Raw genomic sequence first — 230,686 nt, forward strand, 5'->3', positions numbered from 1 at the left:
GCGGTAAACCTGTAAAGCAACCAGGTTTTCACCAGCTTTTACATATTTGGTGATGTCAAATTCTGCCGCCAGTTTACTGTCTTCGCTGTAGCCAACTTTCTTCCCGTTTATCCAGATAAAAAAGGCCGATTTTACTGCGCCGAGGTGAATAAATACCTGGCGGCCATCCCAGTTCTGCGGAAGATTAAATTTCTTACGGTAAGAACCTACCGGATTGTTGTCTTCAGGAATATCAAAAGGAGGGTTCATTTTTGCACCGGTATTCCTGCGTCCTGCGAATTCATAAGGTTGGTTCACATAAATCGGTAAGCCATAACCATTGGTTTCCCAGTTGGCAGGAACTTTAAAATTATCCCATTTCGTATCGTCAAAACTTGTTTTATAGAAGTCCTCCGGACGTTTACGTGGGTCCTGAACCCAGTTAAATTTCCATTGGCCATTGAGCGTCATAAAGTATTCAGATTTTTCCTTCTCCCGTTTTGCAGCCACTGCCTTGCTTTCAAAAGCAAAAGCTGAGGCCCTCATCGGCATCCGGTTTACTGAAACCACCTCAGGAGTCTGCAGCTCAGCAGGTAACTGCTGGCTCATTACTGCTGATGAGGCCAATAATAATGATAGTGATGTAAAAAGTTTTTTCATTTGTGTGTTTAAATTGTATTGCGCTATCTAACGTAAATATATTTTGCCCAAATCCACAACGCAAACGTTTGACTGAATTTTGATCCTTGTTTTGCCTCTCCTTTTCCTAATTTCATCAAACAATCAACACACAAACCACAAACACACAAATGAACATGAGAAAATTAACCTTTTTCCTTCTTGCTTTTCAGCTGCTGCTCCTTCCGGCATCATTCGCCGGAAGCAGGGCTGAAACCGAGCCGGCCACGATCACCATCCCCCTGGGAGGCAATGGTTATGTGGAAAAGAATGGCCATGCAAGAATAAAAAACGACGGGCTGAGCAACTGGAGTGATGCCTCAGATGTAATTGCCATTTACTTCCGTACCGAAGCTGCCGGAACTGCAGAGTTATCACTTAGATTGAGCGTTCCTGAAGGCAATAGTAAAATCAGCCTGACAGTAGCGGGAACAACGCTGACTAAAGAAGTAAGTAACCTTGGCGCTGCTGTTATAAAACTAGGCAGCGTTAAAATCGCTGCCCCGGGATATGTAAAAGCAGAGCTTAGGGGCCTGAGTAAAACCGGACAGGTATTTGCCGAGGTTTCCGACCTGCTGGTTAGCGGAAGCGCCCTGGACAAAGGAGCCGTATATGTGAAGAACAATGAAGGAAGTTATTTCCACTGGGGCAGAAGGGGCCCTTCTGTGCATTTAAACTATACCATTCCTCCGGCAGCAGAAAATAAAGTAGAATGGTTTTATAATGAGATCATGGTTCCCGAAGGAGAAGATAAATTGGGCACCTACTACATGGCCAATGGATTTAGTGGCGGATATTTTGGAATGCAGGCCAATTCCCCGACAGAACGCAGGGTACTTTTTTCCATCTGGAGTCCTTTTTCCACGGATGACCCGAAGTCTATTCCCGATAGCATGAAAGTGATCCTGCTAAAAAAAGGAAGCAAAACGAAGACTGGTGAATTTGGCAATGAAGGTTCCGGCGGACAAAGCTATATGATCTACCCATGGAAAGCAGGCAAAAGCTATGCTTTTTTAACCCATGCCAAGCCAAATCCGGCTAAAAGAACCACCGTTTACACTGCTTATTTTAAAGATTTGGAAAAGGGCGACTGGCAATTGGTAGCCAGCTTTGAGCGTCCGCAATCGGCGGTTTACCTGAAAGGCATTTATTCCTTCCTTGAAAACTTTTCGCCGGTAACAGGTGATCAGTCCCGTCGTGGCGACTATAAAAATCAATGGGCTGTGGATGCCGATGGAAAATGGCATGAAGTCACTTCTGCAACATTTACCGCCGATGCGACTGCAAGAATCAATTACAGAAAAGATTATACAGGAGGATCAGATCAGGCCTCTTTCTACTTAAAAAATTGCGGATTCTTTAATGACTTCACCCCCATTAAGACGCTATTTCATAGGAAATCAACAGGAAAAACACATCCTGCAATAGATTTCAATAAGCTGCCCTAGGTAGGCAGCTCATCAGGACTGGATAAAGAATATCATTTGGAAACACACCGGAAGCCGGTATTCTCCAGTCCTGTATCCATAGAAGACTTCATCTTGGAAGTTACCCGATACCCTTTGCAATACGAAGAATGACACATAAATGAACCTCCGCGGATCACTTTTTTGGGAATCCCCGGCTCGGCTGCATCATAACTGTCTTTTGGTCCTTTAGGGTTTACCGTCTGCCCTTTCAGGCTTTGATAGTAATCCTCCCGGTACCAGTCGGCCGTCCATTCCCATACATTTCCTGCCATATCATACAGGCCATATCCATTTGCAGCAAATGACTTCACGGGAGCCACATTGGAATACCCATCTGTTTTTTTATCTGAATAAGGAAACTCTCCCTGCCAGGTGTTGGCTTTAACCTTACCTGAAGCAAGGTCTTCATCTCCCCATGGGTATTTCTTTTCCCTGAGTCCACCCCTTGCTGCATATTCCCATTCTGCTTCGGTAGGCAGACGTTTTCCTGCCCATTTCGCATAAGCCGTGGCATCGATCCAGGAAACCTGGGTGACAGGAAGGTTTTCTTTCCCTTTAATATTGCTTTTCGGTCCCTGCGGATGTCTCCAGCTTGCTCCGGGAGTCCAGCTCCACCATTGGGAAACATCATTGATGTCAACCCTGCCTTTCGGCGGACTAAAAGTAAGTGAGGCCGGCTGTAACTGATCTTCCGGAGGTTTTGGTGTTCCCGGAGGCAATTGTTTCTTTATTTCTTCCCAATCCGGTTTCTGTTCTGCCTGCGTTACGTAACGGGTAGCTTTCACAAAAGCGGCAAACTGTGCATTGGTGACTTCCGTTTCGTCGATCCAGAAACCATCTACCTTCACCTCATGGGCAGGGTATTCATCTCTTCTGCCTTCTTTATCCGCAGCGCCCATTCTGAAAGAACCTGCAGGAATAAATTTCATTCCCTGATGCGAGGCAAGGCCTTCTTTATCCGCTCCGGCGATCGTTTCGATCCCGGTAACCGCTCCGTATCGTTTAGGCAGGTTGGAATTACAACAAGCAGAGTCAGTATGGTTTGAATGGTCCATACCGGCGACAGTATCAGCAGTAGTACCTGCCAATCTTTTCTTGTCGCTTTTCTGATTGCAGGCTGTAATGGCCAACATAAAAAACAAATACAGAAGTTCTCTTTTCATTGGATATCGTTGTTGTTTAACGGTTATGAAGCTATCAGGCATAGGTATGCTTAGCCAGTTTCATAGATATGGTCCTATTCAGGAATTCCTAAAAGCCATTGGGCATGATCCTGAATGCGGAATAATGAAGGGCAAAATAATGATAAAAAGTTAAACTCTTACCTCATTACGCCGATTTTACTTCCATCCCATTCCGGAAACAACACTTTGTCATTATGAAGGTTTAAATGCTTGTCTGCGACCTCACTGAATACGCTTCTAAAATCTGTGGTTACTGCGAGATCTCTGCCATCCTCCAGATTTTCGACTGCCATGGGCTGTACGTTGCCATGCACCAATCCTCCGCTCACGCCATTGCCTAAAATGAAGTTACAGGAAGCACGGCCATGATCCGTTCCACCGGTTCCATTCTGCTTTACCGTACGCCCGAATTCGGTCATGGTCATTACCGTCACATCATCTTGTAAAGTACCCATATCCGTCCAGAAAGCCATAATACTATTGCTCAGGTCATTTACATTCCGTGCAAAAATTCCGGTATCTGTTCCCTGATTAAAATGGGTATCCCAGCCTCCGGATTCCGCAAAGGCGACTTCCATTCCGACATTCATCTTAATCAGCTGTGCGATCTGTTTCAGGGAATTTCCCAATGCCGTATTTGGATAGGCGGCATTATTTGAAGGTTTATAATTCTTAGTATCTGTTTTCTGAAGCATTTTTATCGCCTCAAAGCTCTCCTTTCCGGTATCTTTCAACAGTCCGGAGGAGGTCTGGTCATAGAGGTCTTCGAAGCTCTTAGCTGCCATATTGGCCCCTTTTACATTTCCCCTCATCTGAATGTTGAAATCCTGCAGGTTGCTGATGGCCACAGCCGGATTCTCCCCATAGAATGACCTTGGTAAAGAAGAGGTCAAACTTACGCCCTGGAATGGTGTTGCACCATCGTGCCCCAGCAATCCTACAGCCCTGTTCAACCAGCCGCTGTCCGTTCCTTTTTTAAAGGGGGTTCCTGATTCCATATAATCCTGCGCATCAAAATGAGAGCGGGTATTATTGGGTGATCCGATGCCATGAACGATGCCCATCCTTTTATCCCTGAATACCTGTTCAAAGGCAGACATGGAGGGGTGCAGACCAAAACGGCCATCCAAATCGATTAACGGCGTATTCTTTCCTCCTTTTGCGGCAGTCATAAATAAATTTGGCCTTGCTGCCTTCAGGTATTCGTCGGTAAATGGCGTCACTGCCATCAAACCATCCATTGCCCCCCTTTGAAAGATGCATACCAATATTTTCTTCCTGTTAAACAGTCCCAAAGGTTTGGTGCCTGCAACTGCTTCGGCAAGAAAGCCGGGAATTCCTCCCATTCCTATTCCGAATAATGCGAGTCCGCCTGCTTTGATAAATCCTCTTCTTGAAGTCATGATTTAAATTTATTTACGTTGAAATTCCGGAGAACCGATGATTACCCCTACTACCTGTGCCAGCATTGTATTGTTATTGACTGCATTATTTGCAGCGGGTTTTATGGGCGTATTATTTTCTCCCATCATTGTCCCTTCCTGCTGAGAAGTATTCTTCTCCGCAGCATTGGCCACCTTGGCCGACAATGAAGGATCGTTTAACATGGGCTTCAACCGCTTTACAGTTTCTGTTAGATTCCGCTCCGGCATGATCATCTTGCTATAAGTGAGTAATGCTGCTTCTGCACTTTCCGGCTCATGGTGGTTATTCAAAGCAGAAAGGTTAATCTTCACCCCAGGAATCCGTTGTGCGGCAAGTGCCAGTCCGAAGTTCATTCTATTCAGTAAGGCCCCCGTATTGATCCAATATTGTCCCCTGTCCGGAAATCCCGTAGGGGCCTGATAGTAATACATTTTCTGTCCCATTCTGTTGATCCAGTTAAACAACTGATAGGGTTGTGTAATGTCGGCATCCAGACTACGGGCTGCACTAATGGCTAATTCAAAGGGAGATTTTGTTTTTTCCCTGAGCGATGCCGGGCTCCAAAATTCAGGAGAAGAAACCATCGTCATCATTACCTGCCGGATATCCCCGTCTGTCTTTGTAAAAGTCTTTGCCATTTTATCGACCAGTGTTTGGGCCGGATTGTCGTTGACAAACCTAGTGGCCAGCTTTTTAGAAATAAACTGCGCTGTAGATGGATGCCGGGCCAGCATATTCAGTAAAGTCAGTCCTTCTTCATATCCTCCACCCGCGGGAAAATGCTTACCCAGAACGGTCTTTTCTTCATTGTCATGTCTGTTTGGAACGAACAGAAAATCTCCTTCTTTCACAAAACCACGTTTCTTCAGGTTTTCTTCTCCTACATTATCGATGATCTTCTGCATTGCAGCTCCATATCCCTCTTCGCCCATTGGCGCTAAGGTCCATCCTGTTAATACCCGTGCCGCCTGCGTCACGTCTGATTGCGTGTAGCCACCATCGACGCCCAGTGTATGCAGTTCCATCACTTCCCTTGCATAGTTTTCATTTAGTCCGCCCTGTTTCCGTTTTGGAGGAATCCTTCTTTTCACTGGTTTCCCTGCGGCATTCATCAGCGGTTCTCCGCTATTTTCCAAAACAACCGGCTGTCCGGTGCTCGTAAAATTGTCCAGGTAAATCAGCATTGCCGGAGATTTGGCAGTTGCCAGTAAGAGGTCCGAGAACTTTCCCGTCACATTAGGTCTGATGATATCCCGTTCATAAGCAGGGACAAAAGATGCACATTGATTTTTGGTGAGAGAAACGTTGAAATGGTTAAACCAGAAATCGGTGAGCAATTCCCTCAACTGGTTATGAGTATATGCCGCTCTTAATATTTTCTGATTGATAAATTGTCTCAACAGCTCCTGTTCCGGTTTAAACCCCTTCTTTTCCATATAGGCACGAATTTGTTCCCGATATGCTTTCTGGTCCCCTTTATTAACAGAATCTTTATTGATGGAACCATCCTGTATGGCCATCCTCAACACCCGGGGCTGTCTTGGATATTTATTCTCCACCTCGGTATTGCTGAGGTTAATGTCGTCAAACTTACTCAACATCAGGTTTAAAGAATCATCTTCCAGCTTCCCATCCAGTTGCTGGCGAAACCATTTTTCCAGCCCCATTTTAACCACTGCATCTACATCTCCTTCTTTGCTGCCATAAGTAAATCTGCTGAGTAAATGTGCCGCAGCCTGACGCTCGGTAAGTCCTGCTTTTTGATAAGGAAAAGCTGGCTTCTCTCTAAAGGAGGAAAACAATACCGTAACGAGGAAAAGCAATGCAAATGAATAAAGAACCTTTACCGGTGTTTTCATAAGTTGACGAATTTGATGAACAACCTTATGACCTTTAAAACGTCAAAAAGATTAATAGCATATAAATTATTATTCCCATTTATCAGGATTCCATTTACTGTGCAGTTTATTAGTTAGGCTATTAACCAGGTTATTATGTTTTATTATGCTGCCCCTTAAATCCGGCCGAAAGATTTCTTCGTATCTGCCCATATGAAAACTACCACTATGAAAAGAACTTTTTTAACAGTAATTGCCTTAGTAGCTTTGGCATTCAACACACAGGCACAAAAGAATCCAATGGTCGGAGGCGCAGCGATGTATGCCGATAAAGACATTGTAGACAATGCCGTAAACTCTAAAGATCATACCACACTGGTTGCGGCAGTAAAAGCGGCAGGATTGGTAGAAACTTTAAAATCAGCAGGACCATTCACGGTTTTCGCACCTACCAATGAAGCCTTCAACAAATTACCTGAAGGAACAGTAGAAACCGTATTAAAACCGGAAAACAAAGCCCTGCTTACCAAAATCCTGACCTATCATGTTGTTGCCGGAAATATGACCAGCAAGGACATCGCAAAAGCCATCAAAGCAGGTAATGGTAAAGCAGAATTAACTACCGTGAGCGGTGGCAAATTGTGGGCCTGGATGGAAGGCAGCAAACTGGTATTAAAAGATGAAAAAGGTGGTATGGCTACCGTAACCATTGCCAATGTGCATCAAAAAAATGGCGTGATCCATGTCATAGACTCTGTGTTAATGCCAAACTAAAAATAAAGCAATAAAATATTATAAATAGGGGCAAGGGAAATATCCCGAGGGCATCTCAAATTGAGTTGCCCTTTTTTATTGGCCTAATTTTCTACGCCTTCATTCGCCCTGCAATACCCAGCCCTGGATCTCCCTTCTATATAAGAGCTGCGATACTCATCTGCGACATGCGCGATTTTCACCTGCTATGTGCTCCACGCTGTATACATAACGCCATATGCACCATGCTGTATGAACCATCCCATATGTACCATGCTATATGCACCATGCTATGTGCACCATGCTGTATGAACCATCCCATATGTACCATGCTATATGCACCATGCTATGTGCACCATGCTATATGCACCATGCTATATGCACCATGCTATATGCACCATGCTATATGCACCATGCTATGTGCACCATACTATATGCACCATGCTATATGCACCATGCTACAGAAAAAGTTGTTCCTTTTCGAAGGCCTGCAAATGTTTTCCCTTCAAAACATTTGAGCCTGAGAACAGGATTAACTTTTTCCATTTGTCAGAAGATTTCCATTTTTCCTCCCTCCCCAATCTGTCATTTTACATTTTCATTAATTTTGCCATTAACAATAAATTAACATGACCTGAGCATGTTTCATGATCTATCAAAAGGGGGTTGATTTTCGATCATGCATGCCCATCTGAACACTTAAAAAATAAAACAGATGAACTTCGACCTTACTCCAATTGATATTGTAAACGACATCTCCAAAGCAGATTTTGAGAAACACTACCTGAATACCCGTCGTCCGTTAATCATTAAAAACATGTCGAAAAACTGGCCTGCATATGGGAAGTGGGACCTGGATTACATGAAAACTGTCGTTGGTGACAGAACCGTTCCATTATACGATAGTGCGAAAGCAGATCCTTCGAAGCCCATCAATGCTTCTGCTGCGGAGATGAAATTTGCCGACTACATTGAACTCATCAAAAACACCCCTACAGATTTACGGATTTTCCTTTTCGACCCCATTAAACAGGCACCAGGGCTACTGGACGATTACCGTGCGCCTAAAGAATTGATGGGAGGTTTTCTGGATAGCTATCCGAATATGTTTTTTGGCGGCAAGGGTTCCGTTACCTTTTTACATTATGACATCGACCTTGCTCATATTTTCCACACCCATTTCAACGGCCGAAAGCATGTCATTTTGTTTGAGAACAAATGGAAAGACCGTTTGTATCAAATTCCTTATGCCACTTATGCTTTAGAAGATTACGACGTCGAAAAACCTGACTTTAATAAATTCCCTGCACTGCAAGGGGTTAAGGGAATCGAGGCATTTCTGGAGCATGGAGACACCTTATTTATGCCTACCGGATACTGGCATTGGATGAAATACCTGGACGGTTCCTTCTCGATCAGTTTACGGGCCTGGGATAAGTCTTTACTGATAAAAGCGAAAAGCTTATATAACCTCACGATCCAGCGGAAATTCGATGATTTTATGAAGGCTAATTTTCGGGAAAAGTACATGACCTGGAAGGAAAGTCTGGCAATTAGAAGGGCAAATAAGGCGCTTGCGAATCAGAAACCCAGATAAACAGAGCATTCAGCGTCCCGAATTGGTAAAAAATAATTAATCCTGGATGAACAAGTTTAAATTTTAATTTACACTTTTGTTCTTTAACCTTGATAATTATGAGCTTTATACTGAAGCCGGTAGATACCGTTGAAAATATTAGTCCTGAGGATTTCAAAAAGAATTATTTAGATCCCAGACGTCCTTTAATCATTAAGGGGCTGACTAAATCCTGGCCTGCCAGAGAGAAATGGACGACTGATTATTTAAAACAAATTGGCGGCGACATCAATGTGAGCCTGATGGACAATTCAAAAGCTGATCCATCAAAGCCGATCAACTCCTCCGTTGCCACGATGCGTTTTGGTGATTACCTGGACCTGATCAAAAGAGAGCCTACGGAACTGCGTATATTTTTCTTCAACCTGTTCAAACATGTTCCTGATTTGATTAAGGACATCACCTTACCTAAAGACCTGATGGGCGGCTTTATTGAAAGCATGCCAGCCATGTTCTTTGGAGGATCGAATTCTGTTACCTTTTTACACTACGACATAGATTTACCTCATCTTTTCCACACCCATTTTGGAGGAAGAAAACACATCATCCTTTTCGACAACAAATGGAAGAAAAGATTGTATTGTATTCCAAATGCAACTTATGCCCTGGAGGATTATGATGTAGCAAACCCTGATTTCGAAAAATTCCCGGCTTTAAAGGGCGTTGAAGGATACGAAGTATTCCTGGAACATGGGGATACCCTGTTCATGCCTACGGGTATGTGGCACTGGATGAAATACCTTGATGGTTCTTTCTCGCTAAGTTTAAGGGCATGGGATGCTTCTATCACCAGGAAAGCACAAAGTGTATTTAACCTTGCTGTAAAAGGAGGTCTGGACAGTGTATTGAAAATGGCTTTTAAAGCCCCTTATGCAAAATATAGAGAGCGCTTAGCGATAAAAAGGGCAGAGAGAGCCCTGGCAAACGGCTCTCCCAAATAAGTTAACTGCTGTGGTCGGATACCACCAGCCATCGTCCTTTGACTTTTCTCAGGATTAAGGTAAAGTATCCCTGCGGTTCGTCTTTTGCTCTTTTCAGATGCCAGCCACCCAATACGGATGCAGCATCTTTTGATAAGAGTTCTACTTTCTTGATATTAAAGGTCAGGGTACCCATTGCACTTTTGTCGGGGTACCCTTTCTTATAATTGTCCAGCGTTTGCTGCCATCCATAAGTGGGCCCGTTCTTTCCTACAAAAAGCAAGCTGTCATTTTTCCAGTAGCCTTCCATGAATTTTTCCAGGTTTCCCTCATTCCAGGCAAGGCGTTGTTTCTCTAATACGCCGAGTATTGCTTTCTGATCTGCACTTTGTTGGGCCTTTCCGCTAAGACCAAATCCTATAAACAGGATTAAAATTAATTTCTTCATATTGATTGATCTGGTTTCAAATGGTAATAAGCGCATTTTATTGCCTGGATTTTCCTCCGGAAGCCACTAAAAATGTGCTGGTTGCCAAGCTAAATATAGGAAGGTATTTTTACAACTGGATAACATTACTAATACCTCAAACTTTTACCTTCGATATTCCGTTTATATATAAACACATGAGAGGTTTCCATTTTTCTAATTTTCAACCAGATGACTTGCCAAAAGGCGGTTTTGATGAATTGCTGAAGCTATTCACCCAACTGCTCAATTATACTGCCGGTGATGCGGGAGAAACCCTGTCATGGATGAATGAATTGGACAAGCAATACAAATTCACGAACAACGATTATGGGATGGGCGATTTTATTGAGGACCTAAAAGATAAAGGCTACCTCAAAGAAAATCCTGCCAATGGCGATATGAGCATCACCGCCAAGACAGAACAAACCATCCGGCAGTCTGCATTGGAAGAAATCTTTGGCAAGCTCAAGAAGGCTGGAAAAGGAAATCACAACAGCAATATCTCCGGTATCGGAGAAGAGAAGAATGCCGACAGAAGGGAATATACTTTTGGAGACAGTCTGGACCAGATCGATATGACCGCCTCTATCCACAATGCACAGATCAACCATGGCATAGGAAACTTCACCCTTACCGAAAGAGACCTGGAAGTAGAAGAAAAGGATTATAAAACCCTCACCTCTACTGTGCTGATGATTGACATCTCCCACTCTATGATCCTGTATGGAGAAGACCGGATAACCCCTGCTAAAAAGGTGGCAATGGCCCTTGCAGAACTGATCAAAACCCGTTATCCGAAAGATACACTGGACATTGTGGTTTTTGGAAATGATGCCTGGCCAATTACCGTAAAAGACCTGCCCTATTTACAGGTAGGCCCTTACCATACCAATACCTTTGCCGGGCTCGAACTGGCAGCGGACCTGTTGCGCCGCCGGAAAACACATAATAAGCAGATCTTTATGATCACCGACGGCAAGCCCACCTGCCTGAAGGAAAACGGACGCTATTATAAAAACAGTATGGGGCTCGACCGGAAGGTGATCAATAAAACATTGAACATGGCAGCACAATGTAAGCGCCTGAACATCCCCATCACCACTTTTATGATTGCACAAGATCCTTATCTTCAGCAATTCGTCCGGGAGTTTACACAGATTAACGGCGGAAGGGCCTTCTACAGCTCCCTAACAGGCCTTGGAGAGTATATTTTTGAAGATTACATTAAGAACAGAAGAAAAACAGTTCGATAGAACAGCTCAACACGACGATACAACATGGATCACATCACTATAAAAACACTCGGACAGCTCAAAGCTTCCAACTATAAATCACTGGCTGTAAAGGACGAACTCCGTAAAAATCTGATCGCCCAGCTTCAAAGTAATGAAGCCGGTTTTGAAGGCATCTTAGGATACGATGAAACCGTTATTCCTGAACTTCAAACTGCCATCCTTTCCAGACATAACATTTTACTGCTTGGGTTAAGGGGACAGGCAAAAACACGGATTGCCCGTTTGATGGTCAACCTTCTGGACGAATACATTCCTTATGTTGCGGGAAGCGAAATCTTTGATGATCCATTGAATCCGATTTCCTGGTATGCAAAACATGAAATTTTAATCCATGGCGACGAGACCCCGATCAGCTGGCAACACCGCAGCGAACGCTATACAGAGAAACTGGCCACACCTGATGTCACCGTTGCCGATTTAATTGGCGACGTAGATCCAATTAAGGCAGCCACACTGAAATTAACATATAATGATGAAAGGGTAATTCACTTCGGACTAATCCCGAGGGCACACCGCAGCATCTTCGTGATCAATGAACTTCCCGATCTGCAGGCACGCATCCAGGTTGCCCTGTTCAATATGCTTCAGGAAAAAGACATTCAGATCAGAGGGTTTAAACTTCGCCTGCCATTGGATGTGCAATTTGTATTTACCGCAAATCCTGAGGATTATACCAACAGGGGATCCATTGTCACGCCATTAAAAGACAGGATAGAAAGTCAGATTCTGACCCATTATCCTAAAACAATTGCCATTTCGAGAAAGATCACTTTCCAGGAAGCAAAAATCAGTGAAGAACAAAAAGCAACGATCGAATCCGATGGATTAGTCAAAGACCTGGTAGAACAAGTGGCATTTGAAGCCCGTCAAAGTGAATTCATAGATCAAAAGTCCGGAGTTTCCGCAAGGTTAACGATCTCGGCCTATGAAAACCTGATCAGTTCGGCAGAAAGAAGAATGCTGGTCAACAGGGAGAAAAACACTTTTGTAAGGCTCTCAGACCTGGTAGGTATCGTTCCGGCAATTACCGGTAAGATTGAACTGGTTTATGAGGGAGAACTGGAAGGTCCGGCAAAAGTTGCCCATACCTTAATCGGAAAAGCGATCAAGTCGTTATTTAACCGTTATTTTCCAGATCCGGAGAAAGCCAAAAAGAGCAAAACGGCAAATCCATACCTAAGTGTTACGGAATGGTTTACAGAAGGAAACACGCTGGACCTTTCTGACCGCCTGACTTTAGCTGCTTATAAGAAAGAACTGATGCAGGTGGAAGGTCTGAATGATTTGGTAAAAAAGTTTCACCCTAAACTAAGTGCAAACCAGACTTTATTGATGATGGAGTTTGTACTCCATGGACTGGCAGAATATTCGCAGTTAAACAAGAAATATCTGGAAAGTGGTTTCGGTTTCTCAGATATGTTCGATAGCCTGTTCAGTACCGGACCGGATGAAGAAGAAGATGACCTTGATTTCAGATAGAAAGCGGGAAATCCCGGAAATAATTTAATAATAACCTTTCATAACACCTCCGAATGGGCCGATTACCCGTATTTATATTTTTATCTGTTTTACTGCTGGCATTTGACTACTATTGCTACCGTGCCATTCTGAGTGTATTCAAGAACTGGAAGCCTCAAACAAGAAAGTTGTTTACCATCATCTGGTGGGGCTATACCACTTTGCTGGTGATCGGTGTGTTTACCTCTTTCTATGCCAATCTGTTCCTAAGTATGAAATCAGTGATCCTGGTGGCTTACTTCTTAACGGTTGCCTGTAAGTTGGTCATGCTTCCATTCTTAATCGTCGACGACCTGAGAAGGTTTATCATTAAACTTTCCAGATCAGTAAGAAAAACTTCACCGGCCCCCTTAGCAGATCCGACTTTACCGGAAACCATTGCGCAGCCCTTGCCTGGCGAACCGATCAGTCGTTCTTCATTCCTGGTCAAAGCAGGACTGATTACTGCCGCTATCCCCCTTACTTCTTTAACCTGGGGCATTGCAAAGGGCGCATACGACTATAAAGTAAAACGCCGGACGCTGATCCTCCCTAACTTACCGGCATCCTTTGAAGGGATGAAGCTGGGCCAAATCTCGGATATCCATTCGGGAAGTTTTTATAATCCAAGAGCGGTTCTTGGTGGTGTGGAAATGCTGCTTGCCGAAAAACCGGATCTGATCTTCTTTACGGGAGATATTGTGAACGATATGGCCACAGAAATGCGGAACTATCAGGATATTTTCAGCAAAGTAAAAGCTCCGCTGGGCGTCTACTCGGTTTTAGGAAATCATGATTATGGAGAATATCATTTTGGTAAAGCGCCATCCGCGGCTAAAACAAAAAACCTACAGGATGTCATCAAAACGCATCAATTAATGGGCTGGGACCTGCTGATGAATGAGCACCGCAGATTAAAAATCAATGGGGAGGAAATCGGAATCCTGGGTATTGAAAACTGGGGAACCGGACGTTTTCCAAAATATGGAAGAATGGACCTGGCCACTAAAGATACAGATGACCTTCCTGTAAAACTACTACTCTCTCACGACCCTTCGCACTGGAGGGCTGAAGTCCTTCCCAAGTATCCACAGATAGACGCGATGTTTAGCGGACATACCCATGGGATGCAATTTGGTGTAAGAACGGAAGATTTTCAATGGAGCCCGGTACAATACATTTATAAAGAATGGGCTGGCTTATATCAGGAAAAAAATCAGCAACTTTATGTAAATGTGGGATATGGCTTTCTCGGCTATCCGGGAAGAGTTGGAATTTTACCTGAAATAACGATATTTGAATTGAAACGCGCTTAGCTAATCTTTCCCCGGACATGGTAAAAAGAGTACTATTTTCCAGCCTTGATTTTCTACTATTCAGCAATTTATTCATTGCAATCTGTGCAGTTGCCCAGGGGCTGCTCACCTACCATTTATTACAGGTACCACCGAACAAGAACATTCTTGCAATCTTATTTTTTGGGACATTAGCCCTTTATAATTTCAGTATGCTCATGTCTCACCCTAAAGATCCGGGCAATTCTCCTTATATCAGGGTGCGCTGGATCTTTTCGCATCACCGGCTGATCATTTCCATCACACTGATCTCGGCGCTTTGCCTCATCCCCCTGGGATTATTATATCTGAGTATAGAAGGGAAGTTGTTAATGCTCTTTACAGGGGCAATGGCCGTTAGCTATAGCATCCCTTTCCTGAGTTTAAATCATCAAAAAATCGGATTAAGGAATATACCGGGGATCAAACTCTTCCTGGTTGCCATCGTATGGGCCATCAGTTGCGTTTTATTACCTATAGTGGAAGTAGAACACAGTTACCCGGTCAACATCTCCACAGGCGAGACTTTATTACTTGTAGGCCAGCGCTTTTTATTCATCGCAGCAATCACGATTCCTTTTGATATCCGGGACCTCTTTCAGGACAAGATATATGAGCTGAAAATGATCCCGGTAATGTTTGGCGAAAGGAAAGCCTATATTTTCTGTCAGTTTTTACTTTTAGGCTACCTCATTCTATTGTTGCTGTTCAGTCAGACAGTCAATCTGGATGTCATCGCCTTAACCATCACCATCCTGCTAACAGGATGGCTCATATTTAAGTCCGGAGTCCAAAAGAATGAATATTACTATTTCTTCTTCTTAGATGGCATCATGATCCTGCAATACCTGCTTGTATTATTGGTAAGCATTAGATTTTAAGCAGGATTAAAGCGGTATCCAACCCCTCTAACCGTTTGCAATAGCTGAGGATTATCCGGATTAAGTTCGATCTTCTTACGAAGTCGTACAATGTGCATGTCCAGTGTTCTGGTATTTACATCTGAATTATATCCCCATACTTCCAGCATCAAAGCATCTCTGTTGATCACTTTATTAGGATTTCTTAGAAAATAAAGCAAGATCCTGTTTTCCAGAATGGTCAATTCAATTTTCTTTTCATTCCTGAACAGGGTATGGATGTTGGGATGATGTTCCATATTGCCAAAACGGTGAATCTCTGAGCGGTCGTTGTTTAGCAGGAACTTCACTTTATTCTCCAGCATCGCTACCAGTACATCCATATTGAAGGGCTTGGTTACATAGTCGGATACACCAAAGTTATAGGCATCAATCTTATCGATGTCCTGCGCTTTTGCAGTCATCATGATGATCAGGTTTTCAAATCCCTGTTTTCTCACTTCTTCGCAGACTTCTGAACCTTGTTTACCAGGTAGCATCCAATCGAGCAATACGATATCCGGTTTTTCACTTAGGATCATTTTTTCCGCAGCATCTCCATCTCCGGCTTCAATGATCTCGTATCCTTCTGCTTTTAAGCGATGTACTACTAGAAACCTTAAGTTCTCATCGTCTTCAACTATTAATATTTTAATTTCCTTAGACATACTTTCTAATCATTATATGGTAGTACAATTTTAAATTCTGTTCCTTTATTCACCCTGCTTTTTACAGTAATCTCGCCCTTCATAAAGTTAACGAGTTCCTTACAGAAAGCCAAGCCCAGTCCAACGCTTCCATTCTGGTTGTATTGGTTCTGAATGCGGAAAAACTTTTTAAAGATATTATTAATTTCGGAGGATGGGATTCCAATCCCATGATCCGTAAACCGTAACACTACCCTGCCTTTGATTAAACGGGCACTGATGTGTAATTTTTTCCTTTCCGGTGGCGAATATTTATAGGCATTCTCCGCAAGGTTATCAAAAAGACTTCCCAGGAGAACAGGATCGGTCACAAAGGTAGTAAAGCCGCTCACCTCATAGGTAAAATCAAAATCAGGATGCTTCAGGCGATGGGACTCCACAGTGCTCTCGATAAAATCTTCTATGTAAATCTCATCTCTGTTTAACTGAATGGCCTTATTTTCAATCTGAGTGAAGGCGAGCAATTTATTCATTAACCCATTCAGCTTATCCGCCTCTTCATCCAGGATCTTTCCATACAGCTTTAACTCCCTGTCGGTAAGAACGGTGGCACTTTTTATATTATTTCCTGCAATCTTAATGACACTGACGGGTGTCTTAAACTCATGCGTCAGGTTATTTACAAAATCGTATTGCAGTTTAAACATCCGTTGATTGATGTTCAGGTTCCTGTAAATCAGAAAGGCAACCAGCACCACAATTCCATAAAAAACAAGGATTGCGAGGGCAATAGGTAAAAAATAACTGCGGATTTCCCGGTCTACAAATGATTTGGAGGAGATAAAATAAAGTTTATAGTCAGAAAAAGGCCCCGGAAGCGTAATTTCTGTGCTCAGATAGGCTTGCGAAGTATCTAAAGGATCATAAGTAAGGGGCTGTATCTTGATAAACTGATATAGTAGGGGCCTGGAATTAATGATCTTAATCTTGTATGGATCGAGGTGGAAACACATCATATCCTGCTGGTAAACTGGCTGCGGATCCAGTACATTCCTCAGCATTTTTTTATAGGCTTTCAATTCCTCCATCCTCGGAATATTAAGATAGGTGATCTTATTGGAGCGGACATTACTGAAATTGCTGAACAGCTCATCCTGATCAGGCACCTTAGTGGTGTCCAGACTTTCAATATACGAAGCCAGTTTCAAGGCCAATCCGTTAAAATCATCTCCTACAATAAAATTCCTGGTATTCTCCCTGGAGAACAACAGCACAGAATCCTGCGGGATCAGACTTCCAAACTGATAAATATTTTTCGGTCCGAAGGAGAATTTTCCGGTATTTAATCCATCGCTTACAGGTGTATTCTTTACCTCTGAATCGTAAAACACCACTTTAGAAACAAAGGGATATTCCAATAACACGGTATCTACAAAGCTGGAAGCCGTAGCAGAATCCAGATACCCGTTATAGTAAGAGACCTCAGGCAACTTCTTTTGAAAGAAATCATTATATGGCTTAATGCTTTGCTCCAGTACGTTTACCTTCTCTGATACAAATTCATTTTCAATGAATTTCTTACTAAAATTGTAAGCCAGATATAAAGACAGGCAAAACAATACAGACATCAATACGATGAAAGTAAGGATTAAGGAAAAATTCTTACGATAGCCTGTTTTTTTTTCTGAGATCATGAGATCCGAATTTACCTGTTTTTAAGATTAGTCTCTAAAAATTGTTCCAGGGCAGTATAAAACTGGTGCCTGCTTTCCTGATTTTTAGCAGGGAATACGATGCCTTCATTTTCCAGATAGGTTACGTTCACATTTCTCTTTTTAAGGCTTTTTACAAATTGCAGGGATTCGCCGGCATTCGTATTCTGATCCTTTACATTCTGACAAATGAATACAGGGATATTGATTCTATCCGTCTGGAATAACGGAGAAGATTTTCGCATCAGGTCCGCATCCGTTAGCGGGTTTCCGACAATACCGTAATATAGCTGAAGGCTGGTTTTAAGGTAGGGTGGAATAGATTTTAAATAGGCAAATAAATTAATTACGCCAGAATTTGAGGCAGCACAGGCATAAATTCCAGGGCTCAGATACGAACTGTTTAAAGCAACATTACCGCCAAAGCCTGTTCCATAGATTCCTATTCTCTTCGGATCTGCAATCTTCTTTCCAATGAGCCAGTTCACGCCATCGCTGATATCACCCTGGATCTTTCCTCCCCATTCTTTAAATCCGGCAGACATAAACGTCTTACCATATCCTGAAGAGCCGCGATAATTGATCTGAAATACAGCATATCCCCTGTTGGCCAAAAATTGAACTTCTGCGTTATATCCCCATAAATCCCGGCTCACAGGACCGTCGTGCGGCAATACAACAACCGGCAGCTGAACTGCTTTGACATGTAAAGGGAGGGTGAGATAACCGTTAATCTTAGTTCCGTCCTTCGATTGAAAGCTAACCGCTTTCATTTCACTCATTTCTCCTTCCCGGATTGCGGAATTAAAATCACTTAACTTCCGAAGTTTTCTTTTGTCGGCAAAATAAAGATAGTAGGAACCAGGATTCCTGTCGGTAAAGGTCCTGATGACAAATACATTTTCAGCCTTATCACGGGAAAGAATCTGAGTCTCCGTTTTAGGCAACAGACGATCCAGGTCATCATAGATGATCTTTATAGAATCGTCCAGGTAATGTTTCTCTTTCTTCCAGGTTTCGTAAGTTAGGAAAGACATCTTTTGTTTCTTTCTCGAGTATTGCGCTTCGGTAATATTCAGGGTATCATTTCCAAAAAGCACTTTCAGCTCTTTCCCTGTGTTACAATCCACTTCGACCAATGCGCTTTTATCTCTGTTTACACTGGAAATGGCATAAATGATATTTGGACAGTCATGCTTAAAGGCAACCGGTTTAAAAGTAGTGATGAAATTATTGGTCATGATGGGCTTGAAGACAAGTCCTTCCTGAGCCCGGTATAACATTGTGGTCGTCCCACCATCTGTACTCACGGCCAGTCTTAATTTTCCTTCTGAGTCCGTTTTCCAATCTGTAATGTTCCCGGGGTTTTTAGCTGCCATTTCCATGCTTCCATTTCTTACATTGAGCCGGTAAACATCAAAAACAGTGGAATCTCGTTTATTGGAAGAGACCAATAAGAACTTATCATCAATCAACTGATCCTCCAAAACCCTCATTTTCCCTTGCTCATTCCTGCTCAACTGCCTTTCATTTACTCCCTCTTTGTTGATGATAAAAATATCTGAACGACGTTTTGCCGCATCAATCTCTTTATAATAGATCAGGTCATTGTTGCTCACCCAGAAATAAAAAATAACATTCTTGTCTTTCAGGTGAGTAATTTTCCTGGCCTTTCCGGTAGCGATATCCTCAATATATAGATTCAGACCTGAATCTTCCAGTTTAAGGTAAGAGATATTCAATCCGTCAGGAGACACGCGATAGGTAACTTTATCCTGCGATTTAAAAAAATCATCAAGAGGAATAAGACGTGCTTCTCCCTCCTTGTGCTGACAGGCAAAAGCAAGAGCAATTAAAAACAGGAAAAAGTATCTTTTATATACAATCATATTACTTAATGGCCTGCAAAGCTACACAACCCTGCCTTTCTAAAAAGGCTATACACCAATATTGTTACTTTTATACCCCTTTATGTACGGCGTATGATGTTGAATATAATTACTTTTTTGTGGTATGAGAATATAAATGAGTAACATTTAAAATACCGGCATGTATTAATCTTGTGCACTTAACACATAAATTAACCTATAAATCGTTAATTTTAGGTTCCTGTACACTTTATCTCAATGAAACCATCATCTGCATAACGCCTGTAAAAAACAATGGCCATGCTTAAGATTGCTTCATAGCTGCTGAAAAACAATTATATTCTGATGAAAAAAATAATTTTAATCGTTTCTTTTTGCCTCTCTGCTTTTTATTCTTCTGCTCAGGAGAATGTAGATGATGCGCTTGCTTATCAGTATTATCAGCAGGGGCAGTTTCAGGAAGCCTCTATATTATTGGAAAAACTCTTTAATAAAACAAACAGCGACACGTACTTTGAGCTATATTTCAATTCGTTGTTAAAGATTAAGAAATTTGACGAAGCAGAGAAGCTGGTAAAAAAATTGATCAGACAGAACCCGAAGAAACCGGCGTATAGTATTGCCCTTGGGCGTTTTTATCAGGAAAAAGGACAGACAGACGAAGCCAATAAGCAATACCTTCAAGCCATTAATAACCTCCCTGCAGAAGAGTATAAAATACGGGAGCTTGCCAATAATTTTTACAATTTCCAGGCCTATGACCTGGCCATTACGACCTTTTTACAGGGAAGAAAGCTGATGAACGACAATAAGCCCTTCACTTTTGAATTGCTGAGCATTTACCGCTATAAAAAGGATAAAAACATGCTGATTCAGGAATACCTGAACGCACTTCCTGAAATGCCTCAGCTACTTCCCCAGGCAGAAAGCGTATTGTCTACCGTCTTTGAAGACAATTCCGATTACCAGCTTTTACAGTCTGCATTGCTGAAAAAGATTCAAAAGGAACCACAAACGGAAATCTATACCAAATTATTAATCTGGCAATACCTGCAACAGCAGGAATATGAAATGGCATTGAGGCAACTGATTGCACAGGACAAACGGATTAAAGATGATGGCGCAATTCTATATCAGGCCGCCAATACTTTCCTTAGCAATCAGGCTTACCCGGTGGCCATCAAAGCATATGAATACTTGTTATTAAAAGGAAAAGAAAATGAGTATTATCTACCGGCTAAGGTGGAGCTCGTCAATGCAAAATACCAATTGGTCATTGCCGGTAAGTTTGAGAAAAATGCCATTACAGAACTGGCAGCAGCTTACCAATCCATCCTGGATGAATATGGCAAAACGCCACAAACAGTTTTCGCATTAAAAAAATGGGTAAACCTGCAGGCCTACTACCTAAATGATCTTGAAAAGGCAGAAAAAGGGTTGGAAGAAGCGCTTAAAATCCCTGGTCTTCCAAATGCGGAAACCGGGCAGCTAAAACTTGATCTGGGCGACATTTACATTTTAACGCAACAACCCTGGGAAGCCATTCTGCTCTATGAACAAGTAGCCAAACAATTTGAAAATCAGGCTATCGGAAATGAGGCCAGATACCGGTCGGCAAGACTTTCCTTTTACCAGGGAAATTTTACTTATGCAAAATCACAGGCAGATATTTTAAAGGCCTCAACTTCACAACTCATTGCCAATGATGCCCTGAACTTAAGCCTTCTGATTTCAGACAACCTTCAATCGAGTACAGACAGCAGCGCCTTAAAAATGTATGCCGATGCAGAAATGCTTCAATTCAGAAATCTTCCGGCAAAAGCAATGTTAAAACTGGACAGTATTCCTATTGCTTTTCCAAACAATAGTCTGCTGGATGATATCCTGATGGCTAAATCAAGGATCTTCATCAAAAATAATGAAATCAGTCAGGCAATTCTTGTTTTGAAAGAGCTGACAGAGAAACAACATACAAGCATATGGGCAGACGATGCTTTATTTACGCTTGCCGGACTTTATGAGAACAATCTAAAAGATAATGAGCAGGCAAAAGTATTGTATCAGAAGCTGATTAATGATTATCCCGGCAGCATGTATACCACTGAAGCACGTAAGCGCTTTAGGAAACTTCGTGGAGATATTATTGGTACATAGTTCCTATCTTTGCCCTATGTTATTATACAATGTTACTTCAATAATTGAAGATGCCACTGCCGACCGTTGGTTGCAGTGGATGCAGGAGTCCCATATTCCGGCAGTAATGTCTACGGGGAAATTTGTTTCTCATCGTTTACTTAAAGTACTGGACTCTCCAAATGAAGGAGTTACTTACTGTGCCCAATATGTAGTAGACAATATGGCCGATTACCTGGATTATCAGGCAAATCATGCCCCAGCCTTCCAGGCTGAAGCAGCGGCGAAATTTGAAAATCAGGCGGTTGCCTTTCGCACGCTAATGGAATATGTAATCTAATCCCTAATATGAATATAATAAAAACACCCATTGAAGGTCTGCTGATCATAGAACCAAAAGTGTGGAAAGACAATCGTGGCTATTTTTACGAAAGTTTCAATGCAAAAACACTGGCAGATGCAGGCATCGATGTCAATTTTGTGCAGGACAATCAATCTTTTTCGCAGAAAGGAGCCTTAAGAGGTCTACATGCACAGAAAGCTCCTTTTGATCAGGGTAAACTGGTCAGAGTAATCCAGGGAAAAGTGATAGATGTAGTAGTTGACATCAGAAAAGGTTCTCCAACCTATGGCAATCACTACGCTATTGAACTTAGCGGAGAAAACCACAGACAGCTTTGGGTTCCACCAGGATTTGTACATGGTTTTTTAACCCTTGAAGATGAAACCATTTTCACCTATAAAGTAAGCAACTACTACGATAAAGACTCAGAAATCGGGGTGATCTGGAACGATGCTGACCTGAACATTCAATGGAGTAAATTTATTCCTGAAAATGAATTTATACTTTCAGATAAAGATCAGGTGCTTCCTGCTTTTAAAGACTTCAACAGTCCTTTTTAATCAGGGATATAACATAAAAAAAAGGCGTTCTGAAAAATATCAGAACGCCTTTTTTTATGATTATAGTCAATTATTGTTTGATCAAATTGTACAATTCATCCAGCTTAGGAGAAAGCACAATTTCTATTCTTCTGTTTTTGCTTCTGCCATCAGCACCGGTATTTGGTGCCAGGGGTTGAAATTCACCCTTACCTGTTGCAGTCATACGTACACCTTCTACTTTGGTCACCTCTGTCAGGTAACGAACTACTGAAGTCGACCGCAATACACTCAGGTCCCAGTTGTCTTTAATCTGTCCAAGGTTGGTAATCTTTTGTGAATCGGTATGTCCTTCTACCGCAATATTAATTTCAGGCTGTTCCTTCAAAACACCCGCTAACTGGGCAAGTGCCAGCTTTCCTTTTTCGTCAATAATGATACTACCGGAAGGAAACAACAGCTTATCCATAAGGGATACATATACTTTTCCGTTTTTTATTTCTACGGTCAAACCACTCTTGGTAAAACCAAGTAAGGCTTGCTGTAGCTTTTCTTTTAACTGGTTGGTAGCCTCATCCCGCTTACGCAATACCTCTTCGACTTCTTTTAATCGTTGCTCTCTCTTTTTAAGGTCCTGAGAAAGCTTACTAATCTCCGTAGAGCTATTATCCTTTAACTTGGCATAGTTTCCATCCATTTCAGAATACTTACCTCTCAGGTCGTTTAAAGTTGCACTTAAACCTGTCGTGTCCTTTTTCAATCTCGCGATCAATCCTTCCAGGTATTCTCCCTTCAGGTGTGCCTGCTCCAGGCCGGAACTCAGCGAATCCTGTTTAGCAAGTAAAGCTTTATACTTTTTTGGAGACAAAACTACACAGGCACTAAAGGCGGTTGCCAGCAATCCGGCAAATAAAAATAAAACGGTTTTTTTCATCATAACTATTGCGCTACGGCATTTCTCAAAAATAATATAAAGGGATAGACACTTTCAAAAGCATTTGTCAACTGATCAACGATTCCCGGTTTCAAAAAGTCTTCATCTTTCAAAGGATAAACGGCAATAAAGCTTTTCAATTTTAAAAGTTCTATCTGAGGATGATCGACTTCATATCCTTTAGGGGCATTTTTCAGTTTGTCATCCTGACTCAGTGTAAACGTATTTTTGAAGCTTTTAGCATTTATGATGTCCAGAAATTCAGAAGTATTGTAATCAATTTCTTCTCTGATCTTTTTAAGCACCGGAGCTTCCGGCATCCAGAACCCTGCGCCAAAAAAGCATTGTCCGGGCTGGATATGAAGATAATAACCTGGATCAGGAATTCCTTTTCCCTTCACATTAAATGAAATTCCGTAATTATTTTTATAAGGATCTTTGTTCTTACTGAACCGCACGTCCCTGTAAATGCGGAGCAAGCATTTTTTAGCGGGTGTATCTATAGAAAATTCGGGGTCCACTGTGGCAAGTTTAGGGATCAGCTGATCCACAAATGCCAATACATCATCCTTTGCAGCTTCGTATCTGGCTTTATTTTCCGCAAACCATTCGCGGGTATTATTCTGAGCTACATCGGTTATAAAAGCGAGTGTTTCTGGTTTAATCATGGCTTATCGTAATAGGCGTTATACTTAACTTTTGGTGTTAGCCAATGTAATAAAATCACACGGGAATAGCGATAGTTAAATGGAGCCAAAATTAAACATCCCGAAAAGATTACGGTGATGTATAACCAAAAAGATTCAAACTCCAGCCAACCTCCCGATAAGATATAAGCGGCAACACCGAGAGAGATCATCTCTGCACAATTCATCGCATAGCTGACATACATTGCTGCATAAAAATAACCTGGTTCAATCTCGAAGCGAAATGCACAATGACTACAAACCGTATTTGTTCGCTGTAGGTTAAACCCATAGAGACTTCCGGTAAAAATATCGCCCCTGCGGCATTGCGGGCATTTCCCATGCACAAGTGCATACAACTTAGATGTTTTTTGCATATCTGTCAAAAACCCGCGAAGAAGCAGGAAGGGTGAATTGAAACTTATTCCGAGATATTAAATACCTGGTCTGTATTTTTCTTACGAAACTTTACATACCATAAAATCCCCATCCCCGTAATTAACAGATAAGGAATCGCCAACAGGTAGATAATCCCGGTATTCAGCCCCTTTCCCTGTGTATTTCCATTTTTAACACTTTGCTCAGCACTAACGGTACACATGGCGCACTGCGCACTGGCAGATGGTATATTGGAAGTAACCAGTAACACCATAAAAAGGAAGATAAAAGCTATCTTTTTCATCCAGCAAATATAAGGAAAGAAGATTAGAGATAAGCGACTTGGTATTGTAAAAAATATTACATAAAAAAGGCCGGAAAACCTAAGTCTGCCGGCCTCAATTAAAGGGGGGGGAGCGTTATCTAAATCTTCTGCTCTTATTATTATTGAAGAATTCCTGTAACACCAAATGCAGGCGTTTGAATACTGGTCAGGTTACCTAACAATCTTTTATTAGGTAAATCATTATAATAATCCAGTTTGAAAGTATCACTACTGAATTTATTTAACATCGCTGTTTTCATCATATTCAATAATGCCGGACCTGCGCCGCCACTTGCGGTCAATCCGCTGAACTTAAATTCACCCGTTGCTGTTTTGGTATAATCAAAAGTATAGAACGCTTGAAACACGTTTCCTGACTGGATCAAATAAAAACTAATGACAAAGGTTTTCGCTCCGGTATTGAATGCAAAATCAAAGTCGCTTATCGTGGAACTAAAGCTGGTAGCAGCGTTCGCTTTCACCTGATTGTAGGCAGTAACGAAGGCTTGCCCTGCTCCTGCTAAAGGAGTAGCACCAGGAATATATAGAGAGTTTACAGAATTCCCAATTAGTTCATGTAAAGGAATAATGGCAGAACTGCTCTTTAATACTTCTATTTTAGTACCAGCCGATGTATTCACAAATAATTTCTGCAATTCCGGATTAAAGTCTAATGACTGATAATCAGTCCCCGAAAAGCTCAGTGCTTTACGAAACAATAAACCTGAGGTGGAAAAAGAAAGGGGCACTTTAGCACCAGAAAGGACACCTTCTTTTAGCGAATTAAGGGTAATCGCCCTTACAGAAACATCAGTATTTGCGGTCACCTGAACCTTTTTTGTGTTGTCTTTTGGATCCAGAAAGTAAAGAAAAGGGTTGGTCACCAAATAATTGGTCAAGTCACCCACCATTGTAGAGAAAGCTGCTGAAGTATAAAAGGCTTTATCCGCAGCACTTGCTTTAATTAAAGTAAGCGGGGTATTTCTCTTTTTCCCAACCAGTTTAAGGGTATCCCCTTTTTGTTCTCTGATCTCAAATTCAAAATCGGAACCATATCCTGCTCCTTCCAGACCTCCGAATTTATTAGGATCAGGATCGGTTAACAAATGAAGATAAGAGTAAGTGTCGAATATCAGCGTGGGAGTCATTACCTGCTTAACCTGATACGTACTTTCAAAAGACTCAGCTGAATAATCAGTATCATAATCAGCCCTCATCGTTACACGGTCATTGGCTTTAAAATCCAGATAGAAATTGTAACCACCACCAACTGCATCAGTATAGAGATAACCTTTCCAGCCATTAGTGCTACTTAAAAGTTCTTTTTTATATTTCTCTACACTTTCAGTATTGCGTTCTTCCGGTCGCTTTCCATCGACAAGCTTCTCATCTTTTTTACAGGCCTGGATTCCAAGCACTGCAAAAAGTCCTATTATAAATATCTTTTTCATTAGATTCTAATTATTTAATGATTATTTCTTTAGCGTTCCATAAAACCAAAACTGATTGTTTACGGCAACTGAAAATCCGCCCAATACACCTTTGGAGTTAGGGATAACTCCCTCTATCCAGTCCAGTTTCAAAGTACTCGCAGTCAAATGGTCCAATATTGGCTTAAATTGTGCTTGTAAGGCAGTACCATTTGCATACTCCTGGCCCGTTCCTGCCGGAGCAATCGCAAATTGAACGAGTCCATTACCTGGGGATATATTTGCAGTAATATTATACCAGAATCCTCCGTTAAAAGTTGCGGATGTTCCTGTAAATTTCAACACCATATCGACTCTGTTAGTCTTAACATTCACAAAATCCAAATTAAATGCCGAGCCAAGTGTAATTCCGGTTCTCGTGAAAAGTGCTGTTCTTGAAGCATCAAAAGCAGTCACAAATGCTGCCGGTTCGCTTACCGCATTTCTGTTGAATGAGAATCCTTTGTACACACCTGCACTCAGATTAAGCGCAAATGATCTTGATGTTCCCGTAAGCGCTTCTTTAGCAATTTTCACTTTCGCCTGTAATGCCCGAAAATCGAGACCGTAGTTTATTTTGTAATAATCCACAACGTATTGCTCTTTCTTTCTCAACTTGGCCTCAGCATCAGCAGGAGCCGTGTTTGCAAAAGCATCAAAAAACTCCTGTCCCTCAACCAATAGAGTAGCAACAGTTTCTGCAAAGTCCTCGTTTTTATTGTTGCGGGCATATCTGGTAATGTATCCCAATGCCTTTGCATTAGCCAAAGTATTGGCAAATGAAACCCAGGAAGCACCAACATATTCAGGTGATATTTTCTCATAATCAGGAGAAATCGGAATCGTCTGATGTAAAATGTGTACAAATTCATGGTGAATGGTATGCAACATCAATTCCACTGCAGGGACATTGTTCTTGTCATAATCATTGATGGTAAACAAATTCACCCTTCTTCCTGCCTCAGCTGTACCCAAGGTGATTGTGCCATCCATATTGTGTTGTGCACTACCTACCAATGCTATTTGCTTAGGAACCAATGGCTTGAAAAACCCAGCCCCTGCAATTTCCATGTAAGGTTTTATCCAGACGTCCCGCACAGCCTCTAATGCAGGTTGAATCTGATCTTCTCTAACCGGTGTCAGTTCCTTATCGATAGGCGCCTGAAAACGATCAAAACGATATAATACCTCTATATTATAAGGATTTAAATAATTATTATTCAACCACGTATCTACTGATCCCGGTATGTAAGTAACCGGGTTTGTCTTTGTTAAATCAACATTTAATGCCTTTTCCTTTTTACATGATGCCAGAGCAGTACTCAACACCAATGTATACATAAAAATCTTTCTCATAATTATCTTGGGTTAAGTTCTAATCCAGCTTTTACAACAGGCTTTGGCAATTGGAAAACCCGTCTTGGATCGTCTGCCTTTAGCTCTATATAAGTCTTATTATTGTTCACATCTTTGATCAAATGTCTGATCGTTAATTTATGTCTGTTTAAATCAAACCAGCGAAGGCCTTCAGTCACAAATTCGACTTTCTTCAAGTCCAGAATGGTTTTTATTAAGCCAGCTTTAGTATCATCAATCTGATAATAGTCTACAATATCCGCAAGGGTCACGCCATGTAAAGCAGGATTATAATTTGTGATTTTTGTACTCAGGAATGCATTAATATCCGCCAATGCCAAATCCGGCTGATTACTTGAAGCATAAGCTTCAGCACGATTCATCAGCAATTCATCTGTAGTAAATAAAGGCACCATAACATAAGGCTGTCCGAATCCTGAACCAATCTGGCTTTCAAAGAACAATTCCTTCCATTTACCAAGAGAATAAAATGGATCTACATAAAACTGACGGTAAGCAAAATTTCCACCGGTAATATTGGGTCCGTTCACCTCGCCGTTAATGATGGTCAGTCCCAGACCATATCTGATGTTGCTGGCCCTACCCCATACAGAGTTCGCCTCTCCCATTAAAAGATTCGAATTCTGAGTCGACTCTGTAAACATTTTTACAAATTCTGCAGGAACAAGTTTGCTGTAAATCGTATTCCATGGCCTAAGGTTGGCTTTAAATACATCCAGATTCGGAAATACACTTCCTGCATACTGAATCACCTTAGGATAATCTCCTTTGAATAAATAAAAACGTGCAGCGAAAGCATTCGTTGCAGCTTGGGTAAAATGATATTTAGGTACTTTATAGGCAGAATTTTTAATCAAAGGCATGCCTTCTGTTAGATCTTTTTCAATCAGTGCATAAGTGCTGGCCACTGTACCGCGCTCATATTTACCGGAAACAATTGTTTCTGGTTTGGTTACATAAGGAACACCAGGTGAACCATTCGCCCCACCAATCTCATATGTTTTAGCATACAAACTAACCAGCATGAAATGAGCATAAGCCCTTGCTACAAGCGCTTCCCCTTTGTAAGGAATCAAAGTAGGGTCATTAGGTTTTGTTTCGATGTACTCCAATGCATTATTTGCAGAAGCAATGGCAAGGTAACATTCATTCCAGTAATTATCGGTAGTACCAGGTTGATTTCCACCATTTTCAAAATCCTTCCAAAAATAAGCAGCCTCCCAGGAATCACTTGCAGAATTGGAACGATAGTCCGTTCTAGGCCCTTTGTCCTCTGAATTGTCTGAAGCATTTTCCGTGAATGAAAGATACTCTGCTTTTGGATAAGCCGTTACAAGTAACTGTGCGACTTTCTCCGTAGAATTTAATTGTGTACGTAAATCCGGTGTTTTCTCCAGATATTTTTTACAGCCCGCCGCAGTTAAACTGAGTCCGGCTAAGGCGAGTATGTATATATTCTTATTAAGTTTCATGGTCTAAATTTTAAAATCCGAGTTTTAATGATAGCGAGTACTGACGTGGGATTGGCATAGCCACACCTCCGGCTCCGAAGAATTCAGGATCCTGTCCGTTCAAACGACTATCTGAATAAATAAGCCATACGTTATTACCTACAACACCAAGTGAAGCATTGGTTGCCCCAATACGTTTCACCCATTCTTTAGGTAACTGATAAGTCAACATTACTTGTTTTAACCTTGCAAAACCTCCGTCGGCAACTCGTGCAGAAGAATAATTATATGCATTATAAGGATAAACTCCCTGACCAAAATTACTTGCAACATATTTGTCTGCAATAGCCGGCACATCAGTTTTAAGCTCATCACCAGGTTGAGTCCAACGACGCAAGAAGTCATTTGACATCGCAGAAAGGTCAGAATACTCCTTGTTGAAACTAGGATTTAAACGAACCTTGTTTCCCGCACTAAACGTAACCAATGCACTTAAAGAGAAGTTGCCATAGCTAAATCTGTTGGAATATCCTCCTGTAATTTTAGGGTCAATCTGTCCTTCATATTTAAGATTATCCAGATTGTTGCTTTGGAAATATACACTCTTAGATTTCCTGTTTCCATTCTCATCAATAAAAGTTGGAACTCCGTCTTTAGGATCTAATCCATCAAAAACAATGGAAAAAAGCGCTCGTTGTGGATAACCTACTCTTGGTCCACCGTTCTCATTGATCAAACTGAAAATTGTCGGAGTATTTTCCAATGTGGTAATCTCACCTTTATGAAAGCCAAAATTCAGGTTTGTACTCCATTTAAACTTATCGTTGTTAATCACCTTTGCATTCAGGGTAAATTCAATACCCTTTGATTTCATATCAGCGTAATTCGCCAGTTTGAAGCCCTCACCACCGATACCGGCAGTAGGAATACGACCAATCAAATCATAACCATTACGTTTATAAAGATCGATTGACACAGATAGTCTCTCTTTCAGGAAGCCCAGGTCAAAACCAATGTTAGTTTCATACTGTTTCTCCCAGGTCAACTCACTGTTCTCTAAACCGTCTATATAAATAGAAGATTCTTTATCTGAATTATCTTGCCTTCTTGTAGTCTGATTACGCAGGATAATTGAAGAGTTTCTTGCATTTGCAGTACTTGCCGTTAAACCATAAGTTGCACGGATGGTGGCTCTGCTAAGGATATTCTGTTGTTTAAAAAAGTCTTCTTCATGCATATTCCATGCGCCGCTGACATTCCAGGTAGGCAACCATCTTGCAACTGCACTCGCGCCCAGAAGATTTGATCCATCATAACGACCAGTTGCGTTAATGCTGTATTTACCTTTGTAAGAGTAAGCCAATCTTGTCATATAAGACAAATAGCGCTCATATTCATATCCCATTCCATAATAGAAAGAGTTGGCCTCTACAGACTGCTTGAAATAATCCGAAGTTAAAAATGGAACCCCACCTCTGTCAAACTGATAACCAACACCGTTATTAAATCGGTTTTGTTTATCAATGTATCTCAACTCTGCAGATCCAAATGCATTAAACAAATGATCTTCGTTAAAAACCTTATCGTATTCAACGGAATGACGCATGTAATAATTTACCAGGTTGTTGTTCGTTACATTATAGAAACCACCTTCTGGTAATACAATCATCGGTAAAGAACCCGGTTTCGATGGGTCAGAATATAAAAATCTATTGTTTTCAATTACGTTCTGATTGTCATATGCACGATAGGCACGTGCAGTATTTGAATATTCAGTAATGCTATGCTCTCTGTCTGATTTTACATAACGGTAAGCACCATCAAATGAATACTTCAGGCCATCCAGAATTTTATACTTTAAACCACCCTGGATTTTCAAATCAACTAAAGTGGTCTTAATACTATTATTTTCCAGCTCATGTAAGATGTTAAATGGAGCAAAGTTCTGAGTAAAGAATTCTCTGTTCCCATTCTCATCAAATGGGGTTAGCACCCGACTTGTATTTAAAGCATATTTAAATGGATTGATATCAAAATCTCTCTGCAATTGTCCTGTAACAGCATTATCTTCTCTGTTTACAGTACCGGGACTACGCTGATCTCTGATCGAGCCTTGTGACATCAATTCGATTTGAAGGCGGTCAGACAGATCAAAAGTTCCTCTCAATGTTCCTGTAAAGCGCTTTACTCCGTCACCGACTGTCCAGCCACTGTCATGTAAGAAACTGGTAGAGGCGTATACTTTCGACTTTGCAGTACCAGACATTACACTGAAGGAATGATCCTGCATTAAAGAATTACGGAATAGTACATCGAACCAGTCCGTATTGGCATTTGCATAACGATTCAGGAATTGCAAACGGCTTGGCTGATCATTTCTAAGATTAAAAGAATCTGTGGCCGGATCGTAAACATACATCTGATCGTACATTTTACGAAAAACACCGCCATTCGACTGTCTTGAAACATCCGCATGATTTAGCCACCCTTTGTTCGCCATGTCCAGATAAACCTGCATCTGGTCAGCTGAATTCATAATATCAAACTGATCATAATTTGGCTTTAAGAAGGTGGTAAAGTTACCAGAGTAAGATATTATTGGCTTACCTTCAGTATTCTTTCCTTTTTTAGTGGAAACAACAACAACACCATTCATCGCTCTCGCACCGTACATCGCTGTTGCAGATGCATCTCTCAAAATTTCAAAGCTTTCGATATCATCAGGATTTAATCCTGCAACTGATGACCCAATCAATGTAGAAGGGTCTCCTGTTGACAATTGCTCGTTAGAGATATTTACGATATCCTCCAGGATAATTCCATCTACAACCCAAAGTGGCTTGTTGTCCCCACTGATAGAGGTCGCACCACGGACACGAATCTTTGGAGCCGCACCGAATGTACCTGAGACGTTTTGTACTGATACCCCGGCAACCTGGCCCTCAAGCATGCGGCTGACATCCTGAATACCGCTTCTTTCTACGTCTGAGGCTTTTAATTTAGTAGCCGCACCTGTAAATAATTTCTTGTTCAGGTCCTGATAACCGGTAGAAATCGTTACTTCTTTCAATTGGCTGATATCCTCGTCAAGCGTCACATTAATGACTGTCTTTCCGGCAACGGCTACTTCCTGAGACCTGTAACCGATCGCGGAAAAAACAAGTGTAGCACCGTCTTTTACCTTGATCTGAAATTCGCCTTCACCATTTGTAGACACACCGTTGGAAAGGCCTTTCTCACGGACACTCGCACCAGGAAGTGATTCAATTTTACCATTGGTAGATTTCGATTTAACAACACCTTTGATCACTACATCTCTGTTAACCACAGTTACAGGGATTCTCTTTAAAATTACTTGCTTCCCTACTATATTGTAGTTTATTCCTCTTAGTTTTAAAGGCTCAAGATCAGTTCTGATAGAAATGAGTTTAACAGGTACGTCAATAGACATTTCCTTATTGATTTGAGCAGCATCGTACACGAAACTTACCTGATAAGCATTCTCTATTGTCTTTAGATAAATATCTAATCTTTCTGTCTTAATTGCGCTTTTTTGCAATTCATCAGCCTTTGCTAATGAAAAACAACAGAAGGTGAAAAATAATATGGCACTGAGACCATACTTCAATCTCCGCAATTTTCTTTGGTAGTTTTTCTCCATAAATTAATTGTTGATTGGTTTTAAAGTTGATTATAAGCTCTTAATAATGATCTTTTGATCTTGTCGTTTTATCTTTATAGAATAAGTCTCCTTCAGCGCGGTTAAGGCTTCTTCAAGACTTGTATTTTTAAAATTCGCATTAAATTTTTTCACAGTCAGCTTCCGGTCATGAAGGACGATGTTCACTCCGTAATATTCGCTCAGCTGTTTACAAACCTCATCGAGCGGCATATCGACGAAACGCAATTCCCTGGTAAACCAGGCTGAAGCATTCTCATCCTTTTTTAACTCAATTTTATTCTCCGTGTAACGATAGTTGACCGCTTCTCCAGCACCTAAAATAGAAGGCTTACTTGCTCGGTTAGGGCTAAACATGACCTTTCCTGTTTTCACAGAAAGATTAATATTGGTCGCAGAATAATTAATGTTAAATGACGTACCAAGAACCTTAACGCTGGAATGGCCAATAGCAACCTCAAAGGGCCGTTTTGGATCACTGGCGATAAGGAAAAAAGCTTTCCCCTTCAACAAATCCAATGGCCGAAGCTCATCAGTAAATTTCTCGGGATAACGAATGGTACTATTTGCTGCCAGGATAATTTTTGAACCATCAGTAAGCAAGAGAGAATCTATTTCAGAATTTGTTGTCTTAACAATATAATTTACGGTAGTCTTCTGGCTATAAATCCAGAAACCAACAGTGAGTACTAAAACTGCAGCAGCAGCAACCCTGCTCCATCTGAAGATTCGTTTAGGTTCCACATAAGCCGCCTCGTCCAGGCGCGATCTGAAATTACGCACCGATTTTTTAACATCAATACCCTGCAACCGTTTTGTTTCGGCAGCACTGTTCCATATTCTTTTAGTCTGCTGAAAATAAACTTCGTTCTCCTCAGACAAGGTTCTCAAGTGGTTTACCTCTACCGCTAAAATCTCATTTTCTGGTTCATTAAGGTGTTTCAGGATCATATCCTGAAAGGTTAGTTTGTCTTGCAATTCGGTTAGGTTTGTATATAAGACAAATGGGTGACTAAAAACCCCTAGTCATATATGAATAAAAAAATAATATTTATTAAATATCCCGTGAGGGGCGATTGCCTTAGTATAAATACATGGCAAGAAGGTAGAAATACTTAAATTTCTTCCTGACCGGGCTATTTTCTGCAGCCTTAGAAACACGGCTTCTAAGAATCTTGAGCGCATTTCCCATGTGATTTTCCACCGTTTTTTCAGAAATGCTCAGTTGTGAAGCAATGTCCCGGTATTTCAAGCCCTCCATTCTACTGAGCTTAAAAACCTGCTGGCATTTCTCCGGAAGCAGCTCAATTTCGTTATACAGCAGTACAATCAACTCGTTCTCTTCATCGTGACGCTCTGCATCATCGGGAGTGATATTATCTGCGATCTTTAAATGATGCTTCTCTATATTTTTTTGACGGTTTATAAAATTAATAGAAGCGTTTACTACACTGCGATACAGATAGGCTTTAATGGATTTGATTTCTGATAACAATTCCTTTTCTTCCCAAATCTTCAGAAAAACATCCTGTACGATTTCTTCGGCGGCAGGAATGCTCTGAACATACTTATCAGAAACCAGAATTAATTTCCTGAAATTATGAGAATAAAAATCAGTGAATGCATCCTTATTGTTATCCTCAATAAGTAAGAGTAAATCACTCCCTGAAATTACATCTATCGATTTGCTGACACTCATCACACTCCTAACCAATTAGAATAATTTGAACAAAATCGAAATTATTACGTTAATAGCTCTAAAATATGGTTTAAGAAGGAATTATTGATGAAAAAATAAAATATTATTAACTTAAATGGACTAAACCCATTATTCCAACAATGTTTTTACCCGGAAATAAAAAAAATAGCCTAAATAAAATAAGGAGAACTTATAATTAGAAATTATAGTAAGGAGAAATCATCAGGTAAACCACCACTCCGGTAACCGCTACATATAGCCAAACCGGATAAGACCAGCGGACAATCTTTTTATGAAGCGCTACCTGCATGTTTAAGCCCCTGTAGAAGCTTACCAGGATCAAAGGCAAAACAACCACCGCCAGGATGATATGTGTAGCTAAAATGAAGAAATAGATATACCTCGTACTCCCTACTGCGGCAAGCTCTGCTACAGATAAGACGCCGTTATGGTCAATATCGCCAAACTTCGTGTCCTTTTCATATAGATGAAACAAGATGTAAAAAATTAAAAAGATCGCAGATAGGATAAAGGTGATGATATTCGTGATTTTATGGGCTTTAATATTCCCTTTCCGGATAAAGATCAGTGAGATGATCAGTAACACAGAACAGGTAGCATTGATACCACCAATAATATGGGGCAAAAGATAAATGAAAGATGGTTTAGTGGTCGGTGGCGGAACTAATTTTAACGCGATAACAACAGTCAGCACCACAGCTGTAACAATCCATACTAAACGTAAAAAAAACTTATCATTCATCTTATCAGGTATTATGGGAGGATTTACCTCCCGTCTTTATTATTTCTTAATTCTTCAGTGATCAAAACCTTGATCTCGTCGTCCAGTTTGGATAGAGCCTCCTGACTGGTTGCTTCATAATATCCACGGATCCGACGCTGAGGGTCCAGCAATACAAACATATTGCTATATACAAACTTCTGTTCTCCGTTCTGTAACTCCCGGTGTGCATCGATAAACAATCCTTTATTAATCAGACCATAAATTGCAGTGCTATCGCCGGTCAGCAAGTCCCATTTGCCCGCTGCAGCACCTAAAACAGCCGCATAATCAGACAAAACTTTAGGGGTATCTCTGGAAGGATCAATACTTAGACCAACGAAATTAACCGTTTTATTGTGCGCATAAGTCGCTTCAAAAGCTTTCATCGCCTTATTCGCAAAGTTTACAGCATAAGTATTTCCAGTAGTATAAAACAGGTTCAGGACCAATATCTTTCCTTCGTAGCTTTTCCAGTTCACAGTATCAGCCTGTTGGTTGATTAATTTAAAATCAGGCACCAGGTGATAAATCGTATCAGGAATTTGTTTTCCGCGAACGGAGTGAAAGGTTTTCGCTACTTCTTTAGGGCCGAAAAAAGGCAATGGCTTATACCTGTTTTTGCCTTTATCCTGTAGCAAATAATACAAAAATCCTGGTACCGCTAAAATGGTGACCAGGATTAATATTTTTTTTATTTGTGAACTCTTCATTAAACAAGGGGCATGTGAAGATGCAGGTAACCGCCTTCAATCAGCATTAATGTTATGAAATAGAGAATAAAAATAAATGAGACAGTTAATGACAATTGTAAACCCAGTTTCTCATACTTTAAGTGCATGAAATAAGCTACAATATAAAATGCTTTTAATAAAGTAAGTGCGATGTATAAGAAATTACCAACACCATGGCTCATTAAACCTTTTGGCAATATCACAAGGGCGATGATAAACTCAATTACTGTGATCAGTAAAAGGATACCAAATACCTGCCATATTTTTTTCTTGGTTAAGCCTGCATGTTCGCCGTGTCCATGCTCTTCTGTATGTGCGTGCTCTGACATAATATTTTTTATTGAATGATTAAACTAAATAGAAGAATGTAAATACAAATACCCATACAAGGTCTACGAAGTGCCAGTATAAACCAACTTTCTCCACCATCAGGTAATGTCCGCGTTTTTCGAACGTACCATTAATGGTCATACATAGAATGATGATATTGATAATTACCCCACTAAATACGTGAAATCCGTGGAATCCGGTAATCGTAAAGAACAGATTTGAAAACTGTTGTGCAGAAACGGTAGAAACCTCACCTGTAAACAAGTGTTTTAATGTCTCCATTGGAGGGATTTTTCCCCAACCGAATCCTTCATGGAACAAGTGTGTCCACTCTAAAGCCTGACAACCAAGGAACATGAATCCACCAATGATTGTTGCAACCATCCACCAGATAACTTCTTTCTTAGAACGTCTGTGTCCCGCTTCCACTGCAAGTACCATGGTCACAGAGCTCATGATCAAAATAAAAGTCATGATACCCACAAACACTAATGGCGCACCATGGTCCATAACTCCAGGAATAGATTGAAATACCAAATCCGGATCTGGCCAGGTTAATTTAGTGAAACGTTGAGCTCCATAATAAACCAATAATGAAGAGAATGTGAATGCATCAGAAAGCAAGAAAAACCACATCATTATTTTACCGTACTCTACCGACCACGGTGAGCGACCGCCGCTCCAAGGAGTAGTTTTTACCTGATCTAATTGTGATAATGAATTCATTTTATAAATTGTAATAGTTTGTTAACAAATCTAACTGTTCAAAAGTAAAAAAACATACAGATATATCCATAATATATCTATAAAATGCCAAAATATAGAGGCGATTTCCATCCTGTATTTAGCTTTTGCCGCTGGTATTTTACCATAAGCGCCAAATAAACAATTCAAGATAAAACAAAGTCCTCCAAAAATGTGCAATAAGTGAAATCCAGAAACAATATAAATTAAAGATATTGCCGCGTTGTTATTCACCAATGTTGCTCCGGTATGGTATAAAGCGCTCCAGGCATCTACCTGAAGGTAACCAAAAACCAGGGCCAGAACCATTGTTCCCCACAACAGGACTTTCTGAGATCCGATATTTCCCGCCTTCAATGCTTTTGCCGCAAGGAAGAGGCAGACGCTGCTGCCAATCAGGATTAATGAACTGTACATAAAGGCATCTGGAAGAACCAATCCATGACCTTTACCTTTTGATGCTGCGAATACGATGTAAAAGCTCGTAAAGCCCCCAAACATGATCGTCGAAGAAACCACAAACAACCAAAGAATAAACTTCTTAGGCTTTGTGTTTAGCTCCTCACCATATTTTACATCCTGCTCTTTTAACGTATGTACCATATTTAAATTATTAAGCTATAAAATCAAACAATAAAACCAGCTGAACGATTGGCAGGTAAAAGAAAGAGCAAAACATCACCTTTCTGGCACTTGCCACGTCCATATTCATCCACATTTTAAACGCCAGCCACGCAAACACGAGCCCGGCAAGGAGGGATACCCCTGCAATATAATATCCGCCGAAACCGTAAAAGGTCGGCATTAAACTTACCGGAATCAGCACCAACGTACTGAAAAAAGTAATAAACGCACTCGTCTTATCTCTTTTTGTAGTTGGCAAAAGTCGGAACCCAGCCTTTTTATAATCATCATCCAGCACCCATGCGATGGCCCAGAAATGTGGCAACTGCCAAACAAACTGAATCAGAAAAAGGATCACTGCGATCTGATCGATCTTCCCGTGCGCTGCTACATAACCAATAAGTGGTGGCAAAGCTCCTGGAATTGCACCCACAATGGCTGCAATAGGCGATTTCCGCTTCAATGGCGTATAAGCAAATGCATATAAGAAAATAGAGAATACAGAAAGTAAACCCGTTTCAATATTTAGTTTTCCAAGCAACCAGGTACCAAGCATTCCCATCACAAGACCGGAAACCAAACCTTGTCCGGTAGTCATGTGTCCTGCCGGCATCGGACGGTCCTTAGTTCTGGTCATCAATTTGTCCAGATCTACTTCGATCACCTCATTGAAGCAATTAGCCGCAGAGGTCACCAGGAAACCACCTATGATTAAGATCAACCAGTTCATCCAGTTAATGTCCGGACTTACCCCGTTAATTGGAACTTTAGAGCCTATTAAAAAAGTAACTGATGCGGAAAATACAACCAGAAAAGTTAATCTGAATTTAATGAGCTTAGAGAAATCTGCTAAAAACTGTTTCAATTTATATATAATTAATACTACTGATTGTAAGTGTCTGTTCTGTACACCAACAGGTACAGATAATATTGTAAGGTAAATAATACCGTAGAAAACAAGATGTGTAATGCCTGTGCGTATGGAGGCAGTGCAAAGTTAGACAATAATAAGCCTGTTAGGAGTTGAATGATCAAAACTATGGCAATTGCATTACCAACTCTTAAAGCCGTTGCTTTTCCGTTAAACTTGTCTTTTACGATCTTATAAATGACCAGATTAATGATCAGCACCAATACGGCAACATCACGGTGATAAGAAAAGGTTGCCCCTACTTTACTCACCCAGCTGCCCCTGTCATTGTACATCATTGCTTTTGAAATCGCATCAATCGCTTCCCTTACTTCTGTACCCAAAACAATTTGAAGGGTACTCAAGGCCACAGATCCAAGCACCAATACCTTTAGCCAAATAATATTCGACATGATCACTGTCGCCTGTTTCTGCATTTGCAGGGCGTAGTTATAGGTATATACCAAAATCGCCAGAATCACCAGTGCGAGTAACATATGTACCGTTACAATCCAGGGCATCAGGTTTGTCGATACCACGATAGAACCCAGCCAGGCCTGGAAACCTACAATAATCACATTCAGAATACTCAATACCAGAATTCTTTTGGCAGCTTTACGATAAGCAAAAGCATAAACCACTAAACCGACCAATAGAAATCCAGTAATCGCACCCATCAAACGGTTTAAATATTCCGTCCATGTTTTGGCTACGTTAAAAGTTTCAGGTGTTAAGATCGACTCATCATGTCTGATGCTGTCTGCAAGGTGTGCTTTTCCCATTTTCTCCAGCGTCTTCGCGAAACGTTCATTTTTCGCAACCCGCTCTGCAACATATTTCTGTTTATAGTCTGCAGGCAACTGCGATGCTGAAGTTGGCGGAACATACTGATCGAAACATTTCGGCCAATCCGGACAGCCCATCCCTGAACCCGTACTACGTACGATACCCCCTGCCAGAATCAGCAATAGGGTCACAATGATGGTGATGAGGTTTAGCCTGATAAATCTCTTTTCAGATTTAGGAACCATGGTATATGTTTAAGAAAAATGGGGCATCTGTTGTAAGTATTTACCTACTGCAGATACCCCATTGTGTATTTTAGAATACGATGTATTAGTCTAACTTTTCTGTTGCAGGAACGTTTTTAGCTTCCCACTCTCTTTGTATACGCTCAGATTCCGTGTTACCTTCAAAATCATGAGGCATGTTTGAAGACATCGTCTGAGAGAAAGGTACAGTCTGAGGAATAAAATCAGCTTCTGAACCTGGTTTACTGTAATCATATGGCCAACGGTATACTGTTGGGATTTCTCCAGGCCAGTTACCATGTAAATGTTCTACTGGTGTAGTCCACTCTAAAGTATTAGACTCCCATGGATTCTGAGGTGCTTTTTTACCTCTGAAAATGTTATAGAAGAAATTCCATAAGAAAGCTACCTGTGCCAATGCACCGATAATAGCTGCCCAGGTAACGAATACGTTTACTGTTAACCATTTTTGCATAAACTCAAACTCAGTAAATGCATAGTAACGACGAGGTACACCATCTAAACCTAAGAAGTGAAGCGGGAAGAATACCAGGTAAGCAGAGATAAAGGTCAACCAGAAGTGAAGGTATCCCAGTTTGCTGCTCATCATTCTACCGAACATTTTAGGATACCAGTGATATACACCTGCAAGCATACCAAAGATCGCAGCAGAACCCATTACCAGGTGGAAGTGGGCAACAACGAAATAAGTATCATGTAAGTTGATATCCAGGGAAGCATTACCTAAGAAGATACCGGTCAAACCACCAGAGATGAAGAAAGATACCAATCCGATAGCAAATAACATTGCCGGCGTAAATTTGATATTACCTCTCCATAAAGTAGCCAGATAGTTGAAGGTTTTAACCGCCGAAGGAACAGCGATAATCAATGTGGTGATCATAAATACCCCACCCAATAACGGGTTCATACCCGTCACAAACATGTGGTGACCCCAAACGATAAATGATAATACGGTAATACCGATCAATGAATAAATCATCGCATGGTAACCGAAGATAGGTTTTCTTGAGTTTACTGAAATAACCTCAGAAGAGATACCCAAAGCTGGCATAATTACGATATATACCTCCGGGTGACCAAGGAACCAGAATAAATGTTGCCAAAGGATTGGGGAACCACCTTCATTAGGCAATACCTGAGTACCCATAACAATATCAGAAAGGTAGAAACTTGTTCCAAAACTACGGTCAAAGATTAAGAGTACCACACCCGCAACAAGTACAGGGAAAGATAAAATACCTAAGATCGCTGTTAAGAAGAATGCCCAGATCGTTAATGGCATTTTCCAAAGGTCCATTCCTTTAGTACGCATGTTCAATACAGTACTCACATAGTTGATACCACCCATTAAAGAGGAAGCAACAAACATGATCATACTGATCAACCATAAAGTCATACCCAGTGCAGATCCTTTAATCGCAGTAGGTAAAGCAGACAATGGAGGATATACTGTCCATCCCGCACTCGCCGGACCTGTTTGAATAAAGAAAGAGCTCATCATGATCACACAGGCTCCGAAGAAGAACCAGTAAGATAACATGTTCAGGAATGGCGAAGCCATATCCCTTGCCCCTATCTGAAGAGGAATTAATAAGTTACTGAATGTACCACTCAGACCGGCTGTCAATACAAAGAATACCATGATGGTACCATGTATCGTTACCAATGCCAGATAGAAATCCGGTTTGATACGTCCGCCTTCCGCCCATGTTCCAAGGAATGTTTCCAGGATAGGGAAGTTTGTATCCGGCCATGCCAGTTGCAAACGGAAAAGGATAGACAAGCCCATCGCAATAACAGCCATAATAATACCTGTTATCAGGAACTGCTTAGCGATCATTTTGTGATCCTGACTAAAGACATACTTCGTTAAGAAGGTCTCTTTGTGATGCCCATGATCATCATGGCTATCGTGGTTATGTGTATCGTGTAATGATATAGTTGACATAATGTGCTATTCCAGTATTATTATTTTTTTAAAGCTAATTGATTTGTTTTAACGGCAGAAGTATCTTTTGCTACACTATCTGCTGGCTTAGCTGCAGCTGGTGCAGGTGCTGCAGTTACTGGCAGGCCAAACTCTTTTCTCAAATCGTCAGTTAAATAAGTTCCCTGTTTTTTAACCCAAGCCTCATACTCTGCTTGTGAAACAACCCTTACTTCTTTCTGCATTTTGTAGTGACCTTCACCACAAATCTTAGCACATAAGAACAGGTAAGCAAACTTAGGATCATTGGTTTTCGCTTTCATCTCTTCAGTAGTGATGGTTGGCGTAAACTCAAAGTAAGAAGTCATACCCGGTACTGTATTCAATTGAATTCTGAAGTGAGGCATGTAGAAACTGTGCAATACATCTTTACTCGTTAAAATCAAACGAACAGGTTTGTTCACAGGAATTACCATCTCATCAGCCATCTGATCATCTAAAGTGTTTTTGTCTTTAAAATCAATACCCAACTGGTTAACACCATTGATCAACTTGTAGTTTTTAACACCTACAATCCCGTCGGCTCCCGGATAACGGATCGCCCATGAAAACTGAGATGAAGTAATCTCAATGCTTAAAGGCTTGTTGTTAGGATCTTCGATTTTGTAGAAAATTGATCTCCAGGTAAGGAAACCCATCAATACCAATACCGTTAGAACCAATGCCGGAACAATTGTCCAGATGCGCTCTAAAGCATTATTATGTGGATAGTAATACGCTTTTCTTTTTCCGGTGTTTTTATAGAAATAAGCAAAAGCAAACAGGATGATGTGCGTCGCGATGAACACGATAGTCGTAATGATCAACGTGATGTTAAACATCTGGTCAATCTTCGCACCGTGCTCTGATGCTGCCTCAGGAAGGATCATCTTTCCATGAACCGTATATTCCCAGTAAACACCATATAAACCTACAATAAGGAATAACGCGAACAATGTTCCGTTTACCGTATTCCAGTTGATGCCTTTCGGTTTGTCTTGAGCCTCACGGGTCAATTCATATACCTTTAGCGCTTTTCCAATGATTGCTACGAATAAGCAAAGCAATAGAAATGCCATGGTATAAAATATAACCGTTTTATAAACCGGACCCATATCAACAGGTTTGGCGACGGTCTCAGCGGCAGCGCCGGCAGCTTGTGCAAATGCGCTTGTGCTTGCAAATGCAGTTAGAATCACTGCTAGTGCCGCTATTGTTTTGTTACTTATAAATTTTCTTAAACTCATTTCCTTAAAAGTAGTAACGCTGTACTTCTATTATACTATTATTTTATTTACTGTATTAAGATCACTTATTACAAGTGATGATTCAAACTTTCCTGTAAGAACGGGTGGTTCTTGGCGATCAAAGGTTGTTTACTTAATGCTCTTAAAACGGTAAAGGTAAACAATCCTACAAAACCTACGGCTGTTCCGATCTCAATAAAACCAAAAGCATGGTGTTCTTCGACCGTTCCAGGCATAATCATTTGGTAATAATCAACCCAGTGACCACACAATACGATGATACACACCGTTAGCATGATGTTTTCCTGTCTCTTATTATCTCTGTCCATTAATAACAATACCGGAGCTAAGAAATTCAGGATCAGGTTCAGATAGAACCAAAATTCATAGTGATCAAACCTTTTGTAGAAGTATACAGTCTCTTCCGGCATGTTTGCATAATAGATCAGCATAAACTGAGCAAACCATACATAAGTCCAGAAAATAGAGAAACCGAAGATAAACTGTCCAAGGTTGTGTAAGTGACTATTGTTCACCCAGCTCATGTAGCCTGCTTTTCTCAACAGGATAATGATGATGGCAATCGTTGCCAAACTGCTTACCCACATCGCGGCGAAGTTATACCAGCCGAACATCGTAGAGAACCAGTGTGCCTCTAATGACATGATCGTATCAAAAGCAAAGATTGGTGTAGTGAAACCGTAGATTACTAAAAATATACAAGAGTATTTAAAGCTTTTTCTGTAAGAGTTTAATCCTCCCTGTAAATCTTCATTTGTCGATAACTTCGCAAGAAGTACCGCAAAGATGCAATAAACACCTAAGAAGATCACCTGACGTGCCATAAAGAAAGGTACGTTAAGGAAAGCCGACTTACCGTCGATTAATTTATCATAGTTAGGACTGTTTACATCCGTTAAACCCGGAGCATTCCAGTGATGATATAAGTTGTGTGTATACAAACCTAAAGCCATTACCGCGATTAGAATAACCACCGCAATAGGTAATGTTTTGGCCATAGCCTGAGGTACACGTAGTATAGAAGCAGACCATCCTGCCTGTGCTACAAATTGAACAGCAAGAAAGAATGCACCTGACATGCAAACACATGCGAAGTAATAAGCCATCAGTAACAGGTTGGCAAAAGTACGCTCATGAAGCTCCTTAGCCGTAAAGCCATAACCTATAGCTAATACCCCAATGGCAATAGCAACAATGCTTAAGGTCTTTGCTTTACCTGTAAACTCAAACTGCTCAGTTAAATTATAATTGTGAGTTCCCATTTATTTGTGCTTTTCTATTGTATTTTTTGTAATTGTTGAACATACATCACGACTTTCCATCTCTCTTCAGGAGACAGTTGTGAAGCATGTGAACCCATGTTGTTTAGACCATACATAATGGTATGGTAAATTTTTCCTGCGCTCAGGTCTTTCATGTTACCACCACGTGAGGAAGTCGCATCACCATGGTAAGAAGGAATACCACTGATCTTCTCAATTTTTACCAGGTGACCTTGTCCGTCGCCTTTTTCTCCATGACATGGAGCACAAAATACCGTGAAGTAATGCTTTCCTGAAATCAGGTTTTGCTCTGTAGCCGGAACGGGATTCACCAAAGCTGCACCTGCGGCTTCATAACCTTCCTTCGTATTCGGATAATCATATTTATCGAATCCTACAGGAGCGGTATGAGCAGGTGGCGTTTGTGCCGTTGCTCCGTTCTTAAAGTTTTTGTTTGGCTGATCCGGGTTATAGGCAATCGGATCATACATGTTCCTTGCATATTCTAAACCTGTACTCTGCTTATCCTTACATGCTGAAAATATTACAGCACTGGCAAGAATACAAAATGAGGCTAAAACTACTTTATTCTTATTCATAGCTAATGTACTTCCTTTCATTGTGCTTAATTTCTAAAGCACCTGCATCTTTTAATAAACCATCTATCTTACTATGTTCCGCGTTTTCTTTTGCATCAATAGCGATAATAAATCTGTCGTCTGTTGCCCTTAAGTCCATCACTCTTGGTGCTCTTCCAGGGAATAAATGTGTAGAAGCGTAATAAGCACCTACCAAACTGAATGCACAGAAAAGGATCGTCACCTCAAACATAATCGGAATAAAATCCGGAAGTGCTAAAGCTGGTTTACCACCAATATTATGTTTCCAGTCTACCACCGAGGTTAAGTAGATCAGTGCAAATGCAGACATAGTTCCTGTAATCCCGCAAAAGAAAGCGAGAATATCTAACCTGGATCTTTTGACCCCTAATTTAGCTTCGATGCCGTGAATAGGCATTGGCGTATAAACATCATGTATCTTAATGTTATTTTCCTGTAACTTTTCGATGCCGTGCATCATTTCGTCAGGATCACCAAAACTGCCTAAAATATATTTGATATTACTCATTGTTATATTTTTGCGTATTCTTCTTGTTTAACACTATCAAATTTCTCCAGAGACTCTACGTATTCCGCAACTTGCTCCTTATCTAAATGACCTTCTTTAATCTGCTCCATTTTAGATTGCTCACTCGCACTCTTCAGTAATAGTTTCACCTCAGCAATAGCGATTGAAGGCAATACCCTTAAGAATAAAAGGAACAAAGTAAAGAACACTCCGATTGATCCTACAAAGACACCCACGTCTACCCATGTCGGATAGAACATCGCCCAGCTTGAAGGGATATAATCACGGTGTAATGAAGTTACGATAATTACGAAACGTTCGAACCACATACCGATGTTCACAACGATAGACAGAATCCAGGTTGCAGGAATGTTGGTACGGATCTTTTTGAACCAAAGCAACTGAGGAGAGATTACGTTACACGTCATCATCATCCAGTATGCCCACCAGTATGGACCGGTTGAACGGTTAATGAAAGCGTATTGCTCGTATTCTGAACCTGAGTACCAGGCAATGAAAAACTCGGTGATATAAGCCACACCTACGATAGATCCTGTTAGAATGATGATCTTATTCATCGATTCAATGTGGAACATAGTGATGTAGTTTTCCAGACCTAATACTTTACGTGCAACCAATAATAAGGTTAACACCATCGCAAATCCGGAGAAGATCGCCCCTGCTACGAAGTATGGAGGGAAGATCGTGGTATGCCATCCCGGAATTACCGAGGTTGCAAAGTCCATGGATACAATCGTGTGTACCGAAAGTACCAGTGGTGTAGAGATACCGGCAAGGATTAAGGACACTGCCTCAAAACGTTGCCATGTTTTTACGTTACCAGACCATCCGAAAGAGAAGATAGAATAGATTTTACGTCTCACACCTGTTGCACGGTCACGGATCGTCGCGATATCAGGTAGTAAACCTGTATACCAGAACAATAGTGATACCGAGAAGTAAGTAGAGATCGCAAACATATCCCAAACTAACGGTGAGTTAAAGTTAACCCATAATGATCCGAATTGATTTGGCAATGGAAGTACCCAGTAAGCCAGCCATGGTCTACCCATGTGGGATACTACATACGTGGCCGCACAGATTACGGCGAAGATCGTCATCGCCTCCGCTGAACGGTTAATGGAGTTCCTCCAGTTCTGGCGGAAGAGTAACAGTACCGCTGAGATTAGTGTTCCGGCGTGACCAATACCTACCCACCAAACGAATCCGGTGATGTCCCATGCCCATCCTACTGTCTTATTTAATCCCCAAGCACCGATACCAAACCAGAAGGTATACCCTACAGAAACCAACCAAAGTGTGGCTCCGCAAAGTGCTAGTATAAATCCTATCCACCATGCCTTATTAGGCTTATTCTCAACTGGCATTAAGATATCATTCGTAATTTTTGCATACGTGATATCATTGCCGGTGATTAATGGTTCTCTTAATATTGATTCCTTATGTCCTGACATAATTTATTTTCTTTAATATCAGCTTACGCTTGTACTGTTGTATCTGTGTTTCTAATTTTTGTCATATAACCTATACCCGGCTGTACGTTGATCTCTTCCAAAACATAGTAAATACGCTCACTACGTAATGCTTTAGATACTTCGGATTCAGGATCATTGGCATCACCAAAAATGATGGCATTTGCAGAACATGCTTCCTGACAAGCCATTTTGATATCTCCGTCTTTTAATGGACGTTTCTCAATTTTAGCTTTTAATTTACCGCCCTGGATACGTTGGATACACATCGAACATTTCTCCATTACCCCTCTTGAACGGGTCGTTACATCAGGGTTAAGTACCAGCTGAGTAAATTCGTTGTTCAGGTAGTTATCGAAACGTGAATCATTCCAGTAATTAAACCAGTTGAAACGACGTACTTTGTACGGACAGTTATTCGCGCAGTAACGGGTACCTACACAACGGTTATAAGCCATATGGTTCAAACCATCAGATGAGTGTACTGTTGCCAATACCGGACAAACTGTTTCGCAAGGTGCGTGATCGCAATGCTGACAAAGCATTGGCTGATGAACTACAGATACGTTATCAAGGTTGTCTAAATGAGCAATTTCTTTCTCCTTAGTTACCGCATTGATGCCATTTCCATGTGCGCCATGTGCCGCTTTCTCACCATGAGCTTCGCCCTCTACATTAAAGCTGTAGTAACGGTCGATACGGATCCAGTGCATTTCTCTGCGCTTACGAACCTCTTCCTTACCTACAACAGGAATGTTATTCTCTACGTTACATGCAACGATACAAGAACCGCAACCAGTACAAGCGTTCAAATCGATCGCCATAACCCAGTTGTTACCTGGTTTCTCATATTTGTCCCACATATCGTAGGTTTTATGCTTGGCATGGTCATTACCTGAACCAGCTGCAGGATTCTTTTTGTATTCCGCAAACGTAGCTTCACGAATGATATTTCTACCTTCGAAAGAGTGGTGTGTTTGTGTTTGCGCCAATTCTTCTCTGCGACCGGTACCAGTTAACTGAACCGTTGTAGCATATTTAGAGGTACCATTGCTAAAGCTTACAAAAGGGAAGGCGTTTTGACCAACGTTATTTCCTGCTTTACCAACTTTGGTACGTCCATATCCTAAAGCGATGGAAGCAGTTCCCTGAGCTTGTCCCGGTTGAATCAACACAGGTAAGTCAACAGTATAACCGTTCGCTGCTTTCACAGATACAATATCGAATTCTTTATAACCTAATTTCTCAGCGAACTTAGGTGCGATAGCAATGTAATTGTCCCAGGTTACTTTCGAAACCGGATCAGGCAATTCCTGTAAAAATGCGTTGTTTGCATGTTTACCATCACGCATCGGTACACTTTCGTAAACCTGTAACTCGATGTCTTTTGCTAAAGATTTGCTGTTATTTAAAATGACAGGAATTACCGCTGCTAATGACAAGCTGAAGTTATATGCTCCTGCTGCTTTCTCTGCAACTGTAAATACACCTGTTTGCAACACATCTTTCCAGTTCTTTCCAAATAATGGAAGGATACTTTTTTCCCAGTTGTTGCGTACATATTGATAGTAATCTTTAACCGCGTTATCAGACCAGATCAATAAGCTCTCTTCTGCCTGACGGGTATTGAATACCGGATTGATCGTCGGCTGTACGATAGAGTAAGACCCTTCATAAGCGTTCGCATCACCCCATGACTCTAAATAGTTATGGTTAACCGCGATAACATCACACAGTGTGGAAGTCTCATCTTTACGGTCAGAGAAAGATACTTTTAAAGCTACTTTCGCTAAACCATCAGCGAATGCTTTTGCATTTGCCACGTCATAACCAGGGTTGGTATCTAAGAAGAATACTGCTGCAACTTCTCCCCTGCTCATTTCATTGATGAACTCTGCAAACTCTGCATCGTTACCTGCGTAACGTTTGCAAGGATTGTCTAAATCGATTGTTGTGCCGTAGCTACCAATCGCAGAGTTGATTGCATTTACCAGAATCTGGGTAGATACATCATTTGATCCTGAAACAACTAATGCTTTTCCTTTATTCTGAGCCAGCTCTTTCGCTACCAACTTAATTGCTTTATCAGCAGTTACGTTATTAGGCAAAGCGCCACCAGCTAAGTTATTTCCGGTAATGGTATTATATAAGGTAATTAATGCAGGTCCCTCTTCTGATAATTTAACAGGAACACGCGTATCTGCGTTAGTACCTGTCAAACTCATACCAGCTTCAAACTGGAAGTGACGTGACATTTTACCAGCCTTTAATGACTTGTGATTTCTGTTCGCAATGTACTGGGCAGTAAATTCTTCACCGCTGATCCAGGTTCCTAAAAAGTCTGCACCGAAACTTACGATCAGGTCAGCTTTATCGAATCTGTATTTAGGAACTACCGCTTTACCAAAGCTATTCTCATTCGCCTTGATGATACCGGTATAAGAAACTGCATCATATTGTACATGCTTGGTGTTAGGATAAGCAGCAGCAAAATCAGCAATTACATTTTTTGTAGAAGGACTGTTTACAGTTGAGGAAACCACGCGGATTTTCTTTCCTGAAGCCTGAGCCTTGTTTAACTCTCCTTTTACAAACTCATCAATTCTAGCCCATGTTGCTTTCTCATCTAAATTATTGCCCACCTTCAAGGCAGGACCCTGTAATTTAGAAACATCATAAAGGTCTAAAACCGAAGCTTGTGCCTGTGAATCCGTACCGCAGTTGAATTCTCCTGCATTTGGATTGGCATCAATTTTAATAGGACGTCCCTCTCTGGTCTTCACCAAAATACTCTGACCATTGAAACTTGAAACATAGTAGTTAGGGATACCCGGAACTACCTCCTCAGGTTTAATGACATAAGGAATTGATTTATGAACCGGAGCTGATTGACAAGCTGCAAGCGTTACCGCTCCCAGGCCGAAGCCTAAAGCTTTTAAAAAGTCACGGCGCGGGGTTACCGTACTCAACCCTGCTTCATTTAAAACATCTTCTATTGGAAGGGGCTCAGCAAATTCGTTTTTGTTGTTTTCAACAAAATCGGGAGTGTTTTTATACTCCTCTAAGCCTTTCCAGTATTTTTTATTGCTTTCCATTTAAGCTATATTACTGTTTATCGAACGTTCTTTTATTAAACTCTACTAATTAATAGTGGCACTTACCACACTCTAAACCACCCAATAATGCTGGTGTGATTTTCTCACCTTTCTTGATTTTCTCATGGGCTTCAATCACTTTCGTATAGAAAGCATTGTCTTTACCTGAAACCTCAGCGTCTTTATGGCAATTGATACACCATTTCATCGTTAGCGGAGAGAACTGATAGATTTCTTCCATCGTATCAACCGGACCATGACATGCGAAACATACCGGCTCGTTAGGTTTTAAACCTTTTTCTTTTCTGATCGCCTGCTCACCTACTACTACGTGTTGAGAGTGGTTGAAATAAGCAAAGTCAGGAAGGTTGTGTACACGTACCCACTCTACTGGTTTTTCCTTAGTCTTGTCATAAGTCAAGGTTGCAGGATCATAACCGATAGCAGTATAGATCTTCTGAATCTCAGGAGAAATCTCACCGTTGTATTTTTCAGTTGCCTGAACCGATTTGTGACAGTTCATACAAACGTTCACAGATGGGATCGTTGAATTTTTAGATTTAAATGCTCCCGCATGGCAATACTGACAATCAATCTTATTTGTACCAGCGTGCAATTCGTGAGAGAATTTAATCGGTTGTACCGGTTGATAACCAGTGTGTACACCTGTATTCCACATGCCCATCCAGCCGAATGAACCTAAGCTCACTACCAAACATAGAATGAAGAAGAATACAAACTTCTTGTTTTTGAATAACCTGCGAACGCCTGTTGCAAGAGATACGTTTTCTTCTTCGGCAAGTACAACACCTTGTCTCTGCAGAATCAAACGCTCTAACATTTTAATGGCACGTCCTAGTATTACCAATACCGCGATCGATATTAATATAATAGCAACGATACCGGCGATAGAGAAATCAGACACGCCTGTTGACGCAGCTTCAACACCAGCACCAGCTGCTGCTTCTTTCTTAGGCTCGCCTGCTTTTGCATACGCAATTACATTTTTAATCTGGTCGTCCGTCAACTGAGGGAACGTAGTCATCTCCGACGGAGAAAACTTAGATGCTTCGATCGCCTGCTTATCACCAGCATCAACTAAAGCCTTCCAGTTCCTAACCCACTTGATGGTAAATGCTTCATCCAGCTCGTTAACTTTAGCAGTTAAAGCCGGACCTGTACTGTTACGGTCTAATTGGTGACAAGAAGAACATTTATCTTTAAATATTTTTCTTCCCTCCACTACATCTTGCGCTTGTGTTGCAGAAACGATTAAAACAGATAGGGCCGTTAACATGACTGTTGACTTCCAAACTCTTCTAATGATCAATGAGATATCCCTCATAATGAGTATTTTATGCTATTTTTTAAAAAACTTGTAAACCGCATTTGATGTTCGAACTTAGGTTCTTCACCAAAACGTCCACAAAAGTAAAATTTATTAACTTACCAATGACAAATAAATGACAGTAAATACAATTTATAATCAATCTAAATAGTTCGTTTTTGGGGCTTTAAACGAGGAAAATCAGCAATTTTTAAAAAATTGCTGATTCCCGACAGCCAACCTCAAATTGGCAATATTTGTAAATTCAATTTACATTTTTAATATCCATGAAAAGATCAGTGGAGCAACGATTGTTGCATCTGATTCAACGATGAACTTAGGCGTATTGATATCCAGTTTCCCCCAGGTAATTTTTTCATTAGGCACAGCACCGGAATAAGAACCGTAAGAAGTAGTAGAATCTGAGATCTGGCAGAAATAGCTCCAGAACGGAATATTCTCCATTTCCATATCCTGATAAAGCATCGGCACTACACAAATCGGGAAGTCACCGGCAATACCTCCACCAATCTGGAAGAAACCAATTCCTTTACCTGAACTGTTTTTAATATACCAGTCTGCAAGGTATCCCATATACTCAATTCCACCTTTCATTGTCGTTGCCGTCAATTCAGATTTCATCACGTAAGATGCGAAGATATTACCCATCGTAGAATCTTCCCATCCTGGTACAACGATCGGAAGATTTTTCTCTGCCGCTGCAAGCATCCATGAATTTTTAGGATCAATCTCATAGTATTGCTCTAAATCTCCACTCAATAACATCTTGTACATAAACTCATGCGGGAAATAACGCTCACCTGCTTTTTCTGCGTCTGTCCAGATTTTATGAATGTGCTTTTGCAACCTGCGGAAAGCTTCTTCTTCAGGAATACAGGTATCTGTAACCCTGTTGTAATGGTTTTCCAAAAGATCCCACTCGTCCTGAGGGCTCAGGTCACGGTAATTAGGTACTCTTTTATAATGTGAATGCGCAACAAGGTTCATGATATCTTCCTCCAGGTTGGCACCGGTACAGGAAATGATCGAAACTTTATCCTGACGGATCATTTCGGCTAAGGAGATTCCCAGCTCTGCAGTACTCATCGCACCTGCAAGGGTAATCATCATCTTACCACCTTCATCTAAATGTGTTTCGTATCCTTTAGCCGCATCCATCATAGCTGCCGCATTAAAATGGAGATAATGTTTCTCCATGAATTGCGAGATAGGTCCTCTTGTTGTACTCATCTTTGATTAAATTTTGTTGTTGCCGCAAAAATAGGCAAATAATCGTAAAGGACTAATGATAACAACCGAACTGTTACCAAAAAGAATCTTTGCGCTAAAAACAATTCTTTAAAAATAAATCCGTTAGGAATAACTGGCCTCAATCTTGCTAAGGGATCGCGGATAACAGGATAATTAAATCTTTATACTATTTTAGGCCAATGAAGAAAATTTCGCTTTGCATCACTATACTTATTATTACCGCCGCAGACGTATCAGCGCAAAAGAAATTTATCAAAAGATATTTATCAGATAAAACAGACAGCTCCCGCAGGGCGAGCTTCATGCCCGTTCCTATATTTCGCTATTCCCAGGAAATCGGAGCGGAATTCGGACTGGGAGCACTCTACTCTACTTATGTAGACAGAAAAGACAGTACCAACCGCAGTTCCAACTTTTCCGGTGTAGCAACCATATCTACCAAAGGTCAATACAACTTCTCCTTAAAGAGCGACATCTGGACCAAAGGCAATGATTACCATCTCATCTCTGAATTCAGGTTTAAAAGAATGCCTTTTAATTTCTATGGCCTGGGCAACGAAACCAGGGAAGCCGATCTGGACCGCCTGGTACAAAGACAATCGAGAATAATGTTCGAGGCCGAGAAAAGATTGTTACCTCATGCTTATACCGGTTTGTCTATCGGCTATGAAAACTATAATTATAAAGATGAAGTGTCGGGAGGAATATTTACCACCGACCAGAGCCTGATTCATAAAAGTGGCGGCAATGTAGCATATATAGGAATCTCTCAAAGCTACGACACCAGAAACTCCAACAATTATCCGACTAAAGGATTTTTGGGCCGGGTCACTTACCAATACGCACCGGACCTCTGGGGCGGAGAAAGTTTTACAGGAAGTGTAATTAAAGCAAATGTCCGTAATTTCTGGTCGCTCTCTAAAAAATTCGTCCTCGGGGTAAACGCCCTCTTCCATACTGTACAGGGAAAGAACACGCCGTTCTACCTCTTACCACAGATGGGCAACGACGAGATGATGAGGGGCTATTATACCGGACGCTACCGGGAACGAAACCTGCTCGCAGGACAGGCAGAATTGCGCTACCGTTACAACAACCGTTTCGGAGCGGTAGTATTTGCCGGAACCGGACAGGTTTTTGACAATGGTGATTTTTCCATGAAAAGTTTTAAACCGTCTTTTGGTGCCGGAGGAAGGTATTTCTTCGATCCTGAAAAAGGACTGAGTGTCCGCATGGACTATGCCGTTGGTGAGAAGAGAACAAATGAAAAACGCCAGAGCGGATTTTACATTACCCTGGCGGAAGCATTTTAAAACTTAATTTTAAAATGCTCTTTAGCCTGTCCTTTTTTGAAGTAAACCAATCCGATCCAGAAAAGATCTACCGTAACCGTTACTTCAGGATGACGCTTGATTTCTTCCCAGGCTTCTTTCATCCCTTCACTCCAATAGATATCATCAAAAATCAACAGGGAGCCTTCATGCACTTTAGGTAAACACCAGTTAAAGTAATTAATGGTGGCTTCTTTTCTATGGTTTCCGTCAATATAAACAAAGTCCAGTTTTGGCTCCTGCTCAATCAGAGCAGGCAGTAAGGTATCAAAATTTCCTACCCGCAGCTCTACATTGTCCAGTTCCAGTTCCTGAAAATTGCGATAAGCAACTTTAGCAGTCTCCGGACATCCTTCAATCGTAATCACATCTGCCTCCGGACAAGCCCTAGAAAGATAAGCACTGGTAATCCCCAAACAGGTACCAAGTTCAATAATGCTTTTAGGTTGGTTATTCTTTGCCAAACGATAGATCAGCTGTGCCAGTCTTGGATTCTTTAAAGCATTCTTGGCAATCTGTTTTACCTTTTTTGTCCTGTTCTTATTCAGATGAGAACCGGCTCCCAGATCAGTTACCTGGATTAAAGAATCGTCATTGAAAAGTTTTTTTCTTTGTGCCTCTATGCTTTTATAGTCACTTTTAGCGTTAAAATCGTAAATTACCTCATCCGTAAGCTTATATACGAAGGGGGAGTGGGTGCCATGTCTGCTTTTAGAGGTAAAGCGATGCTTCAGATAGTCACTGATGAAATTGAAAACCATAGCTACAAAAATAAGCAATCATAAGATTCTAAGTTGCATGTTTAATGGAAAATAGTAAAGAAATAAGTGCATTGGTCAAATTGCTTGATGATCCCGATCCGGAGATCTACGAGCACATTGAAAAACGCCTGCTGGAGTATGGTGCAGAAGTTGTCCATTTTTTAGAAAATGCATGGGAACAATCACTGGATTCCCTGCTTCAGGAAAGAATTGAAAATATTGTCCACAAGATCCAGTTTTCAAGTGTAAAGGAAGACCTGAACCTTTGGTACCAAAGCGGGGCATTCGACCTTCTTCAGGGCGCTTTAGTGGTCAACAGGTACCAATACCCGGATCTTGACGAACAAAAAATCATCCTGCAGATTGAAGAAATCAAAAGAGAAATCTGGATGGGCCTGCAATATGAAATGAGTTCAATTGAAAAGATCAAACTCATCAACCATATCTTTTATAATGTATACGGTTTTAGCGGAAACACTAAAAACCACCATGACCCGCAAAATTCCTATATCAATCAGGTCCTGGAAAGTAAAAAAGGAAACCAGATTTCCCTGGCCATCATTTATTCCACCATCGCCCAAAAACTGGACATTCCGGTTTATGGGGTCAATCTCCCGCAGCATTTCATATTGGGCTATATTGATGAAAGTAAAAGAGAAGAACATGAATTTGGCGTCCTCTTTTACATCAATGCCTTTAATAAAGGTGCCATCTTCGGTAAACACGATGTTGATCAGTTCCTCCGGCAATTAAACCTGGATCCCCTGCCCGGCTTTTATGCACCCTGCAGCAATGTAGAGATCATCAGAAGAATCATCAGAAATCTGATCTCTGCTTACGAGAACCTGGGTTCCAAAGAAAAAGTAGAAGAGCTGAAGGAATTACAGGACATCCTGACCAATACCGATCTTTAAATAATTTTATTGGCTTTCATCCAGTTGACAAGACGATCGAACCACTGATCAGCGGTGGTTTTATTATTTAAACCAAAACCATGTCCGCCGCCCTGGTAAAGGTGCATTTCAGATTTAACCCCTGCTTTTACCAATGCCTGGTTAAAAACAACACTGTTTTCCACAGGAACGGTTTGGTCATCGTTGGCATGCACTAAAAAAGTAACCGGCGTTTGGGCATTCACATATCTCTCATTGGAGAAATAATCTTTCTGCGCTTCCGTTGCATTTGGTCCCGCCAGGTTCTTTGCAGAACCGGTATGCGGTGATTCCCTGAAAGAGATAACCGGATAGATCAGTACGGAAAAGTTTGGGCGAAGGTCCAGTTTTTCTTTATTCTCTATTTTAACATCCCCATAATGAACTGTCAGACTTGCCGCAAGGTGTCCACCGGCAGAAAATCCCATAACCCCGATTTTATCGGGATTAATGTTCCACTTCAAAGCATTTTTTCTCAGCTCATAAATCGCCTGCTGCGCATCCTGTAAAGGACCAAATGATTTATCCTGCATAATGGCATTATCCGGCAGGCGGTATTTAAGAACAAAAGCGGCTACACCAATTTCATTAAATTTCTTTGCCACACCATAACCTTCATGTCCGATGGCGAGAATTCCGTAACCTCCCCCCGGACAAATGATCACCGCTGCCCCTGTTGCTTTTTCCTTTGCGGGTAAAAACACACTTAAGGTAGGCTGAGAAACCTTACTGACCCTCAGGATTCCGTCTTTCCCATGTTCAATGACCTCTTTAAAATCAACAGGTGTTGGTTTTGATCCCGGAATTGCTCCGGGATATAAAAGTACATTTTCCTGTGCCCGAAGGCCAGCTACTGAAATAAAACTTGCCATGAATAGTACAATAAGGTATTTCATCTTTAGAATTCCATTAAATATGCTTTCAAAAATTCGTTTAGCTCCCCGTCCAGTACACCCTGTGCATTAGAGGTCTCATAATTGGTCCGTAAATCTTTCACCAGCTTATAAGGATGCAACACATAGTTCCTGATTTGTGAACCCCATTCGATCTTCTTCTTGGACCCTTCAATCGCTGCCGTTGCTTCCATACGCTTGCGCATTTCCGCTTCATACAACTGCGACTTCAATAAGCGTAGCGCATTCTCTTTGTTTTGCAACTGAGAGCGCGACTCCTGGTTTTTGATCACAATACCTGATGGTTTGTGGTACAACCTTACGGCAGTCTCCACTTTATTCACATTTTGTCCACCAGCACCACCGGAGCGGAAAGTCTCAAACTCAATTTCAGAATCTTTCACTTCAATCTCTATCGTATCATCCACCAAAGGATAAACGTACACAGAAGCAAAAGAAGTATGACGCCTCGCATTGGAATCAAACGGTGAAATCCGCACCAGCCGGTGTACCCCGTTTTCTCCTTTCAGGTAACCATAAGAAAAATCACCTGCAAACTGAAGGGTCACGGATTTAATTCCCGTCACCTCCCCTTCCTGAGAATCCTGTTCGGTAACCTTATAGCCGTTCTTTTCTCCCCACATGATGTACATCCGCATGAGCATTGCTGCCCAGTCGCAGCTCTCCGTACCACCTGCACCTGCTGTAATTTGCATCACTGCCTGCAACTGGTCTTCTTTACTGCTCAGCATGTTTTTTAACTCCAGCTCTTCGACCATCAGCAAACACTTGTTGTATTGCTCCTGCATCTCTTCTGCAGTGGCATCACCTGCCTGTAAAAAATCAAAAAGGACTTCCGTGTCCTCCAGTTCATTACTGACCGCCTGCCAAGCATCGGTCCAGACCTTTTTTGAATTGATTCCTGCAAGATGTTTTTCCGCTTTTTTGGGATCATCCCAGAAATCAGTTTGCAGGGTAAGTTCCTGCTCTATATAAATTTCCTCTAAACGTGTTTCGACGTCAAAGATGCCTCCTCAGCGACGCTACTCTGTCCCTTAAATCCTGTATTTGTTCTTTAGTCATAATCACAAATATATAAAATACAAAAGGCTATTTAAACAATGTTTAAATAGCCTTTAAAAAATAACAGAAATATTAATTAAAAAGTCCTTTTAGCTTGTCTACAATTCCTCCTTCGCCTTCTTTCGCTTCCCCTGGGGCTCCTCCTTTATTTCCGCCGAACAGATCTGTTAAATCCGACAACTGAAACTTACCATCATCCCCGGAGATCTTGGTCAGCACATCCTGAATGTTGAAAGAGCTATCGTTAGGATCATTCGTCTTATTGATGAATTTACTGACAATTCCAGGAATTACAGACGCTGCAATTGCTTTGGCAGAGTCCAGATTAATTCCCATTCCCGCAAGTTTGTCTACAAATCCCGACGAAGCATCCTGTACCACAGCACTTCCTTCTACGTTTCCACCTTTAAAAGCATCCACAAGACCACCAATATTTCCTGATGATAACTGTTGCTTTAGTGAATCAAAGATAGAACCAGAAGCGGCCTGAATAGCGGCTTCGTTCTGCTCATTAGGGATTGCACTATTGTTGACAATCGCTTCCTGAGTACTTTCTTTTACCAATTCATTTAAATTTTCTAACATGGTTGTTGTTTTTCTAGGTGACGTAATTTTTCTTTAATTAAATATAATCAAATAAAATGATGCCAAAATCAAAAACATGTTGTTATTTCTTTAAGTTCATATAATCAAGTGCCAGATTACTAAGGGCATTCACTCCCAGGGTAAAGCCACTTTCATCGATAAAGAAATCAGGCGTATGGTGTGAAGGTGCTTTCAACGGATCTCCTCCCTTTGGCATCCCACCGAGAAAAATAAACAAACCCGGTACTTTCTCCTGATAAAAGGAGAAATCTTCCGCACCCGTAACCGGAGGTTTTAGTTTCACATGATCAGCACCGGCAGTAGCCTTCAGGCTGGGCAGCATTTTCTCGGTTAAAGGAATATCATTGAAAGTCACCGGATAATGATTGCTGTAAGGAATTTTCACCTCTGCTGTTCCTCCACCCGATTCTGCCGTTTTCGTGGCAATCGTCTTTACCCTTTCAATAAACATGGCTTCATCTTCCTTCGTAAAATTACGAATGGTGCCGAGCATTTCTACCTTTTCTGGGATAATGTTAGACCTTACTCCACCATTGATGGCGCCAATAGTAACCACCCCCGGATTTTCCGTGACATTCAGGTTTCTACTCACAATAGTTTGCAGGTTATTCACAATTTGTGCAGAAATCACTACGGGATCTACACTGCTCCATGGATAGGCACCATGTGCCTGTCTGCCCGTAACCGTAATTTTCAGGTCGTTTACCGCTGCCATTACACCGCCCGGACGATAAGTAATGTCGCCAACCGGCGTCTGTGAATTGATGTGCAAGCCAAAAATGACCTCCACCTTAGGGTTTTCCAAAACTCCTTCTTTTACCATCAGCTCTGCACCTCCCTCTTCTCCATGCGGAGCCCCTTCTTCTGCCGGCTGAAATATAAATTTAACCGTTCCCGGAATGTCTTTTCTAATTGAAGCCAGCACCTCTGCCACCCCCATTAAAATGGCCACATGCGTATCATGACCGCAGGCATGCATCACCCCTACTTCCTGTCCGTTATACGTTGTTCTTACTTTAGAGGCAAAAGGCAGGTTCCCCCGCTCTGTTACCGGAAGCCCATCCATATCCGCCCGTAATGCAACAACCGGACCGGGCTTACCTCCTTTTAAGATCCCGACTACACCTGTTTTCGCAACCCCTGTCTGCACCTCGATGCCCAGAGATTCCAGGTGTTTCGCTACAATGCCTGCTGTTCTGACCTCGCCGTTTCCCAATTCAGGATGCTCATGAAGGTCCCGGCGCCAATCGATCACCTTTTTTTCAATGCTTAACGCTTTTTTTGAAACCTCCATTCTCAAACTGCCTTTCTGAGCGAGAACGTTTGACGAAATCATGACCAACAACACAAAGTAAAATCTTCTCATAAATATCATTTTTACGTTAAATATAAGATTATCAATGGAGATTCATTTCCATTGATAAATATTATTAATGACATTTCAGCAAATAAAATAAACCCCTACATTTACAAAAACACGAATATGATGCTACCAACGATAAACTTTACAGAAACTGAGGCCTACAAGTACCTTACCGATCATTTTATTGACATCAATGAGAAAAGTCTGAAAGATCTTTTTGCCGAAGATGAAACCCGTTTTGAGAAATTCTCACTGCTCTTTGAAGACATCCTTGTTGACTATTCAAAAAACAGGATTAACGACACCACAATGGCTTTATTGATTCAGCTGGCGAGGGAATGTAAACTGGATGAAGCGATTAAAGCCATGTTTGATGGTGATAAGATCAATCAGACCGAAGGCAGACAGGTATTACATACCGCTTTACGGAACCAGGGCAACGATCCGGTGCTCGTTGATGGTAAAAATGTTATGGACGAAGTAAACCGTGTCCTGGCAAAAATGGAAAAATTCAGTGCAGAGATCATTTCCGGAGCATGGAAAGGTTATACCGGAAAAGCCATCACCGACGTAGTCAATATTGGTATCGGCGGTTCTGATTTAGGTCCCGTAATGGTCACCGAAGCCCTAAAAGCCTATAAAAATCATTTGAACATGCATTTCGTCTCTAATATCGACGGAACACATATTGCAGAAACCTTAAAAAATGTAGATCCGGAAACGACCTTGTTCCTGATTGCTTCCAAAACATTCACTACCCAGGAAACCATGACCAATGCCAACAGCGCAAAGGATTGGTTCCTGAATAGCGGTGCAAAACAGGCAGACGTAGCCAAACATTTTGCCGCACTTTCTACCAATGCAAAAGATGTTGCCGCCTTTGGTATCGATACCGAGAACATGTTCGAATTCTGGGACTGGGTAGGTGGAAGATACTCCCTGTGGAGTGCCATCGGACTTCCTATTGCCCTGAGCATTGGTTACGACAACTTTAAACAATTACTTGCAGGTGCACATGCCGCCGACGAGCACTTTGAAAATGCAGAATTCGAAATCAACATTCCCGTGATCCTTGCCTTAATCGGTATCTGGTACATCAATTTCTTTGATGCAGAAACTCAGGCAATCCTGCCTTATGATCAGTACATGCACCGTTTTGCGGCCTATTTCCAACAGGGAGATATGGAGAGCAACGGAAAACATGTAGACCGTAACGGAAATGACGTGACCTATGAAACAGGCCCGATCATCTGGGGAGAGCCGGGAACAAACGGACAACATGCTTTTTATCAGCTGATTCACCAGGGAACACGCTTAATCCCTTGCGATTTTATCGCTCCGGCACAAAGCTTAAACCCATTGGGGAACCACCATCCGATCCTGCTGTCTAACTTCTTTGCACAAACAGAAGCGCTGATGAACGGAAAAACCAAAGAACAGGTAACCGAAGAGCTTAAAAAAGAAGGCAAAACTGCAGAAGAAATTGAAAAACTGGCTCCATTCAAAGTATTTGAAGGAAACAGGCCAACCAATTCTATTCTCCTGAAAAAAGTAACGCCTTTCAGTCTGGGAAGCCTGATTGCAATATATGAACATAAAATCTTTGTTCAGGGCATCATCTGGAACATCTTTAGTTTCGACCAATGGGGCGTGGAACTGGGCAAGCAACTGGCCAAAAGTATCCTTCCTGAACTGGACGACGATAAAGAGGTATCAACACATGACGGATCAACCAACGGTCTGATCAATCAGTATAAGAGCTGGAGATAAAATCCACACCGAAAATAGCGCTTGGAATTAAACCTTTTAAGCGCTATTTTGTTCTAATACAATAAAATACACAAACATGAAAACATTTAAAAAATTATTCACCCTCTTAATTGTTTTCAGTACGGTACAGGCAATCGCCCAGACGGACAAAGAAACCACTGCAAAACTGGTGGCAGATCAACATCTGGTATTCAATGCTACTTCCGCAATGCCCATGGCAAATGCCGACGTCACTGCAGTATTGAACAGAATGCAAAATGGAAGCGGAGGAGGCATGATTCAGCTTTCCGGCTCTCAATACCAACTGAAGATTAATAAAGACAGTGTGGAGGCTTATTTGCCTTATTACGGGCGTGCATATACCGCCTCTATGAACCCGGACGATGCCGGTATCAAATTTAAGTCTAAAAAATTCAGCTATAAAACGACGAAAAAGAAAAAAGGAGGCTGGGTCATCAACATTGCACCTAAAGATGCAAAAGAGGTACAAAACATGACTTTAAGCGTATCTGAGAATGGTTATGCTGTACTCAATGTAAACAGCAACAACAGACAGGCCATTTCTTTCAACGGGGTGATCGCAGAACCCAAAGAAGACAAAAAATAACAAATAAAAAATCGTCATACCTTGTGCAGCAAAGTATGACGATTCTGATTACAAAATCCTATTGCTTAGAACTGATTTTTACTTCAAACAGATGCGGCCATTTCTTGCCGGTCACAAACAATCTTTTTCCCGCATTATCCCAGGCAATTCCATTCAGGACATTGTTTGCCTGATCCACTTCATCCTTGTAAAAACCTGCCGGTAAAAGCCCGGTAAAGTCAATTTCTTTTTCTATTACCCCGGATTTAGGATCAATCACCACGATCACATTTTTGGTGTATACGTTCGCGTAAATCTTTCCGTCTATGTACTCCAGTTCATTTAGCTTATCTACAGGACCAATGTTGTTGTAAACCTCTATGGAGCTTTCTTCTTTATAATTGTCTTTATTCAGGAACCAGATTTTATTCGTCCCATCAGATTTGATCAGTTGTTTTCCGTCAAAGCACAAGCCCCATCCTTCCATGCTTGACTGATAAGGAAAAGTGGAAAGTTGCTTAAATGAGCTGGCATCGAATACCAGACCCAACCTGTTTTGCCAGGTCAGCATGACCACTTTATTGTCGACCAGGCTCGAACCTTCTCCAAAATACTGATCATCAAGTTTAGTTTGCTGTAATACCTTTCCGGATTTAACATCCACCCATCTTAGGGTAGAATGCTGCTCCTGCCCGGTGCTTTCCAGAAACTTTCCTCCATGATATTCCAGTCCCTGTGTATAGGCAGAGGTATCATGTGGAAATGTATTTACGATCTTATAAGTGTATTGAACCGGCTTTACGGAAGACTTCAATTCGATATTGATCGTCAGGGTATCTTTCTTCCCATCGGCTTCCACCACTGCGGTGATCAGCTTATAGCCCAGGCTAAGACCTGCGGTACTTACCGCAACAGGCTCGCCGTTATTTTTTGATCCTACCGCTTTCCCGTCCAGGGTATAAGTAGCCGAGGTGATGCTTTTTCCTTCAGGCACATCCAGTGCGATTTTAACTTCATCGCCCAGGCCAAATGACTGTCCCTGTTCCGGGAATTTAAATCCCACACTTGAGCCCGAAGAACCCGTGTCTTTACAGGAAATGATCAATGAAATGCCTGATAGTACCACTACCGCCAGGACTAACTTAGATAGGTTAATGATTTTTTTAACTTGGCCAGAATGCATCTTCAATATGATTAATTTTATAAAGGTCTTTATTTTCGAAAACAATTGCAATAATATCAAAACGAACCTCTCCCTGATGGTTCTTCATTTCTATGTAGGCGGCGGAAGCAAACTCGAGTTGCTTTTCTTTTTTCCGGTCTACAAAATCTTCCGGATGTCCGTAATCTGTAGAAGTACGCGTTTTTACCTCCACAAAAATCAGCTTTCCATCCTGTTCAGCTATAACGTCAACTTCCGCCCTGGCGTATTTCCAGTTTACATTTAAAATGCGGTATCCTGCATTTTCCAGATATTCCCTGGCGATCGCCTCACCACGCTTTCCGAGCTCGTTGTGCAGCGCCATTTATTTTAAGATTACCGTTCCCAGGAATTTCGAAATCTCTTTTTCCACGCCCTTGATAAAGATAAACCTTTGCATCAGGATTTCCTGATTTACCGGATCGGTTTCTGTTTTAAGTTCCTTGGCAATGTCCATTAACATCCTGGCCACCTTCCCTTTTTTCAGGTGATACAATCCGCCAAGAATGGTTGCTTTCAGGTTGATACTTTCGTCACGAACATAGATATTGTGTTTATTGTACCAGTTCTCACTCAGGGAATAAGGTGATGTGGAAAGGGTAATCGCAAGCTCTGCAATCTTCCGGTCTTCATTGTTGATAAACTGACTCGCCACCGGCAAATGCCCGTTCTCTATTTCATCCCGGTAGGTATCAATGATCTTTTTGCAAAGGTCATCCTGAAAACTCACATCTGCCAGGTTTTGCATGATAAAGGAGCCGATATACATGTTATCGATCTTGTCCCAGCTCACCAGTTCATGTCCGTAGGCCAGTAAAAGCCTGACAATTTCCTGCTCCTGCAGCAGGTCGTTTTCTTCCGCAACCGGCGCTTCAATAAATTCAGAAGCAGAATCCGGATTTTCAAACAGGTTATCAGGAGGTCCGTCGGGATAAGGCTGGTATTGGTTTTGCCCCTGGTTCTGCTGCTGAAAAGAAGAAGATCCCTGCCCTTGTGAGCCGGAACCTGATTTTTTGAACTTAGCAACCCTGATCTTATTGAGTTCAGAAAGTAAAATCCTTTCTTCTACCTGCAACAGACCACTGCATTCCCGGATAAAAATGGAGGCTTTTATGTCGTCCGGAATTTTAGCAATACTTTCTACGATATCCCTGATGATGCCTGCCCTTTTGATCGGATCCGTACCCGCTTCTTTCAGCAGGATACTTGCCTTATACAGGATAAAATCTTTCCGGTTGTTCTCTATATATTTTTTGAACTCCCCTGAACCCACATGGTGCATATAGGAATCCGGATCATGTCCATCCGGAAACAGCACCACTTTAACGTTCAGGCCTTCCTCCAGGATCATGTCCAGTCCGCGCAGCGAGGCCTTGATTCCCGCAGCATCCCCATCGTAAAGAATGGTAACGTTCTGAGAGAAACGGCCGATCAGACGGATCTGCTCTGTCGTCAGTGAAGTACCCGAAGAGGCCACCACATTTTCAATTCCTGCCTGATGTACAGCGAGTACATCCGCATATCCTTCTACCAGATAACAGTTATCCGTATCTCTGATTGCCTTTTTAGCGTGATATAAGCCATAAAGCACATTCGACTTATGGTAGATGTCACTTTCAGGCGAGTTAACGTATTTAGGGACGTTTTTATCCGTTTTCAGGGTCCTGCCGCCAAAACCAATCACCCTACCGGTGAAGTTATGGATCGGGAACATTACCCGCCCTCTGAACCTGTCGTACAGTTTGCCTTTATCATTTCTGATCGACAAGCCTGTTTTCTCCAGGTATTCTTCTTTATGTCCTGCTGCAACAGCACTTTGAATCAGGGCATCCCAGACATCCGGGGAATAGCCCAGCTGGAATTTCTTGACGATATCTTCCCTGAAGCCCCGCTCTTTAAAATAGCTTAAACCGATGGCACGGCCCTGCTCGCCCGCCCACATTTCATTGGCAAAATAACTCGCCGCATATTCTGAAACGATGTAAAGACTTTCCCTTGCATTCTGCGCCTCGATGTTCTGGGGCGACTGCACCGTTTCCTCAACCTCAATATTGTATTTCTGGGCGAGGAACTTTAAAGCTTCCGGATAGGAATACTTTTCATGGTCCATGATAAAATGGACCGAATCGCCACCTTTACCACAACCAAAACACTTGTAAATCCCTTTGGCCACAGAAACGTGGAAAGAGGGTGTTTTCTCATTGTGAAAAGGACAATTCCCAATCAAACTGGTACCACGTTTTTTTAAAGACACAAAATCACCGACAACCTCCTCAATACGGACGGTTTCCATGATTTTGGTGATGGTATCGTGGTTAATCATTATCTGTTATTTTATTTTCTCTTTCTCTCATCACCCTGATTAAGACCTTCCTGATCTAAGCCAGATTAATTTTTATTTTACAAGCGGCAGTAATGCTGCTGCCAGGGCCTGATTCCCTTTATCGTTCAAATGTACGCCATCTGTCGTTAATATTCCTTTGGCCAGATCGGCTGCATTGTGTTGCTCCCCGTAAGTTTTAAACAAGTTCCTAAGGTCACATAGCGGTAATTTATTTTTAACGGCAAGCTCCCTGATTGCGCCGGAATATTTATCCAGATCGGCATCCATCTCATTTGCCCCGTTTTTTTGCTCTCCAATCACTGCTGGTGTACATAAAACCACCTTTGCACCTCCCGCCTTTATCTTGTTGATCAATGCCTGATAAAAAGAAATAAACTTATCATAATCCGTTCCAGTATGCATGGATTGTTTGTGCCAGACATCATTCACGCCGATATAAATCACCACCAGGTCAGGCTTTTTAACCAGCACGTCCTCTTCCATCCTCAAATAAAGGTCATACACCTTGTTACCACCGATTCCCGCACCGATCACTTCATATTTTGAAGGATCCAGTGCTTTACGGATCAGGTCTACATATCCACCCGGAGCAACCCCCATCTGGGTGATAGAATCCCCAAAAAAAATAATCTTTTTAGGTTTGACATTCATCGAAGTAAATAAGATCAGCAGCGCAAAGGGCGCCAGCAAAAGGCTTAGTTTTTGAATTGCTCTCATCAGCTTTATTTTTTAACAGACCGTGTAAAATCAAGGTCCTGGAAATCGTAACTAAAATCTGTTGCAGGAGAAACGGCCTGCATTTTTATACCGGAAGCTTTTCCATCCTTATCAAGGGAAAAAACTACAAAAGCATCCGCATGCATGCTCCGGTCTGTCCATTTTGCCACAAAGGTATTCCCCTTATAAAAGGCCATTTGCCCACCAAGTTTCGGAGAGTTTACAGACTGGAAGAAAAGCTTGTTTCCCTGATTTTTAATCGTCACTTCTCCAAACCACGGGTCTGTAAAAGAACCTTCATAAATGCTCAGATCTACCTTCTGCGTATTCTTTTTCATTTCCACGGCGATAGCTGCCCAGGTCTGATCAGTGATCTTTTTATCTTCTGCCTCATTGACCAGCACATTCGCTTTATAGGCGGCGATCCTGTCTTTTCCTTTTATTCCAAAATAGCCATCTTTAATGGTATTCGTGATCGCAGAAAAAGCAGCACCACTCTCCTGATTGGTCAGTACAATTATTCCGAGTTTTAACTCCGGAATTAAAGTCACCTGAGTGACAATCCCGCTTAAACCTCCCGTATGTGAAACCTGAAGCTTCCCGTTCACCGAACCTAAAAACCAGCCCAGCCCGTAACTGTTAAAAGAAGATCCTGCGATAATTGTTTGCGGGCTCCACATTTCCTCATGTACTTCTGTGCTGAATAGTTTTGTATTTAAGTCCTGCCCGTATTTGCCGCCATTCATTTGCATGATCGCCCATTTGCTCATTTCTGTAACGTTCGACCAGATTCCTCCCGCAGCATTCGAAATCTCCGGAAAACCTTTACTGATCACCGTTAATTTCCCGTCAATGGAAGTATGTGCATCAATGGAATTGTTTTTATCTTTTAACCTTGGGTAATCGGCAGCACTTTGACTCATTCCTATCGGTCTCATGATCCGGGTTTCTATAAAATCCTCCCAGCTCATTCCCGATACCTTTGCCAGTACTTCTCCGGCAACAATATACAGCAGGTTATCATAATCAAATTTCGTTCTGAATCCCGAAACAGGTTTCAGGTAGCGCATGTTGTGGATCAGTTCCGCTTTAGTCACCCGGTTTGAATCCGGAAAAATCATCAGGTCTCCTGCACCCAGTCCCAATCCACTGCGGTGTGTCAATAGATCCCTTACCGTGAATTCCTGTGTTACATAGGGATTATACAGCTTAAAGCCAGGAATGATATCCACTACTTTATCGTCCCATTTCAACTTTCCTTCATCCACCAGGATTCCCAACCCGGCGGCGGTAAAAGCCTTACTATTGGAAGCGATCCCAAAAAAAGTGTTTTCATTTACCGGCTCCTTTGTACGTAGCGAACGGACACCATATCCTTTGGAATGGATTACTTTTCCATCTTTTACAATGGCTACTGCAATTCCAGGAACGTTAAAGGTTTTGAGTGTTTTTTCCACCAGGCTATCCACCTGTTTATCATTGAGGACCTGTGCATTTACAGGAGTCACCCCTGCAATCACAAGCAAGCATACCGGAATCAGGAAGCTGAGTTTATTCATGAAAATAAAGTTAACGTTTTTCGCCTTGATAGTCTTTATGAACGATTAAAAAGCTCGCTCTTTCCTCCTTTTTAAAAGGATAATCCCAATTCCCCTGGTAAGAGATCTTGCTTGGCAATTTCTCTCCCTGAAAATAGCTCATTTCAATGTTCATCTGTACATCAAAATCAAAGAGCATATTGCTGTACTTCATGTCCACGTAACGGCCCAGAATTTCAAAATTTCTTTTATCAAAAATGGTTGTCAGCTCTTTGATCATCAGGCCATCCTTCGTACCGTTGCTGAGGTCAGGCTTTACCTTCACTTTAAACCAGTATACCGGAATAGAATCCAGGTAAGTGCCGCTATAGTAACTGTAATCATAATACTGACGCATATTGGCCGTAAAGATCTGCGTTTTACTGCCTATAAAAGGCAATCCTTTGATCGGCCTTCCCGGTGCAAAAATCAGTGTCTTGAGCTTACTCTTATAACTCTCATTACTTTCAGCCCCTTTGCCCGCCGTCATTGGTCCTTCGGCAACAAATTCCGAATTATAGGCATTCATAAAAATGTAATCAAACATCTCTATGGTATACAACTGGTACTTGCCATTTTTCTTATACACCTTTCCCGTATCCTGTTTCACCAGGTATTCCATTTTTACAGGACCCGAGGGGTGATGTTTGATTTTCCGGTAAATCTTACCGTCAACCTTATTCTTTTTATTATACGTAAAGATTCTGTTTTCAGCGATAAAACCATATTTCTTCATATTCCGGAAAGCCTGATAAAAGCTGTTGTCCGTAATGATGGCATTGATAAAGGTCTCCACACCAAACTTCTGGGCAGTAATGTTCACTGCCGAATCCAGCTGAATGGTCTTAATCGTATCCGGATTAAACCGGGCGATCTCCTGACCTGAGTTTTTTAAATAGCAGAGGGCAAAAACAACGAATAACCCTATTTTCTTCATTTGGAGCACCCTAATTTCCCAATTGTCTTAATGCGATATAAGCCATTAAGCCGGTCGACAGCTTCAAGGCATCTTCGTCAATATCAAAATTTGGGGTGTGTACCGAATAACTCGTTCCTTTTTCTTTATTCCCTGTACCCAACCTGTAGAAACAAGCATCTGTTACCTGAGAATAGTAAGCAAAATCTTCTGCAGCCATCCAGATGTCCAGGTCCAGCACGTTTTCTTTACCCAGGTAGTCTTCTGCATATAAACGCGCATTGTCGCTTAGTTTTTCTTCGTTGATCAGGTATGGGTAGCCATCCATGATGTTAAAATCGCAACTTCCACCCATGCTTTCTGCAATACCTTCAGCCATTTTCTTCATCAGCTTTTTGGCTTCCCTGCGCCAGTCCTCATTCAGTGTTCTGAAAGTACCTTCCATTTTCACCTCATTCGGAATGATGTTCGTTGCACCATTGGCCTGTACTTTTCCAAAAGAAAGTACCGAAGGCAGGCGTGGATCGGCATTCCTGCTGACGATCTGCTGCAAAGCAACTACAATATGCGCCGCAATCAATACCGGATCAATATTCTGATGAGGCTGGGCACCATGTCCGCCTTTACCATGTACCGTCACATATAATTCGTCTGTAGAAGCCATATAAATGCCCGAGCGGAAGCCAACCTTCCCTGCATCGATCAATGGCATTACATGCTGTCCGATGATCGCCTGAGGCTTAGGATTCTGCAGCACCCCTTCTTTGATCATGATGCTTGCTCCACCCGGCAATACTTCTTCTCCAGGCTGGAAGATCAGTTTAATCTTTCCTGCAAATTCTGCTTTCATGCTGTTCAGGATATAAGCGGTTCCCAGTAAAGAAGAACTGTGTACATCATGGCCACAGGCATGCATCACCCCTGGATTTTTAGAGGCATAAGGTTTGTCGTTTGCCTCAATGATCGGAAGAGCATCCATATCCGCACGAAGTGCAACTATTTTATCAGAAGGGATTCCTCCTTCGATGATGCCTACCACACCGGTATTTGCCATCTCAGTATACGGGATTCCCCAGTCGTCCAAATGCTTTTTGATAAAAGCGGAAGTTTCAAATTCTTTAAAAGAAAGTTCAGGATTGGCATGAATGTGCTGGCGGTAACCTCTTACCTGATCAAATATATCAGCCGAAAGGCTTTGGATCTTATCTTTAATTGTCATTGCTGTAATCTAAGTTAGGGGCATTGATTTTCTCCCTGAAAATAAACAAGGTCGGGAACATGGGTTTCAGTTCATTTAAGAGGCGCTGGGCTTCCAGTCTCGTTCTAAAATCACCTACACGCAAATAATAGTTGGGTTCCTTATAGGTGATATAGGTATTCAGTGAGGAGTAGCTGGACCTGAACCGCGCCTGTTCAGTAAACACTTTGCGTCTGTCGGAGCCATAGAATACCTGCACCCGGAATCCCATTTGGGAAACGATGGCAGCAGATGGCTTGCCCGACGCAATTACGGCGGTAGATTTCGTATTTAAAGCAATACGTTTGGCAATCAGGCTGTCGATCATGGGATCTTTAACAATCTTCACATGACCTTTGTCCTGAGCAAACAGGGCAATGGAAAAACAACAAAATATACCGGTAATTAATATTTTCATGAAATGGCTTAAAAAAAAAGAATGCCGAATTTTTTTTACAAAAATCGGCATTCTATATGTGTATTACAAATTACAATCCCGCACCATGGCAGTTTTTGAATTTCTTACCACTTCCACAAGGACATGGTTCGTTTCTTCCTGTTGTAACTTCTTTACGTATCGGTTGCTGTGGGGTAAGCTCGCGGGTATCCTCCATTGGCATTCCGTCTATGCTTCCTTCTGAACCTACAAATTCTGGTTTAGACATTTTTAGTCTACTGGGTGCCGGCCGGTGAGCCTGCGCCTCCCGCACATCATTTGGATCAGTTTGAACAGGAATTCCTCCTTTATACAGGAAGCTTACTACTTCTTTATTTACCGCGTTCAACATGTTTTTAAACAAATTGAAGGCTTCCATTTTATAAATGATCAATGGATCTTTCTGCTCATAAACTGCATTCTGAACCGATTGTTTCAACTCATCCATTTCACGCAAATGCTCTTTCCATGATTCGTCGATCAGGGCAAGTACGATTGTTTTCTCAAAAGATTTAGTCACCTCACGGCCACCATTATCAATTGCGGTTTTCAAGCCTACCGGAACCTGAATGCTACGGATTCCATCTGTAAAAGGAACGATGATCTGCTCAATATGCTCTCCACGTTCTTCATATACCTGGTTCAATACCGGCATTGCCTGCGCAATAATTGCTTCTGATTTTCTGGCATAAAATGCAGTCACTTCTTCAAACAATTTATCTGTCAGGTGATGGATATTTCTGGAGCTGAATTCCGCCTCATCAATTGAAGTATCCGCAGAGAAGTTTTTGATCACTTCCAGTTTGAACCCTTCATAGTTTCCTTCTTCTTTATATTCAGTAACGATATCTTCCGCCACATCGAAGGTCATGTTGTTCATGTCTACGTCTAAACGTTCGCCAAACAAGGCATTTTTACGTTTAGCATAGATCACCGTACGTTGTGAGTTCATCACATCATCATACTCCAGTAAACGCTTACGGATACCGAAGTTATTTTCTTCTACTTTCTTCTGTGCGCGCTCAATAGATTTGGTGATCATCGAATGCTGAATCACTTCACCATCTTCGATTCCCATTTTCACCATGATGTTGGAGATTCTTTCAGAACCGAATAACCTCATTAAGTTATCCTCAAGAGATACAAAGAACTGAGATGAACCCGGATCACCCTGACGACCTGCACGACCACGCAACTGCCTGTCTACACGACGGGACTCATGACGTTCTGTACCTACAATCGCCAAACCTCCGGCTTCTTTAACACCTGCACCCAGTTTAATATCCGTACCACGACCCGCCATGTTGGTCGCGATCGTTACCTGTCCTGCCTGACCAGCTTCAGCAACAATATCTGCCTCTTTCTGGTGCATTTTCGCGTTTAACACATTGTGTTTAATTCCACGAAGTTTCAGCATACGGCTTAGTAATTCCGAAATCTCTACTGAGGTCGTACCTACCAATACCGGGCGGCCTGCCTGTGTCAATTTCACGATCTCTTCCGCTACTGCATTGTATTTTTCACGAACGGTACGGTATACATAATCCTGATGATCTTTTCTTGAAATCACTCTGTTTGTAGGGATTTCCACTACATCCAGTTTATAGATTGACCAGAACTCACCAGCTTCCGTAGTTGCTGTACCCGTCATACCACAAAGTTTATGGTACATACGGAAGAAGTTTTGCAGGGTCACCGTTGCATAGGTTTGTGAAGCATCTTCTACTTTCACATTTTCTTTTGCTTCGATCGCCTGGTGTAAACCATCAGAATAACGACGGCCATCCATGATACGGCCTGTCTGCTCATCTACGATTTTAATCTTTCCTTCATCGATGATGTATTCCACATCAATCTCAAACAAAGTATAAGCTTTCAGCAACTGGTTTACCGAGTGAATCCTTTCCGCTTTGATCGAATAGTCACGCATTAAGGCATCTTTCTGCGCAATTTTCTCTTCGCTGCTCAAAGCCGATTTTTCAATATCAGCAATCTCTGTACCTACATCAGGCAATACGAAGAAATGTGCATCTTCTCCCGATTTGGTGATCAGCTCAATACCTTTTTCAGTAAGCTCTACCTGGTTGTTTTTCTCATCGATGTAGAAGAACAATTCCGAATCTACTTTCGGCATGTTCTTCGACTGATCTGCCATATAATGGTTTTCAGTTTTCAATAAGGTTTGTTTTACACTACCCTCACTTAAAAACTTGATCAGCGCTTTATTTTTAGGCAAACCACGGTGTGCACGTAAAAGTGCTAAACCACCTTCTCCCTCTTCGGTTCCGGTTTTACCATCATTAATCATTTTCTTAGCTTCATTCAAAGCTTTGGTCACATATTCTCTTTGTGCAGCAACCAATCTTTCGATCCTTGGTTTCAGCTCATGAAACTCATGCTGATCGCCAAAAGGAACCGGACCGGAAATGATCAAAGGGGTACGGGCATCATCAATTAAAACTGAATCGACCTCATCCACCATCGCAAAATGCAATTTACGCTGCACCAGCTGATCCGGCGTTTGCGACATATTGTCACGCAGGTAATCAAAACCAAATTCGTTATTGGTACCATAAGTGATATCCGCAAGGTAAGCATCCCTGCGCTCCTGAGAGTTTGGCTCATGCTTATCGATACAATCTACTTTAATCCCGTGGAATTCAAATAGAGGACCATTCCACTCCGAGTCACGTCGTGCCAGGTAATCATTCACAGTTACAATGTGAACCCCTTTTCCAGCTAAAGCATTCAGGTAGGCCGGTAATGTACTTACCAAAGTCTTACCCTCACCCGTTGCCATCTCCGCGATTTTACCACTGTGTAAAACCATACCACCGATCAACTGTACATCATAATGTACCATGTTCCACTTCACCTCAGTACCGGCAGCATCCCATGTATTTGCCCAGAAGGCTTTATCACCCTGAATTTTAACATTGCTTCTGCGTGCCGCATAATCTCTGTCATGCTGACTTGCAGTAACCTCCAGGCTTTCATTCTCAGAAAAACGTCTTGAAGTTTCTTTTACTACGGCAAATGCCTGTGGAAGAATGTCCAGCAATACCACCTCTAATTCTTTATCACGATCCTTGATCAACTCATCGATCTGATCATATAATGCAGTTTTTGCTGCCAATGACAAATCCTGACCTTCAGCATCCGTTTTTAAACCGCTGATCTTACCGTCAATCTCTGTTAAGGCCTTTGCAATAACATCTTTAAAGTAAACTGTTTTATTACGCAACTCATCATTGCTCAGTACAGAAAGCTTCGAATATTCTTCGTTTATTTTGATAACTATAGGCTGTAATGCCTTAATATCTCTTTCCGATTTGCTTCCAAATACCTTGGTTAAAAATCCTAACATCTTTTATGTTTGTGTTTATTATTTATTACTTATTGAAAAATGACTAAATTACAACAACCAAGCCATATCAAACAATAAGTCAGAATGGCAGTTGTCGGGCGCTAAAATTACAAAATATCCTGTACTTTGCTTTAGTATGCCAACATTATTTAACAATCTTTATCATTTTCCCAAAAGTATTCCATGCCCGGGCTAAAGCACTCAAAAAGAAAGCGCAAGCCGATTAGCCGTTCTTTAATTCTGCCGCCATGGTTTTCAGCTCCTCCAATTCTTTAATGATCACCTTAAAACTCCACCAGGAACGCTCTCCAACACCCTTTCTCTTCGCAAGGAGGTGAGTAATCACATTTGCGATCACAATTACAATCAATAAGCTAAAGGTATCGATCAAACCCCACCACAGGCCCGATTTAGCGATCTTTCTGGAGAGAAAGCTCAGCGGAAACAATACAGAAGCAGAAAACATAATCGTGCAAACCAGCCACAGCAATAATTTCTGTGTCTGACGGTATTGTTTAATGACATTTTCCAGATAGGTCAGTAAGGACTGTCCCGGAACCTCCAGTTTTTTCATGGCATGGCGCGCGATCAAAAGAATCACAAGGATCAGGATCAAAGCCCCAAGCATAGCATTCAATGGGATTTGATCAAAGTCACGGGTATAATCAAAAGGGTCGCCGATGTTTAGCAAGGCAAAGGCCAGGACATAGAAGCAACAAAAATAGATGCCATACAAATAACTTTTCTTTATCGTGGCAACAGTAGAAATGGATCTTTTTCTGATCATGCCAGCGATCACCTGGTCATCAATATCTCCGGTTGATTTGAGCTGATCATCATACGCTGCCCAGGCTCCCTTTAGTTCATCTAAGTTCATAACGATCTGATTTAATAACTTTTTCCAGCTTGATTTTTATCCTGTTGATTTTAACGCCCACATTTGTTTTAGTGATTCCGATGATCTCACTGATCTCCTCATAACTTTTCTCCTCCAGATACAGCAGGATGATCGCCTTTTCAATTTGAGTCAAAGTATTTATCGCCTGTTTCAGCAGGCCCATCTGCTCGTGTTGATCTTCAAATGAATCCATATCGGGGATTTCAAATTCAGCATCAGAAATACTCCTCCGTTCCGGGGCCTTGCTTTCTTTTCTAAAAATGGTGATGGCGGTATTTAAAGCGACCCGATACATCCAGGTGCTGCGCTGCGACTCATTTCTAAAAGAAGGAAAGGCCTTCCAAAGCTGCAATACGATTTCCTGGAAAAGGTCTTTCTTATACTCCTTTTCCAGACAGTACAGGTTACAGACTTTGTAGATAATCCCCCGATGTTCGTTTATCATTTCGATAAATACTTTTTCCATCTTCTTTTATTTGCGGGGTAAGTCGTAAAGGTTGGACTAAAAATTACAAGTTCCTAAAATTAAACTTCAGAAGAACCAATACCGTCAAAATTTTGCAGCTGGTAAACGCGACCCAATTTCAAAAAAAAACCTGTTATCCCAGTACATCTCTATGCGGCCAGAATGTTAACATCTATTTAAAAAACAGGTCGTTTTTTTTACCAACGAGGTCTGTCCTATCGCTTTATCTCTTAAATTCAAACTTAAACTGTGATAATTTAGCTAAAGCGGTATATTTGCCAATATGAACCGGATAGGGTTCTCCATCAAAACAATTCAAACAACAAACCATACATAGATGAATATCTTACTATTAGGTTCTGGCGGCAGGGAAAGTGCTTTAGCCTGGAAAATGAGCCAATCTTCTGAATGTTCCCAATTATTTATTGCTCCGGGTAACGGTGGAACGGGTGCTTATGGCAAAAACATCAACCTGAACCCAAATGATTTTGAAGCGGTAAAAGCTTTTGCCTTAAAAGAAGCCATCGATCTGTTGGTAGTAGGCCCGGAAGAACCATTGGTAAACGGCATCCATGATTTTTTTGCTGATGATGAAGCCTTAGCGCATATCCCGGTGATCGGACCTAAAAAAGAAGGTGCCATCCTGGAAGGAAGCAAGGATTTTTCCAAGCAGTTTATGGCCCGTCATGGCATCCCTACCCCAGCTTCAAAATCTTTCAGTAATGAAACCCTGGAAGAAGGCTTAAAATACCTGGAAACACATGCATTGCCGATTGTTTTAAAAGCAGACGGACTGGCAGCAGGTAAAGGGGTTTTAATTCTGGACAATGTTGAAGAAGCACAAGCGGAGTTAAAACTGATGCTGGGTGGCAAATTCGGTAATGCCGGAAGTACAGTTGTAGTAGAAGCCTTTTTAAACGGAATAGAACTTTCCGTATTTGTATTGACCGATGGAGAAAACTATGTGATCCTTCCTGAGGCAAAAGATTACAAAAAAATCGGACAGGCAGACACAGGTCTGAATACAGGCGGAATGGGCTCTGTATCTCCGGTTCCTTTTGCAGACGAGGCGTTCATGAACAAAGTAGAACAGCAGATCATTATCCCAACCATTAACGGCTTAAAGAAAGACAAAATTGATTATACCGGATTCATCTTCTTTGGCTTGTTCAAAGTTGGTGATGAACCGTTGATCATCGAATATAACTGCCGCATGGGAGACCCTGAGACAGAAAGTGTGATCCCACGTATAGAAAATGACCTGGTTGAACTTTTTGTAGCAACCACACAAAAGAAACTAAAAGATTATAAGCTAAAAATCAGTCCTAAAAATGCAGCAACCGTAATGATCGTTGCAGGTGGCTATCCCGGAGATTACGAAAAAGGGAAATCTATTACTGGAATTGACAATGTGCGCAACTCCCTGGTATTCCAGGCAGGTACCAATTTAGAAGGTGGTGTAGTAAAAACCAATGGCGGAAGAGTATTGGCGGTAACCAGCCTTCAGGACAACCAGTTTGATGCTTTACAATCGGCAACCGGAGATGCAGCACGCATTTATTTTGACGGTAAATATTTTAGAGAAGATATCGGGTTTGATTTGATGTAATTAATTCCGGATTACGATCATAAAAAAACTCCCTGCTTCATCAGCAGGGAGTTTTTTTATAAGGCAAGTTTTAGCGCTTTCCTTTTATTCCTATTTTCTTTTCAGCGATCTGCTTCCAAAAAGATTATACCTCAATCCAAAAGCCTGCTGGCTATCAATCACCCCATCCACAAAGTGGAAAGACAGCGCCAGTTTACCTTCGAGATTCTTATAAATAATCGGGCGCCAGGTCAGGTCTGTTCTGTTATACGTTTTAGAAGTATAAAATTTATCTCCCATAATCAAATGATGACCTTCTCCTTTGTAGAAGAAATTGGTGATCCCAAACCTGTGGTATTCGAGACTCAGGTCTACTACCAAGCCTTTCGGCGTTTGCCAGCCCCCAACGGAACGGGTCCGCTCAAATGACATCATTCCTCCTGCACTGATCGTCAGGGAGTCAAGAAATGTTTTGTGGGAAAGGTCTACTCCAGCTTTAACCATTGCCGCGCCATTATCCTGAATATGATCATCAGGAATAGGAATCCCCGGACCTGCATTGTGCAACATCATGGCATAGTGGGAAACAAAAAAAGCATCCTTTTTATAACGTCCGGAAAAGCCGAAAATAAAATTTTCTCTCGCTGTTGCCGTTTGTCTGCTGGTCCAGTCTATAAAGATGACTTGTTTCCAGTTTTCATTTTCATACTTTACCAACATTCCTTCCACGTTCGGACGGTAATAATTGAGCGTATCATTCAAAATTGCCCTTGGAAAATCAGAGATCAGGCCTTCTCTCGGGAAAGCTCCCATATAGAAATTCCAGTTTTTCTTAAGGTATTGGTAGTAAGCTACGATATCCGCTTTGTTGCTGAATTTCGGAGAACCAAATTCGTGCATCACATTCACACCAAGTCTGATTCTATGCGCGCTATCGATCAACAATCCTACTGATGGGGTAACCCTCAATCCGAAAATGGTTTCTGAAAACCGGTTCGACCTTGCATACTCCCTGTTGTCTGCAAAACCATGGAAGTTTAAATTTCCTTCCAGTTCCTGGGCATAAATGTTATTAAAGGCTGTACACAATACAGCAAAAGTCAAGAGTAAGCGAATCCGCATATATTCTATTTATGGTTCAAACCGCTTTGATAAACGGCAGTCAAAAATAATAATATAATCCTTTAGCAGGTGAATTAAATCATCATCCTTTTGTAGCCTTTTTTACCCATAAAAATGTCCTCAATTTCGAGCTTTCCAGGGATATTTTTCCTCTAAAATCTGCGGATGCTGTGACCGGAAAGAAATTAACCCGGCTTTCCCGGAAGATGCTCCAGTTTATCCTTTAGCACCTTATACTCCTTTTTCAGGTTCCGGAAGGCTTTAGTATTGACGGGATTTCCATAATTAGCTGCAATTTGCTGCAAGTAATCAGCCTCCACAACATCAAAACGCTGTTTTACCAGCGCATATGTTTGCTTTTGGCTGAGCTCTTCCGCGCTTTCCACTGCTCCGTTCAAATTCCCGATGTAGGCACTGTCTGAGATGGCCTTGCCATTGGCGGATTTAAAGCAGATATAAGCTTCAATCGGTTCGTCAAGCCGTTTCTCGTACAAATCGATAAAATACGACCCCGCATCTCTCCTGCAGGCGTTAATCACAGACATAGCTGCTTTTTCCAGGGGATGATAAAGAAGAATCATCACGGTATCGTCTTGCTTACCACTAGGGTCCCAGCTTACCAATACTCCTTTTTCCTTCTTTTCGATCTTCAGGTCATTTGCACCTGGTAAATTACCATTGCTGAGTATGACCTTGCTGTAATCCACAGAAATATTAGGATATTCCCCTTTTAAAGCGTGTTTTTTAATATAGGAAGTGGCCAGGTTATGGGCATTTCGCACCGTTCCTCTTGCTTCCAGCTCAAAGCTGACATTTGTAAACTCAGAGATCCTGCTCACCATTTCCATGGTAACAGACATCGCCTGGCGGTTGGCCAGCTGACCCCTGCTTGGTTTACCCGGATCGCCAATGGTACGAACAACAGGTTGTCCGTTCAGCATGTAAAAAACCAGGTTGCGTAATTTTCCATTTAGGGCCCCCAGAGGCCCGCTTGGTGCTTTTGCCATATTGAATAGATTAATCGTTAAATAATAAAAGTTAATATTTTAAATATCAACAACACCAATATAAGCAATAAGTTTTATTAAAGTCAATATCAAGCTTAGATCTTACTTCCAATTACTTCCGGACTGATTTTTAATTTCAACAGACAATAATCGGGGTTGACAGGGCTTCAGGCCCTACAGGGCCCTGGCAACCTACCCTTAAAAAAGAAACAAAACAGAAAGAATTCGAGACATGTTATAACCATGCCCTAAGCGGGGACACTTATGGAACAAAATGAGCTGCAGGTTAAGGAGCGCCCGGAAGGGCTACTCCTGCTGATAAAAAAAGGCTGAATTCCCATTTGCTTTGCAAACCGGGCATTCAGCCATTTAGCCAGGAAGCTGGTATGAAGATNNATCTTCATACCAGCTTCCTGATGATGTTTAAATAAGTATTTTTAAGCTAAGAAAGCAAGACTATTTAGATTGTCCTGCGCCTAAAACTTCTGCCAGTTTCTTTTGTAATTCTTCGCCTCTGATGTTTTTCGCAATAATTTTACCTGTTGGATCAATCAGGTAATTTGCCGGAATAGACTGAATGCCATAAGCTTTTGCAGCGGCATTGTCCCAGAACTGTAAGTCAGAAACATGTGTCCATGTTAATCCGTCTTTTTCTATCGCCTGCAACCAATCTGCTTTTTTACCCGGACGGTCTAAAGAAACACCAAGAACAGTGAAATTTTTGTCTTTAAAGTTCTTATAAGCGGTAACTACATTAGGGTTCTCCTGACGACAAGGGCCACACCATGATGCCCAGAAATCAAGCAATACATATTTACCTTTGAAATCAGACAATTTTACCGGTTTATCATTCACATCATTTTGTGTGAAATCCATTGCCATTTGTCCGACCTGAGTTTTCTTAGCAGAAGCGATCATATTGGCAATGTTTTTACCAAGATCTGTTGCCCTTACTTCAGCAGAAAATTTGTTGAACTGAGGTTCTACCACATTCACATCGATCTCAGACAAACCGCTTCTAAAAGCAACCAAACTCACGTAAGAATTTGGATTGGCTTCAATAAAGCTTTTATTGATGGCTTCCAGTTCTTTTTGATTTTCATCGTCACGGCTCATTACCGTTTTCATGTAAGCCTCATCTTTACGCTGCTCTTCTGTTTTGCTGCGATACTCACGCATCAGGGCCGCCCCTTTTTCATTAACCGCTTTAGTCAGCAGCTTATACTTTTCGTTTTCCTCGTTTAATTTTGAGCCCTTTACCGTTGCATATTTGATAGAATCCTTAGGAGTAATCAGTTCAACAGGTTTTGCCTCAAGATAAAAATTGATCACATCTGCAGGAACACGTTTTGCCGGATCTACGACTGCATTGTCATGTTTAACCCTGATTTGTGCCTGTGCAATTCCACTTAGCGGACCTGAAAATGTAAATTTCCCGCCTACAATGGCGGCAGAGTCGGTAACCTGGTTCTGGCCTACCCGATAAGCAATAAAAGCCTTTGCCGGTGCATTTAAGTTTCCCACCTTGCCATTGACGGTAAATTTACCTTGTGACATTGCTACAACAGGCAATAAGCAGATTGCAGCGATTAAAGTTGTTTTCATTGAATGTTAGTTTATGTTAGTTTATGATCTTCTCCCGCTTCATCAGCATAGCAGGGCTAATGTAAGCAATGTCTAAAGACGAACAGCATCTGTCTCCTCTTAAACGTTATATTTTAGGTAAAATTACAATAGCTTTTGGTAAGTCCTCCACCATAGATCCGGCATCTCTCCATTTACGGCCATCGTATAATCGTCATAGCGGCAAGGCACCAGATGGAAGCGTTCATTTTTAGTGATTCCTGAGGGATAAGGCACCTGCATCCACCAGCGGTCGGACTTTTTGCTCTTCACGAAGAGCATTTCTCCTGAACCATCGTTTAAACTCGCGCGGTACACCAGGTACTGAGACTTGGGGGTGAGCGGAAAATCTTTCTTACGGTTGTAATAGCCATCAATAAAGTACCAGACCATTTGCGCCAGCAACATGGCCGTCTGCCCATTATTGTCGAAAGCCGGGTTAAACTCATAAAAGCCGATCGAAGTCAGCTTGTCGCTCATCCCCGCATAGCGGGTAATCCTGCAGGCCTGTTCTCCGTAAAAACCATTTGGCCCCGCATTGGCATTTGCCCTGGCATCAGAAGAACGGATGGCACCAATGTCAAAACTAATCATATTCGCATTCCTTACGATCGGTTCAGTGAGGGTAATGTCATCCATAAACTCACCCAGACGGTGTACATCAAAATAGAGCTTATTCATTACTTTCAGGCTTTCCTGATTTACGAAATAGGTTTGGTAACCGATATTGCTAAAATTAAACAGGTAATTGGGCTGATGTAACAGGATTTTATTCAGATAGGTATCAGATTTTGCGGCCAATCCTTCCTGATCTTCTTCGTCGAGGTCAAACTTACTGTCGATCACTACCAGATCTACTTTTTGATCCAGGCTTTCATAAGCCAGGTATTGTGCATAGGTCAGGTCTTGTCCACCGCCCATAATAATGGGAAGGATGTTCAGGCTGATCAGTTCGGCCACGACCATCTTTACTGCTACATAGGTATCGGAGATCGCAGCTCCTGGTTTGATGTTTCCAAGGTCAATGATCCTGCTGTTAAAAGCCCCCTCATTTAAAGCATAAAATTGCGACCTGAAATAGTCCGGCGCCAGTGCACAACCTTCATTATTCACTGCTGCACGATCATCAAGCACACCAAAAATGGCAATATCGTATTGATTTTCCCCGAGATCCGGAAATTTATCCGTGTAAAAACCTGCCTTTAAACCCAACTGACTGGTATAGAATCCATGTTTTGGGGCAAATTTGTCAGGGTTGACCGGAGAAAAAAAATCTGATAAAGACATATTGTACTATAAATGTATCTGTCAAATATCTATTTTTGAGAGCATATTTTAATGAACATCCTAAAAAAAATGAAATGATATTGGTTACCGGTGCTACTGGATTTTTAGGAGCAGAATTAATACATCAGCTAACCGGACAGGGAATAAAGCTCAGGGCCTTAAAGCGTGAGCACTCTGTAATTCCGGATTTAATAAAAGACAATCCCCTGATAGAATGGGCGGTTGCAGACATCAACGACCTTTCTACTCTGGATACTGCATTTGAAGACATCCACCAGGTCTATCACTGTGCTGCAATGATTTCTTTTGACCCTAAGGACAAAGCAAAATTGCTGAAAGTAAATATTGAAGGCACGAGCAATGTAGTGAACCTTTGTGTGGAAAACCAGGCGAGACTGCTTCATGTGAGTTCCGTTGCCGCTTTGGGAAATGCAAAAAAAGGACAGCTGATCACAGAAAAAGACTTCTGGGAATACGATTCCAAGGCACATTCCTATGCCATTTCTAAATATGAAGGAGAAATGGAAGTCTGGCGCGGCATTGCCGAAGGCCTTGAAGCAGTCATTGTAAATCCATCGGTCATCATTGGTGGCCCGGCCGGATTTCAGGGAAGCGGAGCGATTTTTAAGCTCGTAAAAGAAGGGCTTTCTTTCTATACCAAAGGGGCTACCGGAATTGTAGATGTTGAGGATGTGGCCAAAAGTATGATTGCCCTGATGAACAGCAAGATTACCGAAGAGCGTTTTACCATCAGTGCAGAAAACTACAATTACCAGCGTTTTTTTGGAGAGATCGCCAGGGGATTTGGGGTCAAAGCACCTGCTAAAGAAGCGAAACCATGGATGCTTGGCATCGCATGGAGGGCCGCGAAACTGGCTTCTTTGTTTACCGGAAAACCAGCCGCTTTAACAAGTGACGCCGCCAGAAGCAGCCTGAACGAGAGTTTATACAGCAATAAAAAAATAATTGAGACCATTGGAATAACATTTAAGCCGCTGGATCAGACCATAGCAGAAACCTGTCAGGCCCTGAAACAGCTCCCACTTCATTAACATTATGAATCAGAAGAATATTTACATCATTGATTTCGACAGCACCTTTACCCAGGTAGAGGCATTGGATGAGCTGGCCCGTATTTCCCTCAAAAAGCATCCTGAAAAAGAAGCTATTTTCAAGAAAATCGAAGATTATACCAACCTGGCGATGGAAGGGAAGTTGTCTTTCGGGGAGAGCCTTGCACAAAGGGTTAAACTTTTGGAAGCTTCGGAAGACCATTTAAAACAGCTGATCACCCGGTTAAAGAAGAAAGTATCGGCTTCTTTCTCCCGCAATGCAGCCTTTTTTAAGAAACATGCAGATGAAGTATTGATCGTTTCAGGTGGATTTAAAGAGTTTATCACCCCTGTGGTGAGCCAGTACCATATCAAAAAAGAAAATATTTACGCCAACACCTTTGTTACCACCGGCGATGGCAAAATTATAGATTACGACCATGCCAATCCTTTAAGTGAAGAAGGTGGTAAGGTGAAATTAATGCAGCAGCTGAACCTGGAAGGAAACCTCTACGGAATCGGCGATGGCTATTCAGATTTCCAGCTACGGGAAAGTGGACTGATCAAAAAGTTCTATGCCTTTACGGAGAACATCTCCAGAGAAAGCATTGTAGAAAAAGCCGACCATGTAACCCCGAGCTTCGATGAGTTCCTGTATGTGAACAACCTGCCGAGGGCCATCTCTTACCCTAAGAACAGGATTTTATGCCTCGTGATCGGCGAAGTAGATCCGCAAAGCATTGCCTTACTGAAGAAAGACGGTTTTTCTATTCGTCATAAAACCTCTTTTGAGGAGAAATATGTGGCAGATGTGCACATGATGTTACTTGCTGAAGGGGAAAAAATAGAGCTTGAAAAGCTGAAAAGAGCGGTAAAATTAAAAACGGTAGGTTACCTTGGCCAGGCAAAGAGCAAGATTGACATTGCGACCTGTACCGAACAGGGTGTCGTTGTTTTTGACGATTTAAAATCAAATCCAAGAAACCTGACCTTCATTCCGAAAAGAATGATCGACTTTATGAATACCGGAACAACACACCTGAGCAATAACTTTCCGAATTTACAGCTCCCGAGGATCGATAAATCTCACCGCCTGATCCATATCCACCAGAACGTTCCGGGAATTATGGCCAAAATCAACACTGTTTTTGCTAAGCACGACATCAATATTGTGGCGCAATTCCTGATGACCAATCAAAACATCGGATATGTGATTACCGACATCAATGCAGAATACGACAAACAACTTTTTAAATCTTTAAAAAAGATTGAACATACCATAAAATTCAGGGTACTGTACTAGCCTTAAAACCATGGAATTAACACCACAAATAAAAGACAAACTGGACAAATTGCAGGAGAAATACACTGCAATGGGTCAGGACATGTCGGCCTATCTGGATGGCCTCTTGTATGCAGATTTCCTAACCTATTGGGACTACATCCATTTGGACACACTCCTGAGCTTACAAGCACCAAAAACCTCTTTTCCTGATGAGGAAATTTTCATCATGTATCATCAGATTACGGAGCTTTATTTTAAGCTTTCGCTGCATGAGTTTAACCAGGTTGCCGCAGCAAGGGAAACTTTAACTGCCACCTTCTTCACAGACCGCGTGAAAAGGATCAATGCCTACTTTAACGCATTGGTTTCTTCTTTTGAAGTGATGGTCAACGGAATGGAAAAAGAGCAATTCCTGAAATTCAGGATGTCCTTACTACCGGCAAGCGGCTTTCAGTCGGGACAATACCGGATGATTGAGATCAGTGCCACAGATTTCGGCCGGTTGGTAGATAAAGAGAAAAGAGCAGCGCTCGCCGATGCCCCTATTGAAGAACAGTTTGAGCACATCTACTGGAAATCGGGTGCAACAGAACTGGCAACAGGAAAAGAAACACTCACTTTAAAACAGTTCATCAATAAATATGCAAACCAGTTTTTACAATTGGTCAAAGACAGAAAAGACAGTAACTTCTCTGCCCTTTACCACAAAGTAAAAGACGAAGGACAGGATGTGACGGCCTTAACGGAAGAACTGAGAAAACTGGATTTATTTGTCAATGTAGAATGGCCGCTTTCGCATTATAAATCGGCAGTCAGGTACCTGGAAAGAGATCCTGTTGACATTGCCGCTACCGGTGGCACCAACTGGCAGAAATACCTGCCTCCGCGTTTTCAGAAAAGAATTTTCTACCCTTTCCTCTGGACCGAAGAGCAAATGGAAGAATGGGGAAAAGGATGGGTACTCAGCGTCCTGAAAGACCTCAGAAGTTAAATAAAAAGGGAACCGTACAAAAGCCGGTTCCCTTTATTTTTAGGGGTATGTTTAAGGATTATTTTTCTTTGACAGCCAGGGCAATGATATCTGTTGCAAAGGTGAGGGCAACAAAATCCAGTTTCTCCATATCAAAAATAGGTTTCTCATTTTCGAAGTCCAGAAAACCTTTGTATACGACGCGGCATTGCCTTGTTCCATCTGCACTGGTCCATAAATTGGCATAATTGGCCGGAAATCCCCCCATATATTGCATCTTTTGGCTCAGCTTATATCCATTGCTTTTCAGGGCAGCTTCCATCGTCAGGACTTCCGGCTTGGTCAATTCCTTACAAATCAGGCCAACCACCTTATCCTCCAGGCAATACAAGGTTAAATCATAGGTTTCATACTCATAATACCGCATCATAAAGGGGCCTTTTTGCTCATCCAGCTCTTTGTCGTAAACAAAACGCCCACCTTTCTTCATGACACTCTTGAGGTCTGAGGTTTTATGACCCAGGTAATAATTAAACTCCCCAATCGTTTTGGGCCAGCTTTGTGCCTGTACTGCAATGTTGCTTAGTATCAAAAAGCAGAGTAAGACAATGATTTTCTTTTTCATGATTTAAATTTTGAAATGGATAACGAGGATGATGACCAAATTTAGATAAAGGCATTCCGACAGGAAATACCCACTAAGGAGTATTTTGAAACGATGTCCGGATCTTCATGAGGTTCATCAATTTACCGGCTGCCCCGGGATTTCAAATCGAACGGAACAAAGGGGATCTTAGTGTATCTAAGACACTTAACAATACTGTTCAAAAACAAAATAAAAAGAAATAAGCAGGGCAATTTTATTAAATTTGCAACAAGAAATACGAATAGAAATGAACGATACACTGGATATAACCATCACGAAAGTTGAGCAGAGCAGACTAACAGTAACTGACTTTTCTCAGCTTCCCTTCGGAAAGGTATTTTCCGATCATATGTTTATTGCCGAATACGAAGATGGCGCCTGGACAAATTTACAGGTATTACCTTATGGCCCGATTCCGATGAGCCCGGCAATTTCTGCCCTTCATTACGGACAGGCAATTTTTGAAGGCATGAAAGCTTACCGTCAGGCTGATGGTAAAATCAGTGTTTTCAGAGCAGACAAAAACTTTGAGCGTTTTAACAAATCGGCACAACGCATGGCAATGCCTGCAATTCCTGAAGATATTTTCAGACAGGGAATCGCGGCATTAATTGATATTGATAAAAACTGGGTACCGAACCAGGATGGTTATTCTTTGTACATCCGTCCGGTGATGTTTGCTACAGACCCTTACCTGGGTGTAAAGGCATCTGATAAATATACCTTTGCTTTATTAACGACCCCTACAGGACCGTATTACAGCAAAGCACTAAAAGTAAAAATTGAAACTGAATTTACACGTGCAGATGAAGGTGGTGTTGGCTATGCTAAAACCGCTGGAAATTACGCCCGCTCTTTACACCCTTTTGCCGAAGCATTAAAAGAAGGTTTTGACCAGTTGATCTGGACTGACGCCGTTTCTCATGAGTTTATCGAGGAAGCAGGAACAGCAAACTTAATCTTTGTGATCGGCGGAAAACTGGTCACTCCTTCTGTAAGAAGTACCGTTTTGGATGGGGTAACAAGAGACACCATTATTCAGCTGGCTAAAAAAGCAGGCATTGAAGTGGAAGAAAGAAGGGTAAGTGTAAAAGAAGTAATCGAAGGTATCGAAAATGGTCAGTTAACAGATGCGTTCGCAGCAGGTACTGCAGCTACGGTAACCCCAATTGGAGAAATCAGTTATGAAGGTAAGTTATATACGTTAACAGACCCTGCTACACGCACGATTTCTGCCGGTATCGCAAAAACATTAAATGACATCCGTTACGGACTTGCTCCTGACGAGTTCGGATGGAACTGGATCGTGTAAATTTACAGCTACATTGTAAATAATTCTTGTGAGGCGCCTTTGAACCAGGGCGCCTTTTTTATAGCTTCAAATTTTTAAACCAATCAGACAATAAATGAAAACAACAATACTTATCGGTTTAGCCGCATCATTCTGCTTTAACCTGACTGCCGAGGCGCAGTTAAAAAGGTTAAATCAGCAGCAAACCCTTGGAAATCAATCCTCTCTTACCAAGCCGATGGCCATGGTGACGGGTTGGAGCGACGACAATCGTTATATTGAAGTCAATCCCGGCGATCGGGAATTATATGCCGTAGATCCGAAATCCGGTGCAAGAACACCTTATACTCCGCCCCCAAAAAGTGATGTCAATGTTTCCTTAAAAGGCAATGACGTCTTTATACAATACGGAAAAGAAGCAGCAAAACAACTCACCAATACCAAAGCCGAAGAAAAGAATCCCACGCTTTCTCCCGATGGAAAATACATTGCCTTCACCCGCGACAATGACTTGTATTCGGTAGAGGTAAACAGCGGTAAAGAAACCAGGTATACCAATGATGGTACCGATGTGATTTACAACGGCTGGTCGTCATGGGTATATTTTGAAGAAATTTTGGGCCGCCCTACTCAGTACAAAGCATTTTGGTGGGCTCCGGACAGCAAGCACATCGCATTTATGCGCTTTGACGATACCAAAGTTCCGATGTTCCCGATCAACGGATCAACAGGACAACATGGCTATACCGAGAAAACGCGTTATCCTAAAGCAGGAGACTCCAATCCGGAAGTCAGGGTTGGTTTTGTCCCTGTGACAGGAGGTGCGGTTACCTGGGCTGATTTCAACGAAAAAGACGATCAGTATTTCGGTACACCTTACTGGAGTTATGATGGCAGCAGTTTAATGGTACAATGGATGAACCGTGGACAGGATAACTTAAAGTTCTATACCGTTAATCCGAATACAGGAGATAAAAAAGAAATCTATGATGAAAAACAATCTTCCTGGGTAGACCTGGATTACGATGGCCGCATTGAGTACCTTCAGGACAAAAAACACTATATCCTTAAAAGCGATAAAACCGGCTGGGCACATTTTTACCTGTACACTTTAGCAGGAAAACTGGTGAACCCGATCACCAGCGGAAAATGGCAGGTGACCGACCTGGAACATGTAGACGAGAAAAATAAAGTCATTTATTTTACTGCCCGTAAAGAAGCCTCTACAAGAAAAGATTTTTATCGTGTGGACTATAGCGGAAAAAATCTGAAACGTCTGACCTTCGGTGATTATACCCACCAGGTAAAAATCTCTCCAAATGGCCAGTATTTTATTACGACCTATTCGAACGTATCTACTCCACAGAAAAGAACATTGTTAGACAATACCGGAAAAGTGATTAAAGAGCTTGGCGACAGTAAGTCCGCTGATTTTGCACAATACAATTTCGGAAAAACGGAAATGATTACGATCCCGACCGATGATGGTTATCAGCTGCCTGCTGTGATCACCTACCCTACAGATTTCGACCAGAACAAAAAGTATCCGGTCATCATGAGCATTTATGGTGGTCCCAATGCCGGTACAGTAACCAATACCTGGAAAGGAACTGCAAACCAATGGTGGGCCAATGAAGGCATCGTTCAGATTGCTGTGGATCACCGTGCCTCAGGACAATTTGGAAAAGAAGGCGTTGCACTCATGCACCGCAACCTTGGCAAATGGGAAATGAAAGATTATACCACTGCCGCAAGATGGCTAAAAGCGAAATCCTGGGTAGACAATAAAAAGTTATTGATCACCGGACATAGCTATGGTGGTTATATGACCTGCATGGCCTTAACCATGGGTGCCGATGATTTCGATTTCGGAATTGCAGGCGCGCCGGTAACGAGCTGGGAATTGTACGACAGTCATTATACTGAACGCTTTATGGATACCCCGCAGGAAAATCCGGAAGGATATAAGAATGGTTCAGTACTGACCTATGTGAACAAGTATAAGGGCTTATTGCGCATCATGCATGGCGATATGGACGACAATGTCCACATGCAGAATACCATCCAGCTGATCGACAAATTACAGGACGCAAACAAGCACTTTGAGCTCATGATCTACCCAGGCGGAAGACATGGATGGGGCGGTGTAAAAACCCCACATGACAAAGCAGAACGTTACCGTTTTTATTATGAACATTTGTTGAATAAACCCGTTCCCGCAGATCTTCTGAACTAGCGTAAATTTTATCCGCAAAGGAAAATATTCAGGCCGTTTCTATTCATTTAGAAGCGGCCTTTTTTCAGGTTAAGCATTCCGGTTGATTTAACAATTCCTTAATACTGGGCCCTGTAATTTTAAAGGGTGAAAAAAGCATATTCCATCCGGACCTTCCGGATCCTGTTCTTCCTGCTGTTATCCGGCAACCTTTCTCCCTTTGCGGCATTCCCACAGGAAAACCTCAAACCCAGTTTTCCTGTAATTGACAACTTAATCCATCAAGCTCCGGATACCGCTTTTCTAAAGATCAAACAAACTTTAAAAGCGGCACTGAAGAAGGAAGATTTTATTACCGCTGCGCTTTGCTATCAGCAAATCGGGGAGCTCTTTTACTACCAGGCGGCCTATTCACAGGCCATCATTTACTACTATAAAGCAGATCAGATTTTCCGGCAGCAAAAGGACCGGAACAACCTGGCGAAAAACCTGCATAAGATCGGGGAAACGTATTATTATGCCCGTCAGTACCGCGTTTGTCTGGAGAAATTCAAGGAAGCATTGAGTCTTTACCAGCAATCCGGAGATCCTAAAGGAATCGCAAAATCCTACGGCCTTATCGGCCAGACTTATGAGAAAAGTCTGGATTATCAGAATGCCATGAAATACCAGCAACTGGCATTAAGCGCCTATAAAAAGGAGAAAGACCAGACGGGAATTGAGAAGATCTATGAAAATATCGGAAGTATTTATGAAGACAAGCCTCATTTAGATTCAGCGCTTAAATATTATACCCTGGCCCTGGAAGGCAATACCGCGTTAAAGAATAACCGCGCACAGATAGAGATCATCAACAACATCGGGGATGTTTACCGGAAGACCGGCCGATATACAGAAGCGCTGGGTTATACCAGAAAAGCAGAAAGCCTGGCCAGACGGATGAACGACCAATACCAGCTCAGCAGTGCCTACAGGGACCTTTCCAAAAATTTCGACCTGATGAAAAGGTACGACAGTGCCTATCATTACAGTGAACTTGGCAGGAACATCTTTCTGAAAATCTTTACCGAAGACAACAATAAACAGCTTGCGCTCCTGCAGACTTTATTCGAGATTCAGCAAAAAGATGATGCCATTCTTCAGTTTGAAAATGAAAAAGATGCCAACCGAATTATGGTGATTGCGGCCGTCCTCATCATTGTGCTTCTCATTTCACTGGCTGCAAGTACCATCAGCCGTCAAAGGCTTAAAATCAGGAATGAGCAAAAGGCAAACGAGCAGAACAACAGGTTATACGAAACCCAGAAAACAGCAATCAAAGATGCCCTGGAGTTAAAGAGCAAAGAACTGACCAGCAATACCCTCCACATCATTCAAAGCAATCAGTTTTTAGAGAGCCTCAGGTCACAGATTGAGGAAATGGTGAAGGAAGATAAGCGGGACCAGAAGAAACAACTGCAGCAGCTCGTGCAACGGATCAACCAAAGCATCAGTCATGACCAGCACTGGAAAGATTTTACGGGAATGTTTGAACAGATCCACCAGACTTTTTTCGATCACCTGAAGGCACATTGTGATGAACTTACCGCAAATGACATCCGGTTGGTCGCCCTGATCAAAATGAATTTAAGTGCCAAAGATATGGCTGTTCTTTTTGGCATTTCACAAGATAGTTTAAGGGTGGCACGCTATAGATTAAGGAAGAAACTGAACCTCCCTCAGGGAGAAAACCTCAGCACCTTTATTCAGAATTTATGAGCCTTTTTCCGAAATATCAGACACTTAACAATTGGATAACATTACGCTAACCAAATGGTAATGGAGATTCTTGTTACCAGCAAAACACTAATTATCAATTAATTAAACAATTCATGTTCACGCTGTACGCGTTTTGTATATCCCTCATGTAACGCTGTATACATTTTGTTCACGGCAATAATTTCGGAGCTGACCTGCCAGTTCTCACATTTGACCAACGTTAGCAAACACAAACCAGCAACAACAAATTAATTAAGAAAATGAAGACACTATTACCCGTTCTTTTTTGCCTATTATTTAGCATTACCGCAGCCCGGGCGACCAGCCTGAAGGGCTACGTTTACGACCAGAAAACAGGGGAAGCATTGGTGGGCGCATCTGTTCTTCTGGAAAAGACAGATCGTGCGGTTTTAACCGGACTCGATGGCTCATTTGAGATCAAACATCCGCCAGCAGGAACATTTACGATAAAAGTATCTTATCTGATGTACAAGACCTTTAGCCAGCAGATCAATATCCTTAAAGAAAACAACCCGGTTGTTAAGATTTTCTTATCTGAAACAAAAGATGCCGAACTGCATGAAGTGATGATCTCCGCCAAAAATGACGGATCAGCAGAGAAAACAGCCAGAAGGATCGAACAGAAATCCCCGCAACTGGTCAATGTTGTTTCGGGCAGAGCAATGGAAGTCTCCCCAGACCTTACCGTTGCCAATGTCATTCAGCGCGTCTCCGGCGTATCTGTAGAAAGAAGCAGCAGTGGTGACGGACAGTATGCCATTCTTCGCGGAATGGATAAAAGGTATAATTACACCCTCGTAAATGGTGTTAAAATCCCAAGCCCGGACAATAAATACCGTTATGTGCCACTTGATATTTTTCCTTCTGAATTATTGGAAAGACTGGAAGTTTACAAAACGCTCAACTCCAATATGGAAGCTGATGCTGTTGGTGGTGCTATCAACATGGTCATGAAAGATGCTCCGGACAAATTACAACTGAAAGTAAATCTGGCAACGGGTTACAGCCAGTTGTTCATGGACAGAGGCTTTACCAGTTTCAATACCAATGGCATCAATCGTAAATCCCCTTATGAAATGAATGGAAAAGACTATAAAGCCACACAGCTTGATTTTCCAAAGGGAACGATAGATTACAGCTCAAAACATCCCGCTCCAGGTCTGGTAGGTGGATTGTCCATTGGCCGACGCTTTCTGGACAATAAGCTAGGTGTGCTCCTTGCCGGAAGTTATCAAAATACTTACCGTGGCAGCAACAGTACCTTTTACAATTCTTCCAATATAGATACAGATCCTTTTGCAACCATTACCTCCAGAGAGGACCGTCAGTATTCAGAGCAGCAACAACGCTATGGTACTCATGCAAAATTAGATTATGCCTTTAATCCCCGACATAAACTAAGTTTATACAATGCTTATGTGAACCTGCAAAGCACACAGCTCCGCGATTCAAAACAAACTGATTTCTCTTCCGGTTATAACCAGGAATCAGGGAATGCCAAGTTAAATTATGAAACCCGTTCCCGCTTTATAGAACAGCAGATTTTCAATACCACCCTTCAGGGCGAGCACCAGCTGATTCCGAAACAATTGAAGCTGAACTGGTCTGCGGTATATTCTTCCGCAAAAAACGATGTTCCTGATCAGAGCACCATCAATATCCTTGGAATAAGGGAGAATTTTGCAGAACGGAAAACCGTGGTGCAGTCCATCGGAGACGTATACACCCGCCGCTGGGAACGCAATACGGAAGAAGATAAGGCAGGTTATCTGGACCTGACCTATACCCTGCCAATTGCCGGAGTTAATGTAGACTTCAGTGCCGGAGGTTTATACCGTGACAAACAACGCAGCAGTTTTTACAACAGTTATACTTTAACCCCAACCACCCAGAACCTGGAATATGGCAAAGATTTCAACAACTACGGCGACATTTCCTGGACCGTAAAGAATCCTGCCGGAGCAGTAAATAATCCCCTGACTTATGATGCATCAGAGAAAATCAGTGCAGGATATGGAATGTTTAAACTGAATGCCGAGAACCTTGAGGTGATTGGTGGTTTACGTGTAGAACATACCGATCAGGGTTACCACATGCTATTTCCTGCAGGAGAACTTCGTCCTACAGGCAAACAGGTCTATACCGACTACCTGCCCAGCATGAATTTAAAGTATAAACTCAGCAAAAAGGAACAGCTTCGCGCCTCCTATTTCAGGTCTCTGAACCGTCCTGGTTTTTATGAACTGATTCCTGGTGGAGGAAACAGGGAAGAATATAAGGAAAGAGGAAATCCGGATTTGAAAAGAGCACTGGCCGACAATTTTGACCTTCGTTATGAACTGTTTCCCAATGGAACAGATCAGCTCATGGCAGGTGCCTTCTATAAAAACATACAAAATCCCATAGAATATACCTTTCAGGCTGATGCGACCCGTGGACAGGATACTTATTATGTGCCTGGAAATTTTGGAACAGCAAAAAATTATGGACTGGAACTGGATTATATCAAGTTCTTCCATCAGTTCGGCATCAAGGCCAACTACACTTATACCCACTCGCGGATCACTACCACAAAAACATATAGAGTACGCGATGCAAACGGAGATCTTCAGCCCCTCAGCACCAATCAAAGCAGGCCTCTGTTCGGGCAGTCTGCACACATTGCCAATATTTCCCTGCTTTACAAAGACAGTAAAAAAGGCTGGGACGCACAACTGGCTGCTTCTTATACCGGAGAAAGGATCAATACCATTTCTCAGTTCTTAAACAATGACCTCTGGCAAAAGGGTTTTATCCAGATGGATGCATCGGCAGAAAAGAAATTCAGGAACAACCTGAGCGTATTTGTTAAAGCCGGAAACCTGTTAAATACGCCATTAAAATTATTCATCAAAGGAACGAATGAGAAAAATTTACAAACAACAGCTCAGGAGTTTGATGGCAATACCCTCATCCGTAACGATTATTACAAACAAAATTATTTATTAGGTCTTCGCTATAAACTATAAAAGACATGAAAGCAACACAACTATTTATCTGCCTGGCTTTAACCGCGGCACTTTTTGCCGGATGTAAGAAAGCCAATAGTGACGTAGATCCGGATACCGGAAACGGCACCATTTCCGGAGAGGCATCCGGAGTCTGGAAAAAAGGAAGCACCCAGCTGATTAAAGGTGATATTATCATACCAGAAGGGCAATCTTTAACGATTGAAGAAGGGGTTACTGTACTCATGGATACCCTTGCAAAACCGGAGATTATTGTAAGAGGAAATCTTTATGCACAGGGAACAGCAGAATTCCCGATCCGTTTTACCGTAGCAGAAGGTGCCAGGACAAAAGCATTTGGCCGTTTATGGGGAGGCATTCTTGCAGCTCCAAGCTGTCAGGAGTTGTTATTGGACCATACCATCATTGAATATGCAGGAGCAACCACTTCAGATGCTTCAACCTCTGTAAAACAGAACCTGTACAAAGGAAAAGCAGGAGAAAACCTGCCTGCACTCTGGTTTGCCAATGTAAAGGGAAAGCTGGTCGTGACCAACTCCATATTCAGAAACCTGCAGGAAGACTGTACTTATATTGACGGCGGTAAAATCATTTTTTCAAATAATAAATTCTATACCACAGGAGTTTCCGGCGGAGAAGCCATCAACCTGAAATCAGGTTGTGTTGCTGACGTTGCCTATAACCTTGTGTACAGTGCAAACACCAATGCCCTGAAACTGTCGAACAGCGGGGACCGTACACCACAGGCCTATGTGATGGTTTACAACAATACGATGGTCAATACCGGCTGGCGCAGGCCTACCGCAAAAGGCGGATCGATCTGGGTAGAGGCAACAGTAAGGGTAGAAGTCTACAACAATCTGTTTGCAAATACACGTTTTGGCATCAAGAGAGATGTTAAAGGGCCGGAAGACAAAAGGTCTTTATTTGGCAACAACCTCTATTACGGAGACGATCAGACTACAGTAAACCAGTTCCAGCCTTCTGCTGATATCATTGCAGGAACGAACGATATCATTGGCAAAACGGCAGGACTGAACGATCCTAAATTTGTAAATTACCCTTTAAATACGCCGGTTAACAACGCTGTTTTTAATACTGCATGGGATTTCCACCTTCAGGCAGGATCAATAGCATTGGGGAAAGGAAAAACAGACATCAAGCCACACTATGCCGTAAACGGACTGGTGATGAACGGCATCAGCTATACCTCTCCGGCAGCAGCCAGTTATATCGGCGCTTTTGGAGCCAACTAATCAATTTTAACCAATTATAAAGAATTTTTTAATGAATAAACCTACATTAACCCTTAGCCTTTCCGCATTATTGCTGACACTAAATATCTCCTGCTCTACCGTACAGAAAGATCCTTTAGCCGTGAAACCCCTATATACTTCTGATCCGGTACAGTTTGATTCTGATGATCCTGCAATCTGGGTAAACCCTGCAGATCCTGCCCAGTCTTTGGTCATCGGTACGGACAAAGATGAAAATGGCGGCCTCTATGTATACGACCTCAAAGGAAAAGCGATCAAAGAAAAGACGGTTAAGGGTTTAAAAAGGCCCAACAATGTAGACATCGCCTATGGCCTGGTACTCGGTGGTAAAAAAGTAGACATCGCAGTTGCGACCGAAAGAATGACACATCAGCTCCGCATCTTTTCTCTACCAGATATGAAACCTATCGATAACGGAGGAATCCCGGTTTTCGAAGGAGAACAAAAGGAGATGTACAGAGACCTGATGGGCATTGCCCTATACACATCACCAAAAGGAGAGATCTACGCCATTGTGGGCCGTAAAACAGGCCCTGCTGATGGATATTTATGGCAATACCTGCTGGAGGATGACGGCACAGGCAAACTAAAGGCCAGCCTGAAAAGGAAATTTGGTAAATATAGCGGCAAGAAAGAAATTGAATCAATTGCGGTAGACAATGAACTGGGTTATGTCTATTATTCTGATGAGCAGTTTGGAGTAAGAAAATACTACGCAGATCCTGCCAAAGGAAATGAGGAACTTGCTTTATTCGCGAAAACAGGATTTAAAGAGGACAATGAAGGAATCAGCATTTATAAAACATCCCCTACTACAGGTTATATCCTTGTATCCGATCAGGCGGCAAATCATTTCCAGGTCTTTAACCGTGAAGGAAAGTCTGGCCCTCATGACCATGTATTGCTGACCAGTATTCCTGTTTCCACCAACAACAGTGATGGTTCCGATATTTATTCAGGTCCCTTAAATGCAGATTTTAAGCACGGGTTGTTTGTTGCGATGAGCGATGATAAGACTTTCCAGTTTTACCGTTGGGAAGACCTTGCAGGGAAGCAATTATCCATCAATAAATAGCTATTTTTTTCTAAGGGCTTCTGCTTTTTTCCGCAGGAGCCTTCTTTTTTCCCTTCTGGCCTGTCTGGCCTCCCGGTCGATCTTCATTTGTCCAAAACGGGCAATTTGTGTTTTGATCTTTTGTTGTTTCGCCTCAGTGACACCCACACTATGTTTGATCCCCTGCAGGAGGCTTCTCCAGATGAAATGAAAGAAAGAGCCATTCTTTTTACGGACCTCATGAATTGGTGCAGTAATCAGGATGCCACTGCTATCCGGATTATTAGGATTGAGGATAATGGCATTGGCAAGGAAGGACATCCAGCCCTGCCGAACTAAACGGTCTTCTCCTTTTTCCCTTTTCAGCAGGTTTACGGACAGGTCCCTGTATTCAAACTTCATGAAACCTGTGGCGGTATGGTCATTGGCATCGATCAGAAATTCCAGTTTCTTTACCGTACCGCTTTTCACCTCTACCATACCCAATGGTCTCGTGATGCGGTTCAGCGAACGGCCTTCCATAGGGCCTAAACGCCCGGAATACGAAAAGGCACCATCTTTGGCATTCAGGTCGAATTTAAAGTTGACATCCAGCTTTCCCTTCCCCATCATATAACTCGTTAGTCCGGCCGTCATAAATGGGTTTATCGACTTATACTTAGGGGTATTGGTCACATTGCTAAAGCTTCCAGATGTATGCTCGAAACTGATCGTTCCTTTCTGCCGGCTGTCGCGGTCAAATTCAGAATAGCTGATATTGACATTGCTTAGGTTAAGTTTACTGATGTTCAGCTTTGCTTCTATCTTTTGCAGCAACTGATGGGGATACCTTCCAATTTTTTCTATGTTCTTTTTGGCCAGGGAGTTGTTATTGAATACGGCAACAGATCCATTGGCAATGTTCATTTCTTTGGCAAAAAGCTCCTGTTTAAGAATGTATAAAGGCAGATTGATACCTTCCAGACTAATGTCGCTCATTTGAATCTCATACCTGTCCTTAGCATAACCTAGGATCTCGCCAAACTTCATCTCATCGTATCTGGGGATGAGGCTAAAGCTTTTAATGTTCAGTTTGCCGGAAGCAGCAGAAAAATCCAGCTGATTCAGGTTGAGGCGGTACAGGCTGTCGGGTGTAGCAAAAGTATAGTTGTTTAAATTGATCTTTACATCCTTCAATAAGTACAGGCGACTTTTGTCTGTTGCAGAATGAGGATCAATCAGGTAATCTTTCAGTGTAATGTTCAGGTTTTTCACGGAATCTATTTCCGGTATTGCTTTGTTATTATTGATGTATTTAAACCTGATGTTGTTAAAATCGATGGTGTGAATGCTGAATTCTTTCAGATAGCCGGAGATATAGTCGTAGGGACTTTGGTTGGGCCTGGGCGGTTTATCTTCATTGAAGTCGAACTGTTTATTGACCATGACCACATTTGGATTGTCCAGGCGGAGCTGACTGATATTTAGTTTGCGGTATCTGAGCAACCTGAAGAGGTGAAAATTTCTGATTCCCAGTTTTTCCAGTTCCACATAATAGATGTTATTGGGCGCTTTTTTTAAGGCGATCAGCTTTTTGAAAACCTGTGTATCGGGGATGACTTTTACTGCTGTCAAAGAAGCATTTCCAGTGAGCAGGTTAATCCGGATAGCAGAAAATTCTATATGGTACAGGCTGTCCGTAGACCTTAAAACCAGCTCTTTGATCTGTGCTTTTATTAAGGGTTTGAATTTGTTGGCAAAATACCTTGAGGTCAGGCTAATGCCCAATACCAGTATTAGTATAATGCCCCCTGTCCATATCAGTATCTTCTTTCTTTTTCGGGATTTTTCAATCATAGGCCTTACACTGAATATCCTAAGATACTTTTTTTTCGCGCTTCTTTTCCTTTCGTGCTATACTTTTCTCCTTACGTTCTTTTTTCTTATCCTGGATCGCTTCCATTGCTTTTTCCGGAGTTTTTACCGGGACAATGCCAAGGCCCGCAGTTTCGCGCATCCCCACAAACAGCCCTTTCCAGAGCAGGTTAAAAAAGGAGGCAGCCGGAGAGCGCTGAAAGGTGACACTGGCCGTTCTCGCTGTTTCTCCTTTCGAGGGATTTGCATCTTTAACAAGCAGGTTATTGGCCAGGAAAGACAACAGGCCTTTTTTCTTTGGAGCTTCCCCATTCTCGCCTTCCTTGAGCAGTTTCAGCTTCAAATCACTATAATAAAAATGAACTTTTCCGGAAGAACCATTGCGGTTTGCCTTAAAATCGAAGTCCACTTTCTGCATGTTGCCACTTTCAATTTCGATCAGTCCCAAGGGAACAGATACCGGATTCAGGGCCTTCAAATCCAGGGGTCCCGTGGCACCGGAATAGCTGAATGCCCCATTTTTATCGGTCAGGTTAAAATCTATCTGGAGGTTAATTTTAGTTTTTTTCATCACCAATGCATTCAGATTGGCGATGGCATGGTTGCTTTTAATCAGGTTTAAGGAGTCGTTGCTAAGGTTACGGATCGTTCCATTCAGGTTTTGAAAATAAATCGTCCCTCTCTTCCGGCTAATGGGATTATACTCTGTGTAAGCGAGATCGATATCATTGAGTTTTACCGTGTCTACGGTTGCCTGCAGGGTTAATTTCCTCAGGGCCATGTGGGGGAAATTTGCGCCTTTGTCAAGGTTCGGGGCTGGTGGCATCTCCCGGTTTAAAAAGATCCCCACTTTGGCCGGGCCTATTGTCAGCTTTCCCGCATGAAAAACTTCCTCTTCATTTAAGCGGAGAAAATCTACTCCGGAAAAGCGGATCTCGTTAAAGTTCAGGTCATAGCGGTCTTTTCCATATTTAGACATCCGGCTAAAGGCCAGATCAGGATATAAAGGAATCATCTTAAGCCCCTGGATCCGGATGGTCTTTCCCGTTGCGGAGCCCGAAATGGTATCGGCTTTCATCAGGTACATTTTATCTTTAGACTGGTATCCCGTCAATTCAAAACCAATGTCTTTGGTATGATAAAAACGGGTAGTATCAAATTGCGAGAGAGAATCGATCAGCAAATCTTTAACATTCAGGTTTAGTTTCCTGATTCTGTTTAAAGGTTTCGATGTCTCCCCTTTCACATAATCAAAATCTGCATTTACGATTCTGATGGCATCGACACGGATTGATTTTATTCTTCTGGGCAGGAGTTGATAGAGGCTAAGCTCTGGTTTCAGGCTATCTTTTCTTTTGCGGACCTTGTAATGGATCATATTAATGGAGGGCTGATCCAGCACTATACTTTTGATGCCAACTTTTTTATTAAAATAAGCGTTGAACAGACCAACGTGATTGATTTGCAGTTTTTTGACTTTAACCTGGAACAAGTTTGCAGGTGCCAATCCAGCTTTTTTCAATATAGAAAAGACCGTGGTATCCGGATTCAGCACCGCCTCATCTATGGAAGCTGTACCCGTTAATACGTTTAAATGAATGTCTTTAAAATTGAGTGTATATAAGCCTTGAGAGCTATTCACGACGACTTTCTTTATTTTTTCAGAAAGAATGGGTTTCCATTTATGATACAGGTAAAGTCCTGATCCAATTCCAATAATGAGCAGGGTGGCTAAAATTCCACCGACCCATTTCCACCAATTTCTTTTTACTGATTTTTCCTGTGCCATAAGCTGCTGATTATAGGGATAACCTACAATATCAAGGCCACAAATCGTTTTGTATTACAACGCACTTGCTTTATACCTCCGGGCATCGACATCTACCGCATAGAAATATCCCTGCACATTTCCGGATATATTTCCCGTAGCATTGACCGGAACACTGGAAAAAAGTCCACTCCAATCGGTCTCCATAAATACATCATAGAGGTATTTGGCATAGCGTTCGGAAAGCGAGAGCTTGAAAATCGTGATGTAATCTTCTTTGTCCAGGATAAATGTTCTTTTTAAATTATTGAGTGGATAAAGCGAATTCGGAGAGCCTAGAAAATGGGTATAACTGTAATATTTGGACTGGTCAAATTTAGCAGGGTTCCATACAGGAATATCCAGGTAAGAAATCATCCATTTATTGGGATTCAAATAGCCGAAGGTATGCTTGGGGATCGTTCCGCTATACTTCCCATCGGCAGTCATTTTTGCTGAAAGGGGCAGGAAATCATCGATAATATTAACTACTTGCCTCAGGGTATCTACGGCAGTATACCATTTGTCATTGTATTTGATGGTCAGGGTATATGCTCCGTTATAATTCGGTTCATTTACCGCTGTCCCTGTGTACACTCCTTTTACAGAGGACTCCGTAAATATGATGTCGGATTTCCCGTCATTGATCCTGACCAGTGCTTTTGAAATCGGTGTAGGGTTCTGATCAGGGCTCATGGCTGGCTTGGAAAGCCTGATGTACTGGGTATTGATCCGGGTATTGAAGCCTCCTTCCACAGCCAGATCATACTGGCGTTTCGGAACGAGGAACCGATCGTCCAGCGCTTTCTTACATCCTGAAAATCCCAGGGCAAGAAGTACCATTAACAGCAGCGTGTTCCTCATACTAAATCTTAAAACTGTAAGCGATCCATGGATAAAAACCAAAACCGTATTCAATACTACTCTTTTTTGTCTCAAATGAAGAAGAATTCAGGTGATAATACAATGGATTCTTCCGGTTGTACAAGTTGTAGGTACCTACAGACAGGGTGCTGGAAATGTAACGTTTTCCAAATAGTCTGGTTTGGAACTGGTATTGGGCAGAGAGGTCCAGGCGACTAAAATCAGGAAACCTGGAAGTATTTCTCTCCTCAAAGATAGGTACATTTAAACCATCATGCTGATAGTAACCAACAGGAAGGGTCAATGGTCTTCCGGTAGAATAGATAAAAAACCCCTGGAAGGACAATTGTTTAGTCAGGTCATATCTCGCCGTTATTTTTAATTCGTGCGGGATGTCGTAATTCGCAGGAAACCTGTTGCCGAAGTTAATGTCGGCAATCTTCCGAAACACCCTGGAATAGCTGTACGCAATTGTTCCGCTAAGTTTTCCTTCCGTTTTTGTCAGTTCGACCTCTAGTCCATATGCATTTGATTTTCCGGCCCTCAGCTGGCTTCTCACTTCCGGGTTTTTGATGATTTGCGCATGATCAATCAAATCCAGCTGATGGTCCAGGTATTTATAATAGGCATTTACCGACAGCACGAAGTCTTTTGGAGCATAACGATAGCCTACAGAAAAATAATCAGAATGCTGAGGCTTAATTGTTTTTGAGGCAGGAATCCAGGGCTCCAATGACGAGAATGCCAGGGTACTGTTCTGGATCAGCTGGAGGTATTGGTAATTGCGGTTATAAGTCAGGAAAAAGCGTTCGGATGCACTCGACAGGTAGCTTAAATTTACCCGGGGTTCCGGGTTCACAAATACCTTTACCTCATTTACATTTAAACGGTTTCCCTGGGGGTCAAAGATGCCATTCCTTGCCTGAACATTCTTAAACAATCCCAGTCGAAGGCCATAGCTCAGCTCAAAAGATTTGTTTAGCGTAATTTGCTGCACATAATAAAGTGCTGCTTCCAGAGATTTATCACGGGAGATGTTGAACTCATCTTTTGGCGACTTATGGATTTCGCCCGGACTAAACAGGTGATAGATGCCCGAAGCGCCAAACTTGATCTGGTTTACCGGGCTATGGTAATAGGTATAATCTGCTTTCAGCGTAATGTCCCTCACTCCTGTACTCCATTGCGTTTTTTGTGAAAGGGTATCTGCATTCAGGTCCAGCAGGTTGCTGTAGTTGCTGTAAATCACAGAAATATTCTGGAAGATCTTGGAATTAAAAATATGGTTCCATCGCAATGTAGAAGTCAGGTTTCCCCAATTATTGGTATAGGAATTTTCGGATAGTAATTTATCCTGACCAGCATAAACAGAATAGAAGACACTGTTATTTTTGTTGACCCTGTAATTGGCTTTGGCATTGAGGTCGTAATAAACTGAATAGGGACTAAATAACTTAAAGTTATTCTGAAAAACATCCAGAAGGCTTCTTCTGAAAGCAACGATGAAAGATCCTTTTTCTTTTACAATGGGGCCTTCTACAGCCATACGGGCCGACATAAGGTTTATCCCACCACTAAGATGATATTCTTTATTGTTACCTTCCGCCGTTTTGTTCACCAGTACTGAAGAAAGCCTTCCGCCAAAATTAGCAGGCATATAATCCCTGTAAATCTGTATGTTATTGACCACATCCGGATTAAATACGGAAACCAGACCATATAAATGCGAAGGGTTATAGACAATAGCCTCGTCCAGCATGACCAGATTTTGATCTGTATTACCTCCCCTGACAAATAAACCAGAGCTTCCTTCCGACATCGATTTGATGCCGTTCTGCATTTGCAATCTTTTCACGACATCCGTTTCTCCGGCATAATAAGTCGTATTATTGAGCTGCTTAATGCCGAAATTCTGTTCATTTAACAGGATGGGATTCGGTGCTATGGCAGATTGCTTAATTTCGACTTCTTCCAGACGGTTGGTTTTCTGGCGCAGTTCAATTTCCAGTTCAAGGTCCTTATATAAACGGATTTTTTCTTCCTTTGTCTGATAACCTGTATTAGAAATTTGCACCTGATAAACTCCTTCAGGGACAGAAATCGCATAAAAGCCATATTGATTTGTATTGATCCCCACGCCAAGCTCCGGAATATACAGCGTGGCTCCGATCAGCTCTTCTCCACTTGAGCCATCACGGACATGACCACGGATTGTTCCTGTTGTTGGTTTTACCGGGGCAATAACAATATCTGAACCGATTACTTTAAAGCCCAGTTTCGTTCCAAAGAGCAACTGCTCCAAAATCCCGCTTAATGGGGTCCTGGAAAAATGGAAAGCTGCAGTCTTTTTGTTCCGCAACTGATCCGGATCATAAGCAAAGCTACATTTCGCCTTAGACTCGAGCAGATTTAACGCAAGGATCAGGGAATCGGCCGGGATGTTTATACTCAGCTGCTGATCCAGGATACTTTTATCCTGCGCATATAACCTGATCGAACCCGTAAAAAATAAAAGAATGCAAAGACAGTAAAGCCGCCTATAAAAAGTCATTAATTATCATATAAAGTATAGGTATTTTGGGATTTTGTCACTTTACATTGTAAAGAGGCAGAGATCACGGCAAGTGCACTGTCGAGAGTCTGATATTTCAGGCTGGCTGTCAGTTTGCGTTTTTTGAGCTGATCGCCCTTAATGTCAATTCTCGAACTGTAGGCTTTCTCCAGCTGACTGGCAACTTCCCCGATAGGAACAGCGGTAAATACAAAGTACTTATCTATCCAGGCTTTATAATTACGGTCCGGGTTATTAGTTGCAATCAATTCTTTGGTGGCCGGGTTGTACAATCCCATTTTACCCGGCGTTAAAAGCACTTCTTTACTAGTGGTATGGTGTCGCAATGCAACTTTACCTTCTTCAACAATTACCGCTATTTTATGGTCGTTTTTACTGATGTTAAAACGGGTTCCAATGTCTTTTGCTTCCAGTTCTCCAAGGTCTACTCTGAACTGAACATGTTTATCCTCTGCCACTTGAATAAAAGCCTCTCCTTTTAAAAGTTCCAGTTTCCGATCTCTGTTAAAGCTGTTTTTATTGTAGCTGATCGTTGTTGCAGCATTTAATTGAACTGCCGTACCATCTGGAAGGACAATATTCGTTACCCTGGTCTGCTGGTCTGTACTAATGACCACATCCTGGTTTTTCTGAACAAAATAATATCCTATAGAACATACGATCAGCAATGAGGCTGCAATTTTCAGCCAGTAACTGCCTTGTTTTTCTCTTTTAAAAAGGGGGAGCTGTTCCTGAGCAGGGGAATGCTCAATTTTTTTATCAAGGGATTCCCAGGAGCGCTGGGCATCAATATCGAGGCGTTCTACCAATTTATCAAGGTTCACCTGAACGTTCAAAAATTCCTGATAGGTTTTTTCATTGGCAGTATCAGCTATTCTCCATTGCCTGAGTAATTCTTTGTTTGCGGGCGTTATGGTATTGTCCAGATCATCTATGATCAGTCCAAAAATAAGCTCTTCATTTGTTTCAAAATTTTTCATTGTAGGGATGAGTTAGCGTATGATTATTTTTAAGAACAAGATTAAAAAAACAATAACCTGTCCTTGTTTTTCCAGGTGGTTTCTAAGCTTTTGAAAGCCATAAGTCAGATGATTTTTAACTGTTTTCAGGGAAATCCCCATCTGATCCGCAATCTCCTGCTGTTTCAATTTACCAAAGCGGCTCAGATACATCACCTGTTTGCATTTATCCGGTAGTAATACCAGCGCCTCTTCCAGGCTTTTCAATAACGTTTCTTCGTTTTCAGCCGCTTCTCCATCTTCTGTAAATGACTCCTGTTCCTCATGACTGGCCTGCCATGCCAATTGCTTCAGCGTATTCATCTTTTCTTTCTTGATGAAGTTCAGTGAGGAGTTTACAATTGCCCTGAACAAATAACTTTTCATTGAATACTGGATATTTAATTGGTCGGCCTTATTCCAAATAGTGATAAACAAATCATGAACAATTTCCTCAGCTGCTTCCGACTGCCCTACATACTGGTAGGCTGTACTAAATAACTGTTTATAATATTTTTTATAAAAGGCTTCAAACACCTTTTTATCTTTTTTACTGATTGCATTGATCAGTATTAAATCTTCATCAAGCGGACTAGGTATCGGTTCGTTGCTCATGATCCCCCCCTAGTTTTGTTTTAGCGTCAATACACCTGAAATTTCAGGAGATTTAGCTAATGTATTAATGGCTACAAACCATAATCCTTTTAACAGGTTTCTTTCCTGTAACGGACTTAAAGTAATTGTACCGGACAATGGCAAAGGCACTGTTGCCCCGGAATTCTTATAAAGAACTGCGGTCAATGTCCCTTTAGAACCTTTTGTTCCGTTTCTAAGGCTGATTTCTTCCGGTACCAAATCCTTATATTCTAACTTGTAGCTTAACAATTTTGTTCCTTCGTCGTACGCTCCTTTTAATACCGCTGTTCCTTCAGAATTCGTATTGGTTCCTTTTTTATCAATCCTTGCTGTTACCAGATAAGACCTGACCGGAGGCTTGATTTTCTGATCTGCTACCGGCACTTTTTTACAAGTACACAAACAAAAAATCAAGCTGAACAACCCCATTCTCAAAAATATAACCCCCTGATTTTTAATACCCCACATGTTGCAATTTTAGCCGGGGACTAAATTACTAACTTTTTTGATTGGTATATTATTGTTTTTTCATCGGCACATATTGTTTTTAAAGGTTATGAAGCTATCATAAGCATATTACTCATTGATATTTATTATTTTCAATGGTATTTATGAGCTCGCAAGCGAGGTTCATTGCTTTTTGTAAGGGTTATGCTTATGATGGTTTCATCGGTTTTTTTAGGCTTAAAATCTACTAAAAGAAGCTGTATCGTAAGGACCATTTAGCATAAAAATGTCGGTAGGACCCTAAAAGAGAGAACAACAGATACCTTCCTGTCATTTTATTAACCCATTCCGGCTTATTATTTATTGCATAAGGAACAAGACCATCCACACTGGCATTGATCTGTTCTTCAGCTAAAGAAAGTGCTTTTACATAGGGTTTATATATATGTTTGATCTGGTTTCTATTCAGACGATAAACCTTATGTGTCAGCATATAGCTGTTTTTAGAAGAATAGCTGAATCCATGGTAGTGGTAAAACACCAGGTCAAAATTTTGATTTTCCGACAAGTCCTTACACATCGCTTTACCGGAACTATTTTTAAAGGCATACTGCTGTACATTCCATGGAGCCACGCCACCACCAAGGTGTTTCAGGACATGTACGCAGGAGAATCTTTCGGTCCAGTCGTCCAGGTATTTCTGGTCTCCGAACTTATTATCCTCATATCTGCTGAAGCACCAGTCCAGGCAGGCATTTACCCACCAGTTCAAGACCGACATTCCTTCTTCCGTATTTTTGAAAGTCATAAACTGCACACAATAGATTCCGCTGGTAGCCGATTGATTGTAATCAGGTGTATACCTGTGTTCTGTAATCAATACGGACTTCTCCGCCATTTCATCAATCAGGACCTGTGGATTTTTAAAAAACAAGAGATCGGCATCCACGTAGGTACAATGATCCAAACGGAAGGTTTCTATACAATATTTGATTGTTGAAGAAGCACAGGTCCAGCAATATTCCTGAGCAGTCCGCCCCGGCTTCACCGCCAATAACTCTTGGTTTTCAAATTCTTTCAGACTAACGATCGTTGCCCCGGGAAGCTCCAGTTTATTCAGCGCTTCAAAACAATGCTGATCAAAAGCAAAGATGTAAAGATGAAAATCCGTGCAATGTTGCTCAAGGGAACGGTACATCGCCAGACCACGTGAAAGATAGGTGGTGTTAAATAATGTGCAAAATTTAAGCATCTGCTGATCGATTAATTAAGTAAAAGCCTTTATCATAGCCTGATTGAACCCCATCAATCAACATGGTTTCTTCCCCTTTGACGTAGGAGGTAAATTCAGCTATGTTATTATATTGCTCTGAAAAATGGTTTAAGAAGTTTTTTTCGTTAAAAAACCAGGATGGATAAGACGCAGGATAAATTTCAGGAGGAACCTTTTGTAAGGTTAACCGGTCCTCTTCACCATAGTGAAAAGCGGTACGATCAAACAACAGAAACCGAAAATTATAAGCGCTGAGCTCCTGCAAAAAATCATGTGGTTTTTCCAGGTATTGAACACTTCCCGACAACACCACGAGGTCGATCTTTTTATCTGCCAGGCAAGCGTCAATGCTGCTATGGAAAGCCAGGATTCCATCTTTAAAATACTGATTCCCACATTCCACATAATGTTCCTGCTCCACGACATTCCAGCTGGCACACACCCCAGGCGTTAAAAACTCTTTGATTTGATAATAAGTACTCCCCAGCGATCCGCCAAAGTCCAGCACATGAAGAGGTTCTTTCTTTTGATTGGCACTGTTCAGAAGAAAGGTGATCAGAGGAAACGGGTATTCTTTTTTATCGAAGACCACGGAATCACGTTCGTAAACCGCCTCTCCGTTTTTAACTTTTAATATTGCATTCTTTGTTCTTTCCAGAATTACTCCGGTGTCATAACCGTCCGTTTCTGCAGCAACTTCCTTCCAGGATGAGTAATTACCAAACCATCCATAAGGATTCTTCTTGCGTTTTGCGAACAGATTTTTGAACATATAATGAATTATTTAGCCTGATTTGTCTCTAAAGACAATGGATTACTAAAAAGGTCCTATATGTTGAGCAGATTTATTTTTCGGGTTTAAACCTTCTGCCACTTTGTCATTTATAAATATAAATGTGTATTTTTGAAGCCCAGAAAAATGTTAACCATTTATGATTGATTTACAGCTAACAGATAAGACACACGATGAGGAGCGCCAGGGCGAAGCTTTAGTGATTGATGCCCCGGAGGTACGCAATGGACGAAAGCTATACATTGAAAGCTACGGGTGTCAAATGAATTTTGCAGATAGTGAGATTGTAGCCTCGATCTTAAAAGATCAGGGATTTGAGACTACAGGAGATTATCATGAAGCTGATGTAGTGTTTATCAATACCTGCTCCATACGTGAAAACGCCGAACAGCGTGTACGCAACCGTCTGTCTCAGTTCGGAGCTGAGAAACGCAGGAATCCAAAATTGGTAGTTGGCGTTTTAGGCTGTATGGCGGAACGGTTGAAATCTAAATTCCTGGAAGAAGAAAAGTTAGTGGATATGGTGGTTGGCCCTGATGCCTACCGCGACCTTCCTCAACTGATCAATCAGGTAGAAGATGGACATAAAGCCATCAATGTTTTATTGTCACGTGAGGAGACTTATGCCGACATCAGCCCGGTAAGGCTGAACGGAAATGGCATCACTGCGTTTATTTCTATCATGCGTGGCTGCGATAACATGTGTTCTTTTTGCGTTGTTCCTTTTACGAGGGGACGTGAGCGAAGCAGGGATCCGCATTCCATCCTCGCGGAAGCTCAGGACTTATTCGACAAAGGCTACAAAGAAGTCACTTTACTGGGACAAAATGTAGATTCCTATAAGTGGAAAGGTCCGGATGCGGAGGAAAACGCGGAGATTGAAGTCAATTTTGCCCAGCTATTGGAAAAAGTTGCCTTGATCAGTTCTGATCTGAGAATCAGGTTCTCCACCTCACATCCAAAAGATATTACTGACGAGGTATTATATGCCATTGCCAAATATGATAACATCTGTAATTACATTCACCTGCCCGTACAGTCCGGAAGCAGCAGGGTACTGGAATTAATGAACAGAACTTATACCCGTGAATGGTACATCAACAGAATTGATGCCATCAGACGCATTATTCCAGGTTGCGCCATTTCATCTGATATCATCGCCGGCTTCTGTACAGAAACCGAGGAAGAGCACCAGGAAACGCTGACCATGATGGATTATGTAGGTTATGATTTTGCATTTACCTTTAGTTATTCGGAAAGACCGGGAACACTTGCAGCGAGAAAGCTGGAAGATGACGTTCCGGAAGAAGTAAAAAAACGCAGGTTAGCAGAAATATTACTTAAACAACAGGAAACTTCTTTGTTCCGCCTACAACAATTCGTAGGAAAAACAGTTAGGATTTTAGTGGAGGGTACTTCCAAAAAATCCGACAAGGACCTTTGCGGAAGAAATGATCAGAATGCAATGGTTGTTTTTCCGGCAACAACGGGAGTTAAGGCTGGCCAGTATGTGAACGTTCATATAGACCGTTGTACATCGGCAACTTTATTAGGAACCATTGCAGTTGAAGTACCCGAAATTGTTTAATTAAAAAAACAAATTACTTTGGACATACAAGACATTAAAAACCGGTTCGGGATCATAGGTGGCTCTCCGCTGTTGAACCGGGCAATAGATATCGCCAGGCAAGTTGCACCAACCGACATGTCGGTCTTAATTACCGGAGAAAGCGGAAGTGGTAAAGAAGTTTTCTCTCATATCATTCACCAGATGAGTACCCGTAAACACGGGGCTTTTATTGCTGTAAACTGTGGTGCCATTCCTGAAGGAACGATAGATTCTGAATTGTTCGGACATGAAAAGGGCTCTTTTACCGGAGCTCATGAAGCCCGTAAAGGCTATTTTGAGGTGGCGAACGGCGGAACAATCTTTTTAGATGAGGTGGCTGAATTGCCCCTGGGTACACAGGCACGTTTGCTGAGGATTCTGGAGAGTGGGGAATATTTGCGTGTAGGTTCTTCCAAAGTACAAAAAACTGATGTGCGGATTATCGCCGCTACAAATGTGGATGTCTATAACCGGGTGAAATCGGGAAAATTCCGGGAGGATTTATATTACCGTTTAAATACCGTTCCCCTGCGCATTCCCGCACTGCACGAAAGAAAAGAAGACATCTATCTGTTATTCCGGAAATTTTCTGCCGACTTCAGTGATAAGTACAGAAGTCCGGGCATCCAACTGGAGCCGGAAGCCATTCAGTTACTCAGTAACTACAGCTGGCCGGGAAATGTAAGACAGCTGAAAAATATTGCAGAACAAATCTGCGTGCTGGAGAAGGAACGGAACGTGACTCCTGCGGCATTGCTAAATTATATTCCAAACGAGAGTGCAAGCAACCTGCCCATGGCCATCAATGGCAGCAACAAGGAAGATTATACCGAAAGGGACATTCTTTACAAGGTGCTGTTTGACATGAAGAAGGACATGATGGAGCTGAAGAAGCTGGTCGCAGAGATTATTCAGAGCGGAGGAAATACTTCCCATATCATTGCAGACAACCCTCATTACATCAACCAGCTTTACCAGGAGGTAGACCAGACGATTAATGAGCCTACATTTACCATCAAAAAGCCGGTTCAAAATGCACCGGTAGATTATAACTATACCCAGGAAGCTGAAGAAGTGGAAGAATCGTTATCCCTGATCGATAAAGAATCTGACCTGATCAAAAAGGCTTTGAAGAAACACAAGGGGAAACGTAAATTTGCAGCACAGGAACTTGGTATTTCAGAACGCACTTTATATAGAAAAATTAAAGAGCTCAATTTAAACTAGGCCGGCTAGAAAATATATTGAACAATACGCGGATGATCGCTTCATAACCGATAAAGACAAATATACCCCAATGAAAAAATTATATTTCCTTTTAATCGTTACTCTCTTCAGTTCCTGTTCCATTAAGTTTAACGGAGCCTCTATTCCTGCGGAGATGAAAACTATTAATATTATGTTTTTTGAAAACAATGCGCCATTGGTAGTTCCTAATATGGCCAGTAAGTTTACCGAAAACTTAAGAAACAGGATTCGTAACCAGACCAGCCTGAATATGACCACGAATGAGGCCCACGGCATTTTCTCCGGGACGATTACGAATTATGATATCCGCCCAACGACGATGCAGGATGCCAACACCCGCGGAGTAGCAACAACCGGAACCAACAGGATGAGCATCTCTGTAAGTGTTAAATACACGAATAACCTGAATCCGAAACTGAGTTTCGAAGAATCTTTTGAGCGGCACCTGGATTTCCCTACAGCAGGGCAAAGTTTCCAGTCTCAGGAACCAGGTCTGATAGATCAGGTTCTTACGCTCCTGACAGAGGATATTTTTAACCGTGCATTTGCAAATTGGTAGAAATTGAGATTTCAATTGTTAACTTAGCGACGTGGAGCAGGAAATAGACATTAGACAAGAACTGGCAGTATTACTAGCGGAACCGGAAAAGGTAAGACCCGAACATGCGCCTATGCTGAAAGACCTGGTATCATTATATCCTTATTTCCAGCCATTGCATCTTTTACTTGCCAGAGCGAGTGCAGCAGATCCAGAAAAGAACAACTATTTGGCTACTGCCGCTTTATACACCAATGGACAGTTACTTCACAACTTCCTTTACGAGCCGGATTACCTGACAGAACAGGTGTTCAATATAGTTTTTTCACCTGCTTTTGATCAGCTCAGCAATCAGCCTGAGGCCTTAGACGAAGCAGTTCTTGACGAAGTTCCTTCGGAATCTGATGAAGTTTATACAACAGCAGCGGCAGAAATCGAAACGGAAAGCACCTCCGATCAGGAAAAGGTAGCAGATGATTTTGTGCTGGAGAATATCGTATCTACAGACTTTTTCGCTTTCCAGGAGAACTTTAGCCCGGAGCCTGCACCAGAAGAGCTGCCAGAGGAAAGCACAGACCTGGGCGCATTGCAGGAAGGCGAACAAAAGGAAGAACCTGTAGTGATCAGCAAATACGATGACGACCAGCTACCTTATACCTTTCTCTGGTGGTTACATAAAACAAGAAAAGAATATCAGCAGATCTTCCAGCCATACGTTACGCTTAAAAAGGAACCTGCAGTTCAAACCGGAACACCAAATGAGTTGCAACAGCAATATGTAGAACACATTTTCCACCTTCAGAGTCCTTTTACAGAAGCAGGGGAAAGTGACTACAACCCTTCTGGTTTACGGAACGCACACAAAGGAACCGACATTATAGAGAGCTTCCTGAAAAACGATCCGCAGATCAGCCCTCCAAACGCAGAGCAGATCAATACAGAGAACAAAGCGAAAAAGAGTGCAGAAGACCATAATGACCTCGTATCTGAAACCCTGGCAAAGATCTATATTGAGCAAATGCTTTATGACAAGGCCATAGAGACTTATGAAAAATTAAGTTTGAAGTTTCCAGAAAAAAGCCGTTACTTTGCCGACCTTATCCAATCCATAGAAAAGAAAATTTAACCATATAACCTATTATGCTTTTTTTAATTATTTTATTAATCATTGTCTGCATCGCCTTAGCGCTATTTGTTTTGATACAAAACCCTAAAGGTGGTGGCCTTGCAACAGGTGGATCAGGCAGCAACATGTTTGGCGTTCAACGTACTGGTGACGTTCTTGAAAAAGGTACCTGGGTATTATTAGCATTGATCGTAGTGCTTACTTTGTCAATTACTACCATTGCGAAATCCGGTGGCTCTGCTTCGGCAGTAGATTCTAAAATTCAGGAACACCTGGATAAGATCCCTACTCCATCACCACTTGGAACAACTGCACCTGCTGGTCAGGCACCTGCTACAGCAACTCCTGCAGCCGGAGATAGCACAAAGAAATAAGTTTTTACACAATCATAAAAAAAGCCATCTGAATGTACATTCAGATGGCTTTTTTTATGATGTAAATTCTGCAGACATGCAGAATCTATAAAAATTAGGGTAATGGATTTTAAGAAGGTGTTTTTAACCCACCTTAAAGCAATATAATTATTATTTTATATAAAAAACAATTATTGAACATAATTCGTACAATTTCCATTTTTATATAAAAATCTTCACCTATTAAATATATTATTCATTAAATTTAATTATGGCCGGATGAATCTAATCATGTCTATCCGGCTTGCTATTAACTAACCCTAACCCTATTGTTTATGAAAAAACTTGTATTGAGTTTGTTCATCTGGATGTTTATTGCAGTATCTGCACAGGCACAGGATCGAACCCTTACTGGTAATGTAAAAGGAGATGATGGTCTCCCATTGCCAGGTGTAACCGTAAAATTTAAAGGAGCCTCTGGTGGCACAATGACCAGACCGGACGGAAAGTACAGTGTAAAAGTGCCCTCCGGAAGTACATCAGTTGAGTTTTCTTACTTAGGATTCATCAGCCAAACCATCCCCCTTGGATCATTAAGCGTGATTAACGTAACCCTTGTTCCGGATTCAAAATTACTTTCAGAAGTTGTAGTCACTGCATTTGGACTCCAGAGAAACAGGAACCAGGTTGCCTATGCTGCGCAAACCCTTGACGGAGCAGCCGTGAGTGAAAACCGCTCTCCAAATCTGGGCAGTAGTTTATCAGGTAAAGTGTCCGGTCTGGAGATCCGCCAGAACAATACCATGGGCGGTTCCACGAACATCGTGATTCGCGGGATTAAGTCGATGACCCAGGACAATCAGGCCATGTTTGTGGTAGATGGGGTACCTGTAGCAAATACCAATCTAAATACCTCCGGACAACAAACCGGTATCGGAGGCTATGATTATGGAAATCCGGCATCAGACATCAACCCCGACGATGTAGAAAATATTACCGTATTAAAAGGAGCAGCAGCTTCAGCGTTATATGGTTCCAGAGGTAGTAACGGAGTGATTCTCATTACGACCAAAAAAGGAAAGTCAGGATTGAACATTACATTTAATACCGGAATAGGATACGCAGTGGTAGATAAAAGCACCTTTCCGAAATATCAAAAGAAATATGGCGGTGGCTATGGCCCCTTTTACGGAACAGATGAATCCAACTACCTGGTTAACAACATTGATGTAAATGGAGATGGCATACCGGATTTAATCACCCCTTTAACAGAGGATGCTTCCTACGGGCAGAAGTTTGATCCAAATCTAATGGTATACCAATGGGACTCCTTCGACCCGACCTCTCCGAACTTTGGAAAACCAAAACCATGGGTAGCCGGCGCGAACGATCCAAGCACCTTCTTTGAAAAACCACTTTCCAACAACCAGAGCATCATGCTCAGCAACAGCTACGATAAAGGTTCGTTCAAACTCGGATACAACAGGGACTATCAAAAAGGCATTCTGCCAAACTCCCACATTGAAAAAAACACCCTCAACTTCGGTTCTACCTTTAAAATAACAGATCAGCTTACCGCCGGAGCAGATGTTAATTATTCTAATGTAAACGGGCTCGGCAGATATGGCACCGGATATAACGGCAATGGAATCAGCAACCCAATGACCAACTTCAGACAGTGGTGGCAAAACAACGTAGATGTACAGGATCAAAAAGCAGCTTATTTCAGACTGAAAAATCTAAGTAAAAATGAAGCCCGTTATGTAGGAAAAGAAAATGTAACATGGAACAGAAAAGCCTATAACAACCCCGTACCAGCTTATTGGGACAATCCATATTTCTCACGTTATGAAAATTATGAAACCGACAGCAGGGACCGGTATCTGGGGAATGTAAACTTAAACTATAAACCCACTGACTGGTTAAACCTAATGGGTCGTTATTCCCTGGATACTTATAAACAGGTACAGGAAGAACGCCAGGCTATCGGAAGTTTAGATGTACCTTTTTATTCCAAGTACCTTGTAGACTATAAAGAATCTAACATTGATTTCTTAGCCACAGCCGACAAGAATATCAGCAAGGATTTGAATTTGAAAGGACTATTGGGAGCGAACATCCGGCGGCAACGGACCCAATCAATCTATCAAATCACTAACGGGGGACTAAGTTTGCCAGGCATTTTTACCCTGAATAACTCTGTCAACGCAATGGAACCTGCTGTAGAGTTTGATTTGAAAAGAGAGGTACAAGGTATATTCGCAGGTGCAACACTTGCCTATCAAAACACCTACACCTTAGATGCAACGATCAGAAGAGATGCCTCATCTACCCTGCCTAAAGGGAATAACGTCTATTTTTACCCTTCTGTTTCTGCCGGTTTTGTATTCTCACAATTACTGAAAGAGGAAAAATGGCTTTCTTTTGGTAAACTAAGAGCAAATTATGCAGAAGTTGGTTCAGATGCACCAATTTATTCACTGGTGGATACTTATAATTTAGCCACACCGTTCGATGGCAGGCCACAAGCTTCCATCCCTCAGCTAAAGACACCTTTTGATGCCATTAAAAATAATCCAAACCTGAAACCTGAGCGTTCCAAGAGTAAAGAGATCGGGGTTGAAGCCTCTTTTCTTGACAATCGTCTTGGCATCGATTTCACCTATTACCATACTAAAACAGTAGACCAGATCTTACCGGTAAAAGTTTCTGTCGCCACAGGCTATACCGCCAAGTATCTAAACGCCGGTTCGGTAGTCAATCAGGGGATTGAGTTGTCTTTAAATGGCTCGCCTTTTAAAACTTCAGACTTTGAATGGAGGATAAACCTGAACTGGACCCGGAACAGAAACAGAGTAACGGAGCTGTTCAAAGACGATGTCGGTAACCAGTCTACCAATTTAGCCATTGCCAACTTCCAGGGAGGAGTAAGCGTAAACGCCACTCTTGACCAACCTTACGGAACCATCAGAGGAAGGAATTTTGTCTACAATGCTTCAGGACAGAAGGTGATTGGTGCAAACGGAAGATACCTGCAGTCGGCAACCTCTAATGAGGTGATCGGAAATATGAATCCGGAATGGATTGGCGGGATCAGCAACAGCTTCAAATATAAAAACCTCAGTTTGAGCTTCCTGATTGACATCCGTAAAGGAGGTAGTGTTTTCTCTCTGGATCAGTATTACGGTCTTTCATCAGGCATGTATGAAGAGACCGCCGGACTCAACGAACTTGGCAAGGAATCCCGCCTGCCGATTAGTGAGGGTGGTGGTTTTATCAATCCCGGTGTCCGTGAAGATGGAACACCCAACACCATCAGGGTTCCCAATGATGAATATGGATCTTATGGGTACCGGAGACTTCCTGCCGCAGCTTTTGTTTATGACGCAAGTTATGTCAAACTAAGAGAGGTTGTAATCGGATATGGCCTTCCTCAATCGCTTGTAAAAAAAATGGGGCCAATTAAAGGTGTCGACTTCTCCTTAATCGGAAGGAATTTATGGATCATTCATAAAAACCTGCCGAATGCAGATCCGGAAGATGGAATCAGCTTTGGGAATGTTCAGGGCTACCAGGTTGGCTCTTATCCCAGCGTTAGAAATTTCGCATTTAACCTGAAGGTCAAATTTTAACAAGATCGATTATGAAAAGAATAATAACAGCTATCATACCAGTATTATTTCTGGTGGCATGTACTAAAGATTTATCAAGTGTGAACGTCGATCCGAAGAAACCAACTTCTGTATCCTCGTCCTCTCTGTTCACAATGGCACAACATGGCCTGGTGGACATCCTAACCTCCGCAAATGTAAACCGGAATGTGTTCAGGTTAATTGAGCAACAATGGCAGGAAACAACTTACCTGGATGAAAGTCAGTATGATTTTGTAACCAGAAATATTGCAGACAATTTATGGAATGCCTTTTATCGGGAAGCATTAAATAATTTTGAAGCCTCCAGGAAGATCATGTCTTCTGATGTGGCAGATGAGAACCAGCGTAAAAATCAAATCGCTATTCTTGACATTATGGAGGTCTATACCTGGTATTACCTGCTCACCACTTATGGCAATATTCCTTTTAAGGAAGCACTTAATATCGACAATACTTTCCCTAAATACGACGATGCTTTAAGCACTTATAAAGAGTTGCTGAGACGTTTGGATCTTGACATTACCGCCTTAAATCCGGCGGCAGCCAGTTTTGGTAATGCAGATGCATTCTATGCGGGCGATCCGGCAAAATGGAAACGTTTTGCCAACTCTTTAAAGCTAAAAATGGCCATTACCATTGCTGATGCAGATCCGGCGATCGCCAAAACAGCAGCAGAATCAGCAGTCGCCAGCGGGGTATTCAATTCAAACGACGACAGCGCAAAATTCCCATATGTCTCTGCCACGCCTAATACCAATCCGGTTTGGATTGATCTTATACAAAGTGGCAGGCAAGATTTTGTAGCTGCAAGTACGATTATAAAGATCATGAGTGATGTTAAAGACCCAAGATTGGCCTACTATTTCACCAAAGACAACAAAGGAGGGTACTCAGGAGGAAGCCCGGGTGTAAACAGCCCATTCAGCAATTTTTCCCATACCGCTGTGAAAACCACCAATTCTAATTTTCCCGGCAATATTCTGGACTATGCAGAAGTACAGTTTTTAATGGCTGAAGCTGCAGAAAGAACCTTTAATGTTGGAAATACTGCTGAGTTCTATTACAAAAATGCGATCACCACTTCCATTTTAGACTGGGGTGGCAGTACTACAGAAGCAAACGCTTATTTATTGCAACCGGAAGTTGCTTATGCTACTGCGGGAGCACTCTGGAAACAAAAGATAGGTATCCAGAAATGGATTTCACTCTATAACCGGGGAATCGATGCCTGGATCAGCCACAGGCAATTAGATTTTCCTGTTTTAGCTTTGCCTGCAGATGCCCGTTCCGGCTTTCCGACACGTTTTACCTACCCTGTAAATGAGCAGAATGTAAATAATGCAAACAGATCTGCTGCTGCGGCAGCTATAGGTGGCGATGTCGTTACGACCAAGCTCTTCTTTGACAAATTTTAATCCGGGGGGATTCATTTAAAATCAACTAACGTTGTAAGAAAGAGGTGTCTGCAAAGACATCTCTTTTTTTATGGGAAACAATTCTGCCACTCTGACACAAAAATAGTTTCCTCTAATCTATTAGCTGACAATGCAGTGTAAATTTGGCAAGCAAGCCTCCCTTGGCATAGAAACTGATATACAAGGAGCACGTAATACTTTTACATTAATTTTAAAATTAAAACAACAAATAAGTTATGGCTTTAAACATTAAACCCATTGCAGATAGAGTAGTCATTGAAGCTGCTCCTGCCGAAGAAAAAACAGCTTCGGGTATTTATATTCCTGATACAGCTAAAGAAAAACCTCAGCAAGGAACAGTAGTTGCAGTAGGACCAGGCAAATATGCTGAGTCTACAGGTAATCTAATCCCTTTGAGCGTTAAAGCTGGAGACCAGGTTTTATACGGTAAATACGGTGGTACTGAAATTACTTTTGAAGGTAAAGAGTACCTTATCATGCGTGAGTCTGATCTTTACGCAGTCCTTTAATCGTTGAATTAACCGATTCAACTTTACAACAATCAATCATTAATAACAATATTTTAAAATGGCAAAGCAAGTAAAATATAATGTAGAAGCCCGTGACGCCCTGAAAAGAGGAGTGGATATTTTGGCGAATGCAGTAAAAGTAACTCTAGGTCCTAAAGGGCGTAATGTAATTATTGACAAAAAATTTGGTTCACCTGCGATCACTAAAGATGGTGTGACGGTAGCTAAAGAAATTGAATTAAAAGACCCAATTGAAAATATGGGTGCTCAAATGGTTAAAGAAGTGGCTTCTAAAACTGCAGATATCGCAGGTGACGGAACTACAACTGCAACTGTATTGGCACAGGCGATCGTAACTGCTGGTATTAAAAACGTTGCTGCCGGTGCAAATCCTATGGATTTGAAACGTGGTATTGACAAAGCTGTTACTGCAATCGTTGCGAACCTGAAGTCTCAGTCTCAGACAGTAGGTGAAGACAATAACAAAATCAAACAAGTTGCTTCTATCTCAGCAAACAATGATGAAGTTATCGGTTCTCTTATTGCTGAAGCAATGGGTAAAGTAGGTAAAGACGGTGTAATTACTGTGGAAGAAGCAAAAGGTACTGAAACTGAAGTAAAAACAGTGGAAGGTATGCAGTTTGACCGTGGTTACCTGTCTCCATACTTCGTAACTAATGCAGACAAAATGGAAGCGGAATTAGAAAACCCTTACATTTTGATCTATGATAAAAAAATCAGCAACATGAAAGAATTGTTGCCGGTTTTAGAGAAACAAGTACAAACAGGAAAACCATTGTTGATCATTGCGGAAGACTTAGATGGCGAAGCACTGGCTACATTAGTAGTGAACAAGATCCGTGGATCCCTGAAAGTTGTTGCTGTTAAAGCACCAGGTTTCGGTGATCGTAGAAAAGCAATGTTAGAAGACATCGCTATCCTAACTGGTGGTACTGTAATTTCTGAAGAAAGAGGTTATAAATTAGAGAATGCTGACCTTAGTTATTTAGGTACTGCTGAGAAAGTACTTGTTGACAAAGACAACACTACTGTGATCAATGGTGCTGGTAAATCTGAAGACATCAAAGCTCGTGTTAACCAGATTAAAGCTCAAATCGAGACCACTACATCTGATTATGACAAAGAGAAATTACAAGAGCGTTTGGCTAAATTAGCTGGCGGTGTTGCAGTTCTTTATGTTGGTGCAGCTTCTGAAGTTGAAATGAAAGAGAAAAAAGACCGCGTAGACGATGCATTACATGCAACACGTGCTGCGGTTGAAGAAGGTATTGTTGCCGGTGGTGGTGTTGCTTTCATCCGTGCTATTGAAGCATTAGAAGGCATGAAAGGTAGCAACGATGATGAAACTACCGGTATTGCTATTGTAAAACGTGCGATCGAAGAACCATTACGTCAAATCTGCCAGAATGCAGGTATTGAAGGTTCTATCGTAGTACAAAAAGTTAAAGAAGGTAAAGCTGACTTTGGTTACAATGCACGTACTGATGTATATGAGAACTTAATTGCTGCAGGTGTAATCGATCCAACTAAAGTTGGTCGTGTTGCATTAGAAAACGCAGCTTCTATCGCAGCGATGTTGTTAACAACAGAGGTGGTATTGGCTGATGATCCTGAAGATGCCCCTGCTGGTGCAGGTATGCCTCCAATGGGTGGTGGTGGTATGGGTGGAATGATGTAATATCATCCCCCTATATAATTACAATAAAAAGAGACCGTCTCCTGAGTAAAATCAGGAGACGTTTTTTTTTGCTCAAAAAAAGAACAAAAAGAACAGCGGAAATATGTAATATATTAGTTACATTAAAGGTGTAAATTTATAGAAATGGTAAAACGCTTTGTTTTTTTAACCATTATCGTATTTTTTTGCCAGTTAACGGGGGCGTTTTCTCAAATCATTCTTACTGTTGCTGATCCGGGTCCCTATACTCCCGGCTCTGGTATCACCGCCATGCTTGAACTCCAGGAGGGCAGCTGTCTTAAGCCAGGAAACGTATTTGAACTTTATCTATCTGATGCCAGTGGTAATTTTAGCGGGAACAACAGGATTGGAACCTACAACGGGTTTTATGCCACCTTCGTAAACGGAATCATCCCCGCAATGCCTCCGGGAATGAACTACAGGCTGCAAGTTAAATCTACCAATCCGGCTTTTGTTTCCAATCCTTCTGCCGCATTTGAGATTAAGGCAGGCGTAACCGTTTCCGCAGCAATTGGTTCATCTCCGGAATTACCGGCTGCAGGCCCAAGCGCCACAAAGGAAGCTTTTGGACGATGCCCCGGGATTGCCAATGTCGTCTTTGATTTCACCAATGCTTCTACGGCCTCAAGCCTCGTCACCGCAAAGATTCAGAATGAGCTCAGCAAATTAAATGTAGCCAATCTGACTTTTAGCCCCGAATCACCAATTCAAAGCTTTACTGCTCCATTGGGTCACTATACATTGGTCGTTAAGGCCAGTTTAAACGGCACAGTGAGCACCAAGGCGTATATGCTGATCAACAATACCACGAACAATAGTTTTGGCACTACCGGAGGAAGTATTGTTTGTTTGCCCGGAGGATATCTCCAGTTCCCGGTAGATCTGACTCAGAACGGGATTAAAAACAACTATCCGGGAACTACCTATCAAATTGACTGGGGAGATGCACATGGCAGACCTGAAATATATACCCTATGTGACCTTCAATTGGGATACGTTCGGCACGAATACCTTTTGCCCTCTTGCGGCAGTCCGGTATACAACACAGGAACTGGCCCCAGATATAACGTATTCGGGATCAACATTGCTGCCGTCAGTCCATTCTGTGGCATAACCGGCGGAGAGCTTTCCACCTATGTGAAAGTTGTCAAAAAGCCTGAAAACAGTTTCAATTATCCCTCCACGGGTTGTACCGGTAGCACTATTAATTTCTTAAATACCTCTTTACTGGGAGAAAGTGAAGCGAATAACCCCATTTGTGCAGACAATGATGTAAAATATAACTGGTATGTAGACAATGTAAAAAAGGCAGCCAATTTACCCAGATCAGCTATTTTCCAATATCTTTTTACAAGCCCGGGAACTTATTCGGTCAAATTAGAATCTGTCACCAGTGGCCAATGTAACGGGGAATCTGTTACGCATCAGATTTGCATTCAAAATCCCCCCAGGCCAGACTTTGATTTCAATGGTATCCCCAATACTCATTGCGCTCCATTTGAGATTCAGGCACATGATAAGTCCATCCTTGACAATAGCTGTGGCAGTAATCATACCTACAATTGGGTGGTGACTAAATTAAACCGTACTGCCAACTCCTCAGAAGTTGTTTTTACCAATGGAATTCCGGAACCTACATTTAAATTTCTAAAACAGGGAACCTACGAGATTACCTTAAAGATCAGTAGTGCGGCCTGTGGGGAAGTGAGCACAGCTCCTCCGCAGCGGATCATTATTATCGACAGTGCACCAACCATCACATTGGCGGCAAAAGTTGACCTTTGCAAACCAGATCTGTACAAATATGATGACCAGACTACAGGTCCAACCAAGGTATTATTTTTTGGAACTGAGCTTGATGCCGCAGATACCTATACCTGGGCAGTAACAGCAGCAGATGGAACAGCGCTGACCAATGCAGATTTTAGTTTTGAGAATGGGACGAATATAAACAGTAAATTTCCGGCCATTCTATTCAAACAATACCTCAGCTACAAAGTAGCAGTTACTCATAAAAATAGTTGTGGATCGATTACGAAGGAGCAATTGATCACCTTTTACCCTTCACCTATTGTTAAAATTACGGCAGACAAAAATCCCATCTGCTATAATGCCGCTGTAAATTTGACCGGAACAGTGACTAATGGTAATTATACCTCGAGCAGATGGGTTGGCGCAGGAACCTTCTCTAATCAGACCAATAATCTGAGCAGCAATTATATTCCGACACAACAGGAACGGGACTTACACAAAGCGACCATAAAACTGGTTGTCAGCACAGACCTTACCGGACTTTGTGCCGAGGTAGAAGATGTCATTGAAATTGGGATTTTCCCTAATAATACCGGAACAAATACAGCACAACAGATCTGCTCCGGCAATCCCCTATCCTATGATCCGGCTGGCGGTATCAGTCTGCCGGGAAGCAGTTTTAGCTGGACCGCGAAAAATACAGATCTGAATGCAGGAAGTTCGTTTAGTCCGACAGGGTCGGGAAAAATAAGTGATGTTATCCTCAACTCCAGCAGCACCGATAATGCTGTGGTTATTTATGAAATCACCCCCTCAATGAATGGTTGTGCAGGAATTCCATTTACATTTACCGTAACCGTCTATCCCAAGCCTTCAGCTACCGCAACCCTTTCAAAGCCGGTAATTTGCAGTGGAGCTCTCTCGGGAATTACACTAACACCCAGTTTTGCCGGCATCAAATATACCTGGACAAGTACAGCCACCAATGGAGTAACAGGAAATCATGATCAACCGGTTCCCACAACACTGGGTGCTATCAATGAAACATTGGTCAATACCGGAAACCTGGCCGGAACTGTCACCTATAAGATTACTCCTATCTCTGCAACAGGATGTCCCGGTGAAGAAATTACAGTGACCATCATTGTAGATCCGGCAATTACGGTAGCAACTGCCGGAATGAGTGTGAGCATCTGTGACGCTTTAACCTACACACTGGATGGCAACCATCCCAAGTCAACTGAAACAGGAACCTGGCTGCTGACTTCCGGACAGACAGGCCTTACCTTTTCGGATACTCACGCTCCAAACGCGGTAATCAGTGGCCTCGTAGCGGGAGAAACGTATACCCTCAGCTGGACCATTTCCGGCACAGGAACCTGTAATCCATCTGTTGCGACGCTTAGTATTACCGTTAACCCGCCAACCATAGCGGGAACACTTACTGGCGACCGAACTACTGTCTGTTATGGTGTAAATAGTGGGAAGATCACTTTAACCGGCCACCTTGGGTCGGTACAACGTTGGGAAAGCTCAACTGATGGCAACAACTGGCTGACGATCGACAATACCAGCACGCTGTTAAACTTTAGCAACCTAACCCGAAATACCCAATACCGGGCAGTGCTAAAAAATGGTGCTTGCGCTGAGAAAATAACAACGGCAGTTCCCATTACCGTGATTCCGGCAATCAGTACCGCAGCAGCCGGCCCGGATCAGCAGCTCTGCAATGTGGTCACTTTCCAGCTTTCAGGAAATGTCCCAAATACCAGCAACGGAGAAAGCGGCAGATGGACGATCGTACAAGGTGATCCCAATGCGCTGATTACAGATCCCGGAGATCCGCAAACTACAGTTACTGCAATTACCCCCGGGATCTATAAATTCCGATGGACGATTACCGGTTCCGCAATCTGTGATCCCACAGCCGATGAACTGAGCATTACCAATCTTCCAGGCATCATCAATACCATTGGCAATCCAAGCCCGATAGTTTGCTACGGGCAGACCATCAACATTACCAATACCCTCCTTTCCGGCGGAGACAATACCTATATTTTTGCCTGGGAAAATAGCCGCAATGGAACTGACTGGAGCATCATCCCTGATCAGAACGGAGGCGACTTAAACTTTAATCTTCTGGAAACCATGAGCTTCAGAAGGATCGTCAGAAGCGGAGTCTGTAAGGAATTCAGTAATGTGATCCGTATCATCGCCCTGCCTCCGATTACCAACAATACCATTACCACCGCTCAGACCATTTGCTCCGGATTGACCCCTGCAAAACTGGAAGGAATGCTCCCACAAGGGGCAAATGGGAGCAATTATCTTTACCAATGGCAATCCAGTACTGACGGATCTGCCTGGGCCGATATTCCGGGGGCAAAATTTCAGGACTATCAGCCAACCCCACTTATCATCACGACCCTCTTCCGGCGCATAGTTGGCAGTATAGAATGCAGCGGGGCATTACAGCATGAAAGCAGTCCGGTTACAATTACTGTAAAACCAAATGCGAAAGCCGCATTCAGCTTCAGTACCGATAAAGGATGTATCCCCTTTCATATTGATGCACAAAACATTAAAGCGCTCCCCTTTCCCCAGGGAAATGATAGCTATACCTGGTACGCGGATGGACTTAAAATAGGCGAAGGAATCTCATTCCCGGGCTATACTATTTCCGGCAGCAATCAATCTGTACTGATCAAACTCGTAACCAGCAGTAGTCAAAATTGTCTCCCGGACGAATTCAGTCATACCTTCAGCACCCAGCAAAATGTAGCCGCGGCCTTTACACAAAGTGCAACTGAGGGTTGCGGCCCCTTATTGGTGAATTTCGTAAACACCTCCACCTCTCTGACGAATGCGACCTTTAAATGGGATTTCGGCAATGGCACAACTTCCACGCAAAGTTTAGCTCCACCAGTCACATTTTTACCTGACCCTTCAGGAGATGACATCAGCTATACGGTGACTTTAACTGCAATTACCTCTTGCGGAGAAAACACCTATACTTCTACTATTTTAGTAAAAGCGAAACCTAAAGCCGTTTTCTCACCGGATAAAGTGATTGGTTGTTCTCCAATGAAGGTGACTTTCAGCAATACCTCCCCGGGTGCAACAAATACTTTTTACTATGATTTTGGAGACGGCAGCCCGATATTTACCACCAGGGATAAATCTCCCGTTGAGCATACCTATAATACTCTGATCACTCAGGATTTCACCGTAAAAATGATTGCAGAAAATGAGTGTGGAACAAATGAACAAAGCTTTGTCATCAGGGTAGCACCGAATACCATCACTCCCGAATTGGTGGTGAATGCCAATGAAAAAGAAGGATGTGCTCCATTCACCGTCAACTTCTATAACAATTCCAAAGGGGCCAATCTGTTTAAATATGATTTTGGGGATGGCGCTACCCTGCTTACCCGAACCGCTCCGGAGTTAGTTCCTCATACCTTCGAAAGGCCGGGTAACTATACCGTGACTCTTACTGCCTCCAACGGCTGTTCTGTAGTCAGCACCTCCGAAACCATCACGGTACTCGAACAACCATTAACGGCCTTCAGTGCCAACAAGAATACAGGCTGTCCGGGAATGGAGGTTAAATTTATCAATACCAGTACTGGTGCCGTTTCCCAACTCTGGGACTTTGGCGATGGCACCAGCTCCAACGAGTTTGAGCCCTCACACGTTTATTCAGGCCAGGGACCTTTCTATACCGTCACCTTAACAACAACGAATGGCCTGGGCTGTACCCATCGCCTGATACAAAGTAATTTCATCCACATCGTAAATCCTCCCATCGCACAATTCAGTGTAAAACCAGGCATCCAGATCAGCATCCCGAATTACACCTTTAACTTTGTCGACGAAAGTAACAATACTCCGGACCAATGGAGCTGGGACTTTGGCGACCATACCAGCTCTGCCTTAAAAAACCCTAGTCATACCTATCTTGATACCGGATTGTATAAAGTTACCCTTAGGGTAAGCAACCAGCAGGGCTGTTTTACGGAAACCAATAAATCCGTTCGCATTACCGGGGTTCCCGGGTATTTGTTTTTGCCCAACTCTTTTATTCCTGGAAGTGAAACAAACGAGTTGCGCCTTTTCAGCGCCAAAGGTTCCGGCATCAAATCATGGCACTTTAGTATCTATGACAAATGGGGCGAAAAGATGTGGGAAACGAGTATACTGGAAGAAGGCCGTCCTGTAGAAGGGTGGGATGGCGCCTTTAAAGGACAAGCCATGCCGCAGGGCGTATATTACTGGAAAGTTGAGGTCCAGATGATCAACGGATCAGAATGGAAAGGCATGACCTACGGAGCCGCGGCCCCTAAACGTACAGGACCAATACACCTAATCAGATAAAAATGAGGACAATCACAAAATATCTGTACCTGATGTTTCTGATCATCTCAAAGCTGTTTGCTTTCGGACAGGACCATAATTATTCCCAGTTTTTCAGTTCTCCAATTTACCTTAACCCAGCACTGACTGGTCAGTTCGAAGGAGATATCCGGATGAATATGGTCTATCGAAACCAGTGGTCCGGACTGAGCGGAACCTTAGCCTATTTCACCGCTTCTGCGGACCTACATATTCCAAGATTTTCAGGTGGCGTAGGACTGATGTTTACCAGAAGTAGCGAAGGCACTGCCTATCTCGTTAAAAATAACGCTTCTGCAACCTATTCTTATAGTGTGGGCAGCGACGATTTTATCGCCTCTTTTGGAATACAGGCTGGTTTTACGAATCGTGATATCGATTGGAGCAAATTGGTTTTCTCCGATCAGATTGACCGACGTCTTGGTTATATTCCAGGCAGTATTTCCACTGCCCAGGTACCTGAAATCTCCAGCAAGTTTTATTTTGATGCCTCAGCCGGCACGAATATTGTCTTCTATAATTTTATGATTGGCGCAGCCTTCCACCACATCAACCAGCCGGACGAGTCGTTTAGTGGGACACAGGCAAAATTGCCATTCCGGACCACCATCAATGCCAGTTACCGCATCTCTTTAAACCCTTACGCAAATGCCGACGATGATGACGGCCCTTATATCATTCCTTCCGCCCTATATCATAAACAGGCAGGAGCATCCTCCATGAGTGTGGGTGCACAGTTTAAATACAGAAATTTAAATACCGGCTTATGGTATCGCAGCAGCGGACTGGAGGGACCGGATGCATTTGTAGTATCCCTGATTTTCGACCTGTTTAAGGGCAATAAAAACGGAGAAAAATTACGCTTAGGAGCAAGTCATGACGCAACGATTTCCAAGATCAATTATACCAATACCAACGGCACTACAGAAATTGGCATTGGTTACGAACGATATTTTCCGAACAGCTCCAGCTACAATAAGTACAATGGATTGCGTTGTTATGATTTCTATTGACAAATTGTAAATTACCGATGAATCTTTGTTATATTGAGCTGGTTAATGTTATGGATAATATCTTAGAAAGCAATCATTTCCTCACACAGACTGAAGTCAACAAATTTCTTCTTGCCACGCTTTTATGTGGCCTGATTGGTGCAGAACGGGAATTCAGAAGTAAACAGGCCGGCCTGAAGACAATGATTATGATTGGACTCGGTTCTACCCTTTTCACGGTTTTATCCATAAAGATCGGATTAACCAGTCATGATCGGATTGCTTCAAATATTGTAACCGGAATTGGCTTCTTAGGTGCAGGAGTGATCTTCAAAGAAGACAATCAGGTGAAGGGGCTAACGACTGCCTGTGTGATCTGGATTGTGGCTGCAATTGGGATGGCTACCGGTGCCGGATATTATGAGCAGGCTACAGGTGTCACCCTCGTTGTCCTCATTGCTTTACTTACTTTTCCATTTCTTGAGGAAATGGTGGAGCGGCGTTTTACCAAAAGGATCTATCGCATTGTAAAGAAATACGAGAATGAAAGTCTGGAGAAGTACGAAGAAGACATCAAAACTTCGGGACTTAGGCTGAGCAGAGGTAAGCAGGAACTGGCTAACGGGACCATCAGCGGAACCTGGGTTGCGATCGGGAGTCCCAAAAATCACAAGCGATTTGTAGACCGGATGCTTCAGGACAAAAAGATCATTGCCTTCGATTTTTAATCGGGTTTCTTTCAATTATCTCCGTTCTATCCCCCTCAAAAGCCGTAAATGTCGCAAAACTATATTAGCTTTGTAATATGCATAGGGAACAAATCTCAGTTTTTGATATTTTTAAGATAGGCGTTGGACCATCAAGTTCACATACTTTAGGTCCCTGGCGGGCGGCCCAACAATTTACCGCGTCATTAAAAGAAAAAGACCTGTTAGCACAGGTTGATCAGATCAAGATATTGTTATATGGATCGTTGGCCAAAACCGGCAAAGGGCATGGAACAGATGTAGCCATCCTATTGGGATTGAATGGTGCAGATCCCGTGACCTTCGATGTGAATGCCATTGATTCTACCATTGAAGAGATTAAAACCTATCATCTGCTGAACCTGAATGCAGAGCGAAACATCGCTTTCAACTATGAAGAAGACCTGGTTTTTCTGTTTTTTGAAAGCCTCCCTTTTCATCCCAATGCCGTAACCTTTCAGGCTTTTTTAAACACAGGTAAAGCGATCTCTGAGACTTATTATTCCATCGGCGGTGGTTTTGTGGTAAAAGAAGGCGAAAGCGGCAGCGATAAAGAACAGGTAGACCTTCCTTTTCCGATAGAGAAGGCCGCAGACCTTTTACACTGGTGCTTAACAACGGGATTAAAAGTTTCTGAAGTTGTGATGGAAAATGAACTTGCCTGGCGTACAGAAGTGGAGACCAGAAAGGGAATTATGCAACACTTTAATGTGATGAAGGACTGTACCTACCGGGGTTGTCACACTGCGGGATTCTTACCCGGAGGACTGAATGTAGGAAGAAGAGCCTGTGCCTTGAACAAGCGCCTTATCGGCAACAGTACCTATACGAATTATGAAAGCTGGATTGAGGCCATCAGAAGTGGCGGAAACGGCTTTAATTATATCCTTGACTGGGTAAGTTGTTTTGCCCTGGCTGTAAACGAGGAAAATGCCTCATTTGGCCGCGTCGTGACCGCTCCGACCAATGGTGCAGCAGGCGTAATTCCGGCAGTACTTCAATATTATATTGCTTTCTGTGATGGCTATACAGAAGAGAAAATCAGTCAGTTTATCGCCTGTGCTTCAGAAATAGGCAGTATCTTTAAAAAAGGAGCCACCATCTCTGCCGCAATGGGTGGTTGCCAGGCAGAAATCGGCGTATCTTCTGCGATGGCTGCGGCAGCTTTAACCGAGTGTTTAGGGGGCTCACAGCGTCAGGTTCTAATGGCTGCAGAAATCGCCATGGAGCATCACCTCGGCCTAACCTGCGACCCGATTGGGGGCCTCGTACAAATCCCTTGTATCGAAAGGAATACCATGGGTGCCATTAAGGCGATCACGGCCAGTCAGCTTGCCCTGCAAAGCAACCCTGACAAAGCAAAGGTAAGTCTGGACGCTGTGGTCAATACCATGTGGGAAACCGCACTCGACATGAACTCTAAATATAAAGAGACTTCCGATGGAGGTTTAGCCACCAATATTCCGATCAGCTTACCGGAATGTTAAACAATTAGGTTTTCTGCTGGGCTTTTATGGCCAGGTAGCGGTTAACAACGTTGATGGTCAGCTTTTCCGGTGGGGTAAGAATGCTCAGGATTCCATGTTTAGTCAGCTCTTTGACCATGAGTTTTTTCTCGTGGGCAAATTTTGCTGCAATGGTCTTAATATAGATCCCTTCCACATCTTTAGCCGGTTCATCACTCAGTGTTTTGAGCTCTGTATTTTCAAAAAAGACAATGAGCAGGAGGTGAAATTTCGCCATCCGCTTTAAAAACGGCAGTTGCCTGTTTAAGGCAGACATGCTTTCAAAATTGGTAAAAAAGACCACCAGGCTTCGTTGTTTTAAGACGCCACGGATGCTCAGGTACAAAGCCTCCATATTGGTTTCCAGGTAGCGCGTTTTTTCTTTATAAAGCACTTCCATTATCTTTCCAAGCTGAGCGGGTCTTCGCTCTGCGGGAACCACACTACCTACCTTTTCCGCAACTGTGATTAGCCCTGCTTTATCTTCCTTAACCAAAGCCACATTGGAGAGTACAAGACTTGCATTAATGGCGTAGTCCAGCAGACTTAACCCTTCGAACGGCATTTTCATTGTTCTGGATTTGTCAATTACGCAATAGACATGCTGGGCTTTCTCATCGGTAAAAGAATTCACCATCAAATCTCCTCTTCTCGCGGTAGCCTTCCAGTTGACCGTCCGGTAGTCATCGCCCTGTACATAACTTTTTACCTGATCAAATTCCAGGCTATGTCCGATTCTTCTGATCTTCTTAATACCGATTTCACTGAGCCTGTTGGAAATGGCCATCAGTTCATATTTGCGCAACTGTAAAAAAGAGGGATATACGGCAACCATGGTCTCCTCCCCAAAATTATACCTTCTGGAGATCAGGCCTAATGGGGATTGCACATAAACACGCGTCTTTCCAAAGCGGTACTCCCCTCTTTTTGTTGGACGCAAAGTATAAGTGATGGTTTTGTTTTCCCTGGATTTTAGAAGGCTGCTAAACCAAAGGTCTCTTTTCTGAAACTGAAAAGGGATTTCATCGATAATACCGATATGAATACCAAAGGAATAAAAATTCTCTACATGGAGCTGCAGCTCATTATCATCCCCGTTGCTCAACCGCTCCGGAAGGTCCCTTCTCAGGAAAACACCTCTTTCAGTTTTGAACAATAAAATCAGGTCCGCAGCAATCAATAGCATCAATACCCAGAAGCATAGGTAAGGCAACACCCCAAGCCAGGGCAGGAAGAAAGAAAACAGAAACAGGGATACACAGACCCCGATACCGGCAAAAAGTCTTTTGCGGAGGAAGAGGTCTTTGTAATATTTATTAATGAAGCTTTTCAATATGCGGCTTTTTATCTTGGAATTTCTATTTTCTGAATGATCTGAGCGACAATATCGCTCGTTGTAAGTCCTTCCATCTCCTTATCCGGTGTCAGCATAATCCGGTGTGCAAGTACGGGGGCAGCCACTTTAATGATGTCTTCCGGAGTAACGAAATCACGCCCCTGCATTGCGGCAAAGGCCTTAGCCCCATTCAGCATTGCCAGGGAAGCTCTTGGAGAAGCCCCCAGATACAGCGATTTGTTGCCTCTGGTTTCATGGGTGATCTTTGCCACATATTCTATCAATTTAGGCTCTACATGCAAGCCCTTAATGATGGCACGGCATGACTTGACCTGATCTATACTCAATACCGGCTTCACTGCTTTTAACGCATCGTCCAAACGATACTGGTGCTGGTTGAGCAAAATGGCTGTTTCTTCCTCCAGACTTGGATATTTCACTTCAATTTTAAATAAGAAACGATCCAGCTGAGCTTCCGGTAAACGATAAGTTCCCTCCTGCTCAATTGGATTCTGCGTAGCGAGGACCATGAAAGGTTCATCCATCAGATAAGTATGCCCATCAACGGTGATCTGACGTTCCTCCATCACTTCAAATAAGGCAGACTGTGTTTTCGCCGGGGCACGGTTAATTTCATCCACCAAAATGATATGTCCAAAGATAGGTCCTTTTCGATATTCAAAAGCCGCATTCCGGGGATCAAACACTGATGTCCCCAGTACATCTGAAGGCATCAGATCCGGTGTAAACTGAATCCTGGAAAATGAAGCATCAATACTTTTGGCTACCAGTTTGGCGCTTAATGTCTTTGCTACCCCTGGTACACCTTCTAACAGGATATGCCCATCAGCCAGCAATCCGGCAATGAGGAAATCTATTGTATCTTTTTGTCCGACAATGATCTTACCCAGTGTTTCCCTGATTTGTTCCACTGCAGCATTCAACTGCGTAAGGTCGGTTCTTTTGTTAAACATTTCCGCTTCCATTTCTATTGGGCTTGTTTATAAAATTTTTCTATTAATTTATTCAATGTGATCAACTGATGATCAGTTACCCTTCCAGGCTTGCTGACTTCCTCAATTGTGGCAAATAAATGCCGGATATCACTTTCATTTCCACCTGATTTCGAGACAAGGGCAGCCATCAGGTCTTCATCTATTGCATTGGTTTTTAAGCGGTATGTTGCTCTGATAAATTCCAGAAGGTAACTGATCTTTTTGGAGGCAATATCGCTGTTATCACGTTGCTCGTAATAGACTTTCCCCACTACCCTGACAAAGTCTACGGAAGAATTTCTGAGTTGAGGAATGATGGGAATAATTCTCTGCCTCCGTTTCATTTCAAAAAACACAAAGATCACTAAACTAATCATGGACAAGTAATAAGCCCAGCGCAGCTGATCATGTCTAAAAAGTACCCTCAGCAGACTCTCATCGCCCAGATTTCCTTTTGTATTGTTCTCATCCCAAATCAGTGTTTCCGCCACTGGCAGATAAGAAAGGGCTTTTGCTGCGTAAGCCGCACCTTCCGGGTTCAGCAATGCATAGTTGCTCAGCAATTGCGGATTTGGCAAGACATACAGTGCACCTTCGCCGAAGGTATATTTGACAAAATTAACCTCCCCTTCTTCATTTCTCCCCAGAACTTTGGCCCTGGAAGTATCTATTCTGCTAAAATAGAGATCGCCCAGCCCCTTATCAAAAACATAGGGCTTTTTCGCTTTTACAGCAGGGCTGACGAAATTAATCGGGACACTTTTCTTTTTTCCGTAATTCAGTGAAGAGTTGATGTCCAGTTTCAAGGTATCTTTCAGGTATTCACCTATATTAAAAGTTGCGATAAACACATGATTTCCTGCTTTCATGAATTTAACGAGTTCTTTATAATCCAGTTCATCAACATGCACTGCACCTGCGATGATCAGATAATTGGTATTTTTTCTCTCTTTATCCTTCAGGGTATTGTAAACCGGAAGTCTGGACATTTCAATTCTCGTTTCCGGAAATATGCTCTGGTATTCCTTATTCAACACGAATAATCCAAAAGGAATTTTATCCTCTTTCAGATAACTCGGACGCCAATCTGTAGCTTTTGGTTTGTAATATTCTGCTGCAAGGTATAACATCAGCAGAATCCCCGTCCCAATAAGGTATAGTTTCATGCCTTTCATGTGCTCCTCCTGTTAAACAGATCAAAATCCTTCTTTACCTCTGCAAAGCTTTCTTTATCAATGAAAAATTCTCCATACCAGATGTATTCGAACTGTGTGGTCAGCTCCCCGAATTGTTTTCTTTTTTCGGGGTCAGTGAGTTCGCTCACATAAGCCTGATTGGTTTTGTCCGGTTGCCAGTTGATCAGCTGATTATCGTTCATCATTTTTAAAGAATGTAAATAAAAGAGCCGGACTGCCAGTCTGTAGTTTCCCGCTGAAATTGCTTTTTCTATTTCATCACGGAAATTAATTTCGTGAATGTTCTCCAGAGATTCTGAATAAGGAACTTCGACAGCTTTAGATTTACCGGTAAACACTTTCAGGTCAAGCCCCATAGCCTTTACGATGATAAATACAACCAATCCTGTCAGGGCAATGATGATTCCATATTTGATAAAAGTGCCGGATGTTTTATTTTCCAAAACTCCGGAAAACCAGTCCCAGAACCAATGCCAGAAGCGTGCCCATAGACTATCCTGATCAGGCGGTGTTTCCTTATACCTGAATTCTGACTGCTCCGTATACGCCTTCATCTTTTCCGCGTCAAAATTGCGCAGGACTACTTTACTACTGTCATTGCCAAGCAGCTTTCGGGCAGGCTTTTGCAGCAAAGGAGCAGTAAAGCCACTGGCGGTGGCAGTAATGAGCAAAAAGATTAGAAAAAGTCTGCGCATATTAATATTCTTCCGGGGTATTGAACGGTTCTTTTGATGCGCCCATCTGACCGATACGGTCCATTAATCCTGTGCTATCCAAACGTTCTACGAGGTTAAAGTAACAGATAGAGATGCCTACAAGTGGAATAATCATAAATACCTGACACACATATTGCACAGTGGTAGAGATGATAATTGCCGTATTACTCAAGCCTTTTGCCCCTTGTGTAAATGCGCTCAAAAAAGTAAAAATGAGTGCCGGAAGTGAGGCCATTGATTGACTCGCCAGAGTAATAAAGTAAATGATCAGTATCGTTCCAAAAGTAATCCACCAATGTCCTTTTACCAGTTTGAATGCACGTTCAAAGGAGTAACCAAAACTGGCATTTTCATAAACCATGATCGGAAAGAACAACACCATGGCCGGCATCACATAGAATCCTGGAATCAAAAAGAAAAGAAAACAAAGCACAAAAAAAATACCGATTAAAATCCCGCTTCCCAACACTCTGAAGAAATAGAACTTAAAATAAGCCCAGACCTCCTCCAGACTAGGGGCAACATTTCCTTTTTTTATATAAACGGCAATGAAACTCAGAATAGAAACATTCATCGCCGTATAACTTGCCAGGTTGAAGAGCACCACGAGGAAATAGCTGAGATTAAACATTTTCCCCAGCATGGAAAAGACATTATCATTTGATACGAGTGCTCTTTGCATTCCTATTTGTTGGTAGATACCGGCTATGATTGATCCCAGGAGGAAGATTCCACTGAAATAGACAAACACTTTTAACAAAGCTTTAAAGTTCTGTTTGATGAACAAAAACATATCGTTGATGATCTCTCCGAACTCTCTGAGTTTTTTAAATTCCAGGTTTTCAGGCATTTTCTATAGTTTGATGGTGTTTATGAAGTTTTGACGGATATAGGATCACATACCAGATGATAAAGAGCAGGGAGACCGCCAGAATGCTGATGCTGAGAAACAGCGGCATTTCCGTATGGCGGGTAATGAAACCTTCAAAGAAGGCCGCAACCAGTATGATGGGGATCAACCCTAAAGCAATTTTTGTCCCGTCTTTAGCACTGTTTTTGAAAGCCTGAAACCGGGTATATGTTTTAGGAAAAAGCAGTCCATGGCCCAATACCAATCCAGCGGCACCCGCGATAATGATACCTGAGATTTCCAATGTTCCATGAATCCAGATGGTCAGCACAGATTCCAGTCCTAAACCTTTACTAAAAAAATAATATTCAAAGGCCCCAATCATCACTCCATTTCTCAACATGAAAAAGACAGGGCCAATGGACAGAAAAATTCCACTCACAAACATGAGCAGGGATACATAAGTATTATTTGCGGCAATCATCAGGAACATTTCCATTTCTCCCTGTCGTTTATATACGCCAAAGGGATCTCCTTTTGCAATGTTTTCATTCGTCATGTTTACATAACCGTCTCCAAGGATCAGCCTCACAAAAGAATCATCGTATTTAGCAGAAAGAGCTCCTATTGATGCAGAAAGGAGAAAGAACAGCAGAGAATACAGCAATTGTTTGCGATAGGTATAAAACAAAACAGGCAGTTCTGTTTTCCAGAAGGTGATGAACCGGTTCCTGTCTTCTTTTTTATTTTTATAAATAGACTGGTGTAAAACCGCAGCTAAACCATTGAGATAAGCTGTAGTTTTTGATTTGGGATAAAAAGTGTTTGCATAAGCCAGGTCATTGGTAATGTCAATGAAGCGCTCCGCCAGTTCATCTGAATTTTCCGTACGCATCTGTTGATAACGCTTCCATTTCTCAGAATTCTGCTTAACAAACAATGCTTCTCTCATAAATGAAGATCAAATTTTCTGTAAAATAGCGACAAAAAACAATTTTACAATAATAATTTGAACATCAATATTATATTTGATCTTATGGAAACAATTAAGGTAAATACCAGTCAGCACGTAGACATTGATTATCCGGTGGCCGGATTAGGAGAAAGAATTGCGGCAAGGCTCATTGATCTGGCTGCCTTTTTTGGAGTATATATGTCAGCTATTTTCTTGTCTTTTTTTGTCGGCCAAGGGAACTTCATTACCGTAGTTCTTGTAACAATGGCTGCCTTTTATGTCTTCTATAACCTCATTTGTGAGGTCTTTATGAATGGACAGAGTTTAGGAAAAAGGCTGATGAAGATCAAAGTCATCAGTATTGATGGAAGTCAGGCAAGCATCGGGCAATATTTTATCCGCTGGCTGTTCAGGCTGGTTGATTTTGCACTGACGGCTCAGATTGGTGGATTAATAGCCGTAGCTGTATCAGAAAAAAAACAAAGAATAGGCGATATGGTGGCCGGAACCACGCTAATTAAGACTGTTCCAAGAACCAACCTTGAGCACATCGCTTTTCATCCTGTGGAGGAAGAATATACGCCTGTTTTCAAGAATGCAGACTTGTTGACTGACCGTGATATAGAGCTCATGCATGAGGTAGTCCTCACCTATTATAAAACATCCAATGCGGACCTGATTTATAACATGTCTGCAAAGGTGGCCGAGCATCTATCTGTGAGTATTCCCCAAGGAATGAACGAACTTAACTTTCTAACCACCGTTATCAAGGATTATAATCATTTAACTGCTCAGTCTGACTAACTATTTCAATTCTTTAATCAGGGCAGGTGCGAGTTGAACCGCCCATTGATGGTACATTTTTGCCGAAGGATGTAATCCGTCAGATGCGACCAGCTGTTTATCTGAAGCGACGAGCCGGGAGCCGGGAGTGATGTCCGTATAGCTGATCCCCTGCGAAAGTGTTTCGGTCCTGTTTATGGCATTAAAGGCATCAATGTCCGAACTGACACCAGGAATGTCCCTGCCACTTTCCTGTCCGTAAGGGGTAAGTCCCCAGTCAGGAATAGAAACCACAAACACCCGTGCTTTATTTCCGTTGGCAAAACTGATGGCTGTTTGCAGCAGTTCCTTAAATTCCTGACGATACTTTTCCTTCGATTCGCCCCGGTACTGATTATTTACGCCAATCAGCAGCGTAACCACTGTGAACTTCTCACTGAGGTTTGCCTTTTTAATCGCATCCTGCAGTTCACTTGTTGTCCATCCGGTTTTAGCAATAATATGAGGCGTGCCTATATCCAGGCCATTGTCTTTTAAGATCGTTGTTAACTGATAAGGAAAGCCTCCCTGCAGGGGGACTGCTTCTCCTATGGTATAAGAATCACCGATCGCTAAATAAGAGATCTCATTTTTCGGTTTGGTATCCGAGCTGGGGCTGATATTTGTCGTCATTTTAAAACTATCTTTTTGGCAAGCCAATAATACCACTAATGACAGAATTAAAATAGGATTTTTGATCATAAATACATTTACGCGAAAGCGCTCCTTATGGATTTTGTACAGATCATCTATTTTTTCCCGGATTCAGGAATGCTTATGAGGAAAGAACATTTTGAAGAAATAGCTGATCGTGACGATCGAACCTGTAATTAAATAAAGTACTTTAATCAGTTTATCGCTGTTTCCTTTGCTCAGGTAATTTGCGCTCGGGCCAACAATGAAAGTAATCAATAAGGGAATTGTGGGCGGGTATAAATGAAGGCTTTCTTCCATATTGCCCTGAATCAGGGCAAGAAGAGAACGTTGAAAACCGCAGCCAGGGCAATCAAAACCAGTCAGGTATTTAACCGGACAGGTCAGAAAAAAATTATCCGCCTGATCCATAAAAGAAGACCAGGCGGATAACAGGTATATCATCAACGCCAGCAATTAAGCTTGAGGTGTGGTTGGCGGTTTATTAAACGGATCATTTGTACCAAACGGATTGTTAGTGCCAAATGGGTTGTTGGTACCATTAAAGCCTTGTTGTGCTTCTGCAGCTGCAGGACCTAAATAACGTGCATCTCCAAATCCTAATATAGGATAGAATACGATAGGTAACAGGATCAATCCTGCGGTAAAGCCTTCGCTTTTACCGAAACTTTTGCTTAAAAGATTCATTGCCCAGATTCCGAAGTAAATGTTTACGCATGGAATCAACATCCAAAGAATCCAGATCGTTGGTTTGCCAATGATTTCAAGAAGGACAATAATGTTATAGATAGGAATAAGTGATGCCCAGCCTGGTTTTCCAGCCTTTGTAAAGACTTTCCATAATGAGGCAATGATAAGCACTATGAGAGCGAGATAAATAATCCCACCAACAGCACCGATTGCTGCTATACCAGCTGATTGTTCTGAAGTGTAATCCATAATAGTAGTTTGTTTTTCGAGTAAAGATAATATTTACCACAAAAAAACAAAGGAATTATTACTCTTTTTTTAAGGTATCAGAACAGCTCCATATGGAACAGACTGGCAATGTGTCCTTTTAGTATTCCCTTCACCTCTTCCATATTCAAAGGGTGTCCCAATTCCCTTTGCATAGAAGTCACATCTTTATCGTCTATCCCGCAAGGAACAATATTTTTAAAATAATTAAGATCGGCATTTACATTGAAGGCAAAACCATGCATTGTTACCCAGCGGCTGCACCTTACGCCCATAGCGCATATTTTACGGGCTTTCTCATTGTCTGCATCCAGCCATACTCCTGTAAATCCAGGATATCTTCCGGCAGAAATGCCATAATCTTTCAGCGTCAGGATAATCGCATCTTCCAATGTTCTGAGGTAAAGATGAATGTCAGTAAAGAAATTATCAAGGTCAAGAATCGGGTAACCTACAATCTGACCCGGGCCATGATAGGTGATGTCCCCTCCGCGATTGATCTTATAATAGGTCGCTTCTTTTTCTGCCAGGCCCTGTTCATCCAGCAACAGATTTTCCGGATGTCCGCTTTTCCCAAGTGTATAGACATGTGGATGTTCCACGAAAATCAGGTGATTTGGTGTTTCCAATGTGGTATTGTTATTCCTGTTATCGGTTTTAACGGCAATGGTCTGATTAAAAATCAGTTCCTGCCGATCCCAGGCTTCCTGATAATCAGTGAGTCCCCAATCTATGAATTCTACTTTTTTATTCATCATTTGAAAATTAAGCCACTACATAGCCCAGCATATAACCATCACTGGTTTTGAAGTAGCTGACATTCAGCTCGCGGGTCCCTTCAGGTAAGTCGACCAGGGCAGTCAGGCTTCCTTCCGTTTTCAGTTTAAATGGCTTGATGTGCATATCCTGTTTAAATTCCAGGCCTTTTCTTCCATTCCATTTATAGATCGCTTCTTTGGCACACCAGCAAACATACAAACCATTGATATTATCGCCAATCTGCTTTTGTGCAAGCTCAATATCAGAAAGAAACTTGTGCCTGATGCTCTTGATTTTATGTTTGATGAGTTCTATATCTACCCCTACTTTTCTGTTTTTTCCAATAATCACTGCTGCATAATCATAAGAGTGGCTCAGAGAAATGTGATAATCAAGATTAGGAAGGAAAGGTTTGCCATGTTCATCCATCTGACAATCTATGTATTCAGAGGTATTGAGCATGGTTCTAAGCAGCACACGTGTGCTTAGCCAGTGTAGCAGACGTTTCCCGTTGTTTAAAGAGGAAATGAAATCCAGCTCATGCTGTTTCAGTTGCAGGCCGGAAAGCAATTGCTCTTCAGTCTCTTCGATTTTCCATACTGCAAGTATGGTATTCTCGTCAATATTTTTATTAAAAACTACGGGCATCTCTATTTTAGAAAACTATGCAAAAGTATCTTAAATTAATCATAATTTAGCCCAATACTTGATAAAATGATACTTTCCGACAAACGAATTCTGGAAGAGATAGAGAAGGGCACCATCATTATTGAGCCTTTTAAGGCTGAATGTCTGGGCACAAACTCTTACGACGTCCATTTAGGCAAATACCTCGCTACTTATAAAGATAGAATACTTGATGCAAAAGTGCACAATAAAATAGAGCATTTTGAAATTCCAAAAGACGGATATGTTTTACAGCCTGGTACACTCTACCTTGGTGTGACGCTGGAATATACCGAAACACATGCACACGTTCCTTTTTTAGAGGGTAAATCGAGTACGGGCCGTCTGGGTATAGACATCCATGCGACTGCCGGAAAAGGCGATGTTGGTTTTTGCAATACCTGGACGCTGGAAATTTCCTGCGCACAACCAGTGAGAATATATGCAGGAATGCCAATTGGCCAGCTGATTTACTTCCAGGTAGAGGGCGAGATTGAAACGATGTATAATAGTAAAGACAATGCAAAATATAGCAATAAGACCACTAAACCGGTCGAAAGCATGATGTGGAAAAACAAATTCTAAGTTCGACATCCCTTATCTTTTAAATTTACTTTAAGCCTCAATATTTGTATATTGAGGCTTTATTAATTGTTAAGGTTCATCACTTATGAAACGTAAACTGTTTTATCCCTTTTTATTGATTGCAGGAATCTGCATGGCCTTTGTATCCCGAATGGATGGAGACCCTTTTGAGGCCCTTTTAGAAAGGATGAAGGCATTTAATAAAACATATGCACAGGAAAAGGTACACCTCCATCTGGATAAGCCCTACTACGCAGTTGGAGACAACATCTGGTTCAAAGCCTATATCATCAATACCGAAAACCTGGAGGCCTCGGACATTAGTAAAATTTTATATGTAGAGCTGATCAATGAGAAGGATTCCTTAAAAAAACAATTGAGGTTACCTGTTGGCGGAGGTATTACCTGGGGCGATTTTAAAATCCCTGATTCCCTGGCCGAGGGAAACTACAGGATTCGCGCCTATACTCAATGGATGAGAAATGCGGGACCGGAATTTTACTTTGATAAAACGATAAAAATTGGCAACTCCTGGGCCAATACGGTATTCACCAATACGAACTATACTTTTAGTAAGGAAAATTCAGCAGAAAAGGTACAGGCAGACATCATTTTTAAAGATAAAAATGGAAAGCCATATGCCGGAAATGAGGTTCGCTATGAAGTTCAGCTGAATTTCAGGAGTCTGTTTAAAGGCAAAGCCCTGACCAATGAGCAAGGCGGGGTATCGCTCAGTTTCTTAAATACCCAGCCTTCTTTATATAAATCCGGAAAGATCCTCGCCACCATTACACTGGCCGATCAAAAGAAAATAACCAAGGAAATCCCGATAAAAGCAACCTCAAAAGACGTAGATGTTCAATTTTTCCCCGAAAGTGGAAATCTGGTGGAGGGACTTCCTAACAAAATTGCCTTCAAAGCGGTGAATGCTTCAGGCTTGGGGGAGCAGGTTAGCGGAGTGATTGTAGATCAAAGCGGTTCTGAGATCAACCGTTTTGAAAGTAAGCACCTGGGCATGGGAAATTTTGTTGTTAATCCACAACCGGGAGCAACTTATAGCGCAAAAATTAAATTTTCAGACGGTTCAGAGAAAAGTTACAGTTTACCTGTAGTCCGTTCAAGCGGTTATATTTTAAGTGTAAACAATTCGGATAAAGAGAAAATAAGCATAAAGATCATCAGATCTGAAGGCATTATCGACCAAAAGGAGTTAAAACTCGTGGGGCAGCATAGCGGAGCGATACAATTCACGTCGAAAGTGAGTGCAGATAAACAGATCAGCAGCATTTCCATTTCTAAAAAGGAATTGCCTGAAGGAATCCTTCAACTGACCTTATTCTCCGGAGAGAATGTCCCGCTTGCCGAGCGGCTTGTTTTTGTACGTAACCAGGCAGATCGTATCCTGACAAAAATGGAAACGGTGAAAACGACCTATGCAAAAAGAGAAAATGTGACCGTTAACCTGAGCAGCAGCTATAGGGAGCAACCGAACCCCTCCTCTTTTTCCGTATCCGTAACCAATACCTCATCCGTAAAACCTGACCCTGAAAATGAAAGCAATATTTTCAGTACCATGCTCCTCAGTTCAGACCTTATCGGTTATATTGAAAAACCCAACTATTATTTTATAAATGAAGGGCCCGAAGTGGAGCAGGCCCTGGACAATCTAATGTTAACCCAGGGATGGAGGAGAATCTTATGGAAAAATGTGATCAATAATACACCGCCAATCACACGATTTGCAGCAGAAAAATCGCAAACCATCAGCGGAACGATTACAAATTATAGTGGAAAGCCAGCCCCAAACAGCAAGGTTTCCCTATTTTCCTCATCCGGCGGCTTTTTCGCTTTAGACACCCTTACAGATGCACAGGGGCGATTCAATTTTGATCAGCTGATTTTCCCTGAAGACACCAAGTTCATTGTACAGGCACGAACTGCAAAAGATAAAAAGAGAGTAGACATTCATCTGGATATTGTTCCGGGACAGATCGTAACCAAAAGTAAAAACAGCGGAGATATAGAGGTCAATGTAAATGAGGCATTATCCGCTTATCTGCAGCAGAGCAGCAATTATTTCGATGAGCTGAACAAACGCGGGTTATTGGAAAAAACACTTTTATTAAAGGAGGTACAGATTACCGAAAAGAAACAACAGGTAAAGAACTCTGCCAATCTGAACGGCGCGGGAAGAGCAGATGCGGTGATTACCGCGGAACAGCTTAGTACCTGTGTGACCTTATCTCAATGTTTACAAGGCCGGGTTGCCGGCCTGATGATCATGAACGGACAAGCTTATCTCAGCAGGAATGGTGGAAGAACGCCAATGGCAATAGTACTGGATGGTATGAATATGGGTTCTGATTTTCTGGACAACATCAATGTATTTGATATAGAAACCATTGAAGTGCTGAAATCCATCGGAAATACCGCCATCTATGGCTCCGGTGGCGGAGGTGGTATTCTGGTGATTACAACCAAACGTGGTGGTGGGAATTACAGCAGTACCTTTAGCCCGGGCATCACCACCTATAACCCAAAAGGCTTTTATATTCCAAGAGAATTCTATAGTCCAAAATATGAACCTTCGGTACCTGACCGCAAGCCGGATTTAAGGACAACTGTTTACTGGGCACCTCAGGTTCCTACCAATGAGCAGGGAAAATCGAGCTTCAGCTTCTTCAATACAGATGAACCCGGAACCTACAGGGTAGTACTGGAAGGAATGGATCATATGGGTCGTCTTGGAAGAGCCGTTTATACCTATGAAGTAAAATAAACTGATATATATGAATACCATTAAAGTCACCATAAAAGACCACTTAGCACTTATTACTTTAGACCGCGGAAGATCTAATGCCCTGAACCGCGAGATGATTACGGAATTAAATGATATGCTGAACAGCATCGCTGCAGATCAGAATATTGCAGGCGCGATCATTACAGGTAAAGAGAATTTCTTTTCTGCCGGATTAGACCTTATTGAGCTCTACAATTATTCGGAAGCAGAAGCCGAGTCTTTCTGGCACCTGTTCCTGGACTTTATCGCCAACATCACTTCTTTCAGAAAGCCATTGGTTGCCGCCATCAACGGGCATAGCCCGGCCGGAGGTTGTGTTATTGCATTGGCCTGTGACTATAGAATCATGGCAGAAGGAAAGGCCATCATTGGTTTGAACGAAGTCCCTGTAGGAATCATCGTTCCCAATTCCGTTTTCCAGCTTTACTCCTTCTGGATCGGCAATGCCCATGCATCAAGAAGCTTATTGGAAGGCAAGCTGTTTACCCCTGAAGAAGCTTTGCAGGTTGGTTTGGTAGATGAACTGGTAAACCCGGAGAGTATCCTGACCACTGCAGAACGCAGAATCAGAAAGTATATGGGTATGGAAAGAAATACCTGGGAACAGAGTAAGCTGAACATCAGGAAAGACCTGATCGCCGCCACCCGAGCAAACCAGGACGACGCACTGGCGCTCATGTTAAAACAATGGTGGGCACCAAGTACAAGAAGTATTTTAAAAACAATTATTGACAACCTGCAAAAGAAATAGCCCATGTACAATCAACCAATGTTAAGGGATGATGCCTTAAAAGGAAAAACAATCGTAGTTACCGGTGGAGGAACCGGTCTTGGAAAAGCAATGGGTACTTATTTCCTTAAACTGGGTGCAAACCTCGTGATCACCAGCCGCAAGGCAGATGTTCTGGAAAAGACTGCTGCCGAGATGGAGAAAGAAACAGGCGGAAGAGTACTGGCCGTTGCCTGTGATGTGCGTGAGTACGAACAGGTAGAAAATGTCCTTGCCGAAGCCATCAAAACCTTTGGTAGGGTAGATGGCTTGCTCAACAATGCGGCAGGCAACTTCATATCTCCTACCGAACGCTTGTCGGCCAACGCCTTTTCTACCGTAATCGACATCGTTTTAAAGGGATCAGTAAACTGTACCCTTGCTTTTGGAAAGCACTGGATCAAAGAAAAACAAAGCGCAAGCATTTTAAATATTGTGACCACCTATGCCTTTACCGGCTCCGCCTACGTTGTTCCTTCTGCCTGTGCAAAAGGAGGAGTATTGGCCATGACCCGGTCACTGGCTGTAGAATGGGGTAAATATGGCATCCGGACAAATGCGATCGCTCCGGGGCCTTTTCCTACCAAAGGCGCATGGGACCGTTTACTTCCGGGAGATCTGGCCGAAAAATTCGACTTCAAAAACCGCGTACCATTAAAACGTGTTGGTGAACACCAGGAACTGGCAAACCTCGCGGCCTTCCTGATCAGTGATTTCGCCGGTTACATCAACGGAGAAGTGATTAGCATTGACGGTGGCGAATGGCTGCAAGGTGCCGGTCAGTTTAACGGGCTGGAAGCCATTCCAAATGAGATGTGGGATATGTTTGCGCAAATGACAAAATCAGCTAAAGGAAGTTAAACCTTTAGCTGATTTTACAATTACCATCTGATTAAAGCACTGGCCCAGGTAAAACCTGATCCAAAGGCGGCCAGGCATACCAGGTCGCCTTCTTTTATTTTACCCGCTTCCCATGCTTCACATAAAGCAATAGGCACGGAAGCCGCGGTTGTATTTCCGTATTTCTGAATGTTATTAAACACTTTATCATCGGGTAAGCCCAATAATTGCTGTACATACTGACTGATTCTCAGATTGGCCTGGTGTGGCACCAGCATGTCGATATCTTCAGGTTGCAGGTTATTTGCCGTTAAGGCTTCTTTTATCACCTCAGGGAACTTCACCACTGCTTTTTTAAATACCGCAGGTCCATCCATGTATGGCAGGGATGCTCCGCTTTCCAACTGTTCTGTAGTCATGAATAAACCACCCAGCTCCTGGTCAGGATAACCGGGTTTACCTTTCAGCCATTTGTTGGCACTTGCTCCGGGATAATACATCGCCAGAATCTCCGCATCCGCCCCGTCACTATGTAAATGAGTGCTCATGATCCCTTGTCCTTCTTTCTCTGCAGGCTGCAAAACTACCGCTCCCGCCCCATCGCCAAAGATGACAGAAACATTGCGGCTACGCGTTTCAAAGTCCATGGCAAAAGAGTGTTTTTCGCTTCCTACTACCAGAATATTTTTATACATGCCGGTTTTAATAAACTGATCGGCAACGGATAAGGCATAGACAAATCCGGAACATTGATTCCTGATGTCTAAAGCCCCAATTTCTTTCATTTTCATTTCACGCTGAAGCAATACGCCACATCCCGGGAAATAATAATCAGGGCTGAGGGTTGCAAAAATTACAAAGTCGATTTCCTGGGCTGTTGTTCCTGCTCTTTCGATGGCAATTTTCGCTGCTTCCACCCCCATTGTCGTGGTGGTTTCCTCCAGGCGGTCTGCAAACCTGCGTTCCTTTATGCCGGTACGTTCTTGAATCCATGCATCATTCGTATCCATAAAACGGGACAAATCATCATTGGTATAGACATTTTTAGGCACATAATAGCCTATTCCGGCAATTTTTGAACGATGCATCATATTTGGGTTTATTACAAATTTTAGGCAAAAATAACTTTAACTGCAACATTATTTTGAAATTAGCTTATTTTTGTACCATGTCAACAGAAACTAAAGAAGAAACTTTTACATTAGAAGAAATCCTGACCTCCTTAAAAACGGTTCACCGGTTAATCCTATGGAACGACGATGTAAATACCTTTGACCACGTCATTCACTGTATGATGAAGTACCTGGATTATTCTGAAAGCCAGGCCGAAAAAATTGCCTGGGAAGTTCATAACAAGGGAAAATGTGCTGTATTGGAAGGTTCCTTTACAGAGATGGAAGTTTACCGTAAGATCTTACAACAGGAAGGTCTAACTGTTTCCGTTGATTAGTACCTGCTGAACCAACGCATTCAACTCTTGCTGCGTCGTTTGCGTTTTATCTTTGGCATACCATCCATGAAGTCTTTCTGCGATGAGCATCATATCTGTACTTTCTTTTTTCCAGCCGGCCAGTAACGATTGCAGAATTTGTGGCCTTGGACCCCATTTGCAAAGAACCTTTCCCTCTTCATCGAGGATCAGCAATACCGGAATCGCCCTTCCACCATTGGTAAGATGCGCATCAATCAAAGGCAGGTTCTGATCTCTCAACACGAATTTAAGGCTTATTTTATCCGGAAAACTACTGGCCATTTTATCAAAAACAGGAACAATCTGTGCAGCATCCCCGCACCAGCCTTCGGAGATCACCAGGAAGCGATACTTCCCTTTTAAATCATTTAAGGAACCTAACAGGTCTGCATTTAGCTGTACCGTTTTATCTACGCGGTTCATTCGCTGCACATTCATTTTCGTATAGTGAAGCATCGCTTCGCTATCGTCCTCCCCGGTAGTTTTTTTCGCGAGCAGCAGCTCATTTATCAAATTACGATAGGCTGAATAACTCATTCCTTCGTTAACAAAAATATTACTGTATCCGATCATAATTAGCTGTAATAAAATAGTTACGCCTGTTCTTTTTAAACCTCCGGCATGTTTCTTTGTCCCTCTTATATAAAAAGCACCAAAACCTAAACACACCAATGAAGAATCTGTTATACAAAGTTCTACTTTTAACCTTTGCCATTTGTACTACAACTGTAAAACTTAATGCACAAACTACCGGAGAAGGTAAGATTATGGCGAAGGTTGCAGATGCCCAAACCAGCGAGACCATTCCATTTGCGACCGCAGTGATTCTCGACAGAAAGACCAAGGCACTGGTAAAAGGTGTACAGACCGATGTGAACGGGAATTTATCCATGACAGGCTTACCCAAAGGTGTTTTTACCTTTAAAGTGAGCTACGTAGGTTATCAAACTATGGTTCGCGATTCCGTTTCCATCTCTGCAATTGTCAAAGAAATCAACCTGGGTACCATTAAAATGAAAACGGCAAAAGGTACCGTATTAAATGAAGTGGCCATTACGGCCCAGAAAAGCACCATTCAACTTGGTGTAGATAAGAAAGTATTTTCTGTAGACCAAAGTTTAGTGAGCGAGGGCGGCTCTGCCTCCGACCTTTTACAAAATGTGCCATCAGTACAATCGGATATCGACGGAAATGTCAGCCTGAGAGGATCCACAGGCGTTAGAGTCCTGATTGATGGCAAGCCTTCTTTAATTGCCGGGGGTAATGTAGCACAGATCTTACAGTCTATTCCGGCGAGCTCGATAGAGAGTGTCGAACTGATTACCAATCCTTCGGCCAAATACGATGCGGAAGGTCAGTCGGGAATTATCAACATTGTATTGAAAAAGAACAAGAAACTCGGACTGAATGGTAACGTTGCCCTGACTGCAGGGAACCGGGAGAATTATAATGCCAGTACCAGTTTGAGTTTTCAGAACAGTAAAGTGAACCTGTATGGCAATTACAGCTACAGGTATGGCAACCGTCTTGGTGGCGGCTACAACAACATCAGCTATTTAAACTCCAGCTTTCCCAATGCTTTTGCCAATCAGAATACCGATTCCAAATCTTTAGACAAAGGACACAATGTGAAAGCAGGGCTTGATTATTACCTGAGCGACAAAGACGTTTTAAGCTTCTCTGGCGGCTTCAACCTCAGAGACAACGATAGAAACGAGTTTCTGACTATTGATCAGTTAAACAGCCTTAAGAACCCATTGGAACTCAGCAGAAGGAACAACTCCAACCTGGGATCAGGGGGCAGCTATGACCTCAACCTGGACTTTAGTCATAAATTTAAAAAACCGAAAGAGGAAATTACCTTTAATGCCAGCTTCTCTGAAGGGGACAACGACAACCTTCAAATCTACAATACAGATATCTACAACCTCAACGGAACCGCTGTTGACCTACTCCCGGAAATCATCAGAAATGATGGAAGCGGAATCAACAGGAACTATAACATCCAGGCAGACTATACTCTGCCAGTTGGTAAATCCGGAAAACTGGAAGCTGGTTACCGCAGTCAGGTTCGAATTGCAGAAAACAATACCTTTTCTGACCGCCTGAACAACATTACCGGAAATTACGACGTAAATCTGGCACTTACCAATGATTTCAACAGTAAAGACCAGGTTCATGCCCTATATGCAAATTACCAGAACCAGGTGAAAAATTTCGGTTATCAGCTCGGATTAAGGGCAGAAGATGCCACTCTTGATACGCGTCTGGGAATGTATGGTGCAAATGGACAGATCAGCCCCGTTCCGGGGAAAGTGGCTTATACCCGACTATACCCAAGCATCTTTTTAACGCAGAAATTAAAATCAGAACAACAATTGCAATTGAGCTACAGCCGAAGGGTGAACAGGCCAAGAGGCTGGGATACCAATCCTTTTATCGACGTTTCCGATCCTTTGAACTACCGCCAGGGAAATCCGAACCTTAAACCAGAGGACGTACATGCTTTTGAATTAAGCTACAGCAAGTTCTGGAAAAAAGTGACTTTCATTTCCACCGCCTATATGCGACAGACCAATGATGTGATCCAGCGGGTCAGAACAGATCCGGATCAGAATGGGATTACCACCACTACCCCTCAGAACTTAACCAGCGAGCTATCCAGCGGATTAGAGCTGATTGGTCGTTTTGACGTGGTCAAAGCCTGGAATTTTACCGCCAATGCCAACTTATACCAAAGTAAAATAAATGCAGGACCTGCGTTGGGCTCTGGTATTGTGGACAACTCCGGATTTACCTGGAATGCCAACCTGACAAATAATTTCGTCCTGCCTTATAACATCACCTTGCAGATCAAAGGAGACTACCGTGCCCGTCAGGTGATGGCGCAGGGAACAAGAAATCCCATGTATGGTGTAGATGCCGGTGCGAAATATGATTTTAAAGACAAAAAATCAAGCTTGAGTCTGAATGTACGGGATATTTTCGCCACCCGTAACTGGAGTATGACCACCAGTACAGAAAACTCTCTTGTTGATTTCAGGCGCTACATGCAGGGAACGATGGCAAGTTTAACCTATTCTTACCGTTTTGGAAAGACCAGCTTCAGCCCTAAAAAAGGCAAAAAACCGGATCAGCAGGAAATGCGTTCCGATGAAGAGTCATTTTAGTATATTTGCGTCCATGGAAGAACGCAATCCCTGGACCACTATTGAAAGTCGCAAAATCTATGATAACAACTGGATTGGGCTAACAGAACACCAGGTGATCAACCCATCCGGAGGTAAAGGAATATATGGCGAAGTACATTTCAAAAACCTGGCCATTGGAATTTTACCTTTAGACGAGGAGTTGAACACCTGGCTGGTTGGACAATACCGCTTTCCTTTAAAAGCTTACAGCTGGGAAATTCCGGAAGGTGGGGGCCCCTTAGGTTCCGATCCGCTGGACAGTGCCAAAAGGGAATTGCTGGAGGAAACCGGACTTTCGGCAACAGACTGGGTAGAGCTTCAGCGCATGCACCTCTCCAACTCGGTAAGCAATGAGCTGGCCATTATTTATATCGCCAGGGGCCTTAGCATGGGCATTGCCGAACCTGAAGAAACCGAAGAACTCCGGCTCCGAAAACTTCCTTTTCAGGAAGCCTACGAAATGGTCCTAAACGGAGAAATCACGGACAGCATGAGCGTTGCTGCCATTTTAAGAACAAAAATAATCCTTCAGGAATCTCAGCTTTAACGAATCTTTTCAGCTATTATGAATAAATTTTTCGGATACATTTTCAGTCCCATCTTTTACCTCTTTTTTGTGCTGACTTTAATTATTTTTCAGCCCATTCAATGGCTATGTTACCGCCTGTTCGGTTATCAGGCACACAAAGCCTCCGTAGATGCCCTGAATTTCTTTCTCACCTACTGTGACCTTTTCCTGGGCAGTTCGGTTACTTTTATCAATGAGCAGGACATCCCTGTTGACCAGCCCAAAATATTTGTAGCCAACCACCAGAGCATGTATGACATTCCCGGACTGATCTGGTTTCTAAGAAAACACCACATCAAGTTTATCTCAAAAATAGAGCTGACCAAAGGCATTCCTTCTATTTCTTTCAACCTTAAATATGGAGGTGGGGCTAATATCGACCGTAAGGACAGCAAACAAGCCGTTGGTGAGATCATCCTTCTGGGCAACAGAATGAAAGAAAAAAACTGGTCTGCGATGATTTTCCCTGAAGGTACACGTTCCAAAGACGGAAACCTGAAGCCCTTTCATGTAGGTGGGATTGCCACACTTTTAAAAAAGGTACCCAATGCACTGATCGTACCTATTGCAATTGAAAACTCCTGGAAAATGGTACAATACGGTACTTTCCCCCTCAGCTTCGGCGAAAAGATCCGCTGGACGGTGTTAAAGCCAATAGATTCCACCGGCAAAAACCCGGAGGAGGTTACCCAGGAAGCAGAACAGGCAATTCGCCGGAAATTAGGGCAGTAAGTACTTTTTAGATGTTCTTATTGTCGATATGTTTGAAGAATTCATCGCGGTAGGTATCTCCTATTGGAATCACTTTACCGAAGATACTGATCCTGCTGCGTTCAATACTTTCAATCTTATCTAAAGCAATGATATAAGATTTATGCACCCTTATAAACTGTCCGTTTGGAAGGGTTTCCTCCATTTTTTTCATGTTCTGAAGCGTAATGATTCTTTCTGCTTTGGTGTAAATAGAAATGTAATCTTTTAATCCTTCTATATAAAGAATATCATCCAATTGAATCTTTTGAATCTTATGCTCTGTTTTGACGAAGATAAAGTCCTGAACAGGATGTTGTACCGCCACTGGTGCTGACATCAAAGGCGCAATCGCAGCCGGAGGAGCCGGACTAGATTCCGCGGCTTTTTGCTGCTGGTTATGTACCTTTTCCACGGCTTTATAGAAACGATCGAATGCAATCGGTTTCAGAAGGTAATCCGATACGTTCAGATCATAGCTTTCCAAAGCATATTGTGAATAAGCTGTCGTCAGGATATAGTTTGATTTCCCATTTGCAATTTTCAGGAACTGGATTCCGGTAAGTTCAGGCATCTGAATGTCCAGAAAAACCAGATCAATTCCCCCTGCCTGTACGAGCTGTAATGCTTCAATCGCATTTTCTGTTCTTTTGACCAGCTCCAGGAACGGTACTTTTGACACATAATCCTCTATAATATCAAGTGCCAATGGTTCATCATCGACCGCAATACATTTTAACTTTGTCATAAATCTAGCATTAATTCACTGGTGTAATGGGTAGCCGAATTTACAATATTTAATTTATATCTTTCAGGATATAGCAATTGTAACCTTCGTTCCACATTATTGAGACCCACTCCTCCTACTTCATCTTTGTTGTGTTTATTCTTTTTATTGGTCACACTAAAATGAAGGATCTTTTGATTGGCAATGATATTGATCTTAATTGGGTCCTTTGGATCATTGGCCACTCCATGTTTAAAAGCGTTCTCCACAAAAGAGATCAGGATAAGCGGCACAATCTGCTGGTTGTCGATTTCGCCATTCAGGCTCAGCTCCACTGCGGCTCCATCTCTAAACCTTAATTTCTGGAGTTCAATATAACTTTGAACATATTCAATTTCTTTACTGAGTGAAACCCAGCTGTCGTTGCTTTCGTAGATCATATAGCGCATGATTTCGGAAAGCTTAAGAATTGCATCTGCTGTTTTATCAGATTTCTGATAAGCAAGTGAATAAATATTATTCAGGGAATTGAAGAGAAAATGCGGGTTTAGCTGTGATTTAAGAAACTGAAGTTCCATTTCTTTTTTTTCGCTTTCCAGGTTCCGCTGAACACGTTCATTCCCGAACCAGTCTACAGCGAATTTGAGCAGAGAACTTGCCACCACAAAAAAGCCACATGTAAATATAGAAACGGCACCAAAGGTCGCAATGGGTATATAATCCCGTTTTCCTCCTTCCCAGGTCACCAATATGACTTCGGGGTTCAGGCTGGCGATTACCGTTTTGATCGCACTCATCACGACGATCAGGAGCAGGATTGCCCCAATATACAAACCATATTTCTTCTGCTCTTTGATCAGCATCGGAATGAGCAGCATATAATTGATATAGAAAATAGAAATATTAATCAGGCCGGAGTATCCATATCTGATGGCAACCGAAGATAGGCTCTGTGCTTCTTTAGCGAATATAATGTTCAGGGCAATAAGGGCTAGTATTAACGACCAGAAAACAACATGTACAATCAGAGGGCCTTTACTTTTCATTTAAACTTTGTTATTGACAAAAACTCCATTGGTCTAAAGTAAATTTTTCCAGCTGTTATGAGTAACTGCTTTCGACGAACGGGCATTTTTTTTCTACCAAATTGGCAAATAAACCAATCAATTGCAAAACTAGAATAAATAGGCGTTTATCTAGGATAATATGGCCTTGGTCTAAAAGATTTTAGCAGCGTTTTTTTTATTATTCTATTTGTTTCATCAAATCACAACGAATATGAAAACTGCATCTGTCAATATAAATATTATGAAAAAGTTAGCAAACGTATCGCCATTCTTACTTTTATTAGTTCCTGTATTCATGATGATGGTATTAACCATTGCCAACAATGTAACCCGTTCACAAGACGAGGAAATCGCTGCAAAAGCAACGACTTCAGTAAAAGGGATTGCCAAAGTAAGCAGCATTTCATTTAAATAGGAATGAGAGACCTGATCATTGAAACCCGGGGGCTTAACTATTATTTTGGTAACCAAAAAGTAGTTGATGACCTGTCGCTGAAAGTAGAGAAAGGAAGTATTTATGGTTTTCTGGGCCCGAATGGTGCCGGTAAAACCACTTCAATAAAAATCCTTCTAAACCTTTTAAAATCGCCGGCAAATACCGTGTTTCTTTTTGGCAAGGAAATCAACTCCAACCGGATCGCCAGTTTAAAACGCCTTGGCGCACTGGTAGAACAACCCGCAATTTATGCACACCTTTCCGGCGCGGAAAACTTATACAACAGGTGTATGCTATTGGGCATCAGCAGGACTAAAGCGAAAGAGATGCTTCGTCTGGTAGGCCTGGAAGATGCCGCCGATAAAAAGGCAGGAAAATATTCACTAGGGATGAAACAACGCCTGGGCATTGCCCTTGCCTTGTTATCAGATCCGGAACTATTGCTACTGGATGAGCCTACAAACGGGCTGGATCCTAATGGAATCATCGAAATCAGAAATCTGATGATCGAGCTCGCCACAAAACATCAAAAAACAATCCTGGTTTCCAGCCATCTGCTGGCCGAGATTGAACGGATCGCCACTCATGTAGGCATCATTAACAAAGGAAAATTACTTTTCCAGGGCACCATCAATGAATTGCATGATTTGAGCAAGCCAATGATTGAACTGGAGTTAAACGATATTGCCGGCGGCCGGGAATTCCTGAACAACAATGGTTATCAGATATTAAACAGCACCGAAAAGAAAATCATTCTTCCTTTCATTTCAACTGAAGAATGTGGCAGGCTCAATACCTTGCTGATACAACATGGCTTTACAGTTTACAGCATTTATCAGGTTAGAAAAGATCTGGAGCATTTATTCCTTGACATTACTAAAAACAATTAATCATGCGCTCTTTACTCCTATCCTTACAATCTGAATTTTATAAATCAAGAAAGACGCTTGCTTTTTGGGCGTCGATCCTGCTTCCATTGCTCATTTGCGGTCTGATTACATTTGGATTCCTCAGCAATGCAGAAAAAATCATTAAAATGCATTATCCGCCGCAAGTGCTATGGATGAACTTTAGTGGAGCTGCCCTTGGCGTGATGGGGATGTTGATTCTTCCTTTTTATGTGATCTTCATGGCTTTCTCTGTCAATAATATTGAACATAAAAACGACACCTGGAAAAGCCTTTTCGCACAACCACTCAATAAGTTTTCAATTTATGCAGCCAAGTATTTATATGCGGTGATGCTGATCTTTATTTGTCTGTTCTTATTTGCACTGTTCACCATCTTATTCGGCCATCTTTTACAGGCATTAAACAGTGGTTTTACCTTCAATGGATTTTCGCCGGTAGCTTTACTGTCAAAGATATATTTCAAGATGTTCCTTTCTTCCCTGGGAATATTATCATTACAGTTCATCATTAGCCTGATCTGGTCGGACTTTCTAAAGCCAATGGGAATTGGGTTTGTAGGAATCATTGCCGGAATTATTGTGGCCAGCAAAGGATGGGAATATGCCTATCTGGTTCCTTACAGTCACCCCTCACTGGCGCTATCCATGTCCAAGTCGAAAAATATGGACCAGCTGTTTAGTCAGGAGATCTATAGCAGCCTTATTTACGCCGTCATCTTGTTTATCGCCGGTTATTTTATCGTTGCGAAGAAAAGCATCAAATAGTTTTTTTAGTTTTAGTTAATAGTCAGAATGTGGCGGTCCGGGTACCGCCATTTTCTTTTTCAGGGAATTTGTAAATCACCTCAAGGTTTAACTCCCGATGTAAAAATATGATGAAGAAGATACAAGTAATTATCTTTTCATGTAAATTCAGGTATTAGTGAAGAATTCCAGGTAAAAAACAAATAAGAAACCATCATAAGCAGACTGCTTACAAAAAGCAGTAATCATACTTATGACAGCTTTATAGCCATTAAACCGACAGGCTCCTGAGAACCTGTAAACTGAGCCTGCGAACTCCTGAGCACCATTAAGAATCAATAAAAAGACTCAATGAAAAACACGAAAAAAGACAAATATATCCGGATGAAAAAACTGACAATAACTGCATTGGCACTGTGCATCAGTGTTTCCTTATCTGCCCAGGAGAAGGTGGATATGGCTATCGTACAAAAGATAAGGCAGGAAGGCCTTGAAAACTCAAAAGTAATGGACATTGCCTTTCAGATCACCGATGTGGCAGGCCCGCGTTTATCCAATTCTCCAGGTCTTAAACGCGCACAGGACTGGGCAGTACGACAGTTTACCTCCTGGGGCTTAAAGAATGTGCACCTGGAGTCCTGGGGACAGTTTGGAAAGGGCTGGCAGATCGATAAATATTATGCAGCCACGACCCTTCCGTATTACCATGCGATCATTGGTGCACCGAAAGCATGGACACCAGGAACCAGGGGTGCCATTAAATCTGAAGTTATCCTCATCAAAGCAGACACCGTAACCGACCTTTTACCTTATAAAGGGAAACTTGCCGGCAAGATTGTGATCTTCGATCAGGTGACCTTACAACCCCTGCAAAACAGTTATAAGCCCGACGCAGTCAGATATACCGATTCCGTATTGTCCAAAATGGCGGAGGCCAAGGCCCAGCCTGAGGGACAACGCCGTGCCGGAGCATCCGGCAACATGATGGCACAAATGATGAAAATGAGAGAAGTACGTGCTGCCATCGCCAGCTTTATGCAGCAGGAACAAGTTGGCCTGATCCTCAGTTATGCAAGAGGAAACCACGGAACGTTCTTCACCAGCAATGGCGCCTCTTATGCCCTGGACGCAAAGCCGGTCTCTCCTGAGCTGGAAATCTCCGCAGAAGATTACCTCCACATGCTGCGCCTGTTGCGTGCCGGAGAAAAGGTAGAAGTAGAAGCAGACATCAGGACTTCCTTCTACGACCAGGATCCTCAGGGATACAATGTAATAGCAGAAATTCCGGGCACAGATAAGAAATTAAAGGAAGAAGTCGTGATGATCGGCGGACATTATGATTCCTGGCATTCGGCCACCGGTGCCACCGACAATGCAGCCGGGGCAGCTGTCATGATGGAAACCATGAGGATTTTAAAGACCATTAATTTTAAGCCTAAACGGACCATCAGAATTGCCCTCTGGAGTTCTGAAGAACAGGGCTTGTTTGGATCAAGAGGATATGTAGCCCAGCATTTTGGAGACCCAAAGACCATGATACTGACTAAAGACCACAAAAAGATCAGCGCATATTATAACCTGGATAACGGAACAGGTGCGATCCGGGGAATTTACTTGCAGGGAAACGCGGCCGCAGGACCAATATTCCAGGAATGGCTTAGCCCTTTCCATGATTTGGGTGCAAAAACCATAACAATTGGCAATACCGGAGGAACGGATCACCAGGCATTTGACGCGGTAGGCATTCCCGGATTCCAGTTTATTCAGGACCCTATGGACTACAATACCCGGACCCATCACAGCAATCAGGATACATTTGACCGTTTGGCAGAGGAAGACTTAAAAAGGGCCGCAACCATCGTAGCCTCTTTCGTGTACCATACTTCTGAACGCAAAGAACCAATTCCCAGAAAAGAATTGCCCAAGGCTCCTGAAGCTCCAAAGCAATAAAACACCCTACAAAACAAAGAAGCCTCCGGAATTACAGGAGGCTTCTTTGTTTATACTAACTTGCTTACTCTAAAATATTTTCATTAAAATTCTTTGAAAACTAAAATATTAGTTTTAAGTTTATACTAAGGTTTTAGTTATAGTACTATTGACGAATAGTTATGATCCTTAAACCAATTAAAAAAACCGGTTAATACGATAAAAGATGGACATTAAAGACTTAACAAAAGCAGAAGAACAATTGATGCAGATTCTATGGCAAATAGAAAAGGGGTTTGTAAAAGACGTGATGGATTTTTTACCAGAGCCAAAGCCTGCCTATAACACCGTATCTACGATCATCAGGATCCTGGAAGTAAAGGGGTTTATCGGGCATGAGGCCTTCGGAAAATCACATCAGTACTTTCCGCTCATCAGCAGGGAAGATTACAAGCGCCACGCTACCGAAAAGTTGCTAGGCAACTATTTTGAGAATTCTGTAGAAAGCATGTTTTCCTTTTTCGTTAAGGAAGAAAAGCTTGATTTGAGCGATGTAGATGAAATTTTAAAAATGATTAACAAAATTAAAAACAGACCGAGATGAGTTGGGCACATTATATCCTGCAGGTCAATATATACCTGGTATTATTCTATGGCTTCTATAAATTATTTTTAGCTAAGGAGACCTATTTTATCCTCAACAGAATCTACCTGATCTCTGCGGGAATATGTTCACTATCGATTCCTTTCTTAAGGTTTGAATGGTTCGGCAAGCAGTCTGTCGCGACACCAATCTATATAGGTGTTGATCAGCTAAATGAACTCATGACACAGGTTAGTGTCACACCATATGCTCCGGAGAGGCTCAGTTCCGGAAATCTGATTGTGATTATTTATTTAACCGGTCTGATAATTTTTACCATTCTGTTCATCTACAAATTGCTCAGGGTCCGGCGCTTGCTTCAGCAGGAACATGTGGGAAACGCTTTTTCCTTTTTCAGGAAGAAAAGAATTGATGAAAACCTGCCGGAAGTTCAGACCATAGAAAGGCATGAAGAGATTCACATTCGTCAGCTGCATACCCTGGACGTGCTGTTTTTTGAGTTGTTAGGCATTTTCACCTGGTTCAATCCCATCATTTATTTTTATAAGCATACCATTAAAAACATTCATGAATACCTGGCAGATGAGGAAGCTGCTAAATTTCAGGGCGACAAAGAGCAATATGCCATGCTCCTTTTAAGCAGAGCTTTTGGCATTGCTCCAAATAGCCTTACCAATACTTTCTTTAATAAATCACTGATAAAAAAGAGAATATTTATGCTTCATAAACAAAGATCAAAAAAGACCGCCATATTAAAATATGGCCTGTTTTTACCTCTTTTTGCCATCACGCTGGTCATGTCGTCTGCTACTATCCGCAGCAACGAAAAGATCATAGCAGTAACAGAAGAGATTCCATTGAATACCCCTTTGAACGTCGTGAAAGAAGTCATATCTGCACCTATAGAAATTGCGGTATCGAATATGAAGACCAAAGAGGTTAAGCTACAAAACGTAACTGACCCGGCCTGGGAAGGCTTTTACAATTACCTTAAGCGCGGCATCAGGTACCCGGCCGAAGCTTACAATACCGACCTTCAGGGCAACAGCCAGATTAAATTCAGTCTGAAAGACGGGCATATCGGAGCGATCAGTGTCGTAAACAAACTTGGCTCAGGATTTGAAACCGAGATCATGAGAATGGTGTTGAGCTACAGGGACTTCAAAAGCAGCCAGGACGGCAACTATACACTGCCTGTTTCCTTCATCCTTTCCGGAGCTACCAGCGCTAAAAAGAATCCAAAATTAAGCCCTGTAAATGGTTATAAAAGCCTCAGCAAAATCACTGTTATGGGTTATAAAGCCGAGCCGGCAAATGCGAATGCCGTTTCTATGAACGAAGTTCCCGTAGATCAGAATGATGTTAAGGTTTACGACTTCGTTTCTATAGACAAACAACCGAGTTTCCCCGGAGGAATGGAAATGTTCTACCAATACCTGAAAAAGACCGTTAAATATCCTGTGGAAGCTCAGGAAAAGAACGTACAGGGCAAAGTGTTTTTATCTTTTACTGTAGAAAAAAACGGCGAGCTTGCAGACATCAAGGTAGAAAGAAAGCTTGGCGCTGGAACAGATGAAGAAGCCGTAAGAATCCTGAAAGAATCACCAAAATGGATTCCAGGCATTTACCATGGAAAAGCAGTCAGGGTAAAATACAATATTCCAATTAGTTTCACTTTAACAACTGATCCTCCTTCCGGCAATAAAACAGGTAAAGTAATCGGGTTGAGCGTTGTAGAAGGTGCAGATAAAAAGCTGCAGATTAGAGGCCTTGGCGCTGGTAAAGACCCATTGGTTATGGTAGACGGCAAGAAAACTGAAACCAGTTTAAATGAGATTAACCCAGACAACATTGCCGAGATTCATGTTTTAAAAGACGCATCGGCTATTAAGCTTTATGGTACAGCCGCTGTAAACGGGGCCATTTTAATCACTACAAAAACCGGTTTACAAACGAAACAGAAAGAAGACAAAAAAGATTAAAAACAATACCCCCAAAACTCCCCCTAATGCACGAAAGCCCAGCTAAATAGCCGGGCTTTCGTGTTAAATATCCTTGTCTCGTCAGCTAAATTTATTAAATATCTTCCTCAGATACAAATTTTGCAGATAAATAATCTCTATTCATACGTGCAATGTTCTCTAAAGAAATTCCTTTAGGACATTCCGCTTCACAAGCACCGGTATTGGTACAATTTCCGAATCCTTCTGCATCCATCTGCGCCACCATGGTCTGAACCCTGCGGTAGCGTTCCGGCTGTCCCTGAGGTAATTGCGCCAACTGGGATACTTTAGCAGAAACGAATAACATGGCAGAAGCATTTTTACAGGTAGCCACACAAGCACCACAGCCGATACAAGCTGCAGCCTCGAAAGCTGAATCTGCCTGTACTTTTGGAATAGGCAGGTTGTTGGCATCCTGTGCATTCCCTGTATTCACCGAAATAAAGCCCCCAGCTGCAATAACTCTGTCGAACGCAGACCTATCTACCGTTAAATCTTTAACTACCGGAAAAGCCTTAGCTCTCCATGGTTCCACAACGATGGTATCTCCATCTTTAAATGAACGCATGTGTAACTGACAGGTGGTAATTCCTTCTTTTGGTCCGTGAGGTCTGCCGTTGATAAACATAGAGCAGGCACCACAAATCCCCTCTCTACAGTCGTGATCAAACACAACCGGCTCATCACCCTTAGAAATCAGCTCTTCGTTCAATACATCAAACATTTCTAAGAAGGACATATCAGGAGAAATGTCTGATAGTTTATAATCCACCAAACCACCTTTGGCTTTTGTATTTTTTTGACGCCAGATTTTCAGCGTTAAATTCATATTTCCTGTACTCATGATATTGAGATTTTAGTACTTAGCTATTATTTATAACTTCTTTGTGCAACCTTGATGTTTTCAAATTTCAGCTCTTCTTTATGAAGCTCGAATTTAACACCCTCTTTGAACTCCCATGCCGCAACGTAAGCATAGTTTTCATCATCACGCATGGCTTCACCTTCTTCAGTCTGATATTCTTCCCTGAAGTGACCACCGCAAGATTCGTTTCTGTTCAACGCATCGATACACATCAATTCTCCAAGTTCGATAAAGTCGGCCACACGACCTGCTTTTTCCAGCTCAGGATTGAACTCATTGGCTTCTCCCGGTACACGAACATCGCTCCAGAAGTCTTTACGCAACTGCTGAATTTCCGCGATTGCTTCAGTTAAGCCTTTTGCATTACGCGCCATTCCACATTTTTCCCACATGATCTTTCCTAATTTCTTATGGAAATGATCCACAGTTTTGGTTCCTTTAATCGCAAAGAATTTATCGATAATTCCTCTTGCACTAGCTTCTGCTTCTACAAAAGCCGGGTGATCCTGAGGAATTGGTTTTGTAGCCAGTTCTTTAGATAAGTAAGCACCGATAGTATAAGGGATAACAAAGTAACCATCTGCTAAGCCCTGCATTAAAGCAGAAGCGCCTAAACGGTTAGCACCGTGATCAGAGAAGTTCGCCTCTCCCAGAGAGTACAATCCCGGAACAGTTGTCATTAAGTTATAATCTACCCATAAACCACCCATGGTATAGTGAACCGCTGGATAAATACGCATTGGCAGTTCATAAGGATCTTCTCCGGTGATCTGTGCATACATATCAAACAGATTACCATATTTTTCCTTAATCACCTCACGGCCTAAGCGCATGCAGGTTTCTTTATCGGGGTTATGGATATTCTGTACACTTGCTTCAATACGGCCATAACGCTCTGTATTGGCTTTAAAATCAAGATAAACCGCTAATTTAGATTTACCTACACCATAACCTGCATCACAACGCTCTTTAGCAGCTCTGGAAGCCACATCACGTGGTACAAGGTTACCGAAAGCAGGATACCTGCGCTCTAAATAATAATCTCTTTCATCTTCAGGAATCTCTGAAGCTTTACGTTGATCATCTTTCTTTTTAGGCACCCAGATCCTGCCGTCATTACGCAATGACTCAGACATCAGGGTTAATTTACTTTGGTGATCTCCGGAAACCGGGATACAGGTCGGGTGAATCTGCGTATAGCAAGGGTTACCAAAGAAAGCGCCTTTTTTATGTGCTTTCCATGCTGCAGTTACGTTACTGCCCATTGCATTTGTAGAAAGGTAGAATACGTTACCGTAACCACCGGTACATAGCAATACCGCATGTCCTGAATGTCGTTCCAATTCACCTGTAAGCAGGTTACGGGCAATAATACCACGTGCTTTACCATCTACAACCACTACTTCAAGCATTTCATGGCGGGTAAACATTTCTACTTTACCCATTCCTACCTGACGCTCTAAAGCGCTATAAGCACCTAAAAGCAATTGCTGACCCGTTTGACCGGCAGCATAAAAAGTTCTTTGAACCTGTGTACCACCAAAAGAACGGTTGTCTAACAGACCACCATATTCCCTTGCCAGCGGCACACCTTGTGCCACACACTGATCTATAATGTTTGCACTTACTTCAGCCAAACGGTGAACATTGGCTTCACGTGCGCGGTAATCACCACCTTTTATGGTATCATAGAACAGACGGTAAGTACTGTCACCATCATTCTGATAATTTTTTGCTGCATTAATCCCACCCTGAGCTGCGATAGAGTGCGCTCTTCTCGGGGAATCCTGAAAGCAAAAACATTTAACTTTATAGCCCATCTCCGCCAGGGTTGCCGCTGCCGAAGCACCTGCCAATCCCGAACCCACTACAATAATTTCGATGCTTCTTTTATTTGCCGGGTTAACCAATGGCATAGAAGACCTTAATTTGGTCCATTTATCCGTTAATTCGCCTTCCGGTATATTTGCATTTAATTCAGCCATTTTATTTAAGCTTTATACGTTCAAAAATTATTTAATAAGACCTGCATAAATTGCTACAGGCATAGCTGCAAATAGTATTGCTATGATAATTGAATACCAGATACCAAATGCTTTGATGAGTGGAGTGTATTTTTTGTGGTTCCATCCCAAAGTCTGGAATGCAGACGCAAAACCATGTAATAAGTGGTAAGCCAGGGAAACCATCGCTAAAATATATAAAATCACTACCCAAAGGGTTTGAAATCTTGCCACCATCACTGCAAAAAGATTTTCGTGTCCTGCTGAATCCACCGTAGGAATTCCTGTAAAACGGGAAACTACCCAGAAATCAGATAAGTGTACGATTAAGAAAATCAATAAGATTGTTCCTAATAGTCCCATTGACCTTGAATACCACTTGCTGTTTGCAGCACCATTATTTACCGCATATTTCACCGGACGTGCAGCCTGGTTCTGAAAAACCAAACGTAAACCCTGAATAATGTGCGCCAATAAGCCTGCCATCAAAACCACTTCCATAGCTCTGATCAGCCAATTGGTAGCCATAAAATGAGCACCCACATTGAAAGTTAAACCACCGTCATTCACGAAGATCAAAGCATTTATAAAGCAATGAACCGCGAGAAATGAAATAAGAAACAGGCCGGTAATACCCATTATTAGTTTTTTTCCTATAGACGAGGAAAAAGCGTTTCCGAAACTAGCCATTTGATTGTATTTTAGTTCTATTCCTGCAAAAGTATTTAATAAAAGAATTAATTTGTTAATCATTGTCATAAAATAACGACAATAGGGCTATTTAGAAACGTTCTAAATTTTACAGAGCGATGACAAGTGAAAATTCAAAAACCTTCTGCTCTGAATAAAAAAAAGGGAAGCAGTAAAACTGCCTCCCTTTTAAGAATAAAGTTGAAATGATCCCTTTCTAGAAAGTAAAGGTATAGTTTCCGTTCGGTCCGACGCCAGAGATGGTCGTCATTCCATTTTTTGAAGTAGGCAATGCTGCCTCTACATCTTTAGCACTATTTACAGGCTTACCATTTACGGTAGTTACCAATAAACCTTTAGGAAGGTCCATGGAATCAAATACTTTTCCCGGCTCAACGCTGGTCACGACTACTCCGTTCTTTGCACCATATTTGGCTTTCACCTGTGCAGAAGCCGGTGCAAAAGCAGCACCTAATTTGCTGATTGTTGTACCCGTTGATTTTGCCGCAGGTGTTGCTTTCGCAAGGTTCACACTGGCATCCCCTTTAAGGGTCACATTGATGTCTTTTAAAGCACCGTTTCTCAACACTGTCAATTGTACTTTATCACCAGGACTCATACGGCCAATCTTTTCCTGTAAATCCGGAGAATCATAAATCGCAATGCCTTCTACCTTTTTAATGATGTCACCTTTCAGGATTCCCGCAGCGGCGCCACCACCATTTGGCAGTACATCACTTACATATAATCCGTTGATGTCTTTAATTTTTAGTTCTTCTGCATAATCTGCATCCAATGGTCTGAAAGAGACCCCAATATAGCCGCGTTTTACTGCGCCATATTTTCTAAAATCTTCCAGTACCTTTTTCGCCAGGTTTACCGGAATGGCAAAACCATAACCTTCGTTCGTACCGGTTTGAGAAGCAATTGCTGCATTGATACCGATCAGCTCACCGCTTGCATTTACCAATGCACCACCACTGTTTCCAGGATTGATCGCTGCATCAGTCTGGATGAAAGATTCGATACTGTTATTGGTACGCTCAGGAGCTTTACCCGTTCTGCGGTATTCGTCATACTCTTCCTCAGTTGGCTGACCTTGCTGTCTTGATAAGATTCCGATACTTCTTGCTTTTGCACTTACAATTCCTGCAGTAACCGTTGTTTGAAGATCAAGCGGGAAGCCCACTGCCAATACCCATTCTCCGATTTGCACATTGTCTGAATTCCCCATTTTCACAATCGGAAGATTTGTTTCCTCTACTTTGATCAGGGCAAGATCTGTGTTTGGATCTTTTCCAATCACTTTTGCCATTACCTTACGGCGGTCAGACAGAATCACTTCAATCTTATCTGCATTTTCCACCACGTGGTTGTTCGTTACAATATAACCATCAGGCGTAAGAATTACTCCCGAACCTGAGGCTGCTCTTGGCGCACGGGGTCTGCTGCGGCCACCACCACCAAAAAATTCTTCGAACATGTCCATTGGGGAACCGGCACCACCTCTTTCGTTTCCGGAGCTGCTGCCATAAGAAGTCTTAATGTGTACTACTGCCGGGGATACCACGGAAGCAGCCTGTACAAAATCGACAGCTCCTGTAGAAGATATTTTTACGGGATTGTTAGCAAAAAGCACATTTTGTTTCTCCGCTAATGTCATCCCATCGTTGTTGCGCTCTAACAGTTTGTAAGCGCCAATCGCAGCCGCACCACCTATAAATGCGGCTAACACTATCAATCCGATTCTTTTCATTTGTATTTTTTCTTTTTTTTAATTGTTTCAAAAGCAACCCAATCGGCCCGAGCTCCTTAAAGCAAAGCTGGCATGGATTGTGATTTATTCGTTTTACTCGTTAAGAACTAATTCTTTTGTTTCAATTACTCAAATTTAATACCATATAAACGATATTTGCATAAGTAACAGGCCATGAATACTGTTAAAAAATGTTAAATGACAAGCACAAACATCTCATGAAGATCCACTTTTTCAAATACCAGGGCGCAGGCAACGATTTCATCTTAATAGATAACCGTGATCAATCCTTTAAATATACGGGTAATAATACGGTCCTGCAACTCTGCAACCGACGTTTTGGGATTGGCGCAGATGGATTAATGCTCCTGCAAAACCATGAAGCGTACGACTTTGAGATGCTTTATTTCAATGCTGATGGTAATCTCGGCAGTATGTGTGGAAATGGTGGCAGGTGTATCGTGGCTTTCGCGAAGCATTTGGGAATAATTGACACAGAAACTAATTTTTTGGCAGTTGATGGACCTCATTATGCCAAAATTTCAGAAAAAGGCGACTGGGTTGATCTGCAAATGATTGATATTGATCATATTGGAAACGATGGAACCGCTTATGTATTAAATACAGGATCCCCACATTACGTACAGCAGGTAAACAGGTTAGAAGCACTGGATGTCTACAAGGAAGGTAAAGCCATCCGCAACAGCGCAACCTATAAAGCCGAAGGAATTAACGTGAATTTTGTAGAAGACCAGGGAGATCACCTTTTTGTCCGCACTTTTGAGCGTGGCGTAGAGGACGAGACCTATGCCTGTGGCACAGGAGTTACTGCTGTGGCCTTATCAATGGCACAACACAAACATCAGCAAGGGCACATCAAAACACCGGTTAAAGTATTAGGTGGCGACCTTCGGATTGAGTTTGACTATGATGGCAGCCAGTTTAGAAATGTATTTCTATGTGGTCCCGCAGCACAGGTTTTCCAGGGAGATACAGAGGTCTGATTATTCTCCCTCTGCAAGGTATGCCGCCAGTCCGATTTTGATCTCACCAAAACTATAGTCCCTGCCCAGGTGTTCCCGGATCGGGTTCATCTGCATCGTCTTTAGTTCCCTGATGGTTTTCATAATTTTATCCAGCTTTTTCGAGCCGATGATGTCTTTGGCTGAAATCTCCTGTTTGGCTACATAATGTGCCAGGTGTCCTTCTATAGTGCCTATCACCATTTTCCGGTCCCTCGCAATTTCAGCAATCGTTTTCCCTTCTTTGTGCAGCTCCAGAGAGACCTCTTTGGTATCTACTTTAGGGGCTTTTTCTTTAACAACCGTTGTTTTAGCTTTGGTAGACTTTGTCTTTTTGGCCGTAAAGTCAAGCTTACCGGGAACAGCAAAGACTTTTTCCATGACAGCCGCCCGCTCTGCCTGGCTCAATAAAGCATTCACATCTTTTTTTGTAAACTCGCTTCCATTGATCGTCGCACTCAGCAAGGCCGTCGCTTTACGTATTTTTTTAAACTGATCGTAAAACAGCGCTTCCATCTCCAGCAATTCCGTAAGATAAGCAGTCACTTGTTTGTCCTGTTTAACCAGTTCCATGCGTTCAAAGATGCGTTTGGAAAATCCAACCAGCAAGGGATTAAAATAGTTCTCTGCAGCCACGGTACGTTCCAGCAATGCGGCCATTCCTTTTTCCGTCTTCACCTCGTACATCCTTTGGATCTGAGTTAAAAATTTACTCGCATTTACTTTCACCTCTGTCAGGTCTTTGAGCAGTTGTCCTGCCCATTTTACATGTTTTTGTTTGGCAGATTTATTAATGTCTTTGGTATAGGAATGTACATGCTCGTACACATAATTATCCAGCGGTGCCAGGTCAAAACACTGCAGCAGATAAGACCTCAGAAAGACATCACTTTCCGTCCTGATCTGCGTATTCAGGTTCTCCTGATTTTCTTTAGTCTTAGAGAAGAAAGAAACATTCTGATCCTGCCGGATGCCTGATCCCGAGATCTGGGAGGTTAAAATCAGTCCATCCAGCGAACGCAAACGGGAAAGCGCCACATAAATCTGTCCGGGAGCGAAAGCACTTCCGATATCAATAATTGCCCGGTCAAAGGTCAGGCCCTGGCTTTTATGAACCGTAATGGCCCAGGCAAGTTTTAATGGATACTGCGTAAAAGTTCCAACCAGCTCTTCTTCAATCTCGCCGGTTACCTTATCCGTAGTATATTTAATATTTTTCCAGGTATATTTTTCGAGGACAATCTTTTCCCGGGTTCCTTCCGTCTCTACCTCAATGGTATCTGTTCTCAGCGAAGTTACCACAGCAATTTTTCCATTAAAGAAGCGCTGCTCTCCGGTAGGATCATTTTTTATGAACATCACCTGTGCGCCGACTTTAAGCTCCAGAATATGTTCTGCCGGGTAGGCATACTCACTGAAATCATCTTCGATTTTAGCCACATACAAAAAGGAAGGAGACTTTAGCTCTTCCAGACTTTGCCTGTTTAAAGTATCGGCTTTATTGTTGTGTGTTGTGAGCGTAATGTATTTATCGTCTATAGAAGGCTTAAAATCCGCCTTATAATATTTATCCAGCAATGCCACGTCCTGGGCTGTTACCTCATTATTTCTCAGGTTATTCAGCAGGTTGATGAACACTTCATCGGCCTGTCTGTAGATCTTTTCCAGTTCAATATAAATTGGCGGATTGTTTTGAAGCGCAAGCGCATCAAAGAAATAAGCACTGTTATAAAACTGACCTAATAAATTCCATTCTGTAGACTTTACCACTGGGGGCAACTGGTGCAGATCACCGATAAACAGGACCTGAACCCCTCCAAAGCTTGCGCTGTTGTTTCTCCGGATATAGCGCAATACCATATCGATAGCATCCAGAAGGTCTGCACGGAGCATACTCACCTCATCAATAATCAGCAATTCCATATCTGTCAGGACCTTTCTTTTAGTCGCGGTCATGTTTAAATGCCGGACAATAGATTTAGGGGTATTGTATTGCTGATTGTAATGATCGCCATCTGCGGCTGGGGCTTTAGGCAGATAAGTTCCAAAAGGAAGCTGGAAAAGGGAATGGATGGTTACTCCCGCAGCATTTATCGCTGCAATACCTGTAGGTGCCGCAATAACCGCCTTTTTATGTGTCAGTTCAATTAAATTCCGTAGAAAAGTTGTCTTCCCTGTTCCGGCCTTTCCCGTCAGAAAGATGTGTTTAGAAGTATAATTTACAAATTTGGCGGCAAGCTCGGCAGGGTTTTGTTCAGACATATTGTAGGCATCAATTAAAAATAAACCATCTTCAAATTGGTGTATACAAAGATACTAAGAATGCTGCTAATTAATAAACCCTAACCTCAATTAAAAAACAATCGCAAAAAGAAATATCAGATCATTAAAATTAAGGGGAAGATCTTTACGCTTTCCATCCAGAGGGGAAAGAGATCTTAAGCCCTGCCAAGGAAGATTTCCGCCGGCAAATGAGGAAATCAGCACTTAGCAAGGCCTAAGATAAAATTGTTTATTTTTTCTGTTTGATCTGCTCCAGCAGTTCAGACAGTTCTTTTACCCGCTCCGGATACTTTTCGGCAAGGTTATTCTTCTCGCTAAGGTCTTCCGTCAGGTGATACAACTGCGCTGTTGGCAGGTTTCCTGATTCAATGCCTACCTCTTTCATATAAGGAGCACCTCCGCTTGGGCTGATGTATTTCCAGCCATTTTTTAGGATAGAAAGCGGGCCTCCCTGTTCTACGAATGAAGTTCTACCCTTTACAGATCTGCCTAAAAAGACCTCGATCAGATTTTCACTATCCGGGGCATCTCCCTGAGGAACAGCTCTACCGATCAAACTGGAAAATGAGGCAATAAAATCCATCTGACTCACCAATGCAGGTGATACCTGAGCCTTGATTTTTCCAGGCCAGCTGACAATAAAAGGCACCCTTGTACCGCCTTCCAGCGCACTATATTTACCGCCACGCAGCACACCCGCAGGCTGGTGCCCATTCTGTCTGGTTACCGCTTCATCCTGATAACCATCGTCCAGTACCGGACCATTGTCACTGGTAAAGACGATCATGGTATTTTTATCAATCCCCAGAAGTTTCAATTGTTTCATGATCTCTCCTACGGTCCAATCCAGCTGTAAGATCGCATCACCGCGCAATCCCAGGCCACTTTTTCCTTTAAACCTCGTTGCCGGCATTCTTGGTACATGCGGCTCTGTTAAGGCAAAATAAAGGAAGAAAGGCTGCTGATGATTTTTCTCTATAAAGCTTTGCGCTGTGCTCAGGAAAGTGGTCGAGACCTCTTCATCTACCCAACGCGCCATTTTACCACCACTCATATAACCGATCCGGCCGATTCCGTTCACAATCGTCTGGTTGTGTCCCTGCCCTGGCGAAGACTGCATTTTTAACAATTCAGGATGGTCTTTTCCAGTTGGATCATCACCAACTTTTTTCGCGTAATCTACTTCTATAGGATCATTGGCTTCCAGGGCCACCACTTTGTGGTTTTCCAAAAACACGGTAGGAACCCTGTCGGCCGTTGCCGGAAAAATAAAGGAATAATTAAAGCCAACTTCGTTTGGTCCCGGTTTCAGCTCTCCGTTCCAGTCTTTCGCTACAGTTTCCCCGATACCCAGGTGCCATTTCCCTACAATTCCAGTCTGGTATCCTGCTTTTTGAAACAGGTTTGGTAAGGTTGTTTTATTTGTAGGAATGATGAGTGCCGCGTCACCAGGCAAAATACCTGTTCCTTTTCTACGCCATGGGTATTCGCCCGTCATCAATGCATAACGCGAAGGGGTACAGGTTGCAGACGTTGCATGTCCGTCTGTAAAGCGAATCCCGTTCGCTGCCAGGCGGTCCAGGTTAGGTGTTTGGATTTTCGTGGCCCCATAACAGCTCAGGTCGCCATAACCTAGGTCGTCCGCAATGATATAAATAACATTTGGCGGTTTAACTTTTGTCTTCTTCGATTGAGCTCCGGCAGTGAATGCCATTGCTACAGAAAAAAATATTAACAGGTTCTTCTTCATATTTGTGTGTTTAAGCAGCCCCTAAAGATAAAAACACCTCAGGGGCTTTGCATTAAATTATTTTAAATTCGGATTAATGCTCACTTCCGACTGAGGCACAGGCCAAAGTTCATCTGTTCCGATCCGGAAAGCTTTAGAAGTGACATACCAACGGCTATAAGGATCTGTTACAGTTCCTTTTTTACGCAGGTTTTTAGCCCCTGGAAATGCTGCGCCATAAAAATCTCCGTTCAGTACCTGTCCAATTGTCTTCCACCTCAAAAGGTCCCAGTAACGGATTCCTTCCAGCGCAAGCTCATTCCTGCGTTCTCTACGAAGAATTGTCCGCAATGCGACCGGATTCAGCTCCGTTACCCGGGGCATATTGACACCGCTTCTTCCCCTTACTTTATTGATCGTAGCGTCTAACAATGCCTGATCTGAGCCTTCCCCATTTTCCAGTTTAGCTTCCAGATAACCCAGCAGCACTTCTGCATACCTGATGATCGGCAGGTCAATACCTGAGTTTTGCAGATCTCCGCCGCTAAACGCTTCACTGTTGAATTTCTTTAAAGCAAAGCCCGTACGCGTTCCCTGTTTGGAGGTTGTGAGCTGATCCGGGGAACTCGCATCATCAGGATTACTGTTATAAATGATATTTTTAAAGGGCTGTCCGTTGCAGATCACCGTATATTTTAAGCGGGGATCACGGTTTTCTCCCGGATTAGCAGCATTATACCTTGGATCAGCAAAAGAAAAAGGCGTTCCATCGTTAAATTCATAAGATTCCACCAGACTTCCCAGCGGACAATGCAGCATAAAACCACCGAGTTTTGCAGGATAGTTGTGCTGCATCATGGCATTTGGTGCCAGGTCCTGCTGGTATTGCGTTGCAAAAATAATTTCCTTGCTCGTCTCATTTGTTCCATTAAACAGGCTTTCGAAGTTCGGGTCAATCAGGTTGTCGTTAAAATCTATGATTTGCTTATAGGTTGATGCGGCCAATGCCCATTTCTCTTCTGCGAGGCATAAACGGCCAAGAAAAGCCAGCGAAGCCTGAGCAGTAGCCCTTCCCCGCTCCGCTCCTGCCAGTTGTCCGGACCGGGGCAGTAAAGGCGCAACCTCCTTAAACTCTGCTTCGGCAAAATCCTGAACTTCCAGTTTCGTGGCCTTCTTTACAGTATTTGCTTCCGATAAAGTTAGCGTCGTTTTTACCAGGGGTACTGCGCCAAAAAACTGAGACAGATAAAAATACTGGCAAGCCCTGATGAAACGAACTTCTGCGATCATCCGGCTCGTCAATGCCGGAGCCAGTGCTGCTTTGGAGATGTTTTCCAGAAAATAATTACAGCGGGCAATTCTCGCATAACTTGCCGTCCAGTAATTGCCAAGATAGCCGTTGGTAGCGGTTAAAGTACCATTTGTAAGGGTATTCAATCCGGAATTATCTCCCCTGCGGTCGTAGGCATTGTCGGTCGCAAATTCGGTATATAATAAACCATGATAAGACCACCAGTCTGTTGCAGAAAACTCTGCACCCGTCGGATTAACCGACATCTGGATATTCCCGCGGTAAACGCCTGTAAGGGCGAGCATCACATTTGCTTCGCTGGTCCAGAAAGATTCATTTGAAAATTGATCCAATGGTGTTTTATCCAGTTCCTTACGACAGGAACCCAGACTTCCTGATAAAATCAGTAATGGTAAAAGGAACTTATATATGAATGATGTTTTCATCTTTTCTCGATTTAGAAATTAATATTTAGACCCAGGGTATAATTTGCCATGATCGGATAATAGCTCCCTCCTGTATTGGTTTCGGGATCCCATCCTTTAGGATATTTACTGAAAGCCAGTGGATTCTGAGCAGTCGCATAAATCCGCACATTCTGGATTCCTGCTTTTTTCAGCCTGATGCCCGAAAATTTATAACCCAGCTGCACATTTCTAACTTTCAGGTAATTCCCATTCAGCATCCAGAAAGAGGAAGTCAGTGTATTTGCTGTTCCCTGATTGGAGATCACCTCCATACGTGGATACTTTGCATCCGGGTTTGGATTGCCCGGGGTCCAGTGGTCTTCCATTTGCCACTTTTGCACATTTCCATTCTGGTAAAAGGCATAACCGGCATAATCACGTAAATAACCATTCACCTTCGCCACGCCCTGTAAGAGCACAGAAAAATCGAAATTCTTATAATTTGCCGTCAGATTGATGCCATAAGAATATTTAGGAATCTGACTTCCCAATACGGTTCTGTCGTATGTCGCATCTACCTTTCCATCAGGAACGCCATTTGGCCCGCTAATGTCTTTATAACGGATATCACCTGGCTGTACCTTTGGATTGATGCTTTTCTGATCTGCATAATTGGCAATGTCGCTGGCATCCCTGAATAAGCCTTCTGCAACATAACCATAATAGACACCCATCGGCGAGCCAACGAACAGGTTGTCCCCATTTCCTACCTGACCGTTTGGCTGGGTGATATTACCCACCCCCAGGTCTAACACCTTATTGTTGATGATGGAAAAATTGGTATTGATCTGGTAAGAGAATTCTCCGATCTGGTTCCGGTAAGCGGCTGTGAATTCCCAGCCTTTGTTGCTCAGCTTGCCTGAATTCTGAACACCAACCCCAAAACCCAGCACTTTAGACACACTTGCAGCAGGGCTCACCAGAATATCATAGCTATAGCGGTCAAAATAAGTGGCACTTACGTTCAGTTTACCGCCAAAAAATCCGGCATCCATGCCTATGTCCTTTGTCCTCGTTGACTCCCAGTGTATCGTTGGATCCACTAAATTAATATAAGCCACTCCGGACGACAAAGCTCCGCCAAAAGGGTAATTGGATCCGGGTGTCAATCTTCCCTGGAAAGGATAATACTCTTGCAGATCATTCCTCAGTATGTTCTGATTTCCAAGAACCCCAATAGAGGCCTTCAGCTTCAGGTCAGTCAGCCAACTGATTTTATCCTTAAGGAATGCTTCTTCAGAAATTCTCCATCCTACAGCGACAGCAGAAAAATCTGCATACTTATTATTTTTAGGGAAACGGGAGGAGCCATCATAACGGATGGTACCTTCTGCCAGATACCTGCCGGCATAATTATAGTTTAAACGACCGAAGTAAGAATCCAGCGCAAATTCAGTGGCAGTTCCAAGATTTTTTTGAGTATTCGCATCTCCGGCGTTCAACTCTGTCAGGTCATTACTGTTATAACCGGTTCTATTTGCGGAGAACGACGTGTTTTTACTGTATTCATAAGAATGTCCCAATAGCACACCGAACTCATGTTTGCTAAAAGTCTTTTTATACTCCGCCAGCTGCTGAAATGTTTTATAAATATTCAGTGCGTTACCCTGACTGAGCGATCCCGGCCCCAGTTTTACGTTACTGTTTAGTCTTTGGTTCGCCAGGAAACGCTGACTATTGTCATTAAGCTGGGTATATCCTCCGATAACCGACAGCTTCAGGTCTTTGATGACTTCCCAATCCAAACGCAGGTTCGCCAATAAATCGGTCTGCTTACTCTTAAAAAACGAATCATTATCCGAGTAGGAAACCGGTGTTCCTTTGGCCACTACGCCCAATCCGTAATCCCCGTTGCTCAGTTTATTCACATAAATTGCAGGAACCCGGATCACCTGACTAATATTGGTTAGCATGTCTGTCCAATCCAAAGTAGCCGGAGGGGCAGGTTGATTGTCCAGGTACTGCGCACCAGACAAACGGGTGGTCAGCTTCAGGCTTGGCCGGAAAGTATTCGTCATATTGAACCTCAGGTTATACCTGCTATAATCGTTCTTTTTTACAATTCCATTTTGATAGAGGTATCCCATCGACAATAAATACTGGGTGTTCTCTGTGCTATTGGAAAAGGACAGATTGTGTCCCGTCTGGAAAGTAGATTTTTTCAGTACCTGATCGATATAGTTCTCGTTCGGATAATTGTCCCGATCGGAACCATCTCTGAATTTCTGAATCTGTGCGTCTGTATAGGTACCTGGCTGCGCCTCATTTAAAAGAGCCGCATATTCCCAGGAGTTCACAAACTCAGGATAGGCAGTTGCCCTTTGGGTCCCGGTATAGCCATTGTAATCGATCTTTATTTTACCATCATTGGTTTTACCGCTCTTGGTGGTCACCAGGATTACCCCATTGGAAGCCCTGGAGCCGTAAATTGCCGCTGTGGATGCATCTTTAAGCACCGAAATGTTCTCCACATCATTCGGGTCGATGTCATTAAAGGAGTTGACCGGGATCCCATCAACAAGGATCAAAGCTGCAGGACTTGCGCCGAAAGAGCCAACTCCCCTGACCTGGATGTTCCCTCCTGCTGCACCAGGTTGTCCGCTGCGCTGAATGATCGTTACCCCAGGAAGCATTCCCGTAAGTGCATTCGATAAGGAGCTCACCGGCCTGTCGTTGATTTCTTTTGCCGTTACCTGGGCAACAGATCCGATGAGGTTTGCTTTTTTCTGAGTACCAAAACCCACTACCACCACCTCGCCGAGTTCAGCAGGTTGTGGAATAAGTTTTATGGTAAAATCAGCTGCGGCAGATGCCTTGACTTCCTGTGTTACATATCCGATATAAGAAATTTGTAAAATGGCATTTTCATCCAGATTTTTGAAGGCAAACATCCCGTTTACATCGGTAACGGCCGTTTGTGTATTTCCCTTAACCCTCACGCTTGCTCCCGGAAGTGGCTGGTTCGTTTCATCCAGTACTTTCCCCCTGACATCTATTGCAGCAAAGTAACTGATGATTTTATCGATCACGGATACCGGTTTAGGGTTCAGTAGAACGATCCTGTCTTCAATCGTAAAAACGATCTCCTGGTCGGATAAACAAGCATTCAGTGCTTCCTGAATCGTGACATTCTTTAAATTCACACTTACAGGTTTAGCCTTTTTGATTAGCTTACCGTCTACCAGAAAGTCATATCCACTTTGTTTTCTGATCTTTTGAATGATTTTCTCCAGAGAAGTATTCTGTTCTGAAAGGGTAATCCTTTGAGCGAAACCGGCGGCACTCAACTGGAGGAAGCAGGCCGTTATAATGATGATGGTTAGTCTCATAATCCGCAAAATTGGTTTAGGCAGCCAGGCCCTTTTGGCGGACCTAAACAGATGGTAAAATTTCATACATTTGGTGGTTTGGTTTTCGCATAGCCCTCCCGTTCCTCAAAGAAATCAGGGAGGACCAGCGGAATTAAATTGATTAGATGTTTACAAAAGCATTGATTTAGCCCAGACATGGTCAGGGGTGTTACGAGCACTCCTGGCCTTTCTTTAAAGGACCAAGCGGCTTTACTTAAGGTGGTGTGTTTCTTTTCATACTTGGTTCATTTGGTTTATAGGTTTATTACCATACGGTCACTTTTTTTCCTTCCACTTTAAAATGGACTTTCCCTGTTTTATCGAGGGCATTTAATACGGCGGAAATATTTTTGGAGCGGGAAACGACTCCGGTGAAAGTCAGGTCTGAGGGCTTACGCTGATAGCTCAGCTCCACATCATACCATCGGGAGATCTTTCTCATGATGCTTTCCAGTCCTTCGTCATTGAACACAAAATTTCCGTTTTTCCAGGCCATAACTTCTTCGGGATCCACCATGCCTACTTTCATACGCCCGGAAGCAAGTACTGCCTGCTGACCGGGGCTGAGCACCAGATCCTGGCCCCCATGCGGAGAGAGCCGCACTGCACCCTCCAATAAGGTCGTCTTGCTGGAAGGCTCATCTGCATAACTGTTGATATTGAAATGTGTTCCCAGTACTTCCAGCTCCTGGCCTCCGCTGCTGACTTTAAAAGGTTTAAGTTTATCTTTTGCCACTTCAAAATATCCTTCACCCTGCAGGCTCACTTTCCGTTCTTTTCCATCAAAGCGAACCGGATACTTCAAGGAAGACGCCGCATTTAACCAAACCCGCGTTCCGTCTGGGAGGTTAATCTGGTACTGCCCGCCTTTAGGGGTTTCAATGGTATTAAAAGCTGCTGCCGTTCCAATATTGGCGGCTGTTCCGGCATCAGAAAGCGTATAAATCAATTGCCCCTCTGCGGTTTTTTTAATACTGATGCCCGACTGTTCTGCGATTTCCCCCTTTACAGAAGCGTTCAGAATGATCCTCTTGCCATTTGCAAGGGTCAATACTGCCTGATTGGAGCCCGGTTTCACATCATTGACAATTTCTGTTTTCGGGGAGCTAAGGCTTGTAAGATGTTGGTTATAAAAATATAGGCCAATGCCCGAGATCATTAAAATTGTGGCCGCCACCATCATTTTTTTCCAAAGCGGAAAGCTTCTTCTTAACTGCGGACCATGAATTTCGGCAGCGATCCTATCGAAGATCACCTGTTCCATGGCTGTTTTAGCTCCAAGTCTGGATTCATCCCATGCACCTGTTTCTTTTTGCAGGGCATTCAGGTAGCCATGATACCGTACAATATCTTCATCAGAAGCAGTACCATCGCTTATTCTGTCCAGTAATTTAAAAAAATCTGTTCTCTGCATTTCCGGCATATACTGATAAGGCACTTCCCGGGCCCCTATCCCTTAGTCCAAATCAAAAAATATTTAGAGGCAGTCCTTATTAAAAGGCGGTTAGCTTAAAAAAAACAGCCAGGCAGAGGTTCTGCCCATCTTTTTGCGCAATTTATTTAAAGCTGTGGTGATGTGTGTTTCTACCGTTTTCTCTGAAATATTTAACCTCGATGCAATTTCCTTATTGCTCAGCTGTTCGGTACGGCTCAATTGAAAAACCATCCTGCATTTTTCAGGAAGGTCGCTGGTGAATTCCCTGATGAACCCAATCAGTTCTTTAACCTCCAATGCTGAATCGTCAAAAGCAGGATTTATGTTTTCCAGTTTAACCTTTTCATAGAAATTGTCCCTTGTCTTTTCATTTCTGATATAATTGGCCATTTTATGCTTTACAGCTACAGAAAGGTAGCTCCTGACCGCATATACTTTCAGGTCCGCACGATGGTTCCAGAACCAGACAAAAACTTCCTGCAAAACATCTTTAACTACATCAGGATCATCGAGGATATTTAGACAATACGCATACAACCCTTCCCAGTTCCGCTTATAAAGCTCCGCAAAAGCAGCTTCATTACCAGTCTTCATAAAGTCAACCAGCTCTTCATCAGAAAGTGCAGTATAAGTCCCCATAACTATTCGTTGAAAGCTAAGGTAATAAATAGTTGTCCCCGCACAATATTTGGTAAAAAAGAAGAAAAATGACCGTCATGGAAACAATTCCCGTTAATTACGTCTAAAGCCTAAGACTAATCCTTCTGGCGATTGTCCTATTATAGGATCGACAAAAAATATTCTTTAACATAATTTAACAATCTTTAACACTATTACTAAACCCTTAGTTATACCTTAGATTAACCAAACATTTTCCCCCGAATGAAACATAAATTCCTAGTATTAGTCTTGTTTTTAGTAAGCTCAGTCTCCGTTTTTGCCCAGAACCAGTATGAAGTCAAAGGTTTAGTCACCGATACTGCCGCAAGTTATAAAATGGTTAACTCCACCATCACCCTCTTAAAAGCCAAAGATTCCACGCTCGTTAAATTCACCAGAGCTGGTGCCGATGGTGCTTTTACGCTGAGCAATCTTTCTCCGGGAAAATTCATACTGCTGCTCAGTTACCCTGGTTATGCGGATTATGTAGAAGATTTTCAGCTCGATTCGGTAAAAAAGACAAGAGATTTTGGCCAGATGAACATGACCCTGAAAGCAACCATTCTAAAGGGTGTGATCATTAAGGGAAATATCACAGCGATAAAAATAAAAGGAGACACCACGGAATTCAATGCCGCAGCCTATAAAATTCAGCCCAATTCAAAAGTCGAGGACTTGTTAAAACAGCTTCCCGGCATTACCGTAGATAAAAACGGAAAAATTACGGCGCAGGGACAGGCGGTAAATAAAGTTCTGGTTGATGGCGAAGAGTTCTTTGGTGATGATCCTACCCTGGTCACGAAAAACCTACGTGGCGACATGGTAGACAAGGTTCAGCTGTATGATAAGAAGAGCGATCAGGCCACGTTTACCGGTATCGACGATGGACAAAAAGCAAAAACTATCAACATTCAACTCAAAGAGGACAAAAAGAACGGTTATTTCGGCAAGGTAGACGCAGGGGCCGGAACAGAGAAATTCTATCAGGCTCAAACCATGTTCAATGCCTTCAAAGGCAAGAAAAAGTTCTCTGCCTACGGGACCATTGGAAACACAGGAAAGACCGGATTGGGATGGGAAGACAATGACAAATATGGCGGCAACCAAATGGAAGTTACTGAAGATGGCGGTATGATGTTTTATAGCGGCGGAGGTGATGATGGCCTCGATTCCTTTAACGGCAGGTACAATGGCCGGGGAATTCCTTTGACGAAAAGCGGTGGCGTTCATTTCGACAATAAATGGAATAAGGACAAAGAAAGCATTAATACCAATTATAAAATCGGTTCAATCGATGTGGATGGAACCAATACAACTTTAACCCAGAACAACATTCCCGGGCAGGCCTATAATACCACAGCCAGTGAGCGCTTCAGCAACCGGATGTTCAGGCACAAACTGGACGGAACCTATTCCATTAATCTGGATTCCAATGCCACACTAAAAGTTGCCATTGACGGGACATTAAAAGACAGCAACACCGCCGATGAATCTGATGCAATCAGCGTTAGAGATAACCAGAGCAAATTAAACACGAGCAAAAACAAATCCAGCACTGATGGGAACCAGCGGGCTTTAAATGCCAGCGCATTCTACACTCAAAAATTAAAGAAAAAAGGACGTACTTTTTCCCTGAGATTGAGTCAGGCATTGAATGAGAATAAAAGCACCGGTTTTTTATATTCGGACAACCAGTTCTTTGATGAACAGGGAAACCGATCGAGCCAGGAAATCGTGGATCAATACAAAACAAACAGCAGTACCAACAGTGCTTTCAACAGTAACCTGACTTATACCGAACCGCTTAGTAAAGAACTTTCCCTGATTCTGAATTATGGCCTGGGCATCAACAAAGGCCTTTCCGACAGAAAATCCTTTAATAAAGCCGGCGATGGCAGTTACAGCATTCTGGACAAGGATTACAGCAATAATTTTGAGCTCAACCAACTGTCCAATCAGGGGGGAGCGATGTTCAATTTCAAAAAAGACAAATCGGTCATCACCCTCGGAACCAAAATCAGTGACGTAAAGTTTGAGCAATTCAACAAGTATAGCAACACCACCTACAAAAGAAATTTCACCAACTGGAACCCTCAGCTGAGTTATAGGTACAACCTCTCGCAGATGGCTTCTTTCCGGTTCAATTACAACGGAAATACCAGACAACCCGGGATAGATCAGCTTCAGCCATTAAAAGTAAATACAGATCCGCTGAATATCGTAGAGGGAAATCCGGAACTGAGACCCTCATTCAATAGCAGCATCAATATGGGCTATAACTCTTATAAAGTAATGAGTGGCCAGTCCATCTATATTGGCGCCAATTATGGTTTCAACTCGAATGCCATCACCAGTAGCATTGTTACGGACGACAAAGGTAAAAGCACCTCAAAATCGATCAATTTATCGGAAAAAACACCAATTAACTACGGCATCAATGTCTACCTGAGCCGGAAGATAAATCTCTTTGACCTCAATGTCGGACTGAATGGAAATATTTCCGGCAGTAAGAACTACAGTTTGGTCAATAAAGAATTAAATACCACAAAATCCAATTCCTACAATGGCGGGGTAAATCTATCAAAGTATAAAGAGAAAGGATACTCCTTTTATTTATCTGTTGGCCCGACCTATAATACGAGCGAAGCCTCTTTGCAGCAGCAACGAAATAACAATGGATGGGGCACCAGGGGAGATGCAAGCTTTAGCATCTACCTTCCCGGAAAAGTAGAGATTAGCACAGACGGAGATTACGAATACAGGGCTAAAACACAAACCTTCAATCAGGAGTTTGAGCGTTTCATCTGGAATGCATCGATCAGTAAAAAATTCTTTAAAGAAGAGAACCTTAAACTCAGTGCGTCTGCGAACGACTTACTCAACCAGAATGTTGGCTTTGACCGGAGTTCCAGTAATAACCGGATCACCCAAAGTAACTATGTCACGATAAAAAGATATTTCATGTTATCCCTGATCTGGGATTTCAATAAAATGGGCGGATCAGCCCCTAAACCATAAGCACTATGAAACAGCCTCTAATTTTACTCTTCCTCCTATTTGGATCCGCGCTGACACAGGCGCAGAATGTGCGGTTTACCACAGATGGGGTAATTGAATTTGAAAAGAAAACCAATATGTATGCCCTGATTAAAAAAAGCATTAACAAAGACAATTCGTCTTATATGCAATCCGCCTTTGATGCCTATAAAAAGAGTCAGCCTCAATTTAAGGTTTCAAAGAGTACACTTGCTTTTTCAAAAGACAGAACCCTTTTTACCCCTATTAAAGAAGACAACAGCAATTCAAGGGGATTTTTTGGAGATGATCCAACTTCTTCACAGAACAATACCATCTTTACAGACCTTGCTAAATCCAGCTTTATTGCTCAGAAAAATGTATATGAAGAAACCTACCTCGTAAAGGACAGTACCAGAAAGATCAACTGGAAAGTAACGGAAGAAACCCGGGAAATTGCAGGCTATGAATGTCGGAGGGCCAACGCCATTGTGCTTGACTCCATCTATGTGGTCGCTTTTTATACTGATAAGATTCCTGTTTCCGGCGGGCCGGAGTCATTCTCGGGTTTACCGGGAATGATTTTGGGAGTAGCCCTGCCGCATGAAAATGTATCCTGGTTTGCGACCAGTATCAAGGACCGGCCGGTAACAGAATCGGAGCTAAAGGCTCCGGTAAAAGGAAAACAAATGAACAATAAAGGATTGATGGAAACCATTCAATCCGCACTGAAAAGCTGGGGTGAATATGCTCAGGTTGCACTAAAGGCTTTCAGCCTTTAGTTTACCAATAGTTTATATCCTTTTCCATGAACATTCAGGATCTCTACCTTAGGGTCTTCCCTAAGGTATTTCCTTAGTTTACTTAAAAACACATCCATGCTGCGTCCGTTAAAGTAGTTGTCATCATGCCAGATGCTGAGTAATGCTTCTTCGCGGGTAAGTACCGCATTTTTCTTCAAACACAGCAACTGCAATAACTCTGCTTCTTTTGTGCTGAGCTTTTGCTGCTGCCCTTTAAAGTGAATCAACTGGGTGGTATAGTCAAAAGTATATTCGCCAATCAGGAAATGTGTTTCCACCGGACTCAGTTCAGCTCCTTCTTTTGCAGAAACCCTTTTCAATAAGGCATTGATCCTCAACAGCAACTCTTCAATCCGAAAGGGCTTGGTAATGTAATCGTCTCCACCAAGGTCATAAGCTGAGGCTTTATCTTCCATCATCGCTTTAGCCGTAGCAAAAATGATTGGAATGTGCTGATTGATTTTCCGAATCTCCTTACCCAGGGTAAATCCATCTTTCTTAGGCATCATGACATCCAGAATGCACATGTCAAAATCCTGCTTTCCGAAAGCCTTCAATCCTTCCTCACCATCCACACACAGGATTACGTCAAATTTACCTTTCAGCTGCAGGTAATCTTGCAAAAGCAAACCCAGATTCGGATCATCTTCTACCAATAGAATTCTTTTCATTAGTTATGATTTAGCGGTAATATTATTTCAAATACAGTGCCTTTATCTTTTTCACTATGGACCTTAATTACCCCGTTCATTTGTTCGATGATGTCCTGTACATAGTTCAGCCCGAGTCCGAACCCTTTCACATCATGTAAGTTTCCTGTCGGCACTCTGTAGAACTGATCAAAAACACGTTTTGTTTGTTCCTTAGTCATCCCGATACCTTCGTCGGCAACTTCAATGACCAGGCCTTTTCCCGTGTTTTTTGTACTTAGGGTAATTTGAGGTGCATTCGCACTATATTTATTGGCATTGTCAATTAAGTTATAAATCACATTGGAAAGGTGCAGCTCATCGGCATAAATGAGGTCTTGTGTAGCATCCAGATGCAGTTTAACCGCAGCATTGTTCTTTTGTAACTGAAGGTTCATGCTGTCTACAACAACCAGGATCAGGTCGTTTACGTTTAACTCTGTGCGCTCCAGTTTTAATTCCTTTTTTTCTAACCTTGCGATGCTCAGTACGCGTTCAATATGATTTCCGAGGCGGACATTTTCATCATAAATGATTCCAGCCAGTCGTTTCACCCGGCTTTTATCGGAAGTAATCTCGGGATCTTTCAGTGCTTCACTCGCAATCATAATGGTGGCCACGGGTGTTTTAAACTCATGGGTCATGTTGTTGATGAAATCGGTTTTCATTTCCGAGATCTTCTTCTGTTTTAAGATGGCATAAATGGTATAGGCAAAAATAAAGACCAGGACCAGCAGTAAACCCGCAGAAGAGCCCATTGTGGCACTCAGGTTCCCCAGGATCAAAGAATTTTCATTGGGAAAATTCAGGTACAGCATTCCGGGGTCACGAAAGATATCATTGCTAAACAAAGCTACTTTATGAACATCAGCAGGAACCGGTTCCACATCAGCGCTGGAGACCCTCCGGTATAAAACAGAGTCTTTATTGGCCAGTTTTACCCAAAAATTATAATCCAGCTTAATATTCCGGTTCAGCAATTCATTTCTGATCAGCGTATCCAGTATATCCCTTGGTACCCGCTCATTAATGGGAATGTTATCCTGCCTCATCTCCTTAGCGACATCTTCCAAATAATTCAGGCTATTGGTTTTAATGATGACCGTATCTGTCAGTAACTCCTTGAAAGCCCGTTGAAACTTCTGAGCTTCAATTTCATCTTCACTTTTAAATTTAGCCGCCATTTCAGGGGATACCCTGGGCAAGGTAATCAACAGCGGTTTTTTGCTAAAAGGGTTAAAAGCCAGATAGCGAATGCTGTCGGGCAGGCGATCTGTGGTGACTTTGAAGGTGACCACCTTTTCGGGAATAGGGATATAAGTCTGATTGATATTTGCGGTGATGACATTTCCCGCTTTATCCACACCAAAATTCATATCCACCTGTAGTGGTGATTTTTTGTCGTCATCCAGTGTGGACATTGATGTGAACTCTTTTTCAGTGATGATCATTGGCCGGAGATAGTTGTTCCGGATCACACTATCCTGCATATTTAAATCAGCAATGATCTTTTTCTGCTGTTCCAGTTTTCTCAGCTCTTCTCTTTCTTTATGCTTTTCCTTAAACTCAACCAGGATCTGGGCTTTATCCCTCAGTTCGGCCTCCCTTTCTTCTCTGAGCTGATCGTCCTTTTTATTGAGATGACTCGCCGCATATCTTTTCTGGACTTTATTAACAACAGCGTTTAAAGCCTGGGTAACATCTTGTTCAAAAAGCTGCGATTTAAGGTTATAGGCCTCCCTTATGTAATACAATTGCATTACAAATACACCAAGCAAGGCTATGGTCATTAAGGCGGTTATCAACCAAAGGCTTCTTTTCTTCATTACAGGATATTCAAAAATAAATAAGGATTAACAGAAAAGCGCTTATTTAACACTTTTTAACACCGGATTTGACGGAGGAGCTGCTACAATTTAAGACAAATACCTGGAAAAACGATAGGGAAGCACTTTGATTTCAGCAAGCCATTCAGCCTAAGCTTAAAATTTTTTCGGTACCGGACATTCGCATTAAGATAAATCTAATTTCCATCCCGCTTTTTGAAGGGTTGAAGACCTGCAAAACAAGCCAGGCAAGGGCAGCGAAAAAGATTGGAAACTCCTTCTTATAAAGCCCGGATAGAACAGGGACAAAATGCGTGTTTCATCCGGGTTTGATCCCTGCTCTATCCCGCGCTGATTCCTGCTTTTTCCGAAGCAGTTTCGGGCTGATTCCGGGCAGGGTATTTAACAAAAAAAACAGCCCTGCAAAAAAGGCTGATTCGGACAAAACACCGGTAAAGAATAAAGGCTGTCCGAAATGATCGGACAGCCTCGTTTGGTCAATTTGTTTATTTAAAAAAGATCTTTAGAAAGGAAGATCATCTTCCTCGCCCGGTGCGCTATTTAAATCAGCTGGTGGCGCATATGCCGGAGTTGCTGCTGCAGCTCCAGGAGTAAGTGCGTTGATACGCCATACCACTAAACTGTTAAAATAAGAAGTTTTTCCGGCTTTGTCAGTCCATGGACGACCGCGTAAGTTAAATGAAACTTCTACATCATCGCCAGTTTTTAGGCTATCAAATAAAGCGGTTTTATCTTGTAAAGCCTCAAACCTGATGTATTCAGGATAAGTAGGGTTTTCTGCATATTCTATAATCAGGTCACGTTTCTTAAAAGTCTCACTCACCTGTTGTAATGCACCAATTTCATGCACTTTTCCTTTTATTTCCATAACAATTACTGTTTTATTCTCGTACGAAGTTCAAATCTCTATATTTTTATTGATAACTTCGCACAATATATTATGCAAGTTTTCCACACAAAAAGCAAGGTTATCTTAACCTGCAACAAGCGACTATCGCCATATCTACAGGAAGAGGTTAAATCCCTGGGCTACACTATTGTTAGGGACTTTCCTACAGGGGTAGAGCTGAACATTACCCTCACTGAATGCATTAAGTTAAATTTGAACTTAAGGTGTGCCAGTCAGATTTTATATTGTTTAAAGAGCTTTAAGGCCAATAACCCGGAAGAATTGTACCGGGAGCTCCTGGATATGGAATGGGAAGAACTGATTGATTTCTCGGGATATTTCTCGGTGACTTCAAATGTGGATAACCCAACGATCACGACTCCGCTTTTTGCCAATTTAAAAGTAAAAGATGCCATTGTTGACCGCATAAAAGAGAAGAAAGGGATTCGTCCGAATTCAGGCTCTGATGCCAATAAAGCAGTGGTACATTTGTACTGGAAAGACAGTGAAGCAGATATTTTTATCGATACTTCAGGAGAAACGCTGGCAAAACATGGTTACCGTAAAATTCCGGGTAAAGCACCAATGCTGGAAGCACTGGCTTCCGGTGTGATCATGAGCAGTCAGTGGGACCAGAAATCTCCTTTTGTGAACCCAATGTGCGGTTCGGGTACCTTAGCCATTGAGGCGGCATTGATTGCCACCAACCGCAGACCTGGACTATTCCGTATGAATTATGGCTTTATGCATATCCTTGGATATGATGAAGAGGTATTTTTCGCAGAGCGAAGAATTCTGAAAGAGCAGGTGATTAAAAATATAGATCTTCAGATCATTGCGACAGATCTTTCGGAGGATGCCGTTGATGTGAGCCGTAAAAATGCAAAAACAGCTGGTGTAGACACACTGATTACTTTTGAAGTTTGCGATTTTGCAGATACTCAGGTTCCCGAAGGCGGTAAAGGCGTAGTCCTTTTCAATCCGGAATACGGAGAGCGCCTTGGGGTGCATTCCAAACTGGAAGCAACCTATAAGCGGATGGGCGATTTCATGAAACAGGAATGCAAAGGTTATTTCGGCTATATCTTTACCGGAAACCCTGATCTTGCGAAAAAAATCGGTCTTAAAGCCACCAGAAAATTAGAATTCTATAATGGAAAGCTGGACTGCCGGATGCTCGAATATGAGTTGTACGATGGAACAAGAAGACCAGAGCCAAAAGCAGCAGAATAAGGGCTTCAAATAAAAAAAAGATTTTTTTTATCTTTTTTGAAATCCGTTCGGATTTAGTTTTCGTTTATACTTCAGTATAAACGAAAACTAAACTTCCCAACCTATGAAAGAGCGCCTCGAAATTAACGTCAGGGACATTCCCGGTAACATTAAAAAAGTCAGAAAGATCAAAGCCCTTACCCAGGACTTTCTTGCTTCCAAGCTCAACATTTCACAAAATGCCTATAGTAAGATCGAGCTCGGGCATAGCAAACTCACTGTAGAGCGCCTATATCAGATCTCCGTTATTCTGGATGTGCAGATGAATCAGCTCATCAATTTTAAAGCAGCGGATTTCAGCAGCAGGATGCAGCTCGTCCCGGGATAATTTTCCACATCATCTTCTTTTTAGGATCAATTCAGATACATTTGTTTCAAATACAAAATCTGATGAACTCCATTATTGACCAAACCATATTGTTTGTTAAAGAAACCTTGTCGGGCGCAGAAGCCGGGCACGACTGGTTTCATATCGAGCGTGTTTTTCGCAATGCCCAACACCTGAATGAAACCGAACAGGGCGATGAACTGATAGTCGCCCTTGCAGCACTCCTGCATGACATTGCCGATTCAAAGTTCAACAATGGGGATGAAGAGATTGGTCCCAGAATCGCAGGTAACTTTTTAAACAGTCTTGGGCTGGAGCCTGCCACCATCACCCATGTGCAGGAGATCATCAAAAATCTAAGCTACAAAGCCAGCCTGGGAACCATCAGTTTCCAGTCCAAAGAGCTGGACATTGTACAGGATGCAGACCGTCTGGATGCCATAGGAGCAATAGGTATCGCGAGGGCTTTTACTTATGGAGGCTATAAAAACCGGGTCTTATATGATCCTGAGATTGTGCCAAACCTACACATGAGTAAGGAAGAATACAAAAATTCCAGTACCCCTACCATCAATCATTTTTATGAAAAGCTGTTAAAGCTGAAAGACTTAATGAAAACGGAAAGCGGTAAAAAAATTGCCGCTGAGCGCCACGATTTTATGCTGCTTTACCTGGATCATTTTTATAAAGAATGGCAGGGAGAAATTTAACCTTGAATTTAAATCTAAATTGTAAATTGCCTGCATGAAGTTAAGCGTACTCGTCCTCATAGCTGCTTTTGCAGTTGGCCTTTCCATTGGTCTGGTGAATTTTTATTTTCAGCAGAGCTGGTATTTTATGCTGGTTTCTTTTGCCGTGTCATTCATTACCAGTTTTATTGTTTTTTATTACCTGCTGGAGAAATACATCTATTCCAAGATCGTACTGATTTATAAGCTCATCCATAATTTAAAACTGGGAAAAGACCTGAAGGATGCTTTAGGGGAATATGTGAGTTCCGATCCGATCAATGATGTAGAGCATGAAGTAAAAGAATGGGCAGGTGCAAAAAAACGGGAGATTGATATCCTGAAAAAGCAGGAACAGTTCAGAAGAGAGTTTTTATCCAATGTTTCCCATGAATTTAAAACGCCGCTGTTCGCGATCCAGGGTTATATAGAAACCCTGCAGGATTGTTTGACTGACGACCCGGAAATGGCGACGAAATTCCTTAAAAAGGCGGAGAACAATGTAGAGCGCCTGAGCTATCTGATCAATGACCTGGATTCGATTTCCAAACTGGAAACCGGGGAAATTCCCATCAATTATGAAAAGTTCGACTTCGTTCTTCTGGCTAAGGAGGTGATGGAAGGGCTGGAAGATAAGGCGAAGACCAAGGAGATCAAGATCTCCTTCAAGGACAAGTACACCCACCCTGCTTATGTGAAAGCGGATCGGGAGAAGATCAGACAGGTGATGATCAACCTGATTCAGAATTCCATAAAATATGGCAGGGAACACGGTTCAACCGCGATAAAAATCTTTGAATTGCACGACCAGTACCTGGTAGAGGTGACAGATGACGGGATTGGAATTGAAGAAAAACATTTACCCCGTTTATTTGAGCGTTTTTACCGGATAGACTCTCACCGGTCCAGACAGGAAGGCGGTACAGGATTAGGGCTCGCGATCGTAAAACACATCCTGGAAGCCCATCAGCAGATCATCTCGGTAAGGAGTACCCTGCAGATCGGAACCACTTTTGCTTTTACACTCGAAAAGATTGGTTAACAGAAACAAAGCTTTTTCAAAATAACTTAACACTTAACATTAACTTAACATTACACTCATACTTTTGTAGCATATTTTATAAGTAGGATGGGCTGGGCGCCATGCGGGTTTCATCTGACAATTAAAACAAAATATAATATAACAGATGAATAGCATTTTTAAGTTCTTCACTCCGAGAGACAAAAAATTCCAGCCTTTATTCGAACAGGCAGGCAGCAATGTATTGAAAATTTCTGAAGCCTTATTGCTTGCCTTAAGTGCAACTGACCTGGAAAAAAGAAAAGAATACATCAAAGAAGTGGAGCGTCTTGAGCACGTTGGTGACGACATTACCCATTCAATTTTCCTAGAACTAAGTAAGAATTTTATTACTCCTTTTGACAGGGAAGACATCCATGCACTGGCAAGTGCTGTTGATGATATTGCAGATTATATTCATGCTTCTGCAAGCAACATCGAACTGTACAACATTGTTAACATTGGTGATGCAATGATCAAACTTGCAGAACTTTTGGTAGAGATGTGTACCGATTTGGATAAAGCGATCAAAGAATTAAGAAGCTTCAAAAATATCCGCGTTATCGCTGATGCTTGTGTAAGAATCAACAGCGGTGAAAATCAGGCGGATTATGTAACAAACCTGGCGATTGCCCGTTTGTTTGAGTTTGAAACCAACGCCATTGAACTAATTAAACAAAAAGAAGTGCTGCAGACCTTAGAAATGGCTACAGACAAATGTGAAGATGCAGCAAATGTGTTGGAATCTATTTTGGTAAAGAACGCTTAAACCTTCAAAAAATGGTAACTACCTTATTGGTTGTTGTAATTGTCCTGGCAATTGCCTTCGATTATATTAATGGCTTTCATGATGCCGCAAACTCTATTGCAACAATTGTATCAACGAAAGTATTATCCCCATTCCAGGCAGTGTTGTGGGCAGCGCTCTTCAATTTTGCTGCATATTTTTATTTTACGGATCATAAAGTAGCCAATACAATTGCTAAAACGGTTGTGGAGAACTTCATTACTCTTGAAGTGATTCTTGCCGGTCTTTTAGCCGCCATCACCTGGAACTTATTTACCTGGTGGTTTGGAATTCCTTCCAGTTCATCGCATACCCTTATTGGTGGTTTTGCAGGTGCAGGTATGGCTAAAGCTGCAACCGTTGGCGCAGGAGTGATGTCGGCAATTAACCTTGCCCCAATCCTTAAAGTGGTGGCCTTTATTGTGCTTGCCCCGGTGATTGGGATGGTGATTTCCGTGATTATATCGATTATTATCCTTCATATTTCCAAAAATGCAAGGCCTTCAGTTGCGGAGAAGTGGTTCAAAAGACTGCAATTGATCTCTTCTGCGGCCTTAAGTTTTACACATGGCGGTAATGATGCCCAGAAAGTAATGGGGATCATCTACGTATCTATGGTGGCTGCAAACGTCCTTAAGACAGGCGATGCCATGCCGGAGTGGATTCCAATCTCCTGTTATGCAGCAATTGCATTGGGAACGATGAGCGGCGGTTGGAAAATCGTTAAAACAATGGGTTCAAAAATCACTAAAGTAAATGCTTTCGAAGGTGTGGCTGCAGAAACTGCAGGTGCGGTAACCCTTGGGATCACAGAACACTTTGGGATTCCCGTTTCTACCACCCATACGATCACAGGATCTATTGTTGGGGTAGGCTTATTGAAAAGGGTATCGGCAGTACGCTGGGGAGTAACCGTAAGTTTGTTATGGGCATGGGTATTGACCATTCCTGTTTCAGCAACACTTGCTGCGCTTGTTTATGCCGTGATCCACTTGTTCTTTTAGACACAAGGCTCATAAAAAATACAACATAAAAAAAGGGGATCGGCTGATCCCCTTTTTTTATGTGAAAGATTTTCTATTTTCTAAAAGGCAATCTCAAGGATTACCCGATCTGCCGGGTTAGCAGGGATTTTCCATTTGGGTCCATTGAGGAGTAATCTTTTTGCCTCCTGGTCACGGGCCTCGTCAATCCCATCCAGGACCTTAACATCTGCAGGCCTTCCATCGGCTCCGACAAGAAAACTAAGCTTCACCTGACGGTTGAGAAAAGGCTCCTTATTGAATTTATGGTTACTGCGGATGTATTTATTCCATTTGTTCCAACCTCCATCAGGACTGGCAAGCATTTCTTTATGATCAGCGACTTCTAATCCTGCAACTTTACCCGAAAGTACGTCTCCCAGACTTTTTACTTTGCTGTCATTGGAATCCTTTGCTTTTTTGTGACGTTGAGCAGCATTAGTTGTCACTACAACTTCCGACAAGGAAGAATTATTTTCCGCTAAACGGATGGTCATCGGTTCAGCCCAGTTCGCGGGAACTACCTTTGAGTTGAACCCTATATAATTTAAGACTACTTTTTCTCCTTTAACACTACTGTCTGCCGGGATTCTGAACCTTCCTTCAGCATCGGTAACCGCAGTTAGTTTTGTTCCTTCGACTTTTACATATACGCCTGGTAACGGGTCTCCGTTGCTTTCTGAGGTCACTTTACCGGTCAGCACTGGCGTTGCATTACGGCCAAGCATCATATCGGCCGACATTACCCTGGCAGCAGCGGCTGCAGGAGCCGCAACGGACATTTTCTTTTGGTCATTGCTATAGCCGGCAACAACAACTTCATTCGCTGCCTGAGCTTCCTGATCTGCCACCGGTACAGGAGCAGCTTTTGCTTTCCTGTTCGCCGCATAAGCATTGGTTTTGGCCGCAGCTACTGCACGGTCTATCTCTGCTACCTGCGGACTCACATCCGCAGTTTCAACTTTACCAACATCATTTTTAGGATCGGTCTTTACTTTAGCCAGTCCATCTGTTGCCACCGGCGGAACCGGTTCAGGAACCACAGGTGCAATCGTTACGTCTACTGATTTCGGCTGTTTGGCCAACTGGTTTTGGTGTGCTGTTTCCTTCATCCAGAAAACAATGCTTACTGCAATAAACATGACTGCTGCTGTGGCAGCGATACTTAGCCTTTGCCAGGTAATGACCTTTGTTTTTTTAGAATCCTGTTGTTCGGCAATCCGTTCCTGCAATTGCTTTTGAAGCAAAGAAATAGATTGCAGCGATCGCTTGGGCGAGGCACTTAGTCCTGCCAGTGCTTCGGCCACAAAAGGATCTTCCAGTGCCTCACGTTCTACCCTGTTCATGGTTTTCGCGTCGAGCTTACCGTCAAGATAATCTTCTAAAACTCCTATATCTAACCAATCGTTATTCACTGCTGTTTTTTTCTATACAAATTTTCAAGTTCCTTTTTCCATTCTGGATGTAACTCTTCACTTTTACCATTTCATAACCGGTAATATCCGCCACTTCTTTATAACACTTCTCTTCTAAATAGAACAAATTCACACTTATCCGCTGTTCTTCAGGAAGCGTTTCCATACACCTTTCCATAACGGTAAGCTTCTGTTCTTTTGTATCATCCATATCAAGATGCACAAATTCCGTGTTTTCCACAAAAGTATCTTCCAGAGAGAGGGTTGTATTTTTAGAATTTTTACGGATGGCCATTAAACAATGGTTTCTCGACAGTACATGGAGCCAGCTTTTGAAGTTCTGAACCTCATGGACCTTTAGCTTGGTCACCAGTTCTTCAAAAATCTGCATGACGGCATCTTTGCTCTGTTCTTCATCCTTGAGGTAGTTCAGACAAACCCCGAATACCAGGTGCATATACTTATTGTAAAGCTGACCCAATACCTCCAGATCGCCACTGATTTTATATCGGGCAATTAAAGCAGCATCGTCCTGCTCCTGGATTCTGGTATTATTTTTTATAAACTTCAATGGGTGTCCGGGACATAATTCGCTCAAGTATAAAAATATTTTCTGATACTGGTATGGAAATTCTTTAAAGCTTACATCATTCCTAAAAAAAAGGAAATTATGAAAAAGCTATTGTTCCCCATCTTCGTTGTCCTGTTTCTATTTGGATTTAAAGCGGTAACGGTAAAAACAATTCAGGGAATTGTAACCGATAAAAGTAATGGACAACCACTGCCGGGAGTGCAGGTGACCATCCCCAAAAGTAAAAAAGGAACTGTTACCGATAGCAAAGGTAAATACATCATTTCGGTGAACGATGCGGATGAGATGCTGCAATTTTCGTTTATAGGCTACAAGACACAGATCCTGAAAATCGGGTCAAAAACACAGATTAATCTCGCCCTGGCCCCGGATAACCAGACTTTAAATGAGGTGGTAGTCAGAAAGGTGGCAGGATTGCGCATAGGCAGAGCAGAAAAAAGAATCATGGGTGATGCTTCAGCCAGTATGATACAGTATGAGGCTGCTCCGATCTATAGCCAAAACGCGGTCATCTCTGCCCCAACCAATACAGAAAGCTATGCGAACATCCAGGAAAATGCTTTTCATAACCCTGATCAAACCCCTTTATCTACCTTCTCTATTGATGTAGATGCTGCATCCTACAGTAATGTCCGCCGTTACCTGAACAATGGTGGATTGCCCCCTAAAGATGCGGTAAGGATTGAAGAGATGATCAATTACTTCGACTATGATTATCCTCAGCCAGAAGGAAATGACCCTGTAAACATCATCACAGAAATCTCCACTGCACCATGGAACAACAAACATAAACTGGTACAGATTGGCCTTCAGGGAAGAAAAATGAAAACAGAGCAGCTTCCTGCTTCCAACCTGGTATTTCTGATTGATGTATCGGGATCTATGGAGCAGCCCAATAAACTACCTCTGCTCGTTTCTTCCTTTAAACTTTTAACCAATCAGCTTCGCGAAAAAGATAAAGTTGCCATTGTGGTTTATGCAGGTAATTCCGGAGTGGTACTGCCTTCCACGCCTGGAAATATGAAGAATACCATCAAAGAGGCATTAAATAAACTGAGTGCAGGCGGTTCAACAGCAGGCGGACAGGGAATTGAACTGGCTTACAAAATCGCCGGTCAACATTTCATTAAAGGAGGCAACAACCGGGTAATCCTTGCCACAGATGGGGACTTTAATGTCGGCGCATCCAGCGATAAAGAGATGGAGCAACTGATCGAAGAAAAAAGAAAATCCGGTGTTTTCCTAACTGTTCTTGGCTATGGAATGGGCAATACCAAGGACAGCAAAATGGAAACCCTGGCAGACAAAGGCAATGGGAATTATGCCTATATCGACAACATCACGGAAGCCAGAAAAGTATTGGTAAACGAATTTGGCGGAACCCTGTTTACCATTGCCAAAGATGTCAAACTGCAGGTAGAATTTAATCCCGCGAAAGTACAGGCCTACCGCTTAATCGGATATGAAAACAGGCTGTTACAGGATAAAGATTTTAATGACGACCGCAAAGATGCCGGAGATCTGGGTTCAGGCCATACCGTTACCGCTTTGTATGAAATCATCCCTGTTGGGGTTCAAAGCTCCTTTAGCCCTTCTGTTGATCCCCTTAAATATCAGGAAAACAAGAAAAAGACCAGCAAGAACAATAGTCCGGAAATGCTGACGGTGAAGTTGCGGTACAAACAACCCGATGGTGATGCCAGTAAATTGCTGCAAAAATCGGTCATTGATGCTTCAAACATCTTCGAGGGTGCCAGCAATAACTTCAGATTTGCTGCCGCAGTAGCAGAGTTCGGCATGTTGCTAAGGCAATCGGATTTTAAACAAAATGCCTCTTTCGACCAAGTGATCAGCCTTGTGAAACAATCCATGGGAAAAGATACAGAGGGCTACCGTTACGAGTTTTTGAAATTAGTGAAGTCTTCGCAGTTATTGGCCAAAGATTTGCTTACTGTTGAAGACACAAAAGACCATAATGAAAAAAATTAGCATTTATTTGATCGCTACCTGCTTCGTTAGCTTGAGCAGCATCACCGCACATAGCCAGTCGAAGTTCGAAAAGATCTTAAAAAAAGTAACCACCAAGACAGGCGGTACCAGTACAACAAAAGGCAGCACTACCGCCACAGGAACACCAACTACCTCAGAGATGGGTTTTGGGATTAAAGAAGCATTGGAAATCGGGATCTCCAGAGGTACAGACCTGCTTTCTGCAAAAGATGGTTTTTTAGGAAATGCGGCCGTAAAGATCCTGTTTCCCCCTGAAGCACAAAAGGTGGAAAGAACATTGCGCAGCATTGGTATGGGCTCATTGGCAGACAATGTAATCCTTAGTCTGAACAGGGCTGCTGAAGATGCAGCGAAAGAAGCTAAGCCGATATTTGTCTCTGCGATTAAACAAATGACCATCACTGATGTGACCAATATTTTACTGGGGCAGCAGGATGCAGCAACCAATTATTTCAAAAGAGTAACCACTTCTCAGCTGATGGAAAAATTCCAGCCGGTAATTACCACAAGTCTGAATAAAGTAGGTGCAGCGAAATACTGGGGTGATGCCGCGGGTCAATACAATAAAATCCCTCTGGTGAAACCGGTAAATACAGACCTTTCCAGCTATGTGGCACAAAAAGCCATTGATGGAATGTTTATCCAGGTGGCTCAGGAAGAACTTAAAATCAGGGGAAGTCTTGGCGCCAGGTCAACACCTCTTTTACAAAAGGTATTCGGCTACGCTGATCAGAAAAAATAAGGCCTGCATGGGCTTATAATTTAATAATCAAGCCCATGCAAGTAAAAAACATTATATAAGTAATGAAATAAAAGGTTACTTTTATAGGGTAATACTAACAACATAGAAGTATATTGGATTTCAAAGATTTTAATTTTAACCCCGACTTACTAGAGGGTTTATTAGCGATGGGTTTTCGCAACGCTACGCCCATCCAGCAAGAAGCTATTCCGCTTATCCTAGATAAAAAAGACTTAATTGCCTGTGCACAAACAGGTACGGGGAAAACAGGCGCTTATTTGTTGCCGATCATGAACATGATCAGTCAGACAGAAGACCGTCATAACAATACCCTGATATTAGCACCTACCCGGGAACTTGCCCAGCAAATTGATTTGCAGGTAGAAGCACTTTCCTATTTCACCAACATCAGCTCCTTAACGGTTTATGGTGGTGGTGATGGCATTGCCTATGAGCAGCAAAAACGCTCGATGCGCGAAGGGGTAGATATCATTATTGCCACTCCGGGACGTTTGATCTCTCACCTTTCTTCGGGCCTGCTGAAACTGGATCAGCTTCAGCACCTGGTATTGGATGAAGCAGACAGAATGCTGGACATGGGCTTTTACGATGATATCATGCGTATTGTCAGCTTCCTTCCTGAGAAAAGACAAACGGTATTGTTCTCTGCAACGATGCCTCCTAAAATAAGAACCCTTGCCGGCAGGTTGCTGAAGCAGCCGGAAGAAATCAGCATTGCGATTTCTAAACCTGCCGCAGGAATCAACCAACAGGCCTACCTTGTTCATGATGCCCAGAAAGTAAAGTTACTGACAGAGCTGATGAAAAATGTAGATTTCCCAAGCATTCTGATCTTCGCGTCGACAAAGGAAAAGGTGAAAAATCTGGGAAAGGTTTTCCGTGGCTTAGGTTTTAAAGCTGAAGCTTTCCATTCTGACCTTGGTCAAAAAGAACGTGAGGCCATTTTGTCGGAATTCAAGAACAAAAGGGTTCCTGTACTGATCGGAACGGATGTATTGTCGAGAGGAATTGATGTGGAAGGAATCAGTCTGGTAATCAATTTTGATGTGCCTCATGATCCGGAAGATTATATCCACAGGATTGGAAGAACTGCCAGAGCAGCGACCACAGGTACGGCGATCACCCTGGTGAACGATAAAGACAAACGTAAGTTTGCTAATATTGAAAAGCTGATCGATAAAAAGATCGACAGAATGCCACTTCCGGAACACCTTGGAGAAGCACCTGCCGACACTCCGGTCAGTGCCTCAACAGAAAGAAAATACGATAAAAAGAAACCGCAGCGTAAATTCTGGAAGAAAAAGCCTAAAACTGCAGGTGCCGCAGGCCCCGCTAAAGAATAAACGCTAAAAATAATAGCATTCAGGGAGGGGATTTGCGATTAAGGTATTATCTTTACCTATATGCAAAACCTACCTCCTTTAGCAGAACGTATGCGTCCAAAAAATTTGGATGAATACGTTGGTCAGAAGCACTTAGTAGGTCCTGATGCCGTATTACGTAAAGCAATTCAAAGCGGACAGCTCCCTTCTATGATCTTCTGGGGCCCGCCCGGTGTCGGTAAAACTACACTGGCCTATATCATATCGCAAACACTTGACCGTCCTTTTTTTAACCTTAGTGCCATCAATTCAGGGGTTAAAGACATCAGGGATGTGATCGACAGAGCCGCATTGCTCAAAGACAGCCTGATGGGGCTCCCGATCCTTTTTATTGATGAGATCCATCGTTTCAGCAAATCACAGCAGGACAGTTTACTGGGAGCTGTGGAAAGAGGACTGGTGACCTTAATCGGTGCCACCACAGAAAATCCTTCTTTCGAAGTCATCTCCGCATTACTTTCCCGCTCGCAGGTCTATATCTTAAAATCTCTTGATGAGGAAGAACTTTCCGGATTGCTGCAAACTGCCATTACTCAGGATGTAGTGCTGAAGGAAAAGAAAATCACGATCAAAGAACATGAGGCTTTGATCCGCTTATCCGGGGGAGACGCAAGGAAACTATTAAATGTACTGGAAATTGCCGTTAATGGTATTGGCGGAGATAAAATTGTGCTCAGAAACGAAAATGTACTGGAGCATGCACAGCAAAACCTGGCGCTGTATGATAAGGCAGGAGAGCAACATTACGATATTATTTCCGCTTTCATTAAGTCGATCAGGGGCAGTGACCCCAATGCAGCAGTATATTGGCTGGCAAGGATGATTGAAGGAGGAGAAGATCCGCTGTTCATCGCCCGCCGCCTGCTGATCCTTGCTTCGGAGGACATCGGGAACGCGAATCCCAACGCCTTGCTGCTGGCCAACAATTGCTTTCAGGCAGTGAATGTGATCGGTTATCCAGAGGCAAGGATCATTCTTTCCCAGGCGGTAACCTATATGGCTTCTTCCGTAAAAAGCAATGCCTCTTATGAAGCGATCAATAAAGCTCAGGCACTGGTGAAACAGACCGGAAACCTGCCTGTACCTTTACACATCAGAAATGCACCGACGAAACTGATGAAAAACATCGGCTACGGGAAGGATTATCAATATGCGCATGGGTATGAGGGTAATTTCTCTGAACAGGAGTATTTCCCGGAAATCCTGTCGGGCACAAAACTATATGACCCGGGGAAAAATCCGGCGGAGGACAAACTGAGAGAGAAGTTGAAACAGAACTGGAAAAATAAATACAATTATTAATATGCTGGGAACTTTTCTGGACCATCAATGGAAGGCCTTCTGGCGTTCGAAAAATAAAGGAGGCACCATTGCAACTCAAATATTTATAGGAATAATCGTGGTTTACCTTCTGGGTGTAGCCTTTTTCCTGGGTTTTGGCATGGAGGCTTTTATCACACAGTTCTTTCCCGGAAAAGATGTTTTTACCGTATTCAACGGGGTGATCCTTTATTATTTTGCAGCCGACTTTCTCATGCGTATGCAATTACAGGAGTTGCCAACCCTGAGTATTGTTCCCTACCTGCACCTTAAAATCCCAAAGCAAAAAATCGTAAACTTCCTGAATACAAGGGCCCTGTTTTCTGCTTTTAATGTATTACCGCTCTTTTTGTTCCTGCCCTTTTGCGCAACCGCCATATCAGATGTATACGATTCTTTTACGGCCTTAATGTATGTGGTTTCTATTCTTTCCTTAACGGTTTTCAACAATTATGCAGCTTTATATATTAAGAGACGAAGCATTCAGAATTTGAAAATTGTTCCATTGGTATTCTTGCTCATCATCGCCTTAGGGCTCCTTGAATATTTTAAGGTCTTCTCCATCTCTGCCATCTCTAACCGGGTGTTTGGCTTTGTAACCACTTATCCCCTGGCAGGATTTGGCTTTACCCTTTTTGCCGTATTGACGTATCAGCTCAATGCAAGGTATCTCCGGAGTAATTTATATGTAGAGGAACTGAGTAAAAATGAAGCAAAAAAGACAAGTACAGACTACCCTTTCCTGGACCGGTTTGGAGAGATTGGCACCCTGGTCGCATTGGAGCTGAAACTGATCCTCAGAAATAAAAGAAGCCGTTCGGCCGTAACGATGAGCTTATTGTTCCTGTTCTATGGTTTTCTGTTTTATAAAAAGGAATTGCTGGATCAGGACAAACTGGAACTGATGTTATTTGCCTCGGTATTTATGACCGGAAATTGCATCAGTATTTACGGACAGTTTATGTTCGGCTGGCAATCCTCCCATTTTGACGGGCTGATGGCCAACAAAATAGACATCAGAAATTTCATCAAGGCAAAGTTCCTGATGTTTACCCTCTTTTCTACTTTTACCACGTTAATTGCCTGCCTATATGGATTCCTGAGCTGGAAAATTCTGGTGATCCAGTTTGCGGCGTATTTATATAATATAGGAATAGGAACAGTGATCGTCTTGTATTTTGCCACAAGAAATTACAGGTCAATGGACCTGAGCAAGGGATCAACCTTTAATTTCCAGGGAGTAGGTGCCAGCCAGTGGGTGCTGGGACTGCCCTATTTCTTAGCTCCATATGTCATCCTTCTTCCTTTCTCCTTATCGGGCGCTCCATACTGGGGGTTCATTGCATTGGGAGCTTGCGGACTAACGGCCTGCTTAACCCGCGAATTCTGGGTCAGTTTTATCGTAAATGAGTTCAATAAAAGAAAACACAAGATTACCGAAGGCTTTAGAGAGAAATCATGATTTTAGAAATTTCAAATTTACAAAAGAGATACGGCAACAGAACCGTGGTAAACATTAGCGACTTACAGATCAATGCAGGTGAAACTGTTGGGATCGTGGGTAATAATGGTGCGGGAAAGACAACTTTGTTTAGAATGTTACTCGACCTGATCCGTCCGGACCAGGGAGAAATCTTATCTAAAGGAGAACAGGTAGCCCATGACGGACAATGGAAAGATTATACGGCCTCTTATCTTGATGAAGGTTACCTGATCGATTACCTGACTTCAGAAGAGTATTTTGTCTTTATTGGAAGCTTACACAAAATGAGTGTTGCCCATGTGACGGATTACCTGAAACAATTTCAGGAGTTTTTTAACGAAGAGATCCTGGGTAAAGGCAAGTACATCCGGGATTTTTCAAAAGGGAATCAGAATAAGGTCGGGATTGCCGCAGCATTGATGCAGGCCCCAGAATTACTGGTATTGGATGAGCCTTTTGCAAATCTGGACCCGACTACTCAAATCAGGTTAAAGACCCTGATCAAATCATTGAAACAGGAACGAAACATGACGACCCTGATTTCCAGTCATGACCTGAATCATGTGACAGATGTTTGCGACCGGATCATTCTCATGGAAAAAGGGCTGATCATTAAAGACCTCCGTACGAATGAGAATACTTTACAGGAATTGGAAGCCTATTTTTCCGGATAAAACAGAACGCTTTACCTGAGTTGTACAGAATTGTAGTCAGTATTTGGCTGGACAGTGCCGCTAAAATGACCTTTTGGCCGACATCTGAGTGTTAAAATATTCACATGACACAATAATTTTACAAAACAATAAGATTGGCATCAGGTTTGATTAAAGCTCAGAGTAAAATAAATAATAAAGATTATGATTACTTCAAAATTTAAAATAGCAACATTTAGTATCGCTTTAGCCATGGGTGCAATGACATTTCAAGGTTGCGATAGTTTAACTAAAACCCAAAAAGGAGCTGGTATCGGTGCCGCTGCAGGTGGTGTTCTAGGTGCTATTATAGGCAAAAAAGCAGGTAATACTGCCGTTGGAGCTATCATTGGTGCTGCTGTAGGTGGTACTGCGGGTGGATTTATTGGAAAGAGAATGGATAAACAAGCTGCAGAGATTCAAAATGCAATCCCTAATGCTGAAGTAATCCGTGAAGGAGAAGGTATCATTGTAAAATTTGATAGTGGAATCCTTTTTGGTTTTGATAAATCTGACTTAACAGCTGCAGCAAAAACAAACATTCAATCTTTGGCTGGTTCGATCAACCAATATCCTGGAACAGACATTAAAGTAATTGGTCATACTGATAATAAAGGTACAGAGACTTATAACATGAGCCTTTCTGAAAGAAGAGCTGCTGCGGTTAAAGCATATGCAGTTTCTCAGGGAGTTCCGTCTTCACGTTTAATCACGGTAGGAAAAGGTTTCTCTGAACCAATTGCAGACAATTCTACTGATGCAGGAAGAGCTGCTAACCGTAGGGTTGAGGTGGTTATCGTTGCAAACGATCAGTTGAAACAACAAGCCAAACAACAAGGCAAATAATAAGCACATTTACATCTACCTATAAAAACGAAAACCCGTCGTACTCAGTACTTCGGGTTTTTTATTGCATTTTATTTTTTCGGGTTCTTATTTTAAGAATAGATGTCCTCAAAATAATGGATCGCCAGAGATTTTAAGAGCAACTCCTGCTCCATCATCGCAAATGAAGGAACGGGTTTTACCAGTTTCCAATGTGGCCATCCATCCTGATCCAGTCCTTCCAGTTCATAGAATCCCATTTCACTTAACAAACGGCAGGTAGCGATGTGCATCAGCTCCTCCTTTTGACGTTTACTGTACTTGCCAGGTCCTTTGCCCAATTCCTGCACACCGATTAAAAATAGCATGACCTTTAAATCGGGAATGTCAGAATCGAACTCCTGAGCTATCTTTTGTTGCAAAACTTTCCATTTTGCGTGTATTTCTGCAGGTTTCATGTGACAAAGATACAAATTAGCTTTTGTGCTTTATTACATTAAGATTAAGCGTATAGTAAAGCGTTTTTGCTATTTTTAGCCTACTAAAAGCAGCAAACAGATTACTTATGGAAAAAGAAATAATAACAGGGCTGATGGCCTATGGAATGTCAGGAAAAGTCTTTCATGCCCCATTTGTACATGCCCATCCCGGTTTTAAATTACATGCAGTAACAGAAAGAAACCATAAGAACGCAGAAAACGATTATCCCGGAATCATCAGCTACAGCAGCATTGAAGAATTAATCGGAGATGAAAAGATCGAGCTGATCATCATCAATACGCCAAATAACACGCATTACGACTACGCCAAAAAAGCATTGGCGGCAGGAAAACATATTTTAGTTGAAAAACCTTTCGCTGCCAGCTCCGCTGAAGCAAAAGAAATTTTCAGCCTCGCAAAACAGCTGGATAAAAAAGTACTTTTCTATCAAAACAGAAGATGGGACAGCGATTTCACTTCAGTACGCCAGGTGATTGAAAGCGGCAAACTGGGTAAACTGAGCGAAGTTCATTTCCGCTACGACAGATACCGCTCCACCATCGGTGTAAAAAGCTTTAAGGAAGAACCGGTGGCAGCCAGTGGATTGATGTATGACCTTGGGCCACATTTGCTGGACCAGGCCCTGAGTATTTTCGGAAAGCCTGATTCTTTTCATAAAATTTTAGGGAAGAACCGTGTAGATACGAAGGTGGATGATTATTTTTCCATTCATCTGAGCTACCCGAATAGTGTCAATGTATTTGTTCATTCCAATATGATGGTGGTAGATGCTTTACCCGCTTTTGTAATTAATGGTACGCTTGGTTCTTTACATAAGGTAAGGGCAGACTCACAGGAAGAGCAATTGCTGAAAGGAATGAAAGTCTCCGATCCTGCTTATGGTATTGAAGCCGCGGGAACAGAAGGAAAACTGACCTTAATTGATGAGCAGGGAAACAAAACGAAACAAGACATTCCTTCTCTGAGAGGAAGTTACCTGCCCCTGTTTGAAGCCGTATACCGAAGCCTTGCCCATCAGCAGCCCTACCCGGTAACTGAGGAGCAGGTGATTACTCAACTGGAAATCCTCGAAGCTTAAATTATGCAGGCCTTTTTTATCCTTATTCCGATCCTTTTACTGGTGATCTATTTCATCTTTAGAAAAGACAACCATAAAAATTATGTAAGCCTTAGTGAGGCCGATAAACAACTGCTGTTCCAGCATGTGACCTATTACCAGCACCTGACGGTAGATGACCGGATCAGATTTGAGCATAGAATCTCTGCCTTTCTGAGCGGAATCCATGTAGAAGGTGTGGGCACAGCGGTGACCGTACTGGATAAACTCCTGATTGCTTCAAGCGCCGTAATTCCGGTCTTTGGCTTCGAAGACTGGAGGTATGACAACCTGACGAACGTGTTGCTGTATCCGGATACCTTTAATAAAGATTTTCAATATGAAGGAGGCGACCGGAATATTCTGGGCATGGTGGGAACCGGCTATATGAACGGGCAAATGATCTTGTCCAGATCAGCATTGCTGCAGGGCTTCTCCAATGCGGCCGACAAAGAGAATACAGCCATCCATGAATTTGTACACCTGGTAGACAAATCAGACGGGGCAACAGATGGGGTTCCTGAAAATCTGATGAAGCATGAATACACCATCCCATGGATCAAAATGATCCATGAGGAGATGCATAAAATTGAACAGGGAAAATCAGACATTAACCCTTATGCGATAACCAATGAGGCAGAGTTTTTTGCCGTGGTATCAGAATATTTCTTTGAGAAACCAGATCAGTTCAAGTCGAAACATCCGGAGCTTTATGAAAGCTTATCGATGATGTTTTTACAGGACCTGGCGAAAAAAGACCTATAAACTGCCTAATAAGGCAACATTGAATTCTGTGGGTATTTCTATATGAGGGATGTGCCCACAGCCTTCAAACTCCACGATCTTAGCACCTGGAATTTTCGCGGCAGTCTGCTTTCCAAGAAAGCGATATTGTCCGTGTAAGGCTTGCTGATCAGGGCTGAGTAAACCTTTCCCTACAATGGTCTTGTCTTCCTTACCAATAAACAATATGGTAGGAACACGGACATTGATGAACTCATGTACAACAGGCTGCTCATAGATCATGGTAAAAGTCATCGCAGCAACTTTAGCCCACCTTGGAAAATCAGCGCTATTGGTTACCCCTCCGGCAATACGGACCAATTCATCATATTCTGGTTTCCAAACGGTAAAATATGAACTCTGGTAGTACTTTTTTGTGCTCTCGGCAGTGGCTTTTAACTCTGTTTTATATTGATCGTCTGTACTTACATAGGGAATAAAGCTCCGGTAATCTTCCAGTCCGATTGGGTTTTCCAATAATAATTTCTCTGTCCTTTCCGGATATAACAAGGCAAACCGGGTAGCCAGCATTCCTCCCATAGAATGACCAAGGATACTCGCTTTCTGAATGCCTAATGTATCGAGTAATGCTTTATTCCAGCGGGCCATCTGGTGGAAACTATAATGAATGAAGGCCTTTGAAGATTTCCCAAAACCAATCTGATCGGGAACAATTACCCTAAATCCTCTTTCTCTTAATGCTTTAATGGTATTTGTCCAGTAATACCCGCCAAAGTTCTTCCCATGAAAGAGTACAACCGTTCTTCCGTTCGGCGCGTTGAGCGGCGCTACATCCATATAGGCCATCCGCAAGTCCTGCCCCTCTGTATGGATCGGGAAATATTTTACGGGATAATTGTATTTAACGTTTTCTAAAGTGATGGACAAAGTATCCGTTTGCTGCGCTCTGACAGCTGTAGCGGCAAAAAGTAATAAGAAGTAAAGTGAAATTTTCTGGTAGAACATAGGTACGATTTTAGGAAAAAACAATAAAAGGGATCGAAAGTTCTAAACTTAAGCATTATTTATAATTTTGCAGAAATATAAAAAGTATGAGCACTTACCAAATAGGTTTGGAAAGGTTATCGCTGTCGCAAATCGCAGAGATCATCGCAGAAAAACAAACCCTACAATTATCCGATGCGGCCCTTGCTAAAATAGAAAAATGCAGAAATTATCTGGACGACAAGCTTAAACGTCATGACGGCCCTATATATGGAATCAATACCGGATTTGGTTATTTACAGAATGTAGAGATCGAGTCTGAGAAACTTTCTCAACTGCAACACAACCTGTTGCTATCGCATGCCTGCGGAACGGGAGAAGAAGTATCACCTGAGATTGTACGCCTGATGTTACTGCTGAAAATCCAGTCGCTAAGCTATGGACATTCTGCAATTGCATTGACGACTGTTCAGCGTCTGGTAGATTTTTACAACAACGACATCCTTCCGGTAATCTATACCCAGGGTTCTTTAGGTGCCTCCGGTGACCTTGCCCCTCTTGCCCACCTGGCATTGCCATTAATCGGCGAAGGTGTAGTGCTTTATAAAGGGGTAAAAACCAGTACTAAAGACCTGTATCAGACTTTAGGATGGGAAGCTTTAAAGCTTCAGTCTAAAGAAGGCCTGGCACTGATCAACGGCACTCAGTTTATGAGTTCTTATGGTGTTTTCTGCCTGCTTAAAGCGCAAAGCCTTGCAAAATGGGCGGATGCGATCGCTGCGATCTCTATAGATGGATTTGACTGCAGGATTGATCCTTTTGATACTTTTAGTCACATCATCAGACCGCATGCCGGACAGGTACATACCGCGCAAAATATCAGTAAATGGTTAAGTGGAAGTGAGCTGATCAAACGTGAAGGAAAACAAACACAGGATCCGTATTCTTTCCGTTGTGTACCTCAGGTTCATGGCGCAAGTAAGGACAGTATTAATTATATACAATCTGTTTTTGAAACAGAAATCAACTCTGTAACGGATAATCCAAATGTATTTCCAGATGAAGACCGCATCATCTCTGCAGGTAATTTTCATGGTCAGCCTTTGGCTTTGACATTGGACTTTCTATGTATTGCCCTTGCTGAATTCGGATCTATTTCTGAAAGAAGAACTTTCCAGCTGATTTCCGGACAAAGGGGATTACCTCCATTCCTGGTAAAAGACGCAGGGTTAAACTCAGGCTTAATGATTACACAATATACCGCAGCATCTATCGCCAGTGAAAACAAACAATTGTGTACACCGGCATCCGTAGACAGCATTGTTTCCAGTAACGGACAGGAAGATCATGTGAGTATGGGTGCAAATGCGGCGACAAAGTGTTTAAGGGTGGTGAACAATCTGGAAAGAATCCTGGCAATTGAGTTGTTAACCGCAGCACAGGCATTGGATTTAAGAAAGCCTTTGGCTTCTTCTGAAGCGATTGAAGCATTGGTTGCCAATTATAGAAAAGTGGTTTCCTTTAATGAGGCAGACCGTCTTCTTGCCACAGACATCGCAGCTTCTGTAACCTTCCTGAGAACAGAAAAGATTTAAACTTTACTTAAAAAAGGAGAACTTATTCCCTTTTATTATAAAAAAAGAGCCGGTATCATAAATGGTGATACCGGCTCTTTTTGATTTAAAACGCTGTTCTTTTACATAAAAGGAACGTTGATTCCAAAGGTCACATTACGTCCTGTATTGTAAATACCGGCAGGTTTATACCTGCTTAAATGGTTATAATATTTTTTATCAAGGAGGTTTTGTCCTGTCACCCATAGGTTCAGTTTACCTTTTTTAGTATTGATAGATGCACCGATTCCCGCATCCAGCAAGGTATAACCATCAGTCTGTGTTTCAAAACTATCAAAACGCGCCTGTTTTAACACATTACTTACACCAACTTTAACATAGGAACCGGAAAGTCCTTTAATACTTGGCTCAAAGCGCAACTCATTGTTAATAGATGCCGCAGGAATAAAAGGAAGCGGCGAATCATCAGCACGGTTAATTCCCCTTACATAAGCAAAGGAGTTTTCAAAGTGTAATGATTTAACGAGGTGAAAGTCCATCGAAGCCTCACCACCAATCAGGTCTGCATTCGTTTGTACAAAACGGTAAACAGGTAAAGTCTCTACCTGACCTGCGTCGTTGGTCAGGTCTTTTGTTTCTTTGTTGAAGTTTCCAGGATAGATGTAATTAAAGATTCTGTTTGCATAAGCATTCAATCCAAAAGTGACATATTTAGCGGTATACTCCAGTCCAAGGTCAAACTGTAAACTGGTTTCCTGTTTTAATTTACTATTTCCGATTTCATATCTGAATGTTCCCTCGTGACGACCATTTGCGGCAAGTTCTGCGATATTTGGTGCCCTGAACCCCGACCCTGCATTTCCTTTTAACACCAGGTTTTTAGCCACCTCATAAGCAAAGCCTAAGGAACCGGAAACATTAGAAAATTTATTATCAAAACCATTAAACACCTGCTCCCCATCTACAGAAAGGTCATGGCCATTTACTTTTTTATAATCATAACGTGCCCCAATATTTACCGCTCCTTTTTCAAAGTTGCGTTTCAGGTAGACAAAGGCACCAATGTTATTGCTGTTATAATCCGGGATCAGGAATTCATCGCCCTTATTGACATTCTTCTGGTACATGCCCTGAACGCCAATTGCAGGTTCCCATTTACCGGCATTTGGAAAGTAATATTTTACGTCGTAGGTATAAGAGTTCAGGTTTAAATTCAAGCCAGGCTCAGTAGCACTTTCTTCGAATTCCTTTCTCATATTCCGCTGAAAAGCGAAAGTGGTTTTCAACTGTCCTTTACCAAGGATAAAATTACTGTTCAATGCTGCACGGTAATGGTTAATGTTCTGAAAAGGTAAGCCTAATCTTCTTTGCTGTGCTTCTGCTTTTGTAATCACTTCTCCATCCTCATTTACAAAATTACCTTCCTCATTGGGACCATTTTCTACAAGGCCTATATTGGTATGGAAACGGGAAAAGGTCAGGTGAGAATATCCCCAGCTTTTATTTAGCCCTACCATTCCGTTCAGATTAAACTCGTTAAATCCGGAGTTCGGAACTGTTGTATTTTTATAAGCGAAGCCATACGCGTTTTTATACGATACACGGCCACGGTATACAAATCCGTTGTCATTCCCCTGCAACATCAGTGAAGACGCGCTAAGACCGTTATTAGTCCCGTAAGAAGTGGTAAAATCTCCGTTGAACACTCCCGGAGGAGGAACAAGGTCATCAATAATATTAATCACCCCGCCTAAAGCGTCTGATCCATACAACAAACTGGCAGGTCCTTTTAAAATCTCCACCCTTGCTGCCGAAAACTGATCTACTTCAATTCCATGTTCATCACCCCATTGCTGAGCTTCTTCTCTTGCGCCATCTACCATGGTCAGTACCCTGTTATAGCCTAATCCGCGGATGGTCGGCTTCGAAATCGCCCCCCCTGTACTGACTTGTGAAACACCTGGAATTCTGGAAATCGCATCTACCAGATTTGTTCCTGCAGCCTGAGCCAGCTTATCTTTCCCAACAGTAACCACAGACAAACTGTTGGTTTTATTATTGGAACTGAAAGGAGATCCGGTAATGACTACTTCAGCACTCTCAATAACAGAGGATTCCATAGCAATACTTACGGTGTTTATGGTCGCAAGATCGACCATTTGAGAATGTGTTTTATATCCGACAAAACGGACTTCCATCAGGAAACGCCCTTTTGATGGAATATTTTTTAAGGTAAACTCCCCCTTACTGTTGGTGGTCGTTACGGCTTTCAAATCGCTGATATATATGGTGGCGCCAACCAAAGGCTCCTGGGTACTGCCATCGGTAATTTTACCTTTAACTTCTGAAAGATCTGCCGCAAAACTGCTGGCAGAAAAAAAGGTATATAATAGTACGACCAATACAAGGTGTATTTTTTTCATGTGTGTTTTTATTTATCGGCCAAAGCCAATGATTCAATAGATGTATAGAATGAAATTTGCCAAATATAAATTCAGCTCAGAGGCCTGTAAAATGCACATATAAGTGTATGCGAATTTATATCCTCCGGATAACAATAAAAGAAAATTGATTAGGCAACTGGGGGTCCCCGGAGTGAGGAGCCAATAAGTTCAGTATAAGAACCGCTAACTAAAGCGTAATATTTTGACAGGGTTCTGATTTCCAGGAATACCTGAAAATGAGTGTATTCATGAAGGTAATTTTTTTCGAAATGTGCCGCACAAACCAGACAGGTTTCGGTATGGTTACTAACGTGTAATTTGTGGGTACAGGTTTTCTCATTTTTTAAACATTGAGGTGCTTCATCGTGATGATGTAAGGCCCCAAAAGGAGTCAATGCAATGGCAAATACCCATAGCAAAGCTATAGATATGATGCGGTTGATATGTTGCTGACTCTTTTTCAATTTTAAAGGCTAAAAATACTCAATTTCGTATAATTACATACATTTGTTTTATAACATTGCCCTTATATGACTGCAAATATGGATTTTAGTTTAGATTTAAGTAAAAAACAAACCCCAACAGGAAATACATTAACCTGTAAAGGATGGGTACAGGAAGCGGCGTTACGTATGCTCCTGAATAACCTCGACCCGGAAGTTGCTGAGCGTCCGGAAGATCTGATCGTCTATGGCGGTCGCGGTAAAGCTGCCAGAAACAAGGAAGCTTTAGCACTGATCGTAAAAGCATTACAAAATTTAGAAGATACAGAGACCTTACTCATCCAATCGGGAAAGCCGGTGGGTGTATTGCCAACACATAAAGATGCACCGAGAGTCCTGATCTCCAATTCTCAACTGGTTCCAAAATGGGCAACTCAACAACATTTTGATGAACTGGAAGATAAAGGACTGATGATGTATGGCCAGATGACCGCAGGCTCATGGATCTATATCGGCTCACAGGGAATTGTACAGGGAACTTATGAAACGTATGCTGCTTTGGCGCGCAAACATTTCGACAGCAACCTGAGAGGTACTTTAAATGTAACTGCCGGACTTGGTGGAATGGGCGGCGCACAACCGCTTGCCATCACGATGAACCAAGGCGTTTGTCTTGCCGCTGATGTAGAAGAATGGCGCATTCAGAAACGCCTGGAGACCCGCTACATTGACGAAATTGAACATGATATCGATACGGCTATTGATAAAGCCTTACAATATAAAAAAGACGGAAAAGCCATCTCCATCGGAGTGGTATGCAATGCGGTGGAATTGTTGCAAAGGTTAATCGACCGCAACATTACCCCGGATACCTTAACCGACCAGACTTCTGCTCATGATCCACTGATCGGCTATTTTCCGGAAGGACTTAGCGTTGCTGAAGCCAATAAATTACGTACTGAAAATCCGGACGAATATGTGAAGCAGTCTTATGCTACGATGGCAAAACATGTGGAGCAAATGCTGGAACTGCAAAAACGTGGCGCCATCACCTTTGACTACGGAAACAACCTCCGTGGACGGGCATTGGAAGTTGGTGTTAAAAATGCATTTGATTTCCCTGGCTTTGTTCCTGCTTATATCCGTCCTTTATTTTGTGAAGGAAAAGGACCTTTCCGCTGGGCTGCATTAAGCGGAGATCCACAGGATATTTATGAAACGGATAAACTGATCCTTGAACTTTTCCCTGAAAATGAAAGTCTGAAACAATGGATTACCATGGCTCAGGAACGTATTGCATTCCAGGGCCTCCCGGCACGTATCTGCTGGCTTGGACAAGGGGAAAGAGAAAAAGCTGGTTTGGCCTTCAATAAACTGGTAGCCGATGGCAAAGTAAAAGCACCATTAGTAATTGGCAGGGATCACCTGGACACCGGTTCTGTAGCTTCCCCAAACCGGGAAACTGAAGCCATGCTGGATGGCTCTGATGCTGTAGCCGACTGGCCGATTTTAAATGCTTTGATCAATACTGCCGGTGGCGCAAGCTGGGTTTCCTTACACCATGGCGGTGGTGTTGGAATTGGCTATTCTATCCATGCCGGAATGGTGATCGTTGCCGATGGAACCGAAGATGCTGCAATCAGAATCAAACGTGTCTTACATAATGATCCGGCAATGGGTGTCATCAGACATGCTGACGCAGGATACGACATTGCAAAAGACACCTTACGCAAGCACAGACTGGGTCTTTAGATCTTTCTTCTTTTATCCATCTTAGTTTTTTTATTACAAAACGATGATGGAATAATAAACTAAATTGAGCGGTCTGTGAAACTAAGCAGACCGCTTCAACGTTTATTAAAATAAAAAGGAATGGCAACGGCTCAGCAAATTAAAAATGCGTACATCGATTATGTACTCATCAATGATGAAAAACCAAAATCAGTATACAGTTTCGTTAAGAAACTGAAGATTACAGAGGCTGATTTCTATGAATTCTACGCTTCTTTTGAAAGTATTGAAAAGAACGTCTGGGTAGACCTCACCCTGGAAACGATCAACGCGATTGAGGAACAGGAAGTCTGGAGTCAGTACTCATCCCGCGAGAGAATCCTTGCTTTCTTCTACAGCTATGTGGAAGTGCTAAAGAAACAAAGAAGTTTCATTGTCTATACCCTCAAGTCTCATATCAGTAAATTCAGCACACCAGATGCTTTATCAGGCGTAAAGCCAATATTTGAGAACTTTGCCGAAGAAATCATTAATGAAGGTCTGGAGAGTGGTGAATTGGCCAACCGTAAATTCTTAAGTAAAAAATATAAAGATGCCGTATGGCTGCAGTTCGGCTTTATCCTCAATTTCTGGATCAATGACAACAGTGCAGGATTTGAGAAAACAGATGAGGCTATTGAAAAAGGCATCAACGTGACCTTTGACCTTTTTGAACGTTCTCCTCTGGACAACCTGCTGGAATATGGAAAGTTTCTTTCCAGAAATGGCAAATTTAAGGAAAAAATGGGGCTATAAACTCATGAAGGAACAAGAGAGTATTCCGGTAACAAAGGGACAAAGATCTGCAAAGTTTGTAAAAACGGGGATTCAGATTGGTGGCAATTACATCAAGCATTATTCAAAAAAGTTATTCAACCCTAACCTGAGCAGGGATGAACTGAATGAAGACAATGCTACAGACATTTATAAATCACTCAGTGAACTTAAAGGAAGTGCTTTAAAGATTGCACAAATGCTGAGCATGGATAAAAACATCCTGCCTAAATCGTATGTCGACAAGTTTACGCAATCTCAGTATAATGCACCGCCCCTTTCAGGTCCGCTGATTGTCCGTACTTTTAGTAAAAATTTTGGAAAAACACCTGATCAGATCTACGATAAGTTTAATCTCCATTCCAGTAATGCTGCTTCTATCGGACAGGTACACCAGGCAGAACTGGATGGCAAAAAACTGGCCATCAAAATCCAATATCCCGGAGTGGGTGATAGCATCTCTTCCGATCTGAAACTTGTAAAACCTTTCGCTTTCCGCTTACTGGGAATGAGTGAAAAAGACCTCAATATCTATATTAAGGAAGTAGAAGAAAGGCTGCTGGAAGAAACGGACTATGAGCTGGAAGTCAGAAGATCAATTGAATTTTCTGAGGCTTGTAAACACCTGAGCAATGTGGTATTTCCGAAGTATTACCCTTCATTGTCCGGAAAACGGATCATCACAATGGACTGGATAGAAGGTTTACACCTGAAAGAGTTTTTAAAAACAAACCCTTCTCAGGAACTCCGCAATAAAATTGGTCAGGCTTTATGGGATTTTTACAATTTCCAGCAGCATGAGCTCAGGGCAGTGCATGCAGATCCGCATCCGGGCAATTTTATGATTACTCCTGATGAAAAGCTAGGGGTCATTGATTTTGGCTGTATCAAAGAAATGCCTGATGATTTTTACTATCCGTTTTTCTCCCTGATTTCCACCGATGTAATTAAAGATAAAGCAAAAACCATAGCGGCCTTTCGTCAACTGGACATGATTCATAAAGACGACACAGAAAGTCAGGTTGAATTCTATTATAAAGCATACCGGGAAATGATTGAATTATTTGGCCGTCCGTATACCAGCAAAACATTTGATTTCAGTAAACCTGAGTTCTTCGAACAACTCTATACTTATGCAGAAAAGGTGGCCACTATGCCTGAATTTAAACAGGCCAGAGGCGTTAAACACTTCATCTATGTAAATCGTACCAACTTTGGACTATATACGATCCTGCAGGAGTTAAAATCGATTGTCAACACAGACACCTTCCAACCACATCTCCAATGAAAGTACTGCTGACCGGTGCCAATGGTTATATTGGCACCAGGTTACTGCCTGTTCTTTTAGAACAGGGGCATGAGGTGGTTTGTATGGTCAGGGATAAAAGACGTTTTGCCCTTGAGTCAGACTTTGGAACCCGGGTAAAAATCATTACGGGAGACCTATTAAAGCCTTTGGAGGAGATCCCCAAAGATATCCAGGCAGCCTATTACCTGGTACACTCAATGTCTGCCAGCGAAAATGGATTCTCTGATCTGGAACTCCTTTCTGCGCAAAACTTTATCAATGCACTTAAAAAAACGGATTGTAATCAACTGATTTACCTGACAGGGATTGTAAATGATGCCGGACTTTCCAAACACTTAAGCTCGAGGCTGGCGGTAGAAGAAGTGCTCAAAAAATCAGGCATTGATTTTACCATATTGAGAGCAGCTATTATTATTGGATCCGGAAGTGCTTCATTTGAAATTATCAGAGACCTGACAGAGAAATTGCCGCTTATGGTTGCCCCGAAATGGGTTCAAACAAAATGTCAGCCTATCGGAATCCGGGATGTGCTACGCTATTTAAGTGGCGTATTGTCAAATGAGAAAGCATTGGGACAGGTATTCGATATTGGAGGACCGGATGTGCTTAGTTACAAGGAAATGATGATGCAATACGCTGAAGTACGTCAACTAAGAAGAATCATCATTACACTCCCCTTATTGACGCCACGTTTATCTTCCCTGTGGCTCAACCTGGTCACTTCAGTTCCTTATGCCCTCGCCAGAAGTCTGGTAGACAGCATGAAAAATGAGGTAATTTGTAAAGAAAACAAGGTTACAGAGGCCGTCCCCGGCTCCTGCCTTCCTTATCGGGAAACATTAAAGCTTGCTTTTGAAAAGATAGAACAAAATTCTATTGTTTCCAGCTGGAAAGATGCGCTCAACAGAGGATACCTGGAAACCAGTTTCATGGACCAGGTTAAAGTCCCGCAAAACGGAACGCTGGAGTATAAGGTAAAAATGCCATTCGAGAGAAATTCCGAAGAGGTATTTGAAAATATCTGGGGAATAGGGGGAAGCAGAGGCTGGTATTACCTGAACTGGCTCTGGAACCTGAGGGGCTTCCTGGATAAGTTGCTTGGTGGCGTAGGTACCCGCAGAGGAAGAACAAATAATTTTAGTTTACAAGCCGGTGATGTTATAGACTTCTGGCGGGTTTTACTGGCCGACAAAAACAATAAACGCTTGTTGCTGTTCGCAGAAATGAAAGTACCCGGGGAAGCCTGGCTGGAATTTAAGATAGTTGAACATCAGGGTCAAACGTTTCTCTCCCAGATTGCAACTTTCAGGCCATCAGGATTATGGGGACGTGCTTACTGGTATGCAATGTTTCCTTTCCATCTTTTCCTTTTTAAGGGTATGGCCAGGCAGATTACAGTTTTTAAAATATAATAAAAAAGGCACAATCGCCACAATTGCACCTTTTCTCTAACCTAAAAACTTATATATAAGACGGTCTTAAACATAAAAGGTTTCATTTTAATTGATATTTCTTCAGATAATCCCTTCATTTGCCCTACAGCAGGATATTTACAGAAACTTGTTTATAAAAATCAAATAATATATGAACAAGCCGATCTTGTTAAATATATTTGTATTCCATAAAACACATCCTGATTTTGGCAAAAAGCTCTAAGATTCACAAAAACATACTTGTCATTGAAGACAATCATGCCATCCTTGATGTCATCACACTGATCCTTCAAAGTGAGGCTTACAAGGTTACCGGTCTAAATAAAAGCGCAGATATGATGATGCATATCGAGCAGCTTAGACCTGATCTCGTTATTCTGGACATTATGCTTCCTGATGGAGACGGCAGGGAATTGCTAACCCAACTCAGGTCTGAAGCGAGCACTGAAGATATTCCGGTACTCATGATCTCCGCAAGATATACAGAGGAGAATATTCAGCATGGTGCTTTCAAACCGAATGGATTCCTGGCCAAGCCTTTTGATATTGACGATCTTCTGGACAGAATTGAAGGCATCCTCGCCGGAAAAATTTATTAATCCGGATCAACAGCTTCCTGTTAAATTCGTATCTTAAACTCAAATTACCGAAACGATATGAATGCCAACGAAGCGCTCATCAGCAAATTCTATACTGCTTTCCAAAATAAAGACGTCTCTACGATGCAGGAATGTTACAGCGATCAGGCAACGTTCAGTGATGCGGCCTTTGTAGACCTCAATGCCAAGCAAGTTCGTGCCATGTGGGCAATGTTGATTAAAGGTGGAAAAGACATGCGCGTCGAATTCAGCAATGTCAGGGCCGAGGGGGAGGTCGTAAAAGCACACTGGGATGCTTATTATACTTTTTCAGCAACCGGAAGAAAGGTTTTAAATCAAATCGATGCCAGCTTTATCATTGAAAATGGCAAGATTGTGAAACATACCGACCACTTCGATTTTTATACCTGGTCAAAACAGGCGCTGGGACTTTCGGGGCTTTTGTTAGGGTGGACTTCTTTCCTGAAAAACAAGGTAAGAAAGCAGGCCAGCGCTAAACTGGCCGCTTATATGGCAAAAGAATAATCCGTAGATTAATCTTTAATTCGTTCGATAATGGCCTCCAGGGATAATTTATCCTGTTGTCCGCTATGCATGTCTTTTAAAGTTAATGCTCCGCTTTGCATTTCGTCGCTACCGATCAAAATTACATAAGGGATGTTCTTTGTATCCGCATAGCTCATTTGTTTTTTAAGCTTTGCAGCACTAGGATATAATTCTGCAGCGATATTCGCATTTCTCAATTGCTGAACAACTGGGAGTGCATACAATTCCGCAGCTTCATCAAAATTACTGATCAGAACTTTTGTTCCGGCAGCAACAGATTCCGGGAAAAGGTTGAGTTCCAATAATACGTCATAGATGCGGTCTGCACCAAAAGAGATTCCCACTCCTGTTAATCCTTTCAGACCAAACATCCCGGTCAGGTCATCATAACGACCACCTCCACCGATGCTTCCCATTGCAGCTTCATTGGTTTTTACTTCAAAAATACAACCTGTGTAATAGTTTAAACCACGCGCCAGGGTAATATCTAATTCGAGGTCAGGACTAAGTGCCGGATTAGATTGCAATAATCCTTTTAAATATTTAAAGACCGTTTCTATTTCTTCAATACCTTTCATTCCGGTAGCAGAATCTGCAAGTACCGTACGCAGGCTGTTTAATTTATCTTCGTTACTTCCCTGAAGTAAGATTACCGGTTTTAATTTTTCCAGATCTGCATCCGTGAACCCACGTTCCAGCAACTCTTTACTTACACCATCCAAACCAATCTTGTCCAGTTTATCGATCGCGACAGTCATATCGATAACCAGCTCCGGCTTACCGATAATTTCAGCAATACCTGATAATATTTTACGGTTATTCAGCTTGATGGTAAAATCTTTCAGACCAAGATTGCTCAGGGCTTCCTGGTAGATTAATACAAATTCCGCTTCATTTAATAAGCTATCTGATCCTACAACATCCACATCACACTGATAGAACTCTCTGTAACGCCCTTTCTGTGGTCGGTCAGCTCTCCATACCGGCTGAACCTGAAAGCGCTTAAAAGGCAGAGAAATGTCGTTCTGATGCATCACCACATAACGGGCAAAAGGCACTGTTAAATCATATCTCAATGCTTTCTCACTGATGGATGAAATCAGTTTTTGAGAGTTGGCGTTGGCCAGTAATTCCGGATTCGCTTTAGAAAGAAAATCTCCGCTGTTTAAAATCTTAAAGATCAGCTTATCTCCTTCATCTCCGTATTTACCTGTTAAGGTACTCAGGTTTTCCATCGTTGGCGTTTGTATTTCCGCATATCCGTATTTTTTAAATACCGTTTTAATGGTATCAAAAATATGATTGCGTTTGACCATTTCCTGAGGTGAAAAATCACGGGTTCCTTTAACTAGAGAAGGTTTAATATTCGACATAGCGACAAAAGTACAAAAAGTAACAGGCATAAAAAAAGCTGCCGAAGCAGCTTTTCAGATTATTTAAATATTTTAAACCAATAACCTTACTGGTTCTTCTAACAATGCTTTTAGCGTCTGTAAGAAAGCAGACCCTGTTGCACCATCCACTACGCGGTGATCGCAGCTTAAAGTTACTTTCATTACGTTACCAGGAACTACTGCACCGTTTTTAACCACAGGAACCTGAGAGATTCCTCCGATGGCAAGAATACAGGCATCAGGTGGGTTAATGATTGCTGTAAATTCATCAATTCCGAACATTCCTAAGTTAGAAATGGTGAATGTTGAACCTTCCCAATCTGCAGGTTGTAATTTCTTTGCTTTAGCACGCTGCGCAAAGTCTTTAACTTCTGCCGAGATATGAGACAATGATTTACCATCTGCAAAACGAACTACAGGAACCAATAAACCGTCTTCTACAGCTACAGCCACACCAATGTTCACATGCTCATTGTAACGGATCTTATCACCTAACCATGAAGAGTTTACATTAGGGTGTTGTTTTAAAGCAATTGCTACTGCTTTTAACACCATATCGTTGAAAGAGATTTTAACAGGCGCATATTCATTGATTTTAGTACGGGCAGCAATTGCACCATCCATATCAATAGACATCGTTAAATAGAAATGCGGTGCTGTGAATAAGCTTTCAGATAACCGTTTAGCAATTACTTTACGCATCTGGGTAACCGGTTTCTCTGTATATTTTTCTTCGCCGACAAATACAGGAATACTTACCTGAGCTTGTTTCTCCGCAGGAGCTGCTGAAGTTGTAGCTGCCGGTGTAGCCGCCACTGCTGCTGCAGGCTTGAAGTTCTCAATATCTTTCTTGATGATACGTCCACCATCAGCACTACCTGCCACCTGAGCAAGATCAATACCTTTGTCTTTCGCAATTCTCTTTGCTAAAGGAGAGGCTTTTACGCGATCTGAGCCTTCAGCAGGTGCTGCTTCTGCTGCTACAGACGAAGTGCTTTCTGCTACCGGAGCATCTGCTTTTTTATCTGCTGCAGGTTTTGCCGGAGCATCGCCTTGTGCAAGGATTCCACTGATGTCTGTCCCTTCAGGACCAACGATAGCAATGATACCATTCACTTTAGCTGCTGCACCTTTTTCTACACCAATATGTAATAATGTTCCGTCTGCATATCCCATTACTTCCATAGTTGCTTTATCGGTTTCTACGTCAGCAAGGATATCGTCGTTTTTAATTTTATCACCAACTTTTTTATGCCATTCAGCAATTACGCCTTCAGTCATCGTATCACTCAGCAAAGGCATTCTCACCACAGTAACGCCCATTTTTTCTAAATCTGCATCCGTGATTCCTGCCGCAGCAGGTGCTTCTTTTTTATCTTCAGCAGGTTTTTCAGCCGGAGCAGCATCTGCTGCCGGTTTTGCTTCTGCCGATGGCGCCGCAGCACCTTCAGCGTCTAAAGCTGCTTTGTAATCTTCACCTTCTTTACCTATGACTGCAATAACCGCGTCAACAGGAACAGCTTTACCTTCTTCTACACCAATGTATAATACGGTACCGTCCCAATATGACTCTAAATCCATGGTTGCCTTATCGGTTTCCACTTCGGCCATTACATCGCCACTTTTAACTTTATCGCCAACTTTTTTATGCCACTTCGCCATTACACCTTCGGTCATGGTATCGCTCATTTTGGGCATTCTAACTATTTCAGCCATTCTATATTATTAAATGAAATGCGTTCTAAATTAATCTAGTACGTAAGGATAATCCTGTTGTACATAAACATCTTGATATAATTCTGATTCTTCCGGCCAAGGTGACTCTTCCGCAAATTTAACAGCATCATCAACAATTTGTTTCACTTTAGCTTCAATCTCTTCAATCCATGCCTGATCAGCATATTTTTCCTGAAGGATTGTTTCTCTTACGGCTTCAATAGGATCTTTGGTTTTGTAAGATTCCAATTCGTCTTTAGAACGATATTTCGCAGGATCAGACATCGAGTGACCGCGGTAACGGTAAGTTCTGATTTCCAGGAAGGTTGGTCCGTCACCGTTTCTTGCACGTTGAGCAGCTTCGTCCATTGCAGTGTGAACTGCTACAGGATCCATTCCGTCTACCGGTGCACAAGGCATATCAAAACCTAAACCTATTTTATATATATCAGTCATGTTAGTGGTACGCTCTACAGAGGTTCCCATTGCATAACCATTATTCTCACAAACAAAGATGACAGGTAGTTTCCATAACATCGCCATATTGAAGGCTTCGTTTAAAGCACCTTGACGAACTGCTCCATCACCCATGTAACAAACGTTTACATTTTTAGTGCCTTTATATTTCTCAGCGAAAGCGATACCTGCTCCTAATGGAATCTGTCCACCAACGATACCGTGTCCACCGTAAAAGTTATGTTCTTTGCTAAACATGTGCATAGAACCACCTTTTCCTTTAGAACATCCGGTAGCTTTACCATACATCTCTGCCATAATGCTGTTTGCACTCACACCTTTTGCTAAAGCATGTGCATGATCGCGGTAGGCAGTGATCATAGAATCTTCTGGTTGTAGTGCCGAAATAGCTCCTGCTACCACAGCTTCCTGACCTATGTATAGGTGACAAAAACCACGGATTTTCTGTTGTCCGTACAATTGACCTGTTTTCTCTTCGAACTTGCGCATCAGCAACATCGACTCAAACCACTTCAGATAGGTATCTTTATTAATTTCTACTGCACTCATTTTTGGGTATTGGTTTTTATTTACAAGAGCAAATCTACTTTTTTATTGCAACATATAGAAGAAATACATGTAAAATGAACACTAAGGTTACATAAAATGTGGATAACTTTTAGATTTAAACATTTTACATTTGGATCACATTTGTAAAATACATAGTTTTGGCACCGGACAATAAGCCCCAAGTGGTGTACGTTTAAGTGTAAGTGTCTATTACCCAAACTTAATGGTATGATAAAAAAATTTTTGTTTTCTACCCTCATTGTCTCGTGCAGCCTTTCTGCCGTTCACGCACAGACAAAAACAAAAGAAACCAATAAATTAGAAGATCCTGATAATCTAGCTTCACAATATTTTTCTCAGGTAATGGGTGTTGCAGTAGATGCGACCTCTAACATCAAACTCTACAAGTTCATTTATGAATGGATTGGAACTCCTTACCGTTTTGGAGGAAATACCAAGAGAGGCATTGATTGTTCCGCTTTCACAAAAGCGATTTACGATAAAGTTTTCAACACCACGATACTCCGCAATTCCCGTGACATCTTTAGCATGGTAGACCCATTGCCAAAAGATGAATTAAAAGAAGGAGATCTGGTATTCTTTAAGATCAAAAGCCGCAGCATTACGCATATCGGCATTTATCTTGGAGACAACCGCTTCGCTCATGCATCCTCCAGTCGTGGAGTCGTGATCAGCAATTTAAACGAACCTTATTATTCCCGGTATTTTTACAAAGGTGGCAGAATTCTCGATCCTGTAAAAAATGACCTGATTGAGGAATAAGCCTCAGCAAACTAAAAATATATTGAGTCCTCCTAATTTTTGGGAGGACTTTTTTTATGACAAAACACTACCTCTAAACAAATGAAATTCTCAAACACCATTGCCATTGCTCTTTCTTCCGTTATATTTATGTTCAGCTGCCAGGGAAACAGCGCCAGTGTGCCTCAACAACTCAAATCAGATACGACCAGGCAAACGCTAAAAAAAGATACGCTTTCCACTACAGATACGATTTCCATTACAGCTGTCGGCGATATGATGTTGGGCTCGGCTTTCCCCGACAAAGCCAACCTTCCTGCCGATGACGCGATCAACAGTTTTAAAGAAGTAGATAACTTTCTAAAAGGAGACATCATTTTCGGAAATCTGGAGGGCTGTTTACTCGACAATGGGAAATCCACCAAATGCAGTGATCCTAACAGCAACAGCTGCTTCGCTTTCAGAATGCCGGAACGATATGCCGGTATCTTCAAAAAAGCAGGATTTAACCTCTTCAGTGTCGCCAACAATCATGTGGGCGATTTCGGCAAAAAGGGCCGGACAAGAACCACGGAAATCCTGGATTCTCTTCAGATTAATTACGCAGGTCTTCAATCCCACCCCTTTAAAATTTTTGAAAAAGACAGTGTGAAATATGCATTCTGTGCTTTTGCACCGAATGAAAATACCGTTTCTATCAATAAGATCGACAGTGCTAAAGAATTAGTAGCAAGATTAAAAAAACAGGTAGATATCGTGATTGTTTCCTTTCATGGTGGTAGCGAGGGCGCAAAATTTGAGCATGTGCCCCGAAAGAATGAAATATTTTATAAAGAAAACAGAGGAAACGTCTACAAATTTGCCCATTCAGTAATTGATGCCGGAGCAGATATCGTGATTGGACACGGCCCTCATGTAACCAGAGCCGTAGAAGTTTATAAAAATAAATTTATTGCCTACAGCCTCGGTAACTTCTGCACTTATGGAATGTTCAGCTTAAAAGGTCCTAATGGAATTGCCCCACTGATGCAGATTAAGCTCAATGGCAAAGGAGATTTTCTCTATGCAGATGTCGTATCCGTAAAACAGGATAAATCAACACGTCTGACTCTGGATGAGAATTACGGTGCATTCAAAAAAATAAAATTCCTTACAGATACAGATTTTCCAGGTCACCGCCTTGATTTCTCAGAAAACGGCCATATTCAATTGAAAAGTAATTAAGCCTCGTCTTTTGTATTTTTTATCAGTCCGATTCCTGAAACAAAGAAAATCAGACCAATAATAGCTGCTACAATCAGCTCCCTGGCTTGCAGGCTGTGTTTAATAAATCCATAACCTGCGTAAATCAGGCCTATAATTCCTAAAATAGTTAGAATAGTTCCAAAAGTGCGTTTAACATTCATTATATCTTAGTTTAAGTTCAACTCAGCTATGCAAAATCTATGCCCCATCTCTATTCTCAATCTTTATCGTTCTTATAAAATAATCCTGTCTTCACGATAAGGCAGGAATTCTTCGTATCTTGAAGAAGTTATTTTTTAATTAAAAACACATACTTATGGACTATACATCTTACATTTTCGTATTCATCGTACTGGTTGTTCTGGTCAGTTCTTTTGTTACAGTAAAACAAGGAACCATCGCCGTGATCACCATTTTTGGTAAATACCGACGCCTGCTAAGACCAGGGCTCAGTTTAAAAATCCCTTTGGTTGAAAACATTCATTCCAGAATTTCGATTCAGAACCGCTCTGTTGAACTTTCTTTCCAGGCGGTGACACAGGATCAGGCAAACGTCTATTTCAAGGCTATGCTGCTTTATTCAGTGCTTAATCATGATGAAGAAACCATTAAGAATGTAGCCTTTAAGTTTGTGGACTCTACCAACCTGATGCAGGCGCTGATCCGTACGATTGAAGGATCGATCCGGGCATATGTAGCCACTCAACGTCAGGCCAATGTTTTGGCACAACGGAATGAAATCGTTGACCATGTAAAACATCAGATTGACCAGGTACTGGAAAGCTGGGGTTATCACCTACAGGACTTACAGTTGAACGATATCACCTTCGATGAGGAAATCATGCGTTCCATGAGTAGAGTCGTAGCCTCCAACAATTTAAAAGCCGCAGCAGAGAATGAAGGTCAGGCTTTGCTAATCACCAAAACAAAAGGAGCGGAAGCAGATGGTAATGCCATTAAAATTGCCGCTGCTGCAGAAAGAGAAGCGGCCCAGCTACGCGGACAAGGTATTGCCTTATTCCGCGCAGAAGTTGCACACGGTATGACTAAAGCAGCACAGGAAATGGAAGAAGCCAACCTTGATATATCCGTGATCCTCTTCACCATGTGGACAGAATCTATCAAACATTTTGCAGAGAACAGCGATGGAAATGTGGTATTCCTTGACGGTTCTACAGAAGGAATGAATAAGACCATGAAGGAAATGATGGCCATGCAAATCCAGAAGAACCGGGATGATAAGCCTGCAAAATAGGCAAATAATAAAGACATAAAAAAAGAGTTCANNTGAACTCTTTTTTTATGTCTGAACTTCTGCTCAGTCTCGAATTTACCTAGTTAAATCCGCCTTTCACTTTCACCAATTCTGCTTTATTTGGATTGGTAAATCTCATAAAATCTGCCATTATCTGTAGGCTTTCATCTTCAATGAAATCAAAGTTTTCTTCTTTCTTGATTTTATCTCCTTTTTTAACCGGAGCCAAGCCTTTAGCTACTCTTAGCTGATTGATTCTGGCAAGAGATTTCGTCTCCAGGCTATCACGTTCTGCTTTCAGCTTTGTTTCATTTAACGTTACGGATACTTCTCCTTCACGTTTTTTGACATCAGCAATATCCTGTTCCAATGTTTTATAATCCAATGAATTCGCCATTCTTGCCTGGTGAAGTTTTATCAATTCCGGTTTCAATGGATTCAGATCTGCTACTGCTTTGAAATTAGACCTTTGTACTTCGTCCCAAGGTAAAGCAGAAGGTTCAGTATCCTCTCCAATTTTGTTCAAAGGGTAAAGCGAAGGAAACTGAATGTCAGGCATTACTCCTTTATGTTGGGTACTGCTGCCTGTTACACGATAAAATTTAGCCATAGTCAAATTGATCTGGCCCAGTTGAACTGGTGCAGCATCTTTACCATTAACCGTTTTCACCGCAGCTTTATCCTTGCTGACTAAAGCAGCTATTCTTTGCAAAATCGATGGGTTTACCAGTCTGTTCAGGTCAATTGAGGACTGCACTGTTCCTTTACCATAAGTTTGTGTTCCCATGATTATTCCTCTTCCATAATCCTGAATAGCACCTGCAAAGATCTCGGAGGCAGAAGCACTCAGACGATCTACCATCACTCCAAACGGTCCACTCCAGGCAACGCCCGCATTGGTATCCTCACTCACCTCAACACTATTCTTAATGTCTTTTACCTGTACGACCGGTCCTTTATCAATGAACAAACCCGTCAGATCAATTGCCTCTACCAATGAACCACCACCATTGGCACGTAAGTCCATTACAATCGCATCTACTTTATCTTTATTCTTTAAGGTATCGATCAATAGCTTCACATCACGGGTTGTGCTTTTATAATTCGGATCACCTGCATTGGCTGCTTTAAAATCTGCATAAAAAGCAGGCACCCTGATGATTCCAATTTTATAAGATTTACCATCCGACTGAATTGTTTTTACCGTCTTTTTGGCCGATTGGTCTTCCATCACGATTCTTTCTCTTGTCAACTCGATGATGACAGGCTTAGAAGACAATTCACGCCCTACAGGGATGATTTTCAACCTTACCTTAGTTCCTTTAGGTCCTTTTATTTTAGCAACAGAATTGTCGATTCTCCATCCAATGATATCTTCAAATTCACCTGCTCCTTGTGCTACGCCTACGATTCTGTCGCCGGCACTTAAGAGCTTGCTTTTGAAAGCTGGTCCACCCGGAATAATTTCTTCAATTTTAAGAATATCATTATCCTGTCTCAGTCTTGCACCGATTCCCTCAAATGAACGTGCCATATCTTCATTGAATTGCTGCGCATTTGCCGGGTTAAAATAATTGGTATGGGGATCGATGGTTTCTGTAAAAGCATCCATAATCGTCTGAAATACATCCTGGTTGTTTACCTTTGATGCCTGCGACTTTAGACTTTCATATCTTTTAGTCAGCGTTTCTATATTTTTTGCCGGAGTTGATCCTGCAATTTTCAGGTTTACAAGATCATATTTCACTTTCTTTTTCCAGACATCATTCAGTCCTGCAACAGAGGTAATCCATGGCATTTTTTCCCTGTCAAACACATAAGTGTCATCCTGAGTAAAATCATACTTGTTTTTTACCTGTGAAAGTGTATAAGTAAGCCATTCATTATATCGTTTTAGATATACATTAAAAATATAGAAAGGCGCACTTAGATCACCATTTCTGAAGTCATCATCCAATGAATTTCTAAATTGCTCAAAATCTTTAATATCAGAAGCCAGAAAATAGTACTTGTAAGGATCCAGGTCCTTGATGTATTTATCGAGGATTAATGAAGAAATAGAGTCATTGAGTTTTATCTTTTTGTAATTGTAATTTTCGATTAGTCCCACAACCTCTTTAACTACCAGAGCCTGTCTCTCGTCCGGCACAATATTGCTTACCCCCTTCACTAATTGTTGTGGCTTTGGGGAAGCCTGGCACGCAAGTACAGCCGCAGTAAAGGCCACCAGTAATGTTCTTTTTAACATCTCTTTGAATAATTTAAAATCCATTTTATAATGCACAACTAATATGATACCAATATCATTAATAAACAGAAAAGAGACAGTAATATTACCGTCTCTTTTCTGTAAACTTATCAAAAGTAATTAAAAATTCTATACAAAAAACACCAGGTACCGGATAATTTTAAAGTCCTGACTTAAGACTTCTTAACCGTTAGTTTAGAAGGGATTAAGGATTTCACTTCCTTAATCTTACTTTTAAATTGGTTCGTATTTGAGGATTTGGCCAATAATTCAGCTCTGTTGATATCCCTTAAAGCCAGGGTGTATTCTTTTTTCTTGATTTTCACCTGAGCAATCCCGAGAACGGATTCAATATAAGCATTATTGTTATTCACCTGCTTCGCAAGAATTCCCTGTTGTGTGTAAAACCATAAGGACTGTGTCAGTTTATTTGCTGCAAAATAAATTCTTCCCAATTGATAGTAAGATTCCATTTGCCCTGTTTTACTTCCAATACGGGAATAGTTCTTTAATGCAACATTCAGGATTACCTGTTCAGCTTCTCCATAATGGCTCATCAGAAAATGAACATTTCCTAACCTTAACAGGGCTTCCCCATAGCGAACAAAAAGTTTGGAGCTGTTATATTCGAACGCTGCTTTGCCAAATAAAGTGAGGGCATCATTCAAATCGCCCCTTTTTTCATTTTTTACAGCCTCCGCGAAATAGGTATTTCCATCTGCTTCTTCCAGACTGGAAGTCACAATATTTATCGCTCCGCTGGTCACCGGAGGCTCTTGTGGTAGAAAAGTATTGGTTTGTGTCATTGCCCTCCCTGAAAACAACAGGCAAATGATTACTAAACAAATTTTGTTCATCCGATAAAGATATAACAAATTTAGTTAAACACCTGTAAACTACCGTCAAAAGCAGCCCAAACCATATAAGGATGGGAGTCAGTATGATACACCTCTCCCTTGGAGGAGATTCCGATTATTCCTGCAAAACCGTCAAAAGTTTTTAATTCAGCAAAGGACTTGTCACTTGCCTCTTTCAAGGTAAATCCATCCGTAACCCGGGTTACAATCTTTGCCGCAAGCGCTGTACTTACAATATCTTCGCCAACCCCCGTACAGGAAATGCCCGCATATTCGTTTGCAAAATTTCCCGCAACAGTAGCCGAATCACTCACGCGGCAGGGAATTTCAAACCCTTTCCCTCCTGTAGAAGTCGCTGCAGCCAGGTTTCCATCTGCATCCAGTGCAACACAGCCAACAGTACCTATTCTTGTGGATTGAGCCAATTTTTGTTCATATTCCTGCTGTCTCTGAGGAATAACGGAGTCAAAAAAATCAAAACCATGATCACGCGCAAAATCCAGAGCCCCGCCTCCACTAAGAACTTTATCATCATAGTTCAGCAACTGTTTAGCAACCTGAATTGGGTTTCTGACATTTTCAATATTGATTACACCACTAAATTTCTGACTTTTACCATCCATTAATGAAGCACTTAACCGCACCTTCCCATCACTTTGAATCTGAGATCCCAGTCCGGCGTTAAATAATTCGTTATCTTCCAGCAGGCTAACTGCATAAATAACAGTTTCTAACGCAGTATGCGACTGTAAATAGGTATGAGATTGACTCACAATTGCCGATAAGGCATCTTGTTTTGCTTTTTTAGTCTCCTGATTGGTTCCAGACTCACTAAAAAATCCACCGTGAATGATTATTTTCATTGATTTAATCTATTGGAACAACCTTTGGGTGATGTATGGTTAGTTTATGTGCCGTAAGGTCATAAATATCTCCATCACACATCACATGAACGGTCATATTGTTAATTGAAACAGGTTGCCCCATATCCACATCAGTAAGGTTCGTATCAGCCATATTTCTGCCATCCACCAGGATAACCATCCCGGAGCCTATGGCTTCCATAATGTTACCATTCGAAATGTATAAGCCCGTATCTTCTCCAAGTCCAATCCCAAGAATTCCGGGATTACTTGCCGTAGCATACAAAAGTCTGCCTATCCTTCCACGCTGTACAAAATGGGTATCGACGATCACGCCATCGATAAAACCCAGTCCGCCGGTAATTTTAACTTCTCCCTTCAGCAAAGCATCCTTACTGCTTCCCTGATAGATCATATTTTTAGAACTAGCCGCAGCCCCGGCAGAAGTCCCGGCAATCACGACCGGTTCATCCTGGTATTTATCTAAAAGAATCTGATGAATAGCAGTACCACCAAATATGGACGACAAGCGCAATTGATCACCTCCGGTAAAAATGATGACATCTGCCGCCTTTACACGATCGCTGTTTTCTTCAGAATTTGCCTGCTCACGGCTATTGATATTTAAAACGCCTACATCGTGGACATCCAGCTGTCCGAACGCTTTGATATATTCTTCTCCAACCCTTTCCGGAACCAGGGAAGCTGTAGTAATGATCTCGAAACGAGATGTCGTTCCCTTTAATGATTCTGTTGTAATTTTCTTTAAAATACCTCTTTCAAAAAAGTTCATATTCTGGGGCAATCCGAAAGTTGTCTCTGTGAAACTTCCTGTATTAATTGCACCACCTATAATTATTAGTTTACCCTTTGGAGTCATCTTAAATCTTTACATTTCCTATAATTCCAAATATATATGCATTAGCCTAATATCAAGGAATTATTTATCAATATTATACCCTTATTAACAATTTCCTGCAGAGTTATTCCCCCTCAATCCCTTGCTTAAAATATATTCCTAACATTTAACGGGCCAATAGTGGAACTTTCGAAAAATATTTATACTTTAATCTCTCCATTGACCTTATCAAATTAGCTACTAACAGTTCCCGTAATATGGTCACTACCAACACAAAACAACCAATCTAGAATGAAAATATTAGGCATACAGGTGCTACGCGGACCAAATATATGGTCTATAAACAGAAAAAAGTTAATTCAAATGCGCCTTGACCTGGAGGAGATGGAGCAAAACCCAACCAATGTAATTGATGGATTTGCAGAAAGGATTGAAAAACTAATACCAAGTCTATATACACATCGTTGTTCAAAAGGTGCACCTGGAGGATTCCTGATGAGGATTCAGGAAGGTACCTGGATGGGACATGTAATCGAACATATTGCATTGGAAATTCAAACCCTTGCAGGAATGGATACCGGCTTTGGCAGGACCAGACAAACGAAAACGGACGGAATTTACAATGTTGTATTTAGCTATCTGGAAGAAAAAGCAGGTCTATATGCCGCCGAAGCGTCGGTAAGAATTGCAGAAGCACTCATCAATGGAACGGATTACGACCTGGAACACGATATTCACCGCATGCGCGAGCTAAGGGAACTGGAACGCCTTGGACCAAGTACAGGTTCTATCGTCAATGAAGCCATATCGAGACAAATCCCATGGATCAGATTGAACAAGAGTTCGCTGGTACAACTGGGATATGGAAAGAATCAGGTCCGTTTCCGTGCAACGATGACCGAGAAGACAAATTCAATCGCAGTTGACATTGCCTGTAATAAGGATGAAACCAAGAGACTCCTGCAGGACTCTGCTATCCCCGTTGCAAAAGGCGTAACCATATCGGATCCTAATGACCTGGCCGATGCCATTAGAAAAGTAGGATATCCACTGGTATTCAAGCCTCTTGATGGAAATCATGGTAAAGGGGCAACTATCAATGTAAAAACTGATGAAGCAGCCAAAGAAGCCTTTGAATACGCACAGAACTATTCCCGGAAGGTCATCATCGAACGCTTCATTAACGGCTATGATTTTAGAATTCTGGTAATTGATCATAAAATGGTTGCTGCAGCGCTTCGTGTTCCTGCACATGTGACGGGAAATGGTCAGCTAACGATCCAGCAACTCATTGATAGAGAAAATACAGATCCAAGACGTGGCTATGGCCATGAGAACGTATTGACGGAAATCACCGTAGACCGCGATACGCTGGATCTCCTGGCAAAAAAGGAATATACACTGGAAACGATTCCTTCACAGGGAGAGATTGTTTACCTGAAATCTACCGCGAACTTAAGTACAGGAGGAACCTCTATTGATGTAACTGATCTTGTCCATCCACAAAATGTATTTATCAGTGAACGGATCTCCAGAGTCATCGGACTGGACATCTGTGGGATTGATATCATGGCAGAAAATCTGACGCAGCCGCTAACTGAAAATGGAGGTGTAGTACTGGAAGTAAATGCAGCTCCTGGTTTCAGAATGCACCTTGCCCCAAGTGAAGGTCTCCCAAGAAACGTTGCTGCTCCGGTAATTGATATGCTTTACCCTCCTGGAAAATCAGCGATAATTCCAATTATCGCCGTAACCGGAACCAATGGAAAAACCACCACCACGAGGCTAATTGCCCATATTGTTAAAAGTAACGGAACCAGGGTTGGTTTTACCACATCAGATGGAATCTATGTGCAAAATACCATGCTAATGAAAGGTGATACCACAGGTCCGGTGAGTTCAGAATTCATACTCAGAGATCCAACGGTAGAATTTGCCGTTCTGGAAACCGCAAGAGGTGGAATCCTGAGGGCAGGACTGGGCTTCAACAGGTGTGATATAGGCGTCATTACTAATATTCAGGCCGACCATTTAGGCATCTCCGACATCCATACGCTTGACGATCTTGCCAGGGTAAAAGGAGTGGTTATTGGTGCGGTGAAAAGAAGTGGCTGGGGTGTTTTAAACGCAGATAACAAATACTGCATTAAAATTGCAGCCAATGCCGATTGTAATATTGCCTACTTCAGTATGGATGAAAACAATCCCGTGATTGTGGAGCATTGTAAAAAAGGAGGAATAGCTGCCATCTATGAAAACGGATATATCACGATCAAAAAAGGCGACTGGAAAATCAGGGTAGAGAAAGTAACCCATGTTCCACTGACCTTTGGTGGCAGTGTTGATTTTATGATTCAAAATGTGCTGGCAGCAACACTTGCGACCTTCCTTTGGGGTTATAAGATTGAAGACATCCGTATGTCTTTAGAAACATTTATTCCTTCCGCAGCACAGACACCTGGCAGGATGAACACCTTTAAATTCAAGGAATTCCAAATCATGGTCGACTTTGCTCATAATCCTGATGGATATAGTGGCATTAAGTCGTATTTAAAGACCATTGAGGCAACAGAACATGTTGGTGTCATTTCTGCCACCGGCGACAGAAGGGATTCAGACATCAGGGAGACTGCAAAAATTGCTGCCCAAATGTTCAACAAGATCATTATTTGTCAGGAGAAGTACCTGCGTGGCCGAAACCAACAAGAGCTAATTGACTTACAGATTGGAGCTATTCGCGAGATTAATCCGGATATGGACATCATCATTAACAATAGCGGCGATGATTGTCTTAAATATATTATTGCTACTGCCCGCTCAGGTTCATTTATTACCATTTTAAGTGACACTATAGACCAGGCGATCATTAAAGTCTCCGACTATCTGGATAAAGAATTCGGAATGTAATAAGAAGACTTTTATAAAATGAAATGCNNGCATTTCATTTTATAAAAGTTATACTTAAAAAAGAAGCCACTACTATTCAAAGGCTGGAACCTTTGACCCGAAGGGGGCGAAATTCCTATGCCTTTTCTTAGAACGGCTTCTTTTTTTTAGAAATTGGGGACTAAATAAAAACCGCTCGTCGAGTCAGTCACAGGAATGATCAAACTAAAAATCCTGCACATTCGTACCGCTCTTACAGGAGGTATAAACGTGCAGGATTTAAAAAAAAGAAGAGTTTCTTTGAATACATCCGAAGATTTGCGCTTCAGCAAAGGTTCGGGAATGAAAAGTAATTCCTCTTTTTTAGCGTCTTATATTTTGCTAAATTTCAGATAACCAAGATTGATTTCATCTTTCTGCTGTCCTTCGGCAAGCTCAATCTTCAGGTCATATTGAAGTTTCAGTTCTTCAGAAAGGACATCAACAATTTCAAAAGCGTCATCCACATCTACTCCATATTTATCATCAATGTGAGAGGCTGCTCCTTCAAAACCGGTATGTTTATAAAATGCCGTCTGCTTTGCCTGCTGAATAGCTGAAGCTTTGTCTTCAGCAACAATCAGCATTTTATAATGCGGTTCATCAAACTCTCCGGGCTTATAACCTCCGAGATTCATAAAGAACAAATTGTTTGTTTGATTCGGAATGCTTCCTTTAGCCACCACCTGTATTTGATAACCATCTACCTCGGTCACTTCACGCCAGGCATCTACATGGATTTTCTCTCCCGCCTCAGGCCAGAAATCAAGAATTTCCTGTTTCAAGTCCTTTAGTGAATCCGCGATAGAAAAAAACATATCGTGTTGTTCAATACGACGGGGCGGTGGTGTACAACCGAGCATCAACATAAATAATTTGGGTGATTGCGTGGACATTTTTCTTCTTTTAATTATTGGCTTTGATCTCTTCGATTAGTTGTTTACAGCGCTCTTCAATTTGTAGAAATACCGGCTCAAAAAGTCTTTCATCAAAATAAGGATCAGCGACTTCAAGATCATCTGGCAGGAATAGCGACACCTTCTCGCGGTGTTCCTCTTCTCCAGCCAGCTTGAGTACATCTTTCAAATTATTCTGATCCATCACCAGAATCAGGTCAAATTCATCAAAGTGATTTTTGTTAAAATGTCTGGCTCTTTGCTTAGAGATGTCATAACCAAATCTTCGGGCAACAGAAATACTTCTTTTATCGGCAGGCTCATTCACATGCCAGTCTCCTGTACCGGCAGAGGCGATCTCCCAGCCTAGTTCCTGTTCATCGACTAAATGACGCATAATCCCTTCTGCTAAGGGAGAGCGGCAGATATTGCCCAAACAAACCATTAGAATTTTCATTTATACTATTTATAGATGTCGTTAAGAATATTTGCAAGACATACTCCACCTTTTAACAATTGAGTGTTCAAAAGCTCCAGAAAGTCAAAATTGTACTTATAGCTCAGTTTATCTTCCGGCTTCGTACTCGCATATATTTTATTGCAGGCTTCGTAGGAACCATAAACATAATCTTTTAAAGAGCTGCTCTTCCATTCGGTCAGTTGAATTTCAGAAGGATGGTTAATGGCAGCCGTATATTCCGTATAACTCAATTGCTGGTAATCAATCAGACCTTCGTCCCAAACTTTATGCAGGTTAGATTTTTCCCCGAACCAGGTCACATATACTTTGTTTCCACCCAGGTCTTCTTTGCGTGCAGTATGCATTGGCTGATTTAAATCGCCAACCAAATGGACAAGCATACGCATAGCCAGTCTTTTCTGATCTGCGGTACTTTGAGGATTTTTCAGCACAGATACCATTTCAGGAATCTTGTTGTAAACATTTGGACCATGGTCAGTATCCAGGAAATTGAAAACACCTTGTTTGTCAAGATCAGCAGGAAGGTTTACAAAATGCCAGTTATACAGATAATTATAAGCGGTATCAGATTTAATAAAATCGCCCCAGGTACTCGCCATAGCCAGGCTTTCTGTCCCTAAAACTCCTTTGACACCCTTAAGTGCCCTGCCCGTAAGGTGTGCCTCAGCAACCTGTCCAACGATTCTGTGGCCAAGCATTCCCCATGCACTGGCATTTAGCGGAAGGTAAGCCATTACCGCAACGGTTAAGGCAACCCTCATTGATTTGTTGATCGATTTGATTTTCATAAGAACGTATTTTAAAAGGTTTATAGCGCTTTGGGTTTACAAATAATTTTCTCTTTCAAAACCAGGTTGCACTCTCTTTGGTCACTTGCACTTTGAAGGAATAGCTTATTGGGCTCAAAGGACTTGATATAAAAGCTTTTGATATATCTCCCAATCTGATAACAACCGGAAATTTTTTGTTTATAATTCGCTTTGGTATAGGTACCCTCCAGGATCAGGCTGTCATTACGAACCTCATAGACCCCTTTGGCATATTCTTTCC

General features: G+C 42.1%; 192 protein-coding genes (1 of these 192 cut by a window edge). 82 read left to right on the top strand and 110 right to left on the bottom strand.

Going from position 1 to position 230,686, the window contains the following annotated elements; genetic code table 11:
- The coding region (locus DBR43_RS33205; RefSeq protein ID WP_410522653.1) for a sugar-binding domain-containing protein at positions 1 to 639 on the bottom strand (639 nt) is incomplete at its 3' end.
- Positions 640 to 794: 155 nt separating this feature from the next.
- On the opposite strand from DBR43_RS33205, the gene DBR43_RS13570 reads away from it, so the two are divergent.
- Complete coding sequence (locus DBR43_RS13570; protein WP_158622495.1) at positions 795 to 2,105, top strand: DUF3472 domain-containing protein; 1,311 nt, start codon at positions 795 to 797, stop codon at positions 2,103 to 2,105.
- Positions 2,106 to 2,137: 32 nt separating this feature from the next.
- On the opposite strand, the gene DBR43_RS13575 is transcribed toward DBR43_RS13570, so the two are convergent.
- The 3 genes from DBR43_RS13575 to DBR43_RS13585 all read right to left on the bottom strand — a co-directional run bounded on the left by DBR43_RS13575 (position 2,138) and on the right by DBR43_RS13585 (position 6,594).
- Entirely contained in the window at positions 2,138 to 3,289 is a 1,152-nt protein-coding gene (locus tag DBR43_RS13575; RefSeq protein ID WP_124581648.1) for a formylglycine-generating enzyme family protein, read from the bottom strand.
- A gap of 158 nt (positions 3,290 to 3,447) precedes the next feature.
- Positions 3,448 to 4,713 (bottom strand): DUF1501 domain-containing protein, encoded by a 1,266-nt coding sequence (locus DBR43_RS13580; protein WP_124581650.1) that lies wholly within the window; start codon positions 4,711 to 4,713, stop codon positions 3,448 to 3,450.
- Positions 4,714 to 4,722: 9 nt separating this feature from the next.
- A complete protein-coding gene (locus tag DBR43_RS13585; RefSeq protein WP_124581652.1) occupies positions 4,723 to 6,594 on the bottom strand; it encodes a DUF1800 domain-containing protein in 1,872 nt (623 codons plus the stop codon).
- A 207-nt stretch (positions 6,595 to 6,801) separates the two neighbouring features.
- On the opposite strand from DBR43_RS13585, the gene DBR43_RS13590 reads away from it, so the two are divergent.
- The 3 genes from DBR43_RS13590 (at position 6,802) to DBR43_RS13600 (ending at position 9,903) form a co-directional block, all read left to right on the top strand.
- Positions 6,802 to 7,347, top strand: a complete 546-nt coding sequence (locus tag DBR43_RS13590; protein ID WP_199757044.1) for a fasciclin domain-containing protein — start codon at positions 6,802 to 6,804, stop codon at positions 7,345 to 7,347.
- 694 nt (positions 7,348 to 8,041) lie between these two features.
- Positions 8,042 to 8,923: a cupin-like domain-containing protein gene (locus DBR43_RS13595; RefSeq protein ID WP_124581656.1), complete on the top strand. Its 882-nt coding sequence runs from the start codon at positions 8,042 to 8,044 to the stop codon at positions 8,921 to 8,923.
- Positions 8,924 to 9,021: 98 nt separating this feature from the next.
- Entirely contained in the window at positions 9,022 to 9,903 is an 882-nt protein-coding gene (locus tag DBR43_RS13600) for a cupin-like domain-containing protein (RefSeq protein ID WP_124581658.1), read from the top strand.
- Position 9,904: 1 nt separating this feature from the next.
- Here the strand turns inward: DBR43_RS13600 and DBR43_RS13605 are convergent, their stop codons facing one another.
- Entirely contained in the window at positions 9,905 to 10,330 is a 426-nt protein-coding gene (locus tag DBR43_RS13605; protein WP_124581660.1) for a YybH family protein, read from the bottom strand.
- 176 nt (positions 10,331 to 10,506) lie between these two features.
- Here DBR43_RS13605 and DBR43_RS13610 point away from each other — a divergent pair, with 176 nt between their 5' ends.
- The 4 genes from DBR43_RS13610 to DBR43_RS13625 are packed head-to-tail and all read left to right on the top strand — an operon-like array spanning position 10,507 to position 15,358.
- Positions 10,507 to 11,604 carry a vWA domain-containing protein gene (locus tag DBR43_RS13610; RefSeq protein WP_124582090.1) on the top strand — a complete coding sequence of 366 codons (1,098 nt, stop codon included), beginning with the start codon at positions 10,507 to 10,509 and terminating at the stop codon, positions 11,602 to 11,604.
- 24 nt (positions 11,605 to 11,628) lie between these two features.
- Complete coding sequence (locus DBR43_RS13615) at positions 11,629 to 13,125, top strand: sigma 54-interacting transcriptional regulator (protein WP_124581662.1); 1,497 nt, start codon at positions 11,629 to 11,631, stop codon at positions 13,123 to 13,125.
- A 53-nt stretch (positions 13,126 to 13,178) separates the two neighbouring features.
- Positions 13,179 to 14,459 (top strand): metallophosphoesterase, encoded by a 1,281-nt coding sequence (locus DBR43_RS13620; protein ID WP_124581664.1) that lies wholly within the window; start codon positions 13,179 to 13,181, stop codon positions 14,457 to 14,459.
- A 17-nt stretch (positions 14,460 to 14,476) separates the two neighbouring features.
- Entirely contained in the window at positions 14,477 to 15,358 is an 882-nt protein-coding gene (locus DBR43_RS13625; protein ID WP_124581666.1) for a hypothetical protein, read from the top strand.
- On the opposite strand, the gene DBR43_RS13630 is transcribed toward DBR43_RS13625, so the two are convergent.
- Genes DBR43_RS13630 through DBR43_RS13640 form a run of 3 tightly spaced genes read right to left on the bottom strand, consistent with a single transcriptional unit; the run spans position 15,355 to position 19,624 of the window.
- The gene (locus tag DBR43_RS13630) at positions 15,355 to 16,044 is read right to left on the bottom strand and encodes a response regulator transcription factor (protein WP_124581668.1); all 690 of its coding nucleotides are present in this window, start codon (positions 16,042 to 16,044) and stop codon (positions 15,355 to 15,357) included. The genes DBR43_RS13625 and DBR43_RS13630 overlap by 4 nt on opposite strands.
- Positions 16,045 to 16,049: 5 nt before the next feature.
- Positions 16,050 to 17,717, bottom strand: coding sequence for a sensor histidine kinase (locus DBR43_RS13635; protein WP_124581670.1), 1,668 nt, complete (start codon positions 17,715 to 17,717; stop codon positions 16,050 to 16,052).
- Between the two features lie 11 nt (positions 17,718 to 17,728).
- Positions 17,729 to 19,624: a prolyl oligopeptidase family serine peptidase gene (locus DBR43_RS13640; RefSeq protein ID WP_124581672.1), complete on the bottom strand. Its 1,896-nt coding sequence runs from the start codon at positions 19,622 to 19,624 to the stop codon at positions 17,729 to 17,731.
- A 324-nt stretch (positions 19,625 to 19,948) separates the two neighbouring features.
- Here DBR43_RS13640 and DBR43_RS13645 point away from each other — a divergent pair, with 324 nt between their 5' ends.
- The 3 genes from DBR43_RS13645 to rfbC are packed head-to-tail and all read left to right on the top strand — an operon-like array spanning position 19,949 to position 22,639.
- Entirely contained in the window at positions 19,949 to 21,757 is a 1,809-nt protein-coding gene (locus DBR43_RS13645; RefSeq protein ID WP_124581674.1) for a tetratricopeptide repeat protein, read from the top strand.
- Positions 21,758 to 21,773: 16 nt separating this feature from the next.
- On the top strand, positions 21,774 to 22,076 hold the full coding sequence (locus tag DBR43_RS13650) for a DUF4286 family protein (protein ID WP_124581676.1): 303 nt from the start codon (positions 21,774 to 21,776) through the stop codon (positions 22,074 to 22,076).
- Positions 22,077 to 22,084: 8 nt separating this feature from the next.
- Positions 22,085 to 22,639, top strand: coding sequence for a dTDP-4-dehydrorhamnose 3,5-epimerase (gene rfbC / locus DBR43_RS13655; RefSeq protein WP_124581678.1), 555 nt, complete (start codon positions 22,085 to 22,087; stop codon positions 22,637 to 22,639).
- A 70-nt stretch (positions 22,640 to 22,709) separates the two neighbouring features.
- On the opposite strand, the gene DBR43_RS13660 is transcribed toward rfbC, so the two are convergent.
- The 26 genes from DBR43_RS13660 to DBR43_RS13785 form a co-directional block, all read right to left on the bottom strand.
- A complete protein-coding gene (locus DBR43_RS13660) occupies positions 22,710 to 23,552 on the bottom strand; it encodes a flagellar motor protein MotB (RefSeq protein WP_124582092.1) in 843 nt (280 codons plus the stop codon).
- Between the two features lie 5 nt (positions 23,553 to 23,557).
- Positions 23,558 to 24,220, bottom strand: a complete 663-nt coding sequence (locus DBR43_RS13665; RefSeq protein WP_124581680.1) for a DUF2461 domain-containing protein — start codon at positions 24,218 to 24,220, stop codon at positions 23,558 to 23,560.
- Complete coding sequence (locus DBR43_RS13670) at positions 24,217 to 24,615, bottom strand: DUF983 domain-containing protein (protein WP_124581682.1); 399 nt, start codon at positions 24,613 to 24,615, stop codon at positions 24,217 to 24,219. The genes DBR43_RS13665 and DBR43_RS13670 overlap by 4 nt, the downstream gene beginning before the upstream one ends.
- A 44-nt stretch (positions 24,616 to 24,659) precedes the next feature.
- Entirely contained in the window at positions 24,660 to 24,920 is a 261-nt protein-coding gene (locus tag DBR43_RS13675) for a hypothetical protein (protein WP_124581683.1), read from the bottom strand.
- A gap of 140 nt (positions 24,921 to 25,060) precedes the next feature.
- The gene (locus DBR43_RS13680; RefSeq protein ID WP_124581685.1) at positions 25,061 to 26,392 is read right to left on the bottom strand and encodes a DUF4302 domain-containing protein; all 1,332 of its coding nucleotides are present in this window, start codon (positions 26,390 to 26,392) and stop codon (positions 25,061 to 25,063) included.
- 21 nt (positions 26,393 to 26,413) lie between these two features.
- On the bottom strand, positions 26,414 to 27,766 hold the full coding sequence (locus DBR43_RS13685; RefSeq protein ID WP_124581687.1) for a substrate import-associated zinc metallohydrolase lipoprotein: 1,353 nt from the start codon (positions 27,764 to 27,766) through the stop codon (positions 26,414 to 26,416).
- Between the two features lie 2 nt (positions 27,767 to 27,768).
- Positions 27,769 to 29,259 carry a RagB/SusD family nutrient uptake outer membrane protein gene (locus tag DBR43_RS13690; RefSeq protein WP_124581689.1) on the bottom strand — a complete coding sequence of 497 codons (1,491 nt, stop codon included), beginning with the start codon at positions 29,257 to 29,259 and terminating at the stop codon, positions 27,769 to 27,771.
- A 10-nt stretch (positions 29,260 to 29,269) separates the two neighbouring features.
- On the bottom strand, positions 29,270 to 32,899 hold the full coding sequence (locus DBR43_RS13695) for a SusC/RagA family TonB-linked outer membrane protein (protein ID WP_124581691.1): 3,630 nt from the start codon (positions 32,897 to 32,899) through the stop codon (positions 29,270 to 29,272).
- 30 nt (positions 32,900 to 32,929) lie between these two features.
- Positions 32,930 to 33,895: a FecR family protein gene (locus tag DBR43_RS13700; protein ID WP_124581693.1), complete on the bottom strand. Its 966-nt coding sequence runs from the start codon at positions 33,893 to 33,895 to the stop codon at positions 32,930 to 32,932.
- Between the two features lie 103 nt (positions 33,896 to 33,998).
- Positions 33,999 to 34,616, bottom strand: coding sequence for an RNA polymerase sigma-70 factor (locus DBR43_RS13705; protein ID WP_124581695.1), 618 nt, complete (start codon positions 34,614 to 34,616; stop codon positions 33,999 to 34,001).
- 196 nt (positions 34,617 to 34,812) lie between these two features.
- Positions 34,813 to 35,379, bottom strand: coding sequence for a DUF420 domain-containing protein (locus tag DBR43_RS13710; RefSeq protein WP_124581697.1), 567 nt, complete (start codon positions 35,377 to 35,379; stop codon positions 34,813 to 34,815).
- Positions 35,380 to 35,402: 23 nt separating this feature from the next.
- On the bottom strand, positions 35,403 to 36,110 hold the full coding sequence (locus DBR43_RS13715) for an SCO family protein (RefSeq protein ID WP_124581699.1): 708 nt from the start codon (positions 36,108 to 36,110) through the stop codon (positions 35,403 to 35,405).
- Positions 36,110 to 36,460, bottom strand: a complete 351-nt coding sequence (locus DBR43_RS13720) for a cytochrome C oxidase subunit IV family protein (protein WP_083252017.1) — start codon at positions 36,458 to 36,460, stop codon at positions 36,110 to 36,112. Before DBR43_RS13720 ends, DBR43_RS13715 begins: the two co-directional genes overlap by 1 nt.
- Before the next feature lie 19 nt (positions 36,461 to 36,479).
- Complete coding sequence (locus DBR43_RS13725) at positions 36,480 to 37,187, bottom strand: cytochrome c oxidase subunit 3 (RefSeq protein WP_124581701.1); 708 nt, start codon at positions 37,185 to 37,187, stop codon at positions 36,480 to 36,482.
- Positions 37,188 to 37,217: 30 nt separating this feature from the next.
- Positions 37,218 to 37,808 (bottom strand): heme-copper oxidase subunit III, encoded by a 591-nt coding sequence (locus DBR43_RS13730; RefSeq protein WP_124581703.1) that lies wholly within the window; start codon positions 37,806 to 37,808, stop codon positions 37,218 to 37,220.
- Positions 37,809 to 37,818: 10 nt separating this feature from the next.
- Positions 37,819 to 38,694, bottom strand: a complete 876-nt coding sequence (gene cyoE / locus DBR43_RS13735; RefSeq protein WP_124581705.1) for a heme o synthase — start codon at positions 38,692 to 38,694, stop codon at positions 37,819 to 37,821.
- Between the two features lie 17 nt (positions 38,695 to 38,711).
- A complete protein-coding gene (locus tag DBR43_RS13740; protein WP_124581707.1) occupies positions 38,712 to 39,770 on the bottom strand; it encodes a COX15/CtaA family protein in 1,059 nt (352 codons plus the stop codon).
- A gap of 85 nt (positions 39,771 to 39,855) precedes the next feature.
- Positions 39,856 to 41,742: a cbb3-type cytochrome c oxidase subunit I gene (locus tag DBR43_RS13745; RefSeq protein ID WP_199757045.1), complete on the bottom strand. Its 1,887-nt coding sequence runs from the start codon at positions 41,740 to 41,742 to the stop codon at positions 39,856 to 39,858.
- Positions 41,743 to 41,762: 20 nt separating this feature from the next.
- On the bottom strand, positions 41,763 to 43,007 hold the full coding sequence (locus tag DBR43_RS13750) for a cytochrome c oxidase subunit II (RefSeq protein ID WP_124581709.1): 1,245 nt from the start codon (positions 43,005 to 43,007) through the stop codon (positions 41,763 to 41,765).
- 68 nt (positions 43,008 to 43,075) lie between these two features.
- The gene (locus DBR43_RS13755) at positions 43,076 to 44,290 is read right to left on the bottom strand and encodes a quinol:cytochrome C oxidoreductase (protein WP_124581710.1); all 1,215 of its coding nucleotides are present in this window, start codon (positions 44,288 to 44,290) and stop codon (positions 43,076 to 43,078) included.
- Positions 44,291 to 44,304: 14 nt separating this feature from the next.
- On the bottom strand, positions 44,305 to 44,889 hold the full coding sequence (locus DBR43_RS13760) for a c-type cytochrome (protein ID WP_233602967.1): 585 nt from the start codon (positions 44,887 to 44,889) through the stop codon (positions 44,305 to 44,307).
- Entirely contained in the window at positions 44,882 to 45,418 is a 537-nt protein-coding gene (locus DBR43_RS13765; protein WP_073232044.1) for a DUF3341 domain-containing protein, read from the bottom strand. Before DBR43_RS13765 ends, DBR43_RS13760 begins: the two co-directional genes overlap by 8 nt.
- 2 nt (positions 45,419 to 45,420) lie before the next feature.
- Positions 45,421 to 46,893: an NrfD/PsrC family molybdoenzyme membrane anchor subunit gene (gene nrfD, locus DBR43_RS13770; RefSeq protein ID WP_074611704.1), complete on the bottom strand. Its 1,473-nt coding sequence runs from the start codon at positions 46,891 to 46,893 to the stop codon at positions 45,421 to 45,423.
- Between the two features lie 23 nt (positions 46,894 to 46,916).
- A complete protein-coding gene (locus tag DBR43_RS13775; RefSeq protein WP_124581713.1) occupies positions 46,917 to 50,006 on the bottom strand; it encodes a TAT-variant-translocated molybdopterin oxidoreductase in 3,090 nt (1,029 codons plus the stop codon).
- A gap of 49 nt (positions 50,007 to 50,055) precedes the next feature.
- Positions 50,056 to 51,351 carry a c-type cytochrome gene (locus DBR43_RS13780; protein ID WP_124581714.1) on the bottom strand — a complete coding sequence of 432 codons (1,296 nt, stop codon included), beginning with the start codon at positions 51,349 to 51,351 and terminating at the stop codon, positions 50,056 to 50,058.
- A 252-nt stretch (positions 51,352 to 51,603) separates the two neighbouring features.
- Positions 51,604 to 52,584 (bottom strand): deoxyhypusine synthase family protein, encoded by a 981-nt coding sequence (locus DBR43_RS13785; protein WP_069379415.1) that lies wholly within the window; start codon positions 52,582 to 52,584, stop codon positions 51,604 to 51,606.
- Positions 52,585 to 52,784: 200 nt separating this feature from the next.
- On the opposite strand from DBR43_RS13785, the gene DBR43_RS13790 reads away from it, so the two are divergent.
- Positions 52,785 to 53,918: a BamA/TamA family outer membrane protein gene (locus tag DBR43_RS13790; RefSeq protein WP_124581716.1), complete on the top strand. Its 1,134-nt coding sequence runs from the start codon at positions 52,785 to 52,787 to the stop codon at positions 53,916 to 53,918.
- Here DBR43_RS13790 and DBR43_RS13795 read toward each other — a convergent pair.
- Entirely contained in the window at positions 53,915 to 54,697 is a 783-nt protein-coding gene (locus DBR43_RS13795) for an O-methyltransferase (protein WP_124581718.1), read from the bottom strand. The two genes, DBR43_RS13790 and DBR43_RS13795, sit on opposite strands and share 4 nt — an antisense overlap.
- Positions 54,698 to 54,741: 44 nt before the next feature.
- Between DBR43_RS13795 and DBR43_RS13800 the strand changes: the two genes are divergently transcribed.
- Entirely contained in the window at positions 54,742 to 55,611 is an 870-nt protein-coding gene (locus DBR43_RS13800; protein WP_124581720.1) for a transglutaminase-like domain-containing protein, read from the top strand.
- Here the strand turns inward: DBR43_RS13800 and DBR43_RS13805 are convergent.
- The 4 genes from DBR43_RS13805 to DBR43_RS13820 form a co-directional block, all read right to left on the bottom strand.
- Entirely contained in the window at positions 55,608 to 56,525 is a 918-nt protein-coding gene (locus tag DBR43_RS13805; protein ID WP_124581722.1) for an alpha/beta hydrolase, read from the bottom strand. The genes DBR43_RS13800 and DBR43_RS13805 overlap by 4 nt on opposite strands.
- Positions 56,526 to 56,527: 2 nt before the next feature.
- Positions 56,528 to 57,605, bottom strand: a protein-coding gene (prfB, locus tag DBR43_RS13810; protein WP_124581723.1) for a peptide chain release factor 2 whose coding sequence is annotated in 2 segments (ribosomal slippage) — positions 56,528 to 57,544 and positions 57,546 to 57,605 — 1,077 coding nt in all. Because the reading frame shifts where the segments join, the coding sequence is not laid out codon by codon here.
- A gap of 72 nt (positions 57,606 to 57,677) precedes the next feature.
- Positions 57,678 to 58,190: a hypothetical protein gene (locus DBR43_RS13815; RefSeq protein ID WP_124581725.1), complete on the bottom strand. Its 513-nt coding sequence runs from the start codon at positions 58,188 to 58,190 to the stop codon at positions 57,678 to 57,680.
- Between the two features lie 82 nt (positions 58,191 to 58,272).
- Positions 58,273 to 59,577, bottom strand: a complete 1,305-nt coding sequence (locus DBR43_RS13820; protein ID WP_124581727.1) for an amidohydrolase — start codon at positions 59,575 to 59,577, stop codon at positions 58,273 to 58,275.
- A 120-nt stretch (positions 59,578 to 59,697) separates the two neighbouring features.
- Between DBR43_RS13820 and pgi the strand changes: the two genes are divergently transcribed.
- Both pgi and DBR43_RS13830 read left to right on the top strand, forming a co-directional pair.
- Positions 59,698 to 61,344 carry a glucose-6-phosphate isomerase gene (gene pgi / locus DBR43_RS13825; protein WP_124582096.1) on the top strand — a complete coding sequence of 549 codons (1,647 nt, stop codon included), beginning with the start codon at positions 59,698 to 59,700 and terminating at the stop codon, positions 61,342 to 61,344.
- Between the two features lie 76 nt (positions 61,345 to 61,420).
- Positions 61,421 to 61,951 carry a DUF4251 domain-containing protein gene (locus DBR43_RS13830; RefSeq protein WP_124581729.1) on the top strand — a complete coding sequence of 177 codons (531 nt, stop codon included), beginning with the start codon at positions 61,421 to 61,423 and terminating at the stop codon, positions 61,949 to 61,951.
- 58 nt (positions 61,952 to 62,009) lie between these two features.
- On the opposite strand, the gene DBR43_RS13835 is transcribed toward DBR43_RS13830, so the two are convergent.
- The 11 genes from DBR43_RS13835 to DBR43_RS13885 form a co-directional block, all read right to left on the bottom strand.
- Positions 62,010 to 63,113, bottom strand: a complete 1,104-nt coding sequence (locus tag DBR43_RS13835) for a glutaminyl-peptide cyclotransferase (protein WP_124581731.1) — start codon at positions 63,111 to 63,113, stop codon at positions 62,010 to 62,012.
- Positions 63,094 to 63,456: a YraN family protein gene (locus DBR43_RS13840; protein ID WP_124581734.1), complete on the bottom strand. Its 363-nt coding sequence runs from the start codon at positions 63,454 to 63,456 to the stop codon at positions 63,094 to 63,096. Before DBR43_RS13840 ends, DBR43_RS13835 begins: the two co-directional genes overlap by 20 nt.
- Complete coding sequence (gene dnaG / locus DBR43_RS13845) at positions 63,457 to 65,454, bottom strand: DNA primase (RefSeq protein ID WP_124581736.1); 1,998 nt, start codon at positions 65,452 to 65,454, stop codon at positions 63,457 to 63,459.
- Positions 65,455 to 65,526: 72 nt separating this feature from the next.
- A complete protein-coding gene (locus DBR43_RS13850) occupies positions 65,527 to 66,192 on the bottom strand; it encodes an SGNH/GDSL hydrolase family protein (protein ID WP_124581738.1) in 666 nt (221 codons plus the stop codon).
- A gap of 5 nt (positions 66,193 to 66,197) precedes the next feature.
- A complete protein-coding gene (locus DBR43_RS13855) occupies positions 66,198 to 67,751 on the bottom strand; it encodes a serine hydrolase (protein WP_124581740.1) in 1,554 nt (517 codons plus the stop codon).
- 10 nt (positions 67,752 to 67,761) lie between these two features.
- On the bottom strand, positions 67,762 to 68,706 hold the full coding sequence (locus tag DBR43_RS13860) for a hypothetical protein (RefSeq protein ID WP_124581742.1): 945 nt from the start codon (positions 68,704 to 68,706) through the stop codon (positions 67,762 to 67,764).
- A 10-nt stretch (positions 68,707 to 68,716) separates the two neighbouring features.
- A complete protein-coding gene (locus tag DBR43_RS13865) occupies positions 68,717 to 69,904 on the bottom strand; it encodes a M20 family metallopeptidase (RefSeq protein WP_124581744.1) in 1,188 nt (395 codons plus the stop codon).
- Complete coding sequence (locus DBR43_RS13870; RefSeq protein WP_233602968.1) at positions 69,894 to 70,340, bottom strand: SPOR domain-containing protein; 447 nt, start codon at positions 70,338 to 70,340, stop codon at positions 69,894 to 69,896. The genes DBR43_RS13865 and DBR43_RS13870 overlap by 11 nt, the downstream gene beginning before the upstream one ends.
- 70 nt (positions 70,341 to 70,410) lie before the next feature.
- Positions 70,411 to 73,725, bottom strand: a complete 3,315-nt coding sequence (gene secA / locus DBR43_RS13875; RefSeq protein ID WP_124581748.1) for a preprotein translocase subunit SecA — start codon at positions 73,723 to 73,725, stop codon at positions 70,411 to 70,413.
- 223 nt (positions 73,726 to 73,948) lie between these two features.
- Positions 73,949 to 74,602, bottom strand: a complete 654-nt coding sequence (locus DBR43_RS13880) for a hypothetical protein (protein WP_124581750.1) — start codon at positions 74,600 to 74,602, stop codon at positions 73,949 to 73,951.
- The gene (locus tag DBR43_RS13885; protein ID WP_124581751.1) at positions 74,589 to 75,089 is read right to left on the bottom strand and encodes an RNA polymerase sigma factor; all 501 of its coding nucleotides are present in this window, start codon (positions 75,087 to 75,089) and stop codon (positions 74,589 to 74,591) included. Before DBR43_RS13885 ends, DBR43_RS13880 begins: the two co-directional genes overlap by 14 nt.
- Positions 75,090 to 75,426: 337 nt before the next feature.
- Here DBR43_RS13885 and purD point away from each other — a divergent pair, with 337 nt between their 5' ends.
- Positions 75,427 to 76,698 carry a phosphoribosylamine--glycine ligase gene (gene purD / locus DBR43_RS13890; protein ID WP_124581753.1) on the top strand — a complete coding sequence of 424 codons (1,272 nt, stop codon included), beginning with the start codon at positions 75,427 to 75,429 and terminating at the stop codon, positions 76,696 to 76,698.
- Between the two features lie 90 nt (positions 76,699 to 76,788).
- On the opposite strand, the gene DBR43_RS13895 is transcribed toward purD, so the two are convergent.
- The 4 genes from DBR43_RS13895 to DBR43_RS13910 form a co-directional block, all read right to left on the bottom strand.
- Entirely contained in the window at positions 76,789 to 77,799 is a 1,011-nt protein-coding gene (locus tag DBR43_RS13895) for a hypothetical protein (protein WP_124581755.1), read from the bottom strand.
- A gap of 185 nt (positions 77,800 to 77,984) precedes the next feature.
- Positions 77,985 to 78,806: a DUF6266 family protein gene (locus DBR43_RS13900; protein ID WP_124581757.1), complete on the bottom strand. Its 822-nt coding sequence runs from the start codon at positions 78,804 to 78,806 to the stop codon at positions 77,985 to 77,987.
- Positions 78,807 to 79,262: 456 nt separating this feature from the next.
- Positions 79,263 to 80,411 (bottom strand): TlpA disulfide reductase family protein, encoded by a 1,149-nt coding sequence (locus tag DBR43_RS13905; protein WP_124581759.1) that lies wholly within the window; start codon positions 80,409 to 80,411, stop codon positions 79,263 to 79,265.
- A gap of 123 nt (positions 80,412 to 80,534) precedes the next feature.
- Entirely contained in the window at positions 80,535 to 81,716 is a 1,182-nt protein-coding gene (locus DBR43_RS13910; RefSeq protein WP_124581761.1) for a formimidoylglutamase, read from the bottom strand.
- Between the two features lie 35 nt (positions 81,717 to 81,751).
- Here DBR43_RS13910 and DBR43_RS13915 point away from each other — a divergent pair, with 35 nt between their 5' ends.
- The 3 genes from DBR43_RS13915 to DBR43_RS13925 are packed head-to-tail and all read left to right on the top strand — an operon-like array spanning position 81,752 to position 85,044.
- Positions 81,752 to 82,768, top strand: a complete 1,017-nt coding sequence (locus DBR43_RS13915) for an NAD-dependent epimerase/dehydratase family protein (protein ID WP_317125992.1) — start codon at positions 81,752 to 81,754, stop codon at positions 82,766 to 82,768.
- A gap of 4 nt (positions 82,769 to 82,772) precedes the next feature.
- Positions 82,773 to 84,071 carry an HAD-IB family phosphatase gene (locus DBR43_RS13920; protein ID WP_124581763.1) on the top strand — a complete coding sequence of 433 codons (1,299 nt, stop codon included), beginning with the start codon at positions 82,773 to 82,775 and terminating at the stop codon, positions 84,069 to 84,071.
- Positions 84,072 to 84,081: 10 nt separating this feature from the next.
- Positions 84,082 to 85,044, top strand: coding sequence for a tryptophan 2,3-dioxygenase family protein (locus DBR43_RS13925; protein ID WP_124581765.1), 963 nt, complete (start codon positions 84,082 to 84,084; stop codon positions 85,042 to 85,044).
- Positions 85,045 to 85,102: 58 nt separating this feature from the next.
- Here the strand turns inward: DBR43_RS13925 and DBR43_RS13930 are convergent, their stop codons facing one another.
- Positions 85,103 to 85,648 (bottom strand): hypothetical protein, encoded by a 546-nt coding sequence (locus DBR43_RS13930; protein ID WP_124581767.1) that lies wholly within the window; start codon positions 85,646 to 85,648, stop codon positions 85,103 to 85,105.
- Positions 85,649 to 85,916: 268 nt separating this feature from the next.
- On the opposite strand from DBR43_RS13930, the gene DBR43_RS13935 reads away from it, so the two are divergent.
- From DBR43_RS13935 to DBR43_RS13960, 6 genes are all read left to right on the top strand, one after another.
- Complete coding sequence (locus DBR43_RS13935; protein ID WP_124581770.1) at positions 85,917 to 86,981, top strand: branched-chain amino acid aminotransferase; 1,065 nt, start codon at positions 85,917 to 85,919, stop codon at positions 86,979 to 86,981.
- A 94-nt stretch (positions 86,982 to 87,075) separates the two neighbouring features.
- Positions 87,076 to 89,196 (top strand): S9 family peptidase, encoded by a 2,121-nt coding sequence (locus tag DBR43_RS13940; protein ID WP_124581772.1) that lies wholly within the window; start codon positions 87,076 to 87,078, stop codon positions 89,194 to 89,196.
- A 126-nt stretch (positions 89,197 to 89,322) separates the two neighbouring features.
- Entirely contained in the window at positions 89,323 to 90,933 is a 1,611-nt protein-coding gene (locus DBR43_RS13945) for a tetratricopeptide repeat protein (protein ID WP_124581774.1), read from the top strand.
- 260 nt (positions 90,934 to 91,193) lie between these two features.
- Positions 91,194 to 93,962: a TonB-dependent receptor gene (locus tag DBR43_RS13950; RefSeq protein WP_124581776.1), complete on the top strand. Its 2,769-nt coding sequence runs from the start codon at positions 91,194 to 91,196 to the stop codon at positions 93,960 to 93,962.
- Between the two features lie 5 nt (positions 93,963 to 93,967).
- A complete protein-coding gene (locus DBR43_RS13955) occupies positions 93,968 to 95,218 on the top strand; it encodes a right-handed parallel beta-helix repeat-containing protein (protein WP_124581778.1) in 1,251 nt (416 codons plus the stop codon).
- Positions 95,219 to 95,249: 31 nt separating this feature from the next.
- Positions 95,250 to 96,314 carry a phytase gene (locus tag DBR43_RS13960; RefSeq protein WP_124581780.1) on the top strand — a complete coding sequence of 355 codons (1,065 nt, stop codon included), beginning with the start codon at positions 95,250 to 95,252 and terminating at the stop codon, positions 96,312 to 96,314.
- Here DBR43_RS13960 and DBR43_RS13965 read toward each other — a convergent pair whose 3' ends face one another.
- The 9 genes from DBR43_RS13965 to DBR43_RS14005 form a co-directional block, all read right to left on the bottom strand.
- A complete protein-coding gene (locus DBR43_RS13965) occupies positions 96,315 to 98,129 on the bottom strand; it encodes a hypothetical protein (RefSeq protein WP_124581781.1) in 1,815 nt (604 codons plus the stop codon).
- Between the two features lie 19 nt (positions 98,130 to 98,148).
- On the bottom strand, positions 98,149 to 99,936 hold the full coding sequence (locus DBR43_RS13970) for a hypothetical protein (RefSeq protein WP_124581783.1): 1,788 nt from the start codon (positions 99,934 to 99,936) through the stop codon (positions 98,149 to 98,151).
- A 54-nt stretch (positions 99,937 to 99,990) separates the two neighbouring features.
- The gene (locus DBR43_RS13975) at positions 99,991 to 100,818 is read right to left on the bottom strand and encodes a hypothetical protein (protein ID WP_124581785.1); all 828 of its coding nucleotides are present in this window, start codon (positions 100,816 to 100,818) and stop codon (positions 99,991 to 99,993) included.
- 1 nt (position 100,819) lies between these two features.
- Entirely contained in the window at positions 100,820 to 103,369 is a 2,550-nt protein-coding gene (locus tag DBR43_RS13980) for a TonB-dependent receptor domain-containing protein (protein WP_124581787.1), read from the bottom strand.
- Complete coding sequence (locus tag DBR43_RS13985) at positions 103,369 to 104,370, bottom strand: FecR family protein (RefSeq protein WP_124581789.1); 1,002 nt, start codon at positions 104,368 to 104,370, stop codon at positions 103,369 to 103,371. The genes DBR43_RS13980 and DBR43_RS13985 overlap by 1 nt, the downstream gene beginning before the upstream one ends.
- Before the next feature lie 12 nt (positions 104,371 to 104,382).
- Positions 104,383 to 105,003: an RNA polymerase sigma factor gene (locus tag DBR43_RS13990; protein ID WP_124581791.1), complete on the bottom strand. Its 621-nt coding sequence runs from the start codon at positions 105,001 to 105,003 to the stop codon at positions 104,383 to 104,385.
- Between the two features lie 9 nt (positions 105,004 to 105,012).
- Positions 105,013 to 105,408 (bottom strand): CHRD domain-containing protein, encoded by a 396-nt coding sequence (locus DBR43_RS13995; RefSeq protein WP_233602969.1) that lies wholly within the window; start codon positions 105,406 to 105,408, stop codon positions 105,013 to 105,015.
- Positions 105,409 to 105,718: 310 nt separating this feature from the next.
- A complete protein-coding gene (locus tag DBR43_RS14000; protein ID WP_124581795.1) occupies positions 105,719 to 106,723 on the bottom strand; it encodes a glycosyl transferase in 1,005 nt (334 codons plus the stop codon).
- Entirely contained in the window at positions 106,716 to 107,516 is an 801-nt protein-coding gene (locus tag DBR43_RS14005; RefSeq protein ID WP_124581797.1) for a TIGR04325 family methyltransferase, read from the bottom strand. The genes DBR43_RS14000 and DBR43_RS14005 overlap by 8 nt, the downstream gene beginning before the upstream one ends.
- Positions 107,517 to 107,676: 160 nt before the next feature.
- Between DBR43_RS14005 and miaB the strand changes: the two genes are divergently transcribed.
- From miaB to DBR43_RS14070, 13 genes are all read left to right on the top strand, one after another.
- Entirely contained in the window at positions 107,677 to 109,125 is a 1,449-nt protein-coding gene (gene miaB / locus DBR43_RS14010) for a tRNA (N6-isopentenyl adenosine(37)-C2)-methylthiotransferase MiaB (RefSeq protein WP_124581799.1), read from the top strand.
- Between the two features lie 18 nt (positions 109,126 to 109,143).
- Entirely contained in the window at positions 109,144 to 110,373 is a 1,230-nt protein-coding gene (locus DBR43_RS14015) for a sigma-54 interaction domain-containing protein (protein WP_124581800.1), read from the top strand.
- Positions 110,374 to 110,443: 70 nt separating this feature from the next.
- Positions 110,444 to 110,953 (top strand): LptE family protein, encoded by a 510-nt coding sequence (locus tag DBR43_RS14020; protein WP_124581802.1) that lies wholly within the window; start codon positions 110,444 to 110,446, stop codon positions 110,951 to 110,953.
- A 31-nt stretch (positions 110,954 to 110,984) separates the two neighbouring features.
- Positions 110,985 to 112,058, top strand: coding sequence for a hypothetical protein (locus DBR43_RS14025; protein ID WP_124581804.1), 1,074 nt, complete (start codon positions 110,985 to 110,987; stop codon positions 112,056 to 112,058).
- Between the two features lie 14 nt (positions 112,059 to 112,072).
- Complete coding sequence (gene secG / locus DBR43_RS14030) at positions 112,073 to 112,432, top strand: preprotein translocase subunit SecG (protein ID WP_074611647.1); 360 nt, start codon at positions 112,073 to 112,075, stop codon at positions 112,430 to 112,432.
- Between the two features lie 314 nt (positions 112,433 to 112,746).
- A complete protein-coding gene (locus tag DBR43_RS14035; protein ID WP_124581806.1) occupies positions 112,747 to 116,043 on the top strand; it encodes a SusC/RagA family TonB-linked outer membrane protein in 3,297 nt (1,098 codons plus the stop codon).
- A gap of 11 nt (positions 116,044 to 116,054) precedes the next feature.
- On the top strand, positions 116,055 to 117,479 hold the full coding sequence (locus DBR43_RS14040; RefSeq protein ID WP_124581808.1) for a SusD/RagB family nutrient-binding outer membrane lipoprotein: 1,425 nt from the start codon (positions 116,055 to 116,057) through the stop codon (positions 117,477 to 117,479).
- A 236-nt stretch (positions 117,480 to 117,715) separates the two neighbouring features.
- Positions 117,716 to 118,009, top strand: a complete 294-nt coding sequence (groES, locus tag DBR43_RS14045; RefSeq protein ID WP_069379367.1) for a co-chaperone GroES — start codon at positions 117,716 to 117,718, stop codon at positions 118,007 to 118,009.
- Between the two features lie 58 nt (positions 118,010 to 118,067).
- Positions 118,068 to 119,708, top strand: a complete 1,641-nt coding sequence (groL, locus tag DBR43_RS14050; RefSeq protein WP_124581810.1) for a chaperonin GroEL — start codon at positions 118,068 to 118,070, stop codon at positions 119,706 to 119,708.
- Positions 119,709 to 119,852: 144 nt separating this feature from the next.
- Positions 119,853 to 125,858 (top strand): PKD domain-containing protein, encoded by a 6,006-nt coding sequence (locus DBR43_RS14055; RefSeq protein WP_124581812.1) that lies wholly within the window; start codon positions 119,853 to 119,855, stop codon positions 125,856 to 125,858.
- A 2-nt stretch (positions 125,859 to 125,860) separates the two neighbouring features.
- A complete protein-coding gene (locus tag DBR43_RS14060; protein WP_124581814.1) occupies positions 125,861 to 126,889 on the top strand; it encodes a PorP/SprF family type IX secretion system membrane protein in 1,029 nt (342 codons plus the stop codon).
- A gap of 50 nt (positions 126,890 to 126,939) precedes the next feature.
- Positions 126,940 to 127,596, top strand: a complete 657-nt coding sequence (locus DBR43_RS14065; RefSeq protein ID WP_124581816.1) for an MgtC/SapB family protein — start codon at positions 126,940 to 126,942, stop codon at positions 127,594 to 127,596.
- Between the two features lie 77 nt (positions 127,597 to 127,673).
- On the top strand, positions 127,674 to 129,101 hold the full coding sequence (locus DBR43_RS14070) for an L-serine ammonia-lyase (protein WP_124581818.1): 1,428 nt from the start codon (positions 127,674 to 127,676) through the stop codon (positions 129,099 to 129,101).
- Between the two features lie 4 nt (positions 129,102 to 129,105).
- Here DBR43_RS14070 and DBR43_RS14075 read toward each other — a convergent pair whose 3' ends face one another.
- From DBR43_RS14075 to DBR43_RS14100, 6 genes are read right to left on the bottom strand one after another with little or no spacing between them, the layout of a single operon-like run.
- Positions 129,106 to 130,452 (bottom strand): DUF58 domain-containing protein, encoded by a 1,347-nt coding sequence (locus DBR43_RS14075; protein ID WP_124581821.1) that lies wholly within the window; start codon positions 130,450 to 130,452, stop codon positions 129,106 to 129,108.
- Positions 130,453 to 130,463: 11 nt separating this feature from the next.
- The gene (locus DBR43_RS14080) at positions 130,464 to 131,441 is read right to left on the bottom strand and encodes an AAA family ATPase (RefSeq protein ID WP_124581823.1); all 978 of its coding nucleotides are present in this window, start codon (positions 131,439 to 131,441) and stop codon (positions 130,464 to 130,466) included.
- A gap of 2 nt (positions 131,442 to 131,443) precedes the next feature.
- The gene (locus DBR43_RS14085) at positions 131,444 to 132,625 is read right to left on the bottom strand and encodes a DUF4350 domain-containing protein (RefSeq protein WP_124581824.1); all 1,182 of its coding nucleotides are present in this window, start codon (positions 132,623 to 132,625) and stop codon (positions 131,444 to 131,446) included.
- Positions 132,622 to 133,341, bottom strand: coding sequence for a DUF4129 domain-containing protein (locus DBR43_RS14090; protein WP_124581825.1), 720 nt, complete (start codon positions 133,339 to 133,341; stop codon positions 132,622 to 132,624). Before DBR43_RS14090 ends, DBR43_RS14085 begins: the two co-directional genes overlap by 4 nt.
- A gap of 1 nt (position 133,342) precedes the next feature.
- Positions 133,343 to 134,212 carry a hypothetical protein gene (locus DBR43_RS14095; RefSeq protein ID WP_124581827.1) on the bottom strand — a complete coding sequence of 290 codons (870 nt, stop codon included), beginning with the start codon at positions 134,210 to 134,212 and terminating at the stop codon, positions 133,343 to 133,345.
- Complete coding sequence (locus tag DBR43_RS14100; RefSeq protein WP_124581829.1) at positions 134,205 to 135,164, bottom strand: stage II sporulation protein M; 960 nt, start codon at positions 135,162 to 135,164, stop codon at positions 134,205 to 134,207. The genes DBR43_RS14095 and DBR43_RS14100 overlap by 8 nt, the downstream gene beginning before the upstream one ends.
- Positions 135,165 to 135,248: 84 nt before the next feature.
- On the opposite strand from DBR43_RS14100, the gene DBR43_RS14105 reads away from it, so the two are divergent.
- Positions 135,249 to 135,971 carry an RDD family protein gene (locus DBR43_RS14105; protein ID WP_124581831.1) on the top strand — a complete coding sequence of 241 codons (723 nt, stop codon included), beginning with the start codon at positions 135,249 to 135,251 and terminating at the stop codon, positions 135,969 to 135,971.
- On the opposite strand, the gene DBR43_RS14110 is transcribed toward DBR43_RS14105, so the two are convergent.
- The 5 genes from DBR43_RS14110 to DBR43_RS14130 form a co-directional block, all read right to left on the bottom strand.
- Positions 135,972 to 136,622 carry an SGNH/GDSL hydrolase family protein gene (locus DBR43_RS14110; RefSeq protein ID WP_233602970.1) on the bottom strand — a complete coding sequence of 217 codons (651 nt, stop codon included), beginning with the start codon at positions 136,620 to 136,622 and terminating at the stop codon, positions 135,972 to 135,974. It lies immediately after the preceding gene.
- 132 nt (positions 136,623 to 136,754) lie between these two features.
- Positions 136,755 to 137,087: a DUF2752 domain-containing protein gene (locus DBR43_RS14115; protein WP_124581833.1), complete on the bottom strand. Its 333-nt coding sequence runs from the start codon at positions 137,085 to 137,087 to the stop codon at positions 136,755 to 136,757.
- Between the two features lie 12 nt (positions 137,088 to 137,099).
- Complete coding sequence (locus tag DBR43_RS14120; protein ID WP_124581835.1) at positions 137,100 to 137,582, bottom strand: DUF5684 domain-containing protein; 483 nt, start codon at positions 137,580 to 137,582, stop codon at positions 137,100 to 137,102.
- Positions 137,583 to 137,659: 77 nt separating this feature from the next.
- Positions 137,660 to 138,355, bottom strand: coding sequence for a lipoyl(octanoyl) transferase LipB (gene lipB / locus DBR43_RS14125; RefSeq protein ID WP_124582102.1), 696 nt, complete (start codon positions 138,353 to 138,355; stop codon positions 137,660 to 137,662).
- 10 nt (positions 138,356 to 138,365) lie between these two features.
- A complete protein-coding gene (locus DBR43_RS14130) occupies positions 138,366 to 139,007 on the bottom strand; it encodes a 4'-phosphopantetheinyl transferase family protein (RefSeq protein WP_124581837.1) in 642 nt (213 codons plus the stop codon).
- A 66-nt stretch (positions 139,008 to 139,073) separates the two neighbouring features.
- On the opposite strand from DBR43_RS14130, the gene dcd reads away from it, so the two are divergent.
- The 4 genes from dcd to DBR43_RS14150 all read left to right on the top strand — a co-directional run bounded on the left by dcd (position 139,074) and on the right by DBR43_RS14150 (position 144,040).
- Positions 139,074 to 139,610, top strand: coding sequence for a dCTP deaminase (gene dcd / locus DBR43_RS14135; protein WP_124581840.1), 537 nt, complete (start codon positions 139,074 to 139,076; stop codon positions 139,608 to 139,610).
- Between the two features lie 85 nt (positions 139,611 to 139,695).
- On the top strand, positions 139,696 to 142,389 hold the full coding sequence (locus tag DBR43_RS14140; RefSeq protein ID WP_124581842.1) for a carboxypeptidase-like regulatory domain-containing protein: 2,694 nt from the start codon (positions 139,696 to 139,698) through the stop codon (positions 142,387 to 142,389).
- Positions 142,390 to 142,399: 10 nt separating this feature from the next.
- Positions 142,400 to 143,161, top strand: coding sequence for an enoyl-CoA hydratase/isomerase family protein (locus DBR43_RS14145; RefSeq protein WP_124581844.1), 762 nt, complete (start codon positions 142,400 to 142,402; stop codon positions 143,159 to 143,161).
- A gap of 3 nt (positions 143,162 to 143,164) precedes the next feature.
- Positions 143,165 to 144,040: an SDR family oxidoreductase gene (locus tag DBR43_RS14150; RefSeq protein ID WP_124581846.1), complete on the top strand. Its 876-nt coding sequence runs from the start codon at positions 143,165 to 143,167 to the stop codon at positions 144,038 to 144,040.
- Positions 144,041 to 144,060: 20 nt separating this feature from the next.
- Here the strand turns inward: DBR43_RS14150 and DBR43_RS14155 are convergent, their stop codons facing one another.
- Positions 144,061 to 145,110 carry a 3-oxoacyl-ACP synthase III family protein gene (locus DBR43_RS14155; protein ID WP_233602971.1) on the bottom strand — a complete coding sequence of 350 codons (1,050 nt, stop codon included), beginning with the start codon at positions 145,108 to 145,110 and terminating at the stop codon, positions 144,061 to 144,063.
- 77 nt (positions 145,111 to 145,187) lie between these two features.
- Here DBR43_RS14155 and DBR43_RS14160 point away from each other — a divergent pair, with 77 nt between their 5' ends.
- Positions 145,188 to 145,469 carry an ATP-dependent Clp protease adaptor ClpS gene (locus DBR43_RS14160; RefSeq protein WP_073231955.1) on the top strand — a complete coding sequence of 94 codons (282 nt, stop codon included), beginning with the start codon at positions 145,188 to 145,190 and terminating at the stop codon, positions 145,467 to 145,469.
- Here the strand turns inward: DBR43_RS14160 and DBR43_RS14165 are convergent.
- A complete protein-coding gene (locus DBR43_RS14165) occupies positions 145,449 to 146,063 on the bottom strand; it encodes a thioredoxin family protein (protein ID WP_199757046.1) in 615 nt (204 codons plus the stop codon). The genes DBR43_RS14160 and DBR43_RS14165 overlap by 21 nt on opposite strands.
- A 98-nt stretch (positions 146,064 to 146,161) precedes the next feature.
- On the opposite strand from DBR43_RS14165, the gene DBR43_RS14170 reads away from it, so the two are divergent.
- Genes DBR43_RS14170 through DBR43_RS14180 form a run of 3 tightly spaced genes read left to right on the top strand, consistent with a single transcriptional unit; the run spans position 146,162 to position 149,981 of the window.
- The gene (locus tag DBR43_RS14170; RefSeq protein WP_124581848.1) at positions 146,162 to 148,660 is read left to right on the top strand and encodes an outer membrane beta-barrel family protein; all 2,499 of its coding nucleotides are present in this window, start codon (positions 146,162 to 146,164) and stop codon (positions 148,658 to 148,660) included.
- Between the two features lie 13 nt (positions 148,661 to 148,673).
- Positions 148,674 to 149,228: an NUDIX domain-containing protein gene (locus DBR43_RS14175; protein ID WP_124582107.1), complete on the top strand. Its 555-nt coding sequence runs from the start codon at positions 148,674 to 148,676 to the stop codon at positions 149,226 to 149,228.
- An 18-nt stretch (positions 149,229 to 149,246) separates the two neighbouring features.
- Positions 149,247 to 149,981, top strand: coding sequence for a lysophospholipid acyltransferase family protein (locus tag DBR43_RS14180; RefSeq protein ID WP_124581850.1), 735 nt, complete (start codon positions 149,247 to 149,249; stop codon positions 149,979 to 149,981).
- A gap of 7 nt (positions 149,982 to 149,988) precedes the next feature.
- Here the strand turns inward: DBR43_RS14180 and DBR43_RS14185 are convergent, their stop codons facing one another.
- Positions 149,989 to 150,747 (bottom strand): LytR/AlgR family response regulator transcription factor, encoded by a 759-nt coding sequence (locus DBR43_RS14185; RefSeq protein ID WP_124581852.1) that lies wholly within the window; start codon positions 150,745 to 150,747, stop codon positions 149,989 to 149,991.
- A complete protein-coding gene (locus DBR43_RS14190; RefSeq protein ID WP_124581853.1) occupies positions 150,744 to 151,772 on the bottom strand; it encodes a sensor histidine kinase in 1,029 nt (342 codons plus the stop codon). The genes DBR43_RS14185 and DBR43_RS14190 overlap by 4 nt, the downstream gene beginning before the upstream one ends.
- Before the next feature lie 262 nt (positions 151,773 to 152,034).
- On the opposite strand from DBR43_RS14190, the gene DBR43_RS32935 reads away from it, so the two are divergent.
- The 6 genes from DBR43_RS32935 (at position 152,035) to DBR43_RS14215 (ending at position 158,398) form a co-directional block, all read left to right on the top strand.
- On the top strand, positions 152,035 to 152,208 hold the full coding sequence (locus DBR43_RS32935; protein WP_158622496.1) for a hypothetical protein: 174 nt from the start codon (positions 152,035 to 152,037) through the stop codon (positions 152,206 to 152,208).
- A gap of 2 nt (positions 152,209 to 152,210) precedes the next feature.
- On the top strand, positions 152,211 to 153,119 hold the full coding sequence (locus DBR43_RS14195) for an ABC transporter ATP-binding protein (RefSeq protein ID WP_233602972.1): 909 nt from the start codon (positions 152,211 to 152,213) through the stop codon (positions 153,117 to 153,119).
- Positions 153,120 to 153,121: 2 nt separating this feature from the next.
- Positions 153,122 to 153,904, top strand: a complete 783-nt coding sequence (locus DBR43_RS14200; RefSeq protein ID WP_124581855.1) for an ABC transporter permease — start codon at positions 153,122 to 153,124, stop codon at positions 153,902 to 153,904.
- Positions 153,905 to 154,234: 330 nt separating this feature from the next.
- Positions 154,235 to 155,833, top strand: a complete 1,599-nt coding sequence (locus tag DBR43_RS14205; RefSeq protein WP_233602973.1) for a M28 family metallopeptidase — start codon at positions 154,235 to 154,237, stop codon at positions 155,831 to 155,833.
- Positions 155,834 to 156,038: 205 nt separating this feature from the next.
- Positions 156,039 to 156,416 carry a BlaI/MecI/CopY family transcriptional regulator gene (locus tag DBR43_RS14210; protein WP_069379337.1) on the top strand — a complete coding sequence of 126 codons (378 nt, stop codon included), beginning with the start codon at positions 156,039 to 156,041 and terminating at the stop codon, positions 156,414 to 156,416.
- A complete protein-coding gene (locus DBR43_RS14215) occupies positions 156,413 to 158,398 on the top strand; it encodes a M56 family metallopeptidase (RefSeq protein ID WP_124581857.1) in 1,986 nt (661 codons plus the stop codon). Before DBR43_RS14210 ends, DBR43_RS14215 begins: the two co-directional genes overlap by 4 nt.
- A 94-nt stretch (positions 158,399 to 158,492) precedes the next feature.
- Here DBR43_RS14215 and DBR43_RS14220 read toward each other — a convergent pair whose 3' ends face one another.
- From DBR43_RS14220 to DBR43_RS14235, 4 genes are all read right to left on the bottom strand, one after another.
- Positions 158,493 to 159,263, bottom strand: a complete 771-nt coding sequence (locus DBR43_RS14220; protein WP_074611614.1) for a succinate dehydrogenase/fumarate reductase iron-sulfur subunit — start codon at positions 159,261 to 159,263, stop codon at positions 158,493 to 158,495.
- Positions 159,264 to 159,289: 26 nt separating this feature from the next.
- Positions 159,290 to 161,269, bottom strand: coding sequence for a fumarate reductase/succinate dehydrogenase flavoprotein subunit (locus tag DBR43_RS14225; protein WP_124581859.1), 1,980 nt, complete (start codon positions 161,267 to 161,269; stop codon positions 159,290 to 159,292).
- A 27-nt stretch (positions 161,270 to 161,296) separates the two neighbouring features.
- The gene (locus DBR43_RS14230) at positions 161,297 to 162,040 is read right to left on the bottom strand and encodes a succinate dehydrogenase cytochrome b subunit (protein ID WP_233602974.1); all 744 of its coding nucleotides are present in this window, start codon (positions 162,038 to 162,040) and stop codon (positions 161,297 to 161,299) included.
- Between the two features lie 154 nt (positions 162,041 to 162,194).
- On the bottom strand, positions 162,195 to 163,733 hold the full coding sequence (locus DBR43_RS14235; protein WP_124581861.1) for a trypsin-like peptidase domain-containing protein: 1,539 nt from the start codon (positions 163,731 to 163,733) through the stop codon (positions 162,195 to 162,197).
- Positions 163,734 to 163,951: 218 nt separating this feature from the next.
- Here DBR43_RS14235 and dapF point away from each other — a divergent pair, with 218 nt between their 5' ends.
- Positions 163,952 to 164,737 carry a diaminopimelate epimerase gene (dapF, locus tag DBR43_RS14240; protein ID WP_124581863.1) on the top strand — a complete coding sequence of 262 codons (786 nt, stop codon included), beginning with the start codon at positions 163,952 to 163,954 and terminating at the stop codon, positions 164,735 to 164,737.
- Here dapF and DBR43_RS14245 read toward each other — a convergent pair whose 3' ends face one another.
- The 6 genes from DBR43_RS14245 to DBR43_RS14270 all read right to left on the bottom strand — a co-directional run bounded on the left by DBR43_RS14245 (position 164,738) and on the right by DBR43_RS14270 (position 175,949).
- The gene (locus DBR43_RS14245; protein WP_124581865.1) at positions 164,738 to 167,017 is read right to left on the bottom strand and encodes a helix-turn-helix domain-containing protein; all 2,280 of its coding nucleotides are present in this window, start codon (positions 167,015 to 167,017) and stop codon (positions 164,738 to 164,740) included.
- Between the two features lie 250 nt (positions 167,018 to 167,267).
- The gene (locus tag DBR43_RS14250; RefSeq protein ID WP_124581867.1) at positions 167,268 to 168,788 is read right to left on the bottom strand and encodes a sulfatase family protein; all 1,521 of its coding nucleotides are present in this window, start codon (positions 168,786 to 168,788) and stop codon (positions 167,268 to 167,270) included.
- A gap of 57 nt (positions 168,789 to 168,845) precedes the next feature.
- On the bottom strand, positions 168,846 to 170,504 hold the full coding sequence (locus DBR43_RS14255; protein WP_124581869.1) for a RagB/SusD family nutrient uptake outer membrane protein: 1,659 nt from the start codon (positions 170,502 to 170,504) through the stop codon (positions 168,846 to 168,848).
- Positions 170,505 to 170,515: 11 nt separating this feature from the next.
- Complete coding sequence (locus DBR43_RS14260) at positions 170,516 to 173,854, bottom strand: TonB-dependent receptor (protein ID WP_158622497.1); 3,339 nt, start codon at positions 173,852 to 173,854, stop codon at positions 170,516 to 170,518.
- Positions 173,855 to 174,140: 286 nt separating this feature from the next.
- Positions 174,141 to 175,289: a FecR domain-containing protein gene (locus DBR43_RS14265; RefSeq protein ID WP_158622498.1), complete on the bottom strand. Its 1,149-nt coding sequence runs from the start codon at positions 175,287 to 175,289 to the stop codon at positions 174,141 to 174,143.
- Between the two features lie 90 nt (positions 175,290 to 175,379).
- Positions 175,380 to 175,949 (bottom strand): RNA polymerase sigma-70 factor, encoded by a 570-nt coding sequence (locus DBR43_RS14270; protein ID WP_124581874.1) that lies wholly within the window; start codon positions 175,947 to 175,949, stop codon positions 175,380 to 175,382.
- A gap of 243 nt (positions 175,950 to 176,192) precedes the next feature.
- Between DBR43_RS14270 and DBR43_RS14275 the strand changes: the two genes are divergently transcribed.
- Together DBR43_RS14275 and DBR43_RS14280 are read left to right on the top strand one after the other, a co-directional pair.
- Positions 176,193 to 178,988, top strand: coding sequence for an outer membrane beta-barrel family protein (locus DBR43_RS14275; RefSeq protein ID WP_124581876.1), 2,796 nt, complete (start codon positions 176,193 to 176,195; stop codon positions 178,986 to 178,988).
- Positions 178,989 to 178,993: 5 nt separating this feature from the next.
- Complete coding sequence (locus tag DBR43_RS14280) at positions 178,994 to 179,767, top strand: GLPGLI family protein (RefSeq protein WP_124581878.1); 774 nt, start codon at positions 178,994 to 178,996, stop codon at positions 179,765 to 179,767.
- Here DBR43_RS14280 and DBR43_RS14285 read toward each other — a convergent pair.
- The 3 genes from DBR43_RS14285 to DBR43_RS14295 all read right to left on the bottom strand — a co-directional run bounded on the left by DBR43_RS14285 (position 179,764) and on the right by DBR43_RS14295 (position 183,192).
- Positions 179,764 to 180,459 carry a response regulator transcription factor gene (locus DBR43_RS14285; protein ID WP_124581880.1) on the bottom strand — a complete coding sequence of 232 codons (696 nt, stop codon included), beginning with the start codon at positions 180,457 to 180,459 and terminating at the stop codon, positions 179,764 to 179,766. The two genes, DBR43_RS14280 and DBR43_RS14285, sit on opposite strands and share 4 nt — an antisense overlap.
- On the bottom strand, positions 180,459 to 182,303 hold the full coding sequence (locus DBR43_RS14290) for a sensor histidine kinase (RefSeq protein ID WP_124581882.1): 1,845 nt from the start codon (positions 182,301 to 182,303) through the stop codon (positions 180,459 to 180,461). Before DBR43_RS14290 ends, DBR43_RS14285 begins: the two co-directional genes overlap by 1 nt.
- A gap of 523 nt (positions 182,304 to 182,826) precedes the next feature.
- Entirely contained in the window at positions 182,827 to 183,192 is a 366-nt protein-coding gene (locus tag DBR43_RS14295; protein WP_073231935.1) for a DUF3127 domain-containing protein, read from the bottom strand.
- 72 nt (positions 183,193 to 183,264) lie between these two features.
- Here DBR43_RS14295 and DBR43_RS14300 point away from each other — a divergent pair, with 72 nt between their 5' ends.
- The 6 genes from DBR43_RS14300 to DBR43_RS14325 all read left to right on the top strand — a co-directional run bounded on the left by DBR43_RS14300 (position 183,265) and on the right by DBR43_RS14325 (position 188,392).
- Positions 183,265 to 184,446: a class I SAM-dependent RNA methyltransferase gene (locus DBR43_RS14300; RefSeq protein WP_124581884.1), complete on the top strand. Its 1,182-nt coding sequence runs from the start codon at positions 183,265 to 183,267 to the stop codon at positions 184,444 to 184,446.
- 103 nt (positions 184,447 to 184,549) lie between these two features.
- Entirely contained in the window at positions 184,550 to 184,813 is a 264-nt protein-coding gene (locus tag DBR43_RS14305; RefSeq protein ID WP_124581886.1) for a helix-turn-helix domain-containing protein, read from the top strand.
- 62 nt (positions 184,814 to 184,875) lie between these two features.
- Positions 184,876 to 185,523 carry an HD domain-containing protein gene (locus tag DBR43_RS14310; RefSeq protein ID WP_124581888.1) on the top strand — a complete coding sequence of 216 codons (648 nt, stop codon included), beginning with the start codon at positions 184,876 to 184,878 and terminating at the stop codon, positions 185,521 to 185,523.
- A 34-nt stretch (positions 185,524 to 185,557) separates the two neighbouring features.
- Positions 185,558 to 186,583, top strand: a complete 1,026-nt coding sequence (locus DBR43_RS14315) for a sensor histidine kinase (RefSeq protein ID WP_124581890.1) — start codon at positions 185,558 to 185,560, stop codon at positions 186,581 to 186,583.
- Between the two features lie 145 nt (positions 186,584 to 186,728).
- Positions 186,729 to 187,370 (top strand): DUF47 domain-containing protein, encoded by a 642-nt coding sequence (locus DBR43_RS14320; RefSeq protein ID WP_069379321.1) that lies wholly within the window; start codon positions 186,729 to 186,731, stop codon positions 187,368 to 187,370.
- An 11-nt stretch (positions 187,371 to 187,381) separates the two neighbouring features.
- A complete protein-coding gene (locus DBR43_RS14325) occupies positions 187,382 to 188,392 on the top strand; it encodes an inorganic phosphate transporter (protein ID WP_074611599.1) in 1,011 nt (336 codons plus the stop codon).
- 80 nt (positions 188,393 to 188,472) lie between these two features.
- Here the strand turns inward: DBR43_RS14325 and DBR43_RS14330 are convergent, their stop codons facing one another.
- Together DBR43_RS14330 and DBR43_RS14335 are read right to left on the bottom strand one after the other, a co-directional pair.
- Positions 188,473 to 189,825, bottom strand: coding sequence for a carboxypeptidase-like regulatory domain-containing protein (locus DBR43_RS14330; protein ID WP_124581892.1), 1,353 nt, complete (start codon positions 189,823 to 189,825; stop codon positions 188,473 to 188,475).
- Positions 189,818 to 190,396 carry an RNA polymerase sigma factor gene (locus DBR43_RS14335; RefSeq protein WP_124582112.1) on the bottom strand — a complete coding sequence of 193 codons (579 nt, stop codon included), beginning with the start codon at positions 190,394 to 190,396 and terminating at the stop codon, positions 189,818 to 189,820. Before DBR43_RS14335 ends, DBR43_RS14330 begins: the two co-directional genes overlap by 8 nt.
- 99 nt (positions 190,397 to 190,495) lie before the next feature.
- Between DBR43_RS14335 and DBR43_RS14340 the strand changes: the two genes are divergently transcribed.
- From DBR43_RS14340 to DBR43_RS14370, 7 genes are all read left to right on the top strand, one after another.
- Complete coding sequence (locus DBR43_RS14340) at positions 190,496 to 192,406, top strand: YfbK domain-containing protein (RefSeq protein WP_124581894.1); 1,911 nt, start codon at positions 190,496 to 190,498, stop codon at positions 192,404 to 192,406.
- Positions 192,393 to 193,169 carry a DUF4197 domain-containing protein gene (locus tag DBR43_RS14345; protein ID WP_124581896.1) on the top strand — a complete coding sequence of 259 codons (777 nt, stop codon included), beginning with the start codon at positions 192,393 to 192,395 and terminating at the stop codon, positions 193,167 to 193,169. The genes DBR43_RS14340 and DBR43_RS14345 overlap by 14 nt, the downstream gene beginning before the upstream one ends.
- Positions 193,170 to 193,282: 113 nt before the next feature.
- Positions 193,283 to 194,533 (top strand): DEAD/DEAH box helicase, encoded by a 1,251-nt coding sequence (locus DBR43_RS14350; protein ID WP_199757047.1) that lies wholly within the window; start codon positions 193,283 to 193,285, stop codon positions 194,531 to 194,533.
- A 60-nt stretch (positions 194,534 to 194,593) separates the two neighbouring features.
- Positions 194,594 to 195,874, top strand: a complete 1,281-nt coding sequence (locus tag DBR43_RS14355; RefSeq protein ID WP_124581900.1) for a replication-associated recombination protein A — start codon at positions 194,594 to 194,596, stop codon at positions 195,872 to 195,874.
- Between the two features lies 1 nt (position 195,875).
- On the top strand, positions 195,876 to 197,354 hold the full coding sequence (locus tag DBR43_RS14360; RefSeq protein WP_124581902.1) for a DUF5687 family protein: 1,479 nt from the start codon (positions 195,876 to 195,878) through the stop codon (positions 197,352 to 197,354).
- Positions 197,351 to 198,049: an ABC transporter ATP-binding protein gene (locus DBR43_RS14365; RefSeq protein ID WP_124581904.1), complete on the top strand. Its 699-nt coding sequence runs from the start codon at positions 197,351 to 197,353 to the stop codon at positions 198,047 to 198,049. The genes DBR43_RS14360 and DBR43_RS14365 overlap by 4 nt, the downstream gene beginning before the upstream one ends.
- A gap of 183 nt (positions 198,050 to 198,232) precedes the next feature.
- Positions 198,233 to 198,913: an OmpA family protein gene (locus DBR43_RS14370; protein ID WP_124581906.1), complete on the top strand. Its 681-nt coding sequence runs from the start codon at positions 198,233 to 198,235 to the stop codon at positions 198,911 to 198,913.
- Between the two features lie 92 nt (positions 198,914 to 199,005).
- Here the strand turns inward: DBR43_RS14370 and DBR43_RS14375 are convergent, their stop codons facing one another.
- Positions 199,006 to 199,350, bottom strand: coding sequence for a hypothetical protein (locus DBR43_RS14375; RefSeq protein ID WP_074611589.1), 345 nt, complete (start codon positions 199,348 to 199,350; stop codon positions 199,006 to 199,008).
- 107 nt (positions 199,351 to 199,457) lie between these two features.
- On the opposite strand from DBR43_RS14375, the gene DBR43_RS14380 reads away from it, so the two are divergent.
- Both DBR43_RS14380 and DBR43_RS14385 read left to right on the top strand, forming a co-directional pair.
- Positions 199,458 to 200,471, top strand: coding sequence for a Gfo/Idh/MocA family oxidoreductase (locus DBR43_RS14380; RefSeq protein ID WP_124581907.1), 1,014 nt, complete (start codon positions 199,458 to 199,460; stop codon positions 200,469 to 200,471).
- 3 nt (positions 200,472 to 200,474) lie between these two features.
- Positions 200,475 to 201,254 (top strand): zinc-dependent peptidase, encoded by a 780-nt coding sequence (locus tag DBR43_RS14385; protein WP_124581908.1) that lies wholly within the window; start codon positions 200,475 to 200,477, stop codon positions 201,252 to 201,254.
- Here DBR43_RS14385 and DBR43_RS14390 read toward each other — a convergent pair.
- Positions 201,249 to 202,238 (bottom strand): alpha/beta fold hydrolase, encoded by a 990-nt coding sequence (locus DBR43_RS14390; protein ID WP_124581909.1) that lies wholly within the window; start codon positions 202,236 to 202,238, stop codon positions 201,249 to 201,251. The genes DBR43_RS14385 and DBR43_RS14390 overlap by 6 nt on opposite strands.
- An 86-nt stretch (positions 202,239 to 202,324) precedes the next feature.
- Between DBR43_RS14390 and hutH the strand changes: the two genes are divergently transcribed.
- On the top strand, positions 202,325 to 203,812 hold the full coding sequence (hutH, locus tag DBR43_RS14395) for a histidine ammonia-lyase (RefSeq protein ID WP_124581910.1): 1,488 nt from the start codon (positions 202,325 to 202,327) through the stop codon (positions 203,810 to 203,812).
- 101 nt (positions 203,813 to 203,913) lie between these two features.
- On the opposite strand, the gene DBR43_RS14400 is transcribed toward hutH, so the two are convergent.
- Both DBR43_RS14400 and DBR43_RS14405 read right to left on the bottom strand, forming a co-directional pair.
- A complete protein-coding gene (locus DBR43_RS14400) occupies positions 203,914 to 206,214 on the bottom strand; it encodes a TonB-dependent receptor (RefSeq protein ID WP_124581911.1) in 2,301 nt (766 codons plus the stop codon).
- Between the two features lie 149 nt (positions 206,215 to 206,363).
- Entirely contained in the window at positions 206,364 to 206,699 is a 336-nt protein-coding gene (locus DBR43_RS14405; RefSeq protein ID WP_124581912.1) for a hypothetical protein, read from the bottom strand.
- A 66-nt stretch (positions 206,700 to 206,765) separates the two neighbouring features.
- Here DBR43_RS14405 and hutU point away from each other — a divergent pair, with 66 nt between their 5' ends.
- The 6 genes from hutU to DBR43_RS14435 all read left to right on the top strand — a co-directional run bounded on the left by hutU (position 206,766) and on the right by DBR43_RS14435 (position 213,088).
- A complete protein-coding gene (gene hutU / locus DBR43_RS14410; protein WP_124581913.1) occupies positions 206,766 to 208,430 on the top strand; it encodes a urocanate hydratase in 1,665 nt (554 codons plus the stop codon).
- A 120-nt stretch (positions 208,431 to 208,550) separates the two neighbouring features.
- Positions 208,551 to 209,204 carry a TetR family transcriptional regulator C-terminal domain-containing protein gene (locus DBR43_RS14415; RefSeq protein ID WP_124581914.1) on the top strand — a complete coding sequence of 218 codons (654 nt, stop codon included), beginning with the start codon at positions 208,551 to 208,553 and terminating at the stop codon, positions 209,202 to 209,204.
- Positions 209,205 to 209,208: 4 nt separating this feature from the next.
- The gene (locus tag DBR43_RS14420) at positions 209,209 to 210,510 is read left to right on the top strand and encodes an ABC1 kinase family protein (protein ID WP_124581915.1); all 1,302 of its coding nucleotides are present in this window, start codon (positions 209,209 to 209,211) and stop codon (positions 210,508 to 210,510) included.
- Positions 210,507 to 211,943: an SDR family oxidoreductase gene (locus tag DBR43_RS14425; protein WP_124581916.1), complete on the top strand. Its 1,437-nt coding sequence runs from the start codon at positions 210,507 to 210,509 to the stop codon at positions 211,941 to 211,943. Before DBR43_RS14420 ends, DBR43_RS14425 begins: the two co-directional genes overlap by 4 nt.
- A gap of 227 nt (positions 211,944 to 212,170) precedes the next feature.
- Positions 212,171 to 212,563 carry a response regulator transcription factor gene (locus tag DBR43_RS14430; protein WP_124581917.1) on the top strand — a complete coding sequence of 131 codons (393 nt, stop codon included), beginning with the start codon at positions 212,171 to 212,173 and terminating at the stop codon, positions 212,561 to 212,563.
- 57 nt (positions 212,564 to 212,620) lie between these two features.
- Positions 212,621 to 213,088, top strand: a complete 468-nt coding sequence (locus DBR43_RS14435) for a nuclear transport factor 2 family protein (protein WP_124581919.1) — start codon at positions 212,621 to 212,623, stop codon at positions 213,086 to 213,088.
- A gap of 8 nt (positions 213,089 to 213,096) precedes the next feature.
- On the opposite strand, the gene hisS is transcribed toward DBR43_RS14435, so the two are convergent.
- The 3 genes from hisS to pdhA all read right to left on the bottom strand — a co-directional run bounded on the left by hisS (position 213,097) and on the right by pdhA (position 217,245).
- Complete coding sequence (gene hisS, locus DBR43_RS14440) at positions 213,097 to 214,482, bottom strand: histidine--tRNA ligase (RefSeq protein ID WP_124581920.1); 1,386 nt, start codon at positions 214,480 to 214,482, stop codon at positions 213,097 to 213,099.
- 72 nt (positions 214,483 to 214,554) lie between these two features.
- Positions 214,555 to 216,219 carry a pyruvate dehydrogenase complex dihydrolipoamide acetyltransferase gene (locus DBR43_RS14445; protein WP_124581922.1) on the bottom strand — a complete coding sequence of 555 codons (1,665 nt, stop codon included), beginning with the start codon at positions 216,217 to 216,219 and terminating at the stop codon, positions 214,555 to 214,557.
- A 30-nt stretch (positions 216,220 to 216,249) separates the two neighbouring features.
- The gene (gene pdhA / locus DBR43_RS14450) at positions 216,250 to 217,245 is read right to left on the bottom strand and encodes a pyruvate dehydrogenase (acetyl-transferring) E1 component subunit alpha (protein WP_124581924.1); all 996 of its coding nucleotides are present in this window, start codon (positions 217,243 to 217,245) and stop codon (positions 216,250 to 216,252) included.
- A gap of 228 nt (positions 217,246 to 217,473) precedes the next feature.
- Here pdhA and DBR43_RS14455 point away from each other — a divergent pair, with 228 nt between their 5' ends.
- A complete protein-coding gene (locus DBR43_RS14455) occupies positions 217,474 to 218,028 on the top strand; it encodes a C40 family peptidase (RefSeq protein ID WP_073231909.1) in 555 nt (184 codons plus the stop codon).
- 81 nt (positions 218,029 to 218,109) lie between these two features.
- Positions 218,110 to 219,231 (top strand): CapA family protein, encoded by a 1,122-nt coding sequence (locus DBR43_RS14460; RefSeq protein ID WP_124581927.1) that lies wholly within the window; start codon positions 218,110 to 218,112, stop codon positions 219,229 to 219,231.
- Here the strand turns inward: DBR43_RS14460 and DBR43_RS14465 are convergent.
- The gene (locus tag DBR43_RS14465) at positions 219,228 to 219,413 is read right to left on the bottom strand and encodes a hypothetical protein (protein ID WP_124581929.1); all 186 of its coding nucleotides are present in this window, start codon (positions 219,411 to 219,413) and stop codon (positions 219,228 to 219,230) included. The genes DBR43_RS14460 and DBR43_RS14465 overlap by 4 nt on opposite strands.
- 155 nt (positions 219,414 to 219,568) lie before the next feature.
- Here DBR43_RS14465 and DBR43_RS14470 point away from each other — a divergent pair, with 155 nt between their 5' ends.
- Complete coding sequence (locus DBR43_RS14470) at positions 219,569 to 220,507, top strand: SPFH domain-containing protein (RefSeq protein WP_074611575.1); 939 nt, start codon at positions 219,569 to 219,571, stop codon at positions 220,505 to 220,507.
- Between the two features lie 79 nt (positions 220,508 to 220,586).
- Here DBR43_RS14470 and DBR43_RS14475 read toward each other — a convergent pair whose 3' ends face one another.
- The 4 genes from DBR43_RS14475 to DBR43_RS14490 form a co-directional block, all read right to left on the bottom strand.
- On the bottom strand, positions 220,587 to 222,755 hold the full coding sequence (locus DBR43_RS14475) for a carboxy terminal-processing peptidase (RefSeq protein ID WP_317125995.1): 2,169 nt from the start codon (positions 222,753 to 222,755) through the stop codon (positions 220,587 to 220,589).
- A gap of 173 nt (positions 222,756 to 222,928) precedes the next feature.
- Positions 222,929 to 223,612, bottom strand: a complete 684-nt coding sequence (locus DBR43_RS14480) for a tetratricopeptide repeat protein (RefSeq protein WP_124581933.1) — start codon at positions 223,610 to 223,612, stop codon at positions 222,929 to 222,931.
- Positions 223,613 to 223,632: 20 nt separating this feature from the next.
- A complete protein-coding gene (locus tag DBR43_RS14485) occupies positions 223,633 to 224,475 on the bottom strand; it encodes an isoaspartyl peptidase/L-asparaginase (protein ID WP_124581935.1) in 843 nt (280 codons plus the stop codon).
- A gap of 4 nt (positions 224,476 to 224,479) precedes the next feature.
- On the bottom strand, positions 224,480 to 225,355 hold the full coding sequence (locus DBR43_RS14490; protein WP_124581937.1) for a cyanophycinase: 876 nt from the start codon (positions 225,353 to 225,355) through the stop codon (positions 224,480 to 224,482).
- A gap of 270 nt (positions 225,356 to 225,625) precedes the next feature.
- Here DBR43_RS14490 and cphA point away from each other — a divergent pair, with 270 nt between their 5' ends.
- Positions 225,626 to 228,241 (top strand): cyanophycin synthetase, encoded by a 2,616-nt coding sequence (gene cphA, locus DBR43_RS14495; RefSeq protein WP_124581939.1) that lies wholly within the window; start codon positions 225,626 to 225,628, stop codon positions 228,239 to 228,241.
- A 350-nt stretch (positions 228,242 to 228,591) separates the two neighbouring features.
- Here cphA and DBR43_RS14500 read toward each other — a convergent pair whose 3' ends face one another.
- The 4 genes in view from DBR43_RS14500 to DBR43_RS14515 are tightly spaced (at most 20 nt apart) and all read right to left on the bottom strand, a layout consistent with a single transcriptional unit that may run on beyond the window.
- On the bottom strand, positions 228,592 to 229,155 hold the full coding sequence (locus DBR43_RS14500; RefSeq protein WP_124581941.1) for a DUF1543 domain-containing protein: 564 nt from the start codon (positions 229,153 to 229,155) through the stop codon (positions 228,592 to 228,594).
- Between the two features lie 10 nt (positions 229,156 to 229,165).
- The gene (locus DBR43_RS14505) at positions 229,166 to 229,612 is read right to left on the bottom strand and encodes a low molecular weight protein-tyrosine-phosphatase (RefSeq protein WP_124581943.1); all 447 of its coding nucleotides are present in this window, start codon (positions 229,610 to 229,612) and stop codon (positions 229,166 to 229,168) included.
- 5 nt (positions 229,613 to 229,617) lie between these two features.
- The gene (locus DBR43_RS14510; RefSeq protein WP_233602975.1) at positions 229,618 to 230,424 is read right to left on the bottom strand and encodes a S1/P1 nuclease; all 807 of its coding nucleotides are present in this window, start codon (positions 230,422 to 230,424) and stop codon (positions 229,618 to 229,620) included.
- 20 nt (positions 230,425 to 230,444) lie between these two features.
- Positions 230,445 to 230,686: the 3' end of a fumarate hydratase gene (locus tag DBR43_RS14515; RefSeq protein WP_124581945.1), read on the bottom strand. Its footprint extends 253 nt past the window's final position; the window shows 242 of its 495 coding nt (coding positions 254–495); its start codon lies beyond the right edge, outside the window; its stop codon occupies positions 230,445 to 230,447.

Source organism: Pedobacter sp. KBW06 (assembly GCF_003852525.1).
Taxonomy (GTDB): Bacteria; Bacteroidota; Bacteroidia; order Sphingobacteriales; family Sphingobacteriaceae; genus Pedobacter.

Bases quoted from the DNA above. Each gene is read 5' to 3' on its own strand.
- DBR43_RS14155 (WP_233602971.1), bottom strand. From the start codon at position 145,110: ATGATGCATCGTTCAAAAATTGCCGGAATAGGCTATTATGTGCCTAAA.
- groES (WP_069379367.1), top strand. From the start codon at position 117,716: ATGGCTTTAAACATTAAACCCATTGCAGATAGAGTAGTCATTGAAGCT.
- DBR43_RS13575 (WP_124581648.1), bottom strand. From the start codon at position 3,289: ATGAAAAGAGAACTTCTGTATTTGTTTTTTATGTTGGCCATTACAGCC.
- DBR43_RS13675 (WP_124581683.1), bottom strand. From the start codon at position 24,920: ATGAAAAAGATAGCTTTTATCTTCCTTTTTATGGTGTTACTGGTTACT.
- DBR43_RS14190 (WP_124581853.1), bottom strand. From the start codon at position 151,772: ATGAAAAGTAAAGGCCCTCTGATTGTACATGTTGTTTTCTGGTCGTTA.
- DBR43_RS13605 (WP_124581660.1), bottom strand. From the start codon at position 10,330: ATGAAGAAATTAATTTTAATCCTGTTTATAGGATTTGGTCTTAGCGGA.
- DBR43_RS14295 (WP_073231935.1), bottom strand. From the start codon at position 183,192: ATGGAAATAAAAGGAAAAGTGCATGAAATTGGTGCATTACAACAGGTG.
- DBR43_RS14400 (WP_124581911.1), bottom strand. From the start codon at position 206,214: ATGAAAAAAATACACCTTGTATTGGTCGTACTATTATATACCTTTTTT.
- DBR43_RS14270 (WP_124581874.1), bottom strand. From the start codon at position 175,949: ATGGGGACTTATACTGCACTTTCTGATGAAGAGCTGGTTGACTTTATG.
- DBR43_RS14005 (WP_124581797.1), bottom strand. From the start codon at position 107,516: ATGTTCAAAAATCTGTTCGCAAAACGCAAGAAGAATCCTTATGGATGG.
- DBR43_RS13910 (WP_124581761.1), bottom strand. From the start codon at position 81,716: ATGTCTTTATCAGATTTTTTTTCTCCGGTCAACCCTGACAAATTTGCC.
- DBR43_RS13715 (WP_124581699.1), bottom strand. From the start codon at position 36,110: ATGAAGAGTTCACAAATAAAAAAAATATTAATCCTGGTCACCATTTTA.
- DBR43_RS13690 (WP_124581689.1), bottom strand. From the start codon at position 29,259: ATGAAACTTAATAAGAATATATACATACTCGCCTTAGCCGGACTCAGT.
- DBR43_RS13840 (WP_124581734.1), bottom strand. From the start codon at position 63,456: ATGGCGCTGCACAACGAGCTCGGAAAGCGTGGTGAGGCGATCGCCAGG.
- purD (WP_124581753.1), top strand. From the start codon at position 75,427: ATGAATATCTTACTATTAGGTTCTGGCGGCAGGGAAAGTGCTTTAGCC.
- DBR43_RS14435 (WP_124581919.1), top strand. From the start codon at position 212,621: ATGAATGCCAACGAAGCGCTCATCAGCAAATTCTATACTGCTTTCCAA.
- DBR43_RS13990 (WP_124581791.1), bottom strand. From the start codon at position 105,003: ATGAGCAACGAACCGATACCTAGTCCGCTTGATGAAGATTTAATACTG.
- DBR43_RS14145 (WP_124581844.1), top strand. From the start codon at position 142,400: ATGAATACCATTAAAGTCACCATAAAAGACCACTTAGCACTTATTACT.
- DBR43_RS14480 (WP_124581933.1), bottom strand. From the start codon at position 223,612: ATGAACAAAATTTGTTTAGTAATCATTTGCCTGTTGTTTTCAGGGAGG.
- DBR43_RS14460 (WP_124581927.1), top strand. From the start codon at position 218,110: ATGAAATTCTCAAACACCATTGCCATTGCTCTTTCTTCCGTTATATTT.
- hutH (WP_124581910.1), top strand. From the start codon at position 202,325: ATGAGCACTTACCAAATAGGTTTGGAAAGGTTATCGCTGTCGCAAATC.
- DBR43_RS14085 (WP_124581824.1), bottom strand. From the start codon at position 132,625: ATGAAAGGCATGAAACTATACCTTATTGGGACGGGGATTCTGCTGATG.
- DBR43_RS14180 (WP_124581850.1), top strand. From the start codon at position 149,247: ATGAATAAATTTTTCGGATACATTTTCAGTCCCATCTTTTACCTCTTT.
- DBR43_RS14360 (WP_124581902.1), top strand. From the start codon at position 195,876: ATGCTGGGAACTTTTCTGGACCATCAATGGAAGGCCTTCTGGCGTTCG.
- dapF (WP_124581863.1), top strand. From the start codon at position 163,952: ATGAAGATCCACTTTTTCAAATACCAGGGCGCAGGCAACGATTTCATC.
- DBR43_RS14505 (WP_124581943.1), bottom strand. From the start codon at position 229,612: ATGAAAATTCTAATGGTTTGTTTGGGCAATATCTGCCGCTCTCCCTTA.
- DBR43_RS14100 (WP_124581829.1), bottom strand. From the start codon at position 135,164: ATGAGAGAAGCATTGTTTGTTAAGCAGAATTCTGAGAAATGGAAGCGT.
- DBR43_RS14225 (WP_124581859.1), bottom strand. From the start codon at position 161,269: ATGGCTGAATTAAATGCAAATATACCGGAAGGCGAATTAACGGATAAA.
- DBR43_RS13695 (WP_124581691.1), bottom strand. From the start codon at position 32,899: ATGGAGAAAAACTACCAAAGAAAATTGCGGAGATTGAAGTATGGTCTC.
- DBR43_RS13650 (WP_124581676.1), top strand. From the start codon at position 21,774: ATGTTATTATACAATGTTACTTCAATAATTGAAGATGCCACTGCCGAC.
- DBR43_RS14250 (WP_124581867.1), bottom strand. From the start codon at position 168,788: ATGAAGAAGAACCTGTTAATATTTTTTTCTGTAGCAATGGCATTCACT.
- DBR43_RS14485 (WP_124581935.1), bottom strand. From the start codon at position 224,475: ATGAAAATAATCATTCACGGTGGATTTTTTAGTGAGTCTGGAACCAAT.
- DBR43_RS13815 (WP_124581725.1), bottom strand. From the start codon at position 58,190: ATGTTAGAAAATTTAAATGAATTGGTAAAAGAAAGTACTCAGGAAGCG.
- DBR43_RS14255 (WP_124581869.1), bottom strand. From the start codon at position 170,504: ATGAAAACATCATTCATATATAAGTTCCTTTTACCATTACTGATTTTA.
- DBR43_RS14320 (WP_069379321.1), top strand. From the start codon at position 186,729: ATGAATAGCATTTTTAAGTTCTTCACTCCGAGAGACAAAAAATTCCAG.
- DBR43_RS13795 (WP_124581718.1), bottom strand. From the start codon at position 54,697: ATGGTTTTCAATTTCATCAGTGACTATCTGAAGCATCGCTTTACCTCT.
- DBR43_RS13710 (WP_124581697.1), bottom strand. From the start codon at position 35,379: ATGAATGATAAGTTTTTTTTACGTTTAGTATGGATTGTTACAGCTGTG.
- DBR43_RS13620 (WP_124581664.1), top strand. From the start codon at position 13,179: ATGGGCCGATTACCCGTATTTATATTTTTATCTGTTTTACTGCTGGCA.
- DBR43_RS14215 (WP_124581857.1), top strand. From the start codon at position 156,413: ATGAGTTGGGCACATTATATCCTGCAGGTCAATATATACCTGGTATTA.
- DBR43_RS14080 (WP_124581823.1), bottom strand. From the start codon at position 131,441: ATGGAAGCGGAAATGTTTAACAAAAGAACCGACCTTACGCAGTTGAAT.
- DBR43_RS13930 (WP_124581767.1), bottom strand. From the start codon at position 85,648: ATGAAAAAGAAAATCATTGTCTTACTCTGCTTTTTGATACTAAGCAAC.
- DBR43_RS14160 (WP_073231955.1), top strand. From the start codon at position 145,188: ATGTCAACAGAAACTAAAGAAGAAACTTTTACATTAGAAGAAATCCTG.
- DBR43_RS13740 (WP_124581707.1), bottom strand. From the start codon at position 39,770: ATGGTTCCTAAATCTGAAAAGAGATTTATCAGGCTAAACCTCATCACC.
- DBR43_RS13830 (WP_124581729.1), top strand. From the start codon at position 61,421: ATGAAAACATTTAAAAAATTATTCACCCTCTTAATTGTTTTCAGTACG.
- DBR43_RS14285 (WP_124581880.1), bottom strand. From the start codon at position 180,459: ATGAAAAGAATTCTATTGGTAGAAGATGATCCGAATCTGGGTTTGCTT.
- DBR43_RS14390 (WP_124581909.1), bottom strand. From the start codon at position 202,238: ATGTTCTACCAGAAAATTTCACTTTACTTCTTATTACTTTTTGCCGCT.
- DBR43_RS13970 (WP_124581783.1), bottom strand. From the start codon at position 99,936: ATGGCACAGGAAAAATCAGTAAAAAGAAATTGGTGGAAATGGGTCGGT.
- DBR43_RS32935 (WP_158622496.1), top strand. From the start codon at position 152,035: ATGAAAAAGTTAGCAAACGTATCGCCATTCTTACTTTTATTAGTTCCT.
- DBR43_RS14095 (WP_124581827.1), bottom strand. From the start codon at position 134,212: ATGCCTGAAAACCTGGAATTTAAAAAACTCAGAGAGTTCGGAGAGATC.
- pdhA (WP_124581924.1), bottom strand. From the start codon at position 217,245: ATGAGTGCAGTAGAAATTAATAAAGATACCTATCTGAAGTGGTTTGAG.
- DBR43_RS14175 (WP_124582107.1), top strand. From the start codon at position 148,674: ATGGAAGAACGCAATCCCTGGACCACTATTGAAAGTCGCAAAATCTAT.
- DBR43_RS14165 (WP_199757046.1), bottom strand. From the start codon at position 146,063: ATGATCGGATACAGTAATATTTTTGTTAACGAAGGAATGAGTTATTCA.
- DBR43_RS14220 (WP_074611614.1), bottom strand. From the start codon at position 159,263: ATGAGTACAGGAAATATGAATTTAACGCTGAAAATCTGGCGTCAAAAA.
- DBR43_RS13855 (WP_124581740.1), bottom strand. From the start codon at position 67,751: ATGAATAAACTCAGCTTCCTGATTCCGGTATGCTTGCTTGTGATTGCA.
- DBR43_RS14425 (WP_124581916.1), top strand. From the start codon at position 210,507: ATGAAAGTACTGCTGACCGGTGCCAATGGTTATATTGGCACCAGGTTA.
- DBR43_RS13595 (WP_124581656.1), top strand. From the start codon at position 8,042: ATGAACTTCGACCTTACTCCAATTGATATTGTAAACGACATCTCCAAA.
- DBR43_RS13835 (WP_124581731.1), bottom strand. From the start codon at position 63,113: ATGCATTCTGGCCAAGTTAAAAAAATCATTAACCTATCTAAGTTAGTC.
- DBR43_RS13660 (WP_124582092.1), bottom strand. From the start codon at position 23,552: ATGAAAAAAACCGTTTTATTTTTATTTGCCGGATTGCTGGCAACCGCC.
- DBR43_RS14185 (WP_124581852.1), bottom strand. From the start codon at position 150,747: ATGACAAAGTTAAAATGTATTGCGGTCGATGATGAACCATTGGCACTT.
- lipB (WP_124582102.1), bottom strand. From the start codon at position 138,355: ATGAATAAAAAAGTAGAATTCATAGATTGGGGACTCACTGATTATCAG.
- DBR43_RS14105 (WP_124581831.1), top strand. From the start codon at position 135,249: ATGGAAACAATTAAGGTAAATACCAGTCAGCACGTAGACATTGATTAT.
- DBR43_RS14060 (WP_124581814.1), top strand. From the start codon at position 125,861: ATGAGGACAATCACAAAATATCTGTACCTGATGTTTCTGATCATCTCA.
- DBR43_RS13750 (WP_124581709.1), bottom strand. From the start codon at position 43,007: ATGAGTTTAAGAAAATTTATAAGTAACAAAACAATAGCGGCACTAGCA.
- DBR43_RS13955 (WP_124581778.1), top strand. From the start codon at position 93,968: ATGAAAGCAACACAACTATTTATCTGCCTGGCTTTAACCGCGGCACTT.
- DBR43_RS13780 (WP_124581714.1), bottom strand. From the start codon at position 51,351: ATGAGGGATATCTCATTGATCATTAGAAGAGTTTGGAAGTCAACAGTC.
- DBR43_RS13585 (WP_124581652.1), bottom strand. From the start codon at position 6,594: ATGAAAACACCGGTAAAGGTTCTTTATTCATTTGCATTGCTTTTCCTC.
- DBR43_RS13785 (WP_069379415.1), bottom strand. From the start codon at position 52,584: ATGAGTACAACAAGAGGACCTATCTCGCAATTCATGGAGAAACATTAT.
- DBR43_RS13850 (WP_124581738.1), bottom strand. From the start codon at position 66,192: ATGAGAGCAATTCAAAAACTAAGCCTTTTGCTGGCGCCCTTTGCGCTG.
- DBR43_RS13745 (WP_199757045.1), bottom strand. From the start codon at position 41,742: ATGTCAACTATATCATTACACGATACACATAACCACGATAGCCATGAT.
- cphA (WP_124581939.1), top strand. From the start codon at position 225,626: ATGAAAATATTAGGCATACAGGTGCTACGCGGACCAAATATATGGTCT.
- DBR43_RS14355 (WP_124581900.1), top strand. From the start codon at position 194,594: ATGCAAAACCTACCTCCTTTAGCAGAACGTATGCGTCCAAAAAATTTG.
- DBR43_RS14020 (WP_124581802.1), top strand. From the start codon at position 110,444: ATGAAAAAATTATATTTCCTTTTAATCGTTACTCTCTTCAGTTCCTGT.
- DBR43_RS14315 (WP_124581890.1), top strand. From the start codon at position 185,558: ATGAAGTTAAGCGTACTCGTCCTCATAGCTGCTTTTGCAGTTGGCCTT.
- DBR43_RS13870 (WP_233602968.1), bottom strand. From the start codon at position 70,340: ATGAAAATATTAATTACCGGTATATTTTGTTGTTTTTCCATTGCCCTG.
- DBR43_RS13640 (WP_124581672.1), bottom strand. From the start codon at position 19,624: ATGATTGTATATAAAAGATACTTTTTCCTGTTTTTAATTGCTCTTGCT.
- DBR43_RS13775 (WP_124581713.1), bottom strand. From the start codon at position 50,006: ATGGAAAGCAATAAAAAATACTGGAAAGGCTTAGAGGAGTATAAAAAC.
- DBR43_RS14305 (WP_124581886.1), top strand. From the start codon at position 184,550: ATGAAAGAGCGCCTCGAAATTAACGTCAGGGACATTCCCGGTAACATT.
- DBR43_RS13800 (WP_124581720.1), top strand. From the start codon at position 54,742: ATGGAAAATAGTAAAGAAATAAGTGCATTGGTCAAATTGCTTGATGAT.
- DBR43_RS13950 (WP_124581776.1), top strand. From the start codon at position 91,194: ATGAAGACACTATTACCCGTTCTTTTTTGCCTATTATTTAGCATTACC.
- DBR43_RS13975 (WP_124581785.1), bottom strand. From the start codon at position 100,818: ATGAGGAACACGCTGCTGTTAATGGTACTTCTTGCCCTGGGATTTTCA.
- DBR43_RS13665 (WP_124581680.1), bottom strand. From the start codon at position 24,220: ATGATTAAACCAGAAACACTCGCTTTTATAACCGATGTAGCTCAGAAT.
- DBR43_RS13960 (WP_124581780.1), top strand. From the start codon at position 95,250: ATGAATAAACCTACATTAACCCTTAGCCTTTCCGCATTATTGCTGACA.
- DBR43_RS14280 (WP_124581878.1), top strand. From the start codon at position 178,994: ATGAAACAGCCTCTAATTTTACTCTTCCTCCTATTTGGATCCGCGCTG.
- DBR43_RS14230 (WP_233602974.1), bottom strand. From the start codon at position 162,040: ATGATTAACAAATTAATTCTTTTATTAAATACTTTTGCAGGAATAGAA.
- DBR43_RS13590 (WP_199757044.1), top strand. From the start codon at position 6,802: ATGAAAAGAACTTTTTTAACAGTAATTGCCTTAGTAGCTTTGGCATTC.
- DBR43_RS14120 (WP_124581835.1), bottom strand. From the start codon at position 137,582: ATGGATTACACTTCAGAACAATCAGCTGGTATAGCAGCAATCGGTGCT.
- DBR43_RS14260 (WP_158622497.1), bottom strand. From the start codon at position 173,854: ATGAGACTAACCATCATCATTATAACGGCCTGCTTCCTCCAGTTGAGT.
- DBR43_RS14040 (WP_124581808.1), top strand. From the start codon at position 116,055: ATGAAAAGAATAATAACAGCTATCATACCAGTATTATTTCTGGTGGCA.
- DBR43_RS14300 (WP_124581884.1), top strand. From the start codon at position 183,265: ATGCAAGTTTTCCACACAAAAAGCAAGGTTATCTTAACCTGCAACAAG.
- DBR43_RS14000 (WP_124581795.1), bottom strand. From the start codon at position 106,723: ATGCTTAAATTTTGCACATTATTTAACACCACCTATCTTTCACGTGGT.
- DBR43_RS14150 (WP_124581846.1), top strand. From the start codon at position 143,165: ATGTACAATCAACCAATGTTAAGGGATGATGCCTTAAAAGGAAAAACA.
- DBR43_RS13905 (WP_124581759.1), bottom strand. From the start codon at position 80,411: ATGAAAACAACTTTAATCGCTGCAATCTGCTTATTGCCTGTTGTAGCA.
- DBR43_RS13935 (WP_124581770.1), top strand. From the start codon at position 85,917: ATGAACGATACACTGGATATAACCATCACGAAAGTTGAGCAGAGCAGA.
- DBR43_RS13625 (WP_124581666.1), top strand. From the start codon at position 14,477: ATGGTAAAAAGAGTACTATTTTCCAGCCTTGATTTTCTACTATTCAGC.
- DBR43_RS14510 (WP_233602975.1), bottom strand. From the start codon at position 230,424: ATGAAAATCAAATCGATCAACAAATCAATGAGGGTTGCCTTAACCGTT.
- DBR43_RS14385 (WP_124581908.1), top strand. From the start codon at position 200,475: ATGCAGGCCTTTTTTATCCTTATTCCGATCCTTTTACTGGTGATCTAT.
- DBR43_RS13725 (WP_124581701.1), bottom strand. From the start codon at position 37,187: ATGAATTCATTATCACAATTAGATCAGGTAAAAACTACTCCTTGGAGC.
- dcd (WP_124581840.1), top strand. From the start codon at position 139,074: ATGATACTTTCCGACAAACGAATTCTGGAAGAGATAGAGAAGGGCACC.
- DBR43_RS14490 (WP_124581937.1), bottom strand. From the start codon at position 225,355: ATGACTCCAAAGGGTAAACTAATAATTATAGGTGGTGCAATTAATACA.
- nrfD (WP_074611704.1), bottom strand. From the start codon at position 46,893: ATGTCAGGACATAAGGAATCAATATTAAGAGAACCATTAATCACCGGC.
- DBR43_RS13685 (WP_124581687.1), bottom strand. From the start codon at position 27,766: ATGAGAAAGATTTTTATGTATACATTGGTGTTGAGTACTGCTCTGGCA.
- miaB (WP_124581799.1), top strand. From the start codon at position 107,677: ATGATTGATTTACAGCTAACAGATAAGACACACGATGAGGAGCGCCAG.
- secG (WP_074611647.1), top strand. From the start codon at position 112,073: ATGCTTTTTTTAATTATTTTATTAATCATTGTCTGCATCGCCTTAGCG.
- DBR43_RS14205 (WP_233602973.1), top strand. From the start codon at position 154,235: ATGAAAAACACGAAAAAAGACAAATATATCCGGATGAAAAAACTGACA.
- DBR43_RS13965 (WP_124581781.1), bottom strand. From the start codon at position 98,129: ATGATTGAAAAATCCCGAAAAAGAAAGAAGATACTGATATGGACAGGG.
- DBR43_RS14065 (WP_124581816.1), top strand. From the start codon at position 126,940: ATGGATAATATCTTAGAAAGCAATCATTTCCTCACACAGACTGAAGTC.
- DBR43_RS14465 (WP_124581929.1), bottom strand. From the start codon at position 219,413: ATGAATGTTAAACGCACTTTTGGAACTATTCTAACTATTTTAGGAATT.
- DBR43_RS13570 (WP_158622495.1), top strand. From the start codon at position 795: ATGAGAAAATTAACCTTTTTCCTTCTTGCTTTTCAGCTGCTGCTCCTT.
- DBR43_RS14265 (WP_158622498.1), bottom strand. From the start codon at position 175,289: ATGCAGAGAACAGATTTTTTTAAATTACTGGACAGAATAAGCGATGGT.
- DBR43_RS14130 (WP_124581837.1), bottom strand. From the start codon at position 139,007: ATGCCCGTAGTTTTTAATAAAAATATTGACGAGAATACCATACTTGCA.
- DBR43_RS13760 (WP_233602967.1), bottom strand. From the start codon at position 44,889: ATGAATAAGAATAAAGTAGTTTTAGCCTCATTTTGTATTCTTGCCAGT.
- DBR43_RS14090 (WP_124581825.1), bottom strand. From the start codon at position 133,341: ATGCGCAGACTTTTTCTAATCTTTTTGCTCATTACTGCCACCGCCAGT.
- DBR43_RS13925 (WP_124581765.1), top strand. From the start codon at position 84,082: ATGGAATTAACACCACAAATAAAAGACAAACTGGACAAATTGCAGGAG.
- DBR43_RS13860 (WP_124581742.1), bottom strand. From the start codon at position 68,706: ATGAAGAAAATAGGGTTATTCGTTGTTTTTGCCCTCTGCTATTTAAAA.
- hutU (WP_124581913.1), top strand. From the start codon at position 206,766: ATGACTGCAAATATGGATTTTAGTTTAGATTTAAGTAAAAAACAAACC.
- DBR43_RS13680 (WP_124581685.1), bottom strand. From the start codon at position 26,392: ATGAAAAAGATATTTATAATAGGACTTTTTGCAGTGCTTGGAATCCAG.
- DBR43_RS13600 (WP_124581658.1), top strand. From the start codon at position 9,022: ATGAGCTTTATACTGAAGCCGGTAGATACCGTTGAAAATATTAGTCCT.
- DBR43_RS13720 (WP_083252017.1), bottom strand. From the start codon at position 36,460: ATGTCAGAGCACGCACATACAGAAGAGCATGGACACGGCGAACATGCA.
- DBR43_RS13610 (WP_124582090.1), top strand. From the start codon at position 10,507: ATGAGAGGTTTCCATTTTTCTAATTTTCAACCAGATGACTTGCCAAAA.
- DBR43_RS13985 (WP_124581789.1), bottom strand. From the start codon at position 104,370: ATGAAAAATTTTGAAACAAATGAAGAGCTTATTTTTGGACTGATCATA.
- DBR43_RS13615 (WP_124581662.1), top strand. From the start codon at position 11,629: ATGGATCACATCACTATAAAAACACTCGGACAGCTCAAAGCTTCCAAC.
- DBR43_RS14445 (WP_124581922.1), bottom strand. From the start codon at position 216,219: ATGGCTGAAATAGTTAGAATGCCCAAAATGAGCGATACCATGACCGAA.
- DBR43_RS13645 (WP_124581674.1), top strand. From the start codon at position 19,949: ATGAAAAAAATAATTTTAATCGTTTCTTTTTGCCTCTCTGCTTTTTAT.
- DBR43_RS14140 (WP_124581842.1), top strand. From the start codon at position 139,696: ATGAAACGTAAACTGTTTTATCCCTTTTTATTGATTGCAGGAATCTGC.
- DBR43_RS14195 (WP_233602972.1), top strand. From the start codon at position 152,211: ATGAGAGACCTGATCATTGAAACCCGGGGGCTTAACTATTATTTTGGT.
- DBR43_RS14455 (WP_073231909.1), top strand. From the start codon at position 217,474: ATGATAAAAAAATTTTTGTTTTCTACCCTCATTGTCTCGTGCAGCCTT.
- DBR43_RS14340 (WP_124581894.1), top strand. From the start codon at position 190,496: ATGAAAAAGCTATTGTTCCCCATCTTCGTTGTCCTGTTTCTATTTGGA.
- secA (WP_124581748.1), bottom strand. From the start codon at position 73,725: ATGTTAGGATTTTTAACCAAGGTATTTGGAAGCAAATCGGAAAGAGAT.
- DBR43_RS13820 (WP_124581727.1), bottom strand. From the start codon at position 59,577: ATGAGAAGATTTTACTTTGTGTTGTTGGTCATGATTTCGTCAAACGTT.
- dnaG (WP_124581736.1), bottom strand. From the start codon at position 65,454: ATGATTAACCACGATACCATCACCAAAATCATGGAAACCGTCCGTATT.
- DBR43_RS14035 (WP_124581806.1), top strand. From the start codon at position 112,747: ATGAAAAAACTTGTATTGAGTTTGTTCATCTGGATGTTTATTGCAGTA.
- DBR43_RS14325 (WP_074611599.1), top strand. From the start codon at position 187,382: ATGGTAACTACCTTATTGGTTGTTGTAATTGTCCTGGCAATTGCCTTC.
- DBR43_RS13635 (WP_124581670.1), bottom strand. From the start codon at position 17,717: ATGATCTCAGAAAAAAAAACAGGCTATCGTAAGAATTTTTCCTTAATC.
- DBR43_RS14055 (WP_124581812.1), top strand. From the start codon at position 119,853: ATGGTAAAACGCTTTGTTTTTTTAACCATTATCGTATTTTTTTGCCAG.
- hisS (WP_124581920.1), bottom strand. From the start codon at position 214,482: ATGTCGAATATTAAACCTTCTCTAGTTAAAGGAACCCGTGATTTTTCA.
- DBR43_RS14380 (WP_124581907.1), top strand. From the start codon at position 199,458: ATGGAAAAAGAAATAATAACAGGGCTGATGGCCTATGGAATGTCAGGA.
- DBR43_RS14370 (WP_124581906.1), top strand. From the start codon at position 198,233: ATGATTACTTCAAAATTTAAAATAGCAACATTTAGTATCGCTTTAGCC.
- DBR43_RS14375 (WP_074611589.1), bottom strand. From the start codon at position 199,350: ATGAAACCTGCAGAAATACACGCAAAATGGAAAGTTTTGCAACAAAAG.
- DBR43_RS13765 (WP_073232044.1), bottom strand. From the start codon at position 45,418: ATGAGTAATATCAAATATATTTTAGGCAGTTTTGGTGATCCTGACGAA.
- DBR43_RS14235 (WP_124581861.1), bottom strand. From the start codon at position 163,733: ATGAAAAGAATCGGATTGATAGTGTTAGCCGCATTTATAGGTGGTGCG.
- pgi (WP_124582096.1), top strand. From the start codon at position 59,698: ATGCTACCAACGATAAACTTTACAGAAACTGAGGCCTACAAGTACCTT.
- DBR43_RS14475 (WP_317125995.1), bottom strand. From the start codon at position 222,755: ATGTTAAAAAGAACATTACTGGTGGCCTTTACTGCGGCTGTACTTGCG.
- DBR43_RS13980 (WP_124581787.1), bottom strand. From the start codon at position 103,369: ATGACTTTTTATAGGCGGCTTTACTGTCTTTGCATTCTTTTATTTTTT.
- DBR43_RS13880 (WP_124581750.1), bottom strand. From the start codon at position 74,602: ATGAACTTAGATGAACTAAAGGGAGCCTGGGCAGCGTATGATGATCAG.
- DBR43_RS14500 (WP_124581941.1), bottom strand. From the start codon at position 229,155: ATGTCCACGCAATCACCCAAATTATTTATGTTGATGCTCGGTTGTACA.
- DBR43_RS14365 (WP_124581904.1), top strand. From the start codon at position 197,351: ATGATTTTAGAAATTTCAAATTTACAAAAGAGATACGGCAACAGAACC.
- DBR43_RS14170 (WP_124581848.1), top strand. From the start codon at position 146,162: ATGAAGAATCTGTTATACAAAGTTCTACTTTTAACCTTTGCCATTTGT.
- DBR43_RS14415 (WP_124581914.1), top strand. From the start codon at position 208,551: ATGGCAACGGCTCAGCAAATTAAAAATGCGTACATCGATTATGTACTC.
- DBR43_RS13790 (WP_124581716.1), top strand. From the start codon at position 52,785: ATGAAGAAAATTTCGCTTTGCATCACTATACTTATTATTACCGCCGCA.
- DBR43_RS14110 (WP_233602970.1), bottom strand. From the start codon at position 136,622: ATGACGACAAATATCAGCCCCAGCTCGGATACCAAACCGAAAAATGAG.
- rfbC (WP_124581678.1), top strand. From the start codon at position 22,085: ATGAATATAATAAAAACACCCATTGAAGGTCTGCTGATCATAGAACCA.
- DBR43_RS13805 (WP_124581722.1), bottom strand. From the start codon at position 56,525: ATGAAATACCTTATTGTACTATTCATGGCAAGTTTTATTTCAGTAGCT.
- DBR43_RS13630 (WP_124581668.1), bottom strand. From the start codon at position 16,044: ATGTCTAAGGAAATTAAAATATTAATAGTTGAAGACGATGAGAACTTA.
- DBR43_RS14210 (WP_069379337.1), top strand. From the start codon at position 156,039: ATGGACATTAAAGACTTAACAAAAGCAGAAGAACAATTGATGCAGATT.
- DBR43_RS14245 (WP_124581865.1), bottom strand. From the start codon at position 167,017: ATGTCTGAACAAAACCCTGCCGAGCTTGCCGCCAAATTTGTAAATTAT.
- DBR43_RS14470 (WP_074611575.1), top strand. From the start codon at position 219,569: ATGGACTATACATCTTACATTTTCGTATTCATCGTACTGGTTGTTCTG.
- DBR43_RS13730 (WP_124581703.1), bottom strand. From the start codon at position 37,808: ATGGTACATACGTTAAAAGAGCAGGATGTAAAATATGGTGAGGAGCTA.
- DBR43_RS13895 (WP_124581755.1), bottom strand. From the start codon at position 77,799: ATGCGGATTCGCTTACTCTTGACTTTTGCTGTATTGTGTACAGCCTTT.
- DBR43_RS14345 (WP_124581896.1), top strand. From the start codon at position 192,393: ATGAAAAAAATTAGCATTTATTTGATCGCTACCTGCTTCGTTAGCTTG.
- DBR43_RS14310 (WP_124581888.1), top strand. From the start codon at position 184,876: ATGAACTCCATTATTGACCAAACCATATTGTTTGTTAAAGAAACCTTG.
- DBR43_RS14275 (WP_124581876.1), top strand. From the start codon at position 176,193: ATGAAACATAAATTCCTAGTATTAGTCTTGTTTTTAGTAAGCTCAGTC.
- DBR43_RS13920 (WP_124581763.1), top strand. From the start codon at position 82,773: ATGAATCAGAAGAATATTTACATCATTGATTTCGACAGCACCTTTACC.
- DBR43_RS13705 (WP_124581695.1), bottom strand. From the start codon at position 34,616: ATGAGTGTCAGCAAATCGATAGATGTAATTTCAGGGAGTGATTTACTC.
- DBR43_RS13865 (WP_124581744.1), bottom strand. From the start codon at position 69,904: ATGACAATTAAAGATAAGATCCAAAGCCTTTCGGCTGATATATTTGAT.
- DBR43_RS14070 (WP_124581818.1), top strand. From the start codon at position 127,674: ATGCATAGGGAACAAATCTCAGTTTTTGATATTTTTAAGATAGGCGTT.
- DBR43_RS13885 (WP_124581751.1), bottom strand. From the start codon at position 75,089: ATGGAAAAAGTATTTATCGAAATGATAAACGAACATCGGGGGATTATC.
- DBR43_RS13670 (WP_124581682.1), bottom strand. From the start codon at position 24,615: ATGCAAAAAACATCTAAGTTGTATGCACTTGTGCATGGGAAATGCCCG.
- DBR43_RS14115 (WP_124581833.1), bottom strand. From the start codon at position 137,087: ATGATATACCTGTTATCCGCCTGGTCTTCTTTTATGGATCAGGCGGAT.
- DBR43_RS14290 (WP_124581882.1), bottom strand. From the start codon at position 182,303: ATGAAGAAAAGAAGCCTTTGGTTGATAACCGCCTTAATGACCATAGCC.
- DBR43_RS13755 (WP_124581710.1), bottom strand. From the start codon at position 44,290: ATGGGAACTCACAATTATAATTTAACTGAGCAGTTTGAGTTTACAGGT.
- DBR43_RS13580 (WP_124581650.1), bottom strand. From the start codon at position 4,713: ATGACTTCAAGAAGAGGATTTATCAAAGCAGGCGGACTCGCATTATTC.
- groL (WP_124581810.1), top strand. From the start codon at position 118,068: ATGGCAAAGCAAGTAAAATATAATGTAGAAGCCCGTGACGCCCTGAAA.
- DBR43_RS13900 (WP_124581757.1), bottom strand. From the start codon at position 78,806: ATGGCAAAAGCACCAAGCGGGCCTCTGGGGGCCCTAAATGGAAAATTA.
- DBR43_RS13940 (WP_124581772.1), top strand. From the start codon at position 87,076: ATGAAAACAACAATACTTATCGGTTTAGCCGCATCATTCTGCTTTAAC.
- DBR43_RS14200 (WP_124581855.1), top strand. From the start codon at position 153,122: ATGCGCTCTTTACTCCTATCCTTACAATCTGAATTTTATAAATCAAGA.
- DBR43_RS14420 (WP_124581915.1), top strand. From the start codon at position 209,209: ATGAAGGAACAAGAGAGTATTCCGGTAACAAAGGGACAAAGATCTGCA.